The organism is Streptomyces sp. NPDC003327, assembly GCF_053589515.1.
This window is the reverse complement of the sequence record NZ_JBSFSA010000009.1, coordinates 1-226,114: the sequence shown is the minus strand read 5'-3', so window position 1 is coordinate 226,114 and position 226,114 is coordinate 1. Positions and strand designations below refer to the sequence as shown.

Genomic DNA, 226,114 nt, shown 5'->3' with positions numbered 1-226,114 from the left:
TGATCGACGCCTGGCAGGGGACGGGGCGGCCGGTCGTCTTCGTCCGGCACGACTCGTCGCAGCCGGGTTCGCCGCTGGAGCCGGGGACCGAGGGGAACGCGTTCAAGGACGTCGTCGAGAAGCGGCGCGGGAAGGGGGCGGGGCCGGAGCTGCTGGTCACGAAGAGCGTGAACTCGGCGTTCTACGGGGAGCCGGACCTGGACGCCTGGCTGAAGGGGGCGGGGATCGGACAGATCGTGGTCGTCGGCATCCAGACGAACATGTGCAACGAGACGACGGCCCGGATGGGCGGGAACCTCGGGTACGACGTGGTGTTCCCGCTGGACGCGATGCACACGTTCGATCTGGCGGGGCCGTTCGGCTGGACGCGGACGGCGGAGGAGCTGACCCGGGCGACGGCGGTGTCGCTGCACGGCGGGCGGTTCGCCCGGGTCGTGTCCACGGAGGACGTGCTGAAGGGCGCGTCCGGCCGGTCGGTGTAGGGATCGGCCGGCGGAGGGGTCAGCCCGTGCCGGAGGCGAGTTCGCGGCTGCGGTCGCGGGCGGCTTCCAGGGCGGCGATGAGGGCGGCCCGCACGCCGTGGTTCTCCAGCTCGCGGATGGCGCTGATGGTGGTGCCGGCCGGGGAGGTGACCGCCTCGCGGAGCTTGACGGGGTGTTCGCCGCTGTCGCGGAGCATCACGGCGGCGCCGATGGCGGCCTGGACGATCAGGTCGTGGGCCTGGGCACGGGGCAGGCCGAGGAGGATGCCGGCGTCGGTCATGGCCTCGACGAGGAAGTAGAAGTAGGCCGGGCCGGAGCCGGAGAGGGCGGTGGCCGCGTCCTGCTGGGACTCGGGGACGCGGAGGGTCTTGCCGACGCCGCCGAAGATCTCCTCGGTGTGGGCGAGGTGCTCGGGGGTGGCGTGACTGCCGCCGGAAATGACGGACATGCCTTCGTCGACGAGGACGGGGGTGTTGGGCATGACGCGGACGACGGGGGTGCCCGGGCTGAGGCGCTCCTCGATGAAGGAGGTGGGGATGCCCGCGGCGGCGCTGATGACGAGGCGGTCGGCGGCGACCTGCGGGGCGAGTTCGTCGAGGAGGCGGCCCATGTCCTGGGGCTTCACGGCCAGGATGAGGGTGTCGGCCCGCTTGGCGGCCTCGGCGTTGGTGACGGCCTCGACTCCGTAGCGGGTGCGGAGCTCCTCGGCGCGTTCGGCGCGGCGGGCGGTGACCAGGAGGTCGGCGGGGCGCCAGCCGGCGCGGATCATGCCGCTGAGGAGCGCTTCACCGATCTTGCCGGTGCCGAGGACTGCGACGGTCTGGGTCATGGCTCTGTTCACCTCGACGGAGGGGGGTACGTGTCGTCATCCTCGCACCGGCGGGCTCGGGGGTGCGGGGATGTCCGAGGGGCGGTCACGGGGTGCGGCGGCGGAGGGTGGCGGCGCCGAGGGCGAGGACGAGGACGGCGCAGCCGGCGACGACGAGGGCGTCGCGGACGAAGGCGGCGGTCATGTCGGTGTGGCGGAGGACCTCGTTCATGCCGTCGACGGCGTACGACATGGGGAGGACGTCGGAGATCGCTTCGAGTGCGGGGGCCATCCGGTCGCGTGGGGTGAAGAGGCCGCAGAGGAGGAGCTGGGGGAAGATCACGGCCGGCATGAACTGGACGGCCTGGAACTCGGAGGCGGCGAAGGCGGAGACGAAGAGGCCGAGGGCGGTGCCGAGCAGGGCGTCGAGGAGGGCGACGAGCAGGAGGAGCCAGGGGGAGCCGACGGTGTCGAGGCCGAGGAACCAGAGGGCGAGGCCGGTGGCGAGGGCGGACTGGACGGCGGCGAGGAGGCCGAAGGCCAGGGCGTAGCCGGCGATGAGGTCGCCCTTGCCGAGGGGCAGGGCGAGGAGGCGTTCCAGGGTGCCGGAGGTGCGTTCGCGCAGGGTGGCGATGGAGGTCACCAGGAACATGGTGATCAGCGGGAAGATGCCGAGGAGCGAGGCGCCGATGCTGTCGAAGGTGCCCGGGCTTCCGTCGAAGACGTAGCGGAGCAGGAAGAGCATCACGCACGGAACGAGGAGCATCAGGGCGATCGAGCGGGGGTCGTGGCGCAGCTGGCGCAGGACGCGGGCGGCGGTGGCGAGGGTGCGGTCCGCGTTCATGAGTGGGGCTCCTCGGGGGTGGCGTGGGCGGCGGCGGCCCGGCGGGCGCGGGTGGCGGCGGCGTCGACCAGGTGGAGGAAGGCCTCCTCGACGGTGGGGGTGTCGTTGCGGCGGCGGAGGGCCTCGGGGGTGTCGTCGGCGAGGAGCTCGCCCTCGCGCATGAGGAGGAGGCGGTGGCAGCGCTCGGCCTCGTCCATGACGTGGGAGGAGACGAGGAGGGTGGTGCCGCGGTCGGCGGCGATGCGGTGGAAGAGGTTCCACAGGTCGCGGCGGAGGACCGGGTCGAGGCCGACCGTGGGTTCGTCGAGGACGAGGAGGTCGGGGGTGCCGAGGAGGGCGACGGCGAGGGAGACGCGGCTGCGCTGGCCTCCGGAGAGGCGGCCGGCGAGGGAGTCGGCGTGGGAGGTGAGGTCGACGTCGGCGAGGGCCCGGTCCACGAGTGCGCGGCGCTCCTGGCGTCGGGTGCGGCCGGGGAGCAGGACGGCGGCGAAGTAGTCGAGGTTCTGGCGGACGGTGAGGTCGTCGTAGACGGAGGGGGCCTGGGTGACGTAGCCGATGCGGGCGCGGAGGGCGGGGTCGCCCGCGGGGCGGCCGAGGACCTGGAGGGTGCCGCCGACCTTGGCCTGGGTGCCGACGATCGCGCGCATGAGGGTGGTCTTGCCGCAGCCGGAGGGGCCGAGGAGGCCGGTGATGCGGCCGGCGGGGACGGTGAAGTCGAGGCCGTGGAGGACGGTGCGGGTGCCGCGGACGGCGGTGAGGCCGTGGGCGGCGACGGCCGGGCCGGGAGTCCCGCCCGCTGAGTAATTCATCATGTGATGAATAGTGCGCCTGGGGGTGCCGACCGTCAAGGACGCGAACAGAGGAGCCGGGGGCGGGAGGCGGGGCCTGGTCAGCCGCGCTTGGGCTTCTTCTTACGGGCGGCCGGGTTGCCCGTGCGGGTGCCGCGGCGCTTCTCGAAGCGCGCGCGGGCCGTCTCGTACTCCTCGCGGCGCAGCTTCTCGCCCGGGGCCTCGACGAAGCAGCGGAGGAAGTAGGCGAGGAGGGAGCCGATGAAGCCGATCGTCTTCAGGCTGCGCAGGGACTCCTCGCGGGCCGGATCGGCCGGGCGGCGGACGAAGCCCTCCCACGTCCTGCGGAAGGCGATGGCGCTGCACACCGCGAACATGACGACGACCAGGGCGTTGACGAAGCCGCCGACGTCGGCGATCTCCAGGCCCTGGTAGGCGAAGCGCAGGAGGAGGCAGGCCGCGGCGGCGGCGAGCAGCGATCCGGCGGCGAGACCGGCCCGGCGCAGCGCGTAGTGGCCGCTGTGGTCGACCCAGGTCGTGCCGAAGAAGCGGATCTCCTCGGGCCGCGGCCCGGCGGGGGTGCCGCCGGTGCCGCTCGTCGTGCGGTGGGTCTGGTCGTCGTCGCTCACAGGCTCGATTATCCCCGGAGCGGCGACGGGGGCCCGGAGGCGAAGGTCCTCAGGAGCAGCGCGGCGCCACGTAGGTGTCGCTGCCGGTCCGGACGTACGCATCGGATACGTACTCGCCGGGGGCGATGCTGTCCCAGAGGTTGGTGGTGCCGTACGGGCCGGTGACCCACTCGCCGGGCTTCTGGCAGTAGACCGGCACCGTGGAGCCGACCGGGAGCACCCGGACCAGCGGGTAGTGGGTGCCGGGGCCGGTGCGGACGTTCACGCGGTAGCCGGGGGCGATGGCGTAGCGGGTCACGGCCATCGTCGTGACGCCCTCCCTCTGCACCCCCGTCGCCGTCATCGTCGCGTCCGCGGCCGCGCTCCCGGTGGCGTCCCGCGTCGTCTCTTCCACGCCCATGGCGTCGTCCTCCCCCCGTCGGCGCAGCGAAGCGCTCCGCCGAGATTCACTCTCTGCGACGCGCAGGCTAGCAAGCCCCACCGACATCCCGGGCCCCATCGACTAGGCTCCGTCGGGTCGCGCGCGTGCGTGCGTGACCTGACGGGGAACCACACGGGGGTGGGCGATGCCGCCGTTGAGCAGCACCGGTGCCGACCGCGAGGCCGGGGGGCCCGAAGAGCCCGCGTACGCGGGTGACTACCGGCTCCAGGCCTGTCTCGGCTCCGGTGGCATGGGTGTGGTGCACCTCGCGACCTCGCCCTCCGGACTGCGGCTCGCGGTCAAGGTGGTGCACGCGCGGCACGCGGAGGACCCGGAGTTCCGGGCCCGCTTCCGCCAGGAGGTCGCGGCCGCGCGCCGGGTCAGCGGCGCCTTCACCGCGCCCGTCGTGGACGCCGACCCCGATGCCGTACGTCCCTGGATGGCGACGCTCTACGTCCCCGGGCCGACCCTCGCCGACCAGGTCAGGCGCAACGGCCCGCTCTCCCCGGCCGAGCTGCGCCGGCTCACCGCGGGTCTCGCGGAGGCGTTGCGCGACATCCACCGTGCCGGGGTCGTGCACCGCGACCTCAAGCCCAGCAACGTCCTGCTCACCGACACCGGGCCCAAGGTCATCGACTTCGGCATCTCGCGGCCGGTCGACAGCGATCTGCACACGGAGACGGGGAAGCTGATCGGCTCACCGCCGTTCATGGCGCCGGAACAGTTCCAGCGGCCCCGCGAGGTCGGGCCCGCGGCGGACGTCTTCGCGCTCGGCTCGGTCCTGGTGCACGCGGCGACGGGGCACGGCCCGTTCGACTCCGACAGCCCGTACATCGTGGCGTACCAGGTCGTGCACGACGAGCCGGATCTGACGGGCGTGCCGGAGGAGCTGGCGCCGTTGGTCGCGCGCTGCCTCGCGAAGGAGCCGGCCGAGCGGCCGACCCCGGCCGAGGTCATGACGGCGCTGCTGCCGCCGTCGTACGAGGCGGCCGCGTTCATACCGGCGCAGCGGCGCCGCCCGACCCTGCCGGAGACCGCGCCCGCGCCGTCCCCCGCGTGGGACACCGACACCCGGGTACGGGAGGCGGCGGCCGCGCCGCCCCGGCGCCGCTCGCGCCTGCGGCCCCGGCTGACGATCGCCGTCGCCGCGGCGGTCGCCCTGACCGGGACCGGGCTGTACGCGGCGCTCGACGCGCCGGCCGGGCGCGGGCCCGGGGCCGGGACCTCCGGCCGTCCCGACGAGGTGGCCACGTCCTTCGCCGGCTGGCACACCCCGCTCCAGCAGCACGGCGCCTCCGCCGCGCCCGCCTGCACCCACGCGCACGGCGGGCTGTACTGCACGGCCCGCGGCGTGGCGCTCGCGCGCCTCGACCCGGTGACCGGCAGGGTCCTGTGGTCGCGTGCGGCCCCGGTGGAGTCGGAGTCCCCGGCCGCCCCCGTCGCCCTCGGCGAGGGCGCGGCTCCGGGCGGGCTGGTGGGCGCCGCCTCGCCGACCGGGCCCCTGCGGGCCTATCCGGCGGGCGGCGGGGCGCCCGGCTGGGCCGCGGAGTCGGCGGTGCCCGAGTCGTACCGGACGGCCGGCTCCGTCGTCGTCCTCACCGACGGTTGGGGCTCGGTCCGGGCCGTCGACAGCCGCACCGGGAAGCAGCGGTGGCGCCACGGCCTCGACGGCTTCGCGGTGCCGCAGCTGGGGACGTACGACGCGCCGACCGGGATCATGTCCGTCACCGAGACCTCGGCCGACGCGACGTACACCCGGGTCGGGGCGCTGCGGCCCGACACCGGCGAGCTGGCGTGGCAGCGGACCCTGGACGGCGAACTCAGCGCGCTCGGCCGCACCGGCGACGGGACGCTCGTCCTCGCCCGGCACTACCAGGGCTCGCTCGTCGACTCGCTCGTCCTCGTGGGCCCCGGTCCCGGCTCCGGCGCCGAGGCCGGGGACGCGCCCGCGCGGGTGCTGCCGCTGCCCGGCCGGACCGAGCTCCGGGGCGTCGCCGTGCGCGGCACCGTCGTCCATCTGCTGGATCCGGACGGGCGGCTCGTCGCCCTCGACACGGCGCCGCCGAAGGGGCGGGTGCTGTGGGAGCTGGAGACGGCCGCCAGGAACGTCTCCGAACCGGTCCTCGGGCCCGGCGACCGGCTCTACTTCTCCGTCCAGGACGGGCGCCTGCTCGCCGTCGACACCGCGCGCGGCGCCCTGCTGGGCCAGACCCGGCCGCGCCTGAAGAACGGCCGCCTCGGGTACGCGACCCGGGTGCCGAGCCCCGCGATCGCGGGCGACCGCGTCTTCGGCACGGCCCCCGACGGCTCCGCCTTCGCGGTCGACGCCCGCGACCCGGCGGCCTGGTGACGCGTACGAGGAGCGGGACACCGTCTCCCGGCGGGCGGCACGGCGGCACGTCCCCGTGACGCGGCGAAGCCCGGCGCCCTCGTGGGGGGGCCGGGCTTCAACCCGGAGTCGGGGTGGGGGGTCAGCCGAGCTTCGTGACGTCGCGGACCGCGCCCTTGTCCGCGCTCGTCGCCATCGCCGCGTACGCCCGCAGCGCCGCCGAGACCTTCCGCTGCCGGTTCTTCGGGGCGAAGACGCCGCCCAGGGCCTCGCGGCGGGCCGCGAGCACGGTGTCGTCGACGAGCAGCTCGATGGAGCGGTTCGGGATGTCGATGCGGATCCGGTCACCGTCCTCGACGAGGGCGATCGTGCCGCCCGACGCCGCCTCCGGGGAGGCGTGGCCGATGGAGAGGCCGGAGGTGCCGCCCGAGAAGCGGCCGTCGGTGACGAGCGCGCAGGTCTTGCCCAGGCCCCGGCCCTTGAGGAAGGAGGTCGGGTAGAGCATCTCCTGCATGCCGGGGCCGCCGCGCGGGCCCTCGTAGCGGATGACGACGACGTCGCCGTCCTTGACCTGCTTGTTGAGGATCTTCTCGACGGCCTCGTCCTGCGACTCGCAGACGACCGCCGGGCCCTCGAAGGTCCAGATCGACTCGTCGACGCCGGCGGTCTTCACCACGCAGCCGTCGGCGGCGAGGTTGCCGTGCAGGACGGCGAGGCCGCCGTCCTTCGAGTACGCGTGGGCCGCGTCGCGGATGCAGCCGTTCGCCGCGTCGGTGTCGAGGGCCTCCCAGCGCTCGGACTGGGAGAAGGCGGTCGCGGAGCGGACGCAGCCGGGGGCCGCGTGGAACAGCTCGACGGCCTCGTCGGTCGCGGCGCCGCCGCGCACGTCCCAGGCGTCCAGCCACTCCTTGATGGAGGGCGAGTGGACGGAGCGGACGTCCTCGTTGAGCAGACCGGCGCGGTAGAGCTCGCCGAGGATGGCGGGGATGCCGCCGGCGCGGTGCACGTCCTCCATGTAGTACGTGCGGTCCTTGGCGACGTTCGGGGCGACCTTGGCCAGGCACGGCACCCGGCGCGAGACGGCGTCCATGTCCGTCAGGCCGTAGTCCAGCTCGGCCTCCTGGGCGGCGGCGAGCAGGTGCAGGATCGTGTTGGTGGAGCCGCCCATGGCGATGTCGAGGGCCATGGCGTTCTCGAAGGCCGCGCGGGTGGCAATCGAGCGGGGCAGGACGGAGGCGTCGTCCTCGTCGTAGTACCGGCGGGTGATGTCGACGACCGTGCGGGCCGCGTTCTCGTACAGCGCCTTGCGGGCGGTGTGAGTGGCGAGGAGCGAGCCGTTGCCGGGGAGGGAGAGGCCGATGGCCTCGGTCAGGCAGTTCATCGAGTTGGCGGTGAACATGCCGGAACAGGAACCGCAGGTCGGACAGGCGTTCTCCTCGATGCGGAGGATGTCCTCGTCCGAGATCTTCGGGTTCACGGCGTCGGAGATCGCGTCGACCAGGTCGAGCGTGCGGACCGTGCCGTCGACCAGGGTGGCGCGGCCGGCCTCCATCGGACCGCCGGAGACGAAGACCGTCGGGATGTTGAGGCGCAGCGCGGCCATCAGCATGCCCGGGGTGATCTTGTCGCAGTTGGAGATGCAGATCAGGGCGTCGGCGCAGTGCGCCTCGACCATGTACTCCACGCTGTCCGCGATCAGGTCGCGGGAGGGCAGGCTGTAGAGCATGCCGCCGTGGCCCATCGCGATGCCGTCGTCGACGGCGATGGTGTTGAACTCGCGGGCGATGCCCCCGGCGGCGGTGATGGCGTCGGAGACGATCCGGCCGACCGGCTGCAGGTGGGTGTGGCCGGGGACGAACTCGGTGAAGGAGTTCGCCACGGCGATGATGGGCTTCCGGCCGATGTCCGCGCCCGGTACACCGGAGGCGCGCATAAGGGCGCGGGCGCCCGCCATGTTGCGGCCGTGGGTGACTGTGCGGGACCTCAGCTCGGGCATCGTCGCTCGCTCCTCGTGACGGGTGTGCTTGTCTACGAGCGTACGCCGCCGCTCCAAGATCTGGACAGCGCGTCCGGAATGCGGGACGGGTGTTCAGCCTTCGGTCAGGTACCGCTGGAGGGTGGGGGCCACCTGCTCGACGATCCGCTCCGGGTCGGCGGAGGCCAGCGGCTCGACCTGGACGACGTACCGCAGGATCGCGATCCCGATCATGTGGGAGGCGGCCAGCTCGGCGCGGAACCTCGGGTCCGGTACGGCGAGGGCGTCGGCGATCCGCTCCAGGAGCCGGCGCAGCACGAAGCCGCGCAGCACCTTCGCGGCCGCCTCGTGGGTCAGCGCGGAGCGGAGGATCGCGAGGAGCGGGGCGCGGGTGGCCGGGTTCTCCCAGACGCCGATGAAGTAGCGGGCCAGGCGTTCGCCGATGGTGTCGCGGGGACCGCCGATGAGGGCGGGGACGACGAGCGCGGGCTCGAACGACACCTCGATCGCGGCGGCGAAGACCTCGTCCTTCGTCCCGAAGTAGTGGTGGACCAGCGCCGCGTCGACCCCGGCGGCCCTGGCGATGCCGCGCATCGACGTCTTGTCGTAGCCGCGCTCGGCGAACTGCGCGCGGGCCGCCTCCAGGATGCGTTCGCGCGCGGCGGGGGCGCTCTCGGCGGCGGTACGGGAGGGGCGGCCGCGCCGGCGGGGGGCCTCGGGCTCGGCGGACCGGCCGGGGCCGATGGCGGGCTCGTCGGGGCCGGTGGCGGGCTCGGTCGGCTCGGCGGACCGGCCGGCCCGCCTGCCGTCGGTACCGGTGGCGGAACCGGTGGGCGGCTCGGCGGGTCCGGTCATGCGCGGGGGACGCCCGTCGCGCGGCCGGTCGGCCCGCCGGTCGGCCCGCCGGCCGGGCCGCCGGTCGTCGTCCCGGTGGTCCTCGTCCCGGTGGTCACGCCGCCCGGGGCGGCCGCCGCCGAGGCGAGGTGGAGCCGGGTGAACGCCAGGGCCTCGGCGAGGTCGGCCTCGCGTTCGGCGGCTGACATGGCCCGGCGGGTGTTGACCTCGATGACGACGTGGCCGTCGAAGCCGGTGAGCGCCAGGCGCTCCAGGAGCTCGGCGCAGGGCTGGGTGCCGCGCCCCGGGACCAGGTGCTCGTCCTTGGCGGAGCCCTTGCCGTCGGCGAGGTGGACGTGTCCGAGGCGGTCGCCCATGCGGTCGACCATCGCCAGGGTGTCCGTGCGGGCGGTCGCCGTGTGCGAGAGGTCCAGGGTGTAGTGGCGGTAGTCGTCCTTGGTGACGTCCCACTCGGGGGCGTACGCGAGCATCTCGCGGTCCTTGTACCGCCACGGGTACATGTTCTCGACGGCGAACCGGACGTCGGTCTCCTCCGCCATCCGCCAGATGCCGGTGACGAAGTCCTTGGCGTACTGGCGCTGCCAGCGGAACGGCGGGTGGACCACCACGGTGGACGCGCCGAGCTTCTCGGCCGCCGTCCGCGCGCGCTGGAGCTTGACCCACGGGTCGGTGGACCAGACGCGCTGGGTGATGAGGAGGCAGGGGGCGTGCACCGCCAGGATCGGCACCCGGTGGTAGTCGGAGAGCCTGCGCAGCGCCTCGACGTCCTGGCTGACCGGGTCGGTCCACACCATGACCTCGACGCCGTCGTAGCCGAGGCGCGCGGCGACCTCGAAGGCCGTCGCCGTCGACTCCGGATAGACCGAGGCCGTCGACAGGGCGACCTTCGCATCCGGGACGCGCACCACTGGTTCTGCCACGACAGACAGCGTACGGGGCGGTACGACCGGCCGGAGGGTGGTTCCGGTCACGCGGGGCGCCCGGCGGGGGCGGCGTCCCGGTCCACGCGCGCGTGGGGGCGGGCTGGGGCGCCCGGTTCACGCGCGCGTGGAGGGGCGCGGCGGCGTCCCGGCTCACGCGCGCGTGGAGGGTGGGGAGCCGCGGGGCCTACTTCTCCGGGAGGTGGTCCAGGCGGCGGAGGATGACCCCCTCGCGGAGCGCCCACGGGCAGATCTCCAGCTCCTCGACGCCCAGCAGGTCCATCGCCCCCTCGGCGACCAGTGCGCCCGCGAGGAGCTGGGGCGCGCGGCCCTCGGAGACGCCGGGGAGCGCGGCGCGCTCGGAGACGGTCATCTCCGCGAGGCGCGGGACCCACTCCTCGAGGGACCGGCGGGAGAGGACCCGCTGGACGTGGAGCCCCTCGCCGGAGCCGGGCGCTCCGGCGATCCGGGCGAGCTGCCTGAAGGTCTTGGAGCTGGCCACCACGTGGTCGGGGCGGCCGAAGCGGCTGAACTCACCGACCGTACGGGCGATCTGGGCGCGGACGTGGCGGCGCAGCGCCTTCACGTCCTCCTGGCCCGCCGGGTCGCCCGGCAGCCAGCCCGCCGTCAGCCGTCCCGCGCCGAGGGGCAGGGAGACGGCGGCGTCGGGGTCCTCGTCGATGCCGTAGGCGACTTCGAGGGAGCCGCCGCCGATGTCGAGGAGCAGCAGCTTCCCGGCGGACCAGCCGAACCAGCGGCGGGCGGCGAGGAAGGTGAGCCGGGCCTCCTCCTCGCCGGTGAGGACCTGGAGGTCGACACCGGTCTCGTCCCTGACCCGGGCGAGGACGGCGTCGGCGTTGGTGGCCTCGCGCACGGCGGAGGTGGCGAACGGCAGGACCTCTTCGCAGCCCTTGTCCTCGGCGGCGTGGAGCGCGTCACGGACGACCGCGATGAGCCGCTCGACCCCGCCGGGGGCGATGGCGCCCCGCTCGTCGAGGAGCTCGGCGAGCCGGAGCTCCGCCTTGTGGGAGTGGGCGGGCAGCGGGCGGGCGCCGGGGTGGGCGTCCACCACGAGCAGGTGCACCGTGTTCGAACCGACGTCGAGGACTCCGAGTCTCATGGGCGGAACGCTACTGCTCCGGCCGCATACGCTTGGTGCTGTGCCAAAGACGAAAAAGGCGAAGCAGGACAAAGTCGCTGCCGACGCGGGTGTGAAGGCGGCCAGGACCGCGCACGCGGCCAAGGCCGTGCAGACGGTGAAGGCCGCCAAGGGGAAGAAGCGCGCTGCCGAGGAGCCCGACGAGAAGGGTCTCGACTTCCCCCGCGCCTGGGTGGAGTTCCCCGACCCGTCCGACGAGGAGCAGGTCTTCCGCTGCGACCTGACGTGGCTGACCTCCCGCTGGACCTGCATCTTCGGCAACGGCTGCCAGGGCATCCAGGAGGGGCGGGCTGACGACGGCTGCTGCACGCTCGGCGCGCACTTCTCCGACGAGGACGACGAGAAGCGGGTCGCGGAGCACGTGGCCCGGCTGACGCCCGCGCTGTGGCAGTTCCACGACGTGGGTACGGAGACGGGCTGGGTCCAGGTCGACGAGGACGGCGACCGGCAGACCCGCCGCTGGGAGGGCTCCTGCATCTTCCAGAACCGGCCCGGTTTCGCGGGCGGCGCCGGCTGCTCGCTGCACATCCTGGCCATGCGGGAGGGCCGGGAGCCGCTGGAGACGAAGCCGGACGTGTGCTGGCAGCTGCCGGTGCGGCGGACGTACGACTGGATCGACCGTCCCGACGACAGCCGGGTGCTCCAGGTGTCGATCGGCGAGTACGACCGGCGCGGCTGGGGCCCGGGCGGCCACGACCTGCACTGGTACTGCACGACGGCCACCTCGGCGCACGTGGGCGGCGAGCCGGTCTACGTCTCGTACCGGCCGGAGCTCGTCGAGATGATGGGCGAGGCGGCGTACGAGGTCCTGGTCGGGCTGTGCGAGGCACGGCTGGCGTCGCAGCTGCCGCTGGTCGCCCCGCACCCGGCCGACCCGGTGGCCTGACTCCGGGCAGGCCGGACGGCCGTCAGGACGAGGACGGCGGCGGCTCCTCGGTCGTGGGCTCCGGGGCGGGCGGTTCCGTCGCCGGGGGTTCCTCCGTCGTCGGCGGCGGGGTCGTGGGCTCCGTGGTCGGCGGTGGCGTCGTCGGAGGAGGCTCCTCCGTCGTCGGCGGCGGCGTGGTGGGCGGCTGCGTGGGCGGCGGGTCCGTCGGTGGTGTCGTGGGCGGCAGGGTCGGCTCGGTCGTGGTCGGCGGGGGCTCCGTCGCCGGGGGCCGGGGCGCGCCGGGGGCGGGCCGGATCGCCCGGGGCGCCTCCGGCCGTCCGTAGCCGTAGCCGTCGATCCGCACCTCCGCGCCCGAGGGGTTCACGCCGACGCGGGCGCTCCACGGCCCCTCCGGCTCGTGGGCGTGGTCGACGCGGACGGCGATGGTGACGGTCTCGCCGGGGTGGAGCGTGCCGGAGGCCCGGCTCACGTAGATCCAGGGCGCGTTCGTCCACAGTTCCCAGGCGACGGACGAGCCGCCGTGGGCGGTGAGGGTGAGCAGGGTCAGGTCGCCGTGGCTGCGCGCGCCGACCGTGATCCAGCCGGGCGCCGGTTCGCCGGGTCGGGAGGGGGTCAAGGGGCCGCTGGGGGCGCCGGGGCTGATGACCTCGACCGAGACGTCGGGGGCGCGGCTGCCCCGGGTGAAGCGGGGGTCGGGGGTGGTGTGGGCGTTGCCCGCGTTCTCGTACCGGTCGTTGGGGAGGCGGCCGTCCCGGCCGGCGGAGTCGTCGGTGTCGTGCGCGCTGATCCCGGCTCCGTCGCGGCCGCGTTCGTCGGCGAGGGGGACGCCCCGGTAGGAGGTCCACAGGGCGAGGACGGGGGCGGCGACGACGGCCGCGACGACGGTGGTGGTGACCGCGCGGGCCCGCATCCGGTCCCGGCGGGCGGCGTGGTCCTTCGGGTCCATGGGGAAGCCGGTCGGGGCGAAGCGCGGCGCTCCGACACGCGCGCGTGGGACGTGCAGCATCGCCATGTACGCGGCGGCGCGCGGCGCCTCGACGAGCGGGAGCCGTGCGGCGGCGGGGCTGGTGGCGCCGGGCCAGGGACTGGTGGCGCCGACGCGCTCGGCGGCCCTGCGGCAGCGGGGGCAGTCGTCGACGTGCCGGACGAGCTCGGCGCGCAGCGCGGCCGAGAGGAGCACCCGGTGGTCGCCGGTGAGCCGGGCGACCGTGGGGCAGCTGCCGGTCTCCACGACGGCGAGGGCGGCGCGGGTCCGCTCGACCTCGCAGGCGGCGGTGGCGAGCAGCTCGCGGGCGGCGAGCGGGTCGAGGGAGAGCACAGCGGCGACTTGGCTGCGGCTGAGGCCGTGCCGGACGGCCAGTTCGAGGGCTTCGCGCTGCTCGGGGGTGGTGCCGGCCGCTTCGGGCCAAGCGAGCCGGGCGAGTTCGGCACGGCGGCGCTCGGCGGTCTCCTCGGAGACCGGGGGCGGCTCGGGCGCGGTGACGGCGGGGCGGCCGGTGTGGGCGCCCGGGCGCTTGCGGCGCTGCTCGGCGAGGCTGCGCAGGCACGCCCAGCGCGCGAGGGCGTAGAGCCAGGCGGTGCGGCCGTCCTCGTCGGAGGGGCAGCGGGCGTGGTGGCGCTCGGCGACCGCGAGGACGTCGCCGAGGACGGCGGTGGCCGTGTCGTGGTCGCAGAGCACGGAGAGGCAGTACGTGAAGAGGCCGTCGAGGGCCGCCTCGTAGCGGGCTGGGGGGCGCTGGCCGAGCGTGCGCGGTCCCTGGTCCGCGACGGCGCGGTGCGCCCGGTGTGCGCCCGGGGTGCGTGTGGGGGGATCCAGCCTGCTGCTCGTCACTGGGAGACCGTAGGCGCGGCGCGGAGCATTCTTCGTACCGGTCGCGCTCTTTTAATTCTTACGGGTGAAGGTATCCCCCGAAAGGGGACAGGAACGAGGTGTTCCGCTGCCGTGGACGCACCGGGCCGCCGCCCCTGTGGACGACGGCGGACCGTTGTCGGTGGGGGCCGCTACGGTGTGGCACATGGCTGCCCGTACGAAAACCGCCAAGGACCGTCCGTCCTACCGCTGCACCGAGTGCGGCTGGCAGACGGCCAAGTGGCTCGGCCGTTGCCCCGAGTGCCAGGCCTGGGGGACGGTCGAGGAGTACGGCGCGCCCGCCGTCCGCACCACCGCCGCCGGCCGCGTCTCCAACGCCGCCCTCCCGATCGGCCAGGTAGACGGACGCCAGGCCACCGCCCGCTCGACCGGCGTCGACGAGCTGGACCGGGTGCTGGGCGGGGGGCTGGTGCCCGGCGCCGTCGTGTTGATCGCGGGCGAGCCGGGCGTCGGCAAGTCGACGCTCCTCCTCGACGTGGCCGCCAAGGCGGCGAGCGACGAGCACCGCACGCTGTACGTGACGGGCGAGGAGTCCGCCAGCCAGGTCCGGCTGCGCGCCGACCGGATCGGCGCGCTGGACGACCACCTCTATCTCGCGGCCGAGACCGATCTGTCCGCCGTCCTCGGGCACCTCGACGCGGTGAAGCCCTCGCTGCTGGTCCTTGACTCGGTGCAGACCGTCGCCTCCCCCGAGATCGACGGGGCGCCGGGCGGCATGGCCCAGGTCCGGGAGGTCGCCGGGGCGCTCATCCGGGCCTCCAAGGAGCGGGGCATGTCCACGCTCCTCGTCGGCCACGTGACCAAGGACGGGGCGATCGCGGGCCCCCGGCTCCTGGAGCACCTGGTCGACGTCGTGCTCCACTTCGAGGGCGACCGGCACGCGCGGCTGCGTCTGGTCCGGGGCGTGAAGAACCGGTACGGGACGACGGACGAGGTCGGCTGCTTCGAACTGCACGACGAGGGGATCACCGGCCTGGCCGACCCCTCGGGCCTCTTCCTCACCCGGCGGGACGTGGCCGTGCCCGGCACGTGCCTGACGGTCACCCTGGAGGGCCGCCGGCCGCTGGTCGCGGAGGTGCAGGCGCTGACGGTCGACTCCCAGATCCCGTCGCCGCGCCGGACCACCTCGGGCCTGGAGACCTCCCGCGTCTCGATGATGCTGGCGGTCCTGGAGCAGCGCGGCCGGATCAGCGCGCTCGGCAAGCGCGACATCTACAGCGCGACGGTCGGCGGGGTGAAGCTCTCCGAGCCCGCCGCCGACCTGGCGATCGCGCTGGCCCTCGCCTCCGCCGCGATCGACACGCCGCTGCCGAAGAACCTGGTCGCGATCGGCGAGGTCGGCCTCGCGGGCGAGGTGCGCCGGGTGACGGGCGTCCAGCGGCGGCTCGCCGAGGCGCACCGCCTCGGCTTCACGCACGCGCTGGTGCCCGGCGACCCGGGCAAGGTGCCGCCCGGCATGAAGGTGACGGAGGTCGCGGACATGGGCGACGCGCTGCGGGTCCTGCCCCGCAGCCGCCGCCCGGCCAGGACGGCGGAGGGCGCGGAGGGCTGACAGGGGGGAGCCGACCGGGCGCCGTCGGGGCGGCGCCCCGAGGCGGGCCGCCGGGAGCGGGGACGGGGTCACAGGGCCGGGGGCCGGAGCCGGGGTCGCGGGCCAGGCGCCGGGGCCGGGGTCGGGGTCGCGGGCCAGGCGCCTGGGCCAGGTACCGGGGTCGGGGCCGGGGCCGGGGTCGCGGGCCAGGCGCCGGGGCCGGGCAACCTCCGGGACGGGAGGGGCGTCCGAGGGGTGGGAGGGTGATCGCGCGGGTAAGGCCGATCAGGACCGGGCCGCTCCGGTACGGGCCCGTCCGGGCGCCCCGGACCGGCGCGACGCCCAGGGTGGCGGGGCGGTGTCGCTAGACTTTGCCCTGGTCTCGCCCATCCGTACGAGCCGGAGGAGTGCAGTGGCAGCCAAGGACGGGGCATCAGCTCCCGGAAAGTCCGGCGCGGGCTCCGGCAACGAAGCACTGATGCGCGCGGCCCTGAGCGCCGTCGCACCGGGCACCGCGCTGCGCGACGGCCTGGAGCGCATCCTCCGGGGAAACACCGGCGGTCTCATCGTCCTGGGCCTGGACAAGACCGTCGACTCGATGTGCACGGGCGGCTTCGTCCTCGACGTCGAGTTCACCGCCACCCGCCTGCGGGAGCTGTGCAAGCTCGACGGCGCGCTGGTCCTCGACAAGGACATCACCAAGATCCACCGGGCCGGTGTGCAGCTGGTCCCGGACGCCTCCATCCCCACCGAGGAGACCGGCACCCGCCACCGCACCGCGGACCGGGTCTCCCGGCAGTGCAACTTCCCCGTGGTCTCCGTCTCGCAGTCGATGCGCCTGATCGCGCTGTACGTGAACGGCGAGCGTCGGGTCCTGGAGGAGTCCGCGGCGATCCTCTCCCGCGCCAACCAGGCCCTGGCGACCCTGGAGCGGTACAAGCTCCGGCTCGACGAGGTGGCCGGCACGCTCTCCGCCCTGGAGATCGAGGACCTGGTGACCGTCCGGGACGTGACGGCCGTCGCCCAGCGCCTGGAGATGGTCCGCCGGATCGCGACCGAGATCGCGGAGTACGTGGTCGAGCTCGGCACCGACGGCCGGCTCCTCTCGCTCCAGCTGGACGAGCTGATCGCGGGTGTGGAGCCCGAGCGGGAGCTGGTGATCCGGGACTACGTGCCGGAGCCGACGGCGAAGCGTTCCCGCACGGTCGCGGAGGCCCTCACCGAGCTGGACGCGCTCTCCCACACGGAGCTGCTCGAACTGCCCGTGGTCGCGCGCGCCCTCGGTTACAGCGGATCGCCGGAGACGCTGGACTCGGCGGTGTCGCCGCGCGGCTACCGGCTCCTCGCGAAGGTGCCGCGGCTGCCGGGCGCCATCATCGAGCGGCTCGTGGAGCACTTCGGCGGGCTGCAGAAGCTGCTCGCGGCCAGCGTCGACGACCTCCAGACGGTGGACGGGGTGGGCGAGGCCCGTGCGCGCAGCGTGCGCGAGGGCCTGTCGCGTCTCGCGGAGTCCTCGATCCTGGAGCGGTACGTCTGACGGCCGCCCGGCCCGCGTCGCGCAAGGCCGGGGCCGAGCGGGCCGCGGGGCCGGGCCGAGGGTCGGGCCCGGGCCGCCGGGGTCAGTCCTTGGCGAGCCTGAACGAGGCCGGCAGCACCTTCACGCCCGGCATCTCGACCTCCAGCAGATACGTGCCGGGGCCCGCCGGACCGGCGGGCGGCGTGGCGCACCGGGGAGCGCTGCGGGCCCGGTCCCACTCCACGGTGTGGGTGACCGTGGAGCTCGCGGGGAGGCGCAGCAGGACCGGGTTCCCCGGGCGGGGGCAGTCCGCGGAGGACCAGACCTCGTCGTCCTGGGCGTCACTGATCGTCAGCACCGCGCTGCGAGGCCCGAAATCGGCCTTGCAGGTGGTGTCCGAGGTGTTCTTGGCGACCAGCTGGAAGCGGGGCTTCTCCCCCGGCTCGTACGCGTTCTTGGTGGTCCTGAGCGTCAACTGAAGGGTGCCGGGGGCGCAGTTGGGCAGCGGTGAGCCGACCGGGAGCTGCTGGGCCGCGCCGGTGCCCGCGCCGCCGTCGCCGCCCGCGCCGTCCGTGTCGCCGTTCTTGCCGCTGCCCCCGGTGCCGCCGTCCGCGCCGGAACCGCCGTCCGCGGCGCCGTCGGAGCCCGTCCCCGCGCTCGTACCGGAGCCGCCGTCGCCCGCGTCGCCGCCGGAGCCGGCCGAGTCGCCCGTGCCCGCCGAGTCGCCCGAGCCGTCGGACTCGTCCGACTCGTCGCGCCCGCCGGGGCGTTGGCTGATCGCCGGACCCGTTCCCGCGGGGCCGGGCGTGATCGAGGGCGCGGGCGAGGAGCCGTTGGCCGCGTCGTTCGTCTTCTTTCCGCCGCCGTCGCCCGAGGTGACGGCCCAGACGGCGAGCAGGGCGAGCAGCGCGACCAGGCACAGCGCGACCGCCCTCCGTCGCCAGTAGATGGTGGAGGGAAGCGGCCCGACCGGATTGCGCAAAGATCCCACGAGCCGAACCTTACGAGAGATCCGGCCCAACTCCCGCCCCACCCGCCGCCCGAGAACCAAGTTTTGCCGATGATCACATCCTTCGTGCGCGGGAACCCCGGAGGAACTTCCCCGTCAGGCAAGGGAGATCGGCGCCGTCCGGCTTCCGCCGGGGGTCGCACCGACCGTGGGCGCGGGGCACGGGCTTCCGGATTGCGGTTAGCGTCATCCCCCATGGACAACCTCCTCGACCTCTCCGACCGGCTGTACCTCGACGTCGCCGACTTCGCCCACGCCACCCCCCACTGGTTCCAGTGGCTCGCCGAGGTGTGGACGGAACTCGGGCTGCTGCTGTTCGGCGCCCTGTTCCTCGCCGGCTGGTGGCGTTGCAGGGAACAGCCGAGCCGGGCCATGGCCCTCGCGCTGCTCGCCCCGCTCGCGACGGCCTTCGGTTACGTGGTGAGCGAGTCCTTCAAGTCGCTGGTCGACGAGGAGCGGCCGTGCCGGGCCGTCCTGGGGGCGCCCGCGCCGCTCGTCGACTGCCCGGCCTACGGCGACTGGTCCTTCCCGAGCAACCACTCCGCGATCGCCGGCGCGGCCGCGATCGCGCTCGCCCTGTCCTGGCGCGGAATGGCCTGGCTGACCGTGCCCATGGCGCTCCTCATGGCCTTCTCCCGGGTCTTCGTCGGCGTCCACTACCCGCACGACGTGACCGTGGGTCTGCTCGTCGGCGGTCTCGTCGCCGCCCTCGTGATGCGGGCGGCCCTGCGGCCGGTGGAGTCGCTGGTGACCACGGCCAGGTCGAGCCGGAGCGGGGCCGTGGTGTGGTGTGCGGGGCGCGGACTCTCGGCGCACGCCTCCGCGCGCACCGAGCACGTCGAGCGCCCCCGGCGGGCCCGCCACGGCGCGTACTGATCGCGCACGCGGACGTGTCAGGATCGGGGGTGCGATGACTTCCACCGAACACGCCCCCGCCGACGCGTCCGCCCCCCTCTCCGCCGCGGCGCCCGCCGCCCCCGGCGAGCTCCACGGGCCCGTCCTCGCCTGGTTCGACCGGCACGCCCGCGACCTGCCCTGGCGCCGCCCCGAGGCCGGCGCCTGGGGCGTGATGGTCAGCGAGTTCATGCTCCAGCAGACCCCCGTCGTCCGGGTGCTTCCGGTGTACGAGCAGTGGCTCGCGCGCTGGCCGCGCCCCGCCGACCTGGCCGCCGACGCCCCCGGCGAGGCCGTCCGCGCATGGGGCCGCCTCGGCTACCCGCGCCGGGCGCTGCGGCTGCACGCGGCGGCCGTGGCCATAACGGAACGGCACGACGGCGACGTACCCGCCGACCACGGGCAGCTGCTCGCGCTGCCGGGCATCGGCGAGTACACGGCCGCGGCGGTGGCCTCCTTCGCGTACGGGCAGCGGCACGCCGTCCTGGACACCAACGTGCGCCGGGTCTTCGCCCGGGCGGCGACCGGCGTGCAGTACCCGCCGAACGCCACCACGGCGGCCGAGCGGCGCCTCGCCCGCGCGCTGCTCCCCGACGACGAGCCGACGGCGGCCCGCTGGGCGGCGGCCTCGATGGAGCTCGGCGCCCTCGTCTGCACGGCGAAGAACGAGGACTGCGGGCGCTGCCCGATCGCCGCGCACTGCGCGTGGCGGCTGGCCGGGAAGCCCGCGCACGACGGGCCGCCGCGGCGCGGGCAGACGTACGCGGGCACGGACCGCCAGGTCAGGGGCCGGCTCCTCGCCGTCCTCCGCGAGGCCCCGGGGCCCGTGGAGCAGGCGGCGCTGGACGCCGTGTGGGACGAGCCGGTGCAGCGGGGCCGGGCGCTCGACGGCCTGGTCTCGGACGGCCTGGTCGAGCCGCTGGACGGCGGCCGGTACCGCCTGCCCCTGACCTGAGCCGGGACCTGACCTGACCTGACCTGACCTGAGCCGGGACCTGACCTGAGCCGGGATCTGCCCTGAACAGGGGCCTGGGCCCGCGCCGTACCCCCGCCCGCCTCCGGGCCCGTCCCCGTCCCCGCCCCGTCCCCCGCTGTTACACAACCGATGGGTAGCCGTGCGGCCGTCGAGGGCTTGCGCGCACAGCGCCGTGACAAGCGCTCCGTAGCGTCGGCGACGACACGGTGACCCACGGGGATGGAGGCGGTTCGAATGAGGCACGGCGAGGTGCTCGACTTCGAGGAGTACGTGCGCACGCGGCAGGACGCCCTGCTGCGCAGCGCCCGGCGACTCGTGCCGGACCCCGTCGACGCCCAGGACCTCCTGCAGACCGCCCTGGTCCGGACGTACGGCCGCTGGGACGGCATCGCCGACAAGTCCCTCGCCGACGCCTACCTCCGACGGGTCATGATCAACACCCGGACCGAGTGGTGGCGGGCGCGCAAGCTCGAAGAGGTGCCCACCGAGCAGCTTCCGGACGGCAGCGTCGACGACCCGACCGAGCAGCACGCCGACCGCGCCCTGCTGATGGACGTCCTCAAGGTGCTCGCGCCGAAGCAGCGCAGCGTCGTCGTCCTGCGCCACTGGGAACAGATGAGCACGGAGGAGACGGCGGCGGCGCTCGGCATGTCGACGGGTACGGTGAAGTCCACGCTCCACCGCGCGCTCGCCCGGCTCCGTCAGGAGCTGGAGAGCCGCGACCTGGACGCCCGCGCCCCGGGGCGGACCGGCGGCAGGACCGGGGAGCGGACGACGACCGTGCGGGGTGGCGAGGGAGGGCAGGAGCGGTGCGCGGCCTAGACGGCTCCGGCGAAGCCGACGGCAGACGCGGAGACCTGCCCGACGGCAGACGCGGAGACCTTTCCGACGGCAGACGCGGAGACGGACAGGTCGGCGGACGCGACGACACCAGCGGCGGTGACCACCGGTACGGGACCGGGGGCCGCCGCCGGCGTCGTCGTACGGCCGGGGCGGCGGGCCTCACGGCGGCGGCCGGGCTCGTCGCCGTCGGGCTCTCGCTGGCCGCCTGTTCGACCGGGGGCACGGGCTCCCGCGACGAGGGCGCGGCCCGCACCGACGAGGGGGCCGCGGCGGCGCCCACCCCCTCCGGCTCGGCGACGACCGGTCCGCGGTCCGCCGAGCGGGTGGACCCGATCGCCCTGCTGAAGGCCGACCCCAAGATCGGCGACCGGTTCAAGGACGACCTGAAGCCGTGCGTCGCCGACGCCTACCCGGTGGACACCTCCTACGGGAACATCACGGGCGCGCCCGCCCCCGACGTCGTCGTCAACGTGATGACCTGCGGCGATGCCATCGGCATCGGCACGTACGTCTACCGGAAGCAGAACGACCGGTACGAGAACGTCTTCATGGCCGAGGACGCCGCCGTGTACGCCACGATCGACCGGGGCGACCTCGTCGTGACCAAGCAGGTGTACGCGAAGGGCGATCCGGTGGCGTATCCCTCGGGCGAGGACGTGATCACGTACCGCTGGTCGGGGAACAGGTTCACGCAGCACGACTGGGTGCACAACGACTACAGCCGGGCCCTCGGCGACGGCGGGATCGAGCCCGCGCCCGCCGCCGAGCCCACCTCGGACTGACGCCCCCTGGCCCCCCGAGCCCCCCGAGCCCCGCCAAGACGCCTCCGCGAAGACCCCGACCCCGCACAGCCGACCCGAGAGACCCCCGAAGGGCGCCCCCGATGGCCGAAACCCATGTCCTGTTCGTCGAGGACGACGACGTCATCCGTGAGGCCACCCAGCTCGCCCTGGAGCGGGACGGCTTCCGCGTCACGGCGATGCCCGACGGGCTCTCCGGGCTCGACGCCTTCCGGGCGCGCCGTCCCGACATCGCGCTGCTCGACGTGATGCTGCCCGGCATGGACGGGGTCAGCCTCTGCCGTCGGATCCGCGACGAGTCGACCGTGCCGGTCATCATGCTGTCGGCCCGCGCCGACTCGATCGACGTCGTCCTCGGCCTGGAGGCCGGGGCGGACGACTACGTCACCAAGCCGTTCGACGGGGCCGTGCTCATGGCCCGGATCCGCGCCGTCCTGCGCCGTTTCGGCCACGCGGGCGGCTCCGTCGGCGCCGAGCAGGGCGACGGGGACGCGGCCGACGGGGGGCTGCTCGTCTTCGGCGACGGTGAGCTGGAGGTCGACACCGAGGGCATGGAGGTCCGCAGGGGCGGGGAGCCGGTGGGGCTCACCCCGACCGAGATGCGGCTGCTCCTGGAGTTCTCGTCGGCGCCGGGGACCGTGCTCTCCCGCGACAGGCTCCTGGAGCGGGTGTGGGACTACGGCTGGGGCGGCGACACCCGGGTCGTGGACGTCCACGTCCAGCGGCTGCGCGCCAAGATCGGCCAGGACCGGATCGAGACCGTGCGCGGCTTCGGCTACAAGCTCAGGGGCTGACGGGCAGGTGCGTCGGTTCACCCTCCGTACCGGGGTCCGCTGGAAGATCGCCTTCGCGATCGCGGCGGTCAGCGCGCTCGTCGCCGTCACGCTCAGCGTGGTCGTGCACAACGCGGCCCGCATCTCGATGCTCGACAACGCCCGCGAGGTGCAGCTGGAGCGGCTGCTCTTCGCCCAGCGGCTGTACGAGACGTCGAAGCCGAAGGAACCCCGCTTCGGCGCGAAGGTCAACGACCCGGCGCTGCCGCCGCAGCTGGACGAGCTGATGCGGGACAACCGGCGGGGCACGTACGTGCAGGAGCACCGGGACGGCGGGCCGCCGGACGTGTGGGCGGCCGTGCCCCTCGCCAACGGCGACGTGCTGTCGCTGCACATCCCCTTCGCCGACCGCAGCGCCACGATCATGGAGGACCTGGACCGGGCGCTCGTCATCGGCTCGGTCTCGGTGGTCTTCGGCGGCTGCGCGGGCGGCATCCTGATCGGCGCGCAGCTCTCGCGGCGGCTGCGGAAGGCGGCGGCGGCCGCCGGCCGGGTCGCCCAGGGCAACACGGACGTGCGGGTGCGGGAGGCCGTCGGCGGCGTCGTACGGGACGAGACCGACGACCTGGCGTGGGCGATCGACGCGCTGACCGACGCCCTGAACGCGCGGATCGAGGCGGAGCGGCGGGTCACGGCGGACATCGCGCACGAGCTGCGGACGCCGGTGACCGGGCTCCTCACGGCGGCCGAGCTGCTGCCGCCGGGGCGGCCGACGGAGCTGGTGCGGGACCGGGCTCAGGCGATGCGGACCCTGGTGGAGGACGTCCTGGAGGTGGCCCGGCTCGACAGCGCGTCGGAGCGAGCCGAGCTCCAGGAGATCGCGCTCGGCGAGTTCGTGGAGCGGCGGGTGCGGGCGCTCGACCCGGAGGTGGTCGTCCGGGTGGTGCACGAGTCCTGGGTGAACACCGATCCGCGCCGCCTGGAGCGGATCCTCGGCAACCTGCTCGCGAACGCGGCCCGGCACGGCAGGCCGCCGGTGGAGGTCACCGTCGAGGGCCGGGTGGTGCGCGTCCGCGACCACGGACCGGGCTTCCCGGAGGCGCTGCTGAAGGAGGGCCCGAGCCGTTTCCGTACGGGTGCGAGCGACCGGGCGGGCCAGGGGCACGGGCTCGGCCTGACGATCGCGGCGGGGCAGGCACGGGTGCTCGGGGCCCGGCTGACCTTCCGGAACGTGGCCGCGGAGGGGGCGCCGGAGGGGGTCGGCGGCGCGATCGCGGTGCTGTGGCTGCCGGACCACGCGCCGACGAACACGGGGAGCTTCCCGGTGCTGCGGCTGCCGGGCTGAGCGGGCCGTACGCACGGGGGCGGGGCCGGGCCCTTCGAAAGGAACCCGGCCCCGCCCCCGTACCCCCACCCGCGTACCGGCGTACCGGTCGCGTCGCCGTGGTCAGACCGTCTCCGCGACCTTCTCGTGCTCGCTGCCGCCGTCGGTCTTCTTCTCCGCCTTCTCCGCGGCGGCCGGTCCGGCGCCGCGCAGCGCCACCTCCTTGACGGGGAAGGCGAGGAGCAGGCCGAGGACGGCGACGGCCGCGCCGACCAGGAAGGCGGAGTGGGTGCCGGCGGCGACGGCGTGCTGGTACGCCTCGCGCAGCGCGTCCGGGAGCTTGGCGAGGCTCGCCGCGTCGAGCTGGGCGGTCCGCTCGGTGAGCCCGCCGCCGCCGCGGGTCGCCATCTCGTCCTGGACGCGGCTCGTGAAGAGCGCGCCCATGATCGCGACGCCGAAGGAGGAGCCGAGGGTCCGGAAGAGGGTCGTCGAGCTGGAGGCGACGCCCATGTCCTTCATCTCGACGCTGTTCTGCGCGACGAGCATGGTGATCTGCATCAGGAAGCCCATGCCCGCGCCGAGGACCGCCATGTAGACCCCGGAGGTCAGGCGCGAGGTGCCGGTGTCCATCGTGGAGAGCAGGAAGAGGCCGGCCACCATGAGCGCGCCGCCCGCGACGGGGAAGACCTTGTACTTGCCGGTGCTGGTGGTGAAGCGGCCGACGAGCAGCGAGACGACCATCATGGCCAGCAGCATCGGCAGGAGCAGCAGGCCGGAGTTGGTGGCCGAGGCGCCCTGCACGGACTGCTGGAAGATCGGCAGGTAGAGGACGGCGCCGAACATCACGAAGCCGGTGATGAAGCCGATCAGGGACATCAGGGTGAAGTTGCGGCTGCGGAAGATGTGCAGCGGCATGATCGGGTCGCTCACCCGGGTCTCGACGTACAGGAAGGCGGCGAGCGCGAGCGCCCCGCCGACCGCGAGGCCGACGATGGTGGCCGAGCCCCAGGCGTACTCGGTGCCGCCCCAGGTGGTGACGAGGACGATCGCCGTGATGCCGACGGTCAGCAGTCCGGCGCCGAGGAAGTCGATGCGGGTGCCGGTGGCGCGCCGCTTCTTCGGGAGGTGCAGGACGGTGGTGACCATGGCGAGGGCGACGGCGCCGAGCGGCAGGTTGATGTAGAAGGACCAGCGCCAGCCCCAGTGGTCGGTGATGGTGCCGCCGACGAGCGGGCCGCCGATCATGGCGAGGGCCATCACGCCGGCCATCATGCCCTGGTACTTGCCGCGCTCGCGGGGCGGGATGAGGTCGCCGATGATCGCCATGACGCCGACCATCAGGCCGCCGGCGCCGAGGCCCTGGACCGTGCGGAAGCCGATGAGCTGGCCCATGTCCTGGGCCATGCCGCTGAGCGCCGAGCCGATCAGGAAGATCACGATCGAGGTGAGGAAGACGCCCTTGCGGCCGAACATGTCGCCGAGCTTGCCCCAGATGGGGGTGGAGGCGGCGGTGGCCAGGGTGTAGGCGGTGACGACCCAGGAGAGGTGTTCGAGGCCGCCGAGTTCGCCGACGATCGTCGGCATCGCGGTGCCGATGATCATGTTGTCCAGCATCGCGAGCAGCATCGCGATCATGAGGGCGAGGAGGACGACGCGGACGCTGCGCGGCGCCTTCGTCACCTCGCCCGGGGTGGTGGTGTTCGACTGCGCAGCCATGTCGTTTCCTTACTTGCCGCCCGGCTAGTTACTACACTGGGGACGGTAGACCGCTAACTAGCCGGTCGTCAAGTAAGTATGTGAGCAAGCGTGAGCGCGGGAGCGGAGCGGACCATGGCCAGAGGCAACACGCGGCAGCGCATCCAGGACGTGGCCCTCGAACTCTTCGCCGCGCAGGGGTACGAGAAGACCTCGCTCCGCGAGATCGCGGAGCACCTCGACGTCACCAAGGCCGCGCTCTACTACCACTTCAAGACCAAGGAAGACATCATCATCGGGATCTTCCAGGACCTCACCCGGCCCGTGGACGAGCTGATCACCTGGGCACGGGAGCAGCCGCGCACGCTGGAGGTCAGGGCGGAGATCCTGCGCCGCTACCAGGCGTCCCTGATCAGCGCCGCCCCGCTGTTCCGCTTCATGCAGGAGAACCAGGCGGCGGTCCGCGAGCTGAGCATCGGCCTGACCTTCAAGGAGCGGATGCTCGAACTGAGCGACCTGATCCAGGAGCCGGAGTTCGCCGTCAAGGACCGGGTGCGCTGTGTGAGCGCGATCTTCGCCCTGCACGCGGGGATGTTCTTCATGGACAACGTCGAGGGCGACTCCGAGGAGAAGCGCGAAGCCGTCCTCGAGGTCGCCCTCGATCTGCTCACCCAGGCGCACGGGGCGCGCTGAGGGGTTCAGCCGGTCGGATGTCAGATGCTGACGCCGTGGGACCGCAGGAAGGCGGCCGGGTTCACGGCGGAGCCGTAGTTCGGGGTCGTACGGATCTCGAAGTGCAGGTGCGGCCCGGAGGAGTTGCCGGTGTTGCCCGAGAGGGCGATCTGCTGGCCGGCGGCGACCTTCTGGCCGATCTTGACCTTGATCTTCGACAGGTGGGCGTACTGCGAGTACGTGCCGTTGCCGTGCTTCACGACGATAGCGTTGCCGTACGCGGGGCCGTCGCCGCCGCCGTTGGGGCCGGCCTTCACGACGGTGCCGAAGCCGGCGGCCTTCACCGGGGTGCCGACCGGGACGGCGAAGTCCTGGCCGGAGTGCTTGTGGGCCCACATGGCGCCGCCCTGGTTGTAGCTGGCGGTCAGGGTGTAGGAGCTGACCGGCTTGACCCAGGAGGCGGCCTTCTTGGCGGCGACGGGCTTGGCCTTGGCCTTCGCGGCGGCGGCCTTCACCTGGGCGGCCTTCGCCTTCGCGACCTTCGCCTTGGCGGCGGCGGCCTCGACCTGGGCGAGCTGGGCGGCGTGCGCCTGGGCGTCGGCCTGGGCGGCGACGGCGGCGGAGACGGTCGCGACGGCCGGGGCGGCCTTGCCCTCGGCGGCGAAGGCGGACCCTGCTCCGGCCACCATCGTCGCTCCCAGACCCGCGGCGGCGAGGGCGACGGCGGAGACACGGGCGGCGGGGTTCATGACGCGCTTCGACATACGGGGGAAAACCTCCGGGCAGAACGGGACCCGACGCGAACGGTGCGGCGCGCCGGGCTTGCTCATCCTTGGTAACCCGGACCCCCAGCCGGGCCAAAACACCCCATCTACGACATTGCGTCGTAGCGATCTCCCCCGGAATAGGACTCTTGACAGGCCCCGGGCCGCCTCGCGAAATCGGACATACCGCCGCAAGTTTTCCGGTTTACGCCCATGTCACGAGGGCCCGGAAGGGCCAGAAAGAGGGCCTGGTGCCCGGTGCGGGACCTTTGGGGGCTCCGTGCCGTTGGTTGACACCTGTACGTCCTGGTTTCACATGAAACCTCACCACTAATCCCGCTAGTACCCCTGAAAACCCCTGTGCGCCTTGTCACCGCGCCGCCCCCGTGGATGGGATCTGGGTCACGCGACCGACCCTCCCGACGCGCTCCTCCGCACTACGCTGATCACTTCGGGGACGTACGGGGGGACACACATGGAACCGGCACTCATCGGCACCCGGCTGGCCTCGGCAGCCATCGGCCCGCTGATCAAGAAACTGCTGGTCAGCGAGGCTCCGGGGGCGGGTCTCACCGGGAACGAGCGCTCCGTCCGGCTCACCTCCCTCCTCTCCTTCCGCGGCGAGAAGCGCAGTCTCACCGAGAAGGACGTCCGCAAGCTCGCCGCGACCCTCGTCGGGCGCTCCCGCGAAGGCGCCGGCTCCCGCGGAGGGTCCGGTGAGAGCCCCTTCCCCGTCGACGAGACCGAGGCCGTCGTCGACACCCTGACCGGGACCCTGCTGGCCCTCGGCGACCTCGACATGGACGACGTCCAGGCCGTACGCCTCGGGCACCGCGAGCTCGCCCGCCGCCTCCGCGCCGCCGCCCCGGCCCCCGACGGGCTCTCCACGGACTCGGTGCTCTACCTGGAGTCCCTGACCGAGTGGGCGTGCCTCCACATCCTGGAGTTCTTCACCCGGCGCTCCACCTTCGTCGCCCGCAGCCTCGTGGAGCAGAGCCGGGGCCAGGCCGAGCTGATCGCCAGGTTCGACGCCCTGCTGGTCTCGCACCCCGGCCCGGCGGCGCAGGACGCCGTCTTCGAGCGGCGGTACCTGGCGTACCTGGCGAAGAAGCACGGCCACCTGACGATCTACGGCATCGACCTGCACCACTCGGCGGACGAGTGGCCGCTGGACGTGGCCTATCTGTCGCTGGAGGCGACGGGCCAGGGGCAGCGCCAGGACCCCCACCAGGGCGAGCACCCCGGCGCCGCCGCAGGTGTCGCCGCAGGGGCCGTACGCGCCGACCTCGCCCTCGCCCGCCACGACCGGGTCCTCGTGCGCGGCCTGGCAGGCTCCGGCAAGACCACGCTCGTCCAGTGGCTGACGGTCTCGGCCGCCGCCCCGGGCCGCGGCGCGGAGGGCGCGGCCGAGGGCATGGCGCACCTCCGGGGCCGGATCCCCTTCGTCCTCCCCCTGCGCAGCCTCACCCGGCACGGCGAGCGGCTCCCCTCCGCCGACCGCTTCCTCTCCGCCACCGGCTGCCCGCTCGCCGCGCCCGAGGGCTGGGCGGACCGGGTCCTCGCCGCCGGCCGGGGCCTCGTCCTCGTCGACGGCATCGACGAGATCCCCGAGGCCGAACGCGGCCGGGCCCGCACGTGGCTGCGCGACCTGACCGACGCGTACGAGGGCAACCGCTGGCTCGTGACCTCGCGGCCCACCGCCGTGCACGACGACTGGCTGGCGCGCGACGGCTTCACCGAGCTGACCCTCTCCCCCATGTCCCGGGCCGAGGTCACCACCTTCGTACGCCGCTGGCACCGGGCCGGCGGGCCCGACGCGGCCCCGTACGAGCAGCCGCTCCTCGACGCCCTCCGCGGCACCGAGCACGTCGCCCAGCTCGCCACCAACCCCCTCATGTGCGGGCTCATCTGCGCCCTCCACCGGGACCGGCGCGGCTTCCTGCCCCGTGGCCGCAAGGCCCTCTACGAGGCCGCGCTGTCCATGCTGCTCACCCGCCGCGACCGCGAGCGGGACATGGGGACCCCGTACGGCGTCGCCCTCGACGAGGCCCCGCAGATCCAGCTGATCCAGCGGCTGGCGTACTGGCTGACCCTGAACGGCCGGACGGAGCTGGACCGCGGCCGCGCCGAGGCGATCGTCGAGCGCGCCGCGCCCTCGGTCCCGGAGGCCGCCGCCCACGATCCGGGCGCCCTGTTCACCCACCTCCTCCACCGCAGCGGCCTGCTGCGCGAGCCGACCGCCGACACCGTGGACTTCGTCCACCGCACGTTCCAGGACTATCTGGCGGCGAAGGCCCTGGTGGACGAGTGGGACATCGGCGTCCTCGTCGACCACGCCGCCGACGACCAGTGGGAGGACGTCATCCGCATGGCCGTGGGCCACGCCCGGCCGCGCGAGTGCGCGGAGATCCTGCGCGAGCTGCTGAAGGCGGCGGACGCGGCGGAGGACCACCGCTCGACGCAGCTGCGCGTCCTGGTGCTGGCGGCGACGGCGCTGGAGCACGCCACGGAGATCTCCCCGCGGGTCCGCGAGGAGATCCTGGCCCGGACGGCCGAGATCGTGCCGCCCCGTTCCTTCGAGGAGGCCCACCGGCTGGCGGCGGGAGGCCCCGCGGTGCTGCGGCTGCTCGGCGGCCCCGAGGAGCTGGACGAATGGTCCGCCTACTACAGCGTGATCACGGCCACCCATGTCACGGCCGAGGCCGCCGTCCCCTATCTGGCCCGCTTCGCCGGCCACCCGTCGCTGCTGGTCCGGTCCCAGTTGATCCATTCCTGGTCGCGCTTCGACACCCGCCTGTACGGCGAGGAGGTCGTCGCGCGGCTCGACCCCACCGACCTCCGGTACACCGTCCGCAGCGACGAGCAGGCGGACGAGCTGCTCCGGCTGGGGTTCCATCCGTCCCGGCTCGACGTCGGCGACGGGGTTTCCGCCGAGGCCCTCGCCCGGCTCCTCGCCGCGTGCGACCCGGTCGCGCTGAGGCTCCAGCGGTACGGCGAGCGGGCCGACCTCTCCGTCCTGTCCGCCCTGACGCGCCTGACCTCCCTCGTCCTGGAGACGGACGTCGACACCGTCTGGTCGGCCGGTGATCTGCCGGTGGCGACCCCGCTCGCGGACCTCGACCTTCCGGAGAGCTGGCCGGCGGAGGGTCTCGGCGGCCTCGCCCGGCTCGGTGGTCTCACCACGCTCCACCTGTGGCAGACGGACCCGCTGAAGGCCGACAGCTGGCGGACCCTCGCCACCCTCCCCGCGGTGCACACCCTCTCGGTGGCCGAAACCGACCTCCAGGGCTGTCCCGGGGACCTCGTTCTCCCGGGCGTACGGACCGTCCGGCTCACCTACTACGACGCGCCCGCGCTCGACGAGCTGGCCCGGGTCTTCCCGTCCCTGGAACAGCTCGAACTCTTCCACGAGGGGGGCTCCGCCCCGGACGTCTCTCCGCTCGCCGCCCTCCCTTCCCTGCGGTACGTCCGCACGGACAGCGACACCACGGGCGACGACGCGCTGCCGGGCTCCGTCCGGGTCGGGCGGTTCTGACGCCACCGCCATACAGAAGGGGCGGCCCCGGAACCGTCAGGTTCCGGGGCCGCCCCTTCAGCGCTGTGCGCTCAGCGCGGCGTCACGCGTCCTTCGAGAGGTTCGGGCCGGTGCCGCCCGCCGCCTCGACCGGCGGGACGTCGGGCAGGGCCGACTTCTCCTCGCCGCGGAAGGTGAACTTGCGCTCCTCGCCCTCGCCCTCGGTGTCCACGACCACGATGTGACCGGGCCGCAGGTCGCCGAAGAGGATCTTCTCGGAGAGGGTGTCCTCGATCTCGCGCTGGATCGTCCGGCGGAGCGGACGGGCGCCGAGCACGGGGTCGTAGCCCTTCTTCGCGAGCAGCTCCTTCGCGGACTGGGAGAGCTCGATGCCCATGTCCCGGTCCTTCAGGCGCTCGTCGACGCGGCCGATCATCAGGTCGACGATCTGGAGGATGTCGTCCTGCGTCAGCTGCGGGAAGACGATGATGTCGTCCACACGGTTGAGGAACTCCGGGCGGAAGTGCTGCTTCAGCTCGTCGCTGACCTTCGCCTTCATCCGCTCGTAGTTGGACTTCGTGTCGCCCTGGGCCGCGAAGCCGAGGTTGAAGCCCTTCGAGATGTCCCTGGTCCCGAGGTTGGTCGTCATGATGATGACCGTGTTCTTGAAGTCCACGACCCGGCCCTGGGAGTCGGTCAGACGACCGTCCTCCAGGATCTGGAGAAGGGAATTGAAGATATCCGGGTGGGCCTTCTCGACCTCGTCGAAGAGGACGACGGAGAACGGCTTGCGGCGCACCTTCTCGGTGAGCTGGCCGCCCTCTTCGTAGCCGACGTATCCGGGCGGCGAACCGAAGAGGCGGGAAACCGTGTGCTTCTCGCTGAACTCCGACATGTCGAGGGAGATCATCGCGTCCTCGTCGCCGAAGAGGAATTCGGCGAGAGCCTTGGAAAGCTCGGTCTTACCGACACCGGACGGACCGGCGAAGATGAACGAACCACCGGGGCGCTTCGGGTCCTTCAGACCGGCACGCGTACGACGGATCGCCCGCGAGAGGCCGATGACGGCGTCCTTCTGGCCGATGACGCGCTTGTGGAGCTCGTCCTCCATGCGGAGCAGACGCGAGGACTCCTCCTCGGTCAGCTTGAAGACCGGGATGCCGGTGGCGGTCGCGAGGACCTCGGCGATCAGCTCGCCGTCGACCTCGGCGACGACGTCCATGTCGCCGGCCTTCCACTCCTTCTCCCGCTTGGCCTTCGCGGCGAGGAGCTGCTTCTCCTTGTCGCGCAGGGAGGCGGCCTTCTCGAAGTCCTGCGAGTCGATCGCGGACTCCTTGTCGCGGCGGACGCCGGCGATCTTCTCGTCGAACTCGCGGAGGTCCGGCGGCGCGGTCATCCGGCGGATGCGCATCCGGGAGCCGGCCTCGTCGATCAGGTCGATCGCCTTGTCCGGGAGGAAGCGGTCCGAGATGTACCGGTCGGCCAGGGTCGCGGCCTGGACGAGGGCCTCGTCGGTGATGGAGACCCGGTGGTGGGCCTCGTACCGGTCGCGCAGACCCTTGAGGATCTCGATCGTGTGCGGCAGCGACGGCTCGGCGACCTGGATGGGCTGGAAGCGGCGCTCCAGCGCGGCGTCCTTCTCCAGGTACTTGCGGTACTCGTCGAGCGTGGTGGCACCGATGGTCTGGAGCTCACCGCGGGCCAGCATCGGCTTGAGGATGCTGGCGGCGTCGATCGCGCCCTCGGCGGCGCCCGCACCCACGAGGGTGTGGAGCTCGTCGATGAACAGGATGATGTCGCCGCGGGTGCGGATCTCCTTGAGGACCTTCTTCAGGCGCTCCTCGAAGTCACCGCGGTAGCGGGAGCCGGCGACCAGGGCGCCGAGGTCCAGGGTGTAGAGGTGCTTGTCCTTGAGGGTCTCGGGCACCTCGCCCTTGACGATGGCCTGCGCCAGGCCCTCGACGACGGCGGTCTTGCCGACGCCGGGCTCGCCGATGAGGACCGGGTTGTTCTTCGTGCGGCGGGACAGCACCTGCATGACCCGCTCGATCTCCTTCTCGCGCCCGATGACCGGGTCGAGCTTGGACTCGCGGGCCGCCTGGGTGAGGTTGCGGCCGAACTGGTCGAGGACCAGGGACGTCGAGGGCGTGCCCTCGGCAGGACCGCCGGCGGTGGCGGCTTCCTTGCCCTGGTAGCCGGAGAGCAGCTGGATGACCTGCTGCCGCACCCGGTTGAGATCGGCGCCCAGCTTGACGAGGACCTGGGCGGCGACGCCCTCGCCCTCGCGGATCAGGCCGAGCAGGATGTGCTCGGTGCCGATGTAGTTGTGGCCGAGCTGGAGGGCCTCCCGGAGCGACAGCTCCAGGACCTTCTTGGCACGAGGGGTGAAGGGGATGTGCCCGGACGGGGCCTGCTGGCCCTGGCCGATGATCTCCTCCACCTGCTGGCGGACCGCCTCGAGCGAAATCCCGAGGCTCTCCAGGGCCTTAGCGGCGACACCCTCACCCTCGTGGATAAGGCCCAGAAGGATGTGCTCGGTGCCGATGTAGTTGTGGTTGAGCATCCGGGCTTCTTCCTGAGCCAGGACGACAACCCGCCGCGCGCGGTCGGTGAACCTCTCGAACATCGTTAATCGCTCCTCAGAGCGGTCAGTCAGTTAGGGGTCGATCCCCTCCCTGTCCTTCCGCAGCTTAGTCCCGCAAGCGGGGACCGCTCATTCCAACTGCCGACATCCGTCCGGATCACCCCCTTGTCCGTGGGGAGACCTGCTGCCGAACAGCCGACAAATGCTCCAACCCGATGGTGCGAGACGATGTTCCCGCAGGCCAAGCAGTTACCCGCGCCATCAGTACGCCGATGGCGAACGTGAGACGCCAAAGCCCGCGAGTCGCCCCTTCCCACAAGGAATGTCTTACCCGTAGGGACTGACACTCCATGCGGCGCACCCCGGTTCCCTCCGCTACCAGCGAACACCCTTGCGCCGACGAATGCACCCGTAAGACCCATCCCGGACACCCTGCGCGTCCGGACCGGTACGGAGCGTCGTCCGCGACGGGCCGTCGGAGCCGTCTCCGGCGACGGGGGCGTAACCATCTCCGGTCCGTACCAGTTGGCCGGACATGGCCCTCACCGTCCCCTCCCCCCGCGTGCCGCTCGACGACGGCCTGGCGCGCTGGTACGAGCAGGAGCTCGGCTGGGCGACGGTTCCGGGGCCGCCGACGCAGCTGGTCACGGGACTGCTCTTCGACGTCCTCGAGCTGCCCGCGGCGGCCGGTCGTGGCGTGCTGCGCCGGATGGGCGCGGCCACGGGCCCGGTGGCCCTGATGGGGCGGCGCATGCGGTTGCTCGTGGCCGCGGGGAGCGCGGACGAGCTCCCGGGACTGCTCGACTGGCTGGAGTGGGGCGGGATCTCACTGGACCTCGCCGCACTGGGCGCCGACGGCCGGATGACCGCGCCCCTTCCCCCGGGGCGGGGCGGTTCCGGCGCGCCGGGCGCCGCCGTCTGGCTGCGGGACCCGGTGCCGGGCCGCGAGGTCGCTTCCTCGCTGCCGGCCCTGCGGTCCGCGCCCTGGGGCGTTGCGGGCGCCCCGTGCCTGGCGCGTCTCGTGGCCGCCGCCGCGGCGGAGTGCCACCGGGTGCGGCTGCTGAGTGCCCGTACCCGGGGGCCGGTGGCTCAGCAGCTGGCGCCTCAGCGGTTCGCGTCCTCGTAGGCCGCCTTGATCTCCGCGGGCACGCGGCCGCGGTCGTTGATGTTGAGCCCCTGCTCCTTGGCCCACGCCCGGATCTTGGCGGTGTCGGGGCTGCCCGCCGCGACGGCACGGCCCTTGGTGCGGCCGCCGGCCGCGCGTCCGCCGGTGCGGCGACCGCTCTTGGTGTACGGCTCGAGCAGGCCACGGAGCTTTTCCGCGTTGGCGGTGGTGAGGTCGATCTCGTAGCTCTTGCCGTCCAGCGCGAACGTCACGGTCTCGTCGGCCTCGACGCCGTCGAGGTCGTCGACAAGAAGGACCTGAACCTTCTGTGCCACCGGTTTTCCTTTCATCGAAAATGCAGTACGCGGAAAGGAAACCGCTTTTCCCGGAAAAACACAAACCCCTGGGAGAGGTTCAGAACCCCGGCAACGCGGGAAACGTGCGCGATTCGGACATAGGGCTACGGCCCGGCTTCCTCCGGGACGGCGGGCGGCTTCCCGTTCAGAGGTGCAGAAGCATCCGGCTGTTGCCCAAGGTGTTCGGCTTCACTCGTTCGAGACCGAGGAACTCGGCGACGCCCTCGTCATAGGAACGCAGGAGCTCGCTGTAGACATCTCCGTCGACCGGGGTCTCGCCGATCTCGACGAAGCCGTGCTTCGCGAAGAAGTCCACTTCGAAGGTCAGGCAGAATACCCGCCGGACCCCGAGCCATCGGGCGGTGTGCAACAACTTGTCGAGCACCTGATGACCGACGCCCGCGCCCTTGAACTCGGGATCGACGGCGAGAGTGCGGACTTCCGCGAGGTCTTCCCACATCACGTGCAGGGCGCCGCAGCCGACGACGGTGGAGTCGGTGTCGCGTTCCGCCACCCAGAACTCCTGGATGTCCTCATAAAGCGTCACCGTGGCCTTGTCGAGGAGGATGCCGCGGCGCACGAACGGATCGACGAGACGCCGGACGGCGGCGACATCGGTGGTGCGGGCCCTTCGGATGGTGACGGCATTCGCGGAAGGGGCCGGGGAGGGGACTGGGGATGCGGGCGTCGACATGGGGGGACGCTATCGCTCCGGGCCCCCGGCGCCTTCGGCGCCCTCCTCCGGCGCGGCGGGGACGGGGTTGTCGCGCTGGACGATACGGATGGCGTCGTTCAGCGACTCCCGCTGCTCCGGCGACATCATCCCGAAGAAGGCCACGAGGGCGGCGGCGGGGTTGTCGCTCTGCGCCCAGGCTTCGTTCATCAGTGCGGCCGAGTAAGCGGCGCGGGTGGAGACCGCCGTATATCGATAGGCGCGGCCTTCGACTTCCCTGCGCACCCAGCCCTTCTGATGGAGATTGTCCATGACGGTCATGACGGTGGTGTAGGCGATGGACCGTTCCTGCTGGAGGTCTTCCAGGACTTCCCGGACGGTTACCGGGCGGTTCCATTGCCAGACACGCGTCATGACGGCGTCTTCGAGTTCTCCCAAGGGGCGGGGCACAGCGCCACCCTAGTGGCAGAAACGAGACAAAGCATCCATTGACCGACATCGGCCGGGAGAAAGCAACAAAAAGGGCGCACGACCGAAAAAGGTCGTACGCCCCGGGTGGGGGGAACGCTACGAGGTGGTCGCACCGTCCGCCTGGCGGGCGGCCTCGGCGCGGGCGAGGGCGGCGTCCACGGCCTCGTCCTCCTTGGCCTTGTTGGGCCCGCCCTGGCTCTTGACGATCGTGACGACGAGGCCGATGAAGAACGCGGCCATCACGACGGGGGGCAAAAGCGCGGATACGTAGTCCATGACGACCACGATAGCTATCCGGCGGCCCGTTCCTCGGGCGGGGGCGGCGGTACGGGCCTCCGGCGCGGCGGGAACACCTCGGAGGGCTTGGGGACCGGGCGCTCGCCCGGCGCGGGCGTGGGGGCGGGCGGCGGCGTCGGCCTCGGCTCCTGGGCCGCCCGCCCGCCGGGGAGGGCGAGGAGCCGGGCGCGGGGCGCCGCGAGGGCGGGGACGGCGGCGCGCGGCGCGGGCGCGGTGGCCTGCGAGACCCGGGCCAGGCGGGCGCGCACCGAGCGCTCGGCGAGGATCTGGCAGCGGGTGAGGAGCGCTGCGGCCGTGGCGTTGCCGCGCAGGGCGCGCAGGGCGGCGAGGTCGTCGGCCCCGGGGTCGTACCCGGCGGCGAGGGCGTCCTGGAGCAGCTCCAGATAGCCGGTGAGGGCGCCGGGAAGGGCCTCCCGGTAGCGGGCCAGGTCCTCCAGGAGGAAGGCGCGCAGCCGGCCGGCCTCGCGCACGGCCTCGTCAACGGATTCGGCCAGGCGCAGGGTGTCCTGGACGTCCTCGTCCTGGAGGGGGGCAGGGTGGAGGGCGATGGCAAGGGCGCGGCGGAGCACACGCAGCTCGTCCGCGCTGAACGCCATGCCGCCGCGGGATCCGTATGGCGTGGGCATGGGCCGACGATACGCGCTAATCGGACAAATTTCGCTTACCGATCATCCGACGCGCCGTCGCCGCCCACCCCCGTCAGCCGGTCGTCCCCACCCGTCGCCGGGTGGGCGGGGCCGGGCCCCGCCCGCTCCCCCGGGCCTCACATGCGGGACGCGTTCCGCTCGTACACCAGGCGCAGGCCGATCAGCGTCAGCCAGGGCTCGTGCTCGTCGATCTCCTGCGAGTCCGCGAGGACCATCGGCGCCAGACCGCCCGTCGCGATCACCGTCACGGCGGACGGGTCGCCCTTGGGGCCCACCAGCTCGCGCTTCATCCGCGCCACCACGCCGTCGACCTGCCCGACGTACCCGAAGACGATGCCGGACTGCATGGCCTCGACCGTGTTCTTGCCGATCACGCCGCGCGGCCGGGCCAGCTCGATCTTGCGGAGCATCGCGCCCCGCACGCCGAGCGCCTCCACCGAGATCTCTATGCCCGGCGCGATCGCCCCGCCCGCGTACTCGCCGCGCACGCTCACCGCGTCGTACGTCGTCGCCGTGCCGAAGTCCACGACGATCGCCGGGCCGCCGTACAGCTCGACCGCCGCGACCGCGTTGACGATCCGGTCCGCGCCGACCTCCTTCGGGTTGTCCGTGAGGATCGGGACGCCCGTCTTCACGCCCGGCTCCACCAGGACGGCGGGCACGTCGCCGTAGTAGCGGCGGGTGACCTCGCGCAGCTCGTGCAGCACCGAGGGCACCGTCGCGCAGATCGCGATGCCCTCGATGCCGTCGCTCAGCTCGACGCCGAGCAGCGGGTGCATCCCCATGAGGCCCTGCAGCAGGACCGCCCACTCGTCGGCGGTCCGGCGCGGGTCCGTCGAGATGCGCCAGTGCTCCACGATCTCCTCGCCGTCGAAGAGACCGAGGACCGTCTGGGTGTTGCCGACGTCGATCGTGAGCAGCATCAGACGGCCGCCTCGCGCAGGTCGAGGCCGATGTCGAGGATCGGGGAGGAGTGCGTGAGCCCGCCGACCGCCAGGTAGTCCACGCCGGTCGCCGCGTACGCCGCCGCGTTCTCCAGCGTCAGGCGGCCGGAGGACTCCAGGACGGCGCGGCCCGCGACGATCGCCACGGCCTCCTCCGTCTCGATCGGGGTGAAGTTGTCCAGCAGGATCAGGTCGGCGCCCGCGTCCAGGACCTCACGGACCTGGTGCATCGTGTCGACCTCGACCTCGATCGGGACGTCCGGGAACTGCTCGCGGACGGCCTTGAAGGCCTCGGCGACGCCACCGGCCGCCACCACGTGGTTGTCCTTCACCAGCGCGGCGTCGGAGAGCGACATCCGGTGGTTGACGCCGCCGCCGCAGCGGACCGCGTACTTCTCCAGGGCGCGCAGCCCCGGCGTCGTCTTGCGGGTGTCGCGGACCTTCGCCTTCGTGCCCTCCAGGGCGTCCGCCCACGCGCGCGTGGCGGTGGCGATGCCGGAGAGGCGGCAGAGGATGTTCAGCGCGCTGCGCTCGCCCGTCAGCAGGTCGCGGGTGCGGGCGGTGACGCTGAGGAGCTTGTCGCCGGCCTCGACGCGCTCGCCGTCCTCGACGTGCCGCTCCACCACGAACTCGTCCGTGCAGACGATCGACAGGACGGCCTCGGCGACCCGCAGGCCCGCCACGACGCCGGCTTCGCGCGCGGTGAAGTCGGCGGTGGCCACGGCGTCCTCGGGGACGGTCGCCACGGTGGTCACGTCCACGCCGCCGTCCAGGTCCTCGGCGATCGCCAGGTGGGCGATGTCCTCGACCTGCACCGGGTCGAGACCGGCGTCGGCGAGCAGCTCCGCGAGCGCCGGGTCGAGCCCGCACTCGAACTCCTCGCCGTCGCCGCAGGCGCAGCCGTCGCCGCAGCCGTCGGGCTCGTCGGAGGAGACCGTGTTGATCTGGATGAGAGGGACGTCCACGGGCTCGGGACGGCTTTCCTCGGGCGTGCTCACTGCGGCTCCCTTGCGGCATCGACGGTGGGGGGAAAGGCGGGGGTGTCGGTGGTGCGGACGTCGAGGGTCCGCGCCGGGGTGAGGCGTACGACGAGGTGGCGGCGCCAGGCGGCGTCGTCGCGCTCGGGGTGGTCCTCGCGCCAGTGGCAGCCGCGGGTCTCCTCGCGTCGGGAGGCGGCCGCGACCAGGAACCGGGCCACGGCGAGCAGGTTGGTGGTCTCCCAGGACTCCACGCCGGGCTCGGCGGACTTCGGCTCGGCGGCTCCGGTTCCGGTTCCGGTTCCAGTGGTTCCGGTTCCGGCGCCGGGGGCGTGGGCGTGGGCGGGCGACGTCTGCGCGGCGGGCGGGACGTGGAGGGCGTCCAGTTCGCCCGAGGCCGTCCGCAGGCTCCCGGCGGACCGGATCACCCCCGCACCCCGCGTCATGATCCGCTGGATGCGGCGCCGGGCGCCCGGTTCGAGCAGGGGCAGGACCACCGGGTCCTCGTGCTCCACCGGAACCGCCGGGCCGCGGCCGGCGGCGCGGGCCACCACGTCCTCGGCGATGCGCTCCGCGAAGACCAGCCCCTCCAGGAGCGAGTTCGAGGCGAGGCGGTTGGCGCCGTGGACGCCCGTGCAGGCGACCTCGCCGCACGCGTACAGGCCCGGCACCGTGGTCCGGCCGTGCAGGTCGGTGCGGACGCCGCCGGAGGCGTAGTGGGCGGCGGGGGCCACCGGGATCGGCTCCGTCACCGGGTCGATGCCGTGCGCCCGGCAGGCCGCGAGGATCGTCGGGAAGCGCTCCGCCCACATCGTGGGGCCGAAGTGGCGGGCGTCGAGGTACATGTGCTCGGTGCCCTGCTCGTGCATCCGCCGCGTGATCGCCTTGGCGACGATGTCCCGGGGCGCCAGCTCGGCCAGCTCGTGCTGCCCCAGCATGAAGCGGACCCCGTCCGCGTCGACCAGGTGGGCGCCCTCGCCGCGTACCGCCTCGGAGACCAGCGGCTGCTGGCCCTCGGAGTCGGCGCCCAGGAAGAGCACCGTGGGGTGGAACTGGACGAACTCCAGGTCGGAGACCTCGGCACCGGCCCGCAGCGCGAGCGCCACGCCGTCGCCGGTGGACACCGACGGGTTCGTCGTCGCGGAGAAGACCTGGCCCATGCCGCCGGTCGCGAGGACCACGGCCGGGGCGTGGACGGCGCCGACGCCGTCGTGCTGGCCCTCGCCCATGACGTGCAGGGTGACGCCCGCCGTACGGCCCTCGGCGTCGGTCAGGAGGTCGAGGACGAGCGCGTGCTCGATGGTCCGCACGCCCCGGTCCCGTATCGCCTCGACCAGGGCGCGGGAGATCTCGGCGCCCGTCGCGTCCCCGCCCGCGTGCGCGATCCGGTCGCGGTGGTGCCCGCCCTCGCGGGTCAGGGCTATCTCGCCGCCGGGGGTCTTGTCGAAGTCGGCGCCCGTCGCGATCAGGCGCCGCACCGCGTGCGGGCCCTCCGTGACGAGCAGCCGCACGGCGCTCTCGTCGCAGACGCCCGCCCCGGCGACGAGCGTGTCGTCGAGGTGCTGCTCGGGGGTGTCGCCCTCGCCGAGCGCGGCGGCGATGCCGCCCTGGGCCCAGCGGGTGGAGCCGTCGTCGAGGTTGGCCTTGGTGACGACCACCGTACGGAGCCCGGCGGCGGTGCAGCGCAGGGCGGCGGTCAGCCCGGCGACGCCCGAGCCGACCACGACGACGTCGGCGTCGATGGCCCAGCCCGGCGCGGGGGCGTGCAGCCGTATTCCGGTCACTTTGCGGCTCCGAAGGTCAGCGGGACGTTGTCGATCAGCCGCGTGCTGCCCACCCGCGCGGCCACGGCGAGGATCGCCTCGCCGTCGTGGTCGTCGGCGACCTCCGTGAAGTCGGCCGGGTCGACCAGGGCCAGGTAGTCCAGGGTGAGCGGCGGTTCCGCCTTGGCCGCGTCGTCCAGGACCGCGCGGGCCGCCGCCCGGGCGGCCTCCGCGCCACCGGCCTCGGCGGCCTGCGCGACCGCGTGCGCGTCGGCGGCGGCACGGGCCTCGCCGAGCCGGGACAGCGCCTCGGCCCGGGTCTCGGCCCGCCCCTGCGCGCCGGGCAGGGAGGCGGCACGCGCGCGCAGCGCCTCCTGGGCGGCGAGCCGGTCGCGCGCCGCGAACAGCGCGCGCGAGAGGGCGAGGGCCGTACGGCGCTCGCCGGCGGACAGGTAGCGGTTGCGGCTGGAGAGGGCGAGGCCGTCGGTCTCGCGGACCGTCGGCACCCCGACGATCTCCACCGGGAAGTTCAGGTCGCGGACCATGCGGCGGATCAGCGCCAGCTGCTGGGCGTCCTTCTGGCCGAAGAACGCCAGGTCGGGCGCGGTGAGGTGGAGCAGCTTGGCGACGACGGTCAGCATGCCGTCGAAGTGCCCGGGGCGGGAGGCGCCTTCGAGCCGCTCGCCCATGGGGCCCGCGGTGATCCGGACCTGGGGCTCGCCGCCCGGGTAGACCTCGTCCACGGAGGGCGCGAAGACGGCGCTCGCGCCCGCGTCGAAGGCGAGCGCCAGATCGGCGTCGAGGGTGCGGGGGTAGCGGTCGAGGTCCTCGCCCGCGCCGAACTGCAGGGGGTTGACGAAGACGGTCACGACGACGAAGCCCTCGGCGCCGACGCGCGCGCGGGCGGCGCGGACGAGGGTGGCGTGGCCCTCGTGCAGGGCGCCCATGGTCATGACCACGGCGGTCCGACCGGGCACGCCCCAGCGGCCGACGGCCTCCCGCAGGCCCTCGACCGTGGGGAGCAGCTCGGCCGGGCGGTACGTGACCGGGCGGCCCCCGGCGGGCCGAGGCCGGGCAGGGTGGTCCCCGGCGGAGGGGGCCTGGGACGGGCGGTCCTCGGAGGGACGGTCCCCGGCGGGGCGGTGCCGGGACGGGGGGTCCTCCGACGGGCGGTCCCCGGCGGGGCGGGCGGGCAGGGTCATCGGTCGTCGTCTCCTTGCGGCCCGTCGGCCTGCGGTCCGTCGGCCCGGGGCTCGTCCGCCTGCGGTCCGGCGGCGGGGTCTGCGGGGTGGGCGGCCGTGCCCGGGGGCTCGGCGAGCACGCCCAGCAGGTCCTCGGCCAGCTCGGGCTTGAGCAGGCCGTGGGAGAGAGCGCGGTCGGCGGTGGTGCGGGCCATCGCCAGATAGCCGGCGACGGTGCCGGGGGCGTGCTTGCGCAGCTCGGCGACGTGCGCGGCGACCGTGCCGGCGTCGCCGCGCGCCACGGGGCCCGTGAGGGCCGCGTCCCCGGACCGCAGGGCGTTGTCGAGGGCGGCGCCGAGGAGGGGGCCGAGCATCCGGTCGGGCGCGGCGACCCCGGCCGTGCGGAGCAGCTCCATCGACTGGGCCACGAGGGTGACCAGGTGGTTCGCGCCGAGGGCCAGGGCCGCGTGGTACAGCGGCCGGGCCTCCTCGCGGATCCACTCGGGCTCGCCGCCCATCTCGATCACCAGGGCCTCGGCGGCCAGCCGCAGCTCCTCGGGCGCGGTCACCCCGAAGGAGCAGCCGGCCAGCCGCTGCACGTCCACGGAGGTGCCGGTGAAGGTCATGGCGGGGTGCAGGGCCAGCGGCAGGGCGCCGGCGCGGCGCGCGGGGTCCAGGACCCCGACGCCGTACCGCCCCGAGGTGTGGACGATCAGCTGTCCCGGGCGCACGGCCCCGGTCCCGGCGAGCCCCTCGACGAGACCCGGCAGGGTGTCGTCGGGGACGGTGAGCAGGACCAGGTCGGCAAGCGCCAGCACCCGCGCGGGCTCGACGACCGGCACGTCGGGCAGGAGTTCGGCGGCCCGGCGCCGGGAGGCGCTGGAGACCGCAGAGACGGCGACGGGGCGGTGTCCGGCGAGCCGGAGCGAGGCGGCGAGGGCGGGTCCGACCCTCCCGGCGCCGACGACTCCTACGGAGAGCCGGGCGGGCCGGTCCTCGGCTCTGGGCTCGGGCGCTGCTGGTGCGTTCACGGTGGGGACGGCCTTCCGTTCCAGTCCTCGGCGGGTACCGGACGATTTCTGGTCATGCTACGCCAGCGTTTCGCGGCTCTCCGTGGCTGTCCACAGGGGGTGGATGGCGGTGTGATGATCGGTCCATGAAACCTGTGACTGCCGCGGGCACCTCCGTCGACACCACCGACACCGCCGCCGACACCGCCACTGCCACCGCCCCGGAGTCGGCCGTGGACCCGGCCGGGGACGAGGAGGCGGCCCGGGCGTACCGGGCGAAGGTCTGGGGCGGGGCGCGGCGCAGCCTGTGGGACACCTCCGTGGACGGGACGGTCGGGGCGCGGCTGCGCGAGCTGCTCGACTGGGCGGAGGGCGCCGGGCACGGCGCGGCGGCGGTCGACACGTACGGGAACGGGCTCGTGGAACTCCTCGAACGGCGGGTCGCGGACGTCCTCGGGTTCCCGGGCGCCGTGTTCTTCCCGACCGGGACCATGGCCCAGCAGGTGGTCCTGCGCTGCTGGGCCGGGCGCACCGGGAGCCCGGTCGTCGCCCTGCACCCGCTCGCGCACCCCGAGGTCCACGAGGGCGGGGCGCTCGGGGCCGTGTCGGGGCTCCGGACGGTGCATCCGACGGACGCGCCGCGGCTGCCGACCGCCGAGGAGGTGCGGGACCATCCGGAGCCGTTCGGGACGCTGATGCTGGAGCTGCCCCTGCGGGACGCCGGCTTCGTCCTGCCGTCCTGGGAGGAGCTGACGGGGGCCGTGGAGGCGGCCAGGGAGCGGGACGCGGTCGTCCACTTCGACGGGGCGCGGCTCTGGGAGTGCCCGACGTGGTTCGGCCGGGACCTCGCCGAGGTCGCGGGGCTCGCCGACAGCGTGTACGTGTCGTTCTACAAGTCCCTCGGGGGCCTGTCCGGCGCCGTGCTCGCCGGGCCGGACGAGCTCGTGGACGAGGCGCGGGTGTGGCGGCACCGGTACGGCGGGCTCGTCTTCCAGCAGTACCCGGCGGCGCTCGCGGCGCTGCGCGGCCTGGAGGTCGAACTGCCCCGGCTGCCCTCGTACGTGGCGCACGCGCGCGTGGTGGCCGACGCGCTGCGGGAGGCGTTCACGGAGGCGGGGGTGGGGTGGTCCCGCGTCCACCCGGAGGTGCCGCACACGCACCAGTTCCAGGTGTGGCTGCCGTACGACCCCGAGGTCCTGACGGCCGCCGCGCTCGCCCTGACGGAGGAGACGGGCACCGCCCTCTTCCGCCGCTGGTCCGCCCCGGGCGCGGGCGGCCCGCCGGGCGTCGCGGTCACGGAGGTAACGGTGTCGGGACCCGGTCTGGAGTGGGCACCGGAGGACGTACGGGCGGCGGTACGGGAGTTCCTGGCGCGCGTGCGCGGCTAGCCGGGGCCGGGCGGCTTCCGGAGGTGGCGCGGGGCCGCCCGGAGGCGGAGACGGAGCCGGAGGCGGAGAGGGGGGCGGAGAGGGGGGCGCGAGGGAAGGCCGTCGTCGGTGGGGCGGGACGCCGTCAGCCGTTCGAAGCGGCGGCGGTCCAGGGCGGCCCTCAGCACGGCGACGTCGTACGTGCCGGGGGCCGGGGGCGGGGGCTCGCCGAGGCGGGCGGCGCGGTAGGTGTCGAAGAGGTACTGGTGCAGCGCGTTCATGGCCTCACCGTGCGCCGCACCGCCGGGCCGTGGCCCGCGGATTGACGACCCCCGTCAAACGGGGCGACGGGCCCCCGCGCCACCCCGCACCATGGTCGGGTGAGCGTGACCATCGACATCACCGGCCTGCCGCGGGAGCGGATCGCCTTCTGCCCCTCGCCCCTGGCGGAACTGGGCTCCGCCCTGCACGCCCTGTCCGTGCCCGCGCACCATCCGCGGCTGCACGCCTGGACCACCACGACGACGGCGGCGCTGAAGCCGGAGCTCGCGGACCGGCTCGTCGAGGCCGACTTCATGTGGAACACCACCCGCTCGGACATCCTGCTGCCGGCGCGGCCCCGGGAGAGCCTGACGGAGGAGCTGGACGACCTCGACCGCATGGACGACGAGAAGTTCGTGGGTTCCGCCCTGGAGATCTCCTGCAACAGCAAGTACACGCACGGCGCCCCCTCGCCGCTCGTCGACGCGCGGATGCGCCGCCGCGCCCTCGACCTGGCCGCGGCGCGCGGGCCCCGTCAGACGGCGTTCGTGGAGCGGATGCTGGCCGACCCGCCCGGCACGCGCGCGTGGCTCAGGCGGCTCCTGGAGGACTGCGACGAGGCGTTCTTCGCCGACACCTGGCGCCGGGTGCGGATCCAGCTGGCGGCCGACGCCCGCCACAAGACGGAGCTGATGCGGCGCAAGGGCCTCGCCGAGGCCGTCGCGGCCACCTCCCCGGCAATGAGCCTGGAGGAGGACGAGCACGGGTCCCGGATCGTCGTCGACAAGCTGGTCCAGGGCCGGACGAGCGCCGAGGGATCGGCGGTGACGTTTCTGCCGACGGCGTTCGGCTGGCCGCACGTCTTCGCGCTCTACACGCCGGGCTGGCAGCCCGTCGTCCAGTACCCCGTCGCCGACCGCGATCTCGGCGGCGCGGCCTCCGTCGAGGCGGTCGTCCTGCGCCTGGAGGCCGTCTCCCATCCCATGCGGATGCGCCTGTGCCGGAGCCTGGCGCGGGGGGCGAGCACGACGAGCGAGCTGGCCGACGCGTACAACATCACGGCGCCCGAGGTGTCCCGGCACCTCGCCGTCATGAAGAAGGCCGGGCTGATCACGACGCGGCGGCGCGGCCGGTACGTCCTCCACGAACTCGACGTCTCGGTCGTCGCCCGCCTCGGCAGCGACTTCCTGGAGTCGGTCCTGCGCTGACCGCCTCCCCGCGCTGACCGGCTCCCGGCGCTGACCACCTCCCCGGCCGGAGCGCGGGCGGGCCGGAGCGGCGCGGGCGCGGCTGGCGCGGCGCGGCTAGACGGGCCCGCCGCCGCCCGCCCGGACGAGGCCCGTCTCGTACGCGAGGACCACGACCTGCACCCGGTCGCGCAGGCCCAGCTTGGTGAGGATGCGGCCGACGTGCGTCTTGACCGTCGCCTCGGAGAGCACGAGCCGCGCGGCGATCTCGCCGTTCGACAGGCCCTGGGCGACGAGCATCATGACCTCGCGCTCGCGGTCGGTGAGGCGGTCCAGCTCCTTGTGCCGGGGCTCCTGGCCCGACGACGGCAGCATCGGCGAGAAGCGGTCCAGGAGGCGGCGCGTCGTCGAGGGGGCGACGACCGCGTCACCGCTGTGCACCGAGCGGATCGCGGCGAGCAGCTCGCCCGGCGGCACGTCCTTCAGCATGAAGCCGCTCGCGCCCGCCTTGAGGCCCGAGAACGCGTACTCGTCGAGGTCGAAGGTGGTCAGGATCAGCACCTTCGGCGCGTCGGGCCGGCCGCAGATCCGGCGGGTCGCCTCCACCCCGTCCAGCTTCGGCATGCGCACGTCCATCAGCACGACGTCCACCGCCGTGGCGCGCAGCACCTCCAGGGCCTCGACGCCGTCGCCCGCCTCCGCCACGACCTCCATGTCCGGCTGGGCGGCGAGCACCATGCGGAAACCGGTGCGCAGCAGCACCTGGTCGTCGACGAGCATCACGCGGATGGACATGCGGGGAGTTCCTCTTCTCGGGGGGGGGGACGAGCGGGTCAGTGGGCGGGCTTGAGGGGGAGCAGGGCGCTGATGCGGAAGCCGCCGCCGGGGCGCGGGCCCGCGTCGAGGGTGCCGCCGACCATCCCGACCCGCTCCCGCATGCCGATCAGGCCGTGGCCGCGGCCGTCGGCGCCCCCGTCCTCGTACATCTCCTGCGGCGCCCCGCGGCCGTCGTCCTCGACGAGCAGCCCCAGGCCGTCGTCGAAGTACACCAGCCGGACGCTGGCGCCCACGTCCGGCCCGCCGTGCTTGCGGCTGTTGGTGAGGGCCTCCTGCACGATCCGGTACGCGGTGAGCTCGACGCCGCTGGGCAGCGGGCGCGGGGTCCCCTCCACGGTGAAGTCGACGGTGAGGCCGGCGCCGCGGACCTGTTCGACGAGGTCCTCGATCTGCTCGACGTCCGGCTGGGGCACGTACTCCCCGGCCTCCTCGTGTTCGCCGGTGCGCAGGATGCCGAGCAGCCGGCGCATCTCGGCGAGCGCCTGCCGCCCGGTGGTGGAGATCGTCTCCAGGGCCTGCTTGGCGGTCTCCGGGGAGGAGTCCATGACGTAGGCGGCGCCGTCCGCCTGGACGACCATCACCGACACGTTGTGCGCGACGACGTCGTGCAGCTCGCGGGCGATGCGGGCGCGTTCGGCGGCGACGGCGACCTTGGCCTGCGCCTCGCGCTCCTGTTCCAGGCGGGTGGCGCGCTCCTCCAGCTGCGCGAAGTAGGCGCGGCGGGTGCGCAGCGAGTCGCCGAGGACCCAGGCGAGCGCGAACGGCACGGTCATGATGACGGTGAAGAAGATCGTGGCGGCGCCGGACCGGGTCTCCTCCATCGGCCATCTCAGCTGCGAGAGCGTGGAGGCGCACAGTCCGCCGACCAGGGCGAGGCGGGAGGCCCAGCGGGGCCCGTCGTGCGCGGCGACCGTGAAGATGACGACGAGCATGGCGAAGTCGGCCACGAACGGCTCGATCCCGAAGCCGAGCTGGACGAGCCCGAGGGCGACGGCGAGCAGCAGCATCTTCTCGGGTGCGCGGCGGCGCAGGGCCACGACCAGGGAGAACAGCGCGGCGACGGTTCCGTGGGCGGCGGGCTCCCCGACCGCCGGGTAGACCGTGCCCACCCACAGCACGGAGAACCCGAAGAGGACGACGGCCCAGAAGGTGTCGACGCCCGTGGGGTGTCTGCGGAGGAAGTCGTAGAGGCGCTGCACGTGACCCAGCGTAGGGAAGGGGGCAAGGTGCCCGGATCAACCGTGCGGTCGATCCTTGGCGCGGGGACCGTACTCCCCGAGGTGGAGACTGGGGCACGTGACGGATGAGACGTGTCAGTGGCAGGGGTGGCGGGACGCCACGGAGCGGGCGCTGTACGGCCCCGGGGGCTTCTACCTGCGCCCCGAGGGCCCCGCGGGCCACTTCCGTACCTCGGTGCACGCCTCGCCGCTCTTCGCGGGGGCCGTGGCCCGGCTCCTGACGGAGGTGGCGCGGGAGCTGGACGCGGAGGAGGTCGCCCTCGTGGACGTCGGGGCGGGGCGGGGCGAGCTGCTCACCGGCGTCCTCGCGGCGGTCGGCCCCTCGCTCGCGGTGCGGGCGTACGCGGTGGAGCGCGCGGCCCGGCCGGCCGGGCTCGATCCCCGGATCGTCTGGACGGACCGGGTGCCGGAGGGGGTGCGGGGGCTGCTCTTCGCCAACGAGTGGCTGGACAACGTGCCCGTGGACGTCGCCGAGGCGGACGGCGAGGGCGTGGCGCGGTACGTGGAGGTGGCGCCGGACGGCACGGAGCGGCTCGGGGCGGTCGTGTCGGGCGCCGACGCGGAGTGGCTGGCGCGGTGGTGGCCGCTGGCGGAGCCGGGCTCCCGGGCGGAGATCGGGCGGCCCCGGGACGAGGCGTGGGCGGCGGCGGTGGCGTGCGTGGCGGCGGGGCGCGCGGTGGCCGTCGACTACGCGCACGTACGGGACGCCCGGCCGCCCTTCGGGACGCTCACCGGCTTCCGCGAGGGCCGCGAGGTGCCCCCGGTCCCAGACGGCTCCCGCGACCTCACCTCCCACGTGGCCCTGGACGCGTGCGGGGGGCGGGCGGCCTGCGCGGGCCCGGTGCCCGAGCTGGTCACGCAGCGCGAGGCACTGCGGCGGCTGGGGGTGTCGGGCGAGCGGCCGCCGCTCGCGCTGGCCTCCACCGATCCGGCCGGTTACGTCCGTGCGCTCGCCTCGGCGGGCGAGGCGGCCGAACTCACCGCCCGGGGCGGGCTCGGCGACTTCCTGTGGCTGATCCAGCGGGTCCCGCCCGCCGGCCGCTGACCCGGCACGCCCCTGCACGGCACGGGCGGCGGGCGGCGCGGTGGGGGGCCGTACCGGCAGGGGATACTGGCCGCATGACGGAGACGACGGTCGGAATCGGCGGGGCGGCGGAGAGCACCGACATGGTGCTGAACATCGGGCCGCAGCATCCTTCGACCCATGGCGTGCTCCGGTTGCGGCTCGTGCTCGACGGCGAGGTGGTGCGGCAGGCCGAGCCGGTCGTCGGCTACATGCACCGGGGCGCGGAGAAGCTGTTCGAGGCGCGGGACTACCGGCAGATCGTGATGCTGGCGAACCGCCACGACTGGCTGTCGGCGTTCTCGAACGAGCTCGGGGTCGTCATGGCCGTCGAGCGGATGCTCGGCATGGAGGTCCCGGAGCGGGCCGTGTGGACGCGCACGCTCCTCGCGGAGCTGAACCGCGTCCTCAACCACCTCATGTTCCTCGGCTCGTACCCGCTCGAACTCGGCGGCATCACCCCGGTCTTCCACGCGTTCCGCGAGCGCGAGGAGCTGCAGACGGTGATGGAGGAGGTCTCCGGCGGCCGGATGCACTACATGTTCAACCGGGTCGGCGGCCTCAAGGAGGACCTGCCGGCCGGGTGGCTCGGGCGGGCGCGGCAGGCCGTCGCGGACGTGCGGTCGCGGATGGACGTGTACGACCGGCTGGTCCTCGGCAACGAGATCTTCCGGGGCCGGACGCGCGGCGTCGGCGTCCTGAGCGCCGAGGCCGTCCACGCCTACGGGGTCTCGGGGCCCATCGCCCGCGCGTCCGGGGTCGACTTCGACCTGCGGCGCGACGAGCCGTACCTCGCGTACGGGGAGCTCCGGGACACGCTGCGGGTGGCGGTCCGCCGGGACGGCGACTGCCTGGCCCGCTTCGAGTGCCTGCTCGACCAGACGCACAACTCCCTGGAGCTCGCGGACGCCTGCCTGGACCGGCTGGCGGAGCTGCCGCCCGGGCCGATCAACCAGCGGCTGCCGAAGGTGCTGAAGGCCCCCGAGGGGCACACGTACGCCTGGACCGAGAACCCGCTCGGCATCAACGGCTACTACCTGGTGTCCAAGGGCGAGAAGACGCCGTACCGGCTGAAGCTGCGCTCGGCGTCGTACAACAACATCCAGGCGCTGGCGGAGCTGCTGCCGGGGACGCTCGTCGCCGACATGGTGGCGATCCTGGGGTCGCTGTTCTTCGTCGTCGGTGACATCGACAAGTAGGGCGCCACGGAGGCGGGGAACGGCGGAGGGCGGCGGGTCTCAGCCGTCGCGGCGCATCACGACGTAGTCGCGGCCGTCCCCTTCCGGGCGGCGCCGGTCCACGACGGTCCAGCCCCAGCGCGCGTAGCGGCAGGTCAGCTCCGGGACGTCGAGGGTCATGAGCAGAGCGGGTCCCGGTGCGGTCCGCACGCCCGCCGTCCCGAGCAGCGCGTCGTGGAGCGCCCGGCCGATGCCCCGGCCCTGGTGGGCCGGGGCCACGACGAGTTCGGCGAGTTCGAAGGCGGGCGCGGCGCCGGACAGGGCGGTATCGGTCCAGCCGGCCGCGAAGCCGAGCAGCGCGCCCCCGGCGTACCCGCCGCCGCCCTTGGTGTCCTCGGTGCCGGGCGCGAGCGCGGCGACGACGTGGAGGCCCGGCCGGTCGGCCGCGGCCCGGCCGAGCAGTCGGTCCACGGTCCGTACGGCGCCGAGCGGTGGTTCGTGCCAGGGCGGACCGACGAAGGCCTGGGCGCACAGGGCGATCAGCTCGTCGCGGCGCCGGACGGCCTCCTCGGCCGGGAGCCCGACGAGCCGGTGGGTCGCAGGCCGGTCGGTCAGGGGCCGGTGGGTCACGGGCCGGTGGGTCTCGGGCCGGTGGGTCTCGGGCGGACGTCCGGTCGCGATCTCCCGGCGGGTCACGAGTTGACGGCGCCGCGCAGTTCCGCCACGTCCAGCTGCTCGGTCTCGTCGTGCGCGGTCAGGTCGATGACCTGACCGATGGTGCGGGGCGGCGCGGGGGCGGGCGGGACGGGGCGCGGGAGGCCGGTGGCCAGGGCCTCCTCGAGGACCTCCTCGCCGACGACGTCGGCCAGGTCTGTGTGCTGCACGGCCTCGATGGCGGCCGCCGCCTTCTGCGTACCGAAGAAGTCGAAGCCGCCCTCGGGGCGTGCCACGGGCCTGCGGGCCGCGTACGGGACGATCGCCGCGGCGATCGGGACGGCGGGGACGGACGCGGTCCCGGCGGGGGAGGGGCCGGCGGCCGGCGTGCCGGCGGGGAGTGCGGCCGGGGTGGCGGCGGGCCCGAGGGCGGGGGCGGCCGTACGGGTGTGCTGCTCGGTCCCGGCGGCCGCCGCGTGCTTCCCCTGCGGTTCCTCCGTCTCCCGTGCGCGCTCGGCGAGGTCGCGGGCGCGGGCCGCCTCGGCGGTCCGGCGGGCCTGCTGGGCGGCGGCGTTGCGCGGGAGGTCGCGCAGGGCCTGCGCGGCGCGGCGATACGCCTCGGGGGTGGGCGTGGACCCTGCGGCGGGCAGGGCCTTCGCCCCGGAGGCGGAGCCGTTGCCGGAGCCGCCCGCCGCGGCGCCGTTCGCCTGGGCGAGGACGCGGCGGCCTTCGAGGGCGCTGGCCCGCTCGGTCTCGGCCGTGGCGTAGCGGCGGAGCAGGTCGGCGTGCTCGCCGCGGAGCCCGGCGAGTTCGAGGCGCTTGGCGCGGAGCTTGGCGTCGAGGCGGGCCCGCAGCGCGCGGGACTCCTCCAGATCCGCCTCCAGCTCGGCGGTCCGCTCCTCGGCCTTCCACTGGTCGGCGGTGCGGGCGCGGTTGAGCTCGGCGACCTGTCGGCCGGCGCTGCGGTCCCAGCCGCGCATGAGGACGGCACCGGTGACGGCCGCGGCCGCGGCGGCCGCCGCGAGGAGCCGTACGACCACCAGGTCACCGGGGAGCCAGGCCGCCGCGGCGCACACGACCGCGGCGCCGGCGACCGCGGAGGGCGGAAGCAGCTTGTGCAGAGGCGGGGAATGGCGGTGGCGTCCACGTGGCATGGCCTGAAATTTACCGTGAGTAGGCGCCATGTGGGGTGTCGGCCCGGCAATCTCTTGGCCACTTCTCACCGGCGGGCGGAGGGACGAACCGTTCCGGTTCCGCTTGCGGCCGACACCCCCCGGCGGGGCCCTACTTGCTGAGCAGCCCCTTCTCCGTCAGATACGCCTTCGCCACGTCCTGCGGCTTCGCGCGCTCGGCGTCCACCTTGCGGTTGAGTTCGGCGAGATCCGCCGTGCTGAGCACCTTGGTGATCTTGTTCAGGGCGGCGGCTATCTCCGGCGCCCCGGCGTCCTTCGCGTTCACCACGGGAAGGACGTTGTCGGCGTTCTGCAGCTTCTTGTCGTCGGCCAGGAAGACGAGCCCGAAGCTCTCGATCGTGGCGTCCGTCGTGGTCGTCAGGACGAGCTGGTCCACCCCGTCCTTGACGGCCTGCTTGGCCTGCGGAGTCCCGACGCCCTTGGGGTCGATGCCCGCCACGTCGATGCCGTACGTCTTCTTCAGGCCCGGCGCGCAGAAGGGCCGCACCGCGCATTCGTCACCCGCCGCGATCTTCACCTTCAGCTTCGATCGGCCGAGATCGGAAAGGGTCGTCAGCTTGTTCTTCTCCGCGAATTCCCGGGAGACCGCGAACGCGTTCTGGTCGACCGCCTCGCCCGCGTCGAGGACCTTCAGTCCGCGCGGTTCCGCAAGCTTCCGCAGCGCCTCGACGGTCGCGGCGGCGTCACCGGAGGCGACCGGCTTCTCCTCGGGCGCCTTCGGGCCGTTCACCTTCGCGTTGAGGAATTCCGCGACCGTCGCGGCGTATTCCGGTACGACGTCGATCTCGCCCTTCTCCAGGGACGGTTCGTACAGTTCCCGGTTCTTCACCGTGGTGATCGAGACCGCGTATCCGGCGTCCTTCAGGACCTGGGCGTACAGCTCCGCCAGCACCTTCGACTCGGTGAAGGCCGCCGCGCCGACGACCAGCGTCCCCTTCCCGCCTCCCCCGCCGCCGGAACCCGCCCCTTCCCCGGCGCCCTTGCTGCCCTCCAGGCTGTCACCGCCGCACGCCGTGAGGGAGACGGCGAGGGCCGCCGCACTCAGCACCACACCCGCGCCACGCGAGATCCTGTTCACCGAACCACCCATTTCATCGTCGAGTACGTCTGTGGGGCACGGGCCCCGCCAACAGCCGGTCCGCGCCCACGAGGAGCCCTTCCACCAGGAGGGCGAGGAGCGCCACGAGGACGGCTCCCGCGACGACCTGCGCCGTGTCGTAGAGGGCGAAGCCGGCCGTGATGATCCGCCCGAGACCGCCCTGGCCGACCATCGCGGCGACCGTCGCCGTCGCCACCACCTGCACCGCCGCCGACCGCACGCCGGTCATCAGCACGGGCCGCGCCAGCGGCAGTTCGACCCGCAGGAACAGCTGCCCGCCCGTCATCCCCATGCCCCGGGCCGCCCGCACGGCCGCCCGGTCGACCTCCCGCACCCCCACGTACGCATTGGTGAGCAGTGGGGGGATCGCGAAGAGGACCAGGGCGACGACCGTCGGCACGTAACCGGCGTTGCGCAGGGGCGAGACCATGAAGAGCGCGAGGACCGCGAAGACGGGGACGGCCCGGCCCACGTTCGACACGTTCACCGCGAGGGCCCCGCCGCGGCCGAGGTGCCCGAGCCAGAGCCCCACCGGCAGCGCGACCGCGGCGGCGAGCAGCAGGGCGAGCCCGCTCACGTACACGTGCTCCGTGAGCCGCTGCCCGATCCCCTCCGGGCCGCTCCAGTGGTCCTCGGTGGTGAGCCAGGCCCACGCGCCCGTCACGATCCCCATGTCACCCGCCTCCCGGCGCGGTCCGTAGGCGGGCCCAGGGCGTCAGCAGCCGCTGGAGCCCGAGGAGCAGCAGGTCGGCGACGACGGCCAGCAGCACGCACAGCACCGAGGCGGCGAGCACCTGCGCCTTGAAGAAGGTCGGCAGGGCGTCCTCGATGAGGTTGCCGAGCCCGCCCCGGCCGACGACCGAGCCGACCGTCGTCAGGGCGATCGTGGAGACCGTCGCCATGCGTATGCCGGCCATCAGCACGGGCAGCGCGAGAGGCAGCTCGACCTGCCAGAGCAGCCGCCACGGCCCGTACCCCATGCCGCGGGCGGCCTCGCGGGTCTCCGCCGGCACGGCGTCGAGCCCCGCGAGCGCGTTCCGCACGAGGATCGTCAGGGCGTAGAGCACGAGGCCGGTCACGACGAGCGCGGCGGACAGGCCGAAGACCGGCAGCAGCAGCGAGAACATGGCGAGCGACGGCACCGTGTAGAGCAGGGTCGTCAGGCCCAGGACCGGGGCCGCGAAGCGGGGCCTGGCCCGCACGAGCAGCGCCAGCGGCAGGGCGACGCCGAGCGCGATCAGCACGGAGGCGACGGTGATGCCCACGTGCTCCATCAGGGCGCTCGTCAGCTCGGGAGCGCGCGTGCGGAGGTACTCGCCGCAGACCCAGTCGTTCGTGACGAGACAGTTCGGCGCACTCATCCACCCACCCCCCCCGGGTCGTCCACCTTCCGAACGCTTGTGTGGTGACGACCCTAACCCCCGCCACCGACAACGCCCGGATTCCGCCACCCGGCGGCAACACACCCTTCACACAACCCCGGTGGCCAGGGGCCAGAATGGGACCCATGATCCGGTTCGAGCACGTGACCAAGCGGTACGCCGACGGCACGACCGCCGTGGACGACCTCTCCTTCGAGGTCGCCGAGGGCGAACTCGTCACCCTCGTCGGCCCGTCGGGCTGCGGCAAGACGACCACGATGATGATGGTGAACCGGCTCGTCGAACCGACCGCCGGCCGCGTCCTCGTCGACGGCCGCGACGTCGCCGACGTCGACCCGGTCGCCCTGCGCCGCAAGATCGGCTACGTCATCCAGCAGGTCGGCCTCTTCCCGCACCGCACCGTGCTCGACAACACCGCGACCGTCCCCGCGCTCCTCGGCTGGAAGAAGGCCGCCGCACGCGCGCGTGCCGCCGAACTCCTCGACCTTGTCGGCCTCGACCCCGCCACCTACGGTTCCCGCTACCCCGCGCAGCTCTCCGGCGGGCAGCGCCAGCGCGTCGGCGTCGCCCGCGCCCTGGCCGCCGACCCGCCGGTCCTCCTCATGGACGAGCCGTTCGGCGCGGTCGACCCGGTCGTCCGCGAACGCCTCCAGAACGAGTTCCTGGACCTCCAGGCCACCGTCCGCAAGACGGTCCTCCTCGTCACCCACGACATCGAGGAGGCCGTCCGCATGGGCGACCGCATGGCCGTCTACGGACAGGGCCGCATCGAGCAGTTCGACACCCCGGCCACCGTCCTCGGCTCCCCCGCCACCCCGTACGTCGCGGACTTCGTCGGCGCCGACCGCGGCCTCAAGCGGCTCGCCGTCACCCCCGTCACCGACGCCGACCTCGACCCGCTCACCGACCTGGCCCCGCTCACCGACGGTGCCCCGGAGGAAAGCGGCGCCCCCGCGGAGAACGGCGCCCCCGCCCCCGTACCCCTCGGAACCTCCCTCAAGGACGCCCTCGCCGTCCTCCTCCAGCACGACACCGGCCGCCTCACCGTCACCGGCGAGGACGGCCGGCCCCTCGGCGTCCTCACCCCCGCCGGCGTCCACCGCGCGCTGCGCCGGGCGAGCACGCCGCGGTGAGCGCCGTACCCCGGGCGCCTCAGGTCGCGCTGAGCTTGCCGCTCAGCCACACCATCCCCGGCGGGATCTCCCGGTTCCACGTGTTGAAGTTGTGGCCACCGCTCTCCAGCGTGATCGACGAGACCCGCGCCGGACTCTTCACCTTCCTGATGAACTCCAGCGTCGCCTTCCGGTTGTCCTCACCCCGCTTCGACGTCGTCACCAGGAACGACGACTTCCCCTGCGGCAGGTGGTCCAGGCTCCACAGCAGGTCCGCCCGCTTCCGCAACCGGTCGTCCCCGTGGAACAGGTCCCCCGTCGTCACGTCCTCCGCCGCCCGGTAGTACGCCGAGAAGCCCGCCCCCGCCGCGAACCGGTCCGGATGGTGCAGCGCGATCTTCAGCGCGCAGTACGCCCCCGTCGAGTTCCCCATGAACCCCCAGTTCCGCGGCTCCGTCCCCACCCGGTACGTCTCCGAGACAGCCTTCGGCAGGTCCTCCGCGAAGAACGTCTCCGTCTGCGGCCCGCCCGGCACGTCCACGCACTCCGTGTCCCGCGGCGGCGCCACCGTCGGCCGCAGCATCACCAGGATCATCGGCTGCATCCGCCCCTCACGGGCCTGCACGAACGCCGTCCTGGGGTACTTCAGCCCCTTGATCAGGTTCTCCGCCGTCCCCGGATACCCCGTCAGCACCACCGACGCCGGGAACGTCCGCCCCTCGTACCGCTTCTGGAAGTACTCCGGCGGCAGGTACACGTACGCCGGCGAGGTGATCCCCGAACGCTCCCCGGCTATCACGACCTTCTGTATCTGGCCGCCCACCGAAGGACGGCCGCCGCCCGGCACGTCGAGCGCCTGCGTCCCCACCACCCGCACGTCCTTCGAATCCGCCGCGTGGTCCACCACCACGCCCATCTCCTGCTCCTGGCCGAAGAGGTCCGCCCACGAGCCGTAGAAGAGGAACGACCGGTTCGCCGCAAGACCCACCGCCGCGAACAACGCCACCTGCGTCACGAACAGCAGGCCGACCCGACCCACCACCGCGCGCCACCCGCGGCGCGCGAGCCGCGGCCAGCACAGCACCGTGGCCAGGAACAGCACCACCGCCAGGACCACGGCCGAGGCGAGGACTGTGTTGCTGGTGAGACCCATGGGACTACCGAGCCTTCTTTCCGAGAATTTCGAGTGACCGAATGAACCCGCCTCCCCACAGCTCCGTCCTAGAAGGCGCACGAGCCGGGACGGCCCGCCGCACCACGCCGCGGAGCCGGAACCGGCCACACACCCCTCGTAGGACCACGGGAAGCACGGGAAGCCATGTCTGTCACGGTAGATGGGGACAAATCACGATTGGTTCCGGTTCGGATACGCCGGATTCTCCGCGGCCCCCGACCCGAGAACGTCCCCTCCCTCGTCGGCACCGCCTGCACCCTCATCGGCCTCGTCGACATCGCCGCCGGGGTCTTCCCCCGCTTCCGCGCCAGCCGCGTCCACGCCCTCGCCGAAGTCCTCCCCGGCACCCTCGGCCCCCTCTCCGCCGCCCTCTCCCTCAGCGCCGGAGTCCTGCTCCTGCTCCTCGCCCACGGCCTCAAGCGCCACAAACGCCGCGCCTGGCGCGCCGCCGTCGTCCTCCTCCCCCTCGGCGCCGCCGCCCAGTTCGTCTGGCGCCACTCCGTCCTCGGCGCCCTCCTCTCCCTCGCCCTCCTCGCGCTCCTCCTGCGCCACCGGGGCGAGTTCGCCGCACTCCCCGACCCCCGCAGCCGCTGGCGCGCCCTCGCCAACTTCGTCGTCATGGGCGCCGGATCCATCGCCCTCGGCCTCGTCATCGTCAGCGCCCACCCCCGCCGCGTCGTCGGCGACCCCAGCCTCAGCGACCGCCTCGAACACGTCCTCTACGGACTCCTCGGCGTCGAAGGCCCCGTCGCCTACACCCGCGGCGTCGACTGGACCGTCGGCTACTCCCTCGGCGCCCTCGGCATGCTCACCGCCCTCACCACCATCTACCTCGCCTTCCGCCCCGAGCACCCCGCCGCCCGCCTCACCGACGAGGACGAGACCCGCCTGCGCGCCCTCCTCGACCAGCACGGCGGGCGCGACTCCCTCGGCCACTTCGCCCTCCGCCGCGACAAGGGCGTCGTCTTCTCCCCCAGCGGCAAGGCCGCCGTCTGCTACCGCGTCGTCTCCGGCGTCATGCTCGCCAGCGGCGACCCCATCGGCGACGTCGAAGCCTGGCCCGGCGCCATCGAACGCTTCATGGACGAGGCCAAGGCCCACTCCTGGACCCCCGCCGTCATGGGCTGCTCCGAGACCGGCGGCCAGGTCTGGACCCGCGAAACCGGCCTCGACGCCCTCGAACTCGGCGACGAGGCGGTGGTGGACGTCGCGGATTTCTCCCTCTCCGGACGCGCCATGCGGAACGTCCGCCAGATGGTCAAGCGCATCGAACGGAACGGTTACACCACCCGCGTCCGCCGCGTCCGTGACCTCACCGACACCGAACTCGACCGCGTCCGCGCCGCCGCCGCCGACTGGCGCGGCACCGACACGGAGCGCGGCTTCTCCATGGCCCTCGGCCGCATCGGCGCCCCCGGCGACGGCGACGCCGTCATCGCCACCGCCCACAAGCACGACGACCCCGAGACCACCCCCGGCACCCCCTACGGCGACCTCAAGGCGATCATCCACTTCGTCCCCTGGGGCCCCGACGGCATGTCCCTGGAACTCATGCGCCGCGACCGCTTCGCCGACCCCGGCATGAACGAGCTCCTCATCGTCGCCGCCCTCCAGGCCGCCCCCGCCCTCGGCATCGAGCGCGTCTCCCTCAACTTCGCCATGTTCCGCGCCGCCCTCGCCCGCGGCGAGAAGATCGGCGCCGGCCCCGTCCTCCGCCTCTGGCGCGGCCTCCTCGTCTTCCTCTCCCGCTGGTTCCAGATCGAGTCGCTGTACAAGTTCAACGCCAAGTTCCAGCCACGCTGGGAACCCCGCTTCGTCGTCTACCGCAAGAGCCGCGACCTCCCCCGCATCGGCCTCGCCGCCATGCAGGCCGAAGGCTTCGTGAACCTCTCCCTGCCCCGCCCCTTCGCCCGCCGCACCCCGACCGCCCCCCGCCCCTGCGCCCACATCGTCCCCGCCACCGCCACCACCCCCGTACCCGCCGACCGGGAGGTCCGCGCGGCCTGAAACCACCCCTGGGCCCTACGCTGGACACATGAGTACGACGATCGGCCGCGGCACCGCCCAGGGCCTACCGGAGTGGGACCGCTGCGCGGTCATGGGCGTGGTCAACGTGACCCCCGACTCCTTCTCCGACGGCGGCCGCTGGTTCGACACCACGGCCGCCGTCAAACACGGCCTCCACCTCGTCGCCGAGGGCGCCGACCTCGTCGACGTCGGCGGCGAGTCCACCCGCCCCGGCGCCACCCGCGTCGACGAGGACGAGGAACTCCGCCGCGTCATCCCCGTCGTCCGCGGCCTCGCCGCCGAAGGCGTAACCGTCTCCGTCGACACCATGCGCGCCCGCGTCGCCGCCCGCGCCGTCGAGGCGGGCGCCACACTCGTCAACGACGTCAGCGGCGGCCTCGCCGACCCCGACATGGTCCCCGCCGTCGCCGCCGCCGAGGTCCCCTTCGTCGTCATGCACTGGCGCGGCTTCAGCCAGAACATGAACAGCCTCGCCGTCTACGACGACGTCGTCACCGAGGTCGTCACCGAGCTCCGCACCCGCATGGACGCCGTCGTCACCGGCGGCATCGCCCCCGAGCGCATCGTCCTCGACCCCGGCCTCGGCTTCGCCAAGCTCGCCCCCCACGACCTCGCCCTCGTCGCCCACCTCCCCGAACTCCGCGCCCTCGGCCGCCCCCTCCTCGTCGCCGCCTCCCGCAAGCGGTTCCTCGGCCACGTCCTCGCCCGCGAGCCCGGCGCCACCCCGCCCCCCGCCCGCGAACGCGACGCCGCCACCGCCGCCGTCTCCGCCATCGCCGCCCACGAAGGCGCCTGGGCCGTCCGCGTCCACGAGGTACGGGCCACCGCCGACGCCGTCCGCGTCGCCCGCGCCGTCGAGGGCGCCGCGTGAACCCCACCGCCGACGCGACGGCCGTGGAAGCCGTCAACACCGCCTTCTACGAGGCCATGGAGACCGGCGACTTCGACACCGTCTCCGCCCTATGGCTCGACGACGGCACCGCGCCCGTCACCTGCGTCCACCCCGGCTGGTCCGCCCTCACCGGCCGCGGCGAGGTCCTCCGCTCGTACGCCCTGATCATGGCGAACACCGAGTACATCCAGTTCTTCCTCACCGACCTGGAGATCTCCCTCGCCGGCGACACCGCCGTCGTCACCTGCACCGAGAACATCCTCAGCGGCGGCCCCGCCGAGGACGGCGCCGAGCTCGGCCCCCTCATGGGACAGATCGTCGTCGCCACCAACGTCTTCCGCCGCACGCCCGACGGCTGGCGCATCTGGTCCCACCACGCCTCCCCCGTCCTCACCGAGACGGACGACACACCCGGCCCCGAAGGCCCCGCGACGCCAGGCGACCACGGCCTCCCGGACGGCGCATAACAGCCCATACCACCCCGCCCCGGCCCCCCGCGGGCGGGCCCTGTCGGTCCTCGCAGGTAGATTCGAAGACGGACACCCGGCCGTCCGCACCCGGCTGCGTGGCCACCCGAACTACGACAGCAGGAGTGATTCGCGTGGATCGTGTCGCGCTGCGCGGCCTCAAGGCCCGGGGCCACCACGGCGTCTTCCCCAAGGAGCGCGAGGAGGGCCAGACCTTCATCGTGGACCTGGTCCTCGGCCTGGACACCCGCCCGGCGGCCGCCGACGACGACCTGACGAAGACCGTCCACTACGGAATCGTCGCCGAAGAGGTCGTCGACGTCGTCCAGGGCGAGCCCGTCGACCTCATCGAGACCCTCGCCGAACGCATCGCCGAGCAGTGCCTCAGCCACGCCGGCGTCCAGGAGGTGGAGGTCGTCGTCCACAAGCCGGACGCGCCCATCACCGTCCCCTTCGACGACGTCACCGTCACCATCACCCGGAGCCGACGATGAAGCCGACCCAGAGCGACCCCACCGTCCAGCCCGTGCCGGCCTCCGTCGTCGCGACCGTCGACGCAGCCGACACCACCCTCTCCAACCCCCGCTGGGCCGTCCTCGCCCTCGGCGCCAACCTCGGCAACCGCCTGGAGACCATCCAGGGCGCCGTCGACGCCCTCGCGGACACCCCCGGCCTCCGGGTCAAGGCCGTCTCCCCCGTGTACGAGACCGAGCCCTGGGGCGTCGAGCCGGGCAGCCAGCCCTCCTACCTCAACGCCGTCGCCCTCGTGAAGACCACCCTCCCGCCCTCCTCCCTCCTGGAGCGCGCCCACGCCGTCGAGGAGGCCTTCCACCGCGTCCGCGAGGAGCGCTGGGGCTCCCGCACCATCGACGTCGACATCATCACGTACGCCGACGTCGTCTCCGCCGACCCCGTCCTCACCCTTCCGCACCCCCGCGCCCACGAGCGCGCCTTCGTCCTCGCCCCCTGGCACGACGTCGACCCCGAAGCCCAGCTCCCCGGCCGCGGCCCCGTCGCCGACCTCCTGGCCGCCCTCGGCCACGAAGGCGTCACCCCCCGCGCCGACCTGGAACTCCGTCTGCCCGAGTAGTCGTTACGCTTCGTGGCGGACGGCCTACGACCCCGACCGACGACAAGCACGACCGACGCCCGACGACCGACGACCACGTGAAGGACGACACCCGGTGAAACAACTGCGGCTGAAGGTGCTCGCCGGACTCTTCCTCGTCGCCGGCGTCCTCTCCTGGGGCGCCACCCGGCTCTGGGACTCCGTCGGCACGCTGCCCAGCGTGCCCCTCGCCGCTCCCGTCGTCCTCGCCGTGATCGCCGTGGTCCTCACCGCGACGGCGCTCTCCCTCCGCGCCCGCCTCAAGGCCCAGCGAGAGCGCCGCCCCGGCGCCAAGGGCGTCGAACCCCTGATGGCGGCCCGCGCCGTCGTCTTCGCCCAGGCCAGCGCGCTGGTCGCCGCCCTCGTCGCCGGCATGTACGGCGGCATCGGCGCCTTCCTCCTCGGCTCCCTCGACGTCCCGGCCCGGCGCGACCAGGCCCTCTACGCCGCCTTCTCGGTCCTGACGGGCCTCGCCGTCATCGCCGCCGCCCTCTTCCTGGAGCACATCTGCAAACTCCCGGAGGACGACGACGAAGGCCCGGGCGAAGCCCGGGCCTGAGGACGCACCGTCGCGGCGTCGTCGCCCACCGCACCGCCAGGAAGCGGGGCGGAGGGTCCGCTACGAGCGGGCCAGTATCAGGGACATGGCCTCGGCACGGGTCGTAGCGTCACGAAGTTGACCGCGCACCGCCGAGGTCGTCGTCTTCGCGCCCGGCTTACGGACCCCGCGCAGCGCCATGCACATGTGCTCCGCCTCGATGACGACGATCGCGCCGCGTGCCTCGAGGATCCGCATCAGGGAGTCGGCGATCTGCGTCGTCAGACGCTCCTGCACCTGCGGGCGCCGGGCGTAGACGTCCACCAGCCGGGCCAGCTTCGACAGGCCGGTAATTTTGCCCGTTTCAGCAGGGATGTAACCAATGTGAGCTACGCCATGGAATGGCAGCAAATGATGTTCACAGGTCGCGGTCAACTCGATGTCCTTCACCAGGACCATCTCGTCGTGGCCCAGGTCGAACGTCGTCGTGAGGACGTCCTCGGGCTTCTGCCACAGACCGGCGAAGAGCTCCTTGTACGCCCGCGCCACGCGCGCGGGCGTCTCCTTCAGGCCCTCGCGGTCCGGGTCCTCGCCGACCGCGATGAGGAGCTCTCGTACGGCGTTCTCGGCGCGCTTCTCGTCGAACTCGCCGATCCTGCCCTCGCCGTCCAGCGTCACCGGGTCGGTCATCCTGTGCCTCGTTCCGTCTGACTGTGTGCGCGCGAAAGAACCGCGCCCCCACAGGCTAGAACCTGTGGGGGCGCGGCTTCCATTCCGGGGTCCCGGGGGTCAGTCCTCCGGGGTGTCCACGGGGGCGATGTCGATGCCCTTGGTGGTCTCGACCGTGGGGGTCGACGAGCCGTTCGCGCTGTTCGTCAGGGCGAGCTCCTTGGGGGAGAGCACCGGCGGGCGCGTGGAGGGGGTGCGGCGGGACGAGCCGGTCCAGGCCGGGCGCGCCGGGCGCTTGACGATGGGGGCGAAGATCTCGGCGATCTCCTCCTTGCCCAGCGTCTCCTTCTCCAGGAGGGCGAGGACCAGGTTGTCGAGGACGTCGCGGTTCTCGACGAGGATCTCCCAGGCCTCGTTGTGCGCGGTCTCGATGAGCTTCTTGACCTCTTCGTCGACCAGCGCCGCGACCTCTTCCGAGTAGTCGCGCTGGTGCGCCATCTCGCGGCCGAGGAAGGGCTCGGTGTTGTCGCCGCCGAACTTGATGGCGCCGAGCCGCTCGGTCATGCCGTACTGGGTGACCATGGCGCGGGCCGTGGCGGTGGCCTTCTCGATGTCGTTGGCCGCGCCGGTGGTCGGGTCGTGGAAGACGAGCTCCTCGGCCGCGCGGCCGCCCAGCATGGAGGCGAGCTGGTCGAGCATCTCGTTGCGGGTGGTGGAGTACTTGTCCTCGTCCGGGAGGACCATCGTGTAGCCGAGGGCGCGGCCGCGGGACAGGATGGTGATCTTGTGGACGGGGTCGGAGTTGGGGGAGGCCGCCGCGACGAGGGCGTGGCCGCCCTCGTGGTACGCGGTGATCTTCTTCTCCTTGTCGGACATGATCCGGGTCCGCTTCTGCGGGCCGGCCACGACGCGGTCGATCGCCTCGTCCAGAGCCTTGTTGTCGATCAGCTTCTGGTCGCTGCGGGCGGTGAGGAGCGCCGCTTCGTTGAGGACGTTGGAGAGGTCCGCTCCGGTGAAGCCGGGGGTGCGGCGGGCGACGGCGCCGAGGTCGACGTCCGGGGCGACCGGCTTGCCCTTCTGGTGGACCTTGAGGATCTCCAGGCGGCCCTGCATGTCGGGGCGGTCGACGGCGATCTGCCGGTCGAATCGGCCCGGGCGCAGGAGGGCGGGGTCGAGGATGTCGGGGCGGTTGGTGGCGGCGATGAGGATGACGCCGCCCTTGACGTCGAAGCCGTCCATCTCGACGAGGAGCTGGTTGAGGGTCTGCTCGCGCTCGTCGTGGCCGCCGCCGAGGCCGGCGCCGCGGTGGCGTCCGACGGCGTCGATCTCGTCGACGAAGACGATGGCGGGGGCGTTGGCCTTGGCCTGCTCGAAGAGGTCGCGGACCCGGGAGGCGCCGACGCCGACGAACATCTCGACGAAGTCGGAGCCGGAGATCGAGTAGAACGGCACGCCGGCCTCGCCCGCGACGGCGCGGGCCAGGAGCGTCTTGCCCGTGCCGGGCGGGCCGTAGAGCAGGACGCCCTTGGGGATCTTGGCGCCGACGGCCTGGAACTTGGCCGGCTCCTGGAGGAACTCCTTGATCTCGTGGAGTTCCTCGACGGCCTCGTCCGAGCCGGCGACGTCGGCGAACGTGGTCTTGGGCGTGTCCTTGGTGATGAGCTTGGCCTTGGACTTGCCGAACTGCATGACGCGGGAGCCGCCGCCCTGCATCTGGTTCATCAGGAAGAGGAAGACGACCACGATGAGGACGAAGGGGAGGAGCGAGAGCAGGATCGAGACGAAGGGCGACTGCTTCGTCGGGGAGACGGTGTAGCCCTTCTCGATCTGGCCGGCCTCGAACTTCTCCTGCAGCTTGTCGGCGAGGTCCACGCCCTGGCTGCCGATGTAGCTGGCCTGGACCTTGCTGCTGTTGTCGATCTTCTGGCCGTCGACGAGTTCGATCTTGACGATCTGCTCGTCACCGGTGGTGATCTTTGCCTGCTTGACCTGGTTCTTGTCGATCGCCTGGACGACCTTGCCGGTGTCCACCGTCTTGTAGCCCTCGGACGAGCCGACAACCTGCATCAGCACGACCACGGCGAGGACGGCCAGCACGATCCACATGACCGGCCCACGGAAGTATCGCTTCACGTCCATCCATACGGAGCGAGTTCGCCCCGTCCCTCCTGCCCGTAGGTAAATGCTGCTGTGAGAGCTGCTGTGTGAAAAAGCTGTTCTTCGGACGGTACCTCAGCATCGTCGCCCGCGACCGCCTTCCCATGGTTCAACGGGGGGAAGGCGGTGCGGGTTCCCCAAGCGGGGGCGGGTTCAGCCGCCGTAGACGTGGGGGGCGAGGGTGCCGACGAAGGGGAGGTTCCGGTACTTCTCGGCGTAGTCGAGGCCGTAGCCGACGACGAACTCGTTGGGGATGTCGAAGCCGATCCACTTGACGTCGATGGCGACCTTGGCGGCCTCGGGCTTGCGCAGAAGGGTGCAGACCTCGAGGGAGGCCGGCTCGCGCGAGCCGAGGTTGGAGAGGAGCCAGGACAGGGTGAGGCCGGAGTCGATGATGTCCTCGACGATCAGGACGTGCTTGCCCTTGATGTCGGTGTCGAGGTCCTTGAGGATGCGGACGACGCCGGAGGACTGGGTGCCGGCGCCGTAGGAGGAGACGGCCATCCAGTCCATGGTGACGGGGGTGGACAGCGCGCGCGCCAGGTCCGCCATCACCATCACGGCGCCCTTGAGGACTCCGACGATGAGCAGGTCCTTGCCCGCGTATTCCGCGTCGATCTTCGCTGCCAGCTCGGCCAGCTTGGCGTCGATCTCTTCCTTGGTGATGAGCACCGACTGGAGGTCGGTGCCCATGTCCTTCTCGTTCACCCGGGTCACTTTCGTTGCAGCGTGCGTCAGCCTTGCCGGATGACCAGTCTGCCACCCTGGCGGCGGGCTTCGACCCGTCCGGGCAGGTTGATGGCTCCCTGGCCGCGCCAGCCGGTGATGAGGCGGTCGACTTCCTCGATGTGGCGGGCGAAGAGGGAGCCGGCGGGGGCGCCCTCGGCGATGACGGCGCGGCGCAGGACGCGGCGGCGTACGGCGGGGGGCAGGCCGAAGAGCTTGGCGCATTCGAGGGCGCCGGCTTCGTCGCGTACGGCGGTCTCGGCGTCGGCGGCCCAGGTGTCGAGGGCGTCGGCGTCGTCGCGGGAGAGTTGGGCCGTACGGGCGAGGGCTTCGACGACTCCCTTGCCGAGGGCCTTCTCCAGGGCGGGGAGGCCTTCGTGGCGGAGGCGGGAGCGGGTGTAGGCGGGGTCGCTGTTGTGGGGGTCGTCCCAGACGGCGAGTTCCTGGGCGATGCAGGCCTTGCGGACGGTCTGGCGGTCGAGCTGGAGGAAGGGGCGCCGGTAGCGGCCGTGGCTGCCGGAGACGGCGGCCATGCCGGAGAGGGAGCGGATGCCGGAGCCGCGGGCGAGGCCGAGGAGCACGGTCTCGGCCTGGTCGTCGCGGGTGTGGCCGAGGAGGATCGCGGTCGCTCCGTGGCGTTCGGCGGCGGCGTCGAGGGCGGCGTAGCGGGCGTCGCGGGCGGCGGCTTCGGGGCCGCCCTCGCGGCCGACGGTGACGGCGACGGCTTCGACGGGGCCGAGGCCGAGGGCGGTCATGCGGTCGGCGACTTCGGTGGCGCGGGTGTCGGAGCCGTCCTGGAGGCCGTGGTCGACGGTGATGCCGCCGGCGCGTACGGGGAGTTTGCGGGCCTCGAAGGCGAGTGCGGAGGCGAGCGCCATGGAGTCGGCTCCGCCGGAGCACGCGACGAGGACGAGGGGGGTCCCGTCGTGCGCGGTGGCGGGGTGGGTCTGGTGCTCGGTGAGGACGTCGTGGAGTACGCGGCGGACCGCCAGGCGTATCGCCGCGACCGCAGGATGGGGACCCATGTGTCCGGTGCCCTTCGTGATGGGGTGGGGTGCCTCGGTCGGAGTCTTAACGGTCGGAAAGGGGGGTTCGGTCACTCAGAGTGCGTCGATGGTGACAGAACATGGCCGTTAATCCGAGCATCGCACGCCTCACCCCGTGGCCAGGGTCCCTCGGACGGGTGATTGGCGGGGTCTGTCGTCGTGTTCTGGTGCCGTACGCCGCACCCGTCTCACGAGTCTGCCCTACGGTGCACCCTCGCGATCCAGTCGGCGGGTGCGGCGATCTCCGCCTTGGTGGGGAGGGTGTTGGGGGAGGTCCAGACGCGGTTGAAGCCGTCCATGCCGACCTGGTCGACGACGGCGCGGACGAAGCGTTCGCCGTCGCGGTACTGGCGGAGTTTGGCGTCGAGGCCGAGGAGGCGGCGGAGGGCGAGGTCGAGGCGGGAGGCGCCACGGGCGCGGCGCTGCTGGAACTTCTCGCGGATCTCGGCGACGGAGGGGACGACCTGGGGGCCGACGCCGTCCATGACGTAGTCGGCGTGGCCTTCGAGGAGGGACATGACGGCGGTGAGGCGGGCGAGGACCTCGCGCTGTTCGGGTGTCTGGACGAGTTCGACGAGGGAGGGGGCGGGTTCGCCCTCCTCGCCTTCGGGGCGGCCGCCGGCGAGGGTCTGGACGGCTTCGCGGAGGCGTTCGACGACGGTGCCGGGGTCGACGTCGGTGGCGGCGAGGAATGACTGGATCTCGCCCTGGAGGTGGTCGCGGAGCCAGGGGACGGCGGTGAACTGGGTGCGGTGGGTCTCCTCGTGGAGGCAGACCCAGAGGCGGAAGTCGTGGGGCGTGACGTCGAGCTCGCGTTCGACGTGGACGATGTTGGGGGCGACGAGCAGGAGGCGGCCGCCGCCGTCGGCCGCGCCGGGGAGGTCGCGGGTGACGGGGGCGAAGGTCTCGTACTGGCCGAGGATGCGGGAGGCCAGGAACGACAGGAGCATGCCGAGTTCGACGCCGGTGACCTTGCCGCCGACGGCGCCGAGGACGGCGCTGCCGGGGTTGGTGGAGCGGCGTTCCTGCATCTTGCCGAGGAGCGGGGTGAGGAGTTCGCGGAAGCCGGCGACGTTGGCCCTGATCCAGCCGGCGCGGTCGACGACGAGGACGGGCGTCTCGTGGTGGTCGCCGCCCTCGGGGAGCATGCGGGTGTAGGCGCGGACGTGTTCTTCGGAGGCCTTGGCGTGTCTGCGGAGTTCCGCCACGACCTCGCGTGCCTCGTCGCGGCTCACTTCGGGGCCGGGTCGTACGAGGCGGGTCGCGGTCGCGACCGCGAGGTTCCAGTCGACCATCCCGGATGTGCCTGCGCCACCGATGCTCGTCATGCGTCAACCGTACGGTCTCCGGGCCGGTTCGGGGCCGGTTCGGCGGCTGGTTCGCCGCGGGGGCTCAGGTCTGGTTTCGGCCGGTGAGGGCGACGGAGAGGCGGTCGAGGGCGGGCTGGGCCTCGTACGGGGAGGGGGTGCGGCCGGCGAGGAAGGCGAAGGCGAGGAGGCGGCCGTCGGGGGTGACGACGGTGCCGGCGAGGGTGTTGACGCCGGTGAGGGTGCCGGTCTTGGCACGGACGAGTCCGCCGCCGGCCGCGGCGGGGCCGGTGGCGTAGCGGCCGGCGAGGGTGCCGGTGAAGCCGCCGACGGGCAGGCCGGTGAGGAGGGGTCGGAGTTCGGGGTGGGCGGGGTCGGCGGCGCGGGCCAGGAGGCCGGTGAGGAGCGCGGCGGAGACGCGGTCGCGGCGGTCGAGTCCGCTGCCGTCGGCGAAGCGGGCGCCGGCGACGGGGAGGCCGAGGTCGGCGAGCTGGTCGCGGACGGCCTTCTCGGCGCCGCTGAAGTCGGCGGGCTGCTTCCGGGCGAGGGCGACCTGGCGGGCGAGGGCCTCGGAGAGGTCGTTGTCGCTGAGGGTGAGGGCGCGTTCGGCGAGGTCGGCGAGGGGCGCGGAGTGGGTGGTGGCGAGGGGCGGGGCGGCGGGCGCGCGGCCGGGTGCGGGGGTGCCGGTGAGGGTGATCCCGGCGTCGGTGAGGAGGGCGGCGAAGGTGTCGGCGGTGTCGCGGGCGGGGTCGGCGGAGCGGGCGGCGGGGCCGCTGAGGCTGTCGTCGAGGCGGCCGGAGCGGGTCATGAGGCTGGTGACGGGGGCGATGTTCTCGTTGGGGCTGATGGGGTGGAGGAGGGGGCCGGTGTAGAGGCTCGTGTCGTACGTGAGGCGTACGGAGGTGTGGCCGCGGGCCTTGAGGGCGCGGGCGGTGCGGGTGGCGAGGCTCTTGAGGCGGGGGGTGTCGAGGGTGGTGTCGCCGCCGCCGGTGAGGGTGACGGTGCGGCCGTCGGGGGCGGCGGTGACGGTGGTGGTGAGGCGGTGGTCGGGGCCGAGGGCTGAGAGCGCGGCGGCGACGGTGGCGATCTTGACGGTGGAGGCGGGGGTCATGGGGGTGGTGGCGCCTTCGCCGTACAGCTGGGTGCCGGTGGCGGTGTCGACGACGGAGGCGGTGCGCAGGGGGCCGAGGCCGGGGTCGGCGAGGAGGGGGACGAGGGTGGCGGCGAGGTCGGCGGGAGTGGTCGCGGGGGCGTCCTTGGCCGGGGTGTCCTTGGCCGGGGTGGTGGGGCCGAGGGCGGTGAGGACGCCGGGGGCGCTGGGGGCGGGCGCGGGGCGGTAGGGGGTGACGGGGGGCGCGGGCGGGGCGTGATGCGTGCCACCCGACGCGGGGGCGGCGGCGCGGACCCGTTCGGCCGTACGCTGGCCTGCGTCCCATGGGCCTGCCGCGGTCACCGCCGCGGCGGCCAGTGCCAGACCGAGCGCGGCGGAGCCCGCCGTGACCTGCCACGTCTTCGGTTCCGGCATCGCTGACCAGCCCCTTTCGCGATCACACACGTGCGTGAGGGACACTTAATCACCGCGCGTCGTCGCGAGCATTCACTTGTGTTGATTCAGGAGGAGCCACCCGTGGAGTTCGACGTCACCATCGAGATCCCGAAGGGGTCGCGGAACAAGTACGAGGTCGACCACGAGACGGGTCGCATCCGCCTGGACCGTCGTCTGTTCACGTCGACGGCCTACCCGACGGACTACGGCTTCGTCGAGAACACCCTCGGCGAGGACGGTGACCCGCTGGACGCGCTCGTCATCCTCGACGAGCCGACCTTCCCGGGCTGCCTCATCAAGTGCCGCGCGATCGGCATGTTCCGGATGACCGACGAGGCGGGCGGCGACGACAAGCTGCTCTGCGTCCCGGCGACGGACCCGCGCATGGAGCACCTGCGGGACATCCACCACGTGGCGGAGTTCGACCGTCTGGAGATCCAGCACTTCTTCGAGGTCTACAAGGACCTGGAGCCGGGCAAGTCCGTCGAGGGCGCCGACTGGGTCGGCCGCGCCGAGGCCGAGGCCGAGATCGAGAAGTCGTACGCGCGCTTCAAGGAGCAGGGCGGCCACTGAGCCGGTCCCGTCTCTGACGATCGTGTGAAGGCGGTGCACCTCTTGGGGTGCACCGCCTTTCGTACGTGCGTCGCACACTCATACTGGAAGCCACGGTTCCCTGGGGTGAGGCGGAGAGAGTGGTGGCGCAGCCGGACGGCTCGGACGGGGCTCCTGAGGCGGCTCCGGAGCCAGCCCCGGAGACGGCTCCTGAGGACCGGAAGCCGCAGTCGGACGAGGCCCGGAGCGCGTTCGTGGCGCCGGCGGGGGTGGAGCAGCCCGCGCCGCCGGAGGAGGAGCACGCGACCTCGGAGTTCGCGTGGCCGGCGGGGCTGGTGCCGGAGCCGCCGTCGGAGCCGGAGGGTTCGGCGTTCGCCCCGCCGTCGACGTACTCGGCGAAGTCGTCGCCGCCCGCGTTCACCCCGGCGTACGGCGTGCCGCTGGTGAAGCTGCCGCAGAACGCGCCGTGGCAGGACCGGATGCGGACGATGCTGCGGCTTCCGGTGGGTGAGCGGCCGGTGCCGGAGGCGGCGCGCAAGGAGGACGAGTCGGGGCGTTCGGTGCCGCGCGTCCTGGACCTGACGCTGCGCATCGGGGAGCTGCTGCTCGCGGGCGGGGAGGGCGCTGAGGACGTCGAGGCGGCGATGTTCGCGATCTGCCGGTCGTACGGGCTTGACCGGTGCGAGCCGACGGTGACGTTCACGCTGCTGTCGATCACGTACCAGCCGTCGCTGGTGGACGATCCGATCACGGCGAACCGCACGGTGCGGCGGCGGGGGACGGACTACACGCGGCTCGCTGCGGTCTACCAGTTGCTCGCGGACATCAACGCGCCGGAGCACGAGGTGACGCCGGAGGACGCCTACCGGCGGCTCGCGGAGATCCGGCGGAACCGGCATCCGTATCCGGGGTGGGCGCTGACGGCGGCCGCGGGGGTGCTGGCGGGGGCGGCGTCGGTGCTGCTGGGCGGTGACGTGACGGTCTTCCTGGTGGCGGCGCTGGGTGCGGTGCTCGGGGACCGGCTCGCGTGGCTGTGCGCGGGGCGGGGGCTGCCGGAGTTCTACCAGTTCCTGGTGGCGGCGATGCCGCCGGCGGCGATGGGGGTGCTGCTGACGCTGCTGCACGCGGATCTGCGGCCTTCGGCGGTGATCACGGGTGGCCTGTTCGCGCTGATTCCGGGGCGGGCGCTGGTCGCGGCGGTGCAGGACGGGCTGACGGGTTTCTACATCACGGCGGCGGCGCGGCTGCTGGAGGTCGCGTACTTCTTCGTGGCGATCGTGGTGGGCGTGCTGTCGGTGCTGTACGTGGCGGTGCAGTTCGACGCGCAGCTGAACCCGGAGGGGACGCTGCGGGCGGTGGAGCGGCCGGTGACGCAGATCCTGGCGTCGATGGTGCTGTGCGCGACGTTCGCGATCCTGTTGCAGCAGTCGCGGGCGACGGTGCTGTTCGCGACGTTGAACGGCGGGGTGGCGTGGGTGGTCTACGCGTCGATCGCCGTGACCGCGGAGGGGTCGACGGTCATGGCGACGGCGGTGGCGGCGGGTCTGGTGGGCCTGTTCGGCCAGTTGATCGCGCGGTACCACCACACGTCGTCGCTGCCGTACGTGACGGCGGCGATCGGGCCGCTGCTGCCGGGTTCGGCGACGTACTTCGGGGTGCTGGCGATCGCCCAGAACAACCTGGACCAGGGGTTCGCCTCGTTGGCGAAGGCGGCGGCGCTGGCGCTGGCGATCGCGATCGGGGTGAACCTGGGTGGTGAGCTGGCCCGCCTCTTCATGCAGGCGCCGCGGGCGGCGGCGGCCCGCAGGGCGGCGAAGCGGACCCGAGGCTTCTAGGGGGCTTCGCAGGGGCCGGGGCCCGGGGGCGGGAGGGACCCGGCGCTCCTGGCCCGGCGCCTCCAGGTGCGAAACGAAAGCCCCTGGGGCCTTGGGGGCTCCAGGGGCTCTCGGGGCGTGAGGGGGCCGGGGCTGTCGGCTCCCCGCGGCTTCAGCGCTTGGCGTGGCGGCCGCCGCCGGGGCGGGGCGGCTGCGGGTTGGGGGTGCCGGGGGCGTCGTGGTGCTCCTGCGGCGGGTTCTTCTTCGCCTGGGAGCGGGCGCGGAGGACCTCGACCACGATCGGGATGACGGAGACGAGGACGATGCCGACGAGGATCGCCTCGATGTGCTGGTGCACGAAGTCGATCTTGCCGAGGGAGGCGCCCAGCAGGGTCACGCCGGCGCCCCAGAGCACGCCGCCGATGACGTTGAAGATGATGAAGGAGCGGTAGTTCATCCGGCTCACGCCGGCGATGATCGGCGTGAACGTCCGGACGATGGGGACGAAGCGGGCCAGGATCAGGGACTTCGGGCCGTGCTTCTCGAAGAACGCGTGCGCCTTCTCGACGTTCTCCTGCTTGAACAGCTTGGAGTCGGGACGCTTGAAGAGGGCGGGGCCGACCTTCCGGCCGAAGAGGTAGCCCACCTGGTCGCCGATGACCGCGGCGGCCACGATCAGGGTGCACATCAGCCAGAGCGGCAGGTCGAGCTTGCCGGTGGTGATGAGCAGGCCGGTGGTGAAGAGGAGCGAGTCACCCGGCAGGAAGAACCCGATCAGGAGGCCGGACTCGGCGAAGACGATGACGAGGACACCGATCGGGCCGAAGGTCTGGATCAGGTGATCCGGATCCAGCCAGCTCGGTCCGAGGGCAAGCGTGTTCACGGGTTCCGGGCTCCTGCGGTCGGGGGATGAGGGGGACGGCTGGCCCCAAGCTATCAACGCGGATCGGAGGCCCCCGGTTCCACCCGGGTGCCACGGGATGCGGAGCGGGCCGCCGGGCCCGAGGGTGGGGGCCAGGAGGTGCATGCCGATGGGCATCGAGGAGTACGGGGGCGGTCAGGGACCGCACCCCGACGTACTGGTCGTGACGACGAACGACGTGCCGGGTTTCGAGGTGCGGCAGGTGATCGGGGAGGTCTTCGGGCTGACGGTGCGCTCGCGGCATCTGGGCAGCCAGATCGGCGCGGGGCTGAAGTCGATGATCGGCGGGGAGCTGAAGGGGCTGACGAAGACCCTGGTGGAGACCCGCAACCAGGCGATGGAGCGGCTGGTGGAGCAGGCGAAGGCACGGGGGGCGAACGCCGTGCTGATGTTCCGCTTCGACGTGACGGAGGCGGCCGACGTGGGCACGGAGGTGTGCGCGTACGGCACGGCGGTGGTGATCGCCCCGCGTGTGTGAGCTCCCGCGCGGCTGACGCGGGGTGAGGGGCCCGGGGTGGGGCCCGGGGTCGGCCCGGGGGAGGAGCGTGGGGCGGGCGTGGCGCAGTTCGGGATGTTGTGCGGCTTTTGCTCACATATGGTGGCCCGGTGGCCACCGATCATGCTCCGCCCGCCTCCGCCGAGGCCTCCGCGCGGGCCCTGCTCCCGCAGATCCTGCCCGCCCTCGCGGTCGGCATCGGGGCGAGTCTGCTCTTCCTCGGGATCAGCGCCCTCGCGGAGCAGCTCCAGGAGGTCCTGTGGGACCACCTGCCGCACGCCCTCGGCATCGGCGCGTACTCGACCCTCTGGATGATCGTCATGCTCACGGCGGCGGGCATCGCCGTGGGCCTGGTCATCTGGAAGGTGTACGGGCACGCGGGCCCCGATCCGGCGTCGGAGGGGTTCGGCGACGCGCCGCTGGCGCCCGGGGTGGTGCCGGGGATGCTCCTCGCCAGCACGCTCACCCTGGCGGGCGGCGTCAGCCTCGGACCCGAGAACCCGATCATCGCGGCGAACGTCGCCCTCGCCTACTGGCTCGGCCGCAAGGCCCAGCCGGCCCTGCCGGGCGCGGCCTGGGTGGCGCTCGCCTCGGCGGCCACCCTCGGCGCCCTCTTCGGCACTCCGGTGGCCGCCGCGCTCGTCCTCTCCGAGGCCCTGGCCGGGCAGCCGGGGCGGGGCTCCCTGTGGGACCGGCTCTTCGCCCCGCTGATCGCCGCCGGTGCCGGATCGCTGACCACGCAGCTGCTCGCCGAACCCAGTTTCGCCCTGGGAGTGCCACCGCTGGACGACCCCGGCTTCGGCGATCTGCTCGCCGCGCTGGTGATCGCCTCGCTCGCCGCCCTCTTCGGCCTGATGGGCTGCTACGCCTTCCCCGCCGTCCACCGGGCCTTCGGGCGGCTGAAGCACCCCATGCTGATCCTGCCGCTCGGCGGGCTCGTCCTCGGCCTCCTCGGCGCCCTCGGCGGGCACCTGACCCTCTTCAAGGGCCTCGACGAGGTCAAGGCGCTCACCGCTTCCCTCGGCGGCTGGTCGTCCGGCGAGCTCGCCCGGATGGCCGTCGTGAAGCTCGTCGCCCTGGTGGTCGCCGCCTCCTGCGGCTTCCGGGGCGGCCGGATCTTCCCCGCCGTCTTCGTCGGCGCCGCCTTCGGGCTCCTCGCCCAGGCGCTCGTCCCGGAGGTCCACCCGGCCGTCGCGGTCTCCTCGGGCGTCCTCGGGGTGCTGCTCGCCACCACCCGGCAGGGCTGGATCAGCCTCTTCGTGGCCGCCGTCGTCGTCGGCTCCCCCGCGATGCTCGCCGTCCTGTGCGTGGCCTCCCTCCCCGCCTGGCTGCTGGTCACCGGCCGCCCGCAGCTCGAACTCGACCACCAGGGCAACGCCCTGCGCTGACCCCTCCCCGCCCCGGACCGAAGGAGTCCCATGGCACTGCACCAGGGCCCCGCAGCCTCCCCGCCCGAGCCCGAGCGCCGACTCTCGGTGAATCCGTTCTTCGGCGCGGCCGACCCGGTCGGCGGCATGACCGAGGCCCCGCCGCGGCACCGGATGCCCGAAGGACCGCTGCCGCCGAGGAGCGCCTACCAGCTCGTCCACGACGAGCTGATGCTCGACGGGAACTCCCGGCTCAACCTCGCCACCTTCGTCACCACCTGGATGGAGCCCCAGGCCGACGTCCTGATGAGCGAGTGCCGCGACAAGAACATGATCGACAAGGACGAGTACCCGCGCACCGCCGAGCTGGAGCGCCGGTGCGTGGCCATGCTGGCCGACCTGTGGAACGCGCCGGACCCCTCCGCCGCCGTCGGCTGCTCCACCACCGGGTCCAGCGAGGCCTGCATGCTGGCCGGGATGGCCCTCAAGCGCCGCTGGGCGAAACGGAACGCCGACCGCTACCCCGGCGCCCGGCCCAATCTGGTCATGGGCGTCAACGTCCAGGTCTGCTGGGAGAAGTTCTGCACCTTCTGGGAGGTCGAGCCCCGGCTCGTCCCCATGGAAGGCGACCGGTTCCACCTGGACGCCGAGTCGGCGGCAGCGCTCTGCGACGAGAACACCATCGGTGTCGTCGCCGTCCTCGGCTCCACCTTCGACGGCTCCTACGAACCCGTCGCCGACATCTGCGCGGCCCTCGACGCGCTCCGGGACCGCACTGGCCTCGACGTCCCCGTCCACGTCGACGGAGCGTCCGGCGGCATGGTCGCCCCGTTCCTCGACGAGGACCTGGTGTGGGACTTCCGGCTGCCCCGGGTCTCCTCGATCAACACCTCCGGTCACAAGTACGGTCTGGTCTACCCGGGCGTCGGCTGGGCGCTGTGGCGCTCGCCCGCCGAGCTTCCCGAGGAGCTGGTCTTCCGCGTCAACTACCTCGGCGGCGACATGCCGACCTTCGCCCTCAACTTCTCCCGGCCGGGCGCCCAGGTCGTCGCGCAGTACTACACCTTCCTGCGGCTCGGCCGGGAGGGTTACCGGGCGGTGCAGCAGACCTCCCGGGACATCGCCCGCGGTCTCGCCGAACGGATCGAGGCCCTGGGCGACTTCCGGCTCCTCACCCGCGGCGACCAGCTGCCCGTCTTCGCCTTCACCACCGCGTCCGACGTCACCTCCTTCGACGTCTTCGACGTCTCGCGGCGGCTGCGCGAGCGCGGCTGGCTCGTGCCCGCCTACACCTTCCCCGCCCACCGCGAGGACCTGTCCGTGCTGCGCGTGGTCTGCCGCAACGGCTTCTCCGCCGACCTGGCCGGCCTCCTCGTCGAGGACCTGCGCCGCCTCCTCCCCGAACTCCGGCGCCAGCCGCACCCCTTCACCCGGGACACGGCAGCCGCCACGTCCTTCCACCACTAGGGGGTGTCCGGCCGTCAGGGCGTCTCGTCGCCCCCGCAGGCCAGCCGGAACTCCGACCAGCGCACCCCGTCCGAGGTCAGGGCATAGGTGCACGAGGAGGTCTCCCGCAGCAGGCCCACGGGGGTGCGGCGGGTGTGGTGCGAGCCGCCGGGGCCGGTGAACGTGCGGCCGCCGTCGAGACTGACCCGGCCGCCGCGCTCCGCCCCGATCTCCACCCGGCCGCCGGGTCCCGGAACCGGCATCCCCAGGAGCGAACGGGGCTCCCTGACCTCGCCCGTGGTCCATGTCCGCTGCCAGGTCCTGCCCCCGTCCAGGGAACGGTGCAGGGCCCGCAGGGGGTTCTTGACGGGCTCGCCGCCCGTCAGCTCGCCCATCTCCGCCGCGTACACGGCGTCCCTGCCGACCGCGACCACCGCGTACCGGACGGGCGCGCCGGTGGGGCTCGGGAGCGGGGTCACCGTCCAGCTGCGGCCCGCGTCCCGGGAAACCGCGACCGCCGCCCGCCCGGAGCGCGGGTCGGTCCCCGACACCCACCAGGAGCCGTCGGGCTCCGGCTGCTCGGCCGGGACGGGGTGGGCCCCCAGGGGCGGCGCGGCGACCAGCTCGTGGCGCCGCCCGTCCTCCGGTGAGATCACGGCCAGCCGCTCCCGTACGCAGGTGTCGGGGCCGGCCCCGACGGGTGCGGCGCAGAACGTGGTCAGCACCGCACCCGCGGGTATCGCGGGGACCCGCCCGGCCGGCCGCCGGTCGACGGCGCGCCAGCCGCGGCCCCCGTCCCGGGTGAACCAGGCCCGCTCCGGCCGGTCGCCGCCCCCGTCCTCGATCAGCGCCCGGCCGGGCCCCAGCGCCCGCAGGTGCGCCGAGACGCCGTCGGGCGCCGTCACCCGGGGCAGCGGTGAGCGCCGTACGACCCACTCCTCCGCACCGGCGTCCCGGACGGCCACGTGCTGGCGGCAGAAGCCGAGTTCGGGGGAGCCGTCCGCGGTCACGCAGTCGGCGAGCAGCGCGAACCCGCTGCCGTCGGGGGCGAAGCCCAGACTGTGGGACCAGCCGGGGAGCCCCGGCGCGGACGGTATGCGCACGGGGGCGCCGTACTCCCCGTCGTTCCGGAAGCCCCCGCCCGACGGACCCGGCGCACCCGACGGACCCGACGGACCCGGCGCACCCGACGGACCCGACGCACCCGCCCGTCCGGTACACCCCGTCAGGCCCGCCAGGACCGCCAGGACCGCCGGCAGTACGGCCCCCACCAACGCCACGACGGCGCCGGTCGCTCCCCCACGTCCGCGCATCGCACGTCCCCCTCCGTCGTCCCCCTGGGGCGGTCCGCGGTGAACCGCTGCTTCTGGTACACCGCTCGCCGCCCCCGGGTTCCCGTTTCCGCGCGACCACTTTCCGAACCGGTGGCCGTCGCCCAGGACGGCTACCTCCCGAGCCGCCCGAACTTCCGTACCGCCAGCGGGAGGAAGACCGCCAGCAGCACCAGCGGCCACCCCACCGCCGCGCCGATGTGCCCGGCCTCCCCGCCCGGGTTGCCGAACAGGTCGCGCACCGCCGTCGCGGTCGCCGACATCGGGTTCCACTCCACGGCCGTGCCGAGCCAGCCCGGCATCGCGTCGGGCGAGGCGAAGGCGTTGGAGAGGAAGCCGACCGGCCAGACCAGGATCTGCACGGCCTGCACCAGCTCGGCCCGCCCCGCGACCAGGGCCAGAAAGATCCCGATCCAGAGCATCGCGAAGCGCAGCAGGAGCAGCAGCCCCAGCGCCCCCAGGAACGCCCCGGCGCCGCCGTGGGCCCGCCAGCCCATGGCCCAGCCGACGCCGACGAGCACGAGCAGTCCCGCCGTCGACTGCAGCATGTCGGCGGCGGCCCGGCCGACGAGGACGGCCCCGTCGGTCATCGGCATCGACCGGAAGCGGTCGACGACGCCCTTGTCGAGGTCCCGGATGACGGCCGTCATCGTCCCTTCGAGCCCGAACACCATGGTCAGCGTCAGCATGCCGGGCACGAGGAAGTCGACGTACTCCCCCTGTACGGTCCGCCCTCCGCCGACCAGATAGCCGAACATCAGCAACATCATCACGGGGAAGACCAGCCCCACGACCATCTGCACCGGTTGCCGCGCCCAGTGGGCCAGCTCGCGCCGGGTCATCGTCCAGCAGTCGCTCACCACGTACGCCACTCCCGCACCCGCACCCGGAGCCGCACTCACACCCGCACTCACGCCGCCACCTCCGTCTTCGTGTCCTCGGTGAGCCTCAGGAACACCTCGTCGAGCGTCGGCCGCCGCAGGGCGACGTCCTCCGCCTCGATCCCCGCCGCCTCCAGGGCCCGCACGGTCTCGGCGAGCGCGGCCATCCGGTCCCGGACGGGCGCGCTGATCCGCCGCCGGTCGCGGTCGACCCGCGCCTCCGCCGGGGCGAACGGGAGCAGCCGCAGCGCCTCGTCGAGCCGTGCCCCGTCCCGTACGACCACGTCGATCCGGTCCTGGCCCGCCCGGGTCTTCAGCTCGTCGGGGGTGCCGTCCGCGACGATCCGGCCGCCGTCCACGACCGAGATCCGGTCGGCGAGCCGGTCGGCCTCCTCCAGGTACTGCGTGGTGAGCAGGACCGTCGTGCCACCGCCGACCAGCGAGCGCACCGACTCCCACACCTCGCCGCGGCCGCGCGGGTCGAGCCCGGTCGTCGGCTCGTCGAGGAACAGCACCTCGGGGTCGGTGATCAGCGAGGCGGCCAGGTCGAGGCGCCGCCGCATGCCGCCGCTGTACTGCTTGACCGGCTTGCGGCCGGTGTCGGCGAGGCCGAACCGTTCGAGGAGTTCGTCGGCCCGCGTGCCCGCGCGCCGGGCGCCCAGGTGGTGGAGCCGGCCGAACATCTCCAGGTTCTGCCGGCCGCCGAGCTCCTCGTCGAGGGCGGCGTGCTGCCCGAGGAGCCCGATGCGCCGCCGCACGTCACGCGCCTGTGTCCGCACGTCGTGCCCCGCCACCCGCACCAGGCCCTCGTCGTGCCGGAGCAGGGTGGCCAGGATCCGTACCGTCGTGGTCTTGCCCGCGCCGTTGGGGCCGAGCAGGCCGTGGACGGTGCCCCGGCGGACGACCAGGTCGAGCCCGTCGAGGGCCGCCTTGTCGCCGTACCTCTTCTTCATGCCCTCGACGGTGATCGCGTCCGTCGTCGCGCCGCCCGTCACCGGGTCCGTCATCGCTCTCCCTCGCATGCCGCACCTCCCAGTAGTCAAACTTGACCACCGGATCGAGGGTATGCCCCCGCAGCCCATTGGTCAAACTTGATTAGTTCAGTTTCTCCTCGACGGCTTCCGTCGCGTACGGGTTCTCCTGATCCTCCGCGAGGACGCCCACGAAGGGCTCGCCCTCGCCCGCGAACACGTACGCCCCGCCCTCGATCCGCTCGATCAGGCCGAGGGTCCACTCCCGGCCCGCGTCCGCCGAGTGCACCCACAGGTGCATGATCTCGCCGATGTGACCGAGCTGCCCCGGCCCGCCCTCCGGGGTGTAGTACTCCGTGACGGACGCCCGCCAGGCGTCGAGCCCCCGCAGCCGCTCCCGCAGCAGCTCCACGGCCTCGGCGCGCGGCAGGTCGACGACGAAGCCGATGCCCGCCGACAGGACGTCCATCTGCTGGTCGTAGGTGGCCAGGGACTCGCGCAGCAGCCGCAGGTACTCCTCGCGGCCCGCCTCCGTGATCTCGTACTCGACCCGGGGCGGGCCGCCCGCCGTGCTCGGCGCGATCTCGTCGGCGCGCAGCAGTCCCTGCTTCGCCATCTGCTTGAGCGCGTGGTAGATCGAGCCGGGCTTGGCGTTGGACCACTCGTGGGCGCCCCAGTACTCCAGGTCGTTGCGCACCTGGTAGCCGTGGGCGCGGCCGTGCTGCTTCACCGCGCCCAGGACGAGAAGGCGGATCGCCGACATCCCGCGTACCTCCCTAGTCAATTTTGACCAGGGTACGCGGATGTGCCCTCGCGCCTACGCCTCCGGCCGCGCCGGCCCTTCCGGCCCCGCCTCCGGCTGCGCCTGCGCCCCTGCGGCCGACTCCGCCTCCGCCTCCTCCGCGAGGAGCGCGAACGAGACCTTGCCGTCCAGGGACTCGCGGATCACGTCCGCGTGGCCCGCGTGCCGGCCCATCTCCTGGACCAGGTGCAGGAGCATCCAGCGGACGGTCACCCGCCCGTCCTTCGGGAACCAGGGGGCCGGCGGCAGCGGGAAGGTGTCGTCGAGGCTCGGCACCGTACGGACGAAGTCCTCGGTCTCGGCGGCCACCCCGGCCCAGAAGGTGAGGATCTCCGGGATCGTCTCGCCGTCGACGAGCCGGAACGCCTCGCCCCAGGTCTCCTGGGTGCGCTGCCGCTCGTTGGGCTTCCGCTGGGCCAGCCGCAGCCAGTTCAGCTCCACCTCGGCGACGTGCTTGACCAGGCCGGAGAGGCTCAGCTCGCTGGCGCTGGGGCGGCTCGCCGCCTGCTCCTCGGTCAGGCCGAGCAGCGAGCGGCGGAGCGCGGCGCGCTGCACCTCGATGAAGTTGAGGAACGCGCCGCGCTCGTCGCCGGGAGCCTCCGCGGGAACAAGAGCCACCATGATGTCCGCCTTCCGTTGCGTCACTTGCCTGCTGTGCCTTCTGGGGCACGGCCCACGTTACGGGCGAACGAGGACAGGGTCTGTCCTCAATGACGCCAGAAGGGGAAACCGCCGCGTCAGAAGGGGAACCGGCTCCGGCCGTGCTGGATGGAGATCCACTTCTGCGTGGTGAACGCCTCGACCATCGCGTCGCCGTTCAGCCGGCCGACGCCGGAGTGCTTCTCGCCGCCGAAGGGCACGATCGGCTCGTCGTGCACGGTGCCGTCGTTGATGTGGATCATGCCGGTGTGGACGCGCCGCGCGAGCCGTACGCCGCGCTCGACGTCGCCCGTGTGGACGGCGCCGCTCAGCCCGTACGGGGTGTCGTTGGCGATCCGTACGGCCTCGTCCTCGCCGTCGAAGGGGACGATCAGGGCCACCGGGCCGAAGATCTCCTGGCCGAGGACCGGGGCGTCGGCGGGGATGCCGGTGAGGACGGACGGGGAGACGAGGTTGCCGTCGACGGGGCCGTGCAGGAGCGCCGTCGCGCCGCCCCGGACCGCCTGCTCGACGACGGACGCCACCGACTCGGCCTGCTGGGAGTTGATGAGAGGGCCGATGTGCGTGGCCGGGTCGGCCGGGTCGCCTACGCGCAGGGTCCGGACCTTGGCGACGAACTTCTCGGTGAACTCCGCCTCCACCGTCCGGTCGACGAGGATGCGGTTGGCGGCCATGCACACCTGGCCCTGGTGCACGAAGCGGCTGAAGACGGCCGCGTCGACCGCGTAGTCGACGTCGGCGTCGTCGAGGACGATCAGGGCGCTGTTACCGCCGAGTTCGAGGACGGCCTGCTTGAAGTGCTGTGCGCAGACGGTGGCGACGTGGCGGCCGACCCGGTCCGAGCCGGTGAAGGAGATGACCTTCGGCACGGGGTGGGTGAGGAGGGCGTCGCCGATCTCGGCGATGTCGGTGACGACGACGTTCAGCAGGCCGGCCGGGAGCCCGGCCTCCTCCAGCACCTTGGCGACGAGGGTGCCGCCGCAGATCGGGGTGTTCTGGTGCGGCTTGAGGACGACGGCGTTGCCGAGCGCGAGCGCGGGCGCCACCGACTTGACGGAGAGGAGGAAGGGGAAGTTGAAGGGGGAGATGACGCCGACGACGCCGACGGGCACGCGGTAGACACGGTTCTCCTTGCCGTCGACCGGGGACGGCAGGATGCGGCCCTCGGGGCGCAGCGCGAGGTGGACGGCCTCGCGCAGGAACTCCTTGGCGAGGTGCAGTTCGAAGGCGGCCTTGAGGCGGGTGCCGCCCAGCTCGGCGACGATCGTGTCGGCGAGCTCGTCCTCGCGGTCCTCGACGATCCGCAGGGCCCGCTCGAAGACGAGCCGGCGGGCGTACGGGTTGGTCTCGGCCCAGGCGGCCTGCGCGCGCTCGGCGGCCCGGTAGGCGTGGTCGACCTCGGCGGCGGTGGCCACGGTGATCGACGCCAGCTTCTCCCCCGTGTACGGGTTGAAGTCGATGATGTCCCACGACCCGCTGCCGGGCTTCCACTCGCCGTCTATGTACTGGTGGGCCAGGTCGGTGAAGTGCGACATGGATCGAGACCCCTCTACCTCTACCTGCACGACTGATGTGGCGTCATCGTACTGATGGGTCAGATGAGTTGGAGGAGTCCCCGGAGGAGGTCACGGCTTTCGGCCGGATCCGGCGCGTCCTTCTGGAGCTTCTCCATGACCCGCTGGTACTGGGCGACGTCCTCGCGCTTGTCGAGGTAGAGCGCGCCGGTGAGCTGCTCCAGGTAGACGATGTCGGAGAGGTCGGACTCGGGGAAGCTCAGCATGGTGAAGGCGCCGCTCTCGCCGGCGTGGCCGCCGAAGCCGAAGGGCATGACCTGGAGGGTGACGCCGGGGTGCTCGGAGATCTCGATGAGGTGCCTCAACTGGCCCTGCATGACGGCCCGGTCGCCGTACGGACGGCGCAGGGCGGCCTCGTCGAGGACGGCGTGGAACTCGGGGGCGCGCTCGGAGACGAGGACCTTCTGGCGCTCCAGGCGCAGGGCGACGCGGCGGTCGATCTCGGCGGCCGGCGCCTCGGGCATGCCGCGGGAGACGACGGCCTGGGCATAGGCCTCGGTCTGCAACAGGCCGTGCACGAACTGCACTTCGTAGACGCGGATGAGGGAGGCGGCGCCTTCGAGGCCGATGTAGGTCTGGAACCAGCCCGGCAGCACGTCGCCGAAGTTGTGCCACCAGCCGGCGAGGTTGGCCTCGCGGGCGAGCCCGAGGAGCGCGTTGCGCTCGGTCTCGTCGCTGACGCCGTAGAGCGTGAGCAGGTCTTCGATGTCCCTGGCCTTGAAGCTCACCCGTCCCAACTCCATGCGGCTGATCTTGGATTCGGAGGCGCGGATCGAATATCCGGCGGCCTCGCGGGTGATGCCGCGCGATTCGCGCAGCCGCCTCAGCTGGGAGCCGAGGAGGATGCGCCGGACGACGCTCCCGTTCGCTCCGCCCGATTCGCCTGCGGTCACGGCTTCCAGCCTCCCCTTTACGGTGACGAGCCCCCGTCGAGCCCCGGATTCTGCCACCAAACGCTTCAGCGCGTACACATTCGATTACGGAAGGCGGTGCGGGGGAGGCCGGTTTCGGTCCGCGGCGGAGCGGCGCCCGGCCGTTCCGGCGGCGGAATCGGGCCGTGGAGCGTGCGCGGGGCGCGGGAAACCGCGCGCGGGCCGGGCGGATGCCCCGGAAGATATGGCACTGATTCACCACAGCTACGGACACGTCCGGCGCGTGCACGTGCATCTGCCCTTGCATCCCGTGGTCGCATTCGGAACCATGGACCCCGCGCAGCCGCGTGCTCGTTCGTGTTGTCGTGTAGTCGTGTTGTCGCACCACAGTCGCGATTCCCGGGAGTGCCTCGCATGGGGACGAATGGATCGACCGTGCTCGAGCCGTTACGGCAGGGCCTTCCGCCGATCGATCCCGGCGCCGTCTCCACCTCCGCGTCCTGCGCCCTGCCCGCCCGGTACGAAGCCGTGCGCGGCGCCCGGAAGTTCACCAGCGCGACGCTCGACCGCTGGGAACTGACCGAGCGCTTCGACGACGTGGCCCTGGTCGTCTCCGAGCTCGTCACGAACGCATTGCGCCACGCGGTGCCCGCCGACGCGCCGCAGGACGAAGTCCAGAACCCGCCGGTGCGCCTGCACCTGATGCGCTGGGCCTCGCGCCTGGTGTGCGCCGTGCGCGACCCCAGCCGGGAGAGCCCGGAGGCGCGGACGAGCGAGGAGGACTTCGCCGCCGAGTCGGGCCGCGGGCTGATCCTGGTGGAGTCGTACAGCGACAGCTGGGGGTGGCACCCGCTCGCGGGCACCCTGCACGGCAAGGTCGTGTGGGCGCTGTTCCGGCTCGGGCCCGAGTAGCCGGGTCGACGGGAGAGACGTCCGCGTACGCCTGCGCGTACCTGCGCGACATACGAGGAAGGGCCCCGGCGACACACGCCGGGGCCCTTTCCGTACGTACCCTCGGTGGTCGTCCACCGTCGTACCGGTACGCGACGGGTCACACCAGGTGGTCGAACTCCCCGTCCTTGACGCCGAGCAGGAGCGCCTCGATCTCCGCCGGCGTGTAGACCAGCGCGGGTCCGTCGGGGTGCCGGGAGTTGCGCACGGCGACGTTTCCCCCGGGAAGCTTGGCGAACTCCACGCAGGAACCCTGGGAGTTGCTGTGCCTGCTCTTCTGCCACACGACACCGCGCAGCTCCGTGGCCGCCATGCCGTTGTACGCGCGATGCGCATGATGCACTGGAAGCTCCCCGAGTTGCTTGGTGCAGGACTCAACTTCCTCGGATCATAGCTGTGTTCATATGCCCATGCATGAGCAGATGCACGTGCACGCGGGGTGGCGTAGTGGCTACAGCACCCAGTGTGCCCGGGGGGCCGGAGAGGCGTTCACGGAGGTCAGGCTGGACGGGGGTCACGTGTCGTCCAGTGCGGCCGACAGCTCGTCCAGCGCCTCCAGGAGCAGACGCGCCGCCTTCCGCAGCACGGGATCCGTCACCTCCGCGTCCCAGGACGCCACCGTCTCCCGTACGTCGTCCCAGTGCGGCGCCCGCCGTTCCCGCACCGCCCGCGCGCCCCGCTCCGTCGCCCGCCGCAGCGCCTCGGCGAGTCCGGCCGCCGCCGGGAGCGGGGCGGCGCCGCGCTCAGGGGCGTGGGCCTCCAGGAGCATCGCCGCCCGGCCGAACTCGGCGAGCGCGTGGCCCGCCGCCTCCGCCGCGGCGTGGGACAGGCCCCGGTGCCGCACCGGTTCGTGGGCGGCCCGCTCCACGGCCTCCTGCCAGGCGATCCGGGCCGCGCGGGCGTCGAGCAGCGCCTCCCGGACGGCGGGGGCCGGGGCGAGGGGGGCGGGGGTGGTTCCCCCGCCCGGTGCCGACGGGCCGGCGTACCGGGCCGCGACGGCCGCCGCGTACCGGCCCGACGCCGCCAGCCAGTCCGCCAGCCGGCCGCGCAGCCGGGGCGTCTCCCACGCCGGGTACACCGCGTACGCCACCATCGCGAGCACACCGCCGAGCAGGGTCAGCAGCACCCGCTCCCGCACCGTCTGCGTCAGCCCCTCGCCGACCATGCCCAACAGGAAGACCACGTACGCGGCGACGCAGACCTGGCTGACCGCGTACCCCGTCCGCAGCAGCAGGTACGTCCCGAACGCGCTCAGCACCGCGAGCGCCGCCGACAGGAACGTGCCAGGGTGCGCCGTCTGCACCACCGCCGTCGCCAGCGCCACCCCGACCAGCGTCCCGCCGAACCGGGCCACCGAGCGGGCGTACGTCTGCGAGAAGTCCGGGCGCATCACCATCACCGACGCCATCGGCGCCCAGTACCCGTGCCCGAACGGCAGCGCCGTCCCCAGGAGGTAGCCGGCCGCCGTCACCACCGACACCCGCAGCGCGTGCCGCAGCACCGGAGAGTCCGGGCGCAGCTCCGCCCGCACCCGCGCCACGACGACCGGCGCCAGCCGCACCAGCGTCGGACGGGTCAGCGTCGGGCGGGTCGGCGTCGGACGGGTCGGCGTCGGACGGGTCGGCGTCGGGCAGGTCGGCGTCGGAAGCGTGGGCGCCGCGCCGGTCCCCGCCCCCCGGCCCGAGGTCGCCGTCCTGGGTTCCGCCGTCTCCACCACGTCCCCCAGCAGCGCGGCGAGCCGGAGCGCGGCGCGGCGGGCCGGACCCGAGAGGATCGCGCCCGTGTCCGGGGTACGGAGCACGGCGAGCGCCGCCGGGGGCAGCTCCACCGGCACGCCGTGCCGGATCGCCCGGGCCGCCGCGTCCAGGACGTCCGCCGCCGCCGCCAGCAGCTCCCGCACCCGGGCCCGCTCCCGGCCCTCCGCCGGGACGCCGACCGCCGGGTCCGCGAGCGACGCCAGCACGGGCCGGATGCGCTCGGCGACCCCCCGGGCCCCGTGCAGTTCCGCCGGGCGGCGGCGGGCCTGGCGCGGCGTCACGGCGGCGGCGCTGCGGGCCGTCATGAGCGGTACGGGGTCGAACGGCGCCACCGGGTCGTGGCGGAGGCGGCGCGCGTAGTCCGCCTCCGCGGCGAGCGCGTCCGCGAGCGCGTCGCGCTGCGGGCCCCAGCGGCGGACCGGCACCACGACCACCAGGACGGCCTGGACCAGGCCCCCGGCGAAGATCGTCGCGGCGTGGCCGGCGGCGGTGGCGACGGACGTCGGGAGGGTGACGGTGACGAGCATCATCGCCACGTTGGAGGACGCGATGATCCCGGCGGTCGGACCGGCGACCCAGGCCAGGCCCGACAGGAACGTCCACAGGAGGAGCAGGGCGAGGAACGCGGCCGTCTGGGCGCCGGTCAGATAGCCGAGGAACGTCGAGACGGCGAGGCTGGCGCCCGAGGCGAGGGCGAGGGTGGGGCGCGGGCGCCAGGAGCGCTGGAAGGTGGCGATGGCGGCCTGGAAGGCGCCGAAGGCGGAGGACACGGCGACGGCGGGGCCGAAGAGGGCGAGCGAGACGCCGACGACGAGGGCGAGGCCGAGGGCCGCGCGGGCGGCGGGGGCGGGGGCGGGGCGGGTCCGCCCGACGGTGAGACCGGAGCGGGCGGTCTCCTTCAGCGCCCGGAGCCAGCTCATGTGCGGACTTTAGCCGCGAAGCGGGTCGAACCGACCGATCCCCGGCGGGCGTGGCCCGCGCGGGCGGTCGTCTCGGGCCCCTTACGGGGGGTCCGGGGCCCGTGGGTGAGGTCCGGGGCCCCGTGGGGGAGGTCCGGGGCCCCCTTACGGGAGGTGGGGGCGGTGCGGGTGGAGGGTGGCGCGGTTGGCGGCCGAGGCGCCGTGGGTCCAGCCCGCCTCGTCCCAGACCGCGCGGACGCGGGTCGTGCGGGTCTCCGGGAAGAGTTCGTCCGTGCGGGTCGTGACCGCCGCCTCGCGGGAGGCGAGGGCCGGGAGCAGCGTCGGGGCCTCGGCGGCGACCCGGCGCGACGTCGCCGACAGCCGGGCGCCGAGCCGGTTCGCGTACGCGAGGAGGAAGGACTGCCGGAAGGACTTGGTGCGCTTGCGGCCGCCCGCCCGCTGCTCCGCCTCGGCGCGGGTCATCGCCGCCGTCCCCTGCACGAGCAGGGAGGTGTAGAGCAGCTCCACCGGGTCGAGGTCCGCCTCGAAGCCGATGACCGTCGAGAAGCCGTACGCCTCGTTCCAGACGGCCCGGCAGTGGTTCGCGGTCGCCACCGCGTCCAGCAGGATCGCCTTGGCCTGCTCGTACGGCGGCTCCACGCCGATCCGGAGCGCGCCGGGCGTCTCGGGGGACGGCGCCCCCGCGGCGAGCGAGGCCTCGTCGAGGCTGTGCCGGGCCATCAGCTCCTGGGCCTTGGCCGTGAGGGCCTCCGCCTCCTCCGGGTAGCCGGTGGCCTCCGCCTTCGCGAGCAGCGCCCGGACGCGGGACAGCATCCGCGGTTCGCCCGCGGCGGGCGGCGGGAGCGTCTCGCCCGGCACCGGCCCGACCGCGTCCAGGCGCGGCAGCCGGACCAGGAGCCGGTACAGCTCCAGGACGGCCGTCGCGTACGAGAAGCGGTCCGCGGACCAGCCGGCGTCCCCGAGGGCGTCGAGCTGCTCCCGCCAGCGGCGCGGCAGCGTCCCGTACCGGGCCGTCTCGGCCCTGACGAGCCCGGTCAGGAGGCGGACGTGCTCGTCGGCGAGGTCGCGGCGGGCCGTGCGGACGAGGTCCGCCGGCTGCCAGCCCCGCTCCCACAGGGTGCGGACGAATCCCTCGCCCCGGCGGGCGAGTTCGGCGTCCGCGTCCCGATCGGCGGCGAGCAGTGAGGCCGCCGTGTCGAGGGAGTCGTCGTCGCTCGCGTACAGCGCCTCGAAGGCCTTGTCGACGGTGGTCCGGCTCATGTCGTCGCCGTCCTCGCGTCCCAGGCCTCGCGCGAGCGGGCGATGACCGCGCGGTGGTCGAGCGACCAGTCGATCAGCTGCTTGATCAGGTGGGTCATGCTGTGACCGGTGTCGGTCAGCGCGTACTCGACCTGCGGCGGGGTGGTCGGGTGGACGGTCCGCGAGACGAGGCCGTCGCGTTCCAGCCGGCGCAGGGTCAGGGTCAGCATCCGCTGCGAGATCCCGTCGACGAGCCGCTGGAGCTCCCTGAACCGCCGCGGCCCGGCGGCGAGTTCGACCACGACGTGCACGGTCCACTTGTCGCCGAGCCGGTCCTGGACGTCCCGGACCCCGCACTCCTCGGCACAGCTCACCAAGGGCTCGGTGACGACGCCTGACGAGACGCCTGCCGCAAGGTGTGGCGTGGTGTCCCGCGCGCGGTCCGTGGTTACTTCGGTGTGCCCCTCTGACATCAATGTGCCTCCTTCCGCACGTGTGTCCGTCCCGTCACGATGGTCTCAGCCGTCACCACCCCAGGGGGAAACCATGCTGCTCGTCACCGGCGTCTCCGGCGCCCTCGGCTCGCTCGTCGCCGAGCGGCTCGCCGGCCGCGAGGACGTCGTCCTCGGCACCCGAGCGCGGCTGCCCGGCACCCGTCGGCTCGACTTCGACGACCCGGAGACCCTGCCGGAGGCGTTCGCGGGGGTCGACACCCTCCTGCTGATCTCCGCCGGGTACGGGGAGGACGACGTCGTGGTCGCCCGCCACGAGGCGGCGATCTCCGCGGCCGAGCGCGCGGGGGTCCGGCACGTCGTCTACACGAGCCTGTCCGGTGACGGCGACCACCTCACCTACGCCCTCGCCCACCGCTGGACCGAGCGTCGGCTCCGCCGGTCCCCCGGCCTCCACTGGACGATCCTGCGCAACGGCCTCTACGCCGAGCTCCTCACCTGGATCGCCGCGCCCGACGCCGACCACCGCATCACGGGACCGCTCGGCGAGGGCCGGCTCGCCGCCGTGGCCCGGGAGGACCTCGCCGACATCGCCGTCACCGTCGCCACGGACCCGGCCGCCCACCGGAACCGGGTGTACGAGCTGGTGGGCGAACGCCCCCTCGGCGGCGCCGACCTCGCGGCCGCGCTCGGCGCCTCGTACGCCCCCGGCACGCTCGCGGAGGCCCGCGCCGCCCTGGCCGCCTCGGGCGCGGTGCCGTTCCAGGTGCCGATGCTGGCCGGCACGTACTCGGCGATCGCGCACGGCTTCATGGACGGCTCCGGGGTGGCGCGCAACGACCTGCGGGCGCTGCTCGGCGCGGGCCGCGAGCCGCGCGACCCCCTGGAGGTGTTCGTGAAGGCCGTACGGGAGGGGTAGGCCTGGCCCTACCCCCGGGACGCCCGGCAGTGGTCGTGATCGGGGCGGGCCGAAACGGTTCGCTTGAGCCATGACCACCGCTGCCGACGACGCCGCCACCTCCGCCCCCGTCCCCGTCCCCGCCTCGGCCTCCGTCGCCGTGGACACGGCTGCCGTACGGCTCCGGGGGCTCACCCGCCACCACGGCGACGTCCGCGCCCTCGACGGCGTCGACCTCGACTTCGCCCCCGGGACCTTCACCGCCGTCATGGGGCCGTCCGGCTCCGGGAAGTCCACCCTCCTCCAGTGCGCCGCCGGGCTCGACCGGCCGACCTCCGGGACGGCGGAGGTCGGCGGGGTCGCCCTCCAGGGGCTGGGCGAACGGCGCCTCACCCTGCTGCGGCGGGACCGGATCGGCTTCGTCTTCCAGTCCTTCAACCTGCTGCCCTCCCTGACCGCCGCGCAGAACGTGGCCCTGCCGCTCCGGCTCGCCGGGCGCCGCCCGTCACGTACGCAGGTGCGGGAGGCCCTGGCCCGCGTCGGGCTCGCGGGGCGGGAGCGGCACCGGCCCGGCGAGCTGTCCGGCGGGCAGCAGCAACGGGTCGCCCTGGCCCGGGCGTTGATCACCCGCCCCGCGGTCCTCTTCGGGGACGAACCGACCGGGGCGCTCGACTCGACGACGAGCCGCGAGGTCCTCGACATGCTGCGCGGCCTCGTCGACGGGGAGGGCCAGACGCTCGTCATGGTCACCCACGACCCGGTGGCGGCGGCCCGCGCGGACCGGGTGGTGTTCCTGGTCGACGGGCGGGTCGCGGGCGAACTCCGGGCGCCGACGGTCGGCGCGGTCGCCGCCCGGATGGCCTCCCTGGAAGCGGAGCCGGGCCAGGAGCCGGGCCAGGGGCCGGAGCCCCGGCCCCGGCCGGCGGGCGCGGCGCACACCGCGGAGGTGCCGTCGTGCTGAGCGTCGTCGTGGCCGGGCTGCGCGCCCGCTGGGCCTCGCTCCTCGGGGGGTTCGTCGCCCTGGCGCTGGGCGTGGGGCTGCTCACCACCATGGGCCTCGGGCTCTCCGCCACCTTCCACGCTCCCGAGCGGGCGCCCGAGCGGTTCGCCTCCTCGCCCGTCGTCGTCCAGGGGCGCGACCGGCTGGCGCTGCCGGTGCGGCGCGGGCCCGAGACCGTGATCGTGGAGCAGCGGCTCGACCGTCCACAGCCTGTGGACACCGAACTCCTGCGCGAACTCCGGACCCGCTGGACCCTCACCACGGGGGTCGCCCCGGCCGGCGGCCCGGACGAGGAAACCGACCGCCGGGCGAATGGCCCACGCCCCGACGCCGTGGGCCTCGACGCCCCCGTCGCCGAGGTGCGGGCCCTCGTCGGGGACCGGGCCAGGGTCCTCACCGGCGACGAACGGCGGCAGGCCGACCCCGACCCCGAGCGGGACGCCCGGGCACTCGTCGGCCTGAACGCCCTCCTCGGCACCGCCGGCGGCGTCACCGCCTTCGTCTCCGTCTTCGTCGTCGCCTCGACCTTCGCCTTCGCCGTCGCCCTGCGGCGCCGCGAGTTCGGCCTCCTGCGCACCGCGGGAGCCACCCCCGGCCAGCTCCGCCGGATGCTGCTCGCCGAGGCCGCCGCGCTCGGCGTCGTCGCCTCCGCCACCGGCTGCGCGCTCGGCCTCTTCGGCGCCCCGCTGCTCGCCCGGGCGCTCGTCGACGGCGGTCTCGCCCCTGCCTGGTTCACCGTCGAGGGCGCCGCCGGACACCCCGCCTGGCCCTTCCACCTGGGCTTCTGGACGGGCCTCTGCGTCGCGCTCGCCGGAGCCGTCGCCGCCTCCCGGCGCGCCGGGCGGGTCGGGCCCACCGCCGTCCTGCGCGAGGCGGACGTCGACGCGGACGTCCTCCCGCTCGGGCGGGCCCTGCTCGGCACGGGGCTGCTCCTCACCGGGCTGGGGCTGCTCGTCCACACGTACGCCACCGACCCGTCCGCGCTGCTGAAGCGGAAGACGTACACGACCCTCCCCATGCTCCTGACCGGCGGGGTCGCCCTGCTCGCGCCGCTGCTGGTCCGTCCCGCGGCGCGGCTGCTGCGGGTCAGGAGCGCGGTGGGGACGCTCGTGCGGGAGAACAGCGCGGCCTCGGTGCGCCGCACCGCCGCCGTCGCCGCGCCCGTCCTCGTGACGGTCGCCCTCGCCGGGACCCTCTTCGGCTCGGCGGCCAGCGTGACGCGGGCCAAGGGCGTCGAGGCGCGGCAGCGGACGGCGGCCGAACTGGTCGCCGAAGGGCCGGAGTTGCGGCCGGTGACGGCGCCGGCCGGGGCCGTCGTCTCGGCCTCCGGGGCGACGTCCGTCTTCGTACGGGACGGGGCCGAGGCCGTCGTGAAGTACGGGGCCAGGGCCGTCGCCGACCCGGCCGCCTTCGCCGGCCTCGCCCGCCTCCCGGTGGTCGCGGGCGACCTGCGGGACCTCGACGACGGGTCGATCGTCGTCAACGAGGAGTTCGAACACCGCCGGGTCGGCGAGACCGTCGAGGTCTGGCTCGCGGACGGGCGGGGTCCGGTGCGGCTCAGGGTCGCGGCCGTCCTCGCCCTCGGGACCGGCGACAACGGGCCGTACGTGACCCGGGCGAACGCTCCCGGCGCCACCCTCGACCGGATCGAGGCGCGCGGCGGCGGGGCGGCGACGGCGCAGGCCCTGGCGGCGAGCGGCGGGACAGTCGCGACGGCCGCGGCGTGGGCCGAAGCGAGCCACCCGGCGAGCGGCCCGCAGACCCGGCTCGGGTTCCTCGTCGTGCTGGGCATCGCCGTCGTGTACACGGTGATCGCCCTCGCCAACACCCTGCTCATGGCGACCTCGGTACGGGGCGGTGAGCTGGCCTCGCTGCGGCTGGCGGGCGCCACCCGGGCCCAGGTCCTGCGGGTGGTCGCCGGCGAGGCGGGTCTCGCGGTCGCGATCGGCGCGTTCCTCGGCCTGGCGGTGACGGCGGCCGTCCTCGGGGCCCTGGGCGCGGGCCTGGCGGCCCTGTCGGCACCGGTCGCCCTGGCCGTGCCGTGGGCGGTGGTGGGCGCGGCGGCGGGGGTGTGCGCCCTGGTGGCGGTCGCCGCGTCGGCCCTCCCCGCGTGGCGGCTGACCCGCTGAGCGGCGAAGGTGGACGTCGGGGCGGTGACCGTGGTCGGAGCCGGGTCGCCGCCCCGCCCTCACGTCCCGCGCGGCCGTGGCCGGAGCCGGGCAACCGCCCCGCGCGGCCGCGGACCGCCCGGGGCGCGGCGCCCCCTCAGACCTTCCCGTCGGCCTTCGCGCCGCGCCACTCCGGGGCGAGGATCGACCAGACCTCCTGGTCGTGGCGGTGGCCGCGGTAGAGGTAGCTCTCGCGCAGGACGCCGTCCCGGTGCATGCCGAGGCGGCGGGCGACGGCGATGCTCGGCTCGTTGTCGGAGTTCACCACCCACTCCACGCGGTGCACCCCGCGCACCTCGATCGCCCAGTCGAGGAGCACCCGCGCGGCCCTGGTGACCAACCCCCGTCCGACGGCCGCCGGTTCGAGCCAGCAGCCGGCCTCCGCCGTGCCGCCGGCGACGTCCAGCGTGCGGAGGATGACCGCGCCGACGAGGGTACCCCCGGACCAGATCCCGTGGATGCGGCCGGTGTCGGCCGCCGCCTTCTCGGCGTACAGGCGGAGGAACGCCCGGCTCGACTCCAGGTCGTGCACGACGTCCGGGAGGCCGTTGCGCGCGCCGATGAACGCGCGTCCCCTGTCGATGTGGGCCAGGAACTCCTCGGCCTGCCACGGTTCGAGGGGACGGAGCTCCGCGCCGTCGTCCCCCAGGGATATCGCGTACATCGTTCGCCCTCCACGGTCACCGGGCCGCCCCGTCGCGGCGGACGGATCCTCTCACCCCCCGCCGACGGCACCCAAGACCAGGACTCCGGGACAGCCCCTACGGGACCAGGAGCAGCTTGCCCCGGGCGTGGCCCGACTCGCTGAGATCCTGGGCGCGGGCCGCCTCCTTCAGCGGGAGGGTTTCGGCGAGGCGGACCGTGAGGGCGCCCTCGGCCGCCCGCCCGGCCTGGGTGGTGAGCCAGTCCCGTACGGTCTCCGGGTCCGCGGAGACGCCCGAGAAGACGATGCCGTGCTCGGCGGCGTCGACGGAGGCGATCGTCGCGATGCGCTCCTTCGGGGCCCGTCCCTCGCCGCCCAGGAGCGCGATCGCCGTCGGCAGCACCCCGTGCCCGGCGGCGTCGAAGACCGCGTCGACGCCCTGCGGGGCGGCGGCCGCGACCCGCTCGGCGAGCCCGTCGCCGTACGCCACGGGGACCGCGCCGAGCTCCCGCAGGTACGCGTGGTTGGCCTCGGAGGCGCTGCCGACGACCGTGATCCCGGCGGCGACGGCCAGCTGGACGGCGACCGAGCCGACCACGCCGGCCGCACCGTGCAGGAACAGCGTCTCGCCCGGCCGCACGCCGATCAGCTCCAGGACCCGCTGGGCGGTCTCGACGGCCACCGGCAGGCTCGCCGCGGCCTCGAACGAGAGCGCCGCGGGCTTGGGGACGACGGTGCCGGCGAGGGCGTACCGGGCGTAGGCGCCGGTCTTCGTCCAGCCGAGGACCTCGTCGCCGACGGCGAGGCCGGTGACGCCCTCGCCGAGCGCGTCGACCGTTCCGGCGAACTCCAGGCCCGGGACGGCGGGGAACGTCGTCGGGTAGAACTCCTCGACCCAGCCGCGCCGGCGCTTCCAGTCGACCGGGTTGACGCCGGCCGCCTCGACCCGGACCCGGACCTCGCCCGGCCCCGGCTCCGGCACGGGTGCGTCCGTCTCGTGGCGCAGCACCTCCGAGCCGCCGAACTCCTCGTACACGATCGCTTCCATCTCGCCCTCCCTGGCGGTCTGTTCGTTCTCCGTCGGGCTCAAGACTGCGCCCCGGGCCCCCCGGTCCCCGCCCTCCCGACGGCCAGTCCCCCCTGTCCGAAAGACCAGCCGCCCGGCCGCCCCGCCGCACTACGCTGAGCGGCATGGACGCGCTCACGCTGACCACCGCGTACGAGATCATCCGGCAGCCCCTCGGGGAGATCCTCCCCAAGGTCTCCGCCGCGCTCGCCCCGCTGATCCCGCACGTCGGGGTCGCCGAACTCTCCACGCACTGCGCGCACTCCCCCTTCAAATCGGCTGGATCCATCGGCCAGTTGGGCACGGCCGAGCTGGCGCCGCTGCTCGACGCGGGCGTGCCGGGGGCGCCCTGGCAGGGGACGGTCGCGGTGGGCGGCGGGCGGGAGCGGCCGGTGGTCGCCGTCGCGAGCCGTGCGACCCTGCGGGGCTCGGTCCTCGTGCTCGTACGGGAGGACGGCGCCGCTCCGGCCGGGCCGACCGAACTCGCCGTCGCCCAGGCCCTCTGGGACCTGGTGACCAGCCACTTCGACCGGTTCGCCACGGAGGCGCTGCCGGGCGCCCTGGCCCGCTCGCGGACGGCCGCCGACACCCGCGCGCGGGTGGTCGCCGAGCTGACCGCCGGCCACGCCTCGGCGCTCTCCGGGCTCCTCGCCGTGCTGCGGAGCCGGGCACTCGACGACACCACCGCACGGACGACCGCCACCGACCTGGCCGCCTCGGCGCTGGTCGAGGCGCGGGCGAAGGAGCGGCGCGACCGGGCCCTCGCGGAGGAGCCGGCCGAGGAGGCGTTCGGGCGGCTCGCCGACGAGCTGCGGCCGATGCTGCGGCACAGCCCGGTCCGGCTCGACCTGGGCGCGCCGGACGCGGGCCGCACCCTCCCGGCGGACGTGGCGCACAGCGCGCGGGCGATCGTCCGCTCGCTGCTCCTGATCGTCCTCGAACAGGAGCGGGTGAGCCGGGTCCACGTCGGCTGGCAGCTCACCGAGCACGAGCTGCGCGCCTCGGTGCGGGACGACGGGCCGGGCGCACTCGCCGCCTGCGACATCGGCGCGGGCTCGGTCCGGGACCGGCTGGAGGTGCTGGGCGGCAGGATCGACATGGACGCGGTCCCCGGCTGGGGCACGACGCTCACGGCGGTGCTCCCGCTGGCCACCCCGGAGGCCCCGGCGGAGGCGGCGCACCCGCTGGCGGAGCTGGGCGAGCGCGAGGTGGAGGTGCTGCGGCACCTGGCCCTCGGCCACCGCAACCGGCGCATCGCGGAGGAGCTGCACATCAGCGAGTCCACGGTGAAGTTCCACGTGGCGAACATCCTGAACAAACTGGGCGTCGGTTCGCGGGGCGAGGCCGCGGCCCTCTTCCACGCGGCGGCGTGACGGACCCCCGGGAGAGCCGCCACGGCCCGGGGCAGGCGCCTCCGGCGGGCCGCCACGGCAGGGCCAGGCGCGGGCCGCCACGGCAGGGCCAGGCGCCTAGGGCGCGGTGTCCCGTCGCTGTCAGTGGCGGGTGCCAGACTCGCACCCGTGAGCGAGAGATGGGGGCTGGCCGCCGAGGCCGAGGGGAACGGAGCACTGCTCGTGCCCCTCGGCCCCGACGGGCTGCCCGCCGGTGGGGTGCGGCGCGAGCCGGACCTCGTGACGGCCGTGCGGGACAGACCGGAGGTCGGGCGCTGGGTGTGGCGGTCGACGCCCGAGGTGTACCCGCGGCTGCTCGCCGCCGGGGTGCGCGTCGAGCGGTGCTACGACGTCGAGGTCGCCGAGCAGCTCCTCCTGGGCCACGAGGGACGGCTCGGGGAGCCCCGCTCGGCGGCCGCCGCCCTCGCCCGCCTGCGGAACGCGCCGGTGCCGCCCGATCCGCCGCAGCGGAGCGCCGAGCCCGGCTCGCAGGACTCGCTCTTCGAGCCGCGGCCGGTGGCCTCGGTGCCGTTCGATGGCCTGCTGGAGGTGTACGCGGAGCAGCAGCGGCGGCACGACCTGGCGGAGCACCCGGGACGCATGCGGCTGCTGACGGCCGCCGAGTCGGCGGGGATGCTGGTGGCCGCCGAGATGCACCGGGCGGGGCTGCCGTGGCGGGCGGACGTGCACCGGGAGCTGCTGCGGGAGCTGCTCGGCGAGCGGTACGCGGGCGGGGGCGAGCCGCGGCGCCTGGCGGAGCTGGCGGACGAGGTGTCGGCGGCGTTCGGGCGCCGGGTCAGACCGGACCTGCCGGCCGACGTGGTGAAGGCGTTCGCGCGGGACGGGATCCGGCTGCGGTCCACGCGCCGCTGGGAGCTGGAGGAGATCGACCACCCGGCGGTGGAGCCGCTGATCGCCTACAAGAAGCTGTACCGGATCTGGACCGCGCACGGCTGGTCGTGGCTGGCCGACTGGGTGCGGGACGGCCGGTTCCGGCCCGAGTACCTGCCGGGCGGCACGGTGAGCGGGCGGTGGACCACCAACGGCGGCGGGGCGCTGCAGATCCCGAAGGTGATCCGGCGGGCGGTCGTCGCCGACGACGGCTGGCGGCTGGTGGTGGCCGACGCCGACCAGATGGAGCCGCGGGTGCTGGCGGCGATCTCCCGGGACCCGGGGCTCATGGAGGTCGCGGGGCACCCCGACGACCTGTACACGCGCCTGTCCGACCGGGCCTTCTCCGGCGACCGCGACCACGCCAAGCTGGCGCTGCTGGGCGCGATCTACGGGCAGACGAGCGGCGACGGCCTGAAGAACCTGGCGGCGCTGCGCCGCCGTTACCCGCGCGCGGTGGCCTATGTGGACGAGGCGGCGAAGGCGGGTGAGGAGGGTCGGCTGGTCCGCACCTGGCTGGGCCGCACGAGCCCGCGGGCTGTGGGGGCCGCTGAGAACGAGGAGGCGGGGATCCCGCAGGAGGGCCCCGAGGCCGCGGGCGCGGACGGTGCGGGGGGCGCCGGGGACGCGGAGGGCGAGTTCACGCCGGGGTACGCCTCCGGGAACGCGCGGGCGCGGGGCCGCTTCACCCGTAACTTCGTCGTCCAGGGCAGCGCGGCCGACTGGGCGCTGCTGATGCTGGCGGCGCTGCGGCGCGCGCTCTCGGGGATGCGGGCGGAGCTGGTGTTCTTCCAGCACGACGAGGTGATCGTGCACTGTCCGGCGGAGGAGGCGCCGGCGGTCACGGAGGCGATCCGGGCGGCCGGGGACGAGGCCGGGCGGATCGCGTTCGGGGTGACGCCGGTGCGCTTCCCGTTCACGACCGCGACGGTCGAGCGGTACGCGGACGCGAAGTGAGCGCGCGGGCGGGGCGCGGGGCCGTCGCCGGTCCCCGCACCCCGCCCCGTACCCGTGGGGGCTACTTGGCCCACTTCGGATCGAGCGCGAGGGCCTTCAGCTGCGCCATGGTCAGCGCGGGCTCGGCGCGCGTGGCGGCCTCGTGCTGCGCGGGCGCGTTGAAGCCGGAGACGACGACCCGGAAGCCCTCGGGCGTGATGGTGTCGACGCTCCACCAGACGACTCCGGCTCCGCCCTTCTCGCCCGCCCGCTGGGTCTCCTTGACGAGGCGGCCGTCGGGCAGGGTGGTGACCCCGGGGCCGGAGAAGAGCTCGCCGACGACGTCGCCCATGGACGGCTGGACGTTGACGCCGACGAGGCTGCCGCCCCGGCCGTCGTCCACGACCGCGTGGGCGAAGCCGTCGTCGCCGACCACCTCCGTGACGGTGAGCCCCTTGGGCAGCAGCGAGCGCAGGGTGGCCTTCATGAACGCGGCGGTCGGCTCCGCGGGCCGGTCGCCCGCGCCGCCGGGGGACTCCGGCGGAGTGGGCTTCAGCTTGGTCATGTCCGGCAGCTGCGAGAAGAACGGGCGCCAGCCCTCCGCCGTCACCAGCGCCTTGAGCTGGGCGGGGCCGAAGGGCGGGTCCTCCCGGGAGAGCGGGCTGCCCTTCTGCGCGGGGGCGTTGTACTCGCTCGCGTCGACGAGGAAGCCGTCCTTGGTGAGCAGGACCGCCCGCCAGTTCTTGATGCCGTCGCGCCGGTCCGGGTACTCGTAACCCTGGATGATCATGAGCCGGGAGCCGTCCGGCAGGTTCTCGGTGGTGCAGTCGTCGAACGAGACGACCGTCCTGGAGGGGCAGAGGACCTGCCCGATGCCCGACTCCTTGGTGGTGCCCGCCCGGTTCAGGCCGACGGAGACGGCGGCCTTGCCGTCGCCGTCGTCGTACAGGCCGAGGACGGACTGGCCCGCGCCGTCCTCGTTCTCGATCTCCCAGGTGCCGGCGGGGGTGTGGGCCTTGAGGACGGCGGCCAGGTCCTTGACCGGGATGGTCGCCTGGAACTTCGAGCCGTCCTCGGACGCGGGGATCCCCGGGTCCGAGGGGGCCGCGGTCTTCTCGGGCGACGCGGCCACGGTCGTCTGCGTCGCCTGTCCGGCCGGGGTGACGAGCGACCCGCCGTACACGCCGCCGACGGCGACGGCCGCGAGGGCGAGGGCGCCGCCGGTCACGGCGAGCCGGCGGCGGAACAGCCGGCGACGACCGCGGCTGAGGCCGCCCGCGACCAGCGTCTGCCGGTCGTGGACGTCGAAGCCGTCGCCGGTACGGCGCAGTACCGCGCCGAGCTCCTCCTCGAAGCCCTCCTGTCCCGGGTGTCCTGTGCGTCCCGGGTGTCCCGTGTGTCCTTCGTGCTGGGGCATGGCGAATCACCGTCTCCGGTTCGTGGGTGAAAGGTTCGGTGGGCCGGCCGGGGTCAGCGGGCGGCGAATTCGGTGAGGCTGCCGCCGAGCCGTGCCCGCAGCTTGGCGAGCGCCCGTGTGGAGCGGGTGCGCACCGCGGCGGAGCTGACGTGCAGGGCGTCCGCGGTCTCCTCGACGCTGCGGTCCTCCCAGTAGCGCAGCACCACGACGGCCCGGTCCTTGGGCGCGAGGCCCGCGAGCGCGTCGAGCAGGGCGATGCGCAGCGCCGGGTCGGTGCCGTCGGCGGGGGCGCGGTCGGGCAGCTCGCCGAGCGGGCGCTCGGTGGCGGAGCGGCGCCGCTGGTGGCTCAGGAACGTGCGCACGAGCACGGTCTGGGCGTACGCGGCGGGGTTCCCGATCCGCGCCATGCGGCCCCACAGGGCGAACATGCGGCCGAGGGTCTCCTGTGTGAGGTCCTCGGCGAGATGGGTGTCGCCGCTGGTCAGCAGGCATGCCGACCGGAACAGGTGGCCCGTGCGTGCGGAGGCGAACTCCAGGAACTCGTCCGCGCGGGACTTTCTCATGCCCCTCCCTTCCCTCGCGGTCACGTGGCGTGGTCGCCGTACACCTCATTGACGCGACGGGATCCGGCAAATGTTTCAGTCGGATCGTCTCGGGCCGCATCCGACCAACCGGAATCGGGTAATCCTGTTGTATGAACACTCTCAGCGCAGCAGAGGTCCTGGCCGCTGGAGTCTGGCAGTCAGGCCTCGCACAGTTCCTCGCCGGACTGATCCTGGTGGCCGTCCTGATCACGGCGTTCTGGTTCGGTTTCCGGGTCCGCACCCGAGAGCCCCGCCCCCCGAAGCCGGAGGAGCAGCCGCACCGGCCCGACACCGGCGCGCTGCCCGGCGAGATGAGCGAGTACCGGCGGCCCGCCGAAATGCCGCAGACCGACGGCGAGCACCGCCTCATGCCGTACCAGCTGCACGATTCCGGTACCGAGACCTCCCCGGAACCGCCGAGCGAGGAGAAGCGCAAGTGGGGCGGGATCTCCAGCGGCGGCTTCGGAAGCGGCAGCCCCGGTCACGGCGACTGACACGACTCCACCGGCCGTGCCCCGGAGGTCCCCGCCGTGAAACCCGCCACCGTGAAGGCGGCGGGGCACACCGCCCCGCCGCCCCTCCTCCCGCTCGACGCGCAGCGGCAGCGCCTGCGGGCCGTCGCGCAGCGCCTGCTCGGCTCCCCCGTCGAGGCCGACGCCGCCGTGGAGGAGACCCTGCGCTGGTCCGAGGGCGACCGGCCGCCCGCCGGTGAACGCGCCCTGACGGACCTCGCCCGCGTCTGCCTCGACCTGCTGCGGGCCCGCGAGGCGCGGCGCGTCGACCCCTGGGACCCGTGGGCCGCACCGGACGCGCGAGAGGAGCGGACCGCCGCGGGACCGGGACAGCGGACCCTGCTCCTCGCCCTGGACGGCCTGACGCCCACCGAGCGGCTGGCGTTCGTGCTCCACGACATGTTCGCCGTGCCGTACGAGGAGGTCGCCGACGTCCTCGACCGCACCCCCGCCGCCGCCCGCAGGCTCGCCGCCCGAGGGCGGCGCCGGGTGCGCGGCACGGAGGAGATGCCGGAGCCGGACCTGCCGCGGCAACGGGAGGCCGTGGCCGCCTTCCTCGCCGCCGTCCGCCGCGGCGACACCGGCGTCCTGCGCACCCTCCTCGACCCGGACGTGCTGCTGCGCGCCGACGCCGCCGCCGTACGGGCCGGGGTGCGCGGCGCGCACGGCGCGGGCGCCGTCTCGCTCGCCTTCACCGGCCCCGCCGCCCGGGTGGCGCGCCCCGCCCTGGTCGACGGGGCGGCCGGTCTGGTCGTCGCGCCCGACGGGGCGCCGAGGCTCGTGCTCGGCTTCACCGTGCTCGACGGCAGGATCACGGCGATCGACGCCCTGGCGGAGGAGGCCCACCTCGACCGGATCGAGCTCAGGCTCCCCGGCGAGGCCCTGCTCCACCCTTGACGTACGACCTCCCGGGTACCACCCCTCACGTACGACCGCACAGGCACGCCCCTGACGACCGCACGGCTACGACTCTGACCCACGACCGCACAGGGCAGCCGCCACAGGCCAGGCCGCCTACTCGGCGGCGCCCACGATCCGGCCCGCCCGCTCGGCGACGTGCGCCGGGGGCAGCACGTCGGACGGCAGGACCGGGTCGGTGACGGGGGTGCCGAAGGTGGTGACCACCGGCAGGACCCCCGCCCACAGGCCGAGCGCCGCGTCCTCGGAGTCGCCGTCGTCCGGCGGCCCGCTCCGCGTCTTCACCGAGGCCTCGGTGAGGTCGAGGGCGAGGACCGAGGTCGCGGCCAGCTCCTTGCGGCTGGGCTGCCGCACGTACTCCCACTGGCCCGGCGAGCTCTGCTCGGTCAGGGCCCGCAGGCCGCGCAGCTTCTCCTCGGGGTCGGTCACGACCACCGGCACGCCGTAGATCATCGCGCAGCGGTAGTTGACGCCGTGCTCGAAGACGGAGCGGGCGAGGACGAGGCCGTCGACGTGGGTGACCGTGACGCAGACGGTGGTGTCGGGCGCCTGGACGAGGCTGCGGCTGGCGACCGAACCGTGCAGGTAGAGCCGGTCGCCGTCCACGCCGTACGCGGTCGGCACCACCATCGTCGTCCCGTCGACCGGCACCCCCAGGTGGCAGAGGAAGCCGGCCGCGAGCACCGCGTCCAGGTCGGCCCTGCGGTGGCTGCCCTTCTGCCGCATGCGGCGCAGCCGGGTCCGGTCGGTGACCTCCAGGTCGTCCGGCGTGCCGGACGGCCCGGAGGCCGCGGTGGTCGTGGTGGTGCTGGTGCTCATGGTTCCCCTGGTTCCTTCTCGTGCCCCGTGGCGCCTGCTGGTGTTGTACGGGGTGTCAGCCGGTCACCGCCACCGGCGCCCGCCTGTCGGAACGCGCGGCAGCCGCGTCGGCGGAGGGGGCGGCCTCGTGACCGGACCGGGCCGACCGGTCGCGGCGGTGCGCCGCGAGCGAGTCGCAGATCTCGCCGGCCCGGACGGCGGCCATGGAGAGCAGGTTGGCCGTGATGCCGTGGGAGTGCTCGGTGCCGCCCATCAGGTAGATCCCCGCCTCCAGACCGGCGTCCGTCTCCACCCGGTAGTCGCGGTCCACGAGCAGCCGCCCGTCCTCGTCGCGGCGGCAGACGGCGTCGAGGTCGCCGAGGAGGCGGGCCGGGTCGGGCTCGTCGTACCCGGTGGCGTAGACGACGGCGTCGGCGGTCAGCGTCTGCGTCACCCCGGTGGCGAGGTTCCGCACCACGACGCGGACGCCGTCGGGGCCCTCCTCGACCCCGGTGATCCGGGTGACGCCGAGGATGCGGAGCCGCTCCTCGCCGCGCACCTTCTCCTGGTAGGAGCGGCGGTACAGCTCCTCGATGAGGTCGATGTCGACGACGCCGTAGTTGGTGTTGCGGTGGTAGTCCATGAGCGTGCGGCGGACGTCCGGCCCGGCCGCGTGGTAGAGGTCGACGGCCTCCGGGTCGAAGATCCGGTTGGCGTACGGGCTGTCGTCGGCCGGGCTGTAGCCGTAGCGGGTGTGGACGGCGACGACCTCGGCGTCCTCGTACGTGCGGTGCAGGTGGTCGGCGATCTCGGCGGCGCTCTGGCCCGCGCCCGCGACGACGAAGCGGCGCGGCGCGTCGGTGGGCAGGGCGGCGAGCCGGTGCAGGAACTCGCTGCTGTGCCAGAGGCGTTCCGAGGAGGTGACGCCCTCGGGGAGGCGGGGCACGAGACCGGTGCCGACGACGAGGTTCCGGGCCCGGTAGGTGGCGGCCTCGGTCTCCCCCGCGGCGGTCACGTCGACCTCGACGACCGGGCCCGCGGCCCCGGACTGTCCGGCGGCCGGGCGGATGGCGGTGACCTCCAGGCCGTAACGCACCATGTGGTCCACGCCGTTGGCGGCCCACTGGAGGTAGTCGTGGAACTCCTCGCGGGTCGGGAAGAGCACCTTGTGGTTGATGAAGTCGACCAGCCGGCCCCGGTCGTGGAGGTACGGCACGAAGCCGAAGCGGCTGCGCGGGTTGCGCAGGGTGGCGAGGTCCTTGAGGAACGACACCTGCATGGTGGCGTCGGGGATCAGCATGCCCCGGTGCCAGCCGAAGGCCGGCTGCTTCTCCAGGAAGACGGCGGTCAGCTCCTCGCCGGGCGCGGCCTGCTCGTTGTACTCCTCGATGGCGATGGCGAGGGCGAGGTTGGCGGGCCCGAAGCCCACACCGACGACGTCGTAGACGGGGGTCGTGGTCATTGCGGAATGCCTTTCCGTGGCGTGGCGAGGGGGTTCAGACGTTTCGGGTGGCGGTGGCGGTCGCGGCGTCGTTCCTGGGCGTGGTGGCGGTGGCGACGGCGCAGACGGCGGCGAGGAGCAGGGCGAGCAGCAGCCCCGTCCCGGCGAAGGAGAGGAAGAGGGCCGCGATCAGGAGGGTCACGACGGCCGTGACGCGCAGCGCGCGCCCGGTGCCGCGGGCCCTCAGCGCGGCACCGGCGGCGGCCACGTAGAGGAGGAGGAAGGCGCTGCTGGTGACGACGAGCACCAGTTCCTCCCCCGTACCGGTGAGGACGAGGCCACCGAGGACGGCGGCGTACGCGAGGGCCAGGGCTGCCGTCGCCGTGAGCGGCCGGTCGGCGAGGGCACCGGGCAGGATGCGGTCGCGGGCGGCGGCCCGGACGACGCGGGCGGCGCCGAGGACCCAGGCGTTGGTGGCGACCACCGCGAGTCCGAGCGCCAGCAGGTCTCCGGCGAAGGCGCCCGCGTCGCCGAGCGAGGCGCCCAGCAGGGCGGTGATGACGACCGGTTCGTCGCCCGGCACGGCGAGGTAGGCCGCCGTCACCGCCGCGTACAGCAGGCCGACGATCGGCACGGCCCAGCGGATCGCGCGCCGGTAGCTGCGGGCCGGGTCGTCGACCTGCTCGGCGAGCGTGGAGACGTTCTCCCAGCCGAGGAAGGAGAAGAACGCGGTGACGACGGCGATGCCGACGCCGCCCCAGCCCTCCGTCAGGAACGGCGTGTACTCCCCCGCGTCGAAGCGCGGCGCGGCCAGCGCCACGGCCCCGCCGAGACCGAGGAGCAGGACGACGAGCGCGACGGCCTGGACGCGGGCGCCGGCCGCGAGGCCGAGCAGGGTGAACGCCGCCGACAGCGCCATGAAGCCCATGGCGACCGGGTAGACCGGCCCGTCGGGCTCGCCGAGCAGACCCAGCAGACAGCGGGCCGACACGATGCCCATGACCGGGTTGCCGATGACGTACGTGGCGACCAGCAGCAGCGCGGCCGTCCGCCCCGGCCGCCGCCCGAAGCCGGCCTCCACCATGGCGGCGAGCCCCGCGGCGTCCGGCCGCCAGGCCGACATCTCCGCGAAGAATCGCGCGAAGGGGTACGAGCAGAGCGCCAGCGCCAGCCAGGCGAGGAGCGAGGCGGGACCGGCCTGCCGCTCGGTGATCCCGGGCACCAGCAGGATGCCCGTGCCGACGAGGCTGCTGACGTAGAAGACCACCAGGGCGCGGACGCCGAGGGAGCCGGGCGTGGCGGGGGGCGGGGTGGCGCTCGTGTCCGGACGGTTCAGGGTGTCCGTCATGGCGGGGGTGTCACCTTCGGTCGATGCGGGCGGGGGGTGGGACGGGGTGTCGGGTCGGGGTGTCGGGTGGGGGGTCTCGGGTCGGGGGCTCGGGTCGGGCCTTGGGGGTCTCGGCCGGGTCGGGCCTTGGGGGTCTCGGCCGGGTCGGGCCTTGGGGGGTCTCGGCCGGGTTGGGGGGCCGGACCCGGTCGGGAGCCGGACCCGGTCGGGAGCCGTCGGGCGGCCGGGGGTCAGGTGCCGGAGAGGACGTCCAGGACCTCGGCGGCGGCGAGTTCGGCGGCGGCTGGAGCCGTCTTGAACCCGGCGCCGGACCAGCCGGTCGCCAGGACGATCCGGCTGTCGGGCCGCTCCCGGCCCAGGTGCGGCCGGGAGTCGGGGGCGTACAGGTCGACGCCCTGGCGCCCGGCGAGGAACCTGGCCTCCGGGTCGGCGAGCCACGGCCAGCGCACGGCCGCGCCCTCCCGGATGTACGCCACGTGCTCGTCGGTCAGCGTCGGATCGCCGCCCGGCGGCACGTCCCACTCGTCCACGGGCCGCCCGGCCATGTAGCCGCCGGCCGCCTCCCCGGTGAGCTGGGGACGCCCCCACACGCCGGTGACCATGTCGACGACGGTCGGCAGCCCGGCCGCGTCGGCGTGCTGGAAGAACCCGTACCGGATCGTCTTGGTGCGCCCGGCGTCCGCGCCGCTCAGCCGGTGGCCGCCGATCGAGCCGGTGCCGCCGCCCGCCGCCACGACCACGGCGCGGGCCTCGACGGGGCCGCCCGGTTCGAGCAGGAGCCGGACCCGGTCGGCCCCTGGCTCGGCGACGAGTTCGCGGACCCGGGCGGGCACGAGACGTGCGCCGTGCGCGAGGGCCCGGTCGCGGTAGACGCGGGCGGTCCTGGGCGGGTCGGCGTAGCCGGCCTCGGGCTCCCAGACGGCCGCGGTGATCCCCTCGACCGACAGGCCGGGGAACCGGTCGCGCAGCACGTCCGGCCCGAGCAACTCGGCCGGGACGCCGCCCGCGTTGAGCTCGGCCACGCCCTTGGCGGCCTGCTCCAGGTCGGCGTCGCCGCACAGGACGAGCGACCCGGTGGTCAGGAAGCCGTACGAGCCGGGGACGAGGGCGGACGGGCCCCATGCCAGCTGGTGGCTGCGCAGGGCCAGCCCGCGCAGGAACGGATCGGCCTCGAACGACCGCACGAGCCCGCCGGACCAGGCCGTGGCGTGCTCGTCGGCCCCGTCCATCGGCGCGAGGAGCGCGACCCGGGCGCCGTGCCGCGCGAGGACGGACGCGGTGGCGGCCCCGACGACCCCGGCGCCGACGACGACCACGTCGTACGGCCGCCCGTGCGCGCCGCCGGCGCCGCGGAAGCCCTGCGAGCCCTGCGAGCCCTGCGAGCCCTGCGAGCCGTGCCCCGGCGGGGTGTCCTGCTCCGCCGCCGTCTCCGGTACGGGGACGGGGACGAGGTCCCAGCCGACGCTCCCGGCCACCGGCTCGCCCTGCGCCGTGAACCCGCGGTCGGCGTGCGCCCGCACGGCGGCGACCAGGCTCCGCCCCCGCCGGTCCGGGTCCTCGGCGAGCGCGGCGGTGGCCGCCGCGAAGGCCGCGGACACGTGGGAGGCGGGCCCGCGCCGCATGCGCGCCACATGGGCGCGCGGGGCGGCGGCCCCGCCCGCGGGCGCGGGCGGCTCGGCGAGCAGCGCGGCGAACTCGTCGACCGCGCAGTCGTCGGGGAAGTACAGGTCTCCGGTGAAGCCCGTCGCGCGCCAGGCCCGGGCGAGGTCGGCGGCCCCGAAGTGGGTGCCGCAGACGACGAGGGCGCCGAGGGTCGCGGCCGACCCGGGGGCGGGCTCGTCGATCAGCTCCGGCGGACGTCCGTCGGCGAGCAGGGCCGGCACCGGCACGGCGCCGGTCGCCGGGCTGCTGCCGTCCGAGACCACGGGCCCCGAGGGAAGGCGCCGCTCGGTCGCGGGGCGCGCCCACGCGTCCCGTACGAGCTGGGCGAGCCGCTCCCCGTACACGCTGCCGTCGTGGACGACGGCGACCCGCGCATGACCGGCGGCACGGACCGCGGCCACCAGGTCGACGGCCTGGGCCCGGTCGTCCGGGCACCAGCGCAGGATCGTTCCGGCACCGCCGACGAGCAGGTCGGGGGTGGTCGCGAGCGGCAGCAGCACGGGCAGCCCCGCCGCCCGGTAGACGGGCAGGGCGGCCGCCGCGCCGAAGCTGTTGAAGTGCCCGACGACCAGCGCGTGCCGGCCCTCGGCGACGATCGCCTCCGCGAGCTGCCGGGACGTCTCCGTCTCGCCCCGGTCGTCGTACAGCTCCCAGGTGACGGCCGCGCCGAACCGCTCGGCCGCCCGCTCCAGGTGCTCGCCCCACGCCGCCCGGTCCCCGGAGAAGGGACCCACGACGGCCCCGCGCGGCCGCGCCGCCGCGGCGGCCTCCGCCTCCGCCGACCTCCGGGCGGTCAGGGCGCCCGCCCAGGTGCCGAGCGCGGAGACCACACCGGCGGGGGTCGCGACGGCGGCGGCGTCGTCCCCGGCGAACCCGAGGGAACCGACGGCCTCCTCCCCCGCCGCGTCACCGGCCTCGACCCCGGCGCCCAGTTCGCCCGCCCAGACGGCGAGCGCGGACGCGTCGCCGTCCGGGGCGGTGGCCGGGGTGTCGGCCGGGGCGGTGGCCGGGGCCGGAACTCCGGTGCCGGGCCCGTGGGTGGACTCACGCACCGAAGACCGCCCCGGGCCAGGCCGCCACCGGCGTCCCCGGCGCGAGCGGGGCGAGGGCGTCGGCGTCGACCCGGCGGGGGTCGGTGCCGAGGGCGAGCAGGTCGGCGAGGCGGGCGGAGCCGTACGGCAGGGCGGGCGCGGCCCAGGCCGAGAGGGCGGCGGCGACCGCGAGCTGGGCCGCGAGGGCGGACCGGTGGGCGGCCGCACCGCCCGGACGCTCCTGCTCGAACCCCGTCACGTACCCGAAGTCCTCGGCGAGGCAGACCACTTCGTCGAGCAGCGCGATCGCGCGGCGCGCGTCGTACCCCTCGACCGAGTACGCCTCCCGCAGCTGGCCGACGGTCTCGACGAGCCGGGTCCGCAGCCGCTCCCACGCGGGGCCCTGCGGGGCCTCGGCGGGGGCGACGCCGTCCGCGTGCTCGGCGACGGCGGTGAGGAGGCGGCCGAGCCAGCCGTCCCAGCGCTCGGCGAGCCGGGCGCGGCTCAGTTCGAGCGCGGCGGAACTGAAGCTGGTCTGGCGTCCGTTGGGCCGGTCGGACAGCACGTGGTAGCGCAGCACGTCCGCGCTCGTGCGGGCCAGCTCCTCGTGGGCCCAGATGGCGTGGCGGCGGCTGGTGGAGAACTTGAGCCCTTCGAGCCGGTAGAACTCGTTGACCACGAACGCCCGGGGCAGCGCGATCGCGGGGTCGTAGGCGCGGAAGGCGGCGGGGAACAGCAGCGCGTGGAAGTAGCCGTTGTCGAAGCCGAAGAACTGCACGGGCGCGGGCGCGGGGCCGGTCTCGCCGGCGCCGGTCCACTCCAGGAGGTAGCCGGGGGCCATCTCGAACCAGACGTAGATCCGCTGCTCGGTGAAGCCCGCGACCGGCACCGGCACGCCCCACTCGGAGGGGTGGCTGACGGCGATCTCGGGGAGGCCCTCCGCCCGCATCCGCTCGCAGAGCGCGCGCAGGTGCGGCGGCATGTCGACCTGCTCCCAGAAGGCGGTCAGCTCCTGCTCCCAGGGGGCGAGGGGGAAGTAGAGCCGCTCGCAGTCGCGGAGTTCGGGGGTGGCGCCGCATCCCGTGCAGACGGGGTCGGCCAGGTCGGCGCAGTCGTTGGGGCGGCCGCAGGGCTCGCAGGCGTTGCCGTTGGAGCCGGAGCCGCAGTGGGGGCAGTCGCCCTTGAGGTACGCCTCGTACAGCCAGCGCTCGCAGCCGGTGCAGTACGGGAGGGGCGTGGTGCGGGCGACGATGTGCCCGGCGTCGTACAGGCGCTGGAAGAACTCCTGGACGGCCGACTGGTAGCCGACGTCGCGGCGCGGCCGGACGATCGCGTCGAAGTCGGCGCCCGCGCGGGACCAGACGGACTCGATGGAGGCGCCGTAGCCGTCGGCGACCTCCTCGCCCTTGCGGCCGCCGTCGTTCAGGCCGCGGACGGGCACGTAGCTCTGGTGGTCGTCGAGGCCGGTGGTGTAGCGGACGGTGCCGGTGCCCTCGGCGGCGAGGAAGCGGCGCAGGACGTCACCGGCGAGGTAGGGGCCGGCGAGGTGGCCGATGTGGAGGTCGCCGTTCGGGGTCGGCGGGGTGGCGGTGATCCAGTGGGTGGGGGTGGCGTCGCCGCTCATGCCGCGACCTCCTGCTTCTTCTCGTGGTGGTCGTCGGAGTCGTTGTCTTCGGTGGCTTCGGTGGCTTCGGTGGCTTCGGCCGCCGGGAGGGGCGGTTCGCGCAGGGGCCAGTAGAGGGAGACCCACCTCAGCTCCTCGTCCCCGGTGTTGTGGACGACGTGCTCCTGGTTGCGGGGCAGGACGACGACGTCTCCGGCGCGGAAGGGCGGTTCGAGCACGCCGTCGAGGGTCACGGAGCCGGTGCCTCCGAGGACGATCATGACCTCGTCCTGGTTGTGGCAGTCGGGGTCCGAATCGCCGCCGGGCTCCAGGAAGCAGGCCATGGCGCCGACGGGCGGCTCGGCGTCCCCGCCCGGGAAGGGGATGAGGCGCTGGCAGGCGAGGCCGAACTCCTCGGTGGCGGTACGGCGGTCGATGCGGAAGCGGGGTGCCATGGCGGCGGCTCCGGTGGTGGTGGTCGGGGCGCCGGACGGAGCGGTCTCGCGGTAGGGCGTGGGCGCGAGGGCCGGTTCGCCCGGCGGCAGGATGGGCGAGGTGAAGGGCATGGAGGTCTCCTGGGAAGGGGTCTTCCGGGGCGGGGTCCGGCGGGGGCGCGACACACGCGGTGCTCGGCCGGTCCGGGCTCCGGCGGCTCGGGTTCCGCGGTCGGTCGGGCTCCGGCGGCTCGGGTTCCGCGGTCGGTCGGGCTCCGGCCCCGCGGTCGGTCCGGCTCCGGCTCCGCGGTCAGTCCGGGGTCAGCACGGGACGAACTCCCGGACCTCGTCGACCGGGACGCGGGCGAGCCCGGCCATGACCTCGCGGGGCCCGGCCCCCCACCCGTACCGCCGCTTCAGCGGGACGAGCCGGTCGGCGACGAACGCGAGGAGCGGCGCGAGGTCGGCGGGGGCGGCGCCGCGCAGCGCGAGCAGCTGCTCGGTGCGGGTGAGCCCGGCGCCGCGGTCGACGCCGTACGCGGAGGCAACCTGCCAGGTGGCGCCCGCGCTCCCCGCCACGACGGTGTTGTGGAGCGCGAGGCCCAGGTTGTCCCGGGCGTGGACGCCGACCGGGGCGGGGACGGCGGCGCGGGTCGCCCGGACGAGTTCCACGACGCGCTCGGGACGGAACGAACCGAGCGAGTCGACGAGGAACACGGCGTCGAGCGGCCCGAGTCCGGCCGCCTCGGCGAGCGTCCGGTCGAGTTCGGGCGGGGAGGCCAGGTCGATGCCGGTGAGGCAGAGACAGACGCCGTGACCGGCCGCGCGGAGGCGGTGCAGCGGGGCGGCGACGCGGGCCACGCGGTCGTACGGGACGGAGAGCCGGACCAGTCCGACGGGCTCGGCGGCGGTGGCGAGCACGTCGGCGATCCGCCCGGCGGCCGCGGCGGCGGCCGCGTCGGTGCCGGGCAGGAGGGCGGTGTCGAGCAGGACGGAGAAGCGCGGCCCGTGCGCGCCGCGGCCGGACGCGCGGAGGCGGTGCAGCGGGGCGAGCAGCGGGTCGCCCGGCCGGCCGCCGGGGCCGTCGGGGTCGTGGACGGTGCCGAGCTCGACGACGTCGATGCCGATCCGCGCGCAGACCGCGAGGTAGTCGGCGGCCGGCGCGGGGGGTACGGCGCCGCCGATGAGCCGGCCGCCGGTGCGCAGGGTGCAGTCGAGCAGGGTCATGGGGTGTCAGCCCCAGCCGGTGTCGTACGTGTCCGGACGGGCGATCGGCGCGCTGCGAGTCCGCCGCTTCATGTCGGTGTCTCTTTCCGCGAGGGCGGCGCGAGTCGGCCGCGAGGAGGTCACGAGGGCTTCGTGATGGGCTTGTCGTACGGGTTGTGCGCTTCGCGGGATATGCAAGCTTCGGGGCGCTTTGACCTTGTGGGCGGTGACATGAACGTATCCCGTGAGGGCCCGCCCACGGGTTCGACCGCATGGCTCATGAGCCTGCATGGCAGGAAGAGGACGCCGTGACAAACGGGGGCACAGGATGGCGATAACCGACATACCGCAGGGCTTTTCCGAGGTCAGCAGTCGAACGCCGGAGCACGGCACCAGGCTTGACGAGACCGGGCCGGAGGAGACCGGGGCCGTGGAGACCGGGCCGGAGGAGACCGACCCCCTGACCCGGGTCTACCTCGGCGTCCTGAACCGCGGACCGGGCGGCCCGGCCGCCGTCCGGCCCGCCGAACTCGCGGCGGAGCTCCGGCTCCCGCCGGCCCGCGTCGAGTCGGCCGTCTCGGCCCTCCTCGACATGGGCCTCCTGCGCCGCACCCCGGAGCGGACGGTGCTCGCCGTCGCGCCCGACGAGGCGGTCCAGCGCACGCTGGGCCCGCTGGAGCGCGAGATGCGGGCCCGCCGCGAGCACATGGAGCGCACCCGCGAACAGCTGATGGGGTTCATGCCGCTCTACGAGTCCCACCTGACCCGGCTGACGCACCTCTCGCAGAGCGCGTACGTGGAGGTCCTCACCGACCTGCGTTCCGTACGCGACGCGATCGCCGAACTGGGCCGCGGCTGCGCGCGCGAGGTGATGACCGCCCAGCCGGGCGGCGGCCGCAGCGCCGAGGTCCTGGAGGAGGCCGTCGTCCGCGACGAGGAGCTGCTGCGCCGCGGCGTCCGCATGCGGGTCCTGTACCAGCACACCGCCCGCTTCTCCGCCGGGACCTGCGCCTACGTGGAGCGGGTGGGCCGGCTCGGCGCCCGGGTCCGCACCCTGGACGACGAGTTCGCGCGGATGCTGGTCTTCGACCGTACGACCGCGGTCGTCCCGGTCCCCGACGACCCGCACGCGGCCGTCCTGGTGCGCGAGCCGAACGTGGTCGCGTTCATGGTGGCGGCGTACGAACGGCTGTGGCTGGAGGGCCTGCCGTTCGAGACGGAGTGGGACCGCCAGACCATCATGGACATCTCCGACGAGGTGAAGATGGCCATCGTCCGCCTCCTCACCGAGGGCCTCACCGACGCCGCCATCGCCCGCCGCCTCGGCCTCTCGGTCCGCAGCTGCCGCCGCCACGTCGCCGACGTCATGGCCATGCTCGGCGCGGAGAGCCGCTTCCAGGCGGGCTACCTCCTCGCCCAACAGGAACAGTCCCGCCCGACGACCTGACCCCACGGGCCCGGCAGAGACATCGGCCGATACACCACAGAACCCCAGGTCGGATGAGATCCGACCTGGGGTTCCAGTGGAGCCGCCTTCGGGATTCGAACCCGAGACCTACGCATTACGAGTGCGTTGCTCTGGCCAACTGAGCTAAGGCGGCGCGCCGTGCGGTCCCATGGTGGGTGCAGCAGCGTCGCCAAGTCTACACAGTTTCCGGGAGTGCTCCGACCACCCCCCGAGAGGGCCTACGAGCAGCGCTTTCCGTCCGTGGGAGGGGTGCCTTCGAGGAGGTAGGTGTTGATCGCCGTGTCGATGCAGTCGCTGCCGCGGCCGTAGGCGGTGTGGCCGTCGCCCTCGTAGGTGAGGAGCGTTCCGGAGGAGAGCTGACCGGCGAGGGAGCGTGCCCACTTGTAGGGGGTGGCCGGGTCGCGGGTCGTGCCGACCACGAGGATCGGGGCGGCGCCGGCGGCGGTGATGCGGTGGGGGCGGCCGGTGGGCGGGGTGGGCCAGTAGGTGCAGTTCAGGGCGGCCCAGGCGAGGCCCTCGCCGAAGACCGGGGAGGCCTCCTCGAAGGAGGGCACGGCCTTCTCGGCGTCGGCGGGGCCGCCGTAGGCCGCGGGCAGGTCGAGGCAGTTCACGGCGGCGTTGGCGAACATCAGGTTGGCGTACGTGCCGTCCGGTTCGCGCTCGTAGTAGCTGTCGGCAAGGGCGAGCAGGGCCGAGCCCTCGCCGCCCATCGCCCGGGTGAGGGCCTCGCGGAGCTGGGGCCAGGCGCCCTCGTCGTACATGGCCGCGATCACCCCGGTGGTGGCGAGGGACTCGCCGAGCGGGCGGCTCTCGCCGGTGGGGACGGGTTCGGCGTCCACGGCGCGGAAGAAGGCCCGCAGCGCCTCGCCCGCAGCGTCGACGGACTCGGTGCCGAGCGGGCAGTCCGGCATGGTGACGCAGTCGGCGGCGAAGGCCCGGAAGGCGGTCTCGAAGCCGGCGGTCTGGTCGCGGTTGAGGTCGATCGCGGGCAGGGACGGGTCCATGGCCCCGTCGAGGACGAGCCGGCCGACCCGGCCGGGGAAGAGCTCGGCGTAGGTGGCGCCGAGGAAGGTGCCGTACGACGCCCCGACGTAGGTGAGCTTCTCGTCGCCGAGGACCGCGCGGAGGACGTCCATGTCCCGGGCGGTCTCGACGGTGGAGACGTGCGGCAGGACCGTGCGCGAGCGCTTCTCGCAGCCCGCCGCGAACTTCTTGAAGGCGGCGGCGAGGGCGTTGGTCTCCGCCGGGTCGTCGGGGGTCTGGTCGACCTGCGTGAACGCGTCCATCTGCGGGCCCGTGAGACAGGTGACGGGCTCGCTGCGGGCGACCCCGCGCGGGTCGACGGCGACCATGTCGTAGCGGGCGCGGACCGGGGCGGGGTAGCCGATGCCCGCGTACCCCTGGAGGTAGCCGACGGCGGAGCCGCCGGGGCCGCCGGGGTTGACGAGGAGGGAGCCGAGCCGCTTCCCGGGGCCGGTGGCCTTCACCCGGGAGACGGCCAGCTTGATGTCGCCCGCGTCCGGCTTCGCGTAGTCGAGCGGCGCGAGGAGCGTGGCGCACTGGAAACCGGGCGCGCCGCAGTCCCGCCAGGACAGCTTCTGTCCGTAGTACTTCGTCAGCGCCTCGGCGGAGGCCGCGGAGGAGGGCGCGGTCGTACGGGGCGGGGCGGCGGCGTCGCTTCCGCCCGAGCAGCCGGAGAGGATCAGCCCGGCGGCGGCGAGGGCCGTGGCGGACGTACGGAGCAAACGCCTGGAGTCCATTCCCGGAGCGTATCCGGACCGGTACGGACCGTGTCCAATCGCCCGCCCGGGTCGCCGCTACTCGCGGAGCGCCATGGTCATGGCCTCGACCGCGAGCAGCGGCGCCACGTTCCGGTCGAGGGCCTCGCGGCAGGCGAGGACGGCCTCGATGCGGCGCAGCGTCCGCTCCGGGGTGCTGTCGCGGGCGACGGTCTCCAGGGCGTCGCGCACGTCCTCGTTGGCCAGGGCCGTGCGCGAGCGGAGCTGGAGCGCGAGGACGTCGCGGTAGAAACCGGTCAGGTCGGTCAGGGCGAGCCCCAGGCTGTCGAGCTGCGTCCGGCGGCCGCGCCGCTTCTGCTTCTCCTCCAGCTCCTTCATCATCCCCGCCGTACCGCGCGGCATCCGCCCGCCCTGCACGGCACCGAGCGCCGCCTTCAGCTCCTCCGTCTCCTTGGTGTCGATCTCCTCCGCGACCTGCTTCGCGTCCTCCGCCGCCGCGTCCACCAGCTCCTGCGCTGCCCTGAAGCAGCCGCCGATGTCCGCCACCCGCAGCGGCAGTCTGAGGACGACGGCGCGGCGCGCGCGGGCCCGCTCGTCGGTGGCGAGCCGCCGGGCCCGCTCGATGTGCCCCTGGCTCGCGCGGGCGGCGGCCTGCGCGACGCCCGGCTCGATGCCGTCGCGCCGCACGAGCACGTCGGCGACGGCCTCCACCGGGGGGGTCCGCAGGTTCAGGTGGCGGCAGCGGGAGCGGATCGTGGGCAGCACGTCGTCGAGGGAGGGGGCGCAGAGCAGCCACACGGTGCGGGGCGCGGGCTCCTCCACGGCCTTCAGGACGGCGTTGCCCGAGCGCTCGTTGAGCCGCTCGGCGTCGGTGACGAGGATGATCTGCCAGCGGCCGCCCGCGGGCGCGGTGAAGGACTTGCGGACCGTGTCGCGCATGTCCTTGACGAGGATCTCCGTGCCGACGGCGGAGACCGTCGTCACGTCGGCGTGGGTGCCGACCAGCGTCGTGTGGCAGCCGACGCAGAACCCGCAGCCCGGCACCCCGCCCAGGGCCCGGTCGGGGCTGACGCACTGCAGCGCCGCCGCGAACGCCCGGGCGGCGTCGACCCGGCCGGCCCCCGGCGGGCCCGTGAACAGCCAGGCGTGCGTCATCTTCGAGGCCTCGGGGACGGGCTCGCCCGCGTCGTGGGCGGTCACGAACGCGTCGGCGTCCCGCGCGGCGGCGGCGAGCTGCTCCTCGGCCTTCGCCTGCCCGACCAGGTCGTCCCATACGGCCATGTCTGCCCCTCCTCAGGTACGCCTCCCATTGTGGGGCAGACCTCCGACACTCCCCGGCCCCCGGCCGCCCGCCCGAGGGCCCCGGCCGTCACTCCCGGCCGGCGGCGTCGGTGCCACCGCCTACGCTGGCCCCATGCGCGAGGCGATCAAGGATGCGGGCCGGGCGTGGCTCCACCTCACGGTCGGGTTCGCGCTCTCGCTCGTCTGCCAGCTCATGGTGGCCCTCGCCGCCTTCACCGCCCTCCTCACGCTCACCGTCGTCGGCGCCGGCGTGCTCCCCGAGAGCGTGCTGCTGCTCCGCCGCCTCGCCGCCCTGGAGCGGCGCCGGACCGCCGAGTGGACCGGGACGCCGGTCCCGGAGGCGTACCTGCCGCTCGACGGCCCCCTCCCCGCGCGCGTGCGCACGGCGGTCACCGACCCCGGCACCCGACGGGACCTGGTGTGGGCCGCCGCGCAGCTCCTCTACGGGAACGTGTTCTGGCTCGTGTCCCTGCCGCTGTGGGTGGTCGCGCCGCTGGTCGACGGGGTGGTGGCGGGGCTCGCCGGGCGCCGGCCGGTGGCCCTGCCGCTCATGGGGCGGCTCGCCGACCGGGCCGCCGCCTGGTCGCGGGCCCTGCTCACCCCGGCCCCCTCGGTCGTACGGGACGCGGCGCTCGCCGCCCGCATCGAACAGCTGACGGCGACGCGGGCGGGCGCGGTCGCCGCGCACGGCGCGGAGCTGCGGCGCATCGAGCGCGATCTGCACGACGGGGCGCAGGCGCGGCTGGTCGCGCTCTCCATGCGGATCGGGCTCGCGCGCCGGGCGTACGACTCCGATCCGGCGGCGGCGCGGAAACTGCTCGACGACGCACAGGAGCAGGCGGAGGAGGCCCTGGCCGAACTGCGGCACGTGGTGCGCGGGATCCACCCGCCGATCCTGACCGACCGCGGCCTGACGGGGGCGGTGCGGGCGCTCGCGGCGAGCAGCGGCCTGACGGTGGACGTGACGGTACGGGGGTTCGGGGCGGAGGGGTCGGCCGGGGGCTCCGGCGGAGCCGGGGGCTCTGGCGGAGCCGGCGCTTCCGGCGTCGGCGCTGTCGGCGCCGAATCGGCCGAAGCAGAATCGGCCGACGCCGAAGCGACGGAAGCCGCAGCGGCGGAACCCCGAGCGGCCGGGGCGAGCCCCGCGTCCCGTGCGCCCGCCGCCGTCGAGGCCGCGGCGTACTTCGCCGTCGCCGAAGCCCTCACCAACGCCGCCAAGCACAGCGGCGCCGACCGGGCCTCCGTCCTCCTCTCCCGGGAGCCCGCCGGGCTGCGCGTCGTCGTCCGCGACGAGGGGCGGGGCGGCGCCGAGGACGGCGAGGCGGGCGGCTCGGGGCTGCTCGGCCTGCGGCGCCGGGTGGCGGCGCTCGACGGCACCGTACGACTGACCAGCCCCGCCGGGGGCCCGACCGAGATCGAAGTGGAGCTTCCGTGCGTGTGGTGATCGCCGAGGACAACGCCCTCCTGCGGGAGGGCCTCGTCCTGCTGCTGACCTCGGCGGGCCACGAGGTCGCCGGAGTGGCGGCGACCGGCCCCGAGATCCTCCCGCTGCTCCTGGAGCACCGCCCGGACGCCGCCGTCCTCGACGTACGGCTGCCGCCCGGCTTCCGCGACGAGGGGCTGCGGGCGGCGCTCGCGGCGCGCGCCGAGCTGCCAGGCCTTCCGGTGCTCGTCCTGTCCCAGTACGTCGAGGAGACGTACGCGGCGGAGCTGCTCGGCGACGGGGCGCGGGGCGTCGGCTACCTCCTGAAGGACCGGATCGGACGGGTCGACGAGTTCCTCGACGCCCTGGAGCGCGTCGCGTCCGGGGGCACGGCCCTGGACCCCGAGGTCGTCACGGAGCTGCTGGCGCGCCGCCGCGACGACCCGCTGGACTCGCTGACCCCGCGCGAACGCGAGGTCCTGGAGCTGATGGCGCAGGGCCTCGACAACGGCGCGATAGCCCGTGCGCTCGTGGTGACGGAGCGGGCGGTGCACAAGCACGTCGGCAACGTCTTCGCGAAGCTCGGTCTGCCGCCGAGCGACGGCGGGGGGCACCGCCGGGTCCTCGCCGTCCTCGCCTACCTCAAGGCCTGACCGCTCCCCCGCCGCGCCCGCGCCGCCCGACGGGCCCGCGCCCCGTCCGTTGGCCCCCCACCTCACGGTGCGGACGCCCGCCCGGTGGGAGGCCCCACCTCGCGGTGCGGACGCCCGCCCGGTGGGAGGCCTCACCGCGCGGTGCGGCCGCCCGCCCGGTGGGAGGCGAACACGCCCGCGACGACGGTGACGGCCACCGTTCCGGCGATCAACCCGGCCTGGACGGGCGGCAGATGCGGCAGCCCGCCCGTGAGCGCCAGGGCGAAGGCGGTCAACGGCAGTCCGGCCACCACGGCTCCGAGGAGCAGGCCGGTGGCGGTGAGGAACCCGGCTTCGAGACCGAGCATCCGCCGCAGCTGGCCGGCCGAGGCGCCGACCTGCCGGAGCAGGTCGAGTTCGCCGCGCCGCCCGGCGCCGATGAGGGCGAGGGTGCTCAGGACGGAGAGGACGGTGAGCGCGCCGATCGCTCCGACGACGGCCGCCGAGACGATGCCCTGCAACGCGGCTCCGGGGAGGGCCACTTGCTCCGGCTCGGGCGCCGGCCCGCTCCCCTCCCGGTCCCCGTCCAGCGCCGCGAGGACGCGGGCCGGATACGGATCGGTCATGTGCGCCGCCAGTTCGGCCTTCGGCAGGAGGAACTCGCCCAGTGCGAGGGACCGTTCGTAGACGGCGACCACCCGCAGCTCCTTCTCGGCGCCGTCGCCGAGCCGCAGCCGTACCGTCGAACCGGTCCGCAGGTCCAGGGAGTCGGCCGTGTCGGCGCCGACGGCGACGGTGCCGGGCGCGGCGAGCCGGGCCAGGTCGCCGGCCGTGACGCCGGGGTCGAGGGTGCCCGCCAGGCCCGCGGCGTCGACGCCGAGGACGGGGAGCCGGTCGAGGCGGGGCGCACCCGCCTCCGTACGGGCGAGGACGACCGTGGAGCGCAGCACGTCGGTCGCCGCCGTCACCCCGGGCCGCTGCCGCACCTGTTCGGCCGTCGGCCCCGAGAGGGCGAGGTCGGCGGTGGTCGCGGCCCGCGCCTGCTCCTCGGCGGCCCTGCCGAGGGTGGAACCGGCCGTGAGCTGGACGAGGACGAAGGCGGTGACGAGGACGACCGGCGTGAGCGCGGCGCCCAGGCGGCGCGAGTGGGCGGCCGCCCCGGCGGCCGTGAGCCTCCCGGGCGCTCCGCCGGTCCGGCGGAGCGGCGCGTCGAGGAGCCGCATCGCGGCCCCCGCGATCCAGGGTCCGAGCAGCGCGCACCCGGCGACGAGCGTCACCGTGGCCGCCCCGGCCGCCGCACCGGCGGCCTCGCCGCCCTGCCCTGCGGCCGCCACCGCCGCCGCCACGCCCAGGGCCAGGAGCACCACTCCGGACACGAGCCGGGCGCGGCCGCGGCCCGCACCCGCCCGGTCGGCGCGGCCGGCCGCGAGGAGCACGACGGACCGGGCGACTCCGACGACCACCAGGGCCGCCGCGAGCGGGCCGGCCGCGAGCAGCCAGGACGGCTCCGGCAGGACGAGTCCGTCCGGTACGGCTCCGGGGCGGGCGTGCAGCGCCGACCACAGCGCCAGGTGCGCCGGTACGGCGCCGAGGGCGCCGAGCAGCGCCGCCGCCCCGGCCACCCGGGTCACCTCGCGGCCCGCGGCGGCCCTGATCTGACGGGGGGTCGCGCCGACGGCGAGCAGCAGGGCGCGTTCGGGGGCGCGCTGCTGGAGCGCCTGTGCGACGAGGGAGGCGAGGACGAGGACGGCGACGAGGACGACGGTCCCGGAGACCGCGGCCAGCATCTGGAGGAGCTCGGACCGGGCGGGGAGGGCGGCGAGGTGCTCGGCGCCGCCGCGCGCGTCGCCGGTCAGGGCCCGCAGCGGCTGTCCGGCGGCGGTGTCCTTGAGTCCGGCCTCGTCGAGGGCGGCCGTCACGCGCGCGTGGAGGGTGGCCGCGGGGACGCCGGGCTCGGCGAGGACCCCGACGGCGTCGACGGCCCCGGGGTGCCCGGCGCGTTCCCGAGCCTCGCCGGCCGTGACGTACACGGCGGCGGGGCCCTGGGCGACGCCGACGACCCGGTAGCCGGGGGCAGTACCGGCGACGGCGCCGGTCGTCGCGTCGCGGATCACGTCGCCGACGCGCACCCCGAGTCCGGCGCCCGCGACGGCCTCGCCCGGGTGCCGCGGCGCGCGGCCCTCGGTCAGGGCGTACGGCGCGAGGGCGGCGGCGTCCCACGAGCGCCCGGGGAGGGTCCCGGCGCCGTCGTCCGTCCGTACGGTGAAGCTGTCGTCGGGCACCGCGGCGCGGACGCCGTCGACGGCCCGTACGACGTCGACGGCGGCCGCCGGGATCCGTACCCGCTCGGTGAGCCCGGCCGTGACCGTCTGGGTCTCGCCGCCCCAGGGCTTGGTGGTCCAGCGGATCTCCTGGTCGCCCGCGACGACCACGGCGGCCGCCCCGTACCGCTCCACGCGCGCGTGGCCGAGCCCGGCCGAACCGAGGGCGAGCGCGAGCGCGCCGAGCAGCGCGGAGGTGACGGCGACGGCGGCGAAGACGGCCGTCCAGGCTTTGCGGTGGGTGCGCAGGGAGCGGGCCGCGAGGAGCCGTACGGCGGCGTTCATCGCGCCACCGCCGAGGGGCGCACCGATCCGGCTCCGGCGAGGGCGCGGCGGACCGCTGCCTCACCGGGCCGGTCGAGGCTGCCGACGATCCGTCCCTGGTCCAGGAAGACCGCCTCGTCGGTCCAGGCGGCCGCGACCGGGTCGTGGGTGACGAGGACGACCGTGCGGCCGCGCTCGTCGACGGCGCGGCGCAGCAGGGCGAGGACCTCGGCGGCCGTGACGGGGTCGAGGGCGGCGGTGGGTTCGTCGGCGAAGACGACCTCGGGGTCGTTGAGGAGGGCGCGGGCGACGGCGACGCGCTGGCGCTGGCCGCCGGAGAGGTCCTCGGGCCGGTCGTCGGCGCGCTCGGCGAGGCCGACGGCGGCGAGTCCGGTGACGGCCCGGGCGTCCAGTGCACGGTCGGCGCGGGCACCGGCGAGGAGCAGCGGCAGGGAGACGTTCTCCCGGACGTTCAGGGCGGAGACGAGGTTCAGCGACTGGAAGACGAAGCCGACACGGTCGCGCCGCAGCCGCGTGAGGGCGGCGGTCTTGAGCCGGGCGAGGTCGGTGCCCCCGATGCGCACGGTGCCGGCCGTGGGCCGTTCGAGGCCCGCCGCGCACCGCAGCAGCGTGGACTTCCCGGAGCCGGACCGTCCCATCACCGCGAGGAACCGCCCGCGCGGGACGGTGAGGCTCACCCCGTCGAGCGCGGGGGCCCCGGCGCCCCGCCGTCCGTATGTCCGGCTCACCCCGTGGAGGGCGAGCGCGGGCGCGTTGTCCGTCACCGCTGTCGTCGTCATGCCCCCACGCTAGAAAAGCGCAGGTCACGACGGTATGGGGCTGCCTGCCCACCTCATGGTGGTGCCAGCTCCACCCCCTCACCGCCCGGCCGCCCCACCCACCGGCCCCGCGGGACCCACGGCGAGGGCGACGAGGCACCGCTCGGCGCCCCGGCAGCGGCTCGCGCCGGGGAGACGCGGCCCAGGCGGCCGGACCGCTCGCCGCTCTCGACGACGGGGAGGCGCGCACCACGGACGGGTCAGGCCCGCAGCGCTCCCCGGCGCACGCCTCAGCGGCGGCGGCCGCGCCGGTCCTCGGGCTCTTCCTCGTCCTCGTGCGGGCCGAACAACTCGTCCGCCAGGGTCGGGAGGTCGTCGAGCGGGGTCTCCTCGGCCCAGTCGGAGCGGCGGCGCGGGCGGCCGTGCTCGTCGAGCTGGGGCAGCTCGCGGGTCCGGTCGTTGGAGCCCGCCGGCTCGTCGCGCTGCTCGCGCTCCTCGCGCTCGTCCCGGAAGATGCCCGGCGGCACCCGGTCGGCCGGGTCGTCCGTCGCGCGGACGGTCGGCAGGACCGCCGTCTCGTCGACGGCCCGCGGGTCGCGGATCTGCGGCAGGACGGTCGTCTCGGCGTCGGCCGCCTCCGGCCGCTGGGCGGTGTCCGGGCGCACGACCGGCGTCGGGACGGTGACCTCGTTCGGCGAGACGGTCGGAGCGGTGTCCGGGGCACCGGCCCCGCGGCCCCTCCCCTCCTGCTTCACGACGGGCGTCTCCACGGTGACCTCGTTCGCCGACGCCTCGGCGGCCCGGGCCTCGGCACGGGCCTTGGCCCGCGCGGCGGCCTCCGCCGCCTTCCGCTCCGCCTCCTGCCTCTGCGCCGCGGCCTTCCGCTCCGCCTCCTGCTTCTGCGCCGCGGCCTTGCGCGCGGCCTCCCGCTCCGCCGCGGCCAGCTCGGCGGCCGCGCGCTCGGCGGCGGCCTTCTCCGCCGCCGCCCGGGAAGCGGCCTCGGCCGCGGCCTTCTCCGCGGCGGCCTTGGCGGCAGCCTCCTCCGCCGCCTTCGCGGCGGCGGCGGCCTCGGCCGCCCGGCGGGCCTCCTCGGCGCGCAGCAGAGCCTCCTCGGCCTTGCGCTGCTTCTCCAGGCGACGCGCCTCGGCCTCGGCGCGGAGGCGCTCCTCCTCCTCGGCCTGCTTGCGGAGGCGTTCCTGCTCCTCGCGGCGGGCCTTCTCCTCGGCCTCGCGCCGGCGGCGCTCCTCCTCGGCGGCGATCCGGGCCTCCTCGGCGCGGCGACGGGCCTCCTCCGCCTGGCGTTCGGCCTCCAGACGGCGGGCCTCTTCCTCCTCGCGCCGCTTGCGCTCCTCCTCCTCGGCGCGCAGCTTGGCGAGCTGCTCCTGGCGCTCGCGCTCCAGGCGCTCCTCCTCGGCCTTGCGGGCGGCCTCCTCCTCGGCGCGGCGCCTGGCCTCCTCCTCCGCCTTGCGGCGGGCCTCCTCGGCGGCCTTCACCTCCGCCTCGGAGAGCGGCAGGACGCGGTCGAGCCGGTGGCGTACGACGGTGGTGACGGCCTCCGGCTCCTGGCCGGCGTCGACGACGAGGTAGCGGCTCGGGTCGGCGGCGGCGAGGGCGAGGAAACCGGCCCGCACGCGCGCGTGGAACTCGGGCGGCTCGGACTCCAGCCGGTCGGGCGCTTCGGTGAACCGTTCCCTCGCGGTCTCCGGGGAGACGTCGAGGAGCACGGTCAGGTTCGGTACGAGGCCACTGGTCGCCCAGCGCGAGATGCGGGCGATCTCGGTCGGGGACAGGTCGCGGCCTGCGCCCTGGTAGGCGACGGACGAGTCGATGTACCGGTCGGAGATGACGATCGCGCCCCGCTCCAGGGCGGGCCGGACCAGCGAGTCGACGTGCTCGGCGCGGTCGGCCGCGTACAGGAGGGCCTCGGCGCGGTTCGAGAGCCCCGCCGACGAGACGTCGAGGAGGATCGAGCGGAGCCGCTTGCCGATCGGGGTGGCGCCGGGCTCGCGCGTGACGAGGACCTCGTGGCCCTTGGCGCGGATCCAGTCGGCGAGCGCCTGGACCTGCGTGGACTTCCCGGCGCCGTCGCCGCCCTCCAGGGCGATGAAGAAACCGGTCGGGGAGGGTGCCTGGGCCGGGTCGGAGCCGCGCAGCGCGTCGCGCAGGTCGCGGCGGAGCGGGACGCCCGCCCGGTCGTCGGTCCTGGCGAGGACGAGCGCGGCGACGGGCAGCAGCAGGGCGCCGACGAGCGCCAGGGTGAAGGCGGCGCCGCCGTGCGCGAAGACGAAGGTGCCGGAGTCGGAGGCGAGCCGGTGCGGGCCGATCGCTGCGGCGAGCAGCGGGGCGACGAGCGCGCCGAGGCCGATGCCGACCCGTGCGGTGGCCTGGAGGTGGTCGGTGGTGCGCTCCCTGCGGGGCTCCTCGGTCTCCTGGTCGATCAGGGTGTGCCCGGTGTTGGCGGCGACCCCGGCGACGTACCCGGCGAGGGCGGCGAGGAACAGCACGGTCGCCGTGTCCGGCACGAGGCCCACGGCGATCAGCGCCACGCCGGTGACGGCGAGCGCGAGGGAGAGCAGCCGGCGCCGGGACAGCACGGGCAGGACGGAACGCGCGGTGCGGATGCCGACGGCGGTGCCGCCGCTGAGGGCGAGCACGAGCAGCGCGTACGTGACGGGGCCGCCGCCGAGGTCGTACGCGTGGAGGGCGGCGAGGGACGCGGCGGCGGCGACGGCCCCCGCGACGGTGGCGCAGGCGAGGACGAGCAGCGGTACGGCTCCCGTACGGCCGGTCGCCCCCTTCCCGGAACCCTTCCCGGAACCCTTCCCGAAGCTCTTGCCCGAGCCCTCGCCCGAGCCCGTCTCCGGGGCGGTCCCGGCGGCCGACGCCTTCTCCGCGGCCGGGCGGCGCAGCCCCTCCAGGGGCGAGCGCGGCCGCGGGGTCTGGCCACCGGGCAGGGTCATGGCGGCGAGGACGCTGACGGAGGCGGCGAAGAGCCCGGCGGCCACGTAGGAGCCGAGGGCGGCCTGGTGCTGCGTGAACCAGTCGACGCCGGAGCCGAGGACGTTGCTGATCAGGGTGGCGACGAGCAGCACGGCCGCGGCCGCCGGTACGGCGAGGAAGCCGGTGCGCTGCGAGAGCCGGCGCAGGGCGCCGAGGTGGTCGGGCAGCGGCCGCACGGCGTCGCCCTCCACGGGCGCGGCGGGCAGCAGCGCGGGCGCGGCGCCCTCGCGGCAGACGGTCCACAGGCGCTCGGCGGCGCCGGTGACGAAGACGGTGCCGAGCACGTACCAGAGGGCGCTGCCCGGGACCCAGTCGATCCACAGGGGCGCGACGACGAGCAGCGCGATCCGCAGGCCGTCCGCGCCGATCATGGTCCAGCGCCGGTCCAGGGCGCCGCCGGGCGCGGTGAGCGTGGTCAGCGGCCCGAGGAGGACGGCGCCGAGGAGCAGGGACGCCAGCAGGCGTGCGCCGACGACGGCGGCCACGGCGAACGCGGCGCCCCGGTAGCCCCCGCCGAACGCGTCCTGGGCCACGGCCGCCTGGAGGCCGAGGAGGACGAGGACCAGGAGGGCGACGGCGTCGCCGACCCCGCCCAGTGCCTGGGCGCTCCACAGCCGGCGCAACGGCTGATGGCGCAAGAGGGCCCGTACGGCACGTTCCCGGGAGTCCGCGACGAGTGCGGCGTCGGAGGCGTTCACGCGGTCTGGCTGCTCTGCTCGCGTCATCCGTCCACCCTATCCGGACGCCCCGGCTCACCGGGGCCCGCGACCGAACACGCGCCCGAACCGGGTCCGCACCGCGAGCCGCGCCCGACCCGGCCCCGACCCGAGGACGCCCCCGCCCCGACCCGGCCCCGACCCGAGGACGCCCCGGCCTCGACCCGGACGCGCCCCACGGAGGCCGCACGAGAAACGCCGGAGGGGCGGAGGCGATCAGCCCCCCGCCCCTCCGGCGACGGATCCACTCCGCCGGAGCCGACCCTGCCGGATCTACTCCGTCGGCTTCGCCGCGGCCGCCTTCTTCGCGGCGGCGGCGGTGGTCTTCTTCGCCGCCGTCTTCTTCGCGGCCGTCGTCTTCTTCGCCGCCGTGGTCTTCGACGCCGTCTTCTTGGCCGTGGTGGCCTTCTTCGCGGGGGCCTTCTTCGCCGGCGCCTTCTTGGCCGCCTTCTTCGCCGGGCCCTTCGCCCGCTTCTCGGCGAGCAGCTCGTACCCCCGCTCCGGCGTGATCGTCTCCACGCTGTCGCCGGTCCGCAGGGTCGCGTTGGTCTCGCCGTCCGTCACGTACGGGCCGAAGCGGCCGTCCTTGACGACGACCGGCTTCTCGCTGACCGGGTCGGTGCCGAGCTCCTTCAGCGGCGGCTTGGCCGCCGCCCGGCCACGCTGCTTGGGCTGGGCGTAGATCGCCAGCGCCTCCTCCAGCGTGATCGTGAAGAGCTGCTCCTCGTCGGTGAGCGACCGCGAGTCCGTGCCCTTCTTGAGGTACGGGCCGTAGCGGCCGTTCTGCGCGGTGATCTCGACGCCCTCGGCGTCGGTGCCGACGACCCGCGGCAGCGACATCAGCTTGAGCGCCTCCTCCAGGGTGACGGTGTCGAGGGACATCGTCTTGAAGAGGGAGGCGGTCCGCGGCTTGACCGCGTTCTTGCCGGTCTTCGGGGTGCCCTCGGGGAGGACCTCGGTCACGTACGGGCCGTAGCGGCCGTCCTTGGCGACGATCTGGTGCCCGGTGGCCGGGTCGGTGCCCAGTTCGAAGTCGCCGCTCGGCTTGGCGAGCAGCTCCTCCGCGAGGTCGACGGTGAGCTCGTCGGGCGCCAGGTCCTCGGGGACGTCGGCGCGCTGGTGGCCTTCCTGCTCCTTCTCGCCGCGCTCGACGTACGGGCCGTAGCGGCCGACGCGCAGCACGATGTCGTTGCCGACGGGGAAGGAGGAGATCTCGCGGGCGTCGATGGCACCGAGGTCGGTGACGAGCTCCTTGAGGCCGCCGAGGTGGTCGCCGTCGCCGTTCCCGGCGTCGGCCGCGCCGCCCGTGGCCGCCGCGGAGTCGCCCTCGCCGAAGTAGAAACGCTTCAGCCACGGCACGGACTGGGCCTCGCCGCGCGCGATGCGGTCGAGGTCGTCCTCCATCTTGGCCGTGAAGTCGTAGTCGACGAGCCGCCCGAAGTGCTTCTCCAGGAGGTTCACCACGGCGAAGGAGAGGAAGGACGGCACGAGGGCCGTGCCCTTCTTGAAGACGTAGCCGCGGTCGAGGATGGTGCCGATGATCGAGGCGTAGGTCGACGGGCGGCCGATCTCGCGCTCCTCCAGCTCCTTGACCAGGCTGGCCTCGGTGTAGCGGGCCGGCGGCTTGGTCGCGTGGCCGTCCGCGGTGATCTCCTCGGCGGCCAGCGCGTCGCCCTCGGCGACCTGCGGCAGGCGCCGCTCGCGGTCGTCGAGCTCCGCGTTCGGGTCGTCGGCCCCCTCCACGTACGCCTTCATGAAGCCGTGGAAGGTGATGGTCTTGCCGGAGGCCGAGAACTCGGCGTCGCGGCCGTCGGCGGCCCGGCCGCCGATCTTCACCGTGACCGAGTTCCCGGTCGCGTCCTTCATCTGGGAGGCGACGGTCCGCTTCCAGATCAGCTCGTACAGCTTGAACTGGTCGCCGGTCAGCCCGGTCTCGGCCGGGGTGCGGAAGCGGTCGCCCGAGGGGCGGATCGCCTCGTGCGCCTCCTGCGCGTTCTTGACCTTGCCGGCGTAGACGCGGGGCTTCTCGGGCAGGTAGTCGGCGCCGTACAGCTGCGTGACCTGCGCCCGGGCCGCCGCGACGGCGGTGTCGGACAGGATCGTGGAGTCCGTACGCATGTAGGTGATGAAGCCGTTCTCGTACAGCTTCTGCGCCACCTGCATCGTCGCCTTCGCACCGAAGCCGAGCTTGCGGCTCGCCTCCTGCTGGAGGGTGGTGGTGCGGAAGGGCGCGTACGGGGAGCGGCGGTACGGCTTCGACTCGACCGAGCGGACGGCGAACGCCGTGTCGGCGAGCGCGGCGGCGAGCGCCCGCGCGGCGCCCTCGTCGAGGTGGAGCACGTTCGCGGTCTTCAGCTGCCCGTCGGCGCCGAAGTCGCGGCCCTGCGCGACGCGCCTGCCGTCGACCGTGTTCAGGCGGGCGACCAGCGTGGACGGGTCGGACGGGTCACCGGCGCGGCCGGTGGCGAAGGTGCCGGTGAGGTCCCAGTACTCGGCGGAGCGGAAGGCGATGCGCTCGCGCTCGCGCTCGACGACGAGCCGGGTGGCGACGGACTGCACGCGGCCCGCCGACAGCTTCGGCATGACCTTCTTCCACAGGACCGGCGAGACCTCGTAGCCGTAGAGCCGGTCGAGGATGCGGCGGGTCTCCTGGGCGTCGACCATGCGCTGGTTCAGCTCGCGCGGGTTGGCGACGGCGGCCTGGATCGCGTCCTTGGTGATCTCGTGGAAGACCATCCGGTGGACGGGGACCTTGGGCTTCAGGACCTCCTGGAGGTGCCACGCGATGGCCTCGCCCTCGCGGTCCTCATCGGTGGCGAGGAAGAGCTCGTCGGAGTCGGCGAGCAGCTCCTTGAGCTTCCTGACCTGCGCCTTCTTGTCGGCGTTGACGACGTAGATCGGCTGGAAGTCGTGCTCGACGTCGACGCCGAGGCGGCGCACCTCGCCCGTGTACTTCTCCGGCACCTCGGCGGCGCCGCTGGGGAGGTCGCGGATGTGCCCGACGCTCGCCTCGACGACGTAGCCGGGGCCGAGGTAGCCCTTGATCGTCTTCGCCTTGGCAGGCGACTCGACGATGACGAGTCGGCGGCCGCCGTGTGCGGTCTCGCTGGTCGGGGACAACTTTCGCTCTTCTCTCCGGTCGACACTCTCTGGCCCGTACGGGCACGTGCGGCGCGCGGCGCCGGGCACGCACGGCAGCGACACGGACGGTGACGCTCCCGTCGCTGCGGAGTGTGACGGTACAACCCGCCCCCGTGTCAAACGGCCAAAGCCCGCAACGGCCACTCGAACGGTAACCCGACTCCTGGCATTCCTGCCGCCCGGACCACCGGACCGGCGGGGCGGGAGCGGTGTGCCGCGCGTCTCAGAGGCGGCCGAAGCACCAGACGCCGAGGGTGAGGAAGAGGGTGCCGGTGAGGCTGGTGAGGGCGATGGCGGTACGAGGCGCGACGCCGTGCGCGACGGGCTGGCCGTGCCGTGCGCGGACGGCCGTCCACAGCAGCAGCGCGCCTCCGAACAGCGTGAACGCCGTTCCCGCGAAGATCGCCGGCCCGCTCTCCATGCCCGTACCCCGTTCCGTTCCCCGTGTGCTGTCCGTCTCCCGGTGCGAGGCTGGCACCTTCCGGCGTCATGCACGCGAATTCGGGGTGAACGACGCGGAGCGGGTCGGCCGGTTTCACGAAGATGGCCGGTAGTGGCCCGCTGGTCCCCCGCTCGTCTGCTCCCCCGCACGTCTGTTCCCCACCCGGCCGTCCCCCTCCAGCCCCTCCGGCCCCTCCGGCCCCTCCGGCCGCTCCGGCCTCTCCGGCCGCTCCGACCACCGGTCGTCGACTTCTCCTCCTCCGCCTCGGCTCTTGCGCGTCTCTCCCCCGGCTCTCCTCAGCCCGTCGTTCGTCACATCACGTCGAGGGTGGCCCGGCGGCGGCTGCCCCTCTCGAAGAGGGCGAGCAGGGCCACGGCGACCAGCGCCCATCCGGCGGCCACCGCCAGCTCGGCCCCGAGCAGCCGCCCGTCGAGCCCGCCGCCCGCGGCGAGCCCGCGGGCGGCGTCGGCCGCGTGGGTGAGCGGCAGCACCTCGCCCGTGAGCCGCATCCAGTCGGGCAGCGTCGCGCGGGGCACGGCCGCGCCGGTGAGCAGCAGCAGGCCGGAGCTCGCCACGTTGGAGACGAGGAACACGTCGCGGAAGCGGAGCCCGAGCGCCCCGAGGGCGATCCCGAACGCCGAGCAGCCGACGGCGGCGGCGAGCAGCACGAGCCCGAGGCCGGGCAGCGCCCCGGCCGGTACGGGCAGACCGAGCAGCAGCGCGGCCACGGTGAGGACGAAGGCGCTGATCAGCAGCCCGTTGAGGACGTACGGGAGGGCTCGCCCGGCCCACAGCGGGACCCGGCGGCGGGGTGACAGCAGGACGGCGCCCAGCGTGCCGTACCGGCGCTCGTTGGCGACGGCCATCGTGCCGCCGTACACGCAGGAGGCGGAGGCGGCGAGGACGGCGTTGCCGACGAGGTGGAAGCGGTCGTCGGCGACGCCGAGCTGGCGGCCGAGGCAGACGAAGAAGAAGACCTGGAGCAGCGGCCCGACCAGCAGTGTTCCGATGAACATGGGTGGGGTCGTCCAGTTGAAGAGAGCCCGGTAGGAGAGCGCTCCGCCGACGAGGACGAGCCGGGCCGGGGCGAGGAAGCGGAACATCTCGGATGGCCTTTCAGGCGGTCGGTTCGGGTGGGGGCGGGGGAGGGTGCAGGGGCGGGGACGCGGGACCGCTCAGGTGAGGGCGAGGGTCGCGGCGGCGCGCGCCCGGCGCTCGACCCGGCCGAGGACGAGGACGGCGGCGACGGCGTACCCGAGGCCGAGCGCCACCGCCACCAGCAGCGGGGTGAGGACCTCCCCGGTGGAGGCGGCACCGGAGGTCGACGCGTGCACGGCCCGCGCGCCCCAGGTCATGGGCAGCGCCCAGGACAGCGGGTGGGTCCAGGCGGGCAGGACGGTGATCGGGACGAGGAGGCCGGAGAGCAGCCAGACGGGCGTGTCGAGCGGGTTGGCCAGGGCGTTGGCGTTGCGCAGCAGCACGAAAGTGGCGGCGAGGAGCAGTCCTGTCAGCCCGAGCGCGAGCACGCACACCGGGACGGCGAGCAGGAACAGCAGCGGACGCGCCGGTGCCAGGGGGACGTCGTAGAGCAGCACGCCCCACAGCAGGGTGGCGCCCATCGCGTACGTGCCGATGACGGCGGTCGCGAGGGTGATCGGCAGCAGGACGAGCGCCAGGGGGGTCGGCGCGACGACGAGGCTCTCCAGGGTGCCGAGCCAGCGCTGGTTCTGGACGGCGCCGCCGGAGCCGTAGAGGACGGAGCCCCAGATGCCCATGAGTCCGGCGCCGACGGAGGCGGTGAGCAGCCGGTCGGGGTCGCCGGCCGCGCGGAAGAGATAGACGGCGAGGGTCGCGTAGACGAGGGGGACGAGGACGGCGAAGGTGATCTCGATCGGCGAGCGGGACATGTACGTGACGTGGGTGCGGACCCCGACGCCGACGAGCCGCAGCACGCGGACGGGGTGCACGGCGCGGGTGGGGTGCGTGGGGCACACGGGGCGAGAGAGGTCCGTGGGGTCGGAGAGCTGCGTGGGGCCAGGGAGGTGCGTGGGGTCGGACGCGCGGGTCATGCCGGGGTCCCTTCCGTCGCGTCTTCCACGATGGCGATGTAGGCGTCCTCCAGGGAGGGTTCGCGGCTGACGACCCGTCCGACGCGGAGGCCGTCGAGGGCGGCGAGCACGGGGCCGTGCGGTTCGGCGCCGCGGTCGGTCTGCACGGTGAGGGACTGGGCGGCGCCGCGGTCCTCCACGGCGGCGCCCCGCACGCCGGGCAGTCGCCGGACGCGTTCGAGACGGTCCTCACCCACCCCGTACACCTCGATCTCCAGCACGTTCCGTTCGCTGACCCGGGACTTGAGGCTCTCGGGGGTGCCGAGGGCGCGGATGCGGCCGCCCGCGATGACGGCGATCCGGTCGCAGAGTTCGTCGGCCTCGGCCATGTAGTGGGTGGTGAGCAGGACGGTGGTGCCGGCGGCCGCCAGGTCGGCGACGGTACGGCGCAGGTCGCGGGCGGCGACCGGGTCGACGCCGATGGACGGCTCGTCGAGGAAGAGGACGTCGGGGCGGTGGAGCAGGCCGCGGGCGATGTGGAGGCGCTGCCGCATACCGCGCGAGTACCCCTCGACGCGCTCCCGCTCGCGGCCCAGGAGCCCGACCAGGTCGAGGAGTTCGGTGATCCGGCGCCGCTGTCCGCGGGCCTCGACGCCGTACAGCTCGGCGAAGTAGCGGAGGTTGTCGAGGGCGGAGAGCCGGTCGTAGAGGCCCCGGTCGCCGCCGAAGACGTACCCGATCCTGCGGCGTACGGCGCGACGGGGTCGCGGGCCACGTCGTGGCCGCACACCCGGGCCGTGCCGGAGGTCGGCAGGAGCAGGGTGTTGAGCATCTTGATGGTGGTGGTCTTGCCGGCTCCGTTGGGGCCGAGCAGGCCGAAGAGTTCGCCGGGGGCCACCTCGAAGGTGACCCCGCGCACGGCCTCGGTCTCGGTCCTGCGGCGCCTCGGCCAGCCGGTTCCGACGGTGTAGGTGCGGCGCAGCGCGTCCGCCTCGACAGCGAGCATGGGCGGGACGGTAGGAGCGGGGGCGCGGGCGGCGCGAACGATTCGGGATCCCCCGAATCGTCGCCCCCTCACCGTCCTCCGCCTCGTCCTCCGCACCCGGCCGCGGCCACGCGCCCCGGACCCGGACCCGGCCCCGGACCCGCGCCCCGCACCCGCGCCGGACGCGCGTCAGGCCACCGCGTCCAGGACGCCCTCCCCCGTGAGCAGCGCGAGGAGCGAACGGCCGGTGTCCGTCGGCTCGTAGTAGACCGAGCGCCCGACGCGGTGCCGGCTGACGACCCCGGCGTCGGTGAGCACCGACAGGTGCTCGGAGACCGTACTGGGCGCGAGGCCGAGCCGGTCCGCGAGGCCCGCCGTGGTCAGCGGGCCGCCCAGCTCGCGCAGGACGGCCGCCCGGCCGCGCCCGAGGAGCAGCCCGAGCCGGTCGTCGGCGACGGGCGCGGCGGGTTCGCGCAGGACGGCGGCGCCCCTGGCCTGGAAGGAGAGCGCGAAGACCTCGGGGTCGTCGACCGAGTAGAGCCGGCAGCCCTCGGCGAAGACGAGCGGCACGAGCACGAGCCGCCGCTCCCCGGGGGCGTACGCGGCGTCGAGGTGCTTCGTCAGCTCCAGGACCGGCGGTTCCCAGCGGACGCGCGACTCCAGGCCCTGGAATAGCGCGTCGATGCCCTCGGTGGCGAAGGTCCGGGCTCGGACGAGGACCTCGTCCTCGACGAGCCGCCGCATGACGGGCCAGTGCGGTGCGACGACCTCCGTCCAGTACGCCTCGTACGCGTCGGCGAGCGCCCCGCAGGCCGCCTCCGGGTCGTTCAGATAGGGCGCGAGGAACGGCGCGTCGAGCAGGTGCGGGTAGCAGACCGCCGCCTGGGCGCGGACGAACTCCGGGTCGGTGGCCCGCAGGAGGTCCAGTTCGTCCCGTACGTCGACGGTGCCGACGGGACGGGGCAGCAGGAAGTCGGAGACCTCGTACCGCCCCTCGGCGAAGAGGTCCCACAGCGGGCGCAGCCGGTCGTCCTCCCGCCACGCCTCACGGGCGTGCCCCACCCACTCCTGGTACGGCCAGGAGGGGTGGCGCCCCGGCAGGGCGAGGTGCATCGCGCAGAAGGCGTCGCGCAGCGGGCTGATCGCCATGCGGGTCGCGCCGAGGGAGGCCTCGTCGAGCTCGATCCGTATCAAGCACCGGCCCCTTCCTCGGCGTGCGGCGGGGCGTCGGGCAGCAGGGACTCGGGTACGAGGAAGCCCTCCTCGACGAGGAGGCGGATGGCCTGCGGGGTGCGGTCCCGCAGCACCACGGGGTCCTCGCCCATCAACTGGCCGATGGCGTCGAGGATGCGGCCGGCGCTGAGCGAGCCGTCGCAGACGCCCGCGAAGCCGGCGCCGACGTGGTCGACCCTGGTCGCGCGGCGCATGCCCCGGTTCTGGCGGAGGACGACGTGCTCCGGGTCCTCGGCGCCGGGCAGGCCCACCTGCTCCTGCACGACCTCGTCGGCGAGCGTGAACCGGTCGGCGAGCAGGGCGGCGTCGTCCCGGCTCCGCAGGTAGTCCTGGCGCTCGAAGTGGGCGCGGACGGTGTCTCCGAGGGGCTGCTCGACGGGGTGCGGCCACTCCTCGACGACGATCGAGGGCTCGACGGTGCCGGAGGCGACGGCGGGGTTCCTGCGGACGGTGATCCAGCCGAAGCCGATCGCCCGGGTCCGGCGCGCCTCGAACTCGTCGAGCCAGCGGTCGTACGCCCGCCGGTACTCCTCCGGGTCCCCCCGGTGCTCGCCGCTGTCCCGCAGCCACAGCTCGGTGTACTGGGTGACGTCCTGGACCTCGCGCTGGACGATCCAGGCGTCGCAGCCGCGCGGCACCCAGGACCGCAGCCGGTCCTGCCACTCCTCGCCCTCGACGTGCTGCCAGTTGGCGAGGAACTGGGCGTACCCGCCGTCGTTGAGCCGCTCCCCGCACTCCTGGACGAGCGTGCGGCACAGGTCGTCTCCGCCCATCCCGCCGTCCCGGTAGGTGAGTCCGGTGCCGGGCGAGATCACGAACGGCGGGTTGGAGACGATCAGGTCGTACGTGTCGCCGTCGACGGGTGCGAAGAGGGACCCTTCGAGCAACTCGGCCTCGTGGGCCCCGGAGAGCGCGAGCGTCAGCCGGGTGAAGTCGAGGGCGCGCGGGTTGAGGTCGGTGGCGGTGACCAGGGTGGCGTGCTGGGCGGCGTGCAGGGCCTGGATGCCGGAGCCGGTGCCGAGGTCGAGGGCGGAGGAGACCGGTGTGCGGACGGTGATGCCGGCGAGGGTGGTGGAGGCGCCGCCGACACCGAGGACGACGCCCTCCTCCTTCTTGCCGATGCCGCCCGCGCCGCCGACGGCGCAGCCGAGGTCGGAGACGATGAACCAGTCCTCGCCGTCCGGGCCGCCGTACGGCCGGACGTCGACGGTCGCGGACACGGTGTCGTCCTCGCGGACCACCCAGCCGTCGGCGAGGGCCTCCGCGAGCGGCAGCGCGGTGGCGGCCCGCTCGTGCGGGACGGGCCGCTGGAGCAGGAAGAGCCGGACGAGGGCCTCCAGCGGGGAGTCGCCGCGGGTGGCGCGCAGGGCCGGCACGGTCTCGCTGCGGGCGAGCGCGGCGTAGGCCGAGGCGCCGAGCAGGTCGAGCAGCCCGTCGGCGGTGAAGTCGGCGGCGAGCAGCGCCTCGCGCAGTCGGGCGGCGTGCGCGGGCACCGGAAGGCTGGTGGTCTGGCTGGTCGTACTCACGCCCCCCATTGTGACCGCCGCCACCGACATCGGGGCGGGCGACCCGACGGGAAGCCGGACGCCCGCTCCTGGATGGACCTGCTTGCCGACTAGCTCTTGCTCTTGGTGGCGGAGGGCTTGGCCGAGGTCTTCGACGACGGCGTGGACGCCGGCTTGTCGGAGGTGTCGCCGGAGTCCCCGTCGGAGCCCGCGTCCCCGTCGGCGGTGGAGCCCGGCGCCGGGGAGGCGGACCCGGTGGCCGGCGGGGTGGAGGCGGTGGGCTTCTGGCAGCCGGGCTGCTTGGCCATCGCCTGGCCGAGTTCGCCGCTCTCCAGCTTGGCGAGGGCGTTCTGGTCCATCTTCTCGATGCGCGCGAGGCCGTTGGCGATGTCCTCCAGGCCGTCGGCGAACTTCTGCTGGTTCTTCGGGTCGAGCGCGTCGACCTGCTTCTTCAGCCCGTCGTAGGCCGCGGCGGTCGCGTTGAGCTCCTTGATGGCGGACTGCTGGATCGTCGCGCCGTTCTCGACGGGCGGGGCGCCCGCGCTCTCGACGGCCTTGGCGAGGGCCCTGTCGGCGTCGGCGATGTCCTTGAACGCCTTCGAGTCGGCGGCCTGGATCTCCGCGGGCTTGCTGTCCGCGGCCGTCGACACGATGATCTGGTGGGCGTCGGCCCGCTTCTGGATCTGGGGCTTCGCCTGGTCGCAGAACGTCTTCGCCCAGTTGCCCACCTTGTCCTCGTCGTCGCTGCACCCGGACAGCGCGAGCACGAGCACCGCGCTGCCGGACAGTACGGCCGCAAGCTTCTTGTTCACCGGATCGAATCCCTTCCGAGGCTCTCGGCCCCGGAACATACACGCCGGACGGGCGGCTTCCACCTTTCGTGGGACCGATTCACCCCATATTGCCACCGTTCGAACCAAGGAAGAGTGGGGACGCCCACTCCCGAAATGAGACGGACGCCACGTCAGGACACGGCCACCGAGCGGCGCTTGGACACCCGGACCGCGGCCACGACGACGAGGAGCGCGAGCCCCGCGACCAGCCCGCGCAGCCAGCCGCTGGCGTCCTCCCCGTAACCGAACCGGACGACGGCGGGCGCGATCAGCAGCGCCACCAGGTTCATCACCTTCAGGAGCGGGTTGATCGCCGGGCCCGCCGTGTCCTTGAACGGGTCGCCGACCGTGTCCCCGATGACCGTCGCCGCGTGGGCCTCGCTGCCCTTGCCGCCGTGGTTGCCGTCCTCGACCAGCTTCTTCGCGTTGTCCCAGGCACCACCGGAGTTGGCGAGGAAGACCGCCATCAGCGCGCCCGTGCCGATGGCCCCGGCCAGGTACGCGCCGAGCGGGCCGACGCCGAGCGCGAACCCGACCGCGATCGGCGCCGTCACGGCGAGCAGGCCGGGCGTGGCGAGTTCGCGCAGGGCGTCCTTGGTGCAGATGTCGACGACCCGCCCGTACTCCGGCTTCTCGGTGCGGTCCATGATCCCGGGGTGTTCGCGGAACTGCCGCCGCACCTCGTACACCACGGAACCGGCCGACCGGGAGACGGCGTTGATCGCCAGCCCGGAGAAGAGGAAGACGACGGCGGCGCCGAGGATCAGCCCGAAGAGGTTGTTGGGCTGCGAGATGTCCATGGAGAGCGTCAGTTCGCCCGCCCTCGCGCCGACGTCGGCGACCGAGGTGGCGATCGCGTCGCGGTACGAGCCGAAGAGCGCCGCGGCGGCGAGGACGGCGGTGGCGATCGCGATGCCCTTGGTGATCGCCTTCGTCGTGTTGCCGACGGCGTCGAGCTCGGTGAGGACCTGCGCGCCCGCGCCCTGGACGTCCCCGGACATCTCGGCGATCCCCTGCGCGTTGTCGGCGACCGGGCCGAAGGTGTCCATGGCGACGATCACGCCGACCGTGGTGAGCAGCCCCGTCCCGGCGAGGGCGACCGCGAACAGCGCCAGCATGATCGAGGCCCCGCCGAGCAGGAACGCCCCGTAGACGGCGAGGCCGATCAGCAGCGCCGTGTAGACGGCGGACTCCAGGCCGATGGCGACGCCGGCGAGGACGACCGTCGCGGGGCCGGTGAGCGAGGAGCGGCCGATGTCCTTGACCGGGCGCCGCCGGGTCTCGGTGAAGTAGCCGGTGAGCTGCTGGATCAGCGCGGCCAGCACGATGCCGATGGCGACCGCCACGAGCGCGAGGATCCGCGGGTCGCCGTCGTGCTCCCGGATGCCCGGCTCGGTGACGCCCTGGAGTCCGGCGTACGAGGACGGGAGGTGGACGAACGCGGCGACGGCGACCAGGACGAGCGAGATGACGGCCGAGACGAGGAAGCCCCGGTTGATGGCGCTCATCCCGCCGTGGTCCGCGCGCCGGGGCGCCACCGCGAAGATGCCGATCACGGCGGTGACCACGCCGATCGCCGGGACGATCAGCGGGAAGGCGAGGCCGTGGTCGCCGAAGGCGGCCTTGCCGAGGATCAGCGCGGCGACCAGCGTCACGGCGTACGACTCGAAGAGGTCGGCCGCCATGCCCGCGCAGTCGCCGACGTTGTCGCCCACGTTGTCGGCGATGGTGGCGGCGTTGCGCGGATCGTCCTCCGGGATGCCCTGTTCGACCTTGCCGACGAGGTCGGCGCCGACGTCCGCCGCCTTGGTGAAGATGCCGCCGCCGACCCGCATGAACATGGCGATCAGCGCGGCGCCGAGGCCGAAGCCCTCCAGGACCTTCGGCGCGTCGGCGGCGTAGACGAGGACGACGCAGGCGGCACCGAGCAGGCCGAGGCCGACGGTGAACATGCCGACGACCCCGCCCGTACGGAAGGCGATCTTCATGGCCCGGTGCGCGACCTCGGAGGGGTCCTTCGCCGGCTCGCCGGGGCCCGGGGTCGCCTCCCGGGCCGCCGCGGCGACGCGCACGTTCGCGCGGACGGCGAGCCGCATGCCGACGTACCCGGTGACGGCCGAGAAGAGCGCCCCGACCAGGAAGAACAGGGAACGCCCGGCCCGCTGCGACCAGCTGTCGGCGGGGAGCAGCATCAGCAGGAAGAACACGACGACGGCGAAGAGGCCGAGGGTGCGCAGCTGCCGCGCGAGGTAGGCGTTGGCGCCCTCCTGCACGGCGGCGGCGATCTCCCGCATCTTCGCCGTGCCCTGGCCGGCCGCGAGGACCTGGCGGACGAGGAGCTGGGCGACGAGCAGCGCGGCGAGGGCGACGGCCGCGACGACGACCACGATCGTCCGGTTCTCGCTCGTGAGCACCGCCGCGGCGAGGGAGGTGGCGTACATGGGGACGGATCATAGGGAGATGAACCGGGACGTACGCGGATGCGACGGCTCCTCCGCGCGGATGCACCAAGCGGATGCACCCATCGGGGCGGCGCGCGGTGGAGGCGGGCGCATGGCGAAGAGGCCCCGCGGGTGCGGGGCCTCTTCGTCACGCACGTACGTGCACGCACGTTCACGCGCGTTCATACGTCCGAACGGGTGAACGGCTCGGTCAGGACAGGATGTCCGCGGGGCTCGTCGGCCAGGCCATCCTGATGGTGCCGCCGTCCTCGCCGGCGCTCACCTCGACGTCATCGACGAGGCCGCGGATCACCGCGAGCCCCATCTCGTCCTCACCGTCGGCGTCGTCGAAGTCCTCGGCCGGGGCCCCGGCGCGCGCGCCGGGCACACCGACCGCATCGGCCGCCGCCACTCCCGCGCCGGGCACCTCGTCGCCGACCGCGATGGAGAACGTCTTCTCCTCCTCGGTCAGCACGACCCGGATGGGGGTGGTGACGCCGTTGCTCCGGTGCAGCCCGACCGCACGGGAACAGGCCTCACCGACGGCGAGCCGGACCTCGTCGAGGACCGCCTCGTCCACCCCCGCCCTGCGGGCGACCGCGGCCGCCACCAGGCGGGCCGTGCGGACGTGCTCGGGCTGGGCGCTGAAGCGGAGTTCAACGGTGGCCATGCCATCCCCCTCGGTCAGTCGACCGCGTTGACGGCCTCGTCGACCGAGGTGTGGATCGGGAACACCTTGGTGAGGCCCGTGATCCGGAAGATCTTCAGAATGCGCTCCTGGTTGCAGACCAGACGCAGCGAGCCCTCGTGCGCGCGCACGCGCTTCAGGCCGCCGACGAGCACACCGAGGCCGGTGGAGTCGAGGAAGTCCACGCCCTCCATGTCGACAACCAGGTGGTAGCTGCCGTCGTTCACCAACTCGACCAACTGCTCGCGCAGCTTGGGCGCGGTATACACATCAATCTCGCCACCGACCTCGACGACCGTTCGGTCGCCGCCAGCGCCGGTCACAGTGCGAGTCGACAGGGACAGGTCCACGGATCCTCCAGCACATTGCTATCGGGCGGTCGCCCCCACGTGTCTCCCGGGCGGAGCCGGGGGGTGGATCGCCAGCCGCGATGGCATTCAATCACTTACCTGCGACCATGCACGACGCCTTGGAAGCATTGTCCGTCATGGCAGTGACACACTCGGTGCCGATGGCCAAGAATCAGCGCCCCAGTCGTCCAGCCGGGGACATGGGCAACCGCCCCTCTCCCGGCATGGTCCTCGGTCGGCTCTCCAAGGGCGAGAGCCGGGCCGCACGCATCACTCATACGGAGCACATGCCCGCCCGTGCGGGTCGGCATGCCGTCTGGCCGCACCTGATCCGCCCGGAGGTGATCTCCGCGATCGAGGCGGCGGGCATCGAGCACCCCTGGGCCCACCAGGCGGAGGCCGCTGGCCACGCCCTCGACGGCGAGTCCGTGGTGATCGCCACGGGCACCGCCTCGGGCAAGTCCCTCGCCTATCTCGCCCCCGTCCTCTCCACCCTCCTGGACGGCTCCGAGGCCGCCAACGGCCGCGGCACGACCGCGCTCTACCTCTCCCCGACGAAGGCCCTCGCCGCCGACCAGCGCCGCGCCGTCCGCGCCCTGGCCGCCCCGCTGGGCACCGCGATCCGGCCGGCCGTCTACGACGGGGACACGCCCGTCGAGGAACGCGAATGGGTCCGGCAGTACGCGAACTACGTCCTCACCAACCCCGACATGCTGCACCGGGGCATACTCCCCTCCCACCCCCGGTGGGCCTCCTTCCTGCGCTCCCTGCGCTACGTCGTCATCGACGAGTGCCACACCTACCGCGGCGTCTTCGGCTCCCACGTCGCCCAGGTCCTGCGCCGGCTGCGCCGGATCTGCGCCCGGTACGGCTCCGAGCCCGTCTTCCTCCTCGCCTCGGCCACCTCCGCCGACCCCGCGCGCGCCGCGAGCCGCCTCACCGGCCTCCCGGTCACCGAGGTCGCCGACGACGCCTCCCCGCGCGGCGAGCTGGTCTTCGCCCTCTGGGAGCCGCCCCTGACCGACCTGCGGGGTGAGCGGGGCGCCCCGGTGCGCCGCACGGCCACCGCCGAGACCGCCGACCTGCTGACCGACCTCACCCGCCAGGGCGTCCGCTCGGTCGCCTTCGTCCGCTCGCGGCGCGGCGCCGAACTGATCTCGGTCATCGCCCAGGAGCGACTCGCCGAGACCGACCGGGCCCTCGCCCGCCGGGTCGCCGCCTACCGGGGCGGATATCTGCCCGAGGAGCGCCGCGCCCTCGAACGGGCCCTGCACTCCGGCGAACTCCTCGGCCTCGCCGCGACGACCGCCCTGGAACTCGGCGTGGACGTCTCGGGCCTCGACGCCGTCCTGATCGCCGGCTACCCGGGCACCCGGGCCTCCCTGTGGCAGCAGGCGGGCCGCGCCGGCCGCTCCGGCGAGGGCGCCCTGGCGATCATGATCGCCAGGGACGACCCGCTGGACACCTTCCTCGTCCACCACCCCGAGGCGATCTTCGAGCAGCCGGTCGAGTCGACCGTCCTGGACCCCGACAACCCCTACGTCCTCGCCCCCCATCTCTGCGCCGCCGCCGCGGAGCTGCCGCTCACCGACCCGGACCTGGCGCTCTTCGGCCCGGCCGCGCCCGGCCTGCTGCCCCAGCTGGAGTCGGCCGGGCTGCTGCGCCGCCGCTCCACCGGCTGGTACTGGACCCGGCGCGAGCGGGCCGCCGACCTCACCGACATCCGGGGCGGGGGCGGGAACCCGGTCCAGATCGTGGAGGAGGGCACCGGCCGGCTCCTCGGCACGGTCGACGAGGCCGCCGCCCACAGCGCCGTCCACGAGGGCGCCGTCCACCTCCACCAGGGCCGCACCTACCTGGTGCGGAAGCTCGACCTGGCGGACTCGGTCGCCCTCGTCGAGGAGGCCGTACCGCCGTACTCCACCACCGCCCGCGACACCACCGACGTCACCGTCCTGGAGACCGACACCGAGATCCCGTGGGGCTCGGGCCGCCTCTGCTACGGCTCCGTCGAGGTCACCAGCCAGGTCGTCTCCTTCCTCCGCCGCCGTCTGATCACCGGCGAGGTGCTCGGCGAGACCAAGCTCGACCTGCCGCCCCGCACCCTGCGGACCCGGGCCGTGTGGTGGACGGTCACCGAGGACCAGCTCGACGCCGCCCGGATCACCCCGGAGATCCTCCCGGGGGCCCTGCACGCAGCCGAGCACGCCTCCATCGGCATGCTGCCGCTCTTCGCGACCTGCGACCGCTGGGACATCGGCGGCCTCTCCCACCCGCTCCACCCCGACACCCTGCTGCCCACCGTCTTCGTGTACGACGGGCACCCGGGCGGCGCGGGCTTCGCCGAGCGGGCGTTCCACACCGCCCGCGCCTGGCTGTCCGCGACCCGCGAGGCGATCGCCGCCTGCGAGTGCCAGGCGGGCTGCCCCTCCTGCATCCAGTCCCCGAAGTGCGGCAACGGCAACGACCCCCTCCACAAGCGCGGCGCGGTCCGCCTCCTCGCCGAACTCCTCCGCGGCTCCCCCACGCCCGACGACCAGCAGACGGATGCGGGGCAGACAGCGACCGGGGCGTCCGGGGACCGGCCCTCCGGGGACCGGCCGGCGGCCTCGGAGAAGGCGTAGGGCCGGGTGGCTCGGCCGCTGCCGCCGCAGTCCGTCAGGTCGGCGGCGCGGGGTCGGAGGCTCCCGGTGGGCCCGGGCCCGCGCGGGACCTGATCTCCGGAACGTACGGCCCGTCGGCGGGGCGGGCGCTGACGTCTGCGATCTCGCCACGGACCTCACAGCGGACCAGGACCGCGCCCTGGGCGGCGGCGACCCGACCGGCCGCGGCGCAGGCCTCCCGCTCGCCCCACAGGGCCCGGTCGGCCGCGGCGAGTGCCGCCAGGTCGGCGGCCGAGCCGGCCCGGTGGCGGGCCGACACCGCCTGGCCGAGCGCCAGGACCGCCCCGAACACCACGCACAGCACACAGGCCGCGAACGCCGTCCACACCGTCGCCGATCCGCGATCGGCCCGGCCGGGCAGACCCGGCGGTGGCGCCGTCACGGCGCCCCGTCCTCGGCGAGGGCGGCGGCGTGCGCGCGGAGGGTCACGCCCAGACCGCCGGGCCCCGGCGCGGTCGCCTCCACGGAGACCCGCCACAGTTCGCCCGTTCGGGTGACGGAGACCCGGGCGCCGTCGGGCGCGGCGGCCCTGGCGGCTTCCTCCGCCGCGGTGACCGGCTCCGAGCGGGCCGCCACGCGTGCGCCCGCCCGTGCCGCGTCCACGCACCGGATCTGCGCGGCCGCCGCCGCGAGCCCCCAGAGCAGCGCCACGGTGAACAGGGCCAGGACGGGGAGCGTGAGCGCCGCCTCCACCGTCACGAAGCCGCGGTCAGAACGGCGCATCGAGTGCCTTCCCGATCACCGACTCCAGCGCGCCCGACACGGCCCCGCTGGTGACGATCTTGTAGAGCACCGCGGCGAAGGCGGCCGCCGCGATCGTTCCCACCGCGTACTCGGAGGTCGTCATGCCCGCGTCGGCCCGCGCCGCCGCCCGCCGGGACCGCCACCAACTCCGTCCCATCTCCTTCGACTTCGCCCGCAGCGCCACCATCGCGCTCGTCGCGCTCGCCGTCCGTCGTGCCTTGTCCGTCATGTCCGTCCCCTTCGTCGTGTGCATGCGTCGTTCCTGTCGTGTGTCGTGTGTCGTCTGTCGTGCGTCGTGCGTCGTGTGCCGGTTACCGGTTGCGGCGTGGCGTGCCGTGTCCGTCATCGGCCCGTCAGCCCCGCCGCCAGGCCGATGACCACCGGAGCCACTCCCACCGCGAGGAACGCGGGCAGGAAGCAGAGCCCCACGGGTGCGCTGATCAGGACCTGGGCCCGTCGGGCGCGGGCCGCCGCCACGCGCGCCCGGGCCGCTCGCAGACCGGCCGCGTGCCGGGCGACGGCCTCGGCGGCGGGTGCCCCCGTGGCCCCGGCCCGCTCCATGCAGCGGGCGAGCCCCTGGGCGCCCGGTATCGCGCCGAACCTCCGCCACACGACGGCGGGTTCGCCGCCGAGCCGTAGCTCGGCGGCCGTCCGGGACAGGCGCTCGCCGAGCGGTCCGCACAGCGATCGCCCCACCGCTTCCGCCGCCTCGGCGGGGCTCGCCCCCGTGGACGCGCAGGCCGCCAACAGGTCCGCCGCCAGCGGTAGATGTCGCGCCGCTCCCTCCGCGCCGCCCGGCTCGGACGCCCTGGAGCGCCGCCTCGCCGCACGCGTGGCCTCGTGCCGTCGCACCCCGCCGGCGGCCAGGCCGCCGGCGACGAGGGCCCCGAGACCGCCGAACGCGACCCACCCGACGATCGCCGCCAGGGCCACCACCGCCCCGCCCCGGACCCAGCGCGGCGCCCCACCCCGCGACCATCGGGGGTGCCGGACGCGCGGGGCCGGTCCTCCGGTCAGGGCGACGACCCGGCGCCGGTTCACGCGCGCCCACCGCTCGCGGGCCACGGCGTAGGCGGCCTGCGCCGCCATGCCCACCAGCGCGAACAGAAGCGCCGGTGCCTGCAGGACCATCGGCATCACGGCCCCTCCCCTCCCCGCACGATCCGGGCGGCCCACCACAGACCCGCCGCCTCCAGCGCGCCGCCGAGGGCCAGACAGGCGAACCCCGCGGGCGTGTGCAGCAGCACGTGCAGCGGGTCGGCGCCCAGGGCCGCGCCGAGGGCGATCCCCGCCACCGGAAGGACCGCGAGGACGGTCACCGTCGCCCAGGCACCCGCCAGTTCGGCGCGGAGCCGCTCACGCTGCTCCCCGTGGTCCCGCAGGGCCGCCTCCAACCGGTCGAGCCCGGCGGCGAGTCCCGCGCCGCCGTCCACCGCCACCTGCCAACAGGCGGCCAAGCCCGCGAGCCCGTCGGCTCCGTCCTGCCGGGCCGCGCCCCGCAGCGCCTCCGGCACGTCCCCGCCGAACCGCGCCGCCGCCAGCACCACGGCCTCCTCGGCCCCCAGAGCACCGGTCTGCCGGGCCCCGAACGCCAGCGCCTGCGCGGGCTGCCAGCCGGCCCGCAGCTCGCCCGCGACCGTCCCGCACAGGGCGACCACCCGCTCCGCGCGCGCCTCCCGCTCCCGCCGGAGCGCGGCCTTCCGCAGCCACCTCCCGACCAGCGGCACCGCGACCGCCCCCGCGAGCAGCGGCACCGGGGAGGCACCGAGAACGGCCACCACCGCCGCCACGGGCAGACAGAGCCACTCGCGCCGCGCCCGCACCCGTGGCCACCAGGACGGGGCCGCCCAGCGCGCCTGGCCGGTCGCCCGGCCCTCCGGGTCGCCGCACACGAGCACGGCCCGGGCCCGGCGCAGGCCGCGCCGTCGCTCCGCCATCCGGCTCAGCACGAGCGCCGCGCAGAGCGCCGCCGCCGTAGCCGCCTGCCCTCCGGTCACCACGCCCCGCCTCCGATCAGGTCCCGCAACCGCGGCCAGCCGCGCTCCCGCTCGAACCCGGCCGTTCCCCACCGCAGCGCGGGCACCGTCCGCACCAGTCCCTCGCGGTCCCGCTCCAGGACGTGGACCTCGGCGATCCGCCGTCGCCCGTCCCGGTCCCGTACGACATGCAGCACCGCCGACAGGCCGGCCCCCAACTGGCTGTGCAGGGCCGCCCGGTCGAGCCCTGCGGCCGTTCCCAGCGCTTCGAGGCGGGCGGGCACGTCCGCCGCCGTGTTGGCGTGGAGCGTCCCCGATCCCCCGTCATGTCCCGTGTTCAGGGCCGCGAGCAGGTCGACGGCCTCCGGGCCGCGGACCTCCCCGACCACAAGCCGGTCGGGGCGCATGCGCAGCGCTTGGCGGACCAGGTCGCGCAGGGTCACCAGGCCCGCGCCCTCCTGGTTGGCCGGGCGCGCCTCCAGGCGCACGACGTGCGGGTGGTCCGGCCGCAGCTCCGCCGAGTCCTCGGCGAGCACGATCCGCTCCCGCTCCCCCACCAGGCCGAGCAGGGAGGCGAGCAGGGTCGTCTTTCCCGTGCCCGTACCGCCGCTGACCAGGTACGACACCCGGGCGTCGATCAGCGCCCGCAGGATCGGGGCACCACCGGGCGGCACCGTCCCGGCCCGCGCGAGCTCCTCCAGGGTGAAGGCACGGGGGCGGACGACGCGGAGGGACAGACAGGTCGAGCCGACCGCGACCGGTGGCAGCACGGCGTGCATCCGTGTGCCGTCGGGCAGCCGGGCGTCCACCCACGGCCTGGCGTCGTCGAGCCTGCGTCCGGCCACGGCGGCGAGCCGCTGGGCGAGCCGGCGCACGGCCGCCGCGTCGGGGAAGGAGACCGGGGCCCGTTCGAGTCCGGCGCCCCGGTCGACCCAGACCCGGTCGGGCGCGGAGACGAGGACGTCGGTGACGTCGGGGTCGGCGAGCAGCGGTTCGAGCGGCCCGGTCCCGATGAGCTCGCACCTCAGTTCCTCGGCGGCGCCCAGGACCTCGGCGTCCCCGAGGAGCCGCCCCTGGGCCCGCAGCGCGGCCGCCACGCGCGCCGGCGTCGGGTCGGCGCCGCTGGCCGCGAGCCGCTGCCGCACGGCGTCGAGCAGCGCCGCGCCGCCGCCCTCCCGCCCGGTCACGCCGCACCACCGGGGGCGAGGGCGCGCTCCCAGAAGGCCGCGCAGAACCGGCCGAGGGGTCCCCGCGGTTCGGCGCCCGGCGGCGCTCCCGTGTCCCGGTCGGCGGCGATCCCCGGGTCGTACGGCAGCTCCCCCACGAGCGGCAGCCGCAGGGCGTCGGCCACCCAGCGCTCGTCGAGGCCCGCCGCGTACGGCCCGCGGACGACGGCCCGCAGGTCCCGGACGAGCAGGCCGAGACTCGTGGCCACCCGGTTGGCGGCGGCGACGGCCCGCAGCTCCCCGGGGACGAGGATCAGTCCGAGGTCGAGCTGGGCCAGCGCCTCGGCAGCGGCCTCGTCGGTGCCGCGCGGCAGGTCGACCACGACGGCCCCGCCGCGCCGTCGGGCGGCGGCGAGCACGGACCGCACGGCCTCGGGCGGAACGGGGGCGACGGGCTCGCGGCCCCAGCTGAGCACCCGGACTCCACGCACGGCGGGCAGCGACTCCTCCAGGGCCCCGGCGGCCAGCCGCCCCTTGGAGGCGGCGAAGTCGGGCCAGCGCCTGCCCTCCTCGCGCTCGCCGCCGAGCAGCACGTCGAGTCCGCCGCCCAGCGGGTCGCCGTCGACGAGCAGGGTGCGCCGCCCGGTCCGCGCGGCGGCGAGGGCCAGTCCGCAGGCCAGGGTGGAGGCCCCGGCGCCGCCGCGGCCGCCGACGACCCCGACGGTCAGGGCCTGCCGGCCGACGCCCTCGACGGCGTCGGCGATGCGGTCGACGAGGACGCTCTCGGCGTCGGGCAGCCGCAGCACGGCGTCCGCGCCGATCTCGACGGCCCGCCGCCAGACCACCGGGTCGTCCCGGTCCCGGCCGACGAGGAGGACTCCGGCCCTGCGGGTGGCCCCCCGGCAGCGGGCCGCCGCGTCGTCGCCGACCAGGACGAGCGGCGGGTCGGCCCAGCCGGCCCGCCGCTCCGGGACACGGTGGTGGACCTCGGGCTCGGCTCCGGCGGCGGCGCACAGCCGCAGCAGGTCGTCGAGGAGAGCGAGGTCCTCGGTGATGATCAGCGGCCCTGCCGCTCGCGCCCCGCCCCGAACGCCCGGCCCGCCCGCCACCGGGCGGCCCCGGCCTACGTCCGCCGGATCCCGGTCGGCCCCCGCCGGATCCCGGCCGTCCGCCGCCGGGTCACGTCCGGTCCCGTCGTGCCCCCGCGTCCGGGAAGTCCTGGAAGTCCTCGATGCCTGCACGGCACACCCCTCTCGCGATTCCTGCGGTCCGCGAACTTCGCGGCTGGAATCACGGTGGGGCCGTCGGGGAAATCCTGCGGATCTTGCCGAAAAACTGTGGATAAGGCAGGCCCTGTGAATAACTCCGCCAGTCCTTCGTGGACTGTCCGGAACACATCGCGTCGATTACCGTGAGTAGCGAATCGAGGCCACGGCAGGCCTCGTGCCGCCGACCGGGCGGTGACCACGAGGAGGGGAAGCGATGAGGGAACGACGGACCGAAACGGCTCCGGACATGCGACGACCCCCGCCGGGGGGGAGAGCGGGGGTCGTCTTTCCGGCCGACTCGGGGGGGGAGGAGCCGGACCGGGTTAGCACGGTCGCGAACGATCCGTGACTTCCATGGTGTACCCGAGAGCCTTCTCAGGCAAACCCACGCGCCCCAGCGTACGCCGAATGGCGGGCACCTATGCTCAGGCTTGTGGAAAACCACTCCTTGCCGCGCACAGCCGCCTTCTTTGACCTGGACAAGACGGTCATTGCGAAGTCCTCGACGCTGACCTTCAGCAAGTCCTTCTACCGGGGCGGACTGATCAGCCGCCGCGCCGCCCTGCGGACGGCGTACATCCAGTTCGTCTTCCTCGTCGGCGGAGCCGATCACGATCAGATGGAGCGGATGCGCGAATACCTCTCCGCGCTCTGCAAAGGATGGAACGTCGCGCAGGTCAAGGAGCTCGTCGCCGAGACCCTGCACGATCTGATCGACCCGATCATCTACGACGAGGCTGCCTCGCTCATCGAGGCGCATCACGCCGCGGGGCGCGACGTCGTGATCGTCTCCACCTCCGGAGCCGAGGTGGTCGAGCCGATCGGCGAGATGCTCGGCGCCGACCGGGTCGTCGCCACCCGGATGGTGGTCGGCGAGGACGGCTGCTTCACCGGCGAGGTGGGGTACTACGCCTATGGACCGACGAAGGCCGAGGCCGTCCGGGAGCTCGCGGAGTCGGAGGGATACGACCTTTCCCGCTGTTACGCGTACAGCGATTCGGCGACCGACATTCCCATGCTGGAGGCCGTGGGCCATCCGCACGCCGTCAATCCCGACCGCACGCTCCGCAAGGAGGCCGTCGCCCGGGAGTGGCCGGTCCTCGTCTTCGAGAAGCCGGTGCGGCTCAAACAGCGGTTGCCCGCGTTCCGGATGCCGCCCCGCCCCGCGCTCGTCGCCGCGGCGGCCGTGGGAGCGGCGGCGGCCACCGCCGGTCTCGTCTGGTACGCCTCCCGGCGCCGCCAGGCGGCGGCCCTCGCCCCGTGACGGGAACCGGGGGCGGAACCGCGCCAAGAACCGCGACCGGAACCGGACAAAGAAGTGCGATCTGCACTTTCGCTTCCACCCGGACAGGAGTAAAAAGGAAGCAGGCCCGCGAGACCTGGGACATCCGAGAGGATCACCTGTTGAGCATCAAGGCCCCACGGACCTGAGCACAGAAACCTGGCACCCACGCGACGTCGACCCGTCGATTACGGGCCAGCCGCACCAGGCGATGGGCAAAGTTCCCCGCTTGATGGGCACATATCGAGGACGCTTGGTAACTGGGTGGACGTGCCAGCGGCGGTACCGAAGTCTGGTACCGCCGCAACCCATGTCCGGCACCTTCCCGGACCTCAGGCCGCGCCGCGCTGGAGCGCCTCACAGACGGCCGTCGACTCCCTGACCCCCAGCTCGACCGAGCGCCCGCAGTGCGCGATCCAGGCGCCGACGCCTTCCGGGGTCCCCGACAGATAGCCCTCGAAGGCGGCCACGTACGCCGCCCGGCCCTGCTCCGCGTGGCCGACCTCGGCCGGGCAGATGGCCTTCGGGTCGAGCCCGCTGCCGACCAGGACGATCCGCTCCGCGGCCCGCGCCACGAGCCCGTTGTGAGTGGTGAAGGGGCGCAGCGCGAGCAGCTCGCCGTGGACGACGGCGGCGGTGACGAGCGCCGGGGCGTCGCCGCCCGCGACGATCACCTCGGCGAGGCCGTCCAGCCGGGCCGCGACCTCGGCCGAGGAGGGCAGCGGGGCCTCGATCAGCGGTTCGTCGACCGCCTCGCCCGCGAGCCGCGGCCGTCCCACGGTGTCCTCCTGCTCGCCGGCGGCGACGAGGTGGAGCCGGGCCAGGACCCGCAGCGGTGACTGGCGCCAGATCGACAGGAGCTGCCCGGACTCGGCGCCCAGGCGCAGGGCAGCCCCCACCGTGCGGGCCTCGGGGTCCGCACTGAAGTCGGTGCGGCGACGCACCTCCTCCAGGGCCCAGTCGGCCCCGGCGAGCGCGGCCGAGCCGCGCGCCCCGCGCAGAGCGGCCTCGGAGGAGATCTCGTTGCTGCGGCGCCGCATCACACGGTGGCCGTAGACCCGGTCGACGGCCTTGCGGACGGAGTCCACCGCGTCGGCGACGCCCGGCAGGGAGGCGAGCGCGGCCAGCGGGTCAGAGGCGTGCGTACTCATAGGTAGGGAGGCTACGCGCCCCCGGGCCCCGCCCCACGATGGAGTGGTCTTCTTCACGCACCTCGACCACACCAAGCGACCGTGCCACTACCCTAGGTGAACATGAAGATCGCTTTCGTCGGGAAGGGCGGCAGTGGCAAGACGACGCTGTCCTCGCTCTTCATCCGCCATCTCGCCGCCAACGAGTCCCCCGTCGTCGCCGTCGACGCCGACATCAACCAGCACCTCGGCGCCGCGCTCGGGCTCTCCGAGGAGGAGGCCGCCGCGCTGCCCGCGATGGGCGCGCACCTGCCGCTCATCAAGGAGTACCTGCGGGGCTCCAACCCCCGTATCGCCTCCGCCGAGACGATGATCAAGACGACGCCGCCCGGGGAGGGTTCGCGTCTGCTGCGGGTCCGCGAGGACAACCCGGTCTACGAGGCGTGCGCCCGGCCCGTGCGGCTCGACGGCGACGAGATCCGGCTGATGGCGACCGGACCCTTCACGGAGTCGGACCTCGGGGTGGCCTGCTACCACTCGAAGGTCGGCGCGGTGGAGCTGTGCCTGAACCACCTGGTGGACGGGGCGGACGAGTACGTGGTCGTCGACATGACGGCGGGGTCGGACTCGTTCGCGTCGGGCCTCTTCACCCGCTTCGACATGACCTTCCTGGTCGCCGAGCCGACGCGGAAGGGCGTCTCGGTCTACCGCCAGTACAAGGAGTACGCGCGGGACTTCGGCGTCGCCCTCAAGGTCGTCGGGAACAAGGTGCAGGGCGAGGACGACCTGGAGTTCCTGCGGGACGAGGTCGGCGAGGACCTGCTCGTGACGGTCGGCCACTCGAACTGGGTCCGCGCCATGGAGAAGGGCCGCCCGGCGCGCTTCGAGCTCCTGGAGGCCGAGAACCGCATGGCGCTCCAGGCCCTCCAGGACGCGGCGGACGACTCGTACGCCCACCGCGACTGGGAGCGCTACACGCGCCAGATGGTCCACTTCCACCTGCGCAACGCGGAGAGCTGGGGCAACGCCAAGACCGGGGCCGACCTGGCGGCGCAGGTCGACCCCGGTTTCGTACTGCGGGAAGAACTGACCGCCGTACAGCCGGCCTAGGGGGTGTCCTGTCGATCAGGCCGGATCAGGGAGCGGGGGCTGGTGCCGTGGATCGCAAGGCGGAGGAGGGAGGCGACGCGGAGCGTCGGCGACCGACGACTACGCGGCGAGGCGCGGTGCCAGCCCCCGCGAGCCCGGCATGATCGGCGAGACGCCCCCTAGCGACCCGGGGCACCCGCCGGGGCCGCCGGCTGGACGGCGGGGGGCTGGGCGGCCAGGAAGGTCTCCCAGCCACCCTGCGGTGCCTCGCCGACCTTCAGGGTCCGCATCTTGGCGATGACCTCGGGGTCCTGGGCGTCCAGCCAGTCCGCGAGCTGGCGGAAGGAGACGCACTTGACGTCCTTCTGCACGCAGACGGTGGCGATGGTCTCCTCGATGGCCCGCATGTACGTGCCGCCGTTCCAGGACTCGAAGTGGTTGCCGATGATCAGCGGCGCCCGGTTGCCCCGGTAGGAGCGCTCGAAGGCCTGCACCAGGCCGTCGCGCATCTGGTCGCCCCAGTAGCGGTGCTGGGACGGGTCGCCCTGCGTCGTACCGGGCGACTGGTTGACCAGGAAGTTGTAGTCCATGGCCAGCGTCTGGAAGGCGCGGCCGGGGACCGGCACGAGCTGCATGGAGAGGTCCCACAGACCGTGGTCCTTCCTGGGCCAGATCTGGTCGTTGACGCCGCTGGTGTCGTAGCGGAAGCCCATCTGCGCGGCCGCCTGCACGAAGTTCTTGCGGCCCTCCAGGCAGGGGGTCCGGGCGCCGACGAGCTCCTTGTCGTAGTCGAACGGGAGCGGCTCCTCACCGGTCAGGCCGGCGTTCGTCTTCCAGTTCTTGACGAAGGACTTCGCCTGGGCGATCTCGCTCTTCCACTCCTCGACCGACCAGGTGCCCACGCCCCCGTCCTTGCCGCAGAAGTGGCCGTTGAAGTGGGTGCCGACCTCGTTGCCGTCCAGCCAGGCGCCGCGCAGTTCGCGGACGGTGGCCCGGATGCCCTCCGTGTCGTTGAAGCCGATGTCCGAGCGGCCCGGGGAGTGCTGGGGCGGGTTGTAGAGCTTCCGCTTGGCCTCGGGCAGCAGGTACACCCCGCTGAGGAAGTACGTCATCGTGGCGTCGTACTTCTTGCCGACGGTACGGAAGTGGGAGAAGAGTTTCTGGCTGTCCTCGCCGGCGCCGTCCCAGGAGAAGACCACGAACTGCGGCGGGGCCTCGCCCGGCTTGAGCTTCTGCCACACGGGCTGGCGCGGCTGGGCGCCGGTGAAGGCGGTGGAGCCGTCGCCGATCAGGCGGACCGCGCTCTGCGGCGGCGCCGGGGCCGGGGCCTTCTTGGCGCCCGTCCCGCCGGACGTGCCCGGGGCGGCGGCCTCGTCGGAGCCCGAGCAGCCGGCGAGGCCGGTGATCAGGGCGAGGGCGAGCGCGCCCGCTGCGAGCGTCTTCTTCTGGGCTGTGGTCCTTCTCGCGGCGGCTGACATCCGCCCACCTCTCCTCCGAGCACGGGTACGAGCGGCGTCAACCTCGCACCCCGCCCACCGAAGAGATGAAACGACAAGCGGCTCACGGCGGCCCAATCACCCGAAACGGTGAAGCATTGCCCTGTTTGCCCCGAAAATAGTGCCGGAGACTTTACTCTCCATTACGATCCATTTACCGAGCGTTGATCCTTCCCCTCGGAGGAGCCCGCCGGCCAGCCGGACATCCGGCCGAACACGTGCCGAACACGCGCCGGACGCCCGGCCCGAACATCCCGCCGCTGCACCCCGCGCGAGCCGCGACCTCGCCGCCCCCGGAGGAGACGGGACATGACCCTCTGCACCCCTGCCCGCACCACGACCCGCCCCGAGACCCAGCGGCCGCACGGCCCGCCGAAGGGGAGCCGCTTCCGCATCGCCGGGGCCGACCTCTCCGCGTCGGTCGCCGTCTTCCTGATCGCCCTCCCCCTCTCGCTCGGCATCGCGCTCGCGACCGGCGCCCCGCTCCAGGCGGGCCTGGTCGCCGCGGCCGTCGGCGGCATCGTCGCCGGACGGTTCGGCGGCGCCCCGCTCCAGGTCAGCGGCCCCGCCGCCGGCCTCACCGTCGTCACCGCCGAACTGATCCAGCGGTACGGCTGGCTGACCACCTGCGCCATCACCGTCCTCGCCGGGCTCGCCCAACTCGGCCTCTCCTTCCTCCGGGTGGCCCGCTCGGCGCTCGCCGTCTCGCCCGCGATCGTGCACGGGATGGTCGCCGGCATCGGCGTCACCATCGCCCTCGCCCAGCTGCACATCGTGCTCGGCGGGACGCCGCAGAGCTCGGCCGTCGCCAACGTGCGGGGGCTGCCCGCCCAGTTGGCCGACCTCCACCCGGCGGCCCTCGCCATCAGCGCGGTGACCGTCGCCGTGCTGCTGCTGTGGCCGCGGCTGCCCGGCCGCGCGGGCCGCCTCGCCCGGAAGGTCCCGGCCGCCCTGGTCTCCGTCGTCGGGGCGACGGTCGTGGCCGTGGTCGCCGGGCTCGCCGTCCCGCGGGTCGACCTGCCGTCCTGGAGCAGCCACGCGCTGCCCGGCCTGCCCGAGGGGCCGGTCCTCGGCATCCTCGCCGGCGTCCTCACGATCACCCTGGTCACCAGTGTCCAGTCCCTGCTCTCCGCCGTCGCCGTCGACAAGCTGGTCGCCGCACGGGCGGACGGCGGACGCGGCGTCCCCCGCTCCGACCTCGACCGCGAACTCGCCGGCCTTGGCGCCGCCAACATGGTCTCCGGCGCGCTCGGTGGGCTCCCGGTCGCCGGGGTCGCGGTCCGCAGCGTCGCCAACGTCTCGGCGGGCGCGGTCAGCCGGGCCTCCACGATGCTGCACGGCCTGTGGATCGTGCTCGCCGCGCTGCTGCTCGTCCCCCTGATCGACCTGATCCCGCTGCCCGCGCTGGCCGCCCTGGTGATGGTGGTCGGCATCCAGATGGTGAGCATCACCCACCTCCGCACCGTCACCCGGCACCGCGAAGTCGTCGTCTACACCGTGACGCTGGCCGGAGTCGCGCTGATCGGCATCCTGGAGGGGGTCGCTCTCGGCATCGCCGTCGCCGTCGCGGTGTCCCTGCACCGCCTCGCCCGCACCCGCATCACCAGCGAGGAGCGGGACGGACGTCACGTGCTGCACGTGCGGGGCCAGTTGACGTTCCTCGCCGTGCCCCGGCTGAGCCGCGCCCTGCACCAACTGCCGCACGGCTCCGACGTGGTGGTCGAGCTGGACGGGTCGTTCATGGACCACGCGGCGTACGAGACGCTGAGCGACTGGACCGCCGGGCACCTCGCCCACGGCGGCACGGTCGAGACGACCGGCCCGGCCGGCACCCGGATCGCCGAACCGTCGCCCACCGCGTCGGACTCCGCCGCCGCGCACCCCTGCTGCCGCCCCTGGACGCCGTGGCACAACCACCAGTGCGGGGAGCGGCCGGCGGAGCAGCGGGCCGAGGGCCACGGCGAAGCCGGCGACGCCGAGGGGTCCGACGCCGGGAACGAGACCCGGCGGTCGTCGGGGCTCCGGCTCGCCAGCGGCATCGGCCAGTTCCAGCGGAACACCGCCCCGCTCGTACGGGACGAACTGGCGCGGCTCGCGCGGGAGGGACAGCGACCCTCGCAGCTCTTCCTGACCTGCGCCGACTCCCGGCTCGTCACGAGCATGATCACGTCGAGCGGCCCCGGTGACCTCTTCACCGTCCGCAACGTCGGCAACCTCGTGCCGCTGCCCGGTGAGGAGAGCGGGGACGACTCGGTGGCCGCGGCGATCGAGTACGCGGTGGAGGTGCTGCGCGTCGGGTCGATCACGGTCTGCGGGCACTCCGGCTGCGGCGCGATGCAGGCCCTCCTCAACGGGGGCCCGGACGACCCGCCGAGCCCGCTGCGCCGCTGGCTGCGGCACGGCCGGCCCAGCCTGGAGCGGATGGCGAGCCGGAAGCACGCCTGGGCGCGGATCGCCGGGCGGCTGCCCGCCGACGCGGTCGAGCAGCTGTGCCTCACCAACGTGGTCCAGCAGTTGGAGCACCTGAGGGCGTACGAGGCGGTGGCGCGCCGCCTGGCCGACGGCAGCCTCACCCTCCAGGGGATGTACTTCCACGTCGGCGAGGCGCAGGCGTACCTGCTCGCGGACGGCCAGGAGGCGCACGGGTACGACGAGGTGTTCACCCGGGTCCCGCCGACCGCCGACCGGGTCCCGCCGACCGCCGACCACGACAGGGCGGCCGACGGCTCGCCCGTACAGGGCTCCGACGGTCCGCTCGCGGGGCGCACCGGCGCCCTGGAGTCGGCCCGCGCGTCCTGAACCTTTCGCCGCGGGCGTCCGTGAGACTGTGTGGCCCCTTCTCCCACCGCTCGGGAGGAGGGGCCCCCGCACATCAGCCACTCACAGGTCTAAACCAATTGCTCGGAGGCTCTTGTCACCCGGCCCTGTGACTGATGAGCTATGACGCGGGACACATACGCACAGAGGACGCCCTGGGAAAGGGAGATGTCGTGAGCAACGAAAGCCTGGCCAACCTGCTCAAGGAAGAGCGCCGTTTCGCGCCGCCCGCCGAGCTGGCCGCGCACGCCAACGTGACGGCGGAGGCGTACGAGCAGGCCGAGGCGGACAGGCTGGGCTTCTGGGCCGAGCAGGCCAAGCGCCTGACCTGGGCCACGGAGCCGACCGAGACCCTCGACTGGTCGAACCCGCCGTTCGCCAAGTGGTTCGCCGACGGCGAGCTGAACGTGGCGTACAACTGCGTCGACCGTCACGTGGAGGCCGGCCACGGCGACCGTGTGGCCATCCACTTCGAGGGCGAGCCCGGCGACAGCCGCTCCCTCACCTACGCGGAGCTCAAGGACGAGGTGTCCAAGGCCGCCAACGCCCTGACCGAGTTGGGCGTCCGCAAGGGTGACCGCGTCGCGGTCTACCTGCCGATGATCCCCGAGGCGGCCATCACGATGCTGGCCTGTGCCCGCGTCGGCGCCGCCCACTCGGTGGTCTTCGGCGGCTTCTCCGCCGACGCCGTCGCCTCCCGCATCCAGGACGCCGACGCCAAGCTCGTCGTCACCGCCGACGGCGGCTACCGCCGCGGCAAGCCGAGCGCGCTCAAGCCCGCCATCGACGAGGCGCTCACCAAGTGCCCCGAGGTCGAGCACGTCCTGGTGGTCCGTCGCACGGGCCAGGAGACCGCCTTCACCGAGGGCCGGGACGTGTGGTGGCACGACGTCGTCGAGCGCCAGTCCGCCGAGCACACCCCCGAGGCGTTCCCGGCCGAGCAGCCGCTCTTCATCCTCTACACCTCGGGCACCACGGGGAAGCCGAAGGGCATCCTGCACACCTCCGGCGGCTACCTCACCCAGGCCGCGTACACCCACCACGCCGTCTTCGACCTCAAGCCGGAGACCGACGTCTACTGGTGCACCGCCGACATCGGCTGGGTCACCGGCCACTCGTACATCGTCTACGGCCCGCTGGCCAACGGCGCGACGCAGGTCATGTACGAGGGCACCCCGGACACCCCGCACCAGGGCCGGGTCTTCGAGATCGTGCAGAAGTACGGCGTCACCATCCTCTACACGGCGCCGACGCTGATCCGCACGTTCATGAAGTGGGGCGACGACATCCCCGCGAAGTTCGACCTGACCAGCCTGCGCGTGCTGGGTTCGGTCGGCGAGCCGATCAACCCCGAGGCCTGGGTCTGGTACCGCAAGCACATCGGCGCCGACACGTGCCCCATCGTGGACACCTGGTGGCAGACCGAGACGGGCGCGATGATGATCAGCCCGCTGCCCGGCGTCACCGAGACCAAGCCGGGCTCCGCCCAGCGCCCGCTGCCCGGCATCTCCGCCACCGTCGTCGACGACGAGGCGAACGAGGTGCCGAACGGGGGCGGCGGCTACCTGGTCCTCACCGAGCCGTGGCCGTCGATGCTCCGCACCATCTGGGGCGACGACCAGCGCTTCGTCGACACCTACTGGTCCCGCTTCGCCGGCACGTACTTCGCCGGGGACGGCGCCAAGAAGGACGACGACGGCGACATCTGGCTGCTCGGCCGGGTCGACGACGTCATGCTCGTCTCGGGCCACAACATCTCGACCACCGAGGTCGAGTCCGCGCTCGTCTCGCACCCGTCGGTGGCCGAGGCTGCCGTCGTCGGCGCCGCCGACGAGACGACCGGCCAGGCGATCGTCGCCTTCGTCATCCTGCGCGGTACGGCGAGCCAGGACGAGGGCCTCGTCGCCGAGCTGCGCAACCACGTGGGCGCGACGCTCGGCCCGATCGCCAAGCCGAAGCGGATCCTGCCGGTGGCGGAGCTGCCGAAGACCCGCTCGGGCAAGATCATGCGCCGGCTGCTCCGTGACGTCGCCGAGAACCGCGAGCTGGGAGACGTCACGACGCTGACCGATTCGTCCGTCATGTCGCTCATCCAGACGCAGCTCCCGGCCGCGTCCAGCGAGGACTGAGCGCCCGACGACCCGACGTCACCGAAAGGCCCGCCCCTGGAGTTCGCCACGCCCGGGGCGGGCCTTGCGCACGTCGGCGTCGCGGTTCCGGTCGCCACGGCGAGAAGAAGGCCGCTTTTCTCCCTACAGTGGATCTCGCCGGACGCCGCCGCGTATCGTTAGGTAAAGTAAGGACCGCGTCAGAGACGCGACAGAGAGACCTAGGTGCGCCGGGAAGTCTGGTCGGCATGTGCTTCGCCCTGCCTGCCCGACGGAGGTCCCCACGTGCCCGCGCCCACCGACCCGAACGCCGACAACAACGTCGACCCCAGCGCCGACCCCAGCGCCGACCCCAGCGTCCCCGTTCGCTCCGCCCGCACGTTCCTCGGCCGGCTCCCGCTCCCCGAGCGCCGCTACGTCACCGACGCCCTGCGCACCGAGACCGTCGGCGGCGTCCTGCTGCTCGTCGCCGCCGTGGTCGCCCTGATCTGGGCCAACACCTTCCACGGCAGCTACGAGGCCGTCTCCGACTTCCACCTGGGACCCGCCGCCCTCGGGCTCGACCTGTCGATCCAGCACTGGGCCGCCGACGGGCTCCTCGCGATCTTCTTCTTCGTCGCCGGCATCGAGCTGAAGCGCGAGCTCGTCGCGGGCGAGCTGCGCGACCCCAGGGCCGCGGCGCTGCCCGTCGTCGCCGCCCTCTGCGGCATGGCAGCCCCCGCCCTCGTCTACGTCCTCGTCAACACCGTCGGCGGCGGCTCCCCGGACGGCTGGGCCGTCCCCACCGCCACCGACATCGCCTTCGCGCTCGCCGTCCTCGCCGTCATCGGCACCTCGCTGCCCTCCGCGCTCCGCGCCTTCCTCCTCACCCTCGCCGTCGTCGACGACCTCTTCGCGATCCTGATCATCGCGGTCTTCTTCACCGGCGACCTGAACTTCGCGGCGCTCGGCGGGGCCGTCGCCGGACTCGTCCTCTTCTGGGTGCTGCTCCGCAAGGAGGTCCGCGGCTGGTACGTGTACGTGCCGCTCGCCCTGGTCATCTGGGGCCTCATGTACAACAGCGGCGTCCACGCCACCATCGCCGGCGTCGCGATGGGCCTGATGCTGCGCTGCACCACCCGCGACGGCGAGGAGCACTCGCCCGGCGAGCACATCGAGCACCTGGTCCGCCCGCTCTCGGCCGGTCTCGCGGTCCCCCTCTTCGCGCTGTTCTCGGCCGGAGTCTCCGTCTCCGGCGGCGCGCTCGGCAACGTCTTCACGCAACCCGTCACCCTGGGCGTCGTCCTCGGGCTCGTCGTCGGCAAGGCCGTCGGCATCTTCGGCGGCACCTGGCTCGCCGCCCGTTTCACCCGGGCGGAGCTCAACCCGGACCTGGCCTGGCCGGACGTCTTCGCCATCGCCTCCCTGGCCGGCATCGGGTTCACCGTCTCGCTCCTCATCGGCGAGCTGGCCTTCGCCGGTGACGAGGCGCTCACCGACGAGGTGAAGGCCGCCGTCCTGACGGGCTCGCTGATCGCCGCCCTCCTCGCCTCCGTACTCCTGAAGCTGCGGGTCCGGAAGTACCAGGCGCTCTACGCCGCCGAGGAGCGCGACGACGACCAGGACGGCATCCCGGACGTCTACGAGGAGGGCAACCCGGAGTACCACCTGCGGATGGCGGAGATCCACGAGCGGAAGGCCGCCGAACACCGCCAGCGCGCCAAAGCGGCGGGGGCACCGCGCGACGAGGCCGACCGTCCGGCATGATCTGAGTCGGACCGCAGAAGAGAAGAGGGAGCACCGATGAGCGACCCGTTCGACGGAACCGAGCGCAGCCTCGGCCAGCTGGTCGCCTCGGCGACCGCCGAGATGTCCGCGCTGGTGCACGATGAGATCGCCCTGGCCAAGGCCGAGATCCGACAGGACGTCAAGCGCGGCGCGATGGGCAGCGCCGCGGGCATCGCCGCCGGGGTGGTGCTGCTGTTCTCGCTGCCGATGCTGAGCTTCGCGCTGGCGTACGCCATCAACACCTGGACCGGCGGGCACAACGGCAACGGGGGCTGGAACCTCGTCTGGTGCTTCCTGCTCTCCTTCACGGCGAACGTGCTGCTCGCGGGCCTGCTCGGGCTCCTCGCGTACGCCAAGTTCAAGAAGGTGAAGAAGCCGGAGAAGTCCATCGCCTCCGCCAAGCGGACCGCGGCGATCATGCAGAACGCGAAGCCGCACCCCCGTCCGGCGCAGCGCCCGGCGCTGCGGAAGGCCGAGTCTGTGGCACGCTCGTCCGTATGACCCTTCCCGAGAGCAACGGCAACGGCGGGCCCGTACGGCTCGACGGGCCCTGGACCCATCGCGACGTGGCCGCCAACGGCGCGCGTTTCCACATCGCCGAGATGGGCGACGGCCCGCTGGTGCTGCTGCTGCACGGCTTCCCGCAGTTCTGGTGGACCTGGCGCCACCAGCTGCCGGCGCTCGCCGAGGCCGGGTTCCGGGCCGTCGCGATGGACCTGCGCGGGGTGGGCGGCAGCGACCGCACGCCCCGCGGTTACGACCCCGCCAACCTCGCCCTCGACATCACCGGCGTCGTCCGCTCGCTCGGCGAGCCGGACGCGGCGCTCGTCGGGCACGACACGGGCGGCTACCTCGCCTGGACGGCGGCGGTGATGCGGCCGAAGCTGGTGCGCCGCCTGGTGGTCTCCTCCATGCCGCACCCGCGGCGCTGGCGGTCGGCGATGCTCTCCGACTTCGCGCAGTCGCGGGCCGGTTCGCACATCTGGGGCTTCCAGCGGCCGTGGCTGCCGGAGCGTCAGCTCGTGGCGGACGACGCGGCGCTCGTGGGCGAGCTGATCCGGGACTGGTCGGGGCCGCGGCCCGTCGACGAGGAGGCGGTCGAGGTGTATCGGCGGGCGATGCTGGTGCCCTCGACGGCGCACTGCTCGATCGAACCGTACCGCTGGATGGTGCGGTCCCTGGCCCGCCCGGACGGAATCCAGTTCAACCGGCGGATGAAGCGGCCCGTACGGGTGCCGACGCTGCATCTGCACGGATCGACGGATCCCGTGTGGCGGACTCGCAGCGCGGCCGGTTCGGGCGAGTACGTCGAAGCGCCGTACCGCTGGCGGCTGTTCGACGGTCTCGGGCACTTCCCGCACGAGGAGGACCCGGCCGCGTTCACGACGGAGCTCGTCAACTGGCTGAAGGACCCCGAGCCGGACCGCTGAAGGGCCCCGAGCCGGACCGCTGAGGGCTCCTGCCCCGGCCGCTGACGGTCTCGCACCGGACCGCCGTCGGCCACGAGCCCCTCGGCTGACGGACCGTCCGCCCGCCGTGGCGCACAGGTTTGCGTCGAACGGCCATGTGCCCCGCGCATACTCCAATTGGCGGCCCCCGGGGCGGTTACCGACCTTGGGGCACGGGCACACGTCGAAGTATGGGCTGGACGCACGACTTCGGTGACACAGCACGTGACCGCCGCTCGGCCACTGGGCCGGGCTCCCGCGAAAGGGGTGGGCCGCCGGACCAGGCCCGAGCGCACGCCGTGCAAGGGGTGGGGATCTCGCGCATCCTGCGCCGCCGGGCCCGCTGGGTCTCGGCGCGACTCCGGCACCCACGGGACTGAGACCCCGACCGACACGCGCCACGGGCCGCCCCGGAAAGGGCGGCCCGTGGCGTGGTCGCGCTCACCGCCGCTACAGGGCGCAGCCCTGCGTGTCGACCTGCTGGACGGCCGCACGGCCGCGCTCGATGTCCTCACGGATCTCGTCGACGGTCAGCGCGTAGCCGGTGTTCACGTCGTCGAGGGAGCGGGCGAAGATCACGCCGTACACCTCGCCGTCCTCCGTAAGGAGCGGGCCGCCGGAGTTGCCCTGGCGGACCGTCGCGTACAGCGAGTACACGTCCCTGCGCACCTGGCCACGGTTGTAGATGTCGGGGCCGTCGGGGCTGATGCGTCCCCGGACGCGGGCCGAGCGGACGTCGTACGCGCCGTTCTCCGGGAATCCGGCGACGATCGCGCCGTCCCCGCTGCGCGCGTCCTTCTCCGTGAACCGGAGCGGGGTCGCGTCGAGGTCCGGCACGTCCAGGACGGCGATGTCGCGCTGCCAGTCGTAGAGGACGACCTTGGCGTCGTAGAGCTTGCCCTCGCCGCCTATCTGGACGGTCGGCTCGTCGACGCCGCCGACCACGTGGGCGTTGGTCATGACGCGGCGCTCGTCGAAGACGAAGCCGGTGCCTTCCAGGACCTTGCCGCAGCTCTGCGCGGTGCCGACGACCTTGACGATGGACCGCTTGGCCTCGGCGGCGACGGGGCTGTCGGCGAGCGCCGGGTCGGGCGGCAGGACCTCGGTGATCGGCTCGTTGGCGAAGGGCGCGAAGACCTGCGGGAAGCCGTTCTGGGCGAGGGTGGAGCGGAAGTTGGCGAACCAGGTCGACGCCTGGTCCGGCATCACCTGCTCGACCCCGAGCAGCACCTTGGAGCTGCGCACCTCCTTGCCCAGGGTGGGCATGGTGGTCTGCGCGATGACCGAGCCGAGCAGCCAGGCCACGAGGAGCATGGCGATCACGTTGACGAGCGCGCCGCCGGTGGCGTCGAGGGCGCGCGCGGGTGACCAGGTGATGTGCCGGCGGAGTCTGTTGCCGAGGTGGGTGGTGGAGGCCTGGCCGACGGAGGCGCAGACGATCACCACCATCACGAAGACGACGGTGGCCGTCGTCGAGACCTCGCTGTGGTCCGTCAGCTGGTCCCAGATGACCGGGAGCAGCAGGACGGCGACGAGGCCGCCGCCGAGGAAGCCGATGACCGACAGGATGCCGACCACGAAGCCCTGGCGGTAACCGATGATCGCGAACCACACGGCGGCGAGCAGCAACAAGATGTCCAGCACGTTCACCGTCAATAGCCTCGCAGATTCGTTTCCTGTCGCCCGAAGATCGGTCTCACCCTGTCATGAGCGCCGGTCGAGCGGGACCTGTCGCGTGCGGTCCCAGGGTCGCTCCCAGCCGGAGTAGTGGAGCAGCCGGTCGATCACTCCGGCGGTAAAACCCCAGACCAGGGACGATGCGACGAGGAAAGCGGGGGCGGCGTGGATCTGCGGGTGGACGGCGATCACGCGGTTCGCGGGATCCGTGAGATCCGCCACGGGCACGGTGAAGACCCGGGCGGTCTCGGCCGGGTCGACGGGCCGCACCGGGGTGGGGACGCGCCACCAGCCGAGGACGGGGGTGACGACGAAGCCGCTCACCGGGATGTAGAGGCGGGGCAGGACGCCGAAGAGCTGGACTCCGGAGGGGTCGAGTCCGGTCTCCTCCTCCGCCTCGCGCAGGGCGGCGCGGAGCAGGCCGCCGTCCTCCGGGGGCCCGTCCTCGGGGTCGAGGGCGCCGCCGGGGAAGGAGGGCTGGCCCGCGTGCGAGCGGAGGCTGCCGGCCCGCTCTATCAGGAGCAGCTCCGGGCCGCGCGGGCCCTCGCCGAAGAGGACGAGGACGGCGGACTCGCGGCCGGCGCCGCTCTCGGGCGGGAGGAAGCGGCTCAGCTGCTCGGGGGCGACGGTGCGGGCGGCGCGGTCGACGGGTGCCAGCCAGTCGGGCAGGCCCTCGCGGTCGATCAGGCCGCCGGTGCCGGGCCCGTAGATCTCTTCGTCCGTGCGCGTCATGAGCACCCCCGTGAGTCCCAACGCCTTCGCGGTACGGCTTCGTTCCCGGCGGCGCGGCTCACTCGCCGGCTCCCGGGGCGACGCCGGGGGCGGGCGGGGCCGGGCGGCCCGGGTAGTCCGGCGGCGGGTTCAGCCGCTGGCCGGGGAAGCCGCCCTTCTCGTACTTGAGCAGCTTCCGCGCCTTCTCCGGGTCGGTCTCGCCCTCCCCGTACGCGGGGCAGAGGTGCGTGATGGGGCAGGCGCCGCAGGCGGGCTTGCGGGCGTGGCAGATCCGGCGGCCGTGGAAGATCACCCGGTGCGAGAGCATCGTCCACTCGCTCTTGGGGAAGATCGTGGCGACCTCGGCCTCGATCTTCACCGGGTCGTCGGACTCGGTCCACTTCCAGCGCCGGGCGAGGCGCATGAAGTGGGTGTCGACGGTGATGCCGGGGACGCCGAAGGCGTTGCCGAGGACGACGAAGGCCGTCTTGCGGCCGACGCCGGGGAGCTTGACCAGGTCCTCCAGGCGGCCGGGGACCTCGCCGCCGAAGTCGTCCCTGAGGGCGGTGGCCAGACCCATGATCGACTTGGTCTTGGCGCGGAAGAAGCCGGTCGGCCGGATCAGCTCCTCGACCTCCTCCGGGACGGCGGCCGCGAGGTCCTCGGGGGTGGGGTAGCGCGCGAAGAGCGCCGGGGTCGTCTGGTTGACCCGCAGGTCGGTGGTCTGGGCGGAGAGGACCGTGGCGACGAGCAGCTCGAAGGGGTTGCGGAAGTCGAGCTCGGGGTGGGCGTACGGGAAGACCTCGGCCAGCTCGCGGTTGATCTTCCGCGCGCGCCGGACCATCCCGAGCCGCGACTCCGGCTTGGCGCCCGATCCGGCGCCCGGCTTCGCGGCGGGCTTGGCCCCCGATCCGGCTCCGGGCTTCGCGGCGGGCTTGGCCCCCGATCCGGCTCCGGGCTTCGCGGCGCCCGGCTTCACGGCGCCCGGCTTGGCAGCGGAGGCGGCGGACTTGGCCGCAGGCTTCCGATTTGCACCCTTCGCCTGTTTCGACACGCCGTGTTCGCCCACGGCGGAATTACCTTCGCCCGACACTCTTCCAGCCCCCTTGGCCTGCGCTCTCACCGGCGAGTTGGACACCCGGCCAGCCTAGGGGCCGCCGCCGACATCCGCCCCGCGCGTGGCCGATCAGCGCCCAATCGGGCCCCTGACGTACGGAAAGGCCGACCCGTACGTCAAACTTGTTGTGATTGATCGCACTGTTTTGCCCGTCCGGCATCATGGGATCCGGTCCCTTGAGCAGGTCGACAGTAGGAGAGAACTCGTGGACGACGTTCTGCGGCGCGCCCCGCTCTTCGCGGCGCTCGATGACGAGCAGGCCGCCGAGCTGCGCGCCTCGATGAGTGAGGCGACGCTGGCCCGTGGCGACGCGCTCTTCCACGAGGGCGACCCCGGGGACCGCCTGTACGTGGTCACCGAGGGCAAGGTGAAGCTGCACCGCACCTCCCCTGACGGCCGCGAGAACATGCTGGCCGTCCTCGGACCCGGCGAGCTCATCGGCGAGCTGTCGCTCTTCGACCCGGGCCCGCGCACCGCGACCGCGACCGCGCTCACCGAGGTCAAGCTGCTCGGCCTCGGCCACAACGACCTCCAGCCGTGGCTGAACGCGCGCCCCGAGGTCGCCAGCGCCCTGCTGCGCGCCGTCGCGCGCCGGCTCCGCAAGACCAACGACCAGATGTCCGACCTGGTCTTCTCCGACGTGCCGGGCCGTGTCGCCCGCGCGCTCCTCGACCTGTCGCGCCGCTTCGGCGTGCAGTCGGAGGAGGGCATCCACGTCGTCCACGACCTCACCCAGGAGGAGCTGGCCCAGTTGGTCGGCGCCTCCCGCGAGACGGTCAACAAGGCGCTCGCCGACTTCGCCCAGCGCGGCTGGCTGCGCCTGGAGGCCCGCGCCGTGATCCTGCTCGACGTGGAGCGCCTCGCGAAGCGCTCGCGGTAGGCGGCTCCGTGCGCCTCGCGGCACGCGGCTCCTCCGTACGTACGGGAAGGCCGCCCCGGTCCGACGACCGGGGCGGCCTTCCGCGTGTCGCGGGACGGTCGGCGTCAGCGCTTGGAGCCGTCCACGATCACCGGGGCGGAGCCGGCGTTGCCGCAGGGCACCGCGTAGACCGGGTTCTTCGCCGCGGCCTCCTTGTACGCGTCGATGCACTGGTTCAGCAGGACCTTGTCGGTCAGCGAGTCGTTGAGGATCTTGTTGGCGCGCGCGATGCCCTCCGCCTCGATGCGGCGGCGGTCGGCCTCGGCCTTGGCCGTACGAGCGGCCTCGGTGGCCCGCTCGGTGGCCTGCTGCTGCTGGATCTTGCGGTCGATCTGGCCCTGGAGGGCGTCCGAGGGCTTCACGTTGCGCAGGTTGACCGTGGTGACGTCGATGCCCCGCGGGGCCAGGCGCTCCTTGATGAGGGCGCCGATCTCGGCGTTGATCTTCTCGCGGTCGGAGGCGTAGCCCTGCTCGCTCGAGTAGCGGGCGAAGACGTTGCGGACGATCTCCCGGCTGTCCGGGTAGACGAGCCGCTGCTGGATGGCGTCCTCGCTGCCCGCGAGCTTGTACAGCTCGACGGCCTTGGACGGGACGACGGCCCACTTGACCGTCACCTCCGCGTACATGACACCGCCCTGCGAGGAGCGGACCTCGACCACGTCCTTGTCGGAGAGGTTGAGGTCGACGGGGCGGGTGGAGAAGGTGGTGACGTCGGTGAACGGCGACTTCACGTGCATGCCGGAGGTCATCGGCGAACCGACCTTGCCGAAGGCGACCGGCACGCCGACCTCGTAGGCGCTGATCACGTAGGTCATGCTCACGATCAGCGAGAAGACGCCGGCCACGACGGCGCCCAGGGCACCCAGCTTCAGCCCTTTCGCGTCGTTGGCGCGGCCGACGAAGAAGAGCACCACTGCGGCGACGACCAGCAGGATGGCGATGACGAACACGGGCTTTCCCCCCGAGAGCTACGGCCAGATATAAGCGGAGCGTAAGACACGCTCCGGGCCGCGAAGGTTCCCGGGGGCTCCCTCGGCCTCCCACCGGGGGGGTGCTCAGATCAGGCCGCGCTCCCCCAGGTACTCCAGCTGCGCCCGTACGGACAGCTCGGCGGCCGGCCACAGCGAGCGGTCCACGTCCGCGTACACGTGCGCCACGACCTCCGCCGCCGTCCGGTGGCCCTGCTCGACGGCCGTCTCCACCTGGGCGAGCCGTCCGGCCCGGTGCGCGAGGTAGAACTCCACGGCGCCCTGCGCGTCCTCCAGGACGGGCCCGTGGCCCGGCAGGACGTTGTGCACGCCGTCGTCGACGGTGAGCGAGCGCAGCCGCCGCAGCGAGTCCAGGTAGTCGCCGAGCCGCCCGTCCGGGTGGGCGACCATCGTCGTCCCGCGGCCCAGGATCGTGTCCCCGGTGAGCACCGCCCGGTCGGCCGGCAGGTGGAAGGAGAGCGAGTCCGAGGTGTGGCCCGGGGTGGGGACGACCCGCAGTTCCAGGCCGCCCGTGGTGACGACGTCCCCGGCCGCGAGCCCCTCGTCCCCGAGCCGCAGCGCGGGGTCGAGCGCCCGCACCGGGCTCCGCGTCAGCTCGGCGAAGCGGGCCGCGCCCTCGGAGTGGTCCGCGTGCCCGTGGGTGAGCAGCGTGAGCGCGACGCGCTTGCCGAGGCGCTCGGCGGTCGCGAGGACGTGGCGCAGGTGCCCCTCGTCGAGCGGCCCCGGGTCGATGACGACGGCGAGGTCGGAGTCCGGCTCCGCGACGATCCAGGTGTTGGTGCCGTCCAGGGTCATCGGGGACGCGTTCGGCGCGAGGACGTTGACGGCGCGGGCGGTCGCGGGCCCGGAGACCACGGCCCCGCGCGGCTGCCCGGGGAGGGCGGCGGCGTCAGTCATCGCGACCTCCGGACGGCACGTCCGAACGGGACGGCACCTCGGAACCGGCCGGGCCGGCCGGGCCGGCCGGGGCATCTGATCCGGCCGTGCCCGCTGAGTGGCCCGATCCGGCCGCGTCGCCCGTGGGGGCGCTCGGCACGCGCTTGGTGAACTCCTCGTGGCCCGGCCAGCTGAGGATCACCTCCTCGCCGTCCAGCCGCGCCCGCGCGAGGACGGCCGTCATGTCCTGCGCCGCCGCCGCGGCGAGGGCGCCCGCCGCCGTGTCGTACCGCTCCAGCGTCCGCAGGGTGGAGATCGTCGGCGGCATCATGGTCAGCTCGCCCCGGTCGTAGCCGGCGGCTGCGTCCTCCGGGCGGATCCACACCGTGCGGTCCGCCTCCCCCGAGACGTCCCGGGTGCGCTGGCCCGCGGGCAGCGCGGCCACGAAGAACCAGGTGTCGTAGCGGCGCCGCTCGAACTCCGGAGTGATCCACCGGGCCCAGGCGCCGAGCAGGTCGGAGCGCAGGACGAGCCCGCGCCGGTCCAGGAAGTCGGCGAAGGACAGCTCGCGCGCGACCAGGGCGGCGCGGTCGCGCTCCCAGTCGTCGGCGGTGGTGTCGCCGACGACCGTGTCGCCGGTCTCGCCGGCGAGCAGGACACCCGCCTCCTCGAACGTCTCGCGTACGGCGGCGCAGACGACGGCCTGCGCCTGGGCGGGCTCGTCGAGGCCGAGCCGCGCGGCCCACGTGTCGAGGGAGGGCCCGGCCCAGCGCACCGGGTGCTCGTCGCGCGGGTCGACCCCGCCGCCGGGGTAGGCGTACGCGCCGCCGGCGAAGGCCATGGAGGCGCGTCGGCGCAGCATGTGGACCTCGGGGCCCTTGTCTGCGTCCCGCAGGAGGAGGACGGTGGCGGCGCGCTTCGGCGCCACCGGGGTGAGCTCGCCCGCGGCGAGGGCGCGGATGCGGTCGGGCCACTCCGCCGGGTACCACTGACCATTCGACTGACCGTTGGACATGGCCGGATGCTATGCGCAAGCACCGGAATGCACGAGAGCCGACCGCCACAGGGAGGGGCGGTCGGCTCTCAGCCGGAGGGCCCGGCACGAGCCCGTGCCGGGAGGGTCGAGGGGTCAGTCCTCGACCAGCTCCACCTGGACCTCGACCTCGACGGGGGCGTCGAGCGGCAGCACGGTCACGCCGACGGCGCTGCGGGCGTGGACGCCCTTCTCGCCGAGGATCTCGCCGAGCAGCTCGCTGGCGCCGTTGATGACGGCCGGCTGTCCGGTGAAGTCGGCGGCGGAGGCGACGAAGCCCACGACCTTGACGACCCGCTTGATGCGGTCCAGGTCGCCGGTGACGGACTTGACGGCCGCGAGGGCGTTCAGCGCGCAGCGGGCGGCGAGCTCCTTGGCCTCCTCCGGGGTGACCTCGGCGCCGACCTTGCCGGTCGTCGGGAGCTTGCCGTCGACCATCGGGAGCTGGCCCGAGGTGTAGACGTACGCGCCGGACCGGACGGCGGGCTGGTAGGAGGCGATCGGGGGCACGACCGCCGGCAGGGTCAGGCCCAGCTCGGCGATCCGCGCCTCGACGGCCCCGCTCACGACTTGGCCCGCTTCAGGTAGGCCACGAGCTGCTCGGGGTTGTTCGGCCCGGGCACGACCTGGACGAGCTCCCAGCCGTCCTCGCCCCAGGTGTCCAGAATCTGCTTGGTCGCGTGCACCAGAAGCGGCACCGTGACGTACTCCCACTTGGTCATGGAGCCGACTGTATCCGCTGTCGGGGGCCCGATCCTGCGGGGCCGCCCCTGAGAAAGGCCCTAGGGAGCTTCTCCGGGGCGGCCTCCTGATTGGGCGCCGCCGACAGTGGTTAGGCTCGACTGCGTGAGCAGGCTCCAGGTCGTCAGCGGCAAGGGCGGTACCGGTAAGACGACGGTCGCCGCCGCCCTCGCGCTCGCCCTCGCGACGGAGGGCAAGCGCACCCTCCTCGTCGAGGTCGAAGGCAGGCAGGGCATCGCACAGCTCTTCGAGACGGAGGCGCTTCCGTACGAGGAGCGCAAGATCGCCGTCGCTCCGGGCGGCGGCGAGGTGTACGCGCTGGCGATCGACGCCGAGCGCGCGCTCCTCGACTACCTCCAGATGTTCTACAAGCTGGGCAGCGCGGGGCGGGCGCTGAAGAAGCTCGGCGCGATCGACTTCGCGACGACGATAGCCCCGGGCGTCCGGGACGTCCTGCTGACCGGCAAGGCGTGCGAGGCGGTCCGGCGGCGCGAGAAGAACGGCCGCCCGACCTACGACCACGTGGTGATGGACGCGCCGCCGACCGGCCGCATCACCCGCTTCCTCAACGTCAACGACGAGGTCGCGGGCCTGGCCAGGATCGGGCCGATACACAACCAGGCGCAGGCCGTCATGCGGGTCCTGAAGTCCCCGGAGACGGCGGTCCACCTGGTGACCCTCCTGGAGGAGATGCCGGTCCAGGAGACGGCGGACGGCATCGCCGAGCTCCGCGACGCCGAACTCCCCGTGGGCCGGGTCGTGGTGAACATGGTGCGGCCGCACGTCCTCGACGGAGCGGCGGTACGGGCCGCCTCCGGCGACCACCGCGAGGCGATCGCACGGACCCTGGCCTCGGCCGGCCTCGCGGGCGGTACGACGCTCGTGGAGCCGCTCCTGGGCCAGGCCGAGGAGCACGCCCGGCGCGTGGAGCTGGAGCGGGCGCAGCGTGCCGTCCTGGACGGCGTCGGGGTGCCCTCGTACGAACTGCCGTACCTCGGGGACGGGGCGGACATCGCCGGGCTCTACCGGCTGGCGAAGGAACTGCGGAGGCAAGGGGTGGGCGCGTGACGGAGAAGGCGGCCGGCGGCCCCGGGGCGGGCGGGCCCGACACGGCTCCCGGGCCCGGCTCAACTCCGGGGCCCGGCGCGGCCTCCCGGCCCGACACGGCTCCCGGCCTCGGCGTGGCTTCCGGGCCCGGCGCGGCCGTGGAGTTCGACACCGTTCCCGTTCTGGAGCTCGATCCGATCCTCGACGACCGCGGGACCCGCATCGTCGTCTGCTGCGGGGCGGGCGGGGTCGGGAAGACGACCACGGCGGCGGCGCTCGGCGTGCGGGCGGCGGAGCGCGGGCGGCGGGTGGTGGTCCTCACCATCGACCCGGCGCGCCGGCTCGCGCAGTCGATGGGGATCGACTCGCTCGACAACACGCCGCGCAAGGTGGAGGGCATCAAGGGCTCCGACGGCGGCGAGCTGCACGCGATGATGCTCGACATGAAGCGGACCTTCGACGAGATCGTCGAGGCGCACGCGGAGCCCGAGCGGGCGCGGGCGATCCTGGAGAACCCCTTCTACCAGTCCCTGTCGGCCGGGTTCGCCGGTACGCAGGAGTACATGGCGATGGAGAAGCTGGGGCAGCTCCGGGGCCGTGACGAGTGGGACCTGATCGTGGTGGACACCCCGCCGTCGCGGTCGGCGCTCGACTTCCTGGACGCGCCGAAGCGGCTGGGGTCCTTCCTGGACGGGAAGTTCATCAAGCTGCTGATGGCGCCGGCGAAGGTGGGCGGCCGGGCCGGGATGAAGTTCCTGAACGTCGGCATGTCGATGATGACGGGGACGCTGGGAAAGCTGCTGGGGGGTCAGTTCCTGGGGGACGTGCAGACGTTCGTGGCGGCGATGGACACGATGTTCGGCGGTTTCCGGACCCGCGCCGACGCCACGTACCGGCTGCTCCAGGCTCCGGGCACGGCCTTCCTCGTGGTCGCCACACCGGAGCGGGACGCGCTGCGCGAGGCCGCGTACTTCGTGGAGCGGCTCGCCGCCGAGAAGATGCCGCTGGCCGGGCTCGTCCTCAACCGTGTGCACGGCAGTGGCGCCGCCCGGCTGTCGGCCGAGCGGGCGCGCGCCGCGGCGGAAAATCTTGAGGAGGGGCGCATTGTGGATCAGGGGGACGGGAAGGCTGCTCTGCGTGGCTCCCCGGCCACGACGCCCGAGCCGTCAGACCCCGCCACCGCCGCCGGTACCGCCGCTTCTCCCGTACCCGAGGCTGCCCCCACAGCCGACACGGACGCAGACGCCGCGCACAGAGACGTGGCCCCTGATGCAACAGAAGCACCAGAAGGAGACACGGACGTACGCAAGCTCACCGCCGGCCTGCTCCGGCTCCATGCGGAGCGGATGCGGGTCCTCGCGCGTGAGCAGCACACGCGTGACCGCTTCACGGCGCGCCACCCCGAGGTGGCGGTGGCCGAAGTGGCCGCCCTGCCCGGCGATGTGCACGACCTCGCCGGGCTGCGGGCGATCGGCGAGCGGCTCGCCGCGGGGCGTACGCCCCCGGCCTGAGCCGCGCTCCGGTACGAGCGGGGTCCGTCCCAGCGCACCCGAGTGTTCCTCGGTACGAGCGGGGGTCCGCTCCAGCGCGCCCCGACGAGAGCGACGGCGCGCCGCGGGGTCTATCCGACCGCCGCGTACTCCGCGTACGTCGCGTCGTCGTCCATCGCGACGGGCAGCAGGCCCGCCCCGCGCTCGTACTCGGTGCGCGCGGTCTCCAGGAGCCGGCGCCACGAGGTGACCGTCGGCCGTCGGCGCAGCAGTGCGCGGCGCTCGCGCTCCGTCATGCCGCCCCACACACCGAACTCCACGCGGTTGTCGAGGGCGTCGGCCAGGCACTCGGTCCGCACCGGGCATCCGGTGCACACCGCCTTTGCCCTGTTCTGTGCCGCTCCCTGCACGAAAAGTTCATCCGGATCGGTAGTGCGGCAGGCCGCCTGCGCACTCCAGTCAGCTACCCAGCCCATACCGGCGCCGTCCTCTCCCGAATCGAGGCTCCCCCACGGCGGCAGCGGCATATTCACCGCTGCCAGTTGGGACGTTACGGAAGGTGGGCACAGCGCAACACCCCCTTCGGGCCCAATCTTGAATGGTCCGAACGGACTATGCGTGTGCGTCAGATCACCCAGGGGAGTGATCGAAGGACATGTCTGGCATACCGGACATGTCACACGAACATATCCGTTTCGCACAGGCCCACTTCGGGCACCGGGTGACGCATGAGCCGGAATCGGGCATGAGGTTCCCATGGTTTCGGGGTCACGGGATTTCACGCCAACATCACACGTGGGTCTTGATGCCGGACCGCACTGCTGTGACAGTTGGGAGCAGCTTAGGCCAAGGCATATACGCGTGTCCGGCGATTGAGAACGTAGGCTGCCCCCATGGCAAAGAAGCGCTCGGGCGGTGGTCTGACCGGGACCCAGCAAGCCGCCAAGTTCCTCGGTGTCAGTGTGCTCTCGGGAGCCGTGCTGGCAGGCATCGCCCTGCCCGCGGCCGGAGCGCTCGGGCTCGCGGCGAAGGGGACGGTGGAGGGGTTCGACGAGATCCCCTCGAACCTGAAGACCCCGCCGCTCAGTCAGCGCACCACGATCCTCGACTCCGAGGGCGGCCTCATCGCCACCGTGTACTCACGGGACCGGAAGGTCGTACCGATCGACAAGATCTCCCCGTACATGCAGAAGGCGATCGTCGCGATCGAGGACTCGCGCTTCTACGAGCACGGGGCGATCGACCTCAAGGGCGTGCTGCGCGCGATCAACCGCAACGCGCAGTCCGGCGGGGTCGCGCAGGGCGCGTCCACGCTCACCCAGCAGTACGTGAAGAACGTCTTCGTCGAGGAGGCCGGTGACGACCCCGAGAAGGTCGCGCAGGCCACCCAGCAGACGATCGGCCGCAAGGTCCGCGAGCTGAAGTACGCGATCCAGGTCGAGGAAGAGCTCGGCAAGAAGAAGATCCTGGAGAACTACCTCAACATCACGTTCTTCGGGCAGCAGGCGTACGGCATCGAGGCCGCCTCCCAGCGGTACTTCTCCAAGCCGGCCGCGAAGCTCACCCTCGGCGAGGCCGCGATGATGGCCGGCCTCGTCCAGTCGCCGAGCCGCTACGACCCGATCAACGACATCGAAGAGGCCACGAAACGGCGCAACGTGGTCCTCCAGCGCATGGCCGACGTCAAGGACATCAGCCAGGCGGAGGCCGACCAGGCGAAGGCCCAGCCGATCAAGCTCAAGGTCAAGTCGCCCAAGAACGGCTGCATCACCGCCGTCGAGGGCTCCGGCTTCTTCTGCGACTACGTCCGCAAGACGATCCTCAGCGACCCGGTCTTCGGCAAGACGTCCGAGGAGCGCCAGAAGCTGTGGAACCTCGGCGGCCTCACCGTCAGGACGACGCTCAACCCGCGCGCCCAGGCCGCCGTCAACGAGGCCGCGATCGCCAAGATCAACAAGGACGACCCGGTCGCCGCCACCGTCGTCCAGGTCCACCCGGGCACCGGCAAGATCCTGTCGATGGGCCAGTCCCGCCCGTACGGCCTGGACCAGAAGCAGCACCAGACCACGCTCAACCTCGCCGTCGGCAGCAAGATGGGCGGCACGACGTACGGCTTCCAGGTCGGCTCGACCTTCAAGCCGATCACCGCGGCCGCCGCCCTGGAGAAGGGCCTGAGCCCGGCGCAGTCCTTCAGCGACCCCACCGAGATCACCATCCCGGAGCGGAACTACACCACCTGCGACGGGCAGCCCGCGGGCAACCGCGACTGGGAGATCGGCAACGAGCTCGAGTCCGAGTTCGGTCACTACGACATGACCACCGCCCTCGGGAAGTCCATCAACACCTACTTCGCGCGGCTGGAGCAGTTGGCCGGCCTCTGCGAGACGGTGCAGATGGCGAAGAAGGTCGGCTACGAGCGCGAGCTCCGCAAGGCCGTCGAGGAGCGCCCCTCCATCACCCTCGGCGGTGAGGAGAGCACCCCGCTCGACATGGCGGCGGTCTACGCGACCTTCGCCAACCGCGGCATCTACTGCATCCCGGTCGCCATCGAGTCCATCAAGGCGCCCAACGGCGACAAGCTGAACGTCCCGCAGACGAAGTGCACGCGGGCGATGAGCGAGCGCACCGCCGACATGATCAACCAGATGCTCAAGGGCGTCGTCGAGGACGGCACGGGTACGCGGGCCGGCCTCAGCGACCGCGACAACGCGGGCAAGACCGGTACGACCAACGACCGCAAGGACGCCTGGTTCGTCGGCTACACGCCGAACCTGTCCACCGCCGTCTGGGTCGGCGACGACGTCGGCGACAAGACGCCGATGTACCGCCTCACCATCGGCGGCGAGTACTACGAGAAGGTCTGCGGCGGCTGCCTGCCCGGCCCGATCTGGCGCATCGCGATGACGGGCGCGCTCGACGCGTCCGAGACGCCGAGCTTCGCGCCGATCAGCGTGCCGCGCTCCGAGAAGCCGAAGGACCCCAAGGAGGGCGGCGAGGGCCCGAACAAGCCGCGCAAGCCCGGTGACGCCAAGCCCGGCGACACCAAGCCGACCGACCCGACCAACCCGACCAACCCGTTCCCGGGCGGGATCACGCTCCCGCCGGACCTGATCGGCGGGACGGACGGCGGCCGCCCCGGCAACGGACGCGGCGGGAACGACTGACCGCTCCGCTCCCCCTGTCCTACGAGGAAGGGCGCCCCACCGGTGGTGGGGCGCCCTTCCTCGTAGGAGCACGGACGGGGCGCGGCTCAGCCCGCGAGCAGCTTCTTCACGGCGGCGGCGACCCGGCCGCCCTCCGCCTGGCCCGCGACCTTCGGATTGACGATCTTCATGACGGCGCCCATGGCGCGCGGCCCCTCGGCGCCCGCGGCCCTCGCCTCCTCGACGGCGGCCGCGACGATGCCCTCCAGCTCCTCGTCGCTGAGCTGCTTGGGCAGGTACGCGTCGAGGATGACGCCCTCCGCCTTCTCGCGCTCGGCCGACTCGGTGCGACCGCCCTGGGCGAAGGCGTCCGCGGCCTCGCGGCGCTTCTTCGCCTCCTTGGCGATCACCTTCTGCACCTCGTCGTCGGAGAGTTCGCGCTTCGTCTTGCCGGCGACCTCCTCCTTCGTGATCGCGGCGATGGTCAGCCGCAGGGTCGAGGAGCGGAGCTCGTCGCGCTCCTTGATCGCGGCGTTGAGGTCGTCCTGGAGCTTGGCCTTGAGCGTGGTCATGGGGTCAAGTGTGGCAGGTGCCCCGGGCCCACCGCCCGCGCATTTCCGCCGCGCGGGTCTGCGACGATGGGGGGATGCGCGCACGGTACGGGATCCCCCTGAAGATCACGGCAGGTGTCACGGCGACGGCCGCGGCCGGACTCGTCTACGCGGCGGGCTTCGAAGCCCGCTCCTTCCGGCTCCGCCGGGTGACGGTCCCCGTGCTTCCCCCCGGCATGGACGACCTGCGGGTCCTCCAGGTCTCCGACATCCACATGGTGAGCGGTCAGCGGAAGAAGCGGGTCTGGCTCCAGAAGCTGGCCGGGCTCCGCCCCGACCTCGTCGTCAACACCGGCGACAACCTCTCCGACGGCGAAGCCGTGCCGGAACTCCTCGACGCGCTCGGCCCGCTGATGGAGTTCCCCGGCGTGTACGTCTTCGGCTCCAACGACTACTACGGGCCACGGCTGCGCAACCCCGCCCGCTACCTGCTGGAGAAGGCCCAGGGCCGCCACGGCCTGAACGGCAACAAGCCGGTCGTCGGCGCCGTCCACAACCCGTGGGAGCCCATGCGGGACGCCTTCGACGCGGCCGGCTGGGTGAACCTCACCAACGCCCGCGGCCGGGTCAAACTGCCCCAGGCCGACCTGGCGTTCACCGGCCTCGACGACCCGCACATCAAGCGGGACCGGTACGAGCGGGTGGCCGGCGGCCCCGACGCCACCGCGGACTTCACGACGGCCGTCGTGCACGCCCCGTACCTGCGGTCCCTGGACGCCTTCACGGCCGACGGGTACGAGCTGGTCCTCGCCGGACACACCCACGGCGGCCAGCTGTGCGTCCCCTTCTACGGGGCGCTCGTCACCAACTGCGACCTGGACACGGACCGGGTCAAGGGCCTCTCCACCCACACCGCCGTCGGCCGCACCTCCTACCTGCACGTCTCCGCGGGCTGCGGCACCAACCGCTTCACCCCGGTCCGCTTCGCCTGCCCCCCGGAGGCCACGCTGCTCACCCTGACGGCCCGCCGCTGACGACCTGCGGACCTCGTCCCCCCGGACCGGGCCCGACCTGCGGCGCGGCCCCGAGGAAACCGGATTTCGTCTCAGCGCGCGCGTGGGCTAAAGTAATCGATGTCGCCGCGACGTGAAGAACAGAGCAGTGACATCGGGGTGTAGCGCAGCTTGGCAGCGCGCTTCGTTCGGGACGAAGAGGTCGTGGGTTCAAATCCCGCCACCCCGACAGCCGAAACAGCAGGTGAGGCCGGTACTGATTCCAGTACCGGCCTCACCTGTTTCGTGCTGCGTGTCCCCCTGCGTGACTACGGCTCTCCGCGTGTCCACGACCGCTGGGGATCAGCGCCGAAGTCTCAAACAGTGGGCTTGCCCCCCCACGCGCCCCGGTGGCCCCTGCGAAAACGATCACAGAGCGCCTTCAGCCGTGGTCTTCTACAGGGGTGGAAGCCATAATCGCCAGCGCCATCGCCGTCTTGGGCACCCTGCTTGGTTCGGGGATCACCCTGGGAGTCCAACGGCGCACCACTGAGAGAGGCCACCAGTTCACACGGGACGAGAAGCTGCGTCAGGAACGACTGGACGCGTACACGGCCTATGCGGCGGCTTTGATCAACTACCGGCGGTGTCTCGTCCATCTTTGGTTTTGCACGCATGAGCAGCCCCCTCCGGAAGCCGCTGAGGCTGTGCAGATCCGGGCATACGACCTCAGGTCCAAGGCCCAGGAGGCTCTGTTCCGGATGCAGATGCTCACCGACAATGACGAGCTGAGCCGCAAGGGTGAAAGCCTGCTTGCCGAGATCACAGCCGTACACAGGACAGACATCCGGTCAGAGCTGGATCAGCGCAGGACGCACACGCGGGATGGCATTGCCCATCTGGTGAGGGCAGCGAAGCAACACCTATGAGGCGAGCTGTCCGGTAGTCGGGCTGGCCCCGCCCGAGTTGCTTCGGGACGATGAGGTCGTGGGTTCACATCCCGCCACCCCGACAGAAGACCAGGTCAGGGGCCTGATTCGAGAGATCGAATCAGGCCCCTGAGTGGTTTCCGGGAGTTTCCGGGTGCCACTCGGGTGTGGGGCCGGAGCCCGCTCGGGTGGGGCCGAGCGGGCCGGGGCGGGGGGGTCAGGCCGGGAGGTTGGTGCGGAGGCGGTGGTCGCGGGGGGCCGGGCGGCGTTCGAGGCGGGCGTCCAGGAGGCGGCGGGCCGCGTCGGAGCGGCCGTCCGCCGTCAGGGCGTACAGCAGGGTCTCCTCGACCACCTCGCGCTGGGCGGCGCTGCCGCCGACCCGGCGCAGGTGCGGCAGGAGGGCGTGGAGGCCGGCCGCCGCGTCGCGGAAGCGTTCCTCGGCGAGGGCGGTGAGGGCCTCGCAGAGCGGGGCGATCACCTCGCGCTGCACCTCGTCGGCGCCCGACGCGTGGTCGCGCAGGCGGCGCAGTGCGGGCAGGTCGCCGGCGGCGGCGAGGGCGACCGCGCAGTGCAGCGCGATGAACGCGGTCGCGGGCCGTTCCAGGACGTCGGCCTGCACCTGGTCGAGGACGTCGGCGGCGGGCAGGTCGCCGCGCCAGCTGTCGCTGAGCCGGGCGCGCCAGAGCAGCGAGCCGGAGTCGACGAGGGCGCGGACGCCGGTGACCCGGCCGGGGGCCAGCTGGCCGAGCCAGCGCCTGCGGACGGCCGCCGGGTCGTCGAGGGCCAGTTCGTGCAGGGCGACGTGCCAGGAGAAGTGGGCGCGGTGGACGGCGCCGCGGCCCCGGCCGGAGACCCAGCGGTCCAGCCAGTCGCGGCCCGCCCGGTGCGTGCCCGTCTCGTAGTGGACGTGGGCGAGGGCGTGGACGGCGTGGCCGGAGGCGGGTTCGGCGGCGAGGGCGCGGTGGGCGAGCTCCCCGGCCTCGTGGAAGCGCCCCTGCTCCTGGCGGAGGAAGGCCAGCAGCGAGGTGTGGAACCAGTGGCCGTCGTACGCCGGTGAGGTGCGCTCGACGAGGCGGAGCGCGTACGCGTCGTCGAGGTCGTCCACGCCGGAGAAGGCGATCGTCGGCACGGCGGCGGCCAGCGCGAGGGCGTCGCCGGGGTGCGCGTCGAGGTGGCGTACGAGCGCGGTGTCGCCGTCCTCGCCGTGGACGCGGCGGGTGACGACGTCCACGAAGGAGCGCTCGCGCGCGTCGGCGCGCTCGCGGGCGCTGCGCTGGGCGTCCGCGAGGGCCCTCGGTACGTCGACGGGGGCGCCGCACTCGTGGCCGAGGAGGGCGAGGGCCGCGTGGCCGAGGGCGAAGCCGGGGTCGAGGGCGACCGCGCGGGCGAGGGCGTCCTCGGCTCCGGAGCGGACCTTGAGGACGCGGTCGAGGCCGGTGCGGTAGGCGGCGGCCGCCTCGGCGTGGGTGGACAGGGCGAGGCCGTGGCCGTCGAGGGGGCGGCGGCTGGTGCGGGGCCGCGGCGCGAGGGGGGCGAGCAGGTCCTCGGCGAGGGCGGCGGCCTGGACGCGGATCTCGGGGATCGCGGTGGTCTCCCAGAGTTCGCCGCGGCGCGGGGCGCCCAGGGTGTGGACGGGCAGGCCGGTGCGCCCCTCGGTGTCGAGCAGGCGGCCGTCGCGGGTGGCGACGCCCATGCCGAGCGGGCCCGGCGTCGCCGCGCCGGCGTCGAACAGCGAGCGCCACAGGGGGTCGTCGGGGCGCCGTCCGGGTCCGGTGCAGTCGACGACCCAGGTGACGCGCAGGTCGCGGCCGTCGGCGAGCCCGACGGTGAGGGTGCCGTCGTCGTGGGCGGTGGCCCGGGCGACGCCGCCCGCGTGGACGGCGAGGCGTCGTGCCGTACGGGCGCGGGCGAGGGCCTCCGCGGTGGCGGGCGCCATGCGGTGGCGGTGGGTGTTCCACAAGGCGCCCTCGCGGTCGAGGAGTTCGACGCGCTCCTCGGTGCTGAGGCCGCGCCAGAGGGCGGCGGTGTGCGGGCGCAGGCCGTCCAGGGCGGGGCGCCAGTCGCCGTGGAGGCGTACGGAGCGGGCGACGTGGCCGTAGACGGTGCGGCGCAGTCGGTCGAGGGGGGCTCCGCGCAGGCCGTCCGGCGGGGGCATGGGGCCGGCCGGGGTGAGGGCGTGCGGTTGGGGCAGGAGGCCGCCGCGCGAGAGGGCGTGCACGGTGCGGCCGGGGCGTTCCAGGGTGAGGGCGAGGTCGACGGCGGTGAGTCCGGTGCCGACGAGGAGGACGTCGCCGTCGCCGTAGCGGGGGCCGTCGAGGGCGCCGCGTACCCAGGGTTCGGGGACGAAGCCGGGGGCGGCGCGCAGCTCCGGGGGCGCCCAGGGGGCGGCGGGGGCCGCGGGGCCGGTGGCGAGGACCGCGCGGTCGGCGGTGAGGTGCGTGCCGTCGGCGAGGCGGAGCGCGACCCGGCCGCCGGGGGCGGCGGAACAGTGCTCGGCGCGGGTGCGCAGGCGGCGTACGGTCACGACGCCGTGGGCGCGGACGATGGCACGGGCGAGGGTGTCGGCGAGGTAGGCGCCGTAGCGGTAGCGGGTGGCGAAGTCGGCGGCGGTGACGGTGGGTTCGCCGTGGCGGCAGAGCCAGCGGATGAAGTGGCCGGGATCGTCGGGGTAGCAGCTCATGCCCCCGGCCGGGACGTTGAGGCGGTGGCGCGGGTCGGTCGTGGCGTAGGCGGTGCCCCGGCCCGCCTCGGGGGCGGGGTCGACGAGGACGAGGTCGAGCGGGGTCCTGCGGCGGGCTGCCGTCTCGCAGAGGTGGACGGCGGTCAGCGCGCCGGCCGCCCCCACTCCGACGACGGCGACGGTGTACGGCGCGGCGTGCGGCGCACGGGCTGGGCTCACGTTTACCTCCGGCGGTGATCGGCGGCGGGGGCCACCGGTACGGACCTCCGCCTTCGGGTCCTTCCGCACTTTCCGACTGGATTGGTGGGGAAGTCGTGCCGGGACAGAGATCTCACACGAGGCTCGGGGACCGGTCGGGTCACGGTCGTCATGGTCCCCTCACGGACGAACCGGGCGCAGGGTCACATCCGGCCGTCGTTCCGCCGTCGTTGCCCCTCGTTCCGCCGTCGTCGCGCCGTCGTTGCGCCGCCGGGCCGCCGTCTTCCGCCGCCGGGCCGGTGAAACGGTCTAGACGATGGGCGGGCGGCCCAGTCGGGTCATGCGGAGGACCGTGGACCAGCGCATCGGGCGGCGGGTGCCGCAGGGGCGCCGGACGCCCTCCGCGAAGCCCGCGAACCAGGCGCGCAGGCCCGGCGCGGAGCGGGTGCGGGCGAGGGTGAGCAGGGTCCAGACGCCGAGGTAGAGCGGGACCAGGAGGGCCGGGAGGTTGCGCTTGGCCAGCCAGACGCGGTTGCGGGCCGTCATCCGGTAGTAGACGTCGTGCCGGGCAGGGCTGGTCCTGGGGTGCTGGAGCAGGAGTTCGGGCACGTACCGGACCTTCCAGCCCGCGTCGAGGGCCCGCCAGGCGAGATCGGTCTCCTCGTGGGTGAAGAAGAACTCCTCCGGCCAGCCGCCGATCCGGTCGAGCATCGGCATGGACAGGCCGTGGCCGCCGCCGAGGAAGGTGGTGACCTCGCCGCCCCGGAGCGGGTCCTTCGCCCCCAGGCGGGGCACGTGACGGCGCTGCGTCTCGCCGGTCTCGTCGGCGATCCGGAAGGAGACGATGCCGAGGTCGGGCTCGGCGGCGTACCGGTCGGCGAGCTGCCGGAAGACGTCGGTGTCGACGAGGAGGCCGTCGTCGTCGAGGTCGACGAGCACATCGACCTCACCGGTGGCGCGCAGCGTCTCGATGGCGACGTTGCGGCCGCCCGACACGCCCCGGTTCTCCGGGAGTTCGACGCCGATGACGCCCTCGGGGAGTTCCGGGAGCGAGCCGGTGCCGTTGCCGACGACGACGACCCGGGAGGCCGGCTCGTCCTGGCGGGCCACCGAGTCGAGCAGGGCCCGCAGTTCGTCGGGGCGGGTGCCCATCGTCAGCACTGCCACACCCACACGCGGTCGCGCCACGGCCACTCCGTCCCACGGTCACCAATGTCTCGGGCCGTGATGCTAACCGGAGTGGCCACCGCACGTTCACCTGGCGGGCACCCGCCGTCGGGCCGGACGCCTCCGGAGGCGGTCGGGCGGAGGCCCGCGGGTGAGGAGGTGGGCGAGGCGGGGCGGGCGCGTCGCGGAACGGCGTGGACCGGGGGCGGGGGGCGTGGCGGGAGGGACCGTCGCGCGGCTCTACGCTGGTTCCCTCCCGTCTTGTTGATCGATCGTCGAAAGGGTGGTCTCCAGGTGCTGGTCGCGGACCGATATCGACTTCACATGTGTATCGGCCGTGGCGGCATGGGCGAGGTGTGGCAGGCCACCGACGAGGTCCTCGGGCGGTCCGTGGCCGTGAAGCTGATGCTCGGTCACGAGGCCGACCCGTCGGCCGGCGACCGCTTCCGCCTGGAGGCGCAGACCGCCGCGCGGCTGAGCCACCCGCACGTCGTCGGCGTCTTCGACTTCGGTACGTGGGACGGGAAGCTGTACCTGGTCATGGAGCTGGTGGAGGGGGACAGCCTCGCCGGCGTTCCGGGGCAGCCGCTCGTGCTTCCCGCCGAACGGGTCGCCGTGGTCGCCGCGCACGCCGCCGCCGGGCTCGCCGCCGCGCACCGGCAGGGCGTGGTCCACCGTGACATCAAGCCGGGGAACCTCCTCGTCGACGACCAGGGCACGGTGAAGCTCGCCGACTTCGGCATCGCCCGCTTCGTCGACGACCCGTCCGCCGCGCTCACGACCACCGGCCAGATCGTGGGCACGGGGCTGTACCTGGCGCCCGAGCGGGCCCTCGGGCAGCCGGCGTCGCCGGCCTCCGACGTGTACTCCCTCGGCTGCGTCCTCTACCAGCTGCTCACCGGCAACCCGCCCTTCCGCGCGGACACGGCGACCGCCCTGCTCTACCAGCACATCGACACGCCGCCGACGCCCCCGGGGCGACTCGGGGTGGTGCTTCCGCCCGCCTTCGAGACGTATCTGCTGAGCCTGCTCGCCAAGCAGCCCGAGCAGCGGCCGGCGGCGCAGGCCATCGCGGACTGGTTCTCCTCCGGCGCCTGGCGCGACTACGCCCGGCCGCAGCCGCACCAGCCCGGGACCCCGTCCCCGGCGCAGCCGCAGCACACAGCGCCGCCCGGGCACCGCCGCAGACCGGGCCACGGCCCGGCGGTCCACGGCCCCGCGCACGGCAGGAGCGGCCACGGAACGGGCCACGCGCCCGCGCCCGTGGCTGCCGGGACCCGGACGCCGCCCGCGCCGATGCCCGCCGCCATGCCCCCGGCGATTCCCGCGCAGCGCACCGCTCCCCCCGCCGTCTCCGCCGCCCCGCGACGGCGCGGGGCGGCGACCGGCACCACGAGCGCGGTCGGCGGCGGCCTGGCCGAGCTGTCGCGGCGCCGCCCCCGCAAGACGGCCGCCGTCGCCGGTGCCATCGCCTTCGTCGTCTTCCTCGTCATCGGGATGGCCTGGCTCTCCTAGGCCGTCTCCTCCGTACGACTCAGTACGCCCGCGGCGCCATCACCTGCGGCTCCCCGTCCGCCTCCACGTGCAGCAGGCAGCGTGGGACACCGGGCCCGAGGGTCACCCGTACCGTCGCCGCGGTCGGCGGGTCCGTCGGCAGCTCGATCGGGACGGTGACGGGCCGGTCGGCCTTCGTGGTGGTGTGACCGGTCTCCTTGCCGTCGACGAGGACCTCGACGACCGGGTGGCGGCCGGTCTGCACGGTCGCGGAGACCGAGTGCCCGTGGTAGTCGGTGTGGAAGTGGTGGCGTCGCCTCATGGGTCACCTCCGTACCTCTCCAGAGTAGGTACGGAGCGCCTCCCCCGCCCGGTGTCAGCGGGCGAACCAGGCCGCGACGCCCAGCAGGACCAGCGTCCCGCAGATCCCGAGGTTGACCGCCTTGTACTGCAGGAAGACCGCGACGAACTCGCGGATGGTCGCCGACGGCCAGAAGTACGCGGCGGTCGGCGCACCCACCACCTGCCCGTCCACCCCCACCCGCCGGGCGAGGATCGCCGCCCGGAACGCGTGGAAGTTGTTGGTGACGATCACGCAGGAGGAGCCGGGCCGGTCCCGCTCCATCAGCTCCCTGCTGAAGATCATGTTCTCCTCGGTCGTCCGCGAGCGGTCCTCGCGGACGAGGGCCCCGGCCGGGAAGCCCCGCTCCAGGAGGTAGTCGGCCATCGCGTGGGACTCGGGCACCCGCTCGTCGGACCCCTGCCCGCCGGAGACGATGAGGACGGGCGCGTCCCCGCCGCGCGCCGCGAGTCTCTCGTACACCTCGCGGCCCCGGTCCAGCCGGCTCGCGAGCAGCGGCGGCACCCGGTTGCCGATCAGGCCGGAGCCGAGGACGACCACGTAGTCCGCGTCGCGGCGCAGCCGCATCCGGCCGTACAGGTACGCGTAGCCGACGAAGCAGACGAAGAGGAACGAGACGTAGCCGAGCACCACCAGGGCGGTGCCGGCGAGCAGTCCCAGCCCGTGCGAGCGCGTGACGAGGGCCGCCGCCGTCAGGCCGAGCACGCCGAAGATGCCCAGACCGGCGAGGAGCGAGAGCAGGTTCGCCGGGCTTCCGCCCTCCCTGCGGACCATCTGCACGCCGTTGACGCAGAGGAGCCCGGCGAGGACGACCGGGCCGAAGCCGAGGACGAGCAGCACGACGACCATCACGGTCACGGCGACGCCCGGCGGTGCGTCCTGCACCTCGGCGAGCAGGCCGAGGCCGAAGAAGGTGACGGCGAGCCCGAGGTACACGGCGTTCCCGAAGCGACGCCGGTCCCGGAGCACCCCGACCCCGAACAGCAGCAGGAAGACCGCGGCGGCGACGACGGCGAACATGGCGCCATCGTAGACAGCCGCACGGACAACCGAACCGGGGCGCCCGCCCCCCGGGCCCCGTAGAACCCCGGACCTCGCCCGCAGCCCGCAGCCCGCCCCCCGCGGCCCTCGCAGGCCCTCAGGCCTCGCCCGCAGCCCGCCCCCGGGCCCTCGCAGGGCCTCAGGCCTCGCCCGCCAGCGCGAACAGGCCCCGCCGCGCGCCCTCTTCGTACGCGCGCCGCAGCTCCGGATCGTCCAGCAGCCCCCGCAGCGCCGACTCGCTCCGGCCGCGCACCACCGCGCAGTACGCCGCCGGCCGGTAGGAGGCGTCGAAGACGGACGTACGCAACAGGTCGACCGCGCCCAGGAGATGGGCCGCCGACGCGTGCTGCCCGTCCAGCACCCGCAGCTGCGCCAGGAGTTCCGCCGCGCAGGCCGCGCCGCCCGCGGAGCCGAGCCGCAGGTGCTCGCGCAGCGCCCGCCGGGCGTGCTCGACGGCCCGCTCCCGCTCCCCGTCCCAGACGAGGAGTTCGGCCCGCGCGTGGTGCGCCCAGGCGTCCGCGTACAGGTCCCGGCCGGCCCAGGCCAGCCGGTCGCCGTGCTCTCGGTCCGCCTCGTCCAGCGCCTCCTGCGCCGCCTCCGGGTCGCTGCGGCCCAGCGCCAGCGCGAGGGCCACCCAGCAGGCCTGCCGGCTCGGGCCGAACTCCGGGTCGTGGCCCATCACCGCCAGCGCCTCCCGGAACTCGGCCCCCGCCGCCTCGGCCCGCCCCTGGTGGAGGGCGGCCGCGCCCCGCAGGTGCGCCAGCATCGCCAGGCACCGCTCGTCCCCGTCCCGTACCGCCGCCGCCCAGGCCCGGGAGAGCAGCGGGTCGGCGTCCTCGGGGCGGCCCGCCTCCAGCTCCAGGAACGCGGCGAGCCACAGGGCGCGGGCGGACGGCGGCTCCGGATGGAGGGCGAGCGCGTGCTTGAGCCGGGTGCGGCCCTCGGCGACCCGGCCGCAGGCCACCCAGAGGAACCAGAGCGAGACGGTGATCTCGACGGACGTGCCGGCCTCGGCTTCCGGCGAGAGCGGCGCGGTCGTCGGGTCCATCGCGGCCGCCAGGTCCGGGAGTTCGCGCAGGGCCAGGTCCCGGGCGTCGACCTGCCGCCCGAGCTGCCACCAGTCGGCGGCCTTCCCCGCCACCGTCACGCACCACGCGCGGTGGCGCCGGACGACGGTCCCGCGCTCGCCGCGCTCGCTGAGCCGCCGGGCGCCGACCGCGCGCATCGGATACGGCATCCAGTGGCGCAGCCCGCCCGCCTCGCCGTCGAAGAGGTCGTCGACGGGGAGGAGCGCGAGCGGCGCGATCCGGTCGAGGACCCGCTCGACGCGGTCCTCGGAAAGGGCACCGTAGCCGCAGACCCGGCGGACGGCCTCCGGGCCGAACGCGCCCTCGAAGACGGAGAGCCGTTCCCACAGGAGCCGTTCGGACGGGCCGCTGCTCAGGTAGCCGCGCTCGGCGGCGGCGAGCTGCTCGGTGCCGACGGGTTCGCCCCAGAGGTACTCGACGGCGGCCGGACGGCCTCCGCCGGGCCCGGTGCCCGCACCCGTACCCGCTTCCATGTGCCGACCCCCGTCGTTCCGCCCGGTTTCTTCCTGCCCGTTCCCGCGAGGTATGCGCGACCGCATGGCCAACGGCCCCGGTTGCGGCTTGAATGCATATGCCCCGGTACACATCCTGGGGCGCCCCGGTACCCGCACCCATGGTTTGCCGGGGATCGGCCAAGGAGGGGAATGAGCACCGGGGAATCCGTCCTGGGAGAGGCGGATCTGTCACTGATCCACGCACTCCAGATCGCCCCGCGCGCGAGCTGGACCCAGCTGTCGACCGTGCTCGGGGCGAGTCCCGAGACCCTCGCCCGGCGCTGGGAACACCTGACGACCGGCGGCTACGCCTGGAGTTCGCTGCTCGCGGCGCGCTCCCGGGCGGGCGCGACGCTGTACGCCTGGATCGAGCTGGAGTGCACGGCCGGCGAGGCGGAGGCCACCGCCGTGGAACTCTCCGGCGACCCGAGCACGCTCGGCGTCCACCAGGTGACCGGCGACGCCGACCTCGTCCTGCTCGTGGTCTGTCCGGATCTGTACGCCCTGGACGCCTATCTCGCCGGGCGGGTGCGGCGGCTGCCCGGGGTGCTCAGGTCCCGCACGCAGGTCGTGACCCGGCTGCACAACCGCCCCTACCGGTCCCGGATCGAGCAGCTCACCCCCGCGCAGGTGCGGCTCCTCAAGGAGGCCACGGGCGGCGACCGGCGCGGCACCCCGCACGCGCGCGTGCAGCCGCCCGTCACCGAGCTGGACCGGCGGCTGGTCGCGGAGCTGGCGGGGGACGCGCGGCGCAGCGCGGCCGAGCTGGCCCGGCAGTGCGGGGCGAGCGAGTCGACGGTCCGGCGCAGGCTGGACGTGCTGACGGCGACGGGCGCGTTCCACCACCACTGCCTGCCGGCCCCGAGGTTCTCCGGGCGCCCGGTGTGGGCGACGGTGACGGCCACCGTGCCGCCGCAGGACGAGCCGGTGACGGTGGCGGCCCTGACCCGGCTGCGCGAGACCCGGCTGATCACCTCGGTCACCGGGCCGCACAACCTGGCGCTCGCGATGTGGCTCCGCACGGTCGACGAGCTGCACGAGGTGGCGGCCTCGCTGGTGCGGGCCGCGCCCGCGCTGCGGATCACGGGGACCGCGCTCTCCCTGCGCACCCACAAAATAGGGGCGCAGGTCCTCGGTCCCGACGGGCGCAGGACGCACCACGTGCGCCCGGACACCGGCTGAGGGGCGGCGGACGCGCGCGGGTCGGCGGACGGGCGCGCGGACGGGCGGGGGCTCCGTGGGGGCCTTGCCCCGTCGCGTCAGGCCGGGCGGGAGGCCTTGACCGAGTACATCAGCGGGATGCGCGGCCGGTCCGCGGGGAAGCGGTAGGAGCCGTCCTCGTGCCGCTGGAGCGCGCCGAAGCGGGGGAACAGCGAGGCGTCGTGCTCGTGCAGGAACTCGATGCGCAGCCCGGCCCGGGCGAGGGCCGTGACGACCTCGCCGACCGGGTGGACCCACTCCACGCTGCGGTTGTGGACGGTGGCGGCGTCGAGGTCGGCGTACGTCCCCGGGCTGGTGTCCACCCACGGGTCGCGGACGAAGTAGTCGTGGACGATCCGCGAGCCGGTCTCGTCGTCGAGCGAGTCGGTGAGCGGATGGAATTCGGCCACGTACAGGAAGCCGCCGGGCGCGACGAGCGCGGCGGCGGTCTCCGCCCAGCGGTCGAGGTCGGGGAGCCAGCACAGCGCGCCGCTGCCGGTGTAGACGATGTCGTACGCGCGGTCGGGGACGGCCTCGACGGCGTCGTAGACGTCGGCGGCGACGAAGGCCGCGCGGTCCTGGGTCAGGCCGAGGTCGGCGGCGAGCGAGCGGGCGGTCTCGACGGCCGGCTCGGAGAAGTCGAGGCCGACGACGTGCGCGGCGCCGTGCCGGGCCCAGGACAGGGTGTCGAGGCCGATGTGGCACTGGAGGTGGAGCAGCGACCGTCCGGTGACGTCCCCGACCTCCGCGCGCTCGAAGTCCCGCAGGGCGTCCTTGCCCGCGCGGAAGGCGTCGAGGTCGTAGAACTCGCTGGCGGCGTGGATCGGGACGCGTTCGTCCCAGCGGGCGCGGTTGGCCTCGCGCCAGTCCTCGGGAGTCGGGGAGTACATGTCGGCGAGGTTATCCACAGGTTCGGGGGGACGCGACCGGATTGTCTGCCGGGCGGAGCATGATGGGTGCCATGACTGAGATCACGTACGAGACCGGCGCGGACGTCCCCGTCTGGGAGCAGCGCTTCCGGGCCCCCCGGGTGTCGCTGCCCGACTGGGCCGAGGAGGCGCCGGACCGCTCGCTGTTCGTGTCGAACGCGACGGGGACGTTCGAGCTGTACGCCTGGGACCGGGCGGGCGGCGGGCAGCGCCAGGTCACGGACCGGCCGAACGGCACGACGGACGGCACGCTGTCCCCGGACGGCGAGTGGATCTGGTGGTTCGCGGACACGGACGGGGACGAGTTCGGGGTGTGGATGCGCCAGCCGTTCGCGGGCGGCGCGGACGAGCCGGCCGTGCCGGGGCTCGAGGCCTCCTACCCGGCGGGGCTCGCCATCGGCCGCGAGGGCACGCTCGTGGTGGGCCGCTCCACGGACGAGGAGGGCTCGACAGTCCATCTGCTGCGGCCGGGCGCCGACGCCCCGGTAGAGATCTACCGGCACCGGGAGTCCGCCGGGGTGGGCGACCTCTCGTACGACGGCGACCTGATCGCGATCGAGCACACCGAGCACGGCGACGCGATGCACTCGGCGCTGCGGGTGCTGCGGGCCTCGGACGCGAGCGTGGTGGCGGAGCTCGACGACACCGCGGGCGGCACGCGGGAGCTGGGGCTCACCGTCCTCGGCTTCGCCCCCCTGCCCGGGGACACCCGGCTGCTCGTCGGGCACCAGCGGCGCGGCCGCTGGGAGCCGCTGCTCTGGGACGTGGCCGCGGGCACCAAGACCGACCTGCGGCTCGACCTGCCGGGGGACGTGTCGGCGGAGTGGTACCCGGACGGCTCGGGGCTGCTGATCGTGCACGGCTTCGAGGCGCGCAGCGAGCTCTGGCGGTACGAGATCGCCACCGGCGCCCTGGTGCGGGTGGAGACCCCGGCCGGTTCGGTGTCGGACGCGACGGCCCGCCCGGACGGCTCGGTGGAGTACCTCTGGTCCTCGGCGGCCGAGCCGCCGGTGGTGCGGTCCACGGCCGGTGGGGTCGTCCTCGACCCGCCGGGCCCGAAGGCGCCGCCGTCGGTGCCGGTGGAGGACGTGTGGGTGGAGGGCCCCGGCGGCCGGGTGCACGCGCTCGTGCAGCGCCCGGCGGAGGGCTCCGGCCCGTTCCCCACGATCTTCGAGGTGCACGGCGGCCCCGCCTGGCACGACAGCGACGCGTTCGCCTCGGGTCCGGCGGCCTGGGTCGACCACGGGTACGCGGTGGTGCGTGTCAACTACCGGGGCTCCACGGGCTACGGCCGGGAGTGGACGGACGCGCTCAAGCACCGGGTGGGCCTGATCGAGCTGGAGGACATCGCGGCGGTCCGCTCCTGGGCGGTGGAGAGCGGCCTCGCCGACCCCGAGCGGCTTGTCCTGTCCGGCGGGTCCTGGGGCGGCTATCTGACGCTCCTCGGCCTCGGCACCCAGCCGGACGACTGGGCGGTCGGGCTGGCCGCCGTCCCGGTCGCGGACTACGTCACGGCGTACGAGGACGAGATGGAGGCCCTGAAGGCGCTGGACCGGACGCTGCTCGGGGGCTCGCCCCAGGAGGTGCCCGAGCGGTACGAGGCCTCGTCGCCGCTCACGTACGTGGACGCGGTGAAGGCGCCGGTGCACATCTCGGCCGGGGTGAACGACCCGCGCTGCCCAATCCGGCAGATCGACAACTACGTGGAGCGGCTCGCGGCCCGGGGCGCGGTGCACGACGTGTACCGGTACGACGCGGGACACGGCTCGCTGGTCGTGGAGGAGCGGATCAAGCAGGTCGCCCTGGACCTGGACTTCGCGGCGAAGCACCTGGGGACACGGGGGACCCGGCCGACGGCGGGGTGAGCCGGTCCCCGTACCGTGGAGGGCGTGTACCGGTTCCTGAGAACACCCCGCTGGTGGGGGATCAACGCCTTCGTCCTCCTCGCCGTCCCGTTCTGCGTGTTCATGGGGACCTGGCAGCTGGGCAAGTTCGAGGAGCGTGTCGACTCGCACCAGGAAGCCGAGCAGCGGCCCGCGACGAGCGGGCTGAAGCCGGAGCCGCTGGACTCCCTGCTGCCGGTGGACAAGGAGACCTCGGGCCGGCCGGCGGAGGCGCGCGGCCGGTTCGCGGAGCAGTTCCTCGTCCCGGACCGGGAGCTGGACGGCCGCACCGGCTCGTACGTCCTGACGCTGCTGCGGACGGACGGCGGCCGTTCGCTGCCCGTGGTCCGGGGCTGGCTGCCCGCCGGGGCGCAGGCCCCGGCCCCGCCGGGCGGTGAGGTCACGGTGGTGGGCGCGCTCCAGGCCTCGGAGAACCCGGGCTCGAAGGGCGTCCGCGCGGCGGGCGGGCTCCCCGAGGGGCAGCTCGGCATGATCAGCGCGGCGGCCCTGGTGAACGTGGTCACGGACGACGTGTACGACGCGTGGATCACGCTCGCCGACTCCCCGGCGGGCCTCACGCCGGTCCCGGCGGCCGCCGCCGCGGGCACGGGCCTGGACGTGAAGGCCTTCCAGAACCTCGGCTACACGGCGGAGTGGTTCGTCTTCGCCGGCTTCGTCGTCTTCATGTGGTTCCGGCTGGTGCGCCGCGAGGCGGAGGCCTCCCGGGACGCGGCGCTCGGCCTGGCGGAGGCGTAGGGCCCCAGCACGGGTTCCGTGCGAGCGGCGCCACGCGAGATGGCGGAAAAGGGGCGCCCGAGGCCGTGAGCCTCGGGCGCCCCTCGTTTCCGTCTCGTACGCCTCCTGCGCCCTGTACCGGGCGCCGCCGCGTCTCGTCCCGGGCGCCGTCGCGTCTCGTCCCGGGCGCCGCCGCGTCTCGTCCCGGGCGCTCAGCCCAGGATGCCGGTGCGGAAGATCGTGCCGGCGCAGGCGTTCGTGACGGTCGCGGCGGCGGTGGGGCCGCCGGGCTCCGCGGTGTGGCTGATGGAGACGCTGCCCTCGGCCGGGCCGCCGTCCGCCGGGAGCAGCACGAGCTGCGCCGCCGGGCCGCCTACCTCCGTACCGCCCTCGGTCCCGGCGCCGCCGGGTTCCGTGCCCGCGCCGCCGCCGGAGCCGGTGCCGGGGTCGGTCGGCTTGGGGTCGACCGTCGGCTCCGGGTCCACCGTGGGCTCCGGCGGCGTCGGCTCGGTCGTCGGCTCGGTCGTCGGCTCGGTCGTGGGCTCCGTCGGGGGCTCGGTGCCGCCGCCCGTGGGGCAGGTCTCGCTCGGCACCCAGGCGAACCGCACCTCGTAGGAGGCGTTCGGGGCCAGGAGCAGCGAGGAGACCTCCTGCGAGGGGTCGGGGAGACCGCTCGCGGCGTCGCCCGACGCGTGCCGGACGACCGAGATGCGCCCGGGGTCGGCCGCGCCGAGGGCCGCGAAGGAGACGGTGCCCGCACCGTCGACGACGCAGCTGGTGCCGGAGACGTTGGCGATGCGGAAGCTGCCGTAGACGGCACCCGAGCCGTCGGGGCCCCCGGCCCCGGCCGAGCTGACGCCGAGCTGGTCGGGGGTGCAGAGGCCGCCGGAGCCGCCGCCCGCCGGGCCGCCGGGCCTGGTCGAACCGCCGGTGCCGCCGCCCTGCTGCGGCTTGCCCGAGGTGCCGTCGGGGCCGGCCCCGCCGGGGGAGACCTCGCCGGCGGGCGGCCTCGTGGACTGACCGCCCTCGACGCCCGTCTCGGTGCCGGTGCCGCCCTGCGCCTGCTCGCCGTGGCCGGCGTTGACCGGGTTGGCGGCGGAGACTCCGGGGGAACCGGCGACATGGACGAAGGCCGGGACGGCGGTGCCGATGAGGACCGCGGCGGCGGCGGCGCCGACGACGGCCTGCCGCTTGCGGGCACGGCGCGCGGGAACGGCACGGCGCAGGTGGTCGAGCGCGCCCGTGGAGGGTTCCAGGCCCGACACCGCGCCGTGGAGCAGGCTCCGCAGCGCGAGTTCGTCGTCGCCGGCGTCCCCGCCGTCCTCGTTGTTCAGCATCCGATGTCCACTCAGGTCGTCACGTTCACCACTTGCCTCGTCGCGGACAAGTCTGACCCCGCGCTCACGTCCCGCTCCACGGGCCGCGCTCCCCGGCTCACGCGCTTGGCCGGAAACGTCCCCTCCGGAGTCGCCCCGCGCCTCGACCGCCTCGACCGCCTCGACCGCCCCGACTTCCGGAGCCTCGGCCTCCGCGGCTCCGTCGACGGCGTCCGGAACCTCGCCCCCCACAGCCGCGTCCACCGTCTCGTCCCGCTCGGGGGAGGTCACCGTCTCGTCCCGCTCCGGGGAGTTCGCCGCCTCGGTCATGCCGTCGCCTCCATCGCCACGCGCAGGGCCGCGATGCCGCGGGAGCCGTACGCCTTGACCGAGCCCAGGGATATGCCCAGGGTCTCGGCGACCTGGGCCTCCGTCATGTCGGCGAAGTAGCGCAGCACGAGGACCTCGCGCTGGCGGCGCTGGAGCCCTCGCATCGCCTTGATGAGGTCGTCGCGCTCCAGCTGGTCGTACGCCCCCTCCTCCGCGCTCGCCATGTCGGGCATCGGCTTGGAGAGGAGCTTGAGGCCGAGGATGCGGCGGCGCAGCGCGGACCGGGAGAGGTTCACCACGGTCTGGCGCAGGTAGGCGAGGGTCTTCTCGGGTTCGCGCACGCGCTTGCGGGCGGAGTGCACGCGGATGAAGGCCTCCTGGACGACGTCCTCGCAGGAGGCGGTGTCGTCGAGGAGCAGCGCGGCGAGACCGAGGAGCGACCGGTAGTGGGCGCGGTAGGTCTCGGTGAGGTGGTCGACGGTGGTGCCCGCGGCGGGCGTGGGGATCGCGGTGCCGTCGGCGGAGACCATGGTGCCGTGGGCGGAGTCACCGCCCGACCGCGGCGCCGGGATGCCGCTCACTCCGCTCGCGCGGGATCCGGTGGGCACGGGCGCGATCACCGGCATGCCGCCGAGTGACGGGCGCGGTCGCCGGAGAGGCCGGACCGCGAGGGCGCGTGCCGGAACGGCGCCGCTGCCCCGCGCGGGGAGCACTGCCGTGCCCGTTCCTGCGCGCAGCGGGGCGATTGCCACGATGTCGAGTACCTCTGCCACGCCTGTTGGACACGCCTCCCCCCGTCAGGGTTGTACGCGTACGCCACCGTTTTTGACGGTGGGCCGAATGTCCTCATGCGTAACCGTTCTCCCCCAGTGCCCCGCTTTCACAGCGTGTCCCGTGCCACACCCCGTGGGTGTACGCGGAGACGCGCCCCGCCCAACTACTGGTTGCAGCAAGGGGGAAGAGCATCGTCGAACACGGCATCGCCGCAGTTCAAGAGGTATCTGACGCTTATTTGCTCACAGCTCGTCCACAGATCCTACAAAAGTCGGCTCCTCGGGCGCTCCCGCGATCGACTCGGCGATCTGCAGGGCGTTGAGGGCGGCGCCCTTGCGGAGGTTGTCCGCGCAGACGAAGAAGTCGAGGGCCCGTTCGTCGTCCATGGAGCGCCGCACCCGCCCGACCCACACGGGATCGGTGCCGACGACGTCGGCGGGGGTGGGGAAGTCGCCCGCGCCGGGATCGTCGTAGAGGACGACGCCGGGGGCCTTGGCGAGCACCTCGTGGGCCCGTCCGACGTCGACGGGGTGCTCGAAGCGGGCGTGGACGGAGACCGAGTGCGCGGCGACGACGGGGACGCGCAGACAGGTGGCGGAGATCCGCAGCCCGGCGTTGCCGAGGACGCGGCGGGTCTCGTCCCGGATCTGCTCCTCCTCGGAGGAGGCCCCGTCGGTGCCGGGCGCGCCGGACCAGGGCAGGACGTTGAGCGCGAGGGGGCCGGGGAAGGGCCCGGTGTTCTCGCCGACGGCCCGCCGTACGTCTCCGGGGTGGGTGCCCAGCTCCCCGCCGCCGGCCACCAGGCCGAGCTGCGCGCGGAGCGCCTCGACGCCGGCCTGTCCGGCTCCGGCGCCGCCCGCGGCCTGCTGGGCGGTGACGACGAGTTCGGCGATCCCGAACTCGGCGTGCAGGGCGCCCGCGGCGACGATCAGGGCGAGGGTGGTGCTGCCGGGGCTGGCGACGATGCCCCGGGGCCGTACGAACGCGGCGTGCCCGTTGATCTCGGGGACGACGAGCGGCACCTCGGGGTCGGCCCGGAAGGCGACGGAGGTGTCCACGACGACGGCGCCCCGGGAGACGGCGACGGGCGCCCAGCGGGCGGCCACGGCCTCGGGCACGAGGAAGAGGGCGAGGTCGACGCCGTCGAAGGCGTCCTCGTCGAGGGGGAGGATCTCGCACTCCTCCCCCCGCACGGCGGCCTTGCGGCCCGCCGAGCGGGGGGAGGAGACGAGGCGGATCTCGCCCCAGACGTCCGCGTGGTGCGTGAGCATCTGGAGCATCACCGAGCCGACCGCCCCGGTCGCACCCACGACCGCGAGCGTCGGCTTCGGGGTCATCGGCCGGTGCCTCCGTAGACGACGGCCTCGTCCGAGTCGCTGTCCAGGCCGAAGGCGGTGTGCACGGCGCGCACGGCCTCGTTGACGTCGTCGGCGCGGGTGACGACCGAGATGCGGATCTCGGAGGTCGAGATCAGCTCGATGTTGACGCCCGCGTCGGAGAGCGCGCGGAAGAAGTCCGCCGTGACCCCCGGGTTGGTCTTCATCCCGGCGCCGACCAGGGAGATCTTGCCGATCTGGTCGTCGTAGCGGAGCGAGTCGAAGCCGATCGCGGTCTTCGCCTTCTCCAGGGCGTCGATGGCCTTGCGGCCCTCGGCCTTGGGGAGGGTGAAGGAGATGTCCGTCAGGCCGGTGGAGGCCGCGGACACGTTCTGCACGATCATGTCGATGTTGATCTCGGCGTCCGCGACGGCCCGGAAGATGGCCGCGGCCTCGCCCGGCTTGTCCGGCACGCCGACGACGGTGATCTTCGCCTCGGAGGTGTCGTGGGCGACACCGGAGATGATGGCCTGCTCCACCGTGGAGTCCCCTGTCGGTTCGTTGCTGACCCACGTGCCCTGGAGGCCCGAGAAGGACGACCGGACGTGGATCGGGATGTTGTAGCGGCGCGCGTACTCGACGCAGCGGTGCAGCAGCACCTTGGAGCCGGAGGCGGCGAGCTCCAGCATGTCCTCGAAGGAGATCCAGTCGATCTTCTTCGCCTTCTTCACCACGCGCGGGTCGGCGGTGAAGACGCCGTCGACGTCCGTGTAGATCTCGCAGACCTCGGCGTCGAGCGCCGCCGCCAGGGCGACGGCGGTCGTGTCGGAGCCACCGCGCCCGAGCGTGGTGATGTCCTTCTTGTCCTGCGACACGCCCTGGAAACCGGCGACGATGGCGATGTTGCCCTCGTCGAGGGCGGTGCGGATGCGGCCCGGCGTGACATCGATGATGCGCGCTTTGTTGTGGACCGAGTCGGTGATGACACCGGCCTGGCTGCCCGTGAACGACTGGGCCTCGTGGCCCAGGTTTTTGATCGCCATGGCCAGCAGGGCCATGGAGATCCGCTCTCCGGCGGTCAGCAGCATGTCGAACTCACGCCCGGCAGGGATCGGGGATACCTGCTCGGCGAGATCGATCAACTCGTCCGTCGTGTCGCCCATCGCGGAAACCACGACGACCACCTGGTGGCCGTTCTTCTTGGCGTCCACGATCCGCTTGGCGACGCGCTTGATGCCTTCGGCATCGGCAACGGAGGAGCCTCCGTACTTCTGCACGACAAGGCCCACGTGCGCTCCTCGCTCAGTCTCTGCCGCAGCTGTCACTGCGGTCGACTCAGTCTATCGAGGGACTCGTGAACGCCAGGGTGATATCGCATGATGAGACGGAGCGCTCACAGAGCGATCACGTCGGCGCTCCTTGGCCCAGCCGGGCACGGAGCCCGGCCACGTCCGCCGTGAGGGGGTGCTCCTCCCCCACGACCCGTACGCAGACGGGCCACAGCGCCTCGCACTCGGCCCGGGCCCGCTCGGTCTCCCCGGCGATCGCGCGCAGCGCGGCGAGATGGGCCCGGCCGATCAGGGTGAGCAGGTGGTCCTCGCCGAGCAGCGCCCCGAGCCCGGCCCTCGCCCGCGCGCACGTGTCCAGGGCCTCGGGGACCCGGGACGCCTCCCGGTGGCAGGCGGCGAGTTCGAGGAGCGTCGCGAGCGTGTCCATGTCGTCCTCGCCCAGGACGCGGACCATGTCCGCGAGCACGTCCGACTGCAGGGCGACCGCCTCCTCGATCCGCCCCTCCTGGCGATGGGCCTGCGCGAGGCTCCGCCGCGCCAGCAGCGTGATCTTCGCGTCGGCCCCGACGGCACCGGTCGTCCTCCGCACCAGCTCGGCCGCGTCGGCGACCGTGCCGTCCCGGCCCGTCGCGAGGGCGAGGGGGATCATCGAGCCGCGCACCGCGAACGCGAACGGCGAGTCCGGGCCGTGGACCCGCTCGGCGCAGGGGAGGAGGCGCTCGTACACCTCGACGGCCGCCTCGGGCGGTCCGTGGACCGCCAGGTACCCACCCGTCGCGGCCAGCACCCCGAACAGCACCTCTCCGTCCTCCGCCGGGTCCGAGTGCCGCAGATACGCCTCCACGTGCGGCAGCAGCGCCCGCTGCGTCTCCCAGTGCGCCGGATCCACGCCGCCCACCGGTACGGCGAGCGCGAGGACGGCCTCCGCCGCCCGGCGGGCCTGCCCGACCAGCGCCGGGGTCCGGTGCGGGTCCGCCGGGTCCGGCCGCCGGGCCACCGCCTGCACCAGCCGGTGCACGGAGACCGAGCCGTCCTCGTGCAGGGTGACCATGCTGTGCGCGGCCAGCTCCCCGAGCGCGTCGCGCAGGCCGGGCAGCGGTGCCAGGAGCCGGGCGGGGATCCGGTCCGGGGCGAACCAGGCGAGCAGCCCGAGGAGGGACACCGCCTCCGGGGCCGAGGCGCCGAGCCGGTCGAGCGTGACGCGCAGGGTCCGGGCGACGGCCTCCTCCGCGTTCCCCGGCCGGCCGCCGCGGCCCAGCTCCTCCAGGTACGCGAGCGGGGGCGTGGCCGTGCGGCCGCAGTACGCGGCGGCGATCTCGACGGCCAGCGGTAGCTGCCCGAGGGCCTCGCAGAGCCGGGCGGCGCCGGCGGTGTCACGGGGTGCGGCGTGGGCGGCGACCCGGGTGAACAGCTCGACGCCCTCCTCGGCGGAGAGCACGGACAGCGTGAGGACGCGCCCGATGCCGTACCAGGCGTCCGCGGCCCTGCTCGTGAGGACGATCCGCCCCCGCCCGGTCCTGGCCAGCAGGTGCTCCACGTCGCCCGGATCGGTGACGTTGTCGAGGATGAGCAGCCAGTCGTCGTGCGCCGCCAGCCACTGCACCGCCCGCTCGCGCAGTGCTTCCCGCGGGAGTACGTCGACGAGCTCGGGCCGCATGGCGGCGGCGAGGCCCGCGAGCCCGGCGTCGACGTCCGCCCGGCTCTCGGCGGTGATCCACCAGACGGGGTTGCGGTGCGGGGTCTGCCCGGCGGCCCAGCGGGCGACGAGCGAGGACTTGCCGACCCCGCCGAGGCCGCACACGACGACCGGCTCGGCCGACTCCTCCTCCAGGACGCCGAGTTCGGCCGCCCTGCCGACGAAGTGGGCGGCCTTGCGCGGGACGTTGACGAGCCCGTCGGGGCAGCGGAGGGGCCCGACGGCCTCGGACGGCAGCACGGTCACCCGGTCGCCGGTGTGCACCCACCCGATGTCGCCGCCGGCCGCGACGGACCGCTCGCCCGAGGCGGACGCCCCCCGCGTCCGCGCTCACGCGTCGCCCGTCGACACGCTCCCGATGTCGCCGCCCGCGGCCACGGAACGCTCTCCGGAGGCGGTGACGGGCCCGGACGCCCCGGAGCCGCCGGACGACGGCACGGCGGGCGGCGCCGCCGGTGCCTGTGCGCCGTCCCCGGTGGCGGCGGCCCCGATGCTCCCGCCCGCGGCGACGGACCGCGCCCCCGACGCCTCGACCGCACCGCCGGACCGCCCGAACTGCGCCCACAGGGAGAGCCCGAGCCCGGCGGCGGCCAGGACCGCGCCCACGACGCTGGCGATCTGGTCGGCCGTGCCGAGATCGGCGACGGCGACCGCGACCAGGGCGGCCACGCCGACGGCGGCGACGCAGACGCCGCTCCACAGAAGGGACGTCGAGGGAGTGGCTGCCATGCGGCCATGATGGGGCATCAGCCGCCCGAGTGCCCCTGAAAGCACCCGAGTTCGGGGGAGCCCCGGGCGCCGCTACTTCCGCAGGGAGCGACCGCGCAGGCCCAGCGGGGCCGCGATCTCCTCCAGCATCACGCGGCCCGCCTCCTCGGCGAGGTCGTCCTCCGTCAGGTCCTCGTCCGTGTCGAGGCCGTCGAGGGCGGCCAGCGGCTGGTCGAGGCGGACGTGGGCGACGAGCGACTGGAGGGCGCGGAGGGTCGCCGAGGCCGTCGGGCCCCAGTTGGAGAAGTACGAGAACTGCCACCACCACAGGGCCTCGGTGGTGCGGCCGGCCCGGTAGTGGGCGAGGCCGTGGCGCAGGTCGGTGACGATGTCGGCGAGGTTGTCGGAGATCCGGGCCGGCACGGGCGCCTTGCGCGGCTCGTACGGGTCGAAGACCTCCGAGAAGACGTCGACCGGGTCCAGGAGGGCGGCGAACCGCTCGCGCAGCTCGTCGGCGTCCGGCTCCGGGCCCGTGTCCGTCTCGTACCGCTCGTCCGGGACGATGTCCTCGTGCGCCCCGAGCCGCCCGCCCGCGAGCAGCAGCTGCGAGACCTCCAGGAGCAGGAAGGGCACCGCGCTGTCGGGTTCGTCGCCCTTGGCCACCTCGGTGGTCGCGACGATGAAGCTCTCGATCGAGTCGGCGATCTGGACGGCGAAGTCGTCCGGGTCCTGCGTGACGGAGTGGAGCGTGGGGTCAGACATCGAGGAGCCTCCCTGGGAGCGCGCCGGCCCGGTCGTCATACATCTAGCAGCCTCCGCCCCTCGAAGGCACGGCCGAGGGTCACCTCGTCGGCGTACTCCAGGTCGCCGCCGACCGGGAGGCCGCTGGCGAGCCGGGTCACCTTGAGGCCCATGGGCTTGATCATCCGCGCCAGGTACGTCGCGGTGGCCTCGCCCTCCAGGTTGGGGTCGGTCGCGAGGATCAGCTCGGTGACCGTGCCGTCCGCGAGCCGCGCGAGCAGCTCGCGGATGCGCAGGTCGTCCGGGCCGACGCCCTCGATCGGGCTGATCGCGCCGCCGAGGACGTGGTACCGCCCCCGGAACTCGCGGGTCCGCTCGATCGCGACGACGTCCTTGGGTTCCTCGACCACGCAGATGACGGTCCGGTCGCGGCGCGGGTCGCGGCAGACGGCGCACTGCTCCTGCTGCGCCACGTTCCCGCAGACCTCGCAGAAGCGGACCTTCTCCTTGACCTCCAGGAGCGCGTGGGCGAGCCGCCGGACGTCCGTGGGCTCCGCCTGGAGGACGTGGAAGGCGATCCGCTGCGCGCTCTTGGGACCGACGCCGGGCAGCCTGCCCAGTTCGTCGATGAGGTCCTGAACCACGCCTTCGTACAACGGATCGCCCTTCTCGGGTGGTGCTGGTTCTTACGGTAGTGGCTGGGGACGGGCCTTAGAAGGCCCGCGCGGCCCCGGAGGACGCCCTCCGGGGAGGCCCGGGAGGCCTCAGAAGGGCATGCCGGGCATGCCGCCGAGGCCCTGGGCCAGCGGGCCGAGCTTGGTCTGCTGGAGCTGCTGCGCGTTGTCGTTGGCGGCCTTGACGGCGGCGACGACCAGGTCGGCCAGGGTCTCCGTGTCCTCGGGGTCGACCGCCTTCGGGTCGATGACGAGGGCGCGCAGCTCGCCGCTGCCGGTCACGGTCGCCCTGACGAGGCCGCCGCCCGCCTGGCCCTCGACCTCGGTCGCCGCCAGCTCCTGCTGGGCACGGGCGAGGTCCTGCTGCATCTTCTGGGCCTGCTGGAGAAGCTGCTGCATGTTGGGCTGGCCACCACCGGGGATCACGGTCACTCCTGAGGGTTCTGTTGTCCGGATGTCGGTATCCCGAGCCTACGTGGTCGGCGGCCGCCCCGCCGCAGCAACTCTTTCGAGTGAGAAACTGCGGGCTCCTCTACCTGATCAACCCCCTCTTGCGGGCGGAAATCCCGGGATTCCGGGTCCGCCGCCCTCCATTCGGCGGTAGGAAGGGCAGGCACCACGTGCACCGCACGTCACAGAAGGACACGAGCGACACGAGCGCTGAGCTGAACAGAGGAGTCCCCCGGTGAGCCAGCAGCCGGAGATGCAGCCGCCGGGGCACCCCGGGGGAGACGTCCAGCGTGATCTGACCGGCCGGCCCTTCCCCCTGGGGGACTGGGGCGAGCCGGCCGAGCGTCTCGACGAGCTGTACCGCTGGGTGGAAGCGAACGCCCTGCGCACCGCGGAGTGGTACCTCTCCGACCGGGTCTGGAAGCGCCGCGGCGCCCGGATCCTGCGGCTCGGCACCGCGCTCGGGGTGACCGCGGGCGCGGCGCTGCCGCTGCTCGACCTGACCGGCGCCTGGGAGGGAACGGCCGGGTGGGGGTATCTGTCGCTGCTCCTGGGGGCCGCCTGTCTGGCGTGCGACCGGTACTTCGGGCTGACGTCCGGCTGGATGAGGGACGTGGCGACCGCGCAGGCCGTGCAGCGCCGACTGCAGGCGCTGCAGTTCGACTGGGCCGCGGAGAGCGTGCGGGAGGTCCTGGGCCCCACGGAGGGCACGGCGAGCGAGGCGGCCGAGCGCTGTCTCGGGGTGCTGCGCCGCTTCTCGGAGGACGTCACCGAGCTCGTACGGGCCGAGACGGCGGACTGGATGGTCGAGTTCCGCTCGGGTCCGGCGCCGCTGGCGCTCCAGTCGGTGGGCGTGGTGCCCGCGCGGGCGGAGAGCGTCCATCCGTCGGGCCGCTTCCCGCTGCCGCCGGGCACCCGGCCGAACATGCCGCGCCAGCGGCCCCCGGAGGCCCGCTGAGGCCTCCGGGCGCCACCGCGCGTCCGGAGCCGCCTAGCTGAGCATGATCATCGAGCCCTGGGCGAGGCTGCGGGTCGCCGCCGCATGCAGGCCGAGCCAGACGTGCCGCTCCCGGGCGAAGGGGCCGTCGTCGTACGGGATCGGTGCGGCGGGTTCCTCCAGCTCGGTGGGCCGCTCCGGGGGCCGGGGCGCGGCCGGGGGGTTCGCCGGGTCAATGCCGATCGCGGGCGCCACGTACTCCAGCTCGCGCAGCAGCCCGTAGGAGGAGCCGAGCGGGCCGCCGCCCTCCAGGAGCTCGTCGCTGGAGAGCGGCACCGGGAAGTCGACGGGCACGTAGGCGCCCGCGTGGTCGTAGTGCCAGACGAGGTGGGACTGCTGGGCGGTCGCCTCGAACATCTCCAGGAGCTGTTCGTAGTCCCCGCCCAGTGCGCCGACCGGCTCGACGGGCAGGCCGCAGATCTGGAGGAGGTAGGCGCGGCGCAGGAAGTGCAGGGCCTCGTAGTCGAAGCCCGCGACGGGCGCGACGTCTCCGGAGAGCCCCGGCATGTAGGCGTAGACGGGCACGGTGGGCAGGCCGGAGGCGCTGAGCACCGCGTCGTAGGCCGCGATCTCTTCGGCGAAGGGGTTGTCGGGGCTGTGGCACAGCACGTCGACGAGGGGGACCAGCCACAGGTCACAGGCCAAGGGAGGCTCGCTCTCCGTCAGATGCAGGGAGGGCAAGGGTAGTCGGCCCGGCCGACGACGCCCACCCGTGGAGCACCTGCCCCGGCGGGCCGCCGCTCAACCCGCGCCGGTCGGTCCCGCGCCGGTCGCCCCGGGGCGCCGGTCGGTCCCGGGCCGTGGGGCATGTCAGCCCGTGCGGTTCTGCCGGGCCTCCAGGCGGTCGGCCCATTCGAGGGCGTGCGCGTTGTAGGCGCGGATCACCGCGAGGGCGCCCTCGGCGTCGCCGCGCGTGACGGCGTCGACGAGTTCGACGTGGCCGCTCCACAGCCAGCCGTGCATCTCGCGCTCGGCGCGCAGGTACGGCACGGAGAAGACCCAGGCCTGGACGCGCAGCCGGTGCAGGAAGTCGGCGATGTGGTCGTTGGCGGCGACGATCCTGGCGAGTTCGCGCCAGTAGCGGATGTCGTAGCCGATGAGGACGTCCAGGTCACCGGCGCGGGCCGCGCGGGCGGCGGCCTCTCCCCTGCGGCGTACGGAGACGAGCGCGACGCCCGTGCCGACCTCGGGCGGCGGGAGCGCCTCCGGGGACGGGTAGCGGCGGAAGAGGCCGTCGACGACGAGCATCCTGGCCTCGACCATGGCCCGGTAGTCGCCGACCGTGAACTGGTGGACGCGGAAGCCGCGGTGCTGGTCGGAGTCGAGGAGGCCCTGGGCGCAGAGGTCGACGAGGGCTTCGCGGACGGGCGTGGCGGAGACCCCGTACTGCTCGGCGATCTGCTTGACGGTGAATTCCGTGCCCGGCTGGAGACGGCCCGCCAGCACCTCGTCACGGAGCGCGTCCGCGATCTGCTGTCGCAGGGTGTTGCGGGTGACAGCTCCGCTCGTGGGCATGGTTCGGCCCCCTCCGTCCGGCTGCGGGACACCCTAGTCCAGGCGGAGGGGACCTCCGTGTGTGCGTTCGAGCGTTTACGCGGTGTGCTCGTCGGCCACCGTGAGGGCCGCGTCGAGGGCCGCCAGGCCCTCCTTGGCCTCGGCCTCGGTGATGTTGCAGGCGGGCACGGCGTGGGTGCGGTTCATGTTCACGAAGGGCCACAGGCCGTTCTTCTTCGCCGCGGCGGCGAAGGCGGCCATCGGCGCGTTGGCCTCGCCGGCCGCGTTGTACGGCACGAGCGGCTCGCGGGTCTCCTTGTTCCTGACCAGGTCGAGCGCCCAGAAGACGCCGGTGCCGCGGACCTCGCCCACGGACGGGTGGCGCTCGGCGAGCTCGCGCAGGCCGGGGCCGAGGACGGTCTCGCCGATGTGGGCGGCGTTCTCGACGACCTTCTCGTCCTCCATCACCTTGATGGTGGCGACGGCGGCGGCGCAGGCGAGCGGGTGACCGGAGTAGGTCAGGCCGCCGGGGTAGGGCCGCTTGTCGAAGGTGGCGGCGATCTCGGCGTTGATGGCGACGCCGCCGAGCGGCACGTAGCCGGAGTTGACGCCCTTGGCGAAGGTCATCAGGTCGGGCACGACGTCGAAGTGCTCCGCGGCGAACCACTTCCCGGTGCGGCCGAAGCCCGCCATGACCTCGTCGAGGACGAAGACGATGCCGTACCGGTCGCAGATCTCGCGCACGCCGGTGAGGTAGCCGGGCGGCGGGGTCATGATGCCGGCGGTGCCGGGCACGGTCTCCAGGATGATCGCGGCGACGGTCGCGGGACCCTCGAAGGCGATCGTGTCCTCCAGGTGCTGGAGGGCCCGCGCGCACTCCTCCGCCTCGGTGCCGGCGTAGAAGGGCGAGCGGTAGAGGAAGGGCGCCCAGAAGTGCACGACACCGGCGGAGGCGGTGTCGGAGGCCCAGCGGCGGGGGTCACCGGTGAGGTTGATCGCGGTGGAGGTGGCGCCGTGGTACGAGCGGTAGGCGGAGAGCACCTTCGTGCGGCCCGTGTGCAGCCGGGCCATGCGGACGGCGTTCTCGACGGCCTCGGCGCCGCCGTTGGTGAAGAAGATCTTGTCCAGGTCACCGGGGGTGCGCTCGGCGATGAGGCGTGCGGCCTCGGAGCGGACGTCGACGGCGAAGGCGGGCGCGAAGGTGGCGAGCTTCCCGGCCTGCTCCTGGATGGCGGCGACCACGGTGGGGTGCTGGTAGCCGATGTTCGTGTAGACGAGGCCGCTGGTGAAGTCGAGGTAGCGGTTGCCGTCGTAGTCCCAGAAGTACGAACCCTCGGCGCCGGCGACGGCGAGCGGGTCGATCAGTCCCTGGGCGGACCAGGAGTGGAAGACGTGCGCACGGTCGGCTGCCTTGACGGCGGCGCCGGCCTCGGGATCGGGTTCGATGACATGAGGGGTCATGCGCCCGAGGGTAAGGAAGCGCAGGTGGGACCGGCCATGGCCATCTTGTCCATCGAGACCGGTCCGGACGCGACACCTTGCCCCGAGGCCGCCCGGGGGACCCCACGGGCGGCACCATTGACAGCATGCTGTCGACATGACAGTCTTCTGTCATGGGAACCGAGACTGACACCAGGACCGTTCACCTCGCCGTCTACGACACCCTCGCCGACTGGGAGACGGGCCACGCCACCGCCTGGCTCGCCCGCGCCGGCTACACGATCAGGACCGTCGGCCCGGTCGCCGGCGAGCCGGTCACCACCCTCGCGGGCATCCGGATCGTCCCGGACCTCGCGCTCTCCGACCTCCGCCCCGAGGACAGCGCCCTGCTGATCCTCCCGGGCGCCGAGAAGTACGACGAGGGCGACGAGCTCGCCCCCTTCACCGCCAAGGCCCGGGCCTTCCTCGACGCCGGGGTCCCGGTCGCCGCGATCTGCGGCGCCACCGCCGGTCTCGCCAAGGAGGGCCTCCTGGACGACCGCCCGCACACGAGCGCCGTCTCCTTCTACCTGGCCGCCACCGGCTACAAGGGCGGCGAGCACTACGTCGAGACGGACGCGGTGCGGGACGGGGACCTGATCACGGCGGGCCCGACCGAGCCGGTCGCCTTCGCCCGCGAGATCTTCGCCCGCCTCGGGGCGTACGAGGGCAAGCGCGACGCCTGGTACCGCCTCTTCCACGACTCCGACCCGGCGGCCTTCGAGGAGCTCAACGCGTGACCAGGGCCCAGCAGGACGCCCTCTCCCGCACGGCCCTCGGCGTCTTCCGGCTCAACGGCCAGTTCCTCGCCGTCTCGGAGAGGCTGGCCGAGCCGGCGGGCCTGACCGCCACCTGGTGGCAGGTCCTGGGAGCCGTCCTCCCCGAACCGCTGCCGGTCGCCGGGATCGCCCGCGTCATGGGCATCACCCGCCAGAGCGTCCAGCGCGTCGCGGACCTGCTCGTACGGGAGGGGCTGGCGGCGTACGAGCCGAACCCGGCCCACCGCCGCGCCAAGCTCCTCGCCCCGACGGACGAGGGCCGCGCGGCGGTCCGCCGCATCGACCCGGGCCACGCGGAGCTGGCCGCCCGGCTCGTGTCCGAGCTGGGCGGCCAGGAGGCCTTCGACGAGACGGTGCGGGTCCTGGAGCGGCTGTCGGCGGCACTGGAGGCGATCGAGCGGGACTGAGCGGTTGGGGGAGGCGCCCTCGGGCGGGGGCGTCAGGGCACCTGGCCGCCGAGCAGCTCCGTCACCGCGCTGCGGAGCAGCAACGGGTGGACGAAGCGGCCCGGGGCGGTCGGCGGGAAGCGCCAGGCGAGCGGCCAGGTCCGGCCCGTCAACGCGGGCACGGGCACGTAGCTCACCCGGTCGGGCGCCGAGTTGAACCGGGTCACCCCGCGCGGCCAGGACCGGTGGGCGGTCGTGCCGGGCGGCAGCAGGAAGTAGACCCCGCGCCGGCCGTTCGCCTCCATGACGACGGGCCCCGGGTCGCCGCCCGTGAGCGCCTCTATCCGGTCGGCGAGCCGACGGCCGTCGTCGCCGTCGACGCGAACGGCGTCGAATTGCACCCCGGCCTTGCGGAGATGGAATCCGGAAACAGGAATCCAGTCCGCGTTTACTGCCCGATTCTCTGCATTCACGAGGACATGCTCCCGCGTCCCCGCTAGCGTTTTCCACGACTGCGGAGGGCGCGTCGGCAACCCCTTGACCTGCATCAACGCACCTCGCGCGCAGTCGAATTCGGCGGGGAGCAGTTGAGACCGTTTGAGATCGGTCGAGTCCGAATGGGGATCGCGATGGCGCGAGCGGAGAACAAGGAATCAGCGGGACCCGCGGCGCGGGTGGCGGCGACGGTCGCGAAGAGAATGCGGGTGAAGCAAGGCCTGACGCAGGACCAGCTCGGGACCCGGATGGGGTACACGGGCGCGGCGGTGAGCGCGATGGAGCGGCTGACGCAGCCGGTGAGCGAGGAGATGCTGCTCCAGCTCGAACGCGTCCTGGGCGAGGGCACCGGCATCTTCGCGGAGTTGCTGGACCTCGTACGCCTGGAGAAGCTGCCGGAGCAGTTCCGGGGCTACGCGCCGATCGAGCAGAAGGCGGTGGCGCTGTGGCTGTACGCGAACCACGTCGTCCACGGCCTCTTCCAGACGGAGGCCTACGCCCGCGCGCTGATCGCGGGCGGCTATCCGGAGCCCACGCCGGAGCGCGTGGAGGAGCTGGTGGTCGCGCGGATGTCACGGAAGGCGCTCTTCGACCGGAAGCCGGTGTGCGAGATCGAGCTCATCCTCGACGAGTCGGTGCTGCGCCGACCGATCGGCAGCCGGGAGATCATGCGCGAGCAGCTGGAGTACTTGGCCGAGTGCGCGCGGAGGAGGAACGTGAACCTTCAGGTGCTGCCGCTGGACGCGGGGTTGGGGGGAGCCTACGTGGGCGACCGAGGGAACTTGACCGTCATCGAAACCCCGGCTCACGACCACATCACCTTCCTGGAGATCCAGGGCGAGAGCCTGCTGATCACCGACCGGGCGAAGGTCAGTACGCACCGGCAGCGGTATGCGAAGATCCGGGCACAGGCCCTGGATCCGCGCCGGTCGCTGGGTCTCATCGAGGAGTTGGCGGGAGAACAGAGATGAGCGAGACCCTCCACTGGTTCAAGTCCAGCTACAGCGACAGCGGCGGCGGGGAGTGCGTCGAGGTGGCCATCGCCTGGCGCACGTCCTCGTACAGCAGCGACAGCGGCGGCAACTGCGTCGAGGTCGCCGCCTGCGCCCACGCCGTCCACCTCCGGGACTCCAAGCGGAGCGACGGGCCCACGTTCGCCGTGGAGCCCGCCGCCTGGTCCGCCTTCGTCGCGTGGCAGGGCTGACCTAGCAGTACAGGTTGGCGCCGGCCGGGACGCCCAGGATCTGGGTGAACTGCTGGTACTTGGTGACCCGGCTCTGCACCTGGGCCGGGTTGCCGCCGTTGCACTCCAGGCTGCCGTTGATCGCGCGGATGGTCTCGCCGAAGCCGGCGCCGTTGACCATGGCGTTGTGGGCGGTCATCGTGCCGGGGCCGTTCTGGGTGTTCCAGTACCAGAGGCCCGTCATCATGGCGACGGCCGGCTCGCGCTCGACGCGCCAGGGGTTGTTCAGGAGGTCGATGCCGAGGGCGTCGCCCGCGGCCTTGTAGTTGAAGTTCCAGGAGAGCTGGATGGGCCCGCGGCCGTAGTAGGCGGCCTGGCCGGCCGGGCAGCCGTACGGCTGACCCCAGTCGCAGTAGTGCGGGTAGTTGGCGGTGTTCTGCTCCACGATGTGGACGAGGCCGCCGGTCTCGTGGTGGACGTTGGCGAGGAAGGCCGCGGCCTCCTGGCGCTTCACGGTCTCGCCGCCGGTGGTGGCGAAGGCCGGGTACTTCTTCATGGCCTCGACGAGACCCGCGTACGTGTAGAAGGGGTTCCGGCTCGGGAACATCTGGTTGAACTGGGCCTCGGAGACGACGAATCCGCTCGTGGGCGGCGGGGTCGTGCCGCCGCCCGTGCCGCAGACGCCCTCGTCGCGCCAGACGTCGGAGCCGCCGGGGCGTTCGTTCTGGGTCCACCACTTGGCGTACCAGTTGTGGCCGTTGTACGAGGCGGTCATGCCGCCCGTGTAGACGCTTGAGGAGTTCCAGGCGGCCACGCAGGCCGGGGCGGCGCCCGCCGAGGCGGCGGGGAGGAGGATGGCGAGCCCAACTGCCGTACAGAGGGCGGCGAACAGGGACACGAGACGTCGCATGCGCGGTCCTTCCGGTGGGGGGAAGGCCAGCGAAGCGCGATTGGTCTGAACCTGTCAAGGTCTAGACCAAGATTCGGCATGCGGGCGCGCACGACACCGCCCCCGGCGATGACCGGGGGCGGTGCGGGGTTCGGTGCCGGGGTCCGGCGCCGGGTCAGATCATCAGGACGATGCGGCCGGGACGGTGGCCCGACTCCACACGGCGGTGGGCCTCGGCGGCCTGCTCCAGGGGGATGACGTCGGCGACGCGGGTGGCGAGTTCGCGGGCGGCGACGCGCTCCAGCATCCCCTTCAGGCGGGCGGCGTCCGGGCGGCCGCGCACCGCCGTGACGTCGATGTCCCGCTCGGGGACCGGCAGCCGGTCGCCGGAGGCGGAGACGAACACGCCGCCGTCCTTGAGCGCGGGAAGCAGCGGATCGGCGATCAGGGCGGCGTCGAAGACCGCGTCGACCCGGTTCGGCGCGAACCCGAGGACCTGCGTGAGGACCTCGGCGGGCGCGCCGCGCGGCACGACCGCCTCCGCGCCCAGGACGCGCAGTTCGGAGGCCTCGTGCTCCTCCGCGAGGGCCACCACCCGGTGCCCGGCCGCCGCGGCGTGCTGGACGGCGAACCGCCCCACCACCCCGCCCGCGCCCGAGATGAGCACGGTGGACCCCTCGGGCAGCTCCAGCAGGTCGACGGCCTGCGCGGCGGTCAGGGAGGAGAGCGGCACGACGGCCGCCGTCGTGAAGTCCACCTCGTCCGGGATCGGCGCCAGCCAGGCCGGGTCGGCGCGGATCACCTCCGCGTACGACCCCTCGCCCGTGGCCTCCTCCATCCAGGGGATGAAACCGGCCACGCGCGTGCCCTCGGGAAGGCCCGGCGCGGGGTCGACGAGCCGGCCGGCGAAGTCGTAGCCGAGGACGAAGGGCGGGGCCAGCTCCCCCATGACCGCGGCGTACCGCCCGGCGCGGATCCTGAGGTCCGCCTGGTTCACGGCGGCGGCCTTGAGCCGGACGCGCACCCGGCCCGGGACGTCGCCTGCCTCCGGCTCGGGGCGGCGGGCAGCCCGGAGGACCTCGGGTCCGCCGTAGGCGCTCACTTCGACGACACGCATGGGGTATTCCTCCTACGGAAGGGCCCCCTCGTGGCCATTACACCCACGCTCCACACCCCCGGCAACCCCGGCCCGTCCACCTGAACGAACGGAGAAATCCAGGTGGCGGGCCGCTACGGCGCCCCCGGGCTCGCACACGCGTCCGTACCGTCTCGGCCATGGAGTGGATGACCGCAGAGAACCTGACGGCCGTGGGCACCGCGCTGCTCGGTGTCCTGGTCTCGGTCGGCGCCGTCTGGCTCGACCGGTTCTCGCCGCAGCGCAAGCGGCTCGGCTACCGCGTGCAGCTCAACACCCCGCTCCACCGGGAGGAGCACCCGGACGGCGCGTCCGGCGGCGTCATGACCGTCCGGGAGGGCGAGGTCGTGGGCGTGGCCCCGCCCGAGAACGGCTCCACGCTCGTCCTGCTCCGCATCGAGAACGACCGCGACCTCGACATCGGCTCCGACGACTACGGCCCCTCCACCGACCCGCACGGCCTGCGGATCACCTTCGGCGACCGCACCGTGCGGGGCGTGGTCGCCACCGTCCCGGCCGGCTGGAACACGATCAGGGACGACCTGGAGCGCTCCCCCAGGCTCGGCAGGAACGGCAGCTCCGTCCTCGTGCCCAAGGTGGCCCTGGAGCGCGGCCAGTACTTCAAGCTGCTCGTCCAGCTCGGCGGCGGCGTGGCCGACCGCGACATCAAGGTCGACGGGACCATCCACGGCGGGAAGATCCGGCGGAACAGGAGCACCACCCCGGACGAGAAGCCGCCCCGCTTCAGCCCGACCGCCCGGACCGTCACCGTCGTCCTCACCGCCTGCGTGGTGGCCCTGGCCGCGATCATCGTCCGCGAGCGGACCCCGCCGCCCATCGGCTGTGTCCGCGGCACCCTCACCGTCACCGGCTCCACCGCCTTCGCGCCGGTCGTCCGGGACGTGGCGGAGAAGTACGAGAAGGACTGTGACGGCGCCACGATCGTCGTCGAGGCCCACGGGTCGACCTCCGGCATCCGCCGGCTCGCCGCCGAGGGCGCGAAGGCGGACGCGGGCGGCAAGGGGGGCAAGGGCGGGGGCGAGGTGGGCGAGAGCGGGGGCGAGGGGGCGCCCGCGCTCGTGGCGCTCTCCGACGGGCCCGGGCCGCGCGGCGGCCCCCGGCTGCGCGGGACCATGATCGCCGTCTCCCTCTTCACGCTCGTCCTCCACGACGGCACGCCCGTCGACGACCTCACCCTGGAGCAGGTGCGCCGCATCTACCGGGGCGAGATCACCGACTGGAGCGAGCTGACCGGCGGGCCGCGGCAGCCGATCCTGCTGGTCAGCCGCAACGCCAACTCGGGGACCCGCGAGGTCTTCCAGCGGCGGGTCCTCGGGCGCAACGAGCCGGCCAACTCCTCGCTCGACTGCGAGCACCGCGACGACCCCGAGTCCACGGTGATCCGCTGCGAACTCGACTCCACCGAACAGGTCCTGGAGACCGTGGCCCGGCTGCCCGGCGCCCTCGGCTACAGCGAACTGCGGTCCGGCACGGGACTGAAGGGGCTGCACCGGGTCGCCGTCGACGGACACCGGCCGGACGTCGACGAGCTGGGCGACTCCCCCTACCCGTACCGGGAGGTCGAGTACGCGTACACGTGGGGCGTACCCCCGGCGGACTCCCTGACCTCCAGCTTCCTCACCTACCTCGCCAGGGGCGGCGGACAGGACGTCATCAGCGCCCACGGGCACCTGCCCTGTGCGACGCCGAAGGGCCTCCGGGTCTGCGGGGACGGCTGACCCGGCGTCTGGCATCCTCTTTCGACGTGGAGCCATTGAGCGCGGAAGACCCGGTCGGCATCGGCCCGTTCCGTCTGATCGGTCGCCTCGGCGTCGGTGGGATGGGGCGGGTGTTCCTGGCGCGTTCGGCCGGCGGCCGAACGGTCGCCGTGAAGGTGGTGCACGCCGAACTGGCCGCGCAGGACGAGTTCCGGCGCCGCTTCGCGCGGGAGGTCGCCTCGCTGGAACGGGTCGGCGGCACCGGCACCGCGCCCGTCCTCGGCGCGGACACCGCCGCCGAGGCGCCGTGGGTCGCCATCGGATACGTGCCGGGGCCGTCGCTGCGGACCGTCGTCGGCGACGAGTCCGGACCGCTGCCACCCGCCACCGTGCGGGCCCTGGCCGCCGGGCTCGCCCGCGCGCTCGTCCACATCCACGCGGCCGGGCTCGTCCACCGCGACCTCAAGCCGGCCAACGTGCTGCTCGCGGTCGACGGCCCCCGGATCATCGACTTCGGCATCGCCCGGGCCGTCGACACCGTCACCGACGGCGGGCTCACCAGCACCGGGGCGCTCGTCGGCTCGCCCGGCTTCATGTCGCCCGAGCAGGTGCGCGGCGAGCGGCTCACGCCCGCCTCGGACATCTTCTGCCTCGGCTCGGTCCTCGCCTACGCGGCGACCGGCCGCTCCCCCTTCGGGACGGCGGACAGCGGGGTCCACGCCACCCTGTTCCGGATCGCCCACGACGAGCCCGACCTGACGGACCTCGCCCCCGAACTCGCCGGGCTGATCCGGGCCTGCCTCAACAAGGACCCGGGCGCACGCCCGTCCGCCGCCGAGATCGCCGAGACGCTCGTCGTCACCGACCCGTGGCTCCCGGCGGACGTGCTGGCCCGGCTGGGGCGGCACGCGGCCCTGGTCCTGGAGGCGGAGGCGGAGGCGGCGGCCGGGACCGTGCCGGGGACGGGCGGGTCGGGTGCGGGACCGGGTGCGTCCGGTGCGGGCCCGGGGCTCGCGGGTCCCGGGGACGCCACGCCGACGCCCTCGTCCGCCCCCGGCGCCACCGCCGCCCCGCGGCCCCGCCCCCGGCGTCGTACGGCCCTGGTCGCCGCCCTGACGGCCCTCGCCGTCGCAGCGGCCGCCGCCGTCACGTACACCCTCTGGCCCGACCCGGACACCGGCCTCGACGATCAGAGGAACCGGGCGCGCGGCGAGACCGACGGGGTCGCCGCGCGGCCCTCCGGAATCGTGCCCGGCGCCTTCCTCGGCGCCTGGGAGGCCGTCCTGCGGGGCGCCGCGCACGACCCCCGCGAGACCGCCCGCATCGAGATCACCCAGGGCGCGGCGGGCGCCAAGGCCGCCGTCTACGTCCAGGTCACCGAGGACACCCTGTGCATGGGCCGGGCCCGGCTGATCTCGGCCGACGAGGACAAGATCGTCCTCGGCGACGCCGACGTCACCACCAGCGTCCCGGCCCACCGCTGCACCCCGGCCGCCCGGCAGACCCTCACGCTCACCTCGTCCGACGTCCTCGGCTGGACCTCGGGCACGGCCAAGGGCACCTTCCGCAAGGTGCCCGCCGGGCCCGAGATCGTCCCCGCCGCCTTCCTCGGCAGCTGGACGACCGAACCCGACACGACGATCTACGGCGAGAACGCCGAGCGCTGGCAGCAGGCGGTCACCATCACCCAGGGCCCCGTCGGCGCGCCCGTGGTCCGGCTCCAGACCAGCTCGCCCCGGCTGAACCCCGAGGACGGCACACCCACCGAGGAGACGGTCACCTGCACCTCGACCGCCGTCCTCGCCGCCGCCGGAGGCCGGCTGGTCATCGGCCCGCCGGTCCGCGACCCCGAGGACTGGGACCCGGAGTGCGGGGTCGACGGGTCGATGTTCCTGACCCTCGACACGTACAAGGGCCGTCAGCGGCTGCTCCTGTACCCGATGGTCGACAGCGAGCCGGGCGAGTTCTACCGCCGCTGACGGGCCGGCCGGTCCGTCAGCCGCCCAGGAGCGCGCGCGGCGACGACGCGGAGGGCCCGCACCCCGGGTGGGGTGCGGGCCCTCGCGCGCGTCGGCGTCTCGCGTCGCCGCCTCCTACAGGAAGGAGTTGATCTCGATCGTCTCGGTGCGGCCGGGGCCGACGCCGATCGCGGAGATCGGGGCGCCCGACATCTCCTCCAGGGCCTTCACGTACGCCTGCGCGTTCTTCGGCAGGTCGGAGAAGGTCTTGGCCTTGGTGATGTCCTCGGACCAGCCCGGCAGCATCTCGTAGACCGGCTTCGCGTGGTGGAAGTCGCTCTGCGAGTAGGGCAGCTCCTCGACGCGCTGGCCGTCGATCTCGTACGCGACGCAGACCGGGATCTGCTCCCAGCCGGTCAGCACGTCCAGCTTGGTGAGGAAGAAGTCCGTCAGGCCGTTGACGCGGGTCGCGTAGCGGGCGATGACCGCGTCGAACCAGCCGCAGCGGCGGTCACGGCCGGTGGTGACGCCCCGCTCGCCGCCGATGCGGCGCAGCGCCTCGCCGTCCTCGTCGAACAGCTCCGTCGGGAACGGGCCGGCGCCGACGCGGGTCGTGTACGCCTTGAGGATGCCGATGACCCGGCTGATCTTCGTCGGGCCCACGCCGGCGCCGGTGCAGGCGCCGCCCGCGGTCGGGTTCGAGGAGGTGACGAAGGGGTACGTGCCGTGGTCGACGTCGAGCAGGGTGCCCTGGCCGCCCTCGAAGAGCACGACCTTGTCCTCGTCGAGCGCGTTGTTGAGGATCAGGGTGGTGTCGGCGACGTACGGCTTGATCTGCTCCGCGTACTGGAGCATCTCCTCGACGATCTGCGCGGCGTCGATGGCCCGCCGGTTGTACAGCTTGGCGAGGAGCTGGTTCTTGCCCTCCAGCGCCGCCTCGACCTTCTGGGTGAGGATCGACTCGTCGTACAGGTCCTGGACCCGGATGCCGACGCGGTTGATCTTGTCGGCGTAGGTCGGGCCGATGCCCCGGCCCGTGGTGCCGATCTTGCGCTTGCCGAGGAACCGTTCCGTCACCTTGTCGAGGGTGACGTTGTACGGGGTGATCAGATGGGCGTTGCCGCTGATCAGGAGCTTCGACGTGTCGACGCCCCGGTCGTTCAGCCCGCTCAGCTCGGAGAGCAGGACCGCCGGGTCGACGACCACACCGTTGCCGATGACCGGGGTACACCCCGGCGAGAGGATTCCGGAAGGGAGCAGGTGCAGCGCGTACTTCTGGTCGCCGACGACGACGGTGTGGCCGGCGTTGTTGCCGCCCTGGTAGCGCACTACATAGTCAACGGACCCACCGAGGAGATCGGTGGCCTTTCCCTTGCCTTCGTCACCCCACTGAGCACCGAGCAGCACAAGTGCGGGCACAGGCGTACACCCCTTCCGGGTGGGGCATGTCCAAGGTCAGGGGGCGTACGCCGCCTCACCGGTGTGCCCCGGAATAGACGAAGCCCCTGGCGCAATAGCGCAAGGGGCTCTTGCACAAAGATGCTACCCGAGGAAGGACCGAGGTGTCGGATCACGACCAGCTGCTGGTCATCGTCGACCCGGTCGCCCGCCGAAACGACGGCGAGTCCGTACGGATCGCGAAGGATGTGCTGTGTGCGGGCGCGGAGGCGAAGATCTGCCTGCCGGACGGTCCCGAGGAATTCTCCCGCGCCCTGTCGCGGCGCGGCTCGCGGCGCCCCGTCGTCCTCGGCGACGACCGTGCGCTGCTCCGCGCCGTGACCCTGCTGCACCGGGACCGGGCCTCGGTCTCCCTGGTGCCGATCGGCCCGCCGGACGCGCTCGGGACGGCGTACGCGCTCGGCGTGCCGCGCACGGCCGTGGCGGCGGCCCGGGCGGTCCTCGACGGGGCCGTGCGCCGGCTGGACCTGCTGGTCGACGACAGCGACGGCGTCGTGGTCGGCGACCTGCTGGTCCCGGCGGCGCCCGCGCTCACCGCCGAGACCTCCTCCGTCTGGGGGACGTGCCGCTCCCTGGTCCGCACGCTGGTCCGCCCGGCCCCGGCGCCGCTCGCGGTCCGCACGCACCGGCTGCGCGTGGAGGCGGACGGGGTGCTGCTCGCGGACGTCGGCGCGCCGGTCGAGGGCGTGTCGGTGCGTTCCGTGGACGGCGCGGCGGAGGTGACCGTGCGCCCCACGGCGGCCCCGCCGCGGCGGGCGACCGCCCGTGTCCTCACGGTCTCGGGCCCCGACTTCCGCTACCGCGCCGACGGCCGCCTGTCCGGCCCGGTCCGCCGCAGGACGTGGACGGTCCGGGCGGGGGCATGGGGCCTGACGCTGCCGAGGGACGTCCCGTCCCTGCTGCTGCCGGACGTGGCGGCCCGGGAGCCCTGACCCCGGGAGGAGCCCGGGGCCCCGGGGCTCAGACCTCCACGAGCAGCTCCTCGAAGCCCCGGATCACGTACCCCGGCTTCCACACCGGGTCGGCGGCGAGCCTCAGCCCCGGCGCCTGCCTCAGGACCTCGGCGAACACGGCGGTGAGTTCCAGGCGGGCGAGCGGGGCGCCGAGGCAGTAGTGGACGCCGGCGCCGAAGGTGACGTGCGGGTTGTCGGCGCGGGTGAGGTGCAGGTCGTCGGCGGTGGGGCCGAAGCGGGCCGGGTCGCGGTTGGCGGAGCCGAAGAGCAGGGCGACCTCGGAGCCGCGCGGAACGGTCACGCCGCCGATCTCGATGTCGTCGAGGACCCAGCGCTCGAACATCTGGAGCGGGGTGTCGTAGCGCAGAAGTTCTTCCACAGCTGTGGACAACTTTTCGGGATCGGGCCGCACCCCGTGCTTCAGCAGGGTCCACCAGCCGTTGACCGTGGTGTTGACGGTGGCCTCGTGCCCGGCGTTCAGGAGCAGCACGCAGGTGGAGACCGTCTCCTGCTCGCTCAGCCCCTCCACCGCGAGCAGGGACGAGATCAGGTCGTCCCCCGGTTCCCTCCGCCGCCGCGCGATCAGCTCCCGGAGGTAGGCCGAGAACTCGACGGAGGCCCGCACCGCCCGCCGGGCCGTCTCCTCCGACGGGTTCAGCTCGAACATCCCGCAGATCGCCGCCGACCAGGGCCGCAGCATCCGCCGCTCCTCGTCGTCCTCCGGAACGCCCAGCATCTCGGCGATCACCGCCACCGGCAGCGGCTCGGCGACCGCCGACAGCAGGTCGCCGCCGCCCGCCGCCACCAGCTCCCCGACCAGACCGGCGGCCAGCCTCCGTACCGTCGGGGCCAGGTCCTCCACCGTCCGCGGCGTGAACGCCTTCGACACGAGCCGCCGGATCCGGGCGTGGTCGGCACCCTCCAGGTCGAGCAGCCCGTGGTCGTTGAGCGTGTGGAACGGCTCGTGGGCGGGGTCCGGCGCCGACCGCCCGAACTCCTCGTGCGTGAAGCGGTGCGTGTACGTCCGGCCGAGCCGCCGGTCCCGCAGCAGCGCCGACACGTCCGCGTGGTGCGGGATCAGCCACTGGCGTGTCGGCGCGAACCAGTGCGCCCGCCCGGCGGCGCGCAGCGCGGCGTACGCGGGGTAGGGATCGGCGACGAAGGCGGCGGACCAGGGATCGAAGACGTCGTCCATGGAGGGACGCTACCGGGCCGGGCGGGCGCCCGGCGCGGCTCCGGCGGACGGGCGGGCCGGGTGGGAGCAGGCGGCGGGGGCGGGCCGGGGGCCCTACCCGCCGACCTGGACCAGTCTCGCCTCGTACGCGAAGACCGCCGCCTGTGTCCGGTCGCGCAGGCCCAGCTTCACGAGGACGCGGCTCACGTGCGTCTTGATCGTCGACTCGGCGACCACCAGGTGGTCCGCGATCTCCGCGTTCGACAGGCCCTGCGCGATCAGCACCAGGACCTCCGTCTCCCGCTCGGTCAGCTCGCCGATCCGCGCGGTCGCCGACGGGCGCGGGCCCGCCTGCCCGGCCGACTTCGCGAACTCGGTGATCAGCCGACGCGTCACCGTCGGCGCCAGCAGCGCCTCCCCGGACGCCACCACCCGGACGCCCTCCGCGAGCTGCCGGGCCGAGGCGTCCTTGAGGAGGAAGCCGGAGGCCCCGGCGCGCAGCGCCTGGTACACGTACTCGTCCAGGTCGAAGGTGGTCAGGACCAGCACCTTCGCGTCCGCGTCGGCCGCCACGATCTCCCGGGTCGCCTCGATGCCGTTCATCTCCGGCATCCGGATGTCCATCAGGACCACGTCCGGCCGGAGCGCGGCGACCTTCTCGACGGCGTCCCGGCCGTTGACCGCCTCGCCGACGACCTCGATGTCCGGCATGGCGCCGAGCAGCACCGAGAAGCCCTCGCGGACCATCACCTGATCGTCCACGATCAGCACCCTGACCGTCACTCCGGCACCTCCTCACGGCGCACGGGGATGAAGGCCGTCACCTCGTAGCCGCCGTCCTCCGCCGGCTCGGCCGTCATCTCACCGCCCAGCATCGTGACACGCTCCCGCATGCCGGTGACGCCGTGCCCCGCGCCCGGCGAGGGCTTCACCAGGCCGCGCGCCGGGCCGTTGGCGATCCGCAGGCCGAGCCCGCCCAGGACGTGGCTGACCTCGACCTTCGCGGCGGCGCCCGGCGCGTGCCGCAGCACGTTCGACAGCGCCTCCTGCACGATCCGGTACGCCGAGAGCTCCACGCCCTGCGGCAGCTCCCGCACCGCGCCCGTCACCGTCATCGTCACGTCGAGCCCCGCCTCGCGGACGTTGGCCACCAGCGCGTCGAGGTCGGCCAGCGTCGGCTGGGGCGCGTCCGGCGCCTCGTAGTCCTCGGCCCGTACGACCCCCAGGATGCGGCGCAGCTCCGTCAGCGCGGCGACCGCGTTCTCCCGGATGGTGCGGAACGCCTGCTCCAGCTCGGGCGGCGGGTTCTCCACGCGGTACGGCGCGGCCTCCGCCTGGATCGCGACCACCGACATGTGGTGGGCGACGACGTCGTGCAGCTCGCGCGCGATGGTGGTCCGCTCCTCCAGGACGGTCCGCCGGGAGATCTCCTGGCGGGTGACGGTCTCCTGGGCGGTGACCTCACGGCGGGCCTGCCGGCGCACCTGGACGAGGGCCACGAGGAGCAGGGCCACGGCCGAGAGGAACAGCAGCGGAACCGAGTCGGAGCTCCGCCCGACCCCGAGGAACATCTCGGCGAACAGGGCGTAGGCGGCGGTCACCACCCACATCCAGGCCGCGGCACGGGGCCGGGTGCGGGCGGCGGCCACGACGAGGACCACGAGATGGGCCGCGAAGGAGTTCGGCGTCCAGGGCCAGCCGCCGTCGGCCTGGCTCAGCACCCCCAGGAAGGGGGCGGACGCGAGCGAGGCCCAGAAGGCGAAGACGGGCCGGATGAGGGTGAGGAGCACGATCGCGGCGGGCACGACCGCGTACACGAACGCGATCAGACCGACGTTGCCGTGAACGCGCTCGTAGCCGAGGAAGAAGACGATCAGGGCCAGGAAGGCCACGGCCGCGTGCGGCAGGAGCCCCGCGTACACCCGTATCCGGCGCGGCAGGAAGCGGGTCGGGCCGCTCTCCACGTCCATGCGGGGCAGCGGCCGGTAGGCGAGGGCGTCGTCGAAGAGTTCCTGCCGCAGCCCGCCGACGGCGACCTGGGCCAGGCGGTACTCGGGGCTGCGGCTCGTCTCGGAGGACTGTGTCTGGGTCACCCGGACACCGTACGGGCGGCGGGGAGACCCGGGCGTACCGCTGGATGCGGATCCTCCCGGGTCACCCTTGAGGAGGACCAGGCCGTCCCTTCCGGGTCGTGCCGGGCTCAGCCGACGATGCCGTGGCTCCGGCCCTGGTACTTGAACAGGTCCGTCACCTGGCGGCCGGCGAAGGGGATGGTGGCGTTGCCCGTCGAGCGGTAGACGTACGCGCCGTACTCGCCGCTCGTGCCGTACGCGATCAGGTCGGGGCGGCCGTCGTTGGTGAGGTCGTCGGCGCCGACGAGCTGGGAGTAGATGCCCCAGCCGGACCCGACCTTCACCCGGGGCGCGTAGCCGCCGCGGCCGTTGCCCTGGTAGAGCCACAGGACGCCGGCGGTGTCGCGGGCGACCAGGTCCCCTGCGGCCGTGCCCGCGATGTCGCCGACGGCGGCGACGTGGTTGTAGATCTGCCAGCCCGTGCCGGCCTTCACGCGCGGCGCGAACGGCTTCGCGTAGCTGCCGGTGCCCTTGTAGAACCAGAGGGCGCCCGCGCCGTCGGTGGCGACCAGGTCGGAGCGGCCGTCGCCGTCGAGGTCCGAACCGGCGGCCAGCTTGTTGTAGATCTGCCAGCCGGTGCCGACCTTGACGCGGGGGGCGAACGTGCCGTCGCCCTTGCCGAGGTAGAGCCACTGCACGCCGGAGCCGTCGACCGCGATCACGTCGCCCGTGGCGGCGCCGCCGACGTTGCCGACGGCCTCGATGTGCTTGTAGATCCCCCAGCCCGAGCCGATGCGGGTGAGCTTGGCGGTCGTCCGCACCTCGCCGTAGACCGTGCGGTCCTGCAGCTGCTCGGTCCACAGCACGCCCGCCGCGTCCCGGAAGAGGACGTCGGTGGAACCGTTGCCGTTGAAGTCGTGCGGGTTGTACGCCCGGGTGAGGTTCATGGACCGGTCCTGGTGGACGGGCTCACCGGTGCCGTCGAGCAGCGTGGCCTCGGCCTCGACGGCGTACGTGCCGTTCGGCGCGTCGACCTCCCACGCCCCGGACGCCGTCTCCTCCAGGATGACGCCGTCCCAGGTGAAGGAGAACTTCTTGCCGCTGGTGGGCGCGGTCAGGGTCTTCGTGAACGTCTTGCCCGTGGTCGTGTGCGTGAGCGTGACGTCCAGGCGGGCGTCGGAGCGCGACAGCGTCCAGCCGAGGGTCACCCGGCCGCCGGCCGCGTCGAGGTCCACCGTGGCGGGGACGTCGGCCTGGTCGATCGTCAGCGGGACGACCACCTCGCGCGTGTCCGCCACCTTCGTGACCGACGGGGTGCCGTCCGCCGCGAACGTCACGCGGAACAGGCCGTCGCCGTCCGCGTCCCGGCTGCCGCGCAGCACCGCGCTGTCGTCGGGGCCGGACACAATCGACTCCGCCGTGAGGCCGAGCTCGCGGGTCTCGCCCGTGGCCAGGGAGACGGCGCGGGCGGGCGTCGAGGAGTTGCCGACGACGAGCCACGCGCCCGCCTGGACGCTGTACCAGTCGCCGTGGCCGCCCAGGACGGTCCGCCGCTGGACACCGGTCGCACGGTCGACGGACGTGATGAAGTCGCCGGTGCCGGACTCCCAGTTGAACCAGGTCACGTGCGAGTCGGAGAGGTTCAGGCCGCCGTAGCCGTACCCGGACTCGGCCGAGGCGTAGGTGGCGGTGACCTTCTCGGCGGTGACGTCGACCACGGCCCGGCCGCCTGTCCGCGCGTCCCACGGGCCGGTCTCGTACCCGACGAGGACCTGGCCGTCTCGGACGCCGGAGCCGAAGAAGTCGGTGGCGTCCTCCGGCAGGCCCGCGATCTTGCGGCTGCTCGTCGTGGCGCCGTCCTTGGTGACGACGTGCAGCTCCGCCTGACCGGCCTCGTTCTTCACCTGCGCGAGGACGCTCGTCGGGCTCAGCACGGCCACGTAGCTGCCGTTCAGCGCGGCCAGGTCGATGGTGACGGCCGGGGCGGCCGGGGCGGCCATGTTCCGCAGGGTCAGCGAGGTGAACTCGGCGGTCCAGGAGGCGTTGCCGAGGACGACCACGTCACCGGCGCCCAGGTCCCAGCCCTCGGGGTCCTGGAGGGGGATCGCGGCGCCGCCGTCGTACGGCGTCCAGCGCAGCTCCCGCGTGGTGTCGTGAGCGAAGGAGTAGGTGAGGAAGCCGGACGCGCCCGTGCCTCCGAAGTTGCTGCCCTTCGGGTAGGCGGCGAGCGTCTCGGCGCTCTGGCCGGCCGTGGCCGAGGTGGCGGCGAACGCCTCCGGGGCGGTGGCCAGGGCGCCCGCCCCGAGGGCCGTGACGGCGAGGACGGCCGTGACGGCGGAGGCGAGGCGGATGCCGGTGGTGCGGAACTGCAAGGTGAACCCCCACGAGAAGATCGGACACGGGAGTGCCGTGCCCGATCAGACGCGCGACCGTGTCGAAGGGTTGTACGACGGCTTCCGGTTCGAGGAGCGCGCACTTCCGGTCGCCGTCCCGCGACACATCCCGGCTCACCAGGCGAGCTGGGCGATCTCCTCCGCGACGACCGCGCAGGCGTCCGCCGCCGGGTCGATGAGCGGGAAGTGGCCCACGTCCTCCAGGAGCGTCAGGCCCACCGTCTCGCCCGCCTTCGCCGCCGCCTCCGCGAAGGCGTCGGCCACCGCCGCCGGGACGACGACGTCCTCGCGGCCCTGGACGACGGTCGTCGCGATGCCGGTCGGGAGCAGGACGGACGGGTCCGTGACGGCCGCACGAGCGTCGAACGCCGCCTCCCCGCCGAGGAGTTCGGTCACCGCGCCGCCGCAGACGCCCAGCTCCACCGCCCGAGCGAAGTGGGCGATCGGGGCGAGGGCGACAACCCCGCGCAGCGCGGGCGGGGCCGGGAGGCGCCAGGGGGAGTCCGCGGGCAGGACGTGCCGGGCGGCGGCCCACAGCGCGAGGTGACCGCCGGCCGAGTGGCCGGTGAGCACGATCCGGTGGGTGTCGGCCTGCGGCAGGTGGGCGGCGGCCAGCGCCGGTACGGCGTCGAGCGCGGCCGCCACGTCGTCGAAGGTCTCGGGCCAGCGCCCGGCCACCGGAGCCGTACCGCCCTGATGGGGGAGGGCGGAGCCGCGCCGGTACTCGACGTTGGCGACGGCGAAGCCGCGCCGGGCGAGGAAGTCCACGAACGGGGTGACGTGCCCCCGGTCGTAGGGCGCCCGCCAGGCGCCGCCGTGCAGGACGACGACGAGCGGCGCGCGCCCGCCGCCGTCACGCGGCGCGTGGAAGTCGACGATCTGGTCCGGGTGTTCGCCGTACGCGGCGGTGGCGTCCGGGGGGACGGCCGGGTGCGAGAAGGCCGAGGCCTCTTCGGCGGCGTCGCGCGCGGCGGGATCCATGGAGTCTTCCACCCTCTCGGTGACGGGGCCGGATCGGCCTGACCTGCGGGGACCGTATCAGCACCGGGACCCCCGCAGATCGGGCGATGATCGGATCAGCCGCCGAGCACGTCCGCGAGGGTCCGGGCGGCCCGTTCGGCGTCCCCGAACCCGACGTACAGCGGCGTGAAGCCGAACCGCAGGACGTCGGGGCGGCGCAGGTCGCCGACGACCCCGCGGCGGATCAACTCCGCCATGACGGCGGGCGCGTCGGCGCAGCGCAGGGCGACCTGGCTGCCGCGCTCGGCGTGCGCCACGGGCGTCACCGGCTCGACGCGGCCCTCCGGCACGTACGCCCGCACGCACTCCAGGAAGAAGTCCGTCAGGGCGAGGGACTTGGCGCGCACGTCCTCGATCGCGACCCCGTCCCAGACGTCGAGCGCCGCTTCGAGGGCCAGCATCGAGAGAATGTCGGGCGTGCCGACGCGGCCGCGGACGGCGCCGCTCGCCGCCTCGTAGCCGGGCGTCATCCCGAACGGGTCGGCGTGCGAGTTCCAGCCGGGCAGCGGCGAGTCGAAGGCCGCCTGGTGGCGTTCGGCGACGTACAGGTACGCGGGCGAACCGGGGCCGCCGTTGAGGTACTTGTAGGTGCAGCCGACGGCCAGGTCGACCCCGTGCTCGTCGAGGCCGACGGGCAGGGCGCCCGCGCTGTGGCAGAGGTCCCAGACGGCGAGCGCGCCCGCCTCGTGCAGGGCGGCGGTGATGCCGGGCAGGTCGTGCAGCCGGCCGGTGCGGTAGTCGACGTGGTTGACCAGCGCGAGGGCCGTCCGCGAGGAGACCGCGCGGGGTACGTCCGCGGGGGCGACGGGCACGATCCGGTGGCCGGTCATGCGCGCGGCGGACTCGGCGATGTACCCGTCCGTGGGAAAGGTCGTCGCGTCGACGAGGATCTCGTCCCGGCCGGTGTCGCCCAGTCGGGTGGCGGCGACGACGGCCTTGAAGACGTTCACGCTCGTCGAGTCGCCGACCACGATCCGGCCGGGGGCGGCGCCCACGATCGGGGCGATGCGGTCGCCGATCCGCTCGGGGGCGGTCCACCAGCCCGACTCGTCCCAGGAGCGGATGCGCAGTTCGCCCCACTCGCGGGTGATGACGTCGGCCACGCGGGCCGGGACGTGGGCGGGCAGCGCGCCGAGCGAGTTGCCGTCGAGGTAGACGGTCCCCTCGTCGAGCGCGAACCGCTCGCGGTGCTTCGCCAGACCGTCGGCGGCGTCGAGGCGGGAGGCCCGCTCCTGGTACGTCTCCGGGGCCTCGTACGTCTCGGCGGTCTGCTCCTCGTGCGGCTCGCGGCGCGCCGTCGTCTCCTCGTAGGTCTCAGACATGGCTGCGCGCCGTCCACAGCTCGGGGAAGACGTTCTTCTGCGCCCGCTTCTCCAGCCAGGCCACGCCGGCCGAGCCGCCGGTGCCGGTCTTCGCGCCCATCGCGCGCCGGGTCGCCACCAGGTGGTCGTTGCGCCACCGCCAGACGAGTTCGGCGACGTCGCTGAGGGCCTCGCCGAGGCGGACCAGCTCGCCGTTCTGGTCGGGATCGGCGTAGAGCCCGGCCCAGACCGCCTCGACCTCGGGCGACGGCTCGTAGCGCTGGGCCAGGTCGCGGCCGAGGACGGCCTGCGGCACGGGCAGCCCGCGGCGGGCGAGGAGGGCGAGGACCTCGTCGTAGAGGCTCGGCTCGTGGAGGGCCTTCTCCAGCTCGGCGTGGACGCGCGGGGCGCCGCGGTGCGGGACGAGCATGGACGCGGACTTCTCGCCGAGCAGGAACTCCATCCGCCGGTACATCGCCGACTGAAAGCCGGAGCCCTCGCCGAGCGCGCCGCGGTAGGAGTTGAACTGCGCGGGGGTGAGCTGGGCGAGCGGTCGCCAGGAGTGGTTGAGCGCCTCCAGCTCGCGCACGGAGCGCTTGAGTGCGTCCATCGCCACCGGGACGCGGTCCTCGCGCAGGGCGCGGCTCGCGGTCTCCCACTCGTGGACGATGACGGTGAACCACAGCTCCATGACCTGGGTGGTCACCAGGAAGACCATCTCGCCGGGGTCGTCCGAGCGGAGGTGCTGGAGGTGGGTGAGGACGTCCGCCTGGACGTAGTCCTCGTACGGCGTCGTGCCCGCGAAGTCGAGGTTCGGCGCGTCGGCGACCGGACCGGCTCCAGAGGCATCGGGGGAACCTGGGAAGGTCGACATTTCTGTCTCCTCGATACGTACTACCGGGTAGCGGTCCGCTCCACCGTGTCCACGCCCTTCCGTGCGGTACGGAAGGCGCCACGGGAGCCCCGGTCCCCTCGGGAGGCGTGCTCCTTCGCGCGCCGTCCCATCCGCATCATGACACGATCGGCCCCGTGATGTAGATCCCTTCTTCGTCATACGGAAACGCGTTCGAACGACAGCCGTCGAGGCCCTTGATCTGCTGCATCATGGCGGGCGCGAGCTTCCCGGGCCCCGGGCAGCCCATGTGCTGCCGGATGCCGATCTCGTGTCCGACCTCGTGGTTGATGATCAGGTGCCGGTACTCGGCGGGCGGCCCCGCGAAGGTCGGCGAGCCCAGCATCCACCGCTTCAGGTTCACGACGACCCCGTCGGTCGTCTCGCAGTTCAGCTCGCCGCGCGTGTCGAGGCCCTGCTTCGCGCAGAGCGCGTCGGCGGTGGCCGGGGTGGCGATCCGGATGACGAAGTCGGGGTTCTCCGAGACCAGCTGGAAGCGGCCCCGGCCGTGCGCCGCCCAGCCGCGCGGGTGCGCCAGGATCGCCTGGATCTCGGCGGCCGTCTCCCGCGCGGAGAGGTCGATGCCGTTCTCGACCTGGACCTGGTAGCGGCGCAGGACACCGCCGGTGCCGGTGGCCTCGCCCGCCGCCCGCGCGGTGGTGAAGGTGCCGGCCCCGGAGCGGGGCACGGTGACGGCCCGGGGCGGGCCGGTCGCCGGGCTCGGCGTCGCCGCCGGGGGTCGGGGCGCGGCGCGCGTCGGGGCCTTCGACGGGGGGTTGGGGGCGGGCCTCGGCGTGGTCCGCCGGGGCGCGGGGGCCTCCCGCGTCGGCGCGGGGTCGGCGCTCGTCGGGCGGCCCGGGTCCGAGTCCGGGTCCGGCCTCGCGTCCGGGTCCGGGGAGGCGGCGACGAGCGGGGCCGCCGGGGGCGCCGACTGCTCGTGGTAGTGCGCGAGGGCGGCGCCCGCGCCGAGCGAGACGGCCATCAGGACCAGGGTGGGCAGGACCAGCCGGCCCGCGGAGCGGCGTCGGCCACGGCCCCCGCGCCCGGCCGGACGGGCCCCGCCGGGGCGGCGGCCCCTCGCTCTTCGCCCTGCTGCCGGTGCGGCACGGTTCCCCACGGCTGACTCCCCCCACGTCGGTCGACCGGATCCGGGGATCGTACCGGCCGTGTCGAACGCGTTCGAGGAGAGCGGAGGTATGAACGGAAATCCCCCCGTCCGACCGGACGGGGGGACACCGGACGATCACGCAGCGTCAACCCGGCGTGCGTCAGCCCAGGGCCGTGGCAGCCCGGGTCCTCAGCCCAGGGCACGATCGGCCCAGGGCACCGACAGGCGACGGCAGCGTCAGCCGAGGGTGGTCGCGGCCGTCTCCGAGGAGTCGCGCAGGAACGTCGAGCAGCGCTCGTACTCCTCCTGCTCGCCGATCTCGCCGGCCGCCCGCGCCAGCGCGTGCAGCGCCCGCAGGAAGCCCCGGTTCGGCTCGTGCTCCCACGGCACCGGACCGTGGCCCTTCCAGCCGTTGCGGCGCAGCGCGTCCAGGCCGCGGTGGTAGCCGGTCCGGGCGTAGGCGTACGACTCGACGACCCGGCCCCCCTCGAAGGCGTCGTCGGCGAGCTGCGCCCAGGCGAGCGAGGAGGTGGGGTACTTCGCCGCGACGTCCGCGGGCGCGGTGCCGTTCGCCAACAGCTCGCGCGGCTCCGGGTCGTCCGGCAGGTGGGTGGGGGCCGGTCCCCCCAGCAGGTTCTCGTGGATGGCCATGGCCCCAGTCTGCCTCAGCCACCGCCGGGGGTCGCGCCCCGCTCCCCGGCCCCTCCCGGCTCCCCGGGCCCTCGCGGCTCGCCCGGCTCCAGCGGGGGCGACGTCACGCCGCAGTGGACCTTGCAGCCCGGGTGGCACCGCGCCCCGGTCGGGGTCCGCATCGTCGTCCAGGCGAGCAGCGCCCCCGCGACCAGGACGCCCGCGCACAGGGGCATCGCCCGCCGGAAGGTCGCACCGAACTCCTCCGCCGAGCGGTACGCCTCCGGGCCCATCCCGGCGAGCAGCGGCAGCGCGGCCACCGCCAGCAGCCCGGCCGCCCGCGCCGCCGCGTTGTTGATGCCGCTCGCCAGGCCCGCCCGCGCCACGTCCACGGAGGCGAGGACCGTCGCGGTCAGCGGCGCCACCAGCACGGTCATGCCGAGCCCCAGCACCAGCAGGGCCGGCAACACGTCCCGTACGTACGAGGCGTCCTCGTCCGCCCGCAGCATCAGCAGCATGCCGGCGGCGCACAGCAGCGGCCCCACGGTGAGCGGGATCCGCGGCCCGATCCGCTCCCCGATCTCCCCGGACTTCGCCGAGAGCAGCAGCATCAGCACGGTCGTCGGCAGCAGCGCCGTACCGGCCTGGAGGGCCGAGTAGCCGGAGACCACCTGGAGCTGGAGGGCGGCCAGGAAGAAGAAGCCGCCGAACGCCGCGTACACGCAGAGCGTGACCAGGTTGACGGCCGTGAACAGCCGTGAGCGGAAGATCGACGGCGGCACCGTCGCCCGCTCGCCGCGCCGCCGCTCCACCGCCACGAACGCCGCGCCCGCGAGGACCCCGGCCACCCCCGCCCACCAGGCCTCGCCGATGAGCGCGTACGTGACGAGGGCGAGGGCCACCGCGCCCAGGGCGGCGCCGAGGACGTCGAACCGGCCGTGCGCGGCCTCGTCCCGCGACTCGGGAACGTACCGCAGCGCGACCGGGACGCAGAGGGCGGCCAGCGGGACGTTCAGCAGGAAGACCCACCGCCAGCCGGGACCGTCGACCAGCCAGCCGCCGACGAACGGACCGACGGCCGCGCCGACCCCGCCGAAGCCCGACCAGAGGCCGACCGCCCGCGCCCGGTCGTCCGGGTGGAAACTCGCCTGGATCAGCGCCAGCGACCCGGGGGTGAGGAGCGCGCCGCCGACGCCCTGGAGGGCGCGGGCCGCGACGAGCACCCCGGCGTTCGGCGCGATCCCGCACAACAGCGAGGCCAGCGCGAACCACACCACGCCCAGCACGAAGATCCTGCGCCGCCCGTACCGGTCGCCGAGCGACCCGCCGAGCAGGATCAGCCCGGCGAGGGTCAGCATGTACGCGTTCACGGTCCACTGGAGCGCGGCGAGGTCGGCGCCCAGGTCCTCGCCGATGTGCGGCAGCGCCACGTTGACGACGGTGGAGTCGAGCAGCGCCATCCCGGAGGCCAGGACGGTGGTGAACACGATCCCGCGGCCGGTCCCGGAGCTCAGCCGGATGTCCATGCCTGCCATCGTCCCCGCGGAAGCCGCCCCCTGCACCCGCGCGGCCGGTCCGTCCACGTCGGCACGTACGCGCGTCAGGTGGTGCGCAGCCGCGCCGCCGCCCGCACGAGGGCGTCGACGCCCCGCTCGGCCTTCTTCCGGGGGCAGCCGAGGTTCAGCCGGACGAAGCCCGGCGTGCCGTACACCCCGCCCGGCATGATCGCGACCTTCTCCCGCTCGACCAGCTCCCGCTGGAGCGCGCCCTCCTCGATGCCGAGCGGGCGCAGGTCGATCCAGGCGAGGTAGCCGGCCTGCGGCGGGGTCCACACGACCCCGGGCAGGCCCTCCGCGAGGCGCCGCTCCACCGTCGCCATCGTGCCCGCGACGTACGCGCGCAGCTCGTCCAGCCAGGCGGCGCCGTGCCGGTACGCGGCGCTGTGGGCCGTCAGGGTGAGCACGGCGGGAGAGGCGAGGCCCTCGCCCGTCTCCATGCGGCGGACGAAGGCGGCCCGCTCCTCGGGGTCGCCGATCAGCCCGTACGAGCCGGAGAGCGCGGGGAAGTTGAAGGCCTTCGTACCCGAGGTGACGAGCGCCCAGCGGCGGCCGCGGCCCGGCTCGGCGATCCGCGTCCAGGGCACGTGGCGGTGGCCCTCGGTGGTCAGATCGGCGTGGATCTCGTCGCTGACGACGGCGGCGCCGTGCCGCTCGGCCAGCCGCGCGAACGTGGTGAGCTCCTCCCGCGTCCACACCCGGCCGGTGGGGTTGTGCGGGGAGCAGAGCAGCAGCATCCGGCTGTCCGGCCGGGCCAGTTCGCGCTCCAGCGCCTCGGTGTCGCCGACGGGGACGCCGCGCAGCTCCCGCCCGAGCCCGGTGACGGCCTTGCGGAAGCCGTCGTACGTGGGGGTGTGGACGACGACGCCGTCGCCGGGCCCGGTCCACATCCGCAGCAGCTGGGAGAGCTGGTTGAGCACCGAGGGGGCGTACACCAGCGACTCGATGTCGATCGCGGTGTCGTGGCGGGTCGCGTACCAGTGGCGTATCGCCTCCCGGAAGTCGCCGAGGCGCCAGTCGGTGTAGCCGAAGACGCCGTGGTCGACCCGGTCGCGCAGGGCGGCGAGGACCTCCGGCGGGGAGGCGAAGTCCATGTCGGAGATGGTGAAGGGAAGCAGGTCGGAGACGCCGAAGCGGTCCGCGATGCCGTCCCACTGGACCGACGCGGTCCCGCGACGGTCGATCTCCCGGTCGAAGTCGTACATCGGGTCCTCCCCCGGTCCTCGTGGTCGTCGTGGTCGTCGTGCGCCGCGCGCGGTTCGGCCGCCGTGGACGCACGAGGGGCCCGGCACCCTGCGGATGCCGGGCCCCTCGCTCACGAGCGTTACTTCAGCTTGGTGCCGGCGGAGCGCAGCGCGACACAGGCCTCGGCCACGCGCGTGGCCATGCCGGCCTCGGCGAGCTTGCCCCAGGTGCGCGGGTCGTAGGTGGACTTCTTGCCGACCTCGCCGTCGACCTTCAGGACGCCGTCGTAGTTGCGGAACATGTGGTCCACGACCGGGCGGGTGAAGGCGTACTGGGTGTCGGTGTCGAGGTTCATCTTCACGACGCCGTTGTCGAGGGCGGTGGCGATCTCCTCGGCCGTCGAGCCGGAGCCGCCGTGGAAGACGAAGTCGAACGGGGAGGTCTTGCCGAACTTCTCGGCGACGCCCGCCTGGAGGTCCTTGAGGAGCTCGGGGCGGAGCACGACGTTGCCCGGCTTGTAGACGCCGTGCACGTTGCCGAAGGAGGCGGCGAGCAGGTAACGGCCCTTCTCGCCCAGGCCGAGGGCCTCGGCGGTGCGGATCGCGTCGTCGACGGAGGTGTAGAGCTCGTCGTTGATCTCGTGGCTGACGCCGTCCTCCTCACCACCGGTCGGGGTGATCTCGACCTCAAGGATGATCTTGGCGGCGACGGCCTTCGCGAGCAGCTCCTGGCCGATGGCCAGGTTGTCCGCGAGGGTCTCGGCGGAGCCGTCCCACATGTGGGACTGGAACAGCGGGTTCTCACCACGGGCGACACGCTCGGCGGAGATGTCGAGCAGCGGACGCACGTAGCCGTCCAGCTTGTCCTTCGGGCAGTGGTCGGTGTGCAGGGCGACCGTGATGTCGTACTTCTTGGCGACGATGTGCGCGAACTCGGCCAGGGCAACGGCGCCCGTGACCATGTCCTTGCTGTGCTGGCCACCGAGGAACTCGGCGCCACCGGTCGAAATCTGGATGATGCCGTCGCTCTCGGCCTCCGCGAAGCCGCGCAGGGCGGCGTGGAGGGTCTGGGACGAGGTCACGTTGATGGCCGGGTAGGCGAACTTGCCTGCCTTCGCCCGGTCGAGCATCTCGTTGTAGACCTCGGGGGTTGCGATGGGCATTCGTCCGCTCCTTGTGATGTGCGGGTATGTGCGTTGCTGTCCCTGACCTGGGGGCGACGTCATCGTCGCGGCCCATCTTTCCAGACTCTTGTGCGGGCTCCCACGGGCACGGCACACCGAGGGGCGGGGGGGGGGTGGGGTTTATACTCCCCCCGCCCCGAAAGCTCCACCGAAGAACAATTACTA

At 73.9% G+C, this 226,114-nt stretch carries 198 protein-coding genes, 2 tRNA genes and 1 pseudogene (1 of these 201 cut by a window edge); 69 read left to right on the top strand and 132 right to left on the bottom strand.

Features of this window, described 5'->3' with window-relative positions; genetic code table 11:
* Positions 1-482, top strand: the 3' portion of a protein-coding gene (locus ACWDVG_RS11670) for a cysteine hydrolase family protein (protein ID WP_451698557.1). It extends 112 nt beyond the left edge of the window; the window shows 482 of its 594 coding nt (coding positions 113-594); its start codon lies beyond the left edge, outside the window; it ends in the stop codon at positions 480-482.
* Between the two features lie 19 nt (positions 483-501).
* On the opposite strand, the gene proC is transcribed toward ACWDVG_RS11670, so the two are convergent.
* The 5 genes from proC to ACWDVG_RS11645 form a co-directional block, all read right to left on the bottom strand.
* Entirely contained in the window at positions 502-1,311 is an 810-nt protein-coding gene (gene proC, locus ACWDVG_RS11665; protein WP_451698556.1) for a pyrroline-5-carboxylate reductase, read from the bottom strand.
* 85 nt (positions 1,312-1,396) lie between these two features.
* Positions 1,397-2,134, bottom strand: coding sequence for an ABC transporter permease (locus ACWDVG_RS11660; RefSeq protein WP_451698554.1), 738 nt, complete (start codon positions 2,132-2,134; stop codon positions 1,397-1,399).
* Positions 2,131-2,946: an ABC transporter ATP-binding protein gene (locus tag ACWDVG_RS11655; RefSeq protein WP_451698553.1), complete on the bottom strand. Its 816-nt coding sequence runs from the start codon at positions 2,944-2,946 to the stop codon at positions 2,131-2,133. The genes ACWDVG_RS11660 and ACWDVG_RS11655 overlap by 4 nt, the downstream gene beginning before the upstream one ends.
* A 77-nt stretch (positions 2,947-3,023) precedes the next feature.
* Complete coding sequence (locus ACWDVG_RS11650; RefSeq protein ID WP_451698551.1) at positions 3,024-3,551, bottom strand: hypothetical protein; 528 nt, start codon at positions 3,549-3,551, stop codon at positions 3,024-3,026.
* Between the two features lie 49 nt (positions 3,552-3,600).
* Positions 3,601-3,951: an SH3 domain-containing protein gene (locus tag ACWDVG_RS11645; protein WP_451698549.1), complete on the bottom strand. Its 351-nt coding sequence runs from the start codon at positions 3,949-3,951 to the stop codon at positions 3,601-3,603.
* Positions 3,952-4,117: 166 nt separating this feature from the next.
* Here ACWDVG_RS11645 and ACWDVG_RS11640 point away from each other — a divergent pair, with 166 nt between their 5' ends.
* Positions 4,118-6,322 (top strand): protein kinase domain-containing protein, encoded by a 2,205-nt coding sequence (locus ACWDVG_RS11640; protein WP_451698547.1) that lies wholly within the window; start codon positions 4,118-4,120, stop codon positions 6,320-6,322.
* A gap of 121 nt (positions 6,323-6,443) precedes the next feature.
* On the opposite strand, the gene ilvD is transcribed toward ACWDVG_RS11640, so the two are convergent.
* The 4 genes from ilvD to ACWDVG_RS11620 all read right to left on the bottom strand — a co-directional run bounded on the left by ilvD (position 6,444) and on the right by ACWDVG_RS11620 (position 11,171).
* Positions 6,444-8,297, bottom strand: a complete 1,854-nt coding sequence (ilvD, locus tag ACWDVG_RS11635; RefSeq protein WP_451698545.1) for a dihydroxy-acid dehydratase — start codon at positions 8,295-8,297, stop codon at positions 6,444-6,446.
* Between the two features lie 93 nt (positions 8,298-8,390).
* A complete protein-coding gene (locus ACWDVG_RS11630; RefSeq protein WP_451698544.1) occupies positions 8,391-9,131 on the bottom strand; it encodes a TetR/AcrR family transcriptional regulator in 741 nt (246 codons plus the stop codon).
* Complete coding sequence (locus tag ACWDVG_RS11625; RefSeq protein WP_451698542.1) at positions 9,128-10,051, bottom strand: sugar phosphate isomerase/epimerase family protein; 924 nt, start codon at positions 10,049-10,051, stop codon at positions 9,128-9,130. The genes ACWDVG_RS11630 and ACWDVG_RS11625 overlap by 4 nt, the downstream gene beginning before the upstream one ends.
* A gap of 187 nt (positions 10,052-10,238) precedes the next feature.
* Complete coding sequence (locus tag ACWDVG_RS11620) at positions 10,239-11,171, bottom strand: Ppx/GppA phosphatase family protein (RefSeq protein ID WP_451698540.1); 933 nt, start codon at positions 11,169-11,171, stop codon at positions 10,239-10,241.
* A gap of 40 nt (positions 11,172-11,211) precedes the next feature.
* Here ACWDVG_RS11620 and ACWDVG_RS11615 point away from each other — a divergent pair, with 40 nt between their 5' ends.
* Positions 11,212-12,096: a hypothetical protein gene (locus ACWDVG_RS11615; protein WP_451698538.1), complete on the top strand. Its 885-nt coding sequence runs from the start codon at positions 11,212-11,214 to the stop codon at positions 12,094-12,096.
* A gap of 22 nt (positions 12,097-12,118) precedes the next feature.
* Here the strand turns inward: ACWDVG_RS11615 and ACWDVG_RS11610 are convergent, their stop codons facing one another.
* Positions 12,119-13,927: a BACON domain-containing protein gene (locus ACWDVG_RS11610; protein WP_451698536.1), complete on the bottom strand. Its 1,809-nt coding sequence runs from the start codon at positions 13,925-13,927 to the stop codon at positions 12,119-12,121.
* Positions 13,928-14,111: 184 nt separating this feature from the next.
* On the opposite strand from ACWDVG_RS11610, the gene radA reads away from it, so the two are divergent.
* Both radA and disA read left to right on the top strand, forming a co-directional pair.
* Positions 14,112-15,518, top strand: a complete 1,407-nt coding sequence (radA, locus tag ACWDVG_RS11605) for a DNA repair protein RadA (protein WP_451698534.1) — start codon at positions 14,112-14,114, stop codon at positions 15,516-15,518.
* Between the two features lie 391 nt (positions 15,519-15,909).
* Positions 15,910-17,034 carry a DNA integrity scanning diadenylate cyclase DisA gene (disA, locus tag ACWDVG_RS11600; protein WP_451698532.1) on the top strand — a complete coding sequence of 375 codons (1,125 nt, stop codon included), beginning with the start codon at positions 15,910-15,912 and terminating at the stop codon, positions 17,032-17,034.
* Positions 17,035-17,116: 82 nt separating this feature from the next.
* Here disA and ACWDVG_RS11595 read toward each other — a convergent pair whose 3' ends face one another.
* On the bottom strand, positions 17,117-18,004 hold the full coding sequence (locus tag ACWDVG_RS11595) for a hypothetical protein (RefSeq protein WP_451698530.1): 888 nt from the start codon (positions 18,002-18,004) through the stop codon (positions 17,117-17,119).
* A 213-nt stretch (positions 18,005-18,217) separates the two neighbouring features.
* Here ACWDVG_RS11595 and ACWDVG_RS11590 point away from each other — a divergent pair, with 213 nt between their 5' ends.
* The 6 genes from ACWDVG_RS11590 (at position 18,218) to cseC (ending at position 23,653) form a co-directional block, all read left to right on the top strand.
* On the top strand, positions 18,218-18,898 hold the full coding sequence (locus ACWDVG_RS11590; protein WP_451698528.1) for a phosphatase PAP2 family protein: 681 nt from the start codon (positions 18,218-18,220) through the stop codon (positions 18,896-18,898).
* A gap of 34 nt (positions 18,899-18,932) precedes the next feature.
* Positions 18,933-19,871, top strand: coding sequence for an A/G-specific adenine glycosylase (locus ACWDVG_RS11585; protein WP_451698526.1), 939 nt, complete (start codon positions 18,933-18,935; stop codon positions 19,869-19,871).
* A 255-nt stretch (positions 19,872-20,126) separates the two neighbouring features.
* Positions 20,127-20,714, top strand: coding sequence for a SigE family RNA polymerase sigma factor (locus tag ACWDVG_RS11580; protein ID WP_451698524.1), 588 nt, complete (start codon positions 20,127-20,129; stop codon positions 20,712-20,714).
* Positions 20,702-21,517 (top strand): hypothetical protein, encoded by an 816-nt coding sequence (locus tag ACWDVG_RS11575; protein ID WP_451698522.1) that lies wholly within the window; start codon positions 20,702-20,704, stop codon positions 21,515-21,517. The genes ACWDVG_RS11580 and ACWDVG_RS11575 overlap by 13 nt, the downstream gene beginning before the upstream one ends.
* 101 nt (positions 21,518-21,618) lie before the next feature.
* Positions 21,619-22,329 carry a two-component system response regulator CseB gene (cseB, locus tag ACWDVG_RS11570; protein WP_451698520.1) on the top strand — a complete coding sequence of 237 codons (711 nt, stop codon included), beginning with the start codon at positions 21,619-21,621 and terminating at the stop codon, positions 22,327-22,329.
* A 7-nt stretch (positions 22,330-22,336) separates the two neighbouring features.
* Positions 22,337-23,653 carry a two-component system sensor histidine kinase CseC gene (gene cseC / locus ACWDVG_RS11565; protein ID WP_451698519.1) on the top strand — a complete coding sequence of 439 codons (1,317 nt, stop codon included), beginning with the start codon at positions 22,337-22,339 and terminating at the stop codon, positions 23,651-23,653.
* A 102-nt stretch (positions 23,654-23,755) separates the two neighbouring features.
* Here cseC and ACWDVG_RS11560 read toward each other — a convergent pair whose 3' ends face one another.
* Positions 23,756-25,348 carry an MDR family MFS transporter gene (locus tag ACWDVG_RS11560; protein WP_451698518.1) on the bottom strand — a complete coding sequence of 531 codons (1,593 nt, stop codon included), beginning with the start codon at positions 25,346-25,348 and terminating at the stop codon, positions 23,756-23,758.
* Positions 25,349-25,462: 114 nt separating this feature from the next.
* Between ACWDVG_RS11560 and ACWDVG_RS11555 the strand changes: the two genes are divergently transcribed.
* On the top strand, positions 25,463-26,020 hold the full coding sequence (locus ACWDVG_RS11555; protein WP_451698517.1) for a TetR/AcrR family transcriptional regulator: 558 nt from the start codon (positions 25,463-25,465) through the stop codon (positions 26,018-26,020).
* Positions 26,021-26,040: 20 nt separating this feature from the next.
* Here the strand turns inward: ACWDVG_RS11555 and ACWDVG_RS11550 are convergent, their stop codons facing one another.
* Entirely contained in the window at positions 26,041-26,763 is a 723-nt protein-coding gene (locus tag ACWDVG_RS11550) for a M23 family metallopeptidase (protein ID WP_451698515.1), read from the bottom strand.
* A gap of 475 nt (positions 26,764-27,238) precedes the next feature.
* Between ACWDVG_RS11550 and ACWDVG_RS11545 the strand changes: the two genes are divergently transcribed.
* A complete protein-coding gene (locus ACWDVG_RS11545) occupies positions 27,239-30,298 on the top strand; it encodes an NACHT domain-containing protein (RefSeq protein WP_451698514.1) in 3,060 nt (1,019 codons plus the stop codon).
* An 82-nt stretch (positions 30,299-30,380) separates the two neighbouring features.
* Here ACWDVG_RS11545 and ACWDVG_RS11540 read toward each other — a convergent pair whose 3' ends face one another.
* Positions 30,381-32,903, bottom strand: a complete 2,523-nt coding sequence (locus ACWDVG_RS11540) for an ATP-dependent Clp protease ATP-binding subunit (protein WP_451698512.1) — start codon at positions 32,901-32,903, stop codon at positions 30,381-30,383.
* A gap of 493 nt (positions 32,904-33,396) precedes the next feature.
* On the opposite strand from ACWDVG_RS11540, the gene ACWDVG_RS11535 reads away from it, so the two are divergent.
* Positions 33,397-33,987, top strand: coding sequence for an SCO3374 family protein (locus ACWDVG_RS11535; protein ID WP_451698510.1), 591 nt, complete (start codon positions 33,397-33,399; stop codon positions 33,985-33,987).
* On the opposite strand, the gene ACWDVG_RS11530 is transcribed toward ACWDVG_RS11535, so the two are convergent.
* The 10 genes from ACWDVG_RS11530 to ACWDVG_RS11485 form a co-directional block, all read right to left on the bottom strand.
* Entirely contained in the window at positions 33,966-34,301 is a 336-nt protein-coding gene (locus ACWDVG_RS11530) for a histone-like nucleoid-structuring protein Lsr2 (protein ID WP_451698508.1), read from the bottom strand. The genes ACWDVG_RS11535 and ACWDVG_RS11530 overlap by 22 nt on opposite strands.
* Positions 34,302-34,467: 166 nt before the next feature.
* Positions 34,468-35,016 (bottom strand): amino-acid N-acetyltransferase, encoded by a 549-nt coding sequence (locus tag ACWDVG_RS11525; protein WP_451698506.1) that lies wholly within the window; start codon positions 35,014-35,016, stop codon positions 34,468-34,470.
* A gap of 9 nt (positions 35,017-35,025) precedes the next feature.
* Positions 35,026-35,445, bottom strand: coding sequence for a BlaI/MecI/CopY family transcriptional regulator (locus tag ACWDVG_RS11520; RefSeq protein WP_451698504.1), 420 nt, complete (start codon positions 35,443-35,445; stop codon positions 35,026-35,028).
* A gap of 117 nt (positions 35,446-35,562) precedes the next feature.
* Positions 35,563-35,742 (bottom strand): hypothetical protein, encoded by a 180-nt coding sequence (locus ACWDVG_RS11515; RefSeq protein ID WP_451698503.1) that lies wholly within the window; start codon positions 35,740-35,742, stop codon positions 35,563-35,565.
* A gap of 14 nt (positions 35,743-35,756) precedes the next feature.
* Positions 35,757-36,359: a hypothetical protein gene (locus tag ACWDVG_RS11510; protein WP_451698573.1), complete on the bottom strand. Its 603-nt coding sequence runs from the start codon at positions 36,357-36,359 to the stop codon at positions 35,757-35,759.
* Positions 36,360-36,526: 167 nt separating this feature from the next.
* A complete protein-coding gene (locus tag ACWDVG_RS11505; protein ID WP_451698501.1) occupies positions 36,527-37,333 on the bottom strand; it encodes a type III pantothenate kinase in 807 nt (268 codons plus the stop codon).
* Positions 37,333-38,352 carry a carboxylating nicotinate-nucleotide diphosphorylase gene (nadC, locus tag ACWDVG_RS11500; protein ID WP_451698499.1) on the bottom strand — a complete coding sequence of 340 codons (1,020 nt, stop codon included), beginning with the start codon at positions 38,350-38,352 and terminating at the stop codon, positions 37,333-37,335. The genes ACWDVG_RS11505 and nadC overlap by 1 nt, the downstream gene beginning before the upstream one ends.
* Positions 38,349-40,115, bottom strand: coding sequence for an L-aspartate oxidase (locus tag ACWDVG_RS11495; RefSeq protein WP_451698497.1), 1,767 nt, complete (start codon positions 40,113-40,115; stop codon positions 38,349-38,351). The genes nadC and ACWDVG_RS11495 overlap by 4 nt, the downstream gene beginning before the upstream one ends.
* Positions 40,112-41,296: a pantoate--beta-alanine ligase gene (gene panC, locus ACWDVG_RS11490; protein ID WP_451698495.1), complete on the bottom strand. Its 1,185-nt coding sequence runs from the start codon at positions 41,294-41,296 to the stop codon at positions 40,112-40,114. Before panC ends, ACWDVG_RS11495 begins: the two co-directional genes overlap by 4 nt.
* Entirely contained in the window at positions 41,293-42,306 is a 1,014-nt protein-coding gene (locus ACWDVG_RS11485; protein ID WP_451698493.1) for a Rossmann-like and DUF2520 domain-containing protein, read from the bottom strand. The genes panC and ACWDVG_RS11485 overlap by 4 nt, the downstream gene beginning before the upstream one ends.
* A gap of 125 nt (positions 42,307-42,431) precedes the next feature.
* On the opposite strand from ACWDVG_RS11485, the gene ACWDVG_RS11480 reads away from it, so the two are divergent.
* Entirely contained in the window at positions 42,432-43,673 is a 1,242-nt protein-coding gene (locus ACWDVG_RS11480) for a threonine aldolase family protein (RefSeq protein WP_451698491.1), read from the top strand.
* On the opposite strand, the gene ACWDVG_RS11475 is transcribed toward ACWDVG_RS11480, so the two are convergent.
* Positions 43,670-43,933, bottom strand: coding sequence for a hypothetical protein (locus ACWDVG_RS11475; RefSeq protein ID WP_451698489.1), 264 nt, complete (start codon positions 43,931-43,933; stop codon positions 43,670-43,672). The genes ACWDVG_RS11480 and ACWDVG_RS11475 overlap by 4 nt on opposite strands.
* Before the next feature lie 99 nt (positions 43,934-44,032).
* On the opposite strand from ACWDVG_RS11475, the gene ACWDVG_RS11470 reads away from it, so the two are divergent.
* Positions 44,033-45,121 (top strand): DUF5937 family protein, encoded by a 1,089-nt coding sequence (locus ACWDVG_RS11470; RefSeq protein WP_451698487.1) that lies wholly within the window; start codon positions 44,033-44,035, stop codon positions 45,119-45,121.
* A gap of 96 nt (positions 45,122-45,217) precedes the next feature.
* Here the strand turns inward: ACWDVG_RS11470 and ACWDVG_RS11465 are convergent, their stop codons facing one another.
* Positions 45,218-45,895 (bottom strand): response regulator, encoded by a 678-nt coding sequence (locus ACWDVG_RS11465; protein WP_451698485.1) that lies wholly within the window; start codon positions 45,893-45,895, stop codon positions 45,218-45,220.
* 38 nt (positions 45,896-45,933) lie between these two features.
* Positions 45,934-47,136: a sensor histidine kinase gene (locus ACWDVG_RS11460; protein ID WP_451698483.1), complete on the bottom strand. Its 1,203-nt coding sequence runs from the start codon at positions 47,134-47,136 to the stop codon at positions 45,934-45,936.
* A gap of 97 nt (positions 47,137-47,233) precedes the next feature.
* On the opposite strand from ACWDVG_RS11460, the gene ACWDVG_RS11455 reads away from it, so the two are divergent.
* Positions 47,234-48,220: an SAM-dependent methyltransferase gene (locus ACWDVG_RS11455; RefSeq protein ID WP_451698481.1), complete on the top strand. Its 987-nt coding sequence runs from the start codon at positions 47,234-47,236 to the stop codon at positions 48,218-48,220.
* A gap of 74 nt (positions 48,221-48,294) precedes the next feature.
* Positions 48,295-49,437 carry an NADH-quinone oxidoreductase subunit D gene (locus ACWDVG_RS11450; protein ID WP_451698479.1) on the top strand — a complete coding sequence of 381 codons (1,143 nt, stop codon included), beginning with the start codon at positions 48,295-48,297 and terminating at the stop codon, positions 49,435-49,437.
* A gap of 39 nt (positions 49,438-49,476) precedes the next feature.
* On the opposite strand, the gene ACWDVG_RS11445 is transcribed toward ACWDVG_RS11450, so the two are convergent.
* From ACWDVG_RS11445 to ACWDVG_RS11425, 5 genes are all read right to left on the bottom strand, one after another.
* Positions 49,477-50,046, bottom strand: a complete 570-nt coding sequence (locus ACWDVG_RS11445; RefSeq protein ID WP_451698477.1) for a GNAT family N-acetyltransferase — start codon at positions 50,044-50,046, stop codon at positions 49,477-49,479.
* Between the two features lie 62 nt (positions 50,047-50,108).
* Positions 50,109-51,224, bottom strand: a complete 1,116-nt coding sequence (locus ACWDVG_RS11440) for a hypothetical protein (protein WP_451698475.1) — start codon at positions 51,222-51,224, stop codon at positions 50,109-50,111.
* A gap of 130 nt (positions 51,225-51,354) precedes the next feature.
* Complete coding sequence (locus ACWDVG_RS11435) at positions 51,355-52,353, bottom strand: ABC transporter substrate-binding protein (protein WP_451698473.1); 999 nt, start codon at positions 52,351-52,353, stop codon at positions 51,355-51,357.
* A gap of 1 nt (position 52,354) precedes the next feature.
* Complete coding sequence (locus ACWDVG_RS11430) at positions 52,355-53,035, bottom strand: ABC transporter permease (RefSeq protein ID WP_451698471.1); 681 nt, start codon at positions 53,033-53,035, stop codon at positions 52,355-52,357.
* Position 53,036: 1 nt separating this feature from the next.
* Positions 53,037-53,723: an ABC transporter permease gene (locus ACWDVG_RS11425; protein ID WP_451698469.1), complete on the bottom strand. Its 687-nt coding sequence runs from the start codon at positions 53,721-53,723 to the stop codon at positions 53,037-53,039.
* A 146-nt stretch (positions 53,724-53,869) separates the two neighbouring features.
* Between ACWDVG_RS11425 and ACWDVG_RS11420 the strand changes: the two genes are divergently transcribed.
* Positions 53,870-54,877 carry an ABC transporter ATP-binding protein gene (locus tag ACWDVG_RS11420; RefSeq protein WP_451698467.1) on the top strand — a complete coding sequence of 336 codons (1,008 nt, stop codon included), beginning with the start codon at positions 53,870-53,872 and terminating at the stop codon, positions 54,875-54,877.
* A 19-nt stretch (positions 54,878-54,896) separates the two neighbouring features.
* Here the strand turns inward: ACWDVG_RS11420 and ACWDVG_RS11415 are convergent, their stop codons facing one another.
* A complete protein-coding gene (locus ACWDVG_RS11415; protein WP_451698465.1) occupies positions 54,897-56,009 on the bottom strand; it encodes an alpha/beta hydrolase in 1,113 nt (370 codons plus the stop codon).
* A gap of 165 nt (positions 56,010-56,174) precedes the next feature.
* Here ACWDVG_RS11415 and ACWDVG_RS11410 point away from each other — a divergent pair, with 165 nt between their 5' ends.
* The 6 genes from ACWDVG_RS11410 (at position 56,175) to ACWDVG_RS11385 (ending at position 61,084) form a co-directional block, all read left to right on the top strand.
* Complete coding sequence (locus ACWDVG_RS11410; RefSeq protein WP_451698463.1) at positions 56,175-58,037, top strand: phosphatidylglycerol lysyltransferase domain-containing protein; 1,863 nt, start codon at positions 56,175-56,177, stop codon at positions 58,035-58,037.
* Between the two features lie 28 nt (positions 58,038-58,065).
* Complete coding sequence (gene folP / locus ACWDVG_RS11405) at positions 58,066-58,929, top strand: dihydropteroate synthase (RefSeq protein WP_451698461.1); 864 nt, start codon at positions 58,066-58,068, stop codon at positions 58,927-58,929.
* Entirely contained in the window at positions 58,926-59,417 is a 492-nt protein-coding gene (locus tag ACWDVG_RS11400) for a nuclear transport factor 2 family protein (protein ID WP_451698459.1), read from the top strand. The genes folP and ACWDVG_RS11400 overlap by 4 nt, the downstream gene beginning before the upstream one ends.
* A 134-nt stretch (positions 59,418-59,551) precedes the next feature.
* On the top strand, positions 59,552-59,911 hold the full coding sequence (gene folB / locus ACWDVG_RS11395) for a dihydroneopterin aldolase (protein ID WP_451698457.1): 360 nt from the start codon (positions 59,552-59,554) through the stop codon (positions 59,909-59,911).
* The gene (folK, locus tag ACWDVG_RS11390) at positions 59,908-60,507 is read left to right on the top strand and encodes a 2-amino-4-hydroxy-6-hydroxymethyldihydropteridine diphosphokinase (RefSeq protein ID WP_451698456.1); all 600 of its coding nucleotides are present in this window, start codon (positions 59,908-59,910) and stop codon (positions 60,505-60,507) included. Before folB ends, folK begins: the two co-directional genes overlap by 4 nt.
* Before the next feature lie 94 nt (positions 60,508-60,601).
* Positions 60,602-61,084: a DUF3180 domain-containing protein gene (locus tag ACWDVG_RS11385; protein ID WP_451698454.1), complete on the top strand. Its 483-nt coding sequence runs from the start codon at positions 60,602-60,604 to the stop codon at positions 61,082-61,084.
* A 60-nt stretch (positions 61,085-61,144) separates the two neighbouring features.
* Here the strand turns inward: ACWDVG_RS11385 and folE are convergent, their stop codons facing one another.
* The 6 genes from folE to dacB all read right to left on the bottom strand — a co-directional run bounded on the left by folE (position 61,145) and on the right by dacB (position 68,493).
* Entirely contained in the window at positions 61,145-61,753 is a 609-nt protein-coding gene (folE, locus tag ACWDVG_RS11380) for a GTP cyclohydrolase I FolE (protein ID WP_451698452.1), read from the bottom strand.
* Between the two features lie 99 nt (positions 61,754-61,852).
* A complete protein-coding gene (gene ftsH, locus ACWDVG_RS11375) occupies positions 61,853-63,871 on the bottom strand; it encodes an ATP-dependent zinc metalloprotease FtsH (protein ID WP_451698450.1) in 2,019 nt (672 codons plus the stop codon).
* Positions 63,872-64,042: 171 nt separating this feature from the next.
* The gene (gene hpt, locus ACWDVG_RS11370) at positions 64,043-64,582 is read right to left on the bottom strand and encodes a hypoxanthine phosphoribosyltransferase (protein ID WP_030219931.1); all 540 of its coding nucleotides are present in this window, start codon (positions 64,580-64,582) and stop codon (positions 64,043-64,045) included.
* A 41-nt stretch (positions 64,583-64,623) separates the two neighbouring features.
* Positions 64,624-65,640 carry a tRNA lysidine(34) synthetase TilS gene (gene tilS / locus ACWDVG_RS11365; protein ID WP_451698448.1) on the bottom strand — a complete coding sequence of 339 codons (1,017 nt, stop codon included), beginning with the start codon at positions 65,638-65,640 and terminating at the stop codon, positions 64,624-64,626.
* A 209-nt stretch (positions 65,641-65,849) separates the two neighbouring features.
* Positions 65,850-66,989: a zinc-dependent metalloprotease gene (locus tag ACWDVG_RS11360; RefSeq protein WP_451698447.1), complete on the bottom strand. Its 1,140-nt coding sequence runs from the start codon at positions 66,987-66,989 to the stop codon at positions 65,850-65,852.
* Between the two features lie 64 nt (positions 66,990-67,053).
* Positions 67,054-68,493 carry a D-alanyl-D-alanine carboxypeptidase/D-alanyl-D-alanine endopeptidase gene (dacB, locus tag ACWDVG_RS11355; protein ID WP_451698445.1) on the bottom strand — a complete coding sequence of 480 codons (1,440 nt, stop codon included), beginning with the start codon at positions 68,491-68,493 and terminating at the stop codon, positions 67,054-67,056.
* 102 nt (positions 68,494-68,595) lie between these two features.
* On the opposite strand from dacB, the gene ACWDVG_RS11350 reads away from it, so the two are divergent.
* Together ACWDVG_RS11350 and ACWDVG_RS11345 are read left to right on the top strand one after the other, a co-directional pair.
* Positions 68,596-69,087 (top strand): inorganic diphosphatase, encoded by a 492-nt coding sequence (locus tag ACWDVG_RS11350; RefSeq protein ID WP_345487192.1) that lies wholly within the window; start codon positions 68,596-68,598, stop codon positions 69,085-69,087.
* Positions 69,088-69,206: 119 nt separating this feature from the next.
* Positions 69,207-70,901, top strand: coding sequence for a threonine/serine ThrE exporter family protein (locus tag ACWDVG_RS11345; RefSeq protein ID WP_451698443.1), 1,695 nt, complete (start codon positions 69,207-69,209; stop codon positions 70,899-70,901).
* A gap of 151 nt (positions 70,902-71,052) precedes the next feature.
* On the opposite strand, the gene ACWDVG_RS11340 is transcribed toward ACWDVG_RS11345, so the two are convergent.
* Positions 71,053-71,763, bottom strand: a complete 711-nt coding sequence (locus tag ACWDVG_RS11340) for a DedA family protein (protein ID WP_451698441.1) — start codon at positions 71,761-71,763, stop codon at positions 71,053-71,055.
* A 148-nt stretch (positions 71,764-71,911) separates the two neighbouring features.
* Between ACWDVG_RS11340 and ACWDVG_RS11335 the strand changes: the two genes are divergently transcribed.
* From ACWDVG_RS11335 to ACWDVG_RS11325, 3 genes are all read left to right on the top strand, one after another.
* Positions 71,912-72,280: a YbjQ family protein gene (locus ACWDVG_RS11335; RefSeq protein ID WP_384108358.1), complete on the top strand. Its 369-nt coding sequence runs from the start codon at positions 71,912-71,914 to the stop codon at positions 72,278-72,280.
* Positions 72,281-72,408: 128 nt separating this feature from the next.
* Positions 72,409-73,686 (top strand): ion channel protein, encoded by a 1,278-nt coding sequence (locus tag ACWDVG_RS11330; protein ID WP_451698439.1) that lies wholly within the window; start codon positions 72,409-72,411, stop codon positions 73,684-73,686.
* Between the two features lie 30 nt (positions 73,687-73,716).
* Complete coding sequence (locus ACWDVG_RS11325; protein WP_451698437.1) at positions 73,717-75,132, top strand: glutamate decarboxylase; 1,416 nt, start codon at positions 73,717-73,719, stop codon at positions 75,130-75,132.
* 14 nt (positions 75,133-75,146) lie between these two features.
* Here ACWDVG_RS11325 and ACWDVG_RS11320 read toward each other — a convergent pair whose 3' ends face one another.
* From ACWDVG_RS11320 to ACWDVG_RS11290, 7 genes are all read right to left on the bottom strand, one after another.
* Complete coding sequence (locus ACWDVG_RS11320; protein WP_451698436.1) at positions 75,147-76,214, bottom strand: exo-alpha-sialidase; 1,068 nt, start codon at positions 76,212-76,214, stop codon at positions 75,147-75,149.
* 341 nt (positions 76,215-76,555) lie between these two features.
* Positions 76,556-77,284 carry an ABC transporter permease gene (locus tag ACWDVG_RS11315; RefSeq protein WP_451698571.1) on the bottom strand — a complete coding sequence of 243 codons (729 nt, stop codon included), beginning with the start codon at positions 77,282-77,284 and terminating at the stop codon, positions 76,556-76,558.
* 68 nt (positions 77,285-77,352) lie between these two features.
* Positions 77,353-78,330: an ATP-binding cassette domain-containing protein gene (locus ACWDVG_RS11310; protein ID WP_451698435.1), complete on the bottom strand. Its 978-nt coding sequence runs from the start codon at positions 78,328-78,330 to the stop codon at positions 77,353-77,355.
* An 88-nt stretch (positions 78,331-78,418) separates the two neighbouring features.
* Positions 78,419-79,057, bottom strand: a complete 639-nt coding sequence (locus ACWDVG_RS11305; protein ID WP_451698433.1) for a PadR family transcriptional regulator — start codon at positions 79,055-79,057, stop codon at positions 78,419-78,421.
* 54 nt (positions 79,058-79,111) lie between these two features.
* Positions 79,112-79,717: a DinB family protein gene (locus tag ACWDVG_RS11300; protein ID WP_451698431.1), complete on the bottom strand. Its 606-nt coding sequence runs from the start codon at positions 79,715-79,717 to the stop codon at positions 79,112-79,114.
* Positions 79,718-79,833: 116 nt separating this feature from the next.
* Entirely contained in the window at positions 79,834-81,291 is a 1,458-nt protein-coding gene (locus ACWDVG_RS11295; protein WP_451698429.1) for an aldehyde dehydrogenase family protein, read from the bottom strand.
* Between the two features lie 59 nt (positions 81,292-81,350).
* Positions 81,351-82,223, bottom strand: a complete 873-nt coding sequence (locus tag ACWDVG_RS11290; RefSeq protein ID WP_451698427.1) for a helix-turn-helix domain-containing protein — start codon at positions 82,221-82,223, stop codon at positions 81,351-81,353.
* 393 nt (positions 82,224-82,616) lie between these two features.
* On the opposite strand from ACWDVG_RS11290, the gene ACWDVG_RS11285 reads away from it, so the two are divergent.
* The gene (locus ACWDVG_RS11285) at positions 82,617-83,114 is read left to right on the top strand and encodes an ATP-binding protein (protein WP_451698425.1); all 498 of its coding nucleotides are present in this window, start codon (positions 82,617-82,619) and stop codon (positions 83,112-83,114) included.
* Between the two features lie 139 nt (positions 83,115-83,253).
* Here the strand turns inward: ACWDVG_RS11285 and ACWDVG_RS11280 are convergent, their stop codons facing one another.
* The 4 genes from ACWDVG_RS11280 to ACWDVG_RS11265 all read right to left on the bottom strand — a co-directional run bounded on the left by ACWDVG_RS11280 (position 83,254) and on the right by ACWDVG_RS11265 (position 87,542).
* Positions 83,254-83,466, bottom strand: coding sequence for a DUF397 domain-containing protein (locus tag ACWDVG_RS11280; RefSeq protein WP_030219358.1), 213 nt, complete (start codon positions 83,464-83,466; stop codon positions 83,254-83,256).
* A 201-nt stretch (positions 83,467-83,667) separates the two neighbouring features.
* Positions 83,668-85,830: an FUSC family protein gene (locus ACWDVG_RS11275; RefSeq protein WP_451698423.1), complete on the bottom strand. Its 2,163-nt coding sequence runs from the start codon at positions 85,828-85,830 to the stop codon at positions 83,668-83,670.
* A gap of 144 nt (positions 85,831-85,974) precedes the next feature.
* Entirely contained in the window at positions 85,975-87,090 is a 1,116-nt protein-coding gene (locus tag ACWDVG_RS11270) for a DUF2786 domain-containing protein (RefSeq protein ID WP_451698421.1), read from the bottom strand.
* Positions 87,087-87,542, bottom strand: coding sequence for a winged helix-turn-helix transcriptional regulator (locus ACWDVG_RS11265; protein ID WP_451698420.1), 456 nt, complete (start codon positions 87,540-87,542; stop codon positions 87,087-87,089). The genes ACWDVG_RS11270 and ACWDVG_RS11265 overlap by 4 nt, the downstream gene beginning before the upstream one ends.
* A 73-nt stretch (positions 87,543-87,615) precedes the next feature.
* On the opposite strand from ACWDVG_RS11265, the gene ACWDVG_RS11260 reads away from it, so the two are divergent.
* From ACWDVG_RS11260 to ACWDVG_RS11250, 3 genes are all read left to right on the top strand, one after another.
* Positions 87,616-88,440, top strand: a complete 825-nt coding sequence (locus tag ACWDVG_RS11260) for an NAD(P)H-binding protein (RefSeq protein ID WP_451698418.1) — start codon at positions 87,616-87,618, stop codon at positions 88,438-88,440.
* Positions 88,441-88,579: 139 nt separating this feature from the next.
* Positions 88,580-89,380: an ABC transporter ATP-binding protein gene (locus ACWDVG_RS11255; protein WP_451698569.1), complete on the top strand. Its 801-nt coding sequence runs from the start codon at positions 88,580-88,582 to the stop codon at positions 89,378-89,380.
* Entirely contained in the window at positions 89,374-91,548 is a 2,175-nt protein-coding gene (locus ACWDVG_RS11250) for an FtsX-like permease family protein (RefSeq protein ID WP_451698417.1), read from the top strand. Before ACWDVG_RS11255 ends, ACWDVG_RS11250 begins: the two co-directional genes overlap by 7 nt.
* Positions 91,549-91,684: 136 nt before the next feature.
* On the opposite strand, the gene ACWDVG_RS11245 is transcribed toward ACWDVG_RS11250, so the two are convergent.
* The gene (locus ACWDVG_RS11245) at positions 91,685-92,251 is read right to left on the bottom strand and encodes a GNAT family N-acetyltransferase (protein WP_451698415.1); all 567 of its coding nucleotides are present in this window, start codon (positions 92,249-92,251) and stop codon (positions 91,685-91,687) included.
* A 97-nt stretch (positions 92,252-92,348) separates the two neighbouring features.
* Positions 92,349-93,278, bottom strand: coding sequence for an NADP-dependent oxidoreductase (locus ACWDVG_RS11240; protein ID WP_451698413.1), 930 nt, complete (start codon positions 93,276-93,278; stop codon positions 92,349-92,351).
* A 143-nt stretch (positions 93,279-93,421) separates the two neighbouring features.
* On the opposite strand from ACWDVG_RS11240, the gene ACWDVG_RS11235 reads away from it, so the two are divergent.
* Both ACWDVG_RS11235 and ACWDVG_RS11230 read left to right on the top strand, forming a co-directional pair.
* Positions 93,422-94,669 (top strand): LuxR C-terminal-related transcriptional regulator, encoded by a 1,248-nt coding sequence (locus ACWDVG_RS11235; RefSeq protein ID WP_451698412.1) that lies wholly within the window; start codon positions 93,422-93,424, stop codon positions 94,667-94,669.
* A gap of 147 nt (positions 94,670-94,816) precedes the next feature.
* Positions 94,817-96,535, top strand: coding sequence for a bifunctional 3'-5' exonuclease/DNA polymerase (locus ACWDVG_RS11230; protein WP_451698410.1), 1,719 nt, complete (start codon positions 94,817-94,819; stop codon positions 96,533-96,535).
* A gap of 61 nt (positions 96,536-96,596) precedes the next feature.
* On the opposite strand, the gene ACWDVG_RS11225 is transcribed toward ACWDVG_RS11230, so the two are convergent.
* Entirely contained in the window at positions 96,597-97,931 is a 1,335-nt protein-coding gene (locus tag ACWDVG_RS11225; RefSeq protein ID WP_451698408.1) for a hypothetical protein, read from the bottom strand.
* Between the two features lie 53 nt (positions 97,932-97,984).
* Positions 97,985-98,494, bottom strand: coding sequence for a SigE family RNA polymerase sigma factor (locus ACWDVG_RS11220; protein ID WP_451698406.1), 510 nt, complete (start codon positions 98,492-98,494; stop codon positions 97,985-97,987).
* Between the two features lie 131 nt (positions 98,495-98,625).
* Here ACWDVG_RS11220 and ACWDVG_RS11215 point away from each other — a divergent pair, with 131 nt between their 5' ends.
* The gene (locus ACWDVG_RS11215; RefSeq protein ID WP_451698404.1) at positions 98,626-99,009 is read left to right on the top strand and encodes a DUF6479 family protein; all 384 of its coding nucleotides are present in this window, start codon (positions 98,626-98,628) and stop codon (positions 99,007-99,009) included.
* 36 nt (positions 99,010-99,045) lie between these two features.
* Positions 99,046-99,924: a sigma factor-like helix-turn-helix DNA-binding protein gene (locus ACWDVG_RS11210; RefSeq protein WP_451698402.1), complete on the top strand. Its 879-nt coding sequence runs from the start codon at positions 99,046-99,048 to the stop codon at positions 99,922-99,924.
* Positions 99,925-100,041: 117 nt separating this feature from the next.
* Here ACWDVG_RS11210 and ACWDVG_RS11205 read toward each other — a convergent pair whose 3' ends face one another.
* The 7 genes from ACWDVG_RS11205 to ACWDVG_RS11175 all read right to left on the bottom strand — a co-directional run bounded on the left by ACWDVG_RS11205 (position 100,042) and on the right by ACWDVG_RS11175 (position 109,489).
* Entirely contained in the window at positions 100,042-100,764 is a 723-nt protein-coding gene (locus ACWDVG_RS11205) for a pyridoxamine 5'-phosphate oxidase family protein (protein ID WP_451698400.1), read from the bottom strand.
* Between the two features lie 55 nt (positions 100,765-100,819).
* Positions 100,820-102,205 (bottom strand): lysine N(6)-hydroxylase/L-ornithine N(5)-oxygenase family protein, encoded by a 1,386-nt coding sequence (locus ACWDVG_RS11200; RefSeq protein ID WP_451698398.1) that lies wholly within the window; start codon positions 102,203-102,205, stop codon positions 100,820-100,822.
* A gap of 34 nt (positions 102,206-102,239) precedes the next feature.
* Positions 102,240-103,532 carry an APC family permease gene (locus ACWDVG_RS11195; protein ID WP_451698396.1) on the bottom strand — a complete coding sequence of 431 codons (1,293 nt, stop codon included), beginning with the start codon at positions 103,530-103,532 and terminating at the stop codon, positions 102,240-102,242.
* A 230-nt stretch (positions 103,533-103,762) separates the two neighbouring features.
* Complete coding sequence (locus ACWDVG_RS11190; RefSeq protein WP_451698394.1) at positions 103,763-106,246, bottom strand: FAD-dependent oxidoreductase; 2,484 nt, start codon at positions 106,244-106,246, stop codon at positions 103,763-103,765.
* Positions 106,239-107,849, bottom strand: a complete 1,611-nt coding sequence (locus ACWDVG_RS11185) for a class I tRNA ligase family protein (protein WP_451698392.1) — start codon at positions 107,847-107,849, stop codon at positions 106,239-106,241. Before ACWDVG_RS11185 ends, ACWDVG_RS11190 begins: the two co-directional genes overlap by 8 nt.
* Positions 107,846-108,394, bottom strand: a complete 549-nt coding sequence (locus ACWDVG_RS11180; RefSeq protein WP_451698391.1) for a cupin domain-containing protein — start codon at positions 108,392-108,394, stop codon at positions 107,846-107,848. The genes ACWDVG_RS11185 and ACWDVG_RS11180 overlap by 4 nt, the downstream gene beginning before the upstream one ends.
* Before the next feature lie 189 nt (positions 108,395-108,583).
* The gene (locus tag ACWDVG_RS11175; protein WP_451698389.1) at positions 108,584-109,489 is read right to left on the bottom strand and encodes a hypothetical protein; all 906 of its coding nucleotides are present in this window, start codon (positions 109,487-109,489) and stop codon (positions 108,584-108,586) included.
* Positions 109,490-109,898: 409 nt separating this feature from the next.
* Here ACWDVG_RS11175 and ACWDVG_RS11170 point away from each other — a divergent pair, with 409 nt between their 5' ends.
* Positions 109,899-110,915, top strand: coding sequence for a LuxR C-terminal-related transcriptional regulator (locus ACWDVG_RS11170; protein WP_451698387.1), 1,017 nt, complete (start codon positions 109,899-109,901; stop codon positions 110,913-110,915).
* Between the two features lie 77 nt (positions 110,916-110,992).
* Here the strand turns inward: ACWDVG_RS11170 and ACWDVG_RS11165 are convergent.
* The 3 genes from ACWDVG_RS11165 to ACWDVG_RS11155 all read right to left on the bottom strand — a co-directional run bounded on the left by ACWDVG_RS11165 (position 110,993) and on the right by ACWDVG_RS11155 (position 113,956).
* Positions 110,993-111,069: transfer RNA gene (locus ACWDVG_RS11165), tRNA-Thr, on the bottom strand.
* An 85-nt stretch (positions 111,070-111,154) separates the two neighbouring features.
* Positions 111,155-112,696 carry an alpha/beta hydrolase gene (locus ACWDVG_RS11160; protein ID WP_451698386.1) on the bottom strand — a complete coding sequence of 514 codons (1,542 nt, stop codon included), beginning with the start codon at positions 112,694-112,696 and terminating at the stop codon, positions 111,155-111,157.
* Positions 112,697-112,753: 57 nt separating this feature from the next.
* The gene (locus ACWDVG_RS11155) at positions 112,754-113,956 is read right to left on the bottom strand and encodes a DNA polymerase III subunit delta' (protein ID WP_451698384.1); all 1,203 of its coding nucleotides are present in this window, start codon (positions 113,954-113,956) and stop codon (positions 112,754-112,756) included.
* Between the two features lie 133 nt (positions 113,957-114,089).
* Between ACWDVG_RS11155 and ACWDVG_RS11150 the strand changes: the two genes are divergently transcribed.
* Complete coding sequence (locus ACWDVG_RS11150) at positions 114,090-115,421, top strand: sensor domain-containing protein (RefSeq protein ID WP_451698382.1); 1,332 nt, start codon at positions 114,090-114,092, stop codon at positions 115,419-115,421.
* Complete coding sequence (locus ACWDVG_RS11145) at positions 115,409-116,053, top strand: LuxR C-terminal-related transcriptional regulator (protein WP_451698380.1); 645 nt, start codon at positions 115,409-115,411, stop codon at positions 116,051-116,053. Before ACWDVG_RS11150 ends, ACWDVG_RS11145 begins: the two co-directional genes overlap by 13 nt.
* Positions 116,054-116,184: 131 nt before the next feature.
* Here ACWDVG_RS11145 and ACWDVG_RS11140 read toward each other — a convergent pair whose 3' ends face one another.
* The 14 genes and pseudogenes from ACWDVG_RS11140 to ACWDVG_RS11075 form a co-directional block, all read right to left on the bottom strand.
* Positions 116,185-118,638 carry an FtsX-like permease family protein gene (locus ACWDVG_RS11140; RefSeq protein ID WP_451698378.1) on the bottom strand — a complete coding sequence of 818 codons (2,454 nt, stop codon included), beginning with the start codon at positions 118,636-118,638 and terminating at the stop codon, positions 116,185-116,187.
* Entirely contained in the window at positions 118,635-119,417 is a 783-nt protein-coding gene (locus ACWDVG_RS11135) for an ABC transporter ATP-binding protein (protein ID WP_451698376.1), read from the bottom strand. Before ACWDVG_RS11135 ends, ACWDVG_RS11140 begins: the two co-directional genes overlap by 4 nt.
* Positions 119,418-119,686: 269 nt before the next feature.
* Positions 119,687-123,121, bottom strand: a complete 3,435-nt coding sequence (gene tmk, locus ACWDVG_RS11130; protein ID WP_451698374.1) for a dTMP kinase — start codon at positions 123,119-123,121, stop codon at positions 119,687-119,689.
* 264 nt (positions 123,122-123,385) lie between these two features.
* Positions 123,386-126,232 carry a type I DNA topoisomerase gene (gene topA / locus ACWDVG_RS11125; RefSeq protein WP_451698372.1) on the bottom strand — a complete coding sequence of 949 codons (2,847 nt, stop codon included), beginning with the start codon at positions 126,230-126,232 and terminating at the stop codon, positions 123,386-123,388.
* A gap of 244 nt (positions 126,233-126,476) precedes the next feature.
* Positions 126,477-126,674 (bottom strand): hypothetical protein, encoded by a 198-nt coding sequence (locus ACWDVG_RS11120; protein ID WP_451698370.1) that lies wholly within the window; start codon positions 126,672-126,674, stop codon positions 126,477-126,479.
* Positions 126,675-127,006: 332 nt separating this feature from the next.
* Complete coding sequence (locus tag ACWDVG_RS11115; RefSeq protein WP_451698368.1) at positions 127,007-127,798, bottom strand: ABC transporter permease; 792 nt, start codon at positions 127,796-127,798, stop codon at positions 127,007-127,009.
* 72 nt (positions 127,799-127,870) lie between these two features.
* A complete protein-coding gene (locus ACWDVG_RS11110; protein ID WP_451698366.1) occupies positions 127,871-128,764 on the bottom strand; it encodes an ABC transporter permease in 894 nt (297 codons plus the stop codon).
* A pseudogene (locus ACWDVG_RS11105) lies at positions 128,761-129,749 on the bottom strand (ATP-binding cassette domain-containing protein). The gene ACWDVG_RS11110 and the pseudogene ACWDVG_RS11105 overlap by 4 nt, the downstream one beginning before the upstream one ends.
* Positions 129,750-129,917: 168 nt before the next feature.
* Positions 129,918-130,922 (bottom strand): helix-turn-helix domain-containing protein, encoded by a 1,005-nt coding sequence (locus tag ACWDVG_RS11100; RefSeq protein ID WP_451698364.1) that lies wholly within the window; start codon positions 130,920-130,922, stop codon positions 129,918-129,920.
* The gene (locus ACWDVG_RS11095; protein ID WP_451698362.1) at positions 130,919-132,496 is read right to left on the bottom strand and encodes a DUF7059 domain-containing protein; all 1,578 of its coding nucleotides are present in this window, start codon (positions 132,494-132,496) and stop codon (positions 130,919-130,921) included. The genes ACWDVG_RS11100 and ACWDVG_RS11095 overlap by 4 nt, the downstream gene beginning before the upstream one ends.
* 80 nt (positions 132,497-132,576) lie before the next feature.
* A complete protein-coding gene (locus ACWDVG_RS11090; RefSeq protein WP_451698361.1) occupies positions 132,577-133,278 on the bottom strand; it encodes a small secreted protein in 702 nt (233 codons plus the stop codon).
* A 152-nt stretch (positions 133,279-133,430) separates the two neighbouring features.
* Positions 133,431-135,740, bottom strand: a complete 2,310-nt coding sequence (locus tag ACWDVG_RS11085) for a sodium-translocating pyrophosphatase (protein WP_451698359.1) — start codon at positions 135,738-135,740, stop codon at positions 133,431-133,433.
* A gap of 211 nt (positions 135,741-135,951) precedes the next feature.
* Complete coding sequence (locus ACWDVG_RS11080) at positions 135,952-136,410, bottom strand: ATP-binding protein (protein ID WP_451698357.1); 459 nt, start codon at positions 136,408-136,410, stop codon at positions 135,952-135,954.
* Positions 136,411-136,424: 14 nt separating this feature from the next.
* Positions 136,425-136,778: an STAS domain-containing protein gene (locus tag ACWDVG_RS11075; RefSeq protein WP_451698355.1), complete on the bottom strand. Its 354-nt coding sequence runs from the start codon at positions 136,776-136,778 to the stop codon at positions 136,425-136,427.
* Between the two features lie 80 nt (positions 136,779-136,858).
* On the opposite strand from ACWDVG_RS11075, the gene ACWDVG_RS11070 reads away from it, so the two are divergent.
* Entirely contained in the window at positions 136,859-139,402 is a 2,544-nt protein-coding gene (locus ACWDVG_RS11070; protein WP_451698353.1) for a DEAD/DEAH box helicase, read from the top strand.
* A gap of 34 nt (positions 139,403-139,436) precedes the next feature.
* Here ACWDVG_RS11070 and ACWDVG_RS11065 read toward each other — a convergent pair whose 3' ends face one another.
* The 7 genes from ACWDVG_RS11065 to ssd all read right to left on the bottom strand — a co-directional run bounded on the left by ACWDVG_RS11065 (position 139,437) and on the right by ssd (position 144,436).
* Positions 139,437-139,823, bottom strand: coding sequence for an Rv3654c family TadE-like protein (locus tag ACWDVG_RS11065; RefSeq protein ID WP_451698351.1), 387 nt, complete (start codon positions 139,821-139,823; stop codon positions 139,437-139,439).
* Entirely contained in the window at positions 139,820-140,164 is a 345-nt protein-coding gene (locus ACWDVG_RS11060) for a TadE family type IV pilus minor pilin (protein ID WP_451698349.1), read from the bottom strand. Before ACWDVG_RS11060 ends, ACWDVG_RS11065 begins: the two co-directional genes overlap by 4 nt.
* Positions 140,151-140,372 (bottom strand): DUF4244 domain-containing protein, encoded by a 222-nt coding sequence (locus tag ACWDVG_RS11055; RefSeq protein WP_451698568.1) that lies wholly within the window; start codon positions 140,370-140,372, stop codon positions 140,151-140,153. Before ACWDVG_RS11055 ends, ACWDVG_RS11060 begins: the two co-directional genes overlap by 14 nt.
* Before the next feature lie 155 nt (positions 140,373-140,527).
* Positions 140,528-141,322: a type II secretion system F family protein gene (locus tag ACWDVG_RS11050; RefSeq protein ID WP_451698347.1), complete on the bottom strand. Its 795-nt coding sequence runs from the start codon at positions 141,320-141,322 to the stop codon at positions 140,528-140,530.
* Positions 141,322-142,122, bottom strand: a complete 801-nt coding sequence (locus ACWDVG_RS11045; protein WP_451698566.1) for a type II secretion system F family protein — start codon at positions 142,120-142,122, stop codon at positions 141,322-141,324. Before ACWDVG_RS11045 ends, ACWDVG_RS11050 begins: the two co-directional genes overlap by 1 nt.
* A gap of 56 nt (positions 142,123-142,178) precedes the next feature.
* Positions 142,179-143,348, bottom strand: coding sequence for a TadA family conjugal transfer-associated ATPase (locus ACWDVG_RS11040; RefSeq protein ID WP_451698345.1), 1,170 nt, complete (start codon positions 143,346-143,348; stop codon positions 142,179-142,181).
* Positions 143,345-144,436, bottom strand: coding sequence for a septum site-determining protein Ssd (gene ssd / locus ACWDVG_RS11035; protein WP_451698343.1), 1,092 nt, complete (start codon positions 144,434-144,436; stop codon positions 143,345-143,347). Before ssd ends, ACWDVG_RS11040 begins: the two co-directional genes overlap by 4 nt.
* A gap of 580 nt (positions 144,437-145,016) precedes the next feature.
* Between ssd and ACWDVG_RS11030 the strand changes: the two genes are divergently transcribed.
* Positions 145,017-145,859, top strand: coding sequence for an HAD family hydrolase (locus ACWDVG_RS11030; RefSeq protein WP_451698342.1), 843 nt, complete (start codon positions 145,017-145,019; stop codon positions 145,857-145,859).
* Between the two features lie 350 nt (positions 145,860-146,209).
* On the opposite strand, the gene ACWDVG_RS11025 is transcribed toward ACWDVG_RS11030, so the two are convergent.
* Positions 146,210-147,028, bottom strand: coding sequence for an oxidoreductase (locus ACWDVG_RS11025; protein WP_451698340.1), 819 nt, complete (start codon positions 147,026-147,028; stop codon positions 146,210-146,212).
* Positions 147,029-147,130: 102 nt separating this feature from the next.
* On the opposite strand from ACWDVG_RS11025, the gene ACWDVG_RS11020 reads away from it, so the two are divergent.
* Complete coding sequence (locus ACWDVG_RS11020; protein WP_451698338.1) at positions 147,131-148,117, top strand: ATP-binding protein; 987 nt, start codon at positions 147,131-147,133, stop codon at positions 148,115-148,117.
* A 158-nt stretch (positions 148,118-148,275) separates the two neighbouring features.
* On the opposite strand, the gene ACWDVG_RS11015 is transcribed toward ACWDVG_RS11020, so the two are convergent.
* Complete coding sequence (locus ACWDVG_RS11015) at positions 148,276-149,574, bottom strand: hypothetical protein (protein WP_451698336.1); 1,299 nt, start codon at positions 149,572-149,574, stop codon at positions 148,276-148,278.
* 327 nt (positions 149,575-149,901) lie between these two features.
* Here ACWDVG_RS11015 and ACWDVG_RS11010 point away from each other — a divergent pair, with 327 nt between their 5' ends.
* The 6 genes from ACWDVG_RS11010 (at position 149,902) to ACWDVG_RS10985 (ending at position 158,112) form a co-directional block, all read left to right on the top strand.
* A complete protein-coding gene (locus ACWDVG_RS11010) occupies positions 149,902-152,391 on the top strand; it encodes a SulP family inorganic anion transporter (protein ID WP_451698334.1) in 2,490 nt (829 codons plus the stop codon).
* 191 nt (positions 152,392-152,582) lie between these two features.
* The gene (gene acs, locus ACWDVG_RS11005; protein ID WP_451698332.1) at positions 152,583-154,538 is read left to right on the top strand and encodes an acetate--CoA ligase; all 1,956 of its coding nucleotides are present in this window, start codon (positions 152,583-152,585) and stop codon (positions 154,536-154,538) included.
* Positions 154,539-154,802: 264 nt separating this feature from the next.
* Positions 154,803-156,263, top strand: a complete 1,461-nt coding sequence (gene nhaA, locus ACWDVG_RS11000) for a Na+/H+ antiporter NhaA (RefSeq protein ID WP_451698331.1) — start codon at positions 154,803-154,805, stop codon at positions 156,261-156,263.
* 36 nt (positions 156,264-156,299) lie between these two features.
* Positions 156,300-156,785 carry a phage holin family protein gene (locus tag ACWDVG_RS10995; protein ID WP_451698329.1) on the top strand — a complete coding sequence of 162 codons (486 nt, stop codon included), beginning with the start codon at positions 156,300-156,302 and terminating at the stop codon, positions 156,783-156,785.
* Positions 156,782-157,714, top strand: coding sequence for an alpha/beta fold hydrolase (locus tag ACWDVG_RS10990; RefSeq protein ID WP_451698327.1), 933 nt, complete (start codon positions 156,782-156,784; stop codon positions 157,712-157,714). Before ACWDVG_RS10995 ends, ACWDVG_RS10990 begins: the two co-directional genes overlap by 4 nt.
* A 209-nt stretch (positions 157,715-157,923) precedes the next feature.
* Entirely contained in the window at positions 157,924-158,112 is a 189-nt protein-coding gene (locus ACWDVG_RS10985) for a hypothetical protein (protein WP_451698325.1), read from the top strand.
* Between the two features lie 70 nt (positions 158,113-158,182).
* On the opposite strand, the gene ACWDVG_RS10980 is transcribed toward ACWDVG_RS10985, so the two are convergent.
* The 3 genes from ACWDVG_RS10980 to nth are packed head-to-tail and all read right to left on the bottom strand — an operon-like array spanning position 158,183 to position 161,189.
* Positions 158,183-159,382: a MarP family serine protease gene (locus ACWDVG_RS10980; RefSeq protein ID WP_451698323.1), complete on the bottom strand. Its 1,200-nt coding sequence runs from the start codon at positions 159,380-159,382 to the stop codon at positions 158,183-158,185.
* 54 nt (positions 159,383-159,436) lie between these two features.
* On the bottom strand, positions 159,437-160,141 hold the full coding sequence (locus ACWDVG_RS10975) for an NUDIX hydrolase (protein WP_451698321.1): 705 nt from the start codon (positions 160,139-160,141) through the stop codon (positions 159,437-159,439).
* 58 nt (positions 160,142-160,199) lie between these two features.
* Positions 160,200-161,189 carry an endonuclease III gene (nth, locus tag ACWDVG_RS10970; RefSeq protein ID WP_451698320.1) on the bottom strand — a complete coding sequence of 330 codons (990 nt, stop codon included), beginning with the start codon at positions 161,187-161,189 and terminating at the stop codon, positions 160,200-160,202.
* A 253-nt stretch (positions 161,190-161,442) separates the two neighbouring features.
* Here nth and ACWDVG_RS10965 point away from each other — a divergent pair, with 253 nt between their 5' ends.
* Positions 161,443-162,117, top strand: a complete 675-nt coding sequence (locus ACWDVG_RS10965) for a Crp/Fnr family transcriptional regulator (RefSeq protein WP_345279912.1) — start codon at positions 161,443-161,445, stop codon at positions 162,115-162,117.
* A 104-nt stretch (positions 162,118-162,221) separates the two neighbouring features.
* Here ACWDVG_RS10965 and ACWDVG_RS10960 read toward each other — a convergent pair whose 3' ends face one another.
* The 5 genes from ACWDVG_RS10960 to ACWDVG_RS10940 all read right to left on the bottom strand — a co-directional run bounded on the left by ACWDVG_RS10960 (position 162,222) and on the right by ACWDVG_RS10940 (position 165,776).
* A complete protein-coding gene (locus tag ACWDVG_RS10960) occupies positions 162,222-163,106 on the bottom strand; it encodes a prohibitin family protein (protein WP_451698318.1) in 885 nt (294 codons plus the stop codon).
* Between the two features lie 105 nt (positions 163,107-163,211).
* Positions 163,212-164,042 carry an MBL fold metallo-hydrolase gene (locus ACWDVG_RS10955; protein ID WP_451698316.1) on the bottom strand — a complete coding sequence of 277 codons (831 nt, stop codon included), beginning with the start codon at positions 164,040-164,042 and terminating at the stop codon, positions 163,212-163,214.
* Positions 164,035-165,036, bottom strand: coding sequence for an NUDIX hydrolase (locus ACWDVG_RS10950; RefSeq protein WP_451698314.1), 1,002 nt, complete (start codon positions 165,034-165,036; stop codon positions 164,035-164,037). Before ACWDVG_RS10950 ends, ACWDVG_RS10955 begins: the two co-directional genes overlap by 8 nt.
* A gap of 114 nt (positions 165,037-165,150) precedes the next feature.
* On the bottom strand, positions 165,151-165,621 hold the full coding sequence (locus tag ACWDVG_RS10945) for a RidA family protein (RefSeq protein WP_451698312.1): 471 nt from the start codon (positions 165,619-165,621) through the stop codon (positions 165,151-165,153).
* Positions 165,618-165,776 (bottom strand): DUF4177 domain-containing protein, encoded by a 159-nt coding sequence (locus tag ACWDVG_RS10940; protein WP_015034547.1) that lies wholly within the window; start codon positions 165,774-165,776, stop codon positions 165,618-165,620. The genes ACWDVG_RS10945 and ACWDVG_RS10940 overlap by 4 nt, the downstream gene beginning before the upstream one ends.
* Before the next feature lie 124 nt (positions 165,777-165,900).
* Between ACWDVG_RS10940 and ACWDVG_RS10935 the strand changes: the two genes are divergently transcribed.
* Positions 165,901-166,863: an ArsA family ATPase gene (locus ACWDVG_RS10935; RefSeq protein WP_451698310.1), complete on the top strand. Its 963-nt coding sequence runs from the start codon at positions 165,901-165,903 to the stop codon at positions 166,861-166,863.
* 113 nt (positions 166,864-166,976) lie between these two features.
* Positions 166,977-168,353 carry an ArsA family ATPase gene (locus tag ACWDVG_RS10930; protein ID WP_451698565.1) on the top strand — a complete coding sequence of 459 codons (1,377 nt, stop codon included), beginning with the start codon at positions 166,977-166,979 and terminating at the stop codon, positions 168,351-168,353.
* Between the two features lie 110 nt (positions 168,354-168,463).
* Here ACWDVG_RS10930 and ACWDVG_RS10925 read toward each other — a convergent pair whose 3' ends face one another.
* Positions 168,464-168,808, bottom strand: a complete 345-nt coding sequence (locus ACWDVG_RS10925) for a WhiB family transcriptional regulator (protein WP_043221163.1) — start codon at positions 168,806-168,808, stop codon at positions 168,464-168,466.
* Between the two features lie 417 nt (positions 168,809-169,225).
* On the opposite strand from ACWDVG_RS10925, the gene ACWDVG_RS10920 reads away from it, so the two are divergent.
* A complete protein-coding gene (locus ACWDVG_RS10920; protein WP_451698308.1) occupies positions 169,226-171,496 on the top strand; it encodes a transglycosylase domain-containing protein in 2,271 nt (756 codons plus the stop codon).
* 86 nt (positions 171,497-171,582) lie between these two features.
* Here the strand turns inward: ACWDVG_RS10920 and ACWDVG_RS10915 are convergent, their stop codons facing one another.
* Positions 171,583-172,047 (bottom strand): GatB/YqeY domain-containing protein, encoded by a 465-nt coding sequence (locus ACWDVG_RS10915; RefSeq protein WP_451698306.1) that lies wholly within the window; start codon positions 172,045-172,047, stop codon positions 171,583-171,585.
* A gap of 74 nt (positions 172,048-172,121) precedes the next feature.
* Here ACWDVG_RS10915 and ACWDVG_RS10910 point away from each other — a divergent pair, with 74 nt between their 5' ends.
* From ACWDVG_RS10910 to ACWDVG_RS10900, 3 genes are all read left to right on the top strand, one after another.
* Complete coding sequence (locus tag ACWDVG_RS10910; protein ID WP_451698305.1) at positions 172,122-173,060, top strand: metallophosphoesterase; 939 nt, start codon at positions 172,122-172,124, stop codon at positions 173,058-173,060.
* A gap of 134 nt (positions 173,061-173,194) precedes the next feature.
* Positions 173,195-173,268, top strand: a tRNA-Pro gene (locus ACWDVG_RS10905).
* Between the two features lie 214 nt (positions 173,269-173,482).
* The gene (locus tag ACWDVG_RS10900) at positions 173,483-173,947 is read left to right on the top strand and encodes a hypothetical protein (RefSeq protein WP_451698303.1); all 465 of its coding nucleotides are present in this window, start codon (positions 173,483-173,485) and stop codon (positions 173,945-173,947) included.
* A 217-nt stretch (positions 173,948-174,164) separates the two neighbouring features.
* Here the strand turns inward: ACWDVG_RS10900 and ACWDVG_RS10895 are convergent, their stop codons facing one another.
* Both ACWDVG_RS10895 and ACWDVG_RS10890 read right to left on the bottom strand, forming a co-directional pair.
* Positions 174,165-176,846 carry an FAD/NAD(P)-binding protein gene (locus ACWDVG_RS10895; RefSeq protein WP_451698301.1) on the bottom strand — a complete coding sequence of 894 codons (2,682 nt, stop codon included), beginning with the start codon at positions 176,844-176,846 and terminating at the stop codon, positions 174,165-174,167.
* 288 nt (positions 176,847-177,134) lie between these two features.
* Positions 177,135-178,013 carry a glycosyltransferase family 2 protein gene (locus ACWDVG_RS10890; protein WP_451698300.1) on the bottom strand — a complete coding sequence of 293 codons (879 nt, stop codon included), beginning with the start codon at positions 178,011-178,013 and terminating at the stop codon, positions 177,135-177,137.
* A 273-nt stretch (positions 178,014-178,286) separates the two neighbouring features.
* Here ACWDVG_RS10890 and ACWDVG_RS10885 point away from each other — a divergent pair, with 273 nt between their 5' ends.
* On the top strand, positions 178,287-179,507 hold the full coding sequence (locus ACWDVG_RS10885; RefSeq protein WP_451698298.1) for a protein kinase domain-containing protein: 1,221 nt from the start codon (positions 178,287-178,289) through the stop codon (positions 179,505-179,507).
* Positions 179,508-179,526: 19 nt separating this feature from the next.
* On the opposite strand, the gene ACWDVG_RS10880 is transcribed toward ACWDVG_RS10885, so the two are convergent.
* From ACWDVG_RS10880 to ACWDVG_RS10870, 3 genes are all read right to left on the bottom strand, one after another.
* Positions 179,527-179,808, bottom strand: coding sequence for a hypothetical protein (locus tag ACWDVG_RS10880; protein WP_451698297.1), 282 nt, complete (start codon positions 179,806-179,808; stop codon positions 179,527-179,529).
* Between the two features lie 54 nt (positions 179,809-179,862).
* A complete protein-coding gene (locus ACWDVG_RS10875) occupies positions 179,863-180,867 on the bottom strand; it encodes a YdcF family protein (protein ID WP_451698295.1) in 1,005 nt (334 codons plus the stop codon).
* A gap of 160 nt (positions 180,868-181,027) precedes the next feature.
* The gene (locus ACWDVG_RS10870; protein WP_451698294.1) at positions 181,028-182,449 is read right to left on the bottom strand and encodes a tetratricopeptide repeat protein; all 1,422 of its coding nucleotides are present in this window, start codon (positions 182,447-182,449) and stop codon (positions 181,028-181,030) included.
* A gap of 171 nt (positions 182,450-182,620) precedes the next feature.
* Here ACWDVG_RS10870 and ACWDVG_RS10865 point away from each other — a divergent pair, with 171 nt between their 5' ends.
* Entirely contained in the window at positions 182,621-183,652 is a 1,032-nt protein-coding gene (locus ACWDVG_RS10865; RefSeq protein ID WP_451698292.1) for an Lrp/AsnC family transcriptional regulator, read from the top strand.
* A 77-nt stretch (positions 183,653-183,729) separates the two neighbouring features.
* Here the strand turns inward: ACWDVG_RS10865 and ACWDVG_RS10860 are convergent, their stop codons facing one another.
* A complete protein-coding gene (locus ACWDVG_RS10860; protein WP_451698291.1) occupies positions 183,730-184,560 on the bottom strand; it encodes a class I SAM-dependent methyltransferase in 831 nt (276 codons plus the stop codon).
* A gap of 62 nt (positions 184,561-184,622) precedes the next feature.
* On the opposite strand from ACWDVG_RS10860, the gene ACWDVG_RS10855 reads away from it, so the two are divergent.
* Entirely contained in the window at positions 184,623-186,464 is a 1,842-nt protein-coding gene (locus ACWDVG_RS10855) for a prolyl oligopeptidase family serine peptidase (RefSeq protein WP_451698289.1), read from the top strand.
* A gap of 24 nt (positions 186,465-186,488) precedes the next feature.
* The gene (locus tag ACWDVG_RS10850; RefSeq protein WP_451698287.1) at positions 186,489-187,238 is read left to right on the top strand and encodes an SURF1 family protein; all 750 of its coding nucleotides are present in this window, start codon (positions 186,489-186,491) and stop codon (positions 187,236-187,238) included.
* 191 nt (positions 187,239-187,429) lie between these two features.
* On the opposite strand, the gene ACWDVG_RS10845 is transcribed toward ACWDVG_RS10850, so the two are convergent.
* From ACWDVG_RS10845 to ACWDVG_RS10805, 9 genes are all read right to left on the bottom strand, one after another.
* Positions 187,430-188,554, bottom strand: coding sequence for a hypothetical protein (locus tag ACWDVG_RS10845; RefSeq protein WP_451698286.1), 1,125 nt, complete (start codon positions 188,552-188,554; stop codon positions 187,430-187,432).
* 305 nt (positions 188,555-188,859) lie between these two features.
* Positions 188,860-189,636 carry a SigE family RNA polymerase sigma factor gene (locus ACWDVG_RS10840; RefSeq protein ID WP_451698285.1) on the bottom strand — a complete coding sequence of 259 codons (777 nt, stop codon included), beginning with the start codon at positions 189,634-189,636 and terminating at the stop codon, positions 188,860-188,862.
* A gap of 243 nt (positions 189,637-189,879) precedes the next feature.
* Entirely contained in the window at positions 189,880-190,974 is a 1,095-nt protein-coding gene (locus ACWDVG_RS10835; protein ID WP_451698283.1) for an aspartate-semialdehyde dehydrogenase, read from the bottom strand.
* On the bottom strand, positions 190,971-192,242 hold the full coding sequence (locus tag ACWDVG_RS10830) for an aspartate kinase (RefSeq protein WP_451698281.1): 1,272 nt from the start codon (positions 192,240-192,242) through the stop codon (positions 190,971-190,973). The genes ACWDVG_RS10835 and ACWDVG_RS10830 overlap by 4 nt, the downstream gene beginning before the upstream one ends.
* A 115-nt stretch (positions 192,243-192,357) precedes the next feature.
* Positions 192,358-194,202, bottom strand: a complete 1,845-nt coding sequence (locus tag ACWDVG_RS10825; protein WP_451698279.1) for a tetratricopeptide repeat protein — start codon at positions 194,200-194,202, stop codon at positions 192,358-192,360.
* Positions 194,203-194,268: 66 nt separating this feature from the next.
* Positions 194,269-194,667, bottom strand: coding sequence for a hypothetical protein (locus ACWDVG_RS10820; protein ID WP_451698278.1), 399 nt, complete (start codon positions 194,665-194,667; stop codon positions 194,269-194,271).
* Positions 194,668-194,739: 72 nt separating this feature from the next.
* Positions 194,740-195,408, bottom strand: coding sequence for a DUF5063 domain-containing protein (locus ACWDVG_RS10815; protein ID WP_451698276.1), 669 nt, complete (start codon positions 195,406-195,408; stop codon positions 194,740-194,742).
* Between the two features lie 35 nt (positions 195,409-195,443).
* Positions 195,444-196,043: a recombination mediator RecR gene (gene recR / locus ACWDVG_RS10810; RefSeq protein ID WP_451698275.1), complete on the bottom strand. Its 600-nt coding sequence runs from the start codon at positions 196,041-196,043 to the stop codon at positions 195,444-195,446.
* 108 nt (positions 196,044-196,151) lie between these two features.
* A complete protein-coding gene (locus ACWDVG_RS10805) occupies positions 196,152-196,487 on the bottom strand; it encodes a YbaB/EbfC family nucleoid-associated protein (RefSeq protein WP_451698273.1) in 336 nt (111 codons plus the stop codon).
* Positions 196,488-196,764: 277 nt separating this feature from the next.
* Between ACWDVG_RS10805 and ACWDVG_RS10800 the strand changes: the two genes are divergently transcribed.
* Entirely contained in the window at positions 196,765-197,469 is a 705-nt protein-coding gene (locus tag ACWDVG_RS10800) for an SLATT domain-containing protein (protein ID WP_451698563.1), read from the top strand.
* 33 nt (positions 197,470-197,502) lie between these two features.
* Here ACWDVG_RS10800 and ACWDVG_RS10795 read toward each other — a convergent pair whose 3' ends face one another.
* The 3 genes from ACWDVG_RS10795 to ACWDVG_RS10785 form a co-directional block, all read right to left on the bottom strand.
* Positions 197,503-198,153 (bottom strand): hypothetical protein, encoded by a 651-nt coding sequence (locus tag ACWDVG_RS10795; protein ID WP_451698271.1) that lies wholly within the window; start codon positions 198,151-198,153, stop codon positions 197,503-197,505.
* A gap of 165 nt (positions 198,154-198,318) precedes the next feature.
* A complete protein-coding gene (locus ACWDVG_RS10790) occupies positions 198,319-199,023 on the bottom strand; it encodes a GntR family transcriptional regulator (RefSeq protein WP_451698269.1) in 705 nt (234 codons plus the stop codon).
* A 75-nt stretch (positions 199,024-199,098) separates the two neighbouring features.
* Entirely contained in the window at positions 199,099-200,463 is a 1,365-nt protein-coding gene (locus ACWDVG_RS10785; RefSeq protein WP_451698267.1) for an aminotransferase class III-fold pyridoxal phosphate-dependent enzyme, read from the bottom strand.
* Between the two features lie 152 nt (positions 200,464-200,615).
* Between ACWDVG_RS10785 and ACWDVG_RS10780 the strand changes: the two genes are divergently transcribed.
* A complete protein-coding gene (locus tag ACWDVG_RS10780) occupies positions 200,616-201,221 on the top strand; it encodes a DJ-1/PfpI family protein (protein ID WP_451698265.1) in 606 nt (201 codons plus the stop codon).
* Positions 201,218-201,667, top strand: a complete 450-nt coding sequence (locus ACWDVG_RS10775; protein WP_451698263.1) for a MarR family winged helix-turn-helix transcriptional regulator — start codon at positions 201,218-201,220, stop codon at positions 201,665-201,667. Before ACWDVG_RS10780 ends, ACWDVG_RS10775 begins: the two co-directional genes overlap by 4 nt.
* Before the next feature lie 32 nt (positions 201,668-201,699).
* Here ACWDVG_RS10775 and ACWDVG_RS10770 read toward each other — a convergent pair whose 3' ends face one another.
* Positions 201,700-202,119 carry a hypothetical protein gene (locus ACWDVG_RS10770; RefSeq protein ID WP_451698262.1) on the bottom strand — a complete coding sequence of 140 codons (420 nt, stop codon included), beginning with the start codon at positions 202,117-202,119 and terminating at the stop codon, positions 201,700-201,702.
* Between the two features lie 156 nt (positions 202,120-202,275).
* Between ACWDVG_RS10770 and ACWDVG_RS10765 the strand changes: the two genes are divergently transcribed.
* Both ACWDVG_RS10765 and ACWDVG_RS10760 read left to right on the top strand, forming a co-directional pair.
* On the top strand, positions 202,276-203,112 hold the full coding sequence (locus ACWDVG_RS10765; RefSeq protein ID WP_451698260.1) for a helix-turn-helix domain-containing protein: 837 nt from the start codon (positions 202,276-202,278) through the stop codon (positions 203,110-203,112).
* Positions 203,109-203,345, top strand: a complete 237-nt coding sequence (locus ACWDVG_RS10760) for a DUF397 domain-containing protein (protein ID WP_451698258.1) — start codon at positions 203,109-203,111, stop codon at positions 203,343-203,345. The genes ACWDVG_RS10765 and ACWDVG_RS10760 overlap by 4 nt, the downstream gene beginning before the upstream one ends.
* A gap of 1 nt (position 203,346) precedes the next feature.
* Here the strand turns inward: ACWDVG_RS10760 and ACWDVG_RS10755 are convergent, their stop codons facing one another.
* A complete protein-coding gene (locus ACWDVG_RS10755; RefSeq protein WP_451698256.1) occupies positions 203,347-204,234 on the bottom strand; it encodes a glycoside hydrolase family 19 protein in 888 nt (295 codons plus the stop codon).
* 154 nt (positions 204,235-204,388) lie between these two features.
* The gene (locus tag ACWDVG_RS10750) at positions 204,389-205,330 is read right to left on the bottom strand and encodes an NADP-dependent oxidoreductase (protein WP_451698254.1); all 942 of its coding nucleotides are present in this window, start codon (positions 205,328-205,330) and stop codon (positions 204,389-204,391) included.
* A 158-nt stretch (positions 205,331-205,488) separates the two neighbouring features.
* Here ACWDVG_RS10750 and ACWDVG_RS10745 point away from each other — a divergent pair, with 158 nt between their 5' ends.
* Together ACWDVG_RS10745 and ACWDVG_RS10740 are read left to right on the top strand one after the other, a co-directional pair.
* On the top strand, positions 205,489-207,087 hold the full coding sequence (locus ACWDVG_RS10745) for a PstS family phosphate ABC transporter substrate-binding protein (protein WP_451698252.1): 1,599 nt from the start codon (positions 205,489-205,491) through the stop codon (positions 207,085-207,087).
* A gap of 26 nt (positions 207,088-207,113) precedes the next feature.
* A complete protein-coding gene (locus ACWDVG_RS10740) occupies positions 207,114-209,045 on the top strand; it encodes a serine/threonine-protein kinase (RefSeq protein WP_451698250.1) in 1,932 nt (643 codons plus the stop codon).
* A 114-nt stretch (positions 209,046-209,159) separates the two neighbouring features.
* On the opposite strand, the gene ACWDVG_RS10735 is transcribed toward ACWDVG_RS10740, so the two are convergent.
* Complete coding sequence (locus tag ACWDVG_RS10735) at positions 209,160-210,443, bottom strand: adenylosuccinate synthase (protein WP_451698248.1); 1,284 nt, start codon at positions 210,441-210,443, stop codon at positions 209,160-209,162.
* Positions 210,444-210,586: 143 nt separating this feature from the next.
* On the opposite strand from ACWDVG_RS10735, the gene ACWDVG_RS10730 reads away from it, so the two are divergent.
* On the top strand, positions 210,587-211,414 hold the full coding sequence (locus ACWDVG_RS10730; RefSeq protein WP_451698246.1) for a diacylglycerol kinase: 828 nt from the start codon (positions 210,587-210,589) through the stop codon (positions 211,412-211,414).
* A 28-nt stretch (positions 211,415-211,442) separates the two neighbouring features.
* Here ACWDVG_RS10730 and ACWDVG_RS10725 read toward each other — a convergent pair whose 3' ends face one another.
* From ACWDVG_RS10725 to fbaA, 12 genes are all read right to left on the bottom strand, one after another.
* Positions 211,443-212,630, bottom strand: a complete 1,188-nt coding sequence (locus ACWDVG_RS10725; protein WP_451698244.1) for a cytochrome P450 — start codon at positions 212,628-212,630, stop codon at positions 211,443-211,445.
* Between the two features lie 93 nt (positions 212,631-212,723).
* Positions 212,724-213,392: a response regulator gene (locus ACWDVG_RS10720; RefSeq protein WP_451698242.1), complete on the bottom strand. Its 669-nt coding sequence runs from the start codon at positions 213,390-213,392 to the stop codon at positions 212,724-212,726.
* Positions 213,389-214,702: a histidine kinase gene (locus ACWDVG_RS10715; RefSeq protein ID WP_451698240.1), complete on the bottom strand. Its 1,314-nt coding sequence runs from the start codon at positions 214,700-214,702 to the stop codon at positions 213,389-213,391. Before ACWDVG_RS10715 ends, ACWDVG_RS10720 begins: the two co-directional genes overlap by 4 nt.
* 107 nt (positions 214,703-214,809) lie before the next feature.
* Positions 214,810-217,053, bottom strand: coding sequence for an FG-GAP repeat domain-containing protein (locus ACWDVG_RS10710; protein ID WP_451698238.1), 2,244 nt, complete (start codon positions 217,051-217,053; stop codon positions 214,810-214,812).
* A 135-nt stretch (positions 217,054-217,188) separates the two neighbouring features.
* Positions 217,189-218,055, bottom strand: coding sequence for an alpha/beta hydrolase (locus tag ACWDVG_RS10705; RefSeq protein WP_451698236.1), 867 nt, complete (start codon positions 218,053-218,055; stop codon positions 217,189-217,191).
* 95 nt (positions 218,056-218,150) lie between these two features.
* A complete protein-coding gene (gene kynU / locus ACWDVG_RS10700; RefSeq protein WP_451698234.1) occupies positions 218,151-219,416 on the bottom strand; it encodes a kynureninase in 1,266 nt (421 codons plus the stop codon).
* A complete protein-coding gene (locus ACWDVG_RS10695; RefSeq protein ID WP_451698232.1) occupies positions 219,409-220,269 on the bottom strand; it encodes a tryptophan 2,3-dioxygenase in 861 nt (286 codons plus the stop codon). Before ACWDVG_RS10695 ends, kynU begins: the two co-directional genes overlap by 8 nt.
* 136 nt (positions 220,270-220,405) lie before the next feature.
* Complete coding sequence (locus ACWDVG_RS10690; RefSeq protein WP_451698230.1) at positions 220,406-221,269, bottom strand: DUF3152 domain-containing protein; 864 nt, start codon at positions 221,267-221,269, stop codon at positions 220,406-220,408.
* 363 nt (positions 221,270-221,632) lie between these two features.
* Entirely contained in the window at positions 221,633-222,046 is a 414-nt protein-coding gene (locus ACWDVG_RS10685; RefSeq protein ID WP_451698228.1) for a DUF3151 domain-containing protein, read from the bottom strand.
* A 14-nt stretch (positions 222,047-222,060) separates the two neighbouring features.
* Positions 222,061-223,551, bottom strand: coding sequence for an MFS transporter (locus ACWDVG_RS10680; protein ID WP_451698227.1), 1,491 nt, complete (start codon positions 223,549-223,551; stop codon positions 222,061-222,063).
* A 74-nt stretch (positions 223,552-223,625) separates the two neighbouring features.
* On the bottom strand, positions 223,626-224,786 hold the full coding sequence (locus ACWDVG_RS10675) for a MalY/PatB family protein (protein ID WP_451698225.1): 1,161 nt from the start codon (positions 224,784-224,786) through the stop codon (positions 223,626-223,628).
* A gap of 119 nt (positions 224,787-224,905) precedes the next feature.
* The gene (gene fbaA / locus ACWDVG_RS10670; protein WP_451698223.1) at positions 224,906-225,928 is read right to left on the bottom strand and encodes a class II fructose-bisphosphate aldolase; all 1,023 of its coding nucleotides are present in this window, start codon (positions 225,926-225,928) and stop codon (positions 224,906-224,908) included.
* Positions 225,929-226,114 lie beyond the last annotated feature (186 nt).

What these genes read in the sequence shown, in the direction of transcription:
- ACWDVG_RS10820 (WP_451698278.1), bottom strand. Translation starts at nt 194,667, where the DNA reads ATGGCAGCCACTCCCTCGACGTCCCTTCTGTGGAGCGGCGTCTGCGTC.
- ACWDVG_RS11295 (WP_451698429.1), bottom strand. Translation starts at nt 81,291, where the DNA reads ATGTCGCACTTCACCGACCTGGCCCACCAGTACATAGACGGCGAGTGG.
- ACWDVG_RS10910 (WP_451698305.1), top strand. Translation starts at nt 172,122, where the DNA reads ATGCGCGCACGGTACGGGATCCCCCTGAAGATCACGGCAGGTGTCACG.
- ACWDVG_RS11410 (WP_451698463.1), top strand. Translation starts at nt 56,175, where the DNA reads ATGTCTGTCACGGTAGATGGGGACAAATCACGATTGGTTCCGGTTCGG.
- ACWDVG_RS11015 (WP_451698336.1), bottom strand. Translation starts at nt 149,574, where the DNA reads ATGTCAGCCGCCGCGAGAAGGACCACAGCCCAGAAGAAGACGCTCGCA.
- ACWDVG_RS11640 (WP_451698547.1), top strand. Translation starts at nt 4,118, where the DNA reads ATGCCGCCGTTGAGCAGCACCGGTGCCGACCGCGAGGCCGGGGGGCCC.
- ACWDVG_RS11270 (WP_451698421.1), bottom strand. Translation starts at nt 87,090, where the DNA reads ATGAGCCGGACCACCGTCGACAAGGCCTTCGAGGCGCTGTACGCGAGC.
- ACWDVG_RS11435 (WP_451698473.1), bottom strand. Translation starts at nt 52,353, where the DNA reads ATGGGTGGTTCGGTGAACAGGATCTCGCGTGGCGCGGGTGTGGTGCTG.
- ACWDVG_RS11060 (WP_451698349.1), bottom strand. Translation starts at nt 140,164, where the DNA reads ATGCGCCGTTCTGACCGCGGCTTCGTGACGGTGGAGGCGGCGCTCACG.
- kynU (WP_451698234.1), bottom strand. Translation starts at nt 219,416, where the DNA reads ATGTCTGAGACCTACGAGGAGACGACGGCGCGCCGCGAGCCGCACGAG.
- ACWDVG_RS11115 (WP_451698368.1), bottom strand. Translation starts at nt 127,798, where the DNA reads ATGTTCCGCTTCCTCGCCCCGGCCCGGCTCGTCCTCGTCGGCGGAGCG.
- ACWDVG_RS11660 (WP_451698554.1), bottom strand. Translation starts at nt 2,134, where the DNA reads ATGAACGCGGACCGCACCCTCGCCACCGCCGCCCGCGTCCTGCGCCAG.
- ACWDVG_RS11420 (WP_451698467.1), top strand. Translation starts at nt 53,870, where the DNA reads ATGATCCGGTTCGAGCACGTGACCAAGCGGTACGCCGACGGCACGACC.
- ACWDVG_RS11195 (WP_451698396.1), bottom strand. Translation starts at nt 103,532, where the DNA reads ATGACGGACACCCTGAACCGTCCGGACACGAGCGCCACCCCGCCCCCC.
- ACWDVG_RS11025 (WP_451698340.1), bottom strand. Translation starts at nt 147,028, where the DNA reads ATGAGTACGCACGCCTCTGACCCGCTGGCCGCGCTCGCCTCCCTGCCG.
- tmk (WP_451698374.1), bottom strand. Translation starts at nt 123,121, where the DNA reads ATGACGCGAGCAGAGCAGCCAGACCGCGTGAACGCCTCCGACGCCGCA.
- ACWDVG_RS10920 (WP_451698308.1), top strand. Translation starts at nt 169,226, where the DNA reads ATGGCAAAGAAGCGCTCGGGCGGTGGTCTGACCGGGACCCAGCAAGCC.
- ACWDVG_RS11220 (WP_451698406.1), bottom strand. Translation starts at nt 98,494, where the DNA reads ATGAGAAAGTCCCGCGCGGACGAGTTCCTGGAGTTCGCCTCCGCACGC.
- ACWDVG_RS10815 (WP_451698276.1), bottom strand. Translation starts at nt 195,408, where the DNA reads ATGTCTGACCCCACGCTCCACTCCGTCACGCAGGACCCGGACGACTTC.
- proC (WP_451698556.1), bottom strand. Translation starts at nt 1,311, where the DNA reads ATGACCCAGACCGTCGCAGTCCTCGGCACCGGCAAGATCGGTGAAGCG.
- ACWDVG_RS11200 (WP_451698398.1), bottom strand. Translation starts at nt 102,205, where the DNA reads ATGACCACGACCCCCGTCTACGACGTCGTCGGTGTGGGCTTCGGGCCC.
- ACWDVG_RS10790 (WP_451698269.1), bottom strand. Translation starts at nt 199,023, where the DNA reads ATGCCCACGAGCGGAGCTGTCACCCGCAACACCCTGCGACAGCAGATC.
- ACWDVG_RS10685 (WP_451698228.1), bottom strand. Translation starts at nt 222,046, where the DNA reads ATGGCCATCCACGAGAACCTGCTGGGGGGACCGGCCCCCACCCACCTG.
- ACWDVG_RS11085 (WP_451698359.1), bottom strand. Translation starts at nt 135,740, where the DNA reads ATGTACGCCACCTCCCTCGCCGCGGCGGTGCTCACGAGCGAGAACCGG.
- folK (WP_451698456.1), top strand. Translation starts at nt 59,908, where the DNA reads ATGAAGCCGACCCAGAGCGACCCCACCGTCCAGCCCGTGCCGGCCTCC.
- ACWDVG_RS10870 (WP_451698294.1), bottom strand. Translation starts at nt 182,449, where the DNA reads ATGGAAGCGGGTACGGGTGCGGGCACCGGGCCCGGCGGAGGCCGTCCG.
- ACWDVG_RS11620 (WP_451698540.1), bottom strand. Translation starts at nt 11,171, where the DNA reads ATGAGACTCGGAGTCCTCGACGTCGGTTCGAACACGGTGCACCTGCTC.
- ACWDVG_RS11050 (WP_451698347.1), bottom strand. Translation starts at nt 141,322, where the DNA reads ATGCCGATGGTCCTGCAGGCACCGGCGCTTCTGTTCGCGCTGGTGGGC.
- ACWDVG_RS11020 (WP_451698338.1), top strand. Translation starts at nt 147,131, where the DNA reads ATGAAGATCGCTTTCGTCGGGAAGGGCGGCAGTGGCAAGACGACGCTG.
- ACWDVG_RS10955 (WP_451698316.1), bottom strand. Translation starts at nt 164,042, where the DNA reads ATGACTGACGCCGCCGCCCTCCCCGGGCAGCCGCGCGGGGCCGTGGTC.
- ACWDVG_RS11560 (WP_451698518.1), bottom strand. Translation starts at nt 25,348, where the DNA reads ATGGCTGCGCAGTCGAACACCACCACCCCGGGCGAGGTGACGAAGGCG.
- tilS (WP_451698448.1), bottom strand. Translation starts at nt 65,640, where the DNA reads ATGGGTCCCCATCCTGCGGTCGCGGCGATACGCCTGGCGGTCCGCCGC.
- ACWDVG_RS10780 (WP_451698265.1), top strand. Translation starts at nt 200,616, where the DNA reads ATGGGAACCGAGACTGACACCAGGACCGTTCACCTCGCCGTCTACGAC.
- ACWDVG_RS10680 (WP_451698227.1), bottom strand. Translation starts at nt 223,551, where the DNA reads ATGGACATCCGGCTGAGCTCCGGGACCGGCCGCGGGATCGTGTTCACC.
- ACWDVG_RS10750 (WP_451698254.1), bottom strand. Translation starts at nt 205,330, where the DNA reads ATGCGTGTCGTCGAAGTGAGCGCCTACGGCGGACCCGAGGTCCTCCGG.
- ACWDVG_RS11505 (WP_451698501.1), bottom strand. Translation starts at nt 37,333, where the DNA reads ATGCTGCTCACGATCGACGTCGGCAACACCCAGACGGTCCTCGGTCTC.
- ACWDVG_RS11180 (WP_451698391.1), bottom strand. Translation starts at nt 108,394, where the DNA reads ATGCCCTTCACCTCGCCCATCCTGCCGCCGGGCGAACCGGCCCTCGCG.
- ACWDVG_RS11440 (WP_451698475.1), bottom strand. Translation starts at nt 51,224, where the DNA reads ATGCCACGTGGACGCCACCGCCATTCCCCGCCTCTGCACAAGCTGCTT.
- ACWDVG_RS11215 (WP_451698404.1), top strand. Translation starts at nt 98,626, where the DNA reads ATGAACACTCTCAGCGCAGCAGAGGTCCTGGCCGCTGGAGTCTGGCAG.
- ACWDVG_RS10845 (WP_451698286.1), bottom strand. Translation starts at nt 188,554, where the DNA reads ATGCTGAACAACGAGGACGGCGGGGACGCCGGCGACGACGAACTCGCG.
- ACWDVG_RS11630 (WP_451698544.1), bottom strand. Translation starts at nt 9,131, where the DNA reads ATGACCGGACCCGCCGAGCCGCCCACCGGTTCCGCCACCGGTACCGAC.
- ACWDVG_RS10800 (WP_451698563.1), top strand. Translation starts at nt 196,765, where the DNA reads ATGCAGCCGCCGGGGCACCCCGGGGGAGACGTCCAGCGTGATCTGACC.
- ACWDVG_RS10865 (WP_451698292.1), top strand. Translation starts at nt 182,621, where the DNA reads ATGAGCACCGGGGAATCCGTCCTGGGAGAGGCGGATCTGTCACTGATC.
- ACWDVG_RS10860 (WP_451698291.1), bottom strand. Translation starts at nt 184,560, where the DNA reads ATGTACTCCCCGACTCCCGAGGACTGGCGCGAGGCCAACCGCGCCCGC.
- ACWDVG_RS11335 (WP_384108358.1), top strand. Translation starts at nt 71,912, where the DNA reads ATGGGCATCGAGGAGTACGGGGGCGGTCAGGGACCGCACCCCGACGTA.
- ACWDVG_RS10755 (WP_451698256.1), bottom strand. Translation starts at nt 204,234, where the DNA reads ATGCGACGTCTCGTGTCCCTGTTCGCCGCCCTCTGTACGGCAGTTGGG.
- ACWDVG_RS11135 (WP_451698376.1), bottom strand. Translation starts at nt 119,417, where the DNA reads ATGACGACGACAGCGGTGACGGACAACGCGCCCGCGCTCGCCCTCCAC.
- ACWDVG_RS11245 (WP_451698415.1), bottom strand. Translation starts at nt 92,251, where the DNA reads ATGTACGCGATATCCCTGGGGGACGACGGCGCGGAGCTCCGTCCCCTC.
- ACWDVG_RS11155 (WP_451698384.1), bottom strand. Translation starts at nt 113,956, where the DNA reads ATGGCCGTATGGGACGACCTGGTCGGGCAGGCGAAGGCCGAGGAGCAG.
- ACWDVG_RS11540 (WP_451698512.1), bottom strand. Translation starts at nt 32,903, where the DNA reads ATGTTCGAGAGGTTCACCGACCGCGCGCGGCGGGTTGTCGTCCTGGCT.
- ACWDVG_RS11300 (WP_451698431.1), bottom strand. Translation starts at nt 79,717, where the DNA reads ATGGTGGCTCTTGTTCCCGCGGAGGCTCCCGGCGACGAGCGCGGCGCG.
- ACWDVG_RS10695 (WP_451698232.1), bottom strand. Translation starts at nt 220,269, where the DNA reads ATGTCGACCTTCCCAGGTTCCCCCGATGCCTCTGGAGCCGGTCCGGTC.
- ftsH (WP_451698450.1), bottom strand. Translation starts at nt 63,871, where the DNA reads ATGGACGTGAAGCGATACTTCCGTGGGCCGGTCATGTGGATCGTGCTG.
- ACWDVG_RS11260 (WP_451698418.1), top strand. Translation starts at nt 87,616, where the DNA reads ATGCTGCTCGTCACCGGCGTCTCCGGCGCCCTCGGCTCGCTCGTCGCC.
- ACWDVG_RS11205 (WP_451698400.1), bottom strand. Translation starts at nt 100,764, where the DNA reads ATGAGCACCAGCACCACCACGACCACCGCGGCCTCCGGGCCGTCCGGC.
- ACWDVG_RS11080 (WP_451698357.1), bottom strand. Translation starts at nt 136,410, where the DNA reads ATGGCCACCGTTGAACTCCGCTTCAGCGCCCAGCCCGAGCACGTCCGC.
- hpt (WP_030219931.1), bottom strand. Translation starts at nt 64,582, where the DNA reads ATGGGCACCGACCTCCAGTCGGTGCTCATCACCAAGGAAGAGATCGAC.
- ACWDVG_RS11465 (WP_451698485.1), bottom strand. Translation starts at nt 45,895, where the DNA reads ATGTCCATCCGCGTGATGCTCGTCGACGACCAGGTGCTGCTGCGCACC.
- ACWDVG_RS11515 (WP_451698503.1), bottom strand. Translation starts at nt 35,742, where the DNA reads ATGGACTACGTATCCGCGCTTTTGCCCCCCGTCGTGATGGCCGCGTTC.
- ACWDVG_RS11095 (WP_451698362.1), bottom strand. Translation starts at nt 132,496, where the DNA reads ATGGGGGGCGTGAGTACGACCAGCCAGACCACCAGCCTTCCGGTGCCC.
- ACWDVG_RS11280 (WP_030219358.1), bottom strand. Translation starts at nt 83,466, where the DNA reads ATGGCGGCCACGGAGCTGCGCGGTGTCGTGTGGCAGAAGAGCAGGCAC.
- ACWDVG_RS11310 (WP_451698435.1), bottom strand. Translation starts at nt 78,330, where the DNA reads ATGACGGACCCGGTGACGGGCGGCGCGACGACGGACGCGATCACCGTC.
- ACWDVG_RS11525 (WP_451698506.1), bottom strand. Translation starts at nt 35,016, where the DNA reads ATGTCGACGCCCGCATCCCCAGTCCCCTCCCCGGCCCCTTCCGCGAAT.
- ACWDVG_RS11160 (WP_451698386.1), bottom strand. Translation starts at nt 112,696, where the DNA reads ATGGACTCCAGGCGTTTGCTCCGTACGTCCGCCACGGCCCTCGCCGCC.
- ACWDVG_RS11425 (WP_451698469.1), bottom strand. Translation starts at nt 53,723, where the DNA reads ATGAGTGCGCCGAACTGTCTCGTCACGAACGACTGGGTCTGCGGCGAG.
- ACWDVG_RS10985 (WP_451698325.1), top strand. Translation starts at nt 157,924, where the DNA reads ATGGGCTGGACGCACGACTTCGGTGACACAGCACGTGACCGCCGCTCG.
- folP (WP_451698461.1), top strand. Translation starts at nt 58,066, where the DNA reads ATGAGTACGACGATCGGCCGCGGCACCGCCCAGGGCCTACCGGAGTGG.
- ACWDVG_RS11590 (WP_451698528.1), top strand. Translation starts at nt 18,218, where the DNA reads ATGGACAACCTCCTCGACCTCTCCGACCGGCTGTACCTCGACGTCGCC.
- ACWDVG_RS10880 (WP_451698297.1), bottom strand. Translation starts at nt 179,808, where the DNA reads ATGAGGCGACGCCACCACTTCCACACCGACTACCACGGGCACTCGGTC.
- ACWDVG_RS11070 (WP_451698353.1), top strand. Translation starts at nt 136,859, where the DNA reads ATGGCATTCAATCACTTACCTGCGACCATGCACGACGCCTTGGAAGCA.
- ACWDVG_RS11645 (WP_451698549.1), bottom strand. Translation starts at nt 3,951, where the DNA reads ATGGGCGTGGAAGAGACGACGCGGGACGCCACCGGGAGCGCGGCCGCG.
- ACWDVG_RS11265 (WP_451698420.1), bottom strand. Translation starts at nt 87,542, where the DNA reads ATGTCAGAGGGGCACACCGAAGTAACCACGGACCGCGCGCGGGACACC.
- ACWDVG_RS11045 (WP_451698566.1), bottom strand. Translation starts at nt 142,122, where the DNA reads ATGGCGGAGCGACGGCGCGGCCTGCGCCGGGCCCGGGCCGTGCTCGTG.
- ACWDVG_RS11535 (WP_451698510.1), top strand. Translation starts at nt 33,397, where the DNA reads ATGGCCCTCACCGTCCCCTCCCCCCGCGTGCCGCTCGACGACGGCCTG.
- fbaA (WP_451698223.1), bottom strand. Translation starts at nt 225,928, where the DNA reads ATGCCCATCGCAACCCCCGAGGTCTACAACGAGATGCTCGACCGGGCG.
- ACWDVG_RS11030 (WP_451698342.1), top strand. Translation starts at nt 145,017, where the DNA reads ATGCTCAGGCTTGTGGAAAACCACTCCTTGCCGCGCACAGCCGCCTTC.
- ACWDVG_RS11055 (WP_451698568.1), bottom strand. Translation starts at nt 140,372, where the DNA reads ATGGTGGCGCTGCGGGCGAAGTCGAAGGAGATGGGACGGAGTTGGTGG.
- panC (WP_451698495.1), bottom strand. Translation starts at nt 41,296, where the DNA reads ATGACCCTGCCCGCCCGCCCCGCCGGGGACCGCCCGTCGGAGGACCCC.
- ACWDVG_RS10925 (WP_043221163.1), bottom strand. Translation starts at nt 168,808, where the DNA reads ATGGGCTGGGTAGCTGACTGGAGTGCGCAGGCGGCCTGCCGCACTACC.
- folE (WP_451698452.1), bottom strand. Translation starts at nt 61,753, where the DNA reads ATGACCGACCCGGTGACGCTGGACGGCGAGGGCAGGATCGGCGAGTTC.
- cseB (WP_451698520.1), top strand. Translation starts at nt 21,619, where the DNA reads ATGGCCGAAACCCATGTCCTGTTCGTCGAGGACGACGACGTCATCCGT.
- ACWDVG_RS11175 (WP_451698389.1), bottom strand. Translation starts at nt 109,489, where the DNA reads ATGACCCTGCTCGACTGCACCCTGCGCACCGGCGGCCGGCTCATCGGC.
- ACWDVG_RS10675 (WP_451698225.1), bottom strand. Translation starts at nt 224,786, where the DNA reads ATGTACGACTTCGACCGGGAGATCGACCGTCGCGGGACCGCGTCGGTC.
- ACWDVG_RS10940 (WP_015034547.1), bottom strand. Translation starts at nt 165,776, where the DNA reads ATGACCAAGTGGGAGTACGTCACGGTGCCGCTTCTGGTGCACGCGACC.
- ACWDVG_RS11110 (WP_451698366.1), bottom strand. Translation starts at nt 128,764, where the DNA reads ATGACCCGCGCGTCCGACCCCACGCACCTCCCTGGCCCCACGCAGCTC.
- ACWDVG_RS11580 (WP_451698524.1), top strand. Translation starts at nt 20,127, where the DNA reads ATGAGGCACGGCGAGGTGCTCGACTTCGAGGAGTACGTGCGCACGCGG.
- ACWDVG_RS11315 (WP_451698571.1), bottom strand. Translation starts at nt 77,284, where the DNA reads ATGACCCGGCGCGAGCTGGCCCACTGGGCGCGGCAACCGGTGCAGATG.
- ACWDVG_RS11360 (WP_451698447.1), bottom strand. Translation starts at nt 66,989, where the DNA reads ATGACGAGCATCGGTGGCGCAGGCACATCCGGGATGGTCGACTGGAAC.
- ACWDVG_RS11545 (WP_451698514.1), top strand. Translation starts at nt 27,239, where the DNA reads ATGGAACCGGCACTCATCGGCACCCGGCTGGCCTCGGCAGCCATCGGC.
- ACWDVG_RS11585 (WP_451698526.1), top strand. Translation starts at nt 18,933, where the DNA reads ATGACTTCCACCGAACACGCCCCCGCCGACGCGTCCGCCCCCCTCTCC.
- ACWDVG_RS11305 (WP_451698433.1), bottom strand. Translation starts at nt 79,057, where the DNA reads ATGTCGGCGATCCGCCTTCTCGTCCTGGGCGCGGTGAAGCAGCACGGC.
- ACWDVG_RS11555 (WP_451698517.1), top strand. Translation starts at nt 25,463, where the DNA reads ATGGCCAGAGGCAACACGCGGCAGCGCATCCAGGACGTGGCCCTCGAA.
- ACWDVG_RS11550 (WP_451698515.1), bottom strand. Translation starts at nt 26,763, where the DNA reads ATGTCGAAGCGCGTCATGAACCCCGCCGCCCGTGTCTCCGCCGTCGCC.
- ACWDVG_RS10915 (WP_451698306.1), bottom strand. Translation starts at nt 172,047, where the DNA reads ATGACCACGCTCAAGGCCAAGCTCCAGGACGACCTCAACGCCGCGATC.
- ACWDVG_RS11275 (WP_451698423.1), bottom strand. Translation starts at nt 85,830, where the DNA reads ATGAGCTGGCTCCGGGCGCTGAAGGAGACCGCCCGCTCCGGTCTCACC.
- ACWDVG_RS11325 (WP_451698437.1), top strand. Translation starts at nt 73,717, where the DNA reads ATGGCACTGCACCAGGGCCCCGCAGCCTCCCCGCCCGAGCCCGAGCGC.
- ilvD (WP_451698545.1), bottom strand. Translation starts at nt 8,297, where the DNA reads ATGCCCGAGCTGAGGTCCCGCACAGTCACCCACGGCCGCAACATGGCG.
- ACWDVG_RS10745 (WP_451698252.1), top strand. Translation starts at nt 205,489, where the DNA reads ATGGAGTGGATGACCGCAGAGAACCTGACGGCCGTGGGCACCGCGCTG.
- ACWDVG_RS11655 (WP_451698553.1), bottom strand. Translation starts at nt 2,946, where the DNA reads ATGATGAATTACTCAGCGGGCGGGACTCCCGGCCCGGCCGTCGCCGCC.
- ACWDVG_RS11285 (WP_451698425.1), top strand. Translation starts at nt 82,617, where the DNA reads ATGGGGACGAATGGATCGACCGTGCTCGAGCCGTTACGGCAGGGCCTT.
- ACWDVG_RS11225 (WP_451698408.1), bottom strand. Translation starts at nt 97,931, where the DNA reads ATGCCCCAGCACGAAGGACACACGGGACACCCGGGACGCACAGGACAC.
- ACWDVG_RS11450 (WP_451698479.1), top strand. Translation starts at nt 48,295, where the DNA reads ATGACGGAGACGACGGTCGGAATCGGCGGGGCGGCGGAGAGCACCGAC.
- dacB (WP_451698445.1), bottom strand. Translation starts at nt 68,493, where the DNA reads ATGCCGGAACCGAAGACGTGGCAGGTCACGGCGGGCTCCGCCGCGCTC.
- ACWDVG_RS11010 (WP_451698334.1), top strand. Translation starts at nt 149,902, where the DNA reads ATGACCCTCTGCACCCCTGCCCGCACCACGACCCGCCCCGAGACCCAG.
- ACWDVG_RS10835 (WP_451698283.1), bottom strand. Translation starts at nt 190,974, where the DNA reads ATGACCCCGAAGCCGACGCTCGCGGTCGTGGGTGCGACCGGGGCGGTC.
- ACWDVG_RS11140 (WP_451698378.1), bottom strand. Translation starts at nt 118,638, where the DNA reads ATGAACGCCGCCGTACGGCTCCTCGCGGCCCGCTCCCTGCGCACCCAC.
- ACWDVG_RS11475 (WP_451698489.1), bottom strand. Translation starts at nt 43,933, where the DNA reads ATGAACGCGCTGCACCAGTACCTCTTCGACACCTACCGCGCCGCCCGC.
- ACWDVG_RS10975 (WP_451698321.1), bottom strand. Translation starts at nt 160,141, where the DNA reads ATGACGCGCACGGACGAAGAGATCTACGGGCCCGGCACCGGCGGCCTG.
- ACWDVG_RS11235 (WP_451698412.1), top strand. Translation starts at nt 93,422, where the DNA reads ATGGACGCGCTCACGCTGACCACCGCGTACGAGATCATCCGGCAGCCC.
- radA (WP_451698534.1), top strand. Translation starts at nt 14,112, where the DNA reads ATGGCTGCCCGTACGAAAACCGCCAAGGACCGTCCGTCCTACCGCTGC.
- ACWDVG_RS10705 (WP_451698236.1), bottom strand. Translation starts at nt 218,055, where the DNA reads ATGGATCCCGCCGCGCGCGACGCCGCCGAAGAGGCCTCGGCCTTCTCG.
- ACWDVG_RS11240 (WP_451698413.1), bottom strand. Translation starts at nt 93,278, where the DNA reads ATGGAAGCGATCGTGTACGAGGAGTTCGGCGGCTCGGAGGTGCTGCGC.
- ACWDVG_RS10765 (WP_451698260.1), top strand. Translation starts at nt 202,276, where the DNA reads ATGGCGCGAGCGGAGAACAAGGAATCAGCGGGACCCGCGGCGCGGGTG.
- ACWDVG_RS10990 (WP_451698327.1), top strand. Translation starts at nt 156,782, where the DNA reads ATGACCCTTCCCGAGAGCAACGGCAACGGCGGGCCCGTACGGCTCGAC.
- ACWDVG_RS11185 (WP_451698392.1), bottom strand. Translation starts at nt 107,849, where the DNA reads ATGAGCGGCGACGCCACCCCCACCCACTGGATCACCGCCACCCCGCCG.
- ACWDVG_RS10950 (WP_451698314.1), bottom strand. Translation starts at nt 165,036, where the DNA reads ATGTCCAACGGTCAGTCGAATGGTCAGTGGTACCCGGCGGAGTGGCCC.
- ACWDVG_RS10875 (WP_451698295.1), bottom strand. Translation starts at nt 180,867, where the DNA reads ATGTTCGCCGTCGTCGCCGCCGCGGTCTTCCTGCTGCTGTTCGGGGTC.
- ACWDVG_RS10760 (WP_451698258.1), top strand. Translation starts at nt 203,109, where the DNA reads ATGAGCGAGACCCTCCACTGGTTCAAGTCCAGCTACAGCGACAGCGGC.
- ACWDVG_RS10690 (WP_451698230.1), bottom strand. Translation starts at nt 221,269, where the DNA reads ATGGCCGTCTCGCTCGGCGCGGGCGCCGCCCTCGCGCACTACCACGAG.
- ACWDVG_RS10725 (WP_451698244.1), bottom strand. Translation starts at nt 212,630, where the DNA reads ATGGACGACGTCTTCGATCCCTGGTCCGCCGCCTTCGTCGCCGATCCC.
- ACWDVG_RS11480 (WP_451698491.1), top strand. Translation starts at nt 42,432, where the DNA reads ATGAAACCTGTGACTGCCGCGGGCACCTCCGTCGACACCACCGACACC.
- ACWDVG_RS11120 (WP_451698370.1), bottom strand. Translation starts at nt 126,674, where the DNA reads ATGGAGAGCGGGCCGGCGATCTTCGCGGGAACGGCGTTCACGCTGTTC.
- ACWDVG_RS11430 (WP_451698471.1), bottom strand. Translation starts at nt 53,035, where the DNA reads ATGGGGATCGTGACGGGCGCGTGGGCCTGGCTCACCACCGAGGACCAC.
- ACWDVG_RS10855 (WP_451698289.1), top strand. Translation starts at nt 184,623, where the DNA reads ATGGGTGCCATGACTGAGATCACGTACGAGACCGGCGCGGACGTCCCC.
- ACWDVG_RS11150 (WP_451698382.1), top strand. Translation starts at nt 114,090, where the DNA reads ATGCGCGAGGCGATCAAGGATGCGGGCCGGGCGTGGCTCCACCTCACG.
- ACWDVG_RS11510 (WP_451698573.1), bottom strand. Translation starts at nt 36,359, where the DNA reads ATGGCGTTCAGCGCGGACGAGCTGCGTGTGCTCCGCCGCGCCCTTGCC.
- ACWDVG_RS10995 (WP_451698329.1), top strand. Translation starts at nt 156,300, where the DNA reads ATGAGCGACCCGTTCGACGGAACCGAGCGCAGCCTCGGCCAGCTGGTC.
- ACWDVG_RS10785 (WP_451698267.1), bottom strand. Translation starts at nt 200,463, where the DNA reads ATGACCCCTCATGTCATCGAACCCGATCCCGAGGCCGGCGCCGCCGTC.
- ACWDVG_RS11415 (WP_451698465.1), bottom strand. Translation starts at nt 56,009, where the DNA reads ATGGGTCTCACCAGCAACACAGTCCTCGCCTCGGCCGTGGTCCTGGCG.